Raw genomic sequence first — 230686 nt, forward strand, 5'->3', positions numbered from 1 at the left:
TGGGCACACAGAGACCTCCGCTGCAGGTCCAGAGGGCCCCAAAACGAGACGTAATCGATTAAAACTGGAGTCTTGCGGTTAGCTCAGCCCGTTCGGCAACGTATAAGCCGGGTTTTTCGAGGTGCCCATATGTACCGTAGGTTTTGTACGATATAATGGACCTACAGAGGTTATTTCATGTTAAATATTTTAGTCACTGGTGGTGCTGGTTTTATTGGCTCAGCAGTTGTTCGTCATATCATCAACGACACACCATATAGCGTTTTCAATTTAGACAAATTGACTTATGCAGGTAATTTAGACTCACTATCAACTGTAGATGACTCAGATCGTTATCTATTTAAGCAGATTGATATTTGTGATCGACACGCACTTGACGATGTTTTAGCTCAATTCCAGCCAGATATTATTATGCATTTGGCCGCTGAAAGTCATGTGGATCGGTCAATTGATGGACCTGCAGAATTCATAGAAACGAACATTATTGGTACTTATCATTTACTCGAGGCGTCGCGTACTTATTACAATGAATTGTCACCAGAGCGTCAATCTGTATTTAGATTTCATCATATATCAACCGATGAAGTATACGGTGATCTAGAAGGAACTGACGATCTTTTTACCGAGTCCACCTCTTACGCGCCAAGTTCACCATACTCTGCTTCTAAGGCAAGCTCAGATCACCTAGTGCGTGCATGGCATCGCACCTTTGGTTTGCCTGTTGTATTAACCAACTGTTCTAACAATTACGGCCCTTATCATTTTCCAGAAAAACTTATACCCCACATGATTTTGAATGCCTTAGCGGGTAAGCCGTTACCGGTTTATGGTAAAGGTAATCAAATACGTGATTGGTTATTTGTTGAAGATCATGCCCGTGCTCTAGTACTTGTCGCAACGACAGCTGAAATTGGATCTACCTACAACATTGGGGGGCACAATGAGAAGCAGAATATAGAAGTTGTGAATACTCTTTGTGATTTATTAGAAGAGATGCATCCAGCAAAACCTGAAGGTGTAGATTCTTATAAAGACTTGATTACATATGTCAAAGACCGTCCTGGTCACGATTTGCGTTATGCAATTGATGCTTCAAAGATTGCACAAGAACTTGGATGGAAGCCTGTTGAAACATTTGAATCGGGTCTTCGTAAGACTGTTCAGTGGTATTTGGATAACCAGGTCTGGTGGCAGCGTGTTTTAGACGGTGACTATCGTTTGGATCGTATCGGTGAGTAACGGAGATATTTGTAGATGAAAGGTATAATCTTAGCTGGTGGTTCAGGAACACGTCTCCACCCTATCACAAAGGGTGTCTCTAAGCAGATGCTTCCAATTTATGACAAGCCGATGATCTATTACCCGCTCTCAGTTTTGATGCTGGCAGGTATTAAAGATATTCTTGTGATATCAACACCGCATGATCTTCCAGCATTTCAAGAGCTGCTGGGTGATGGTAGTTGCTTTGGTATTGATTTGTCGTATGCAGCGCAGCCATCTCCTGATGGGTTAGCACAGGCTTTTATCATTGGTGAAGAGTTTATTGGTGATGACAGTGTGAGTCTGATACTGGGTGACAACATCTTTTATGGTTATGGCTTTAGTGGGATGTTAAAAGAGGCGGCTCAAAGAGCTTCTGGCGCTACAGTGTTTGGTTACCATGTTTCTGATCCAGAGCGTTTCGGTGTCGTTGAGTTTGATCAGTCTGGTAAAGCTATTTCAATTGAAGAAAAACCGTTAGAACCAAAATCTAACTACGCAGTAACGGGCCTATATTTTTACGATAACCGTGTTGTAGAGATAGCTAAAGCCGTTAAGCCGAGTCATCGAGGTGAACTTGAAATTACCGATGTAAATAACGCCTACCTTCAGTTGGGTGACCTAAACGTCAGCCTTATGGGGCGTGGTTTTGCTTGGCTGGATACCGGTACACATGACTCTTTGATGGAGGCTGGCCAATACGTTCAAACTATTGAGCATCGTCAAGGCTTGAAAGTTGCTTGTCTGGAAGAGATTGGCTACAGAAACGGCTGGTTGAGCAAAGGGCAGTTGCTTTCACAGGGCGAGGCCTTGGTTAAAACTGGATATGGCCAGTATCTTCTGCAGATTGCTAAAGAGGCTTAAATTGTATGAAAGTGACTGAGACAATTTTGCCCGGGGTTTTGATCATTGAACCTAAAGTCTTTGGTGATCACCGGGGTTTTTTTAAAGAAACCTTTCAGGCTGAAAGATATAAAGAAGCAGGGTTAACGCAACCATTCGTGCAGGATAATCACTCTCGTTCACAAAAAGGTGTTTTGCGTGGCTTACACCTTCAGAAAAGCCGCCCCCAAGGTAAGCTTGTGAGTTGTAGTTCTGGTGCTGTTTTTGATGTGGCTGTTGATGTTGACCCTGGATCAGCCACATTTGGTAAGTATGTTGGCATAGAGTTGAACGCAGATAACCACCTCCAATTATGGATACCACCCGGTTATGCACATGGTTTTTGTGTATTGTCTGACGTTGCTGATTTCCAATATAAATGCACTGATTACTACGATCCTCAAGATGAAGGTGGATTGATTTGGAATGATCCGGATGTGGCGATACATTGGCCTATAGAAGATCCTCAATTATCAGAAAAAGATCTTAAGCTACCAACCTTGGCTGAACTAAAGGAATTGCAAAATTAAAATTTTACTTGTTGGCTCGGATGGTCAGGTTGGTAGAGCAATTCAGCGTCAAGCGGCTGATTTTAATGCCTGTATTTTGCCCTACACGCGACTGGATTTAGATATTACACGCCAGGACCGCGTAGTTGAGGTTATCTCAAGTTTAACACCTGATTTGGTCATTAATGCTGCGGCATATACAGCTGTAGACAAGGCTGAGTGTGAAATTGAAGCTGCATACGCAGTGAATGAAAAGGGACCAGCCAATTTGGCAAAGACTTGTGATAGGCAGGGTATCCCGCTTTTTCACATATCGACAGACTATGTTTTTAATGGTGAGTCAAATCATCCGTATAGTGAAGATGATGTAACAGATCCTGTCAGTGTTTATGGTAAGAGTAAATTAGCGGGTGAAGTGGCGGTTAGAGTTCTAGCAAGTAAACACATTATACTGAGAACTGCTTGGGTCTTCTCATCTGACGGAAACAACTTCTTGAAGACAATGCTTCGACTGGCGGGTGAAAGAGATAAGTTAACTATAGTGGGTGATCAATTTGGAGGCCCCACAAGTGCTAATGGCATTGCAAATGCTCTTTTAACCATAGCTAAGCGGATACAAAATTCTAAGGACGAGTGTTGGGGAGTGTATCACTTCACAGGTAGCCCTTATGTGAATTGGTTCCAGTTTGCCTCAAACATCTTTGAACAAAGTGTCCAGCTTAAACTTTTAACTAAAGCTCCTAGACTCATCGCTGTAACAAGTGAAGAGTTTGCTACACCAGTTAAGAGACCAAAAAACTCCAGGTTGGATTGTTCAAAGATTGAAGCCGTCTTTGATGTTAAATCTGAGGATTGGCAAGTTGGTGTAGAACAAGTTCTTAAAGAGCTCTCTCAAATCAATAAAGCCCAGTGATTACAGCGCAAGCAAGAAGGAACCGGTCTTTAATATTCCGTCGAGTCTTCGCAATGTTTTTTAAGACAAACCAACGACTACTTAACTTTTTACTAATCATTGAGTTTCCAGCCGCATTAGCAATTAGAATTGCTTGCTCACGATAAGCGTGATTTCTTATCAGCTTAATTCTATTTAACACTCCAGCTAAACCTGTATTAGCGCCTAACTGATTAGTTTCATGTTGCCTGTAGTGAAGTAGAGGACTATCAATAATATGCCACTTCAGGTCATTCTCTCGACAAAATGCATAAAGTAACCAGTCGTGGTATTCGATATTTTCAAAGAGTTGTGGTTTCTCTATCAGGCGTTGTTGGAATGTATTAAAAGCGCATCGCCTCATTACGAAAGTACATCCAGGACCTGCGGATTCAAAAAAGTGATCTAAGCTATTTTGAGGTTGGCTTTTTACAATAGTTTTACGCCTACCCGAAACGTCCCAAAATGCCTCAACATTTGATGATACGGCGTCAACACCTCGAGTATACAGCTCATTAATTGAGACCCTTAATTTATCTAACTTCCAGATATCGTCTTGATCTGACAGAGCAACAAAATCGAATTCCTCCAAAAGGTCGCTTGTTGCTTTGAAAAGAAACTGGAAATTCTTTCCTGCACTACCAAATCGGCATCTATGTGAGACAAGGGTGATAGGTGCACCACTAACAATGAGCTGAGAGATTAAAGCCTCAGTATTATCGGTGCTTTGATCGATACTGATAAAAATATGAACATTGACATCTTTTTGATTCAATATTGAGTCGAGTTGTTCGTTAAGCCATTTTTCTCCGTCGAATGCTGCTAGTAATACCGCGACTTTCTTAAAATCACAATCATTTATAGTCTCTATCTGCTGACTACTAGCTTTCTTCATTGCACTAAATTACTTTAAAAGTGCGTTAACGGTCTCGAGATCATCATTCAATAATCCCCCACTAAGTGCTTCAAGTGCCAAGTAATTTCTAACTAGATCGTATTTCGCCTTATTGAGTTGAATTAAACTCCTATAGTGCTCGGCACTCTTATTGGCTACTTCAACAACATTGGTTAATCCAAATTCGAACGTCTTCTCAGAAGCATATAACGCTTGTTTAGCAGAATTTACTGCGGCCAAAGATGCAATAATTCTAGACTTTGCACTCTTGATACCAAGATAGCTTAGCTTAATATTCTTTTTCAGTTTTCTTTGTGCTGCTTCAAGGTCTTGTTCGGCAATAGTGATCGCTTCACGATTCGCGTCTGCACGTGCTTCAGTAGAGCCGCCAGAAAAGATAGGGATAGATAGGGTTAAACCAATAACCCCAGACTCCGTTGTATTTGTGGGTGCGTTAGCATATCCAATGTTAGAGACCTCAGCGGACGCCTGTAAACTCAATTTTGGTAGGTGTGAAGACCTCGCCTCATATAAGGACTCTCTTTGGCTCTCTAGAGCAGCTTTCTTTGCTGCAACTTCTGGGTTCTTAATGTACGCACGATTTAAAATTTGCTCTAAAGTTCCTCTGCTTCCAAGTTCAACAAGCGAAGCTGCACTATCGATCGGCTTAAGCGGTTCGTCAACTGTCCTACCAATTAATTCTGAAAGGGCTTCTCTGGAAAGTAAGGCTTGGTTTTTTTGTTCAATCAAATCAGCTCGCTGCGCATCCAGTTTCGCTTTAACAGATAGCATGTCTGTCTTAGTGGCAAGTTTCTTTTCTAGCAATGAGTTGATACGAACTAAAGATTTTTCTAAAACTTCTACTTGCGCGTTTATAAGGTCTGACTGCTCTTCATATTCAAGTATATCGAAGTATCCTTGAGTAATTTGAATTGCAAGGTCTAGTTTGGCAGCCTCAGCAGTGTTATTGGCCTTTACTATACTTAGATCGGCCTTTGAAAAAGCGAAATAGCTGGGTGCATCAAAGATTGATTGAGTCAACGTAAGAGAGCTTTTGCGCCCTGTGTAATCTGTGCTGGTCAGACTGTTTTTGTATCTGGTTTTCGAAAGGTTTGATTGCACAGAGATTTGCGGCAATAGTTTTCCCAATGCAGCACTTCTTAATGCTTCTTCTCTTCTGACCGCTGCTTCAGTTGAAAGGATATCTGGCGCGTTTTTAATCGCTTCTGAGTATAAAGAGGATAGATCGACTGCGAAGTGCTTTAGTGAAATGCTATCTTGTGCAAAAACTAAGGGTGTCGAGAAGATGATTACTTTAAGAAGAATCAACCTAATCATGAAAAAAAAATTCATCTTAATCCTCAATTAATGAGCGTGCTAGTGCGTCAGTGGCAGGTCTAAGCAAATATGTAACCAGTGTTCTTTCACCTGTTTTAATGAGTGCATCTGCAGGCATACCGGGTAGCAATGTTTTATTACCAAGCTTGGCTAATTCAGTTGAAGGTATATCGATCTTAGCTAAATAGTAGGGAATACCGGTCTCTTTGTTAATCAGACTGTCTGCAGACAAATGATTCACTTTGCCATAGATAACCGGGGTCGTTTGAGAGTTGAAAGCACTAAAGCGAACATCAACTTCTAAGCCCTCATTCACTCTGTCAATGTCTATGGGTGAAACTTGTGCTTCAACGATTAACTCAGCATTTCTTGGAACAATTTCAAGAATAGGAGCCCCGCTCTGAACAACGCCACCTATGGTATGCACCTGCATTCCTAGTACCATTCCACTTTCTGGAGCACGAATAATAGTCCGTTCAAGACGTGCAACTAGGGCGCGTTCTCGCTCGCTTAAATCAAATAGCTTTGCCTCTATTTGACTGAGTTGGTCTACAACCTCAGTGCGAAAATTTTTTTCTAATTGAAGTATTTGAAGTTCAGTTTCGCTGCGTTTTACTTTTGATAAAGCTGCGTTTGATTTTAGATCAGATATTTCACTTGCCACTTCTGCGGAGCGGCGCTCAATTTCACGAATACGCTGAATATCGACAAAACCATCGTTCAGAAGTGACTTTAGTTCTCTTATCTCATCATCATACGATTTTTTGAGATCCTTTCTCGAAGTGATACGAACATTTATACCAGTAATTTGCTCATCAATCTGCGCCAGTCTTTGCTCAAAAACCGACACTTCACCAAGTCTTGATGCTTTTCTAGCTTCAAAAACTGCTTGCTCATTTCTGATCGCTTCATTAACTCTAGTATCATTTTTCTGAGAAAGCAGTTTGTCAGGATATGAAATAGCTTGTGATTGATCACGCTCAGCTTGTAAGCGAGCTTTGGTCGCTTCAAGTGAGATTACTTGCCCGGTAACAATTCCTAGCTCTGCTTTATACTGAGTGTCATCTAAAATGATAAGTTCATCGCCAGCTTGGACAAGGTCTCCTTCCTTAACGAGAAGTGACTTAATTATGCCACCTTCCAAGTGTTGAACAGTTTTTCGGTAGCTTTTAACTACCACAGTACCTGGAGCATAGGCAGCGCCATCAATTGGTGCTAAATATGCCCAACTACCAAATAGGCCGAAACAAACGAATAGAATCACAAAGCCTATAGCTTTAGGTTTTATATCGGAGACATCTAGAACAAACTCACCCTTACGGATTGCCTGTAATGTGTTTTTAGTGCTCATTAAAACTTCCCTACGCCGGAGTCTGTTCGGTGTTTTGCTGATTAGCCTTGGCCGCGTTGCTTAACTCTTTAAGCACTGCGTCTCGAGGGCCAAACATCGTTTGTAAACCGTCGCGCATTACAAGCAGAGTATCTACAGCAGATAGAATTGAAGTTCTATGCGTAATGATAAATACCGTTGTAGACTGGGCTTTGAGTTGCTTAAGGGCATCAGCTAGTGCTGCTTCGCCGACATCGTCAAGGTTTGAATTAGGTTCATCAAGTACAATAACTTTTGGTGAGCCGTATACAGCGCGGGCGAGACCGATTCTTTGTCTTTGCCCGCCAGATAACCCGCCACCAGCAGTGCCAATGATCGTATCGTATCCTTCTGGTAGTCGAAGAATCATTTCATGAACGCCAGCAAGCTTGGCCGCTTTGACTACGCCTTCAGAATCGATCTCTCCAAAACGAGCAATATTCTCACTAATTGATCCTTCAAAAAGCTCAATATCCTGAGGTAGATAACCTAAATGCGGTCCAAGCTCTTCGCGATTCCAGGAGAATACATCTGCACCATCAAGTCTTACTTTACCGCCCATGCTTGGCCATATGCCTAAAATAGCTCGCGCTAACGTAGATTTTCCCGCGGCACTTGGACCGATGATCCCAATCATGGATCCGGCGGGTGCAGAAAAATTCACACCTTTGACGACTGCTGCCTTTGCGCCAGGAGGGGCAACCATAACTTGCTCAAGTGTTATGTTGCCATCAGGAACTGGTAGAGACATTCGTTCCGGTTCATCAGCAATTTTCGCAAGCATTTCATTTAAGCGCTGGTATTGGCCGCGCGCTGCTACAAATGGTTTCCAAGCACCGATCATCTGGTCTATGGGGCCAAGAGCGCGGCCTAGTAAAATTGAGCCGGCAATCATCAGGCCAGGTGATATTTCACGTTGAACGGCTAAATAAGCACCCAAGCCCAAGATTAAGGACTGAATTATCAAGCGAAAAGATTTTGATAAGGTGGTGATAATGCCTGCTCGATCACTTGCGATTCCTTGAAGTGCAAGTACCTTACGATTTCTCTCGAACCATCGCTTTCTAATGTTGTTTAGCATTCCCATTGACTCAACAACCTCGGCATTTCTAAGGTTTTTAGTCGTGAAATGCGTCGCACCAAGATTCTCTTGGTTTGCTTCCTTTAGCATGTTGCTGGTGGCCCTTTCGTTTATCAATGCAAGGGCTGAAAGGATGATGACACTGATCAAGCCCACAAGACCAAATAAAGGATGAAATATGTACATTATAAAGAGATATATAGGCACCCATGGGGCATCAAAAAAAGCAAAGAGCCCATTTCCGGTTAAGAACTGTCTCAAACTAGTCATGTCTGAAAGAGGTTGTGCAGAGGTGTTGGCACCGTTGCTGTAGAGTGCTTGCCTGAAACTAGCATTGAATAGTCGACCGCCTAGTAATGTATCTAAGCGAGTGCTTACTCTGACCATAATCCTTGAGCGAACCCATTCAAGCCCCCCCATCGTAACCATGAGAATAATCATGAGAATGGTTAGCACAACAAGTGTTGGGATGCTGCCGCTTGCCACCACTCGATCGTATACTTGCAGCATGTAAAAAGCAGGCACAAGCATCAACATGTTGATAAATAGACTGAATAACCCAACGCTGATAAAACTACTCCTACAAGCCTTCAGTGCAAGTTGTAGATCGGTTTTTTTCTTGGTCAAAATAAATCCTTAATACACGCGTTTGCTGTTGAACTGTATGTTGTGTCTATAGCTGTAGATTTCAAGCTTCAAGAAACTTAAGTTCAGTGCTAACAGAAGGTTAAGTGTTATATAATTGCAGTTAGTTTATCATCTACGCGCATATTGAAACAGCATTTCGGTCGTAATATAGGGCTGAAAATGCCGACTGTAGGACCGGTTTTGCTCCCCATATTATCCGCACAAAATAGATATCTGCTGCTTCAAATGGTTAAGCGGGAGATTGCCGCTAAATACAAAAATTCTGCGCTAGGATTGTTTTGGGCAGTGCTTCTGCCTTTGGTTATGTTGGCGGTTTATAGCTTCGTATTTCAGGGGGTGTTTAAAGCGCGCTGGCCTGGGCAAGAGATTGATGCTGATTTTGCTTTAAATGTATTTGCTGGCCTGATTTTGTTCACCTTTTTTTCAGACGCTGTAGGGCGTGCACCTGGATTAATTTCAGAGCAGCCTAACTTGGTTAAAAAGGTTGTCTTTCCTATCGAACTACTAGCGGCTGTTAGCGTTTTGAATACATTGTTTTATGCCAGCATAAGCCTCTCAGTGTTGATAATTGGCACCCTGGTCTTTAAGCAGCAACTTGGATGGCAGTTAGTTATGCTGTTTCCGTTGTTGGCAATCTTCGCTTTGATGTTGCTGGGCCTGACTCTACTTCTTTCTGCTATAGGTGTTTATTTTCAAGATTTAAAACATATTGTGGGAATGGTTATTACTCCACTTCTTTTTCTTTCACCGGTTTTTTACCCAGTCAAAGCAGTTCCCGATTCAGTTCAATTGGTTATGTATCTTAACCCACTGACCATCATGATTGAGCAGGTTCGCGAGGTTGTGATCGGAGCTGGTAGAGTCGATTTTGCTTTGCTGGGGGTTTACTCAATAGTGTCTGTGGTCGTTTTTCTAGTGGGTTTTACTCTATTTAAATCCCTAAAAAGAGGATTTTCAGATGTCCTCTAGCGATTTGATTATTGAAATTAAAGCTCTATCAAAAACATATAAATCATTTGCCACACCATTAGCACGATTTAAGCAACTTTTTTGGGGTGTGCGACGTTGTTATTACAAAACCTACACCGCGCTTAAAAGTGTCGATCTAGAGATCGGTAAGGGCGAGGTTGTTGGCATTGTCGGTAAGAACGGTGCGGGCAAATCTACACTGCTTCAACTCATTTGCGGAACACTATCTCCAACCTCTGGAAGTATAAGAATTACGGGGAAAATTTCTGCTCTTCTAGAGCTAGGGGCTGGATTCAATCCGGAATTTACGGGCCGAGAAAACATTCATCTTGCAGCTGCTTTGATGGGGCTTGCTAAGCAGGACGTGGTTGCATTAGAGCATGAGATAATTGATTTTGCTGGTATAGAGAGCTTTATTGATCAGCCGGTTAAAACCTACTCAAGCGGTATGTTTGTTCGCTTGGCATTCGCTGTTGCAACCTCTGTTAACCCAGATATTTTAGTTATTGATGAGGCGTTATCGGTTGGCGATGGCGAATTTGCAAAGAAATCGTTTGATCGAATAATGGCGTTGCGAGATCAGGGCAAGACAATTCTTTTTTGTTCACATTCACTGTATCAAATAGAGCAGATTTGTAATCGAGTAATATGGATAGATAAGGGTGAAGTTAAAGCACAAGGAAATCCTGCAAATGTGCTTAAAGAGTATCAGGGCTATCTAGATTCGCTAAACCAGTCTGAAGCCCATTCTGCTGGGGGCGCAGTTAACAGCGAACTTCAAACCAATGAAGCACGATTTGTTTCGGTCAACATCACAAATGCAAGCAGTGAAAATGCTGAGTTGATATTCGAATCACAAGTTGATGATCTAATTATAAATGTCACTTTTAAGGCATCAGAACAGGTTGTGCCTCCTGGTGTGGCGATAGTCATTAATGACGAAAATGGCCAATTAGTTACGAGTGTGGGTAGTTGGGTGGATGGTATCCAGCCAAATAAATTGGGAGCGGGGTCATATCAATTAACGCTTCGTTTCCCTAATCTGCCCCTACTTAAGGGGCTCTATAAGATTTCAGTCATGCTTTTTTGTGACAGAGGCCTATTTGTTTACGATGAGATTAATGAAGCGGCCTATATTCGTGTAGTTCAAAAAGGTAGTGAGCTTGGTTTAGTTAGTTTGCCCAGGGTGTGGAATGATGCATTGGACGCTCTTGAGTCATCTAAACCTTCTGTACTTCCAGAGCAAGATAATGAAATTTTAATTAGATACGCTAATGAAAATGACGAATTGCTACTCCTGTCATTATTCAAACGTTGTTTTGATGTCACTATTTCCAAATCCTTATGGAGGTGGAAATACAGTAGTAGTATCCATCGCTGCGTTGTCGCCCAACAAGGCGCGAACCTGGTTGGGTTCTTTGGCGTGATGCCTCGAGATTCTAAAATCTTTGGCGCCTCATCCAAAACCGCACAAATTTGTGACGTTATGTTAGATCCTAAGTTAGACAACGGATTGGCTAAGGCGAAACTTTTTAAGCGAATAAAAGAGCACTTTACTCAAAATTATGTAGGCGAAAGGTACGAATTTCCATTTGCATTTGGCTTTCCTACTGAACGGGCACAGGAGTTGGGTGAGAAACTTAAAACATATACTCGAATAGATTCGCTAGCCCGATTGGAGTGGAATACTTGCCTAATGAATAGGCGTGCATTGGGTTGTCGCACATTTGATCGATCGGACTTTGCCTATTTAGATCGGGTTTGGAATAAAACACATCCGGATTTAAAAGATTTAGCTGTGAACGTTAAAGATGCTGAATGGCTGGCGCATCGATATTTAGATAGACCGGATTCGGAGTATGATTGCTTGCTCTTCTACACTCGATTCTCGGGAGAGCCAATTGGTGTGGCGGTAACAAGGTTAAGCGATGATGGTTCTGTGGAGCTCATGGATCTTATAGCGCCAAAGGCATATTTAGATGAAGTCTTGTCGCATTTAATGCATGTAAAAATGCATCAAGGTGTAAGTCTTGTCTTCGCCATAGTATCGGGATCAGTGTCTAATACCTTGCAGGCATCAGGTTGCACTAGTCAAAGATTACCGCTTAGCATCCCCGGTGATGAACTTAAAGATAATTCAGACCCATTAGTCCTTAAAGGGAAATGGTGGCTTTGGGGTGGAGATACTGATTCTCGATGAAGAATTTTGCTAGTGACAAAGGGTTAGAGTCAGGGCAAACACCAAGCGTTGCAATTTTGATTCGAAGTATGGATCGAAATACCTTAGACGCAACCCTTGCTTCTGTAAGAAAACAAACCTATCAAGCAATTAACATATATCTAGTTAACGCAACTGGGCAGCCTCATAGTGCTATTGCGGATAATTATTCGGTTAATTTCTTGGAGTCAGATCAGCAACTTCATCGACCTGACGCTGCAAATGTGCTGCTAGCTGCTGCGACTCAGCGTGAGGAAGATTATGCGTTGTTTTTAGATGATGATGATCTTATCGCCCCTCGACATATTGAAAATTTAGTTTATGCGCTTCAGCTCAATCCTGGGTGTATTGCTGCCTATTCGGATACGGTAATGGTTGTTGAGCAGGGTGGTTTGCAACAACGATCAGTTAAACAGGAGCCCTGGAGCAGAGAGTCCTTGCTTTTAGGTAATATCATTCCAATTCACAGTTGTTTGTTCGATCTTGCAAAGGTTTCGAGTGAAGGGATTCGATTTGATACAGCATTTACTTCACTAGAAGATTGGGACTTTTGGCTATCTTTGTCAAAGCACGGTGAGTTTATCCACGTTCCAAGTCAAACGGCCTTGTATCGGGTGTTTATGGGTTTGTCTGGGATGTCAGCCGATCGCGATGTTGGTGCCTATAGCAAGGTGCGACAAAAAATTTATGAGAAGCATTTAGGGCCTTTACACTCCGATTGCCTGGTCGCGCTGACTAGTGCTTCAGATCTTCGTGATCGTCTTAAATATGAGCTGAATGAAGTCTCGAGGCACAACAGTGAGTTACATAGTTTGATCATGAACTTAAATTCAGAAGTCACCATGTTGACTTCACTTCTGCGTCCCAAAAATTATCTTAAAGCAGGGCTTAGAAGGCTACATCGCAAAGTTTCTGTAAAGAAAGCTGTCACGCGAGGTGATTTAGGGGAAGCTCCTTCGGCAGTTTCTGTGATTGTGCCTGTGTACAAAGGTTTGGAGGAGACGCAGGCCTGTATCAATAGCGTGATTGAAAGCGCACCATTTTGTAAAACAAAAACAGAATTGGTAGTGATTAACGATTGCAGTCCAGAGCCAGAGGTGACTGAGTGGCTTCGAATTGATGCTAAGCGACGTAATTACTTGTTGCTAGAAAATGATGTGAATTTAGGTTTTGTGGCGACTGTAAATCGAGGTATGCGTGAAACCAATAATGATGTTGTGCTACTCAATTCCGATGCTGAAGTGAGTAATGACTGGTTGGATAGAATGCTAAATGCAGCATACAGCTACCCGGAACCCGTCAGCTCTGTAACACCATTTTCTAATAATGCGACCATCTGCAGTTTTCCTGGTTTTTGTGAAGATAACGATTTGATGTTTGGTAAGTCTGTCTTTGAAATAGATGAGGCTTTCAAACGCTGCAATCATGCTCAAGTGGTTGAAGTGCCGACCGCAATCGGTTTTTGCATGTACATTACTCGCTCTAGCCTCAATGATGCGGGGCTTTTCGATGTCGAAAAGTTCGGTAAAGGCTATGGGGAGGAGAATGAGTTCTGTCTTAGAACTGCGGCGCGAGGTTGGAAGCATCTGCATGCACTGGACACGTTTGTTTGGCACAAGGGAAGTGTAAGCTTTGGAGATGAAGTCAGGGACGAACGTGCAAGTGCTGCATTGCAGATAATTGAGCAAGACTATCCATCCTATAGTAAAGATGTGCATCGTTTTATTGCTCTAGATCCAGCTAAGCGAGCGCGTGTAAATGCTGCATTGAGTTTGTTTCAGAGTGTATTTAAAACGCGTGGTTTAATCGTAACTCACGACAGAGGCGGCGGCGTAGCTCAAAATATTGACGACCTAGTATCAAATTTCGATTCTATAGGTTGGTGTCAGCTGAAGCCTGCTGAGGCTGGAACAGTGCGTCTAGAGCTGCTTAATAGTGGTTCTGCAATCGCATTAAAATTTGAGCTTGATGGCCAGTTTGAATTACTGATTGAGTTGTTAGATTCACTTGGTTTTAGTTTTATTCATTGGCATCACCATATCGGTTTGCCAGCTAAACTTAATGAATTGCCGGCACTTTTAAATGTGCCTAGTTATTTTACAATTCATGACTACTATACGGTTTGCCCGCAAATTAGCCTATCCACTGCTGAAGGGAAGTATTGTGGAGAGCCGAATATTCAGGCTTGTGAGCAGTGTGTAGCAAAACGTCCGGTAGTTGGCTGTTCATCGGTAGCAGAATGGCGCGATTCATTGGTTGATTGGATGGAGCAGCAGCAGCTTTTGATTGCTCCAAGCAAGGATTGCGCTAGTCGAATGAGTAAATATATCGCCAGTAATAAATTGGTAGTTGTTCCTCATTTGGATTTAGAAACACAGGTTCCTGTCTTAAATATCGCTGTTAGTGATCGACCCTTAAGAGTGGCTGTGTTGGGTGGAATGTCGAAAATCAAAGGTGCGGATGTATTAGATGATGTTGCTCGCCTTTGCATCAAAGAGCAGGCGCCTGTTGCGTTCAAGCTGTTTGGACACGCTTACCGATCGCTAGATAAATCCATCGACGTTACAGGTCGATATCAGCAAGATCAGTTGGTCCATATGCTCGAAGAGTGGAAGCCAGACCTGGTTTGGTTTCCGGCAATATGGCCTGAAACATACTCCTATACCTTAAGTACAGCTATGGCTTTAGGCTTGCCAATTGTGGCTACAGATATTGGGGCTTTTGTTGAAAGGCTTCAGTATCGTGGCAACACTTGGCTATTGAGTTACGACTCAACGCCACAGCAGTGGTTAGATTTTTTCGTTGAAATTCAATCTGGGGGATGCCCAGTAAATGCATCTCATTCCGAACTTAATGAAACGGTGATTAAATCCGAGCAGGCGCAAAGTTTTTACAAGGAAATTTATACAAAAAATCCGACTGTTTTTACAGAAATGGCTAAGTTCAACGATCTGATGCAAACGGTTCCAGCAGAATCTTTCAATCTTAAGAGTGCAGATAATTCAGTTCGTCTAAGGGTGGTGGGTTTGTTGTATATAGCTAGGACTTTGCCTTTTCTAAGCCCTTTGATGCGCCGTATACCGATGAGTCTACAGATTTGGGTGAAAAATAAAGTACTAGGTTACAAGCCTTAAGGTGTTGTTTGGCTATTGAGGTTAAGCCTTCAAGCGATTGAGTAAACGCGCTATCCTCTCTTTTGTGCCATGAGCTTTGTTCTGTTCAGCATAATATGCCTCGGCATATCGCTTTTGGCTATCGCCTTTCATAGGGATAAGCAAGCTTCTGTAGGCTGCAAGCCCCTCCATGGCTCTAAAATAATCACCGTACTTTAGGGCCGTTTCATGTTGCAATAATGCATTTACTTTGTGATCCCAAATATCAGATATATCGAGATATGAGTTAGCAGGGCAAGGGTTCCATACTTCGTAGTAGAGCATTGTCGTCTCTTTGGAGTTGCTGGCCGCTTTAACGTACTCACCAATCAATCGATGGTCCGGATGGTTGTCACCAAACCAGGGGCTGATCACAAGGTCTGCTTTATGTTCTAAGACGAGAGATTGGATATGGCTTTTTAGTAGTGGCTCGTGACAGAGCCTTCCATCCGGAAGCATTAAATATATAGCCTCACGTTGAATGCCCAGTTTTTTTAAAGAGCTTTTAAATTCCGAAATCCTAAGCTCCGAAGTGTTCTCGGGAAGTACCCCGCCCCCGTCTCCGTTTGTAACAAGTACAACAATGATGTCACAGCCCTGTTTGGCTAGCGTGTAAAGTAGCCCGCCGCAGCCAATTGCCTCATCATCTGGGTGTGGGATAAAGGCAAGCGCCTTTGATACATTCAATAATTGCGGGTAAAGGTTATTCATATAGACTGTTTAGCCAATCCTCTAAGGAGTGCAGCTTGATACTGTTTTGAAGTCTCTATCCAGGTTGGGTGCTGGGATGAAGCCTCTTTTGCTTTTGTTTGCCAATGTATTAGTTGATTCTGGTCGTCAAGTAGCTCTTTTATGGCACTAACAAGATTCGTTTTATTCATGGTTATTAGTATTGCCCCTAACGCCCCTATTTCTGCAGCGGCACCTTTGTTAGGTAGTATGCAAGCTGCGCCTGCAGACATGGCTTCTAAGTTTGCCAGGCCAAACGATTCATTTTCACAGCAGCTTACATAAATCGTGCACTCCGAATAAAGTGTTTGCACATCCTCACTATGCCCTAGGATGGGGGGTGGGTGAAGTCTGTCTGTGTTATTTGTAACCCGGAACTCAGCTAGGTCACCAGCTCCTGCGATTATTAGTTGTATTGGGTAGCCCTGAGATTGCAGCTCTGCGATCGCCCCAATAAGAATGGGGTAGTTTTTAACAGGTGCTAATCTTCCTACCGCTAGCACCATAGCTTGCTTAGCATTGTTACTTTTTGCTTCACGAATCGTTGGTATGCTTAGATCGCTAATATTATTGCGGCCATGGGGAATTGCCAGCCAGTTTTTGGGCGTGTGGCTGAGCGAAAAGTCTTGGCCTGCCGCTTCAAGTGCCGCCTTTGAAGGGAAAAATACATTGGCGACATCTTTGATCAAGAATTGCTCAATTTGAATAAGGGCTTTGTAAATGTAGCGCGGGACAGAAACGCCGTCTTGTTTAATTGCGGATGTATAGCTACCCAATCCGTGCTCCGATAAAAAAAGGGGGAGTGGGCTTTTAAATTTTCCTTGTTTGATTAGGCCAAGTTGGAATCCCGCTATCATGTATGGGTCTTGGAACCAGACTGCGTGAATTGAGCTATCAAGTCTGATAACCGAGGCAGCATACATGCCTTGTAATAAAGCCTCCTTTAAAATATCACCTGCGTTACCAAATGGCTTGCAAAAAAGAGTGAAAATGCCTCGCCATTTTCTATGGTACTGCTCTGTATCGCTAAGGCTTACATATTTGAAGATGATTGTGTCCTTTTCGATATTTGAGCAAATCTTTTGAATCGACTTGCCCAGTCCATACTGGCTATCTAAGCCTCGTTCCCTGGAAACGATTAGGACTCTGTAGGGTGCAGTAGTTGTTGATGAGTGCATTAGAGGGGAAGCTCTCCGTTAGCAATACGTTGTAGAGCTGATATATCCTTGATAATTAAAGTTTGCGCGCCATCTTTATCAATGAGTTGTTTTGTTGAGAGTCGCTGGAAAATACGTGTAACAGTTTCCCTGCTTGTATTAAGCATGATGGCAATTTCTTGGTGTGTAGGGGGGTGGCTTATGGAATTAACGCTACTGTCCTTTGCGAGTAGTACAAGTTGTGCGCAAACGCGCTGAGGGATATCGCCAATAGCCAAAAGTCTTCTCTGGTTATTAAGAAGCCTTACTTTTCCTGCAAGCCTTTCACCTAATTCGCTCATTAGTATCGGAGTATTAAATGCAAGTTCTCTCATCTTTTGGATGTTTACAGAGATGACAGTAGATTTAACAGTAGTAATCAGTGTTTCAGGGTAAGCTTGTTGGTCAAAAAGGGCTAATTCACCACAGTAGCCGCCCTTTTCAACAAAAAACAAACCAACTTCCCTGCCATCAATTGTAAAATCTATGCCCTGTAGGCGTCCCTCAAATAGAAAGAATAGCTTATCGCTAGGCTGATCAGTTTCATAAATGATAGCCCTTCTGTTCAGGTGCTTCAGTTCGGTAAACAGTGTTAGCTCTTCCAGTTGCTGAGGACTTAGGCTGTTCAGCAAAGGGAAGGTTCGCAATAGTTCAACTGTAACAGGGTTAGTTTGCATGCGAGGATTTTCGCACAAACTTTACTTTATAAATACATCTCGTGATGTTAAACGGAATTGTTCCTCTATTGTGATCGTCATCACAGAACTGTTTTAATCAATTATGTACTATTACACGCCTAGAAATTTGAATCCGCACCTTTTCTGTGGGTTAGATGGTTATATGAAGTCGATAAAATTTTTGATATTTCCTTTTTACTTGCTCGTTACGATTTTGCTGGGCATGCAGGTCGCTATTGCGTCAGAGATCGCGAAGGCAACATATTTGGTTGGCGATGTTAAAGTTGAGCGACAGGGAACGACTATAAGCCTTCAGGAGAATGGTTCGATCTTTGAAGGGGATGCCCTTGTTACGGGCGCAGATGGAATTGTCCATATTCATTTTGTTGATGGTGCGCTTATTAGCGCGCGTCCTGGAACTAAATTGCAGGTCGTACGATATTTCTACGACGAAGCAGCGCCCGAGAACTCTGAGATAAAATTGGAACTCATACGTGGAGTGGCGCGCTCAATTTCGGGTAAAGGTGCTCAGCATGCCAAAGATAAGTACCGTCTTAATACCCCAGTAGCGGCGATTGGTGTGCGCGGTACGGATTATGAAGTATTTGCCAGCGACACGGGTTTGCAGGCTTCGGTGAATTCTGGCGGTATAGTTGTTGCGCCATACTCAAGCGAATGTCTGCAGTCGTCTTTGGGTCCGTGTGGTGAGGGCTTCGTTGAACTATTTGCTGGAGATAGTCGTGTTGTTGTTGTTGGATTTGACTCCAATGAGGCGCGTCTGATGTCTGTTATTGATGCAATCAAGCTCCTTCAGCAGCAAGGCGAGTTGGATAAAGCGAGTGCATCGAACGATCTAGGTACAGCTGAGCCTATCAAAGACTTGGCAGAATCTGACTCTAAATCTGACGATACTACTGAAGCTACAAAAATTGATGATGTTGAGCCGCTTGCAGAATCAGCTCAAATTGCGTCAAACCTGAGCTCTGATCTTGTGAGTAGACAGCTTGTTTGGGGGCGTTGGAGTGGGGCTGTATCGGCGGATGAGCTTGCTCTGGATTACTCTTCAGCAAAGATAGGGCGTGCTTCAGTTTTAGGTAATACTGAATACGGTCTGTTTCGAGCGGGTAAGTTTCAAAGCATGCCTAATGAAGGTGTTATAGATTTTAGTTTGCAGGGTTTTCAGGCAGAAGCGTCCTCTAATGGAGCCTCTTCCAAGTTGGCTAATCTTGGTGGTGAGTTGAAATTGGATTTTGGGTTAGGGGCCTATTCAACTGATTTGTTGATGCATTCCGCATTAACAGACTATGTAAGCTTAAGCGAAAGTGGTGTTGTAAGCTCCAATGGAGTATTTGTTACTCGTACACCAAACCAATGGGTGGCAGGTGCGCTATCACCAGACCTTTCTGAGGCTGCCTATTTCTTCCAATTAAATAGTAATGGTTTCCTTGTTGAGGGGACTACGCTTTGGAATAAACAGTAAGCATGAATACTGCCAAGGCCAAATCAACTATCTCTATAGTCGAGCATATGTCCGGTATTGGGCGACTTAAGCTAAGGGCAATGTCAGCACTCATCGTGCTTGCCATTTTATTTAGCCTGATGTTGTTCTCGCCTGGTTTGCTTTCGAGTTTAAACCGTTCGATTGATGATGTTTCTTGGCGTTTTTTGGCTAGTCCAGATACTAAGCTGGAGCCTGTTGTTATCGCTATAGACGAGAAAAGTCTTGATAAAGTTGGTGCTTGGCCGTGGTCGAGAGATACGCTGGCTGATCTATCGCAAGCGCTTGCTCACTATGAAGTTAAGAAGCAGATGTTTGACATTGTCTTTCCTGAGTCTAAGAAAGGTGATGCGCGTCTAAAATCTGTGCTTCTTAGGAATGACGCAATTATAGGTCAAATTGGATTCGCCAATGGAGAGGGCGGTGCGCGTAAAGGTGCAATGACTCATGCGCTTTCAAATGTGACGTGTGGTGCGGGTACCTATCCAGCTTCAGGGTTTTTAGCTAATAATCAATCTTTGCAAGATGTTAACAAGGGGCATATTACGCCACTGATAGGCCCTGATGGGGTTGTTCGTCAGGTACCTAGTTTGCTCTGCCTTGATGGTTTGGTTTATCCCTCCCTTTCTTTAACTTTTAAAATGGCTGAGTCGAATAACACTACTGTCGCAATCGAGAAAAACACCTCATTTTGGGGGCCGGCGTATTGGTTGGGATTGTCAAATGACAGCGCTAAAGTGCCAGTGGGCGATATGGGAGAGCTTCAGGTTCCTTACCATGCAAAACCTGGAAATGTTCAGACTTACTCAGCAGTAGATGTCCTATCTAAAAAAATTCCACCTGAACTATTAAAAGGCCGGATAGCACTTGTGGGTGGGACTGCCTTTGGTTTGGGTGATGTGTTGCCCACGCCTTTCAGCGGTGCTGCTGCAGGAGTTGAGCTTCAGGCGAGACTGGTCGATGCATTAATGCAGGAGCGTTATGTTTACATTCCAAGCTTCGAGGCGTTAATGCTACTTGCTTTAGTCATAGCGTTGATGTTGCCTTCTTGGTTATTTAAATCGCAAACTGGTGGTGTGGCAGTTTGGGTCTATCCAAGCTTAGTTCTGATCACCCCTCTGTTTTTGTTTGTAGTTAAAGTTACTCTTCTTAAAACGCTTGGTGCCCAGCTGCAAATAGCTGGGGCTGTTCTATTTGTAATTGTCACAAATCTGTTTTTTACGCTAATAGAATATTTAATTACTCTTCGAGATCGTGGCCGATTGATGGTGAATCTTTCGGCGGGTGTGTATCGAAAAAACTGTTGTGGTTTCGTAATGGATTTCTTCTTGAAGTTTTGAAAAGCCTCGGGCACTCTTTGCCACCTTTTGGGTGGTTGTATGAGGCGACGGTACGAATCAAATTTTAAGTTGGCAGTAGTCGAAGAGTCATTTCGCGCAAGACAGTCTGTAAGAGCAGTTGCAGAGAAATATGATTTAAATGCAAATTTGCTTAGTGCTTGGCGTAGTAAGTTTCGTCGATTAGGGCGGTTGGCACTTACGGAATTTGGATCTTCTAATCAATCTTTGCGATTATCAAGAGCAGAGCGTAATGAGCTAGCTGTTACAAAATTTCGCAACGACAATCCTGATCTGCTTGAGGTCTCAAAGGTCGAGCGCTTCAAAGCTATACAGGCTTTGAGTTCACATTATTCGCTGGCGTTTCTATGCCGTGCACTCTCAGTAAGTTATTCTGGATATAAGTACTGGCGGGATAAACCATCTGTTCCAAATAATAGCTGGGAAATATTTTTAAAAGAATTAGTACATAACATACATGTTAGTAACTATTCAGCGTACGGCGCTAAACGGATTAAAAGACATCTTGAATCCTATTTTATTAACTTTTCTTTGTACAAAACTCGAAAATTAATGAAGTTAGCAGGGATAGTAGCTAACAGGTATAGGAAAGACCAAAAACGTAAATTATTTTTTGCGAGTAGGGATGTTTCGCTAGGTTTTAAAAATAACGACTTTAGAGCCTTGGAGCCGAATATGAAATGGGTGACAGATATATCTGAGATAAAACTTTCGAGCAATAAAGTTGCTTATCTTTGTATTGTCGTTGATCTATATGAACGCCAAATTGTTGGCTGGAATCTTTCCGAAAAAAAGGGCACCTGTCTTGTCTTAGGTACACTTAAAAGAGCCCTTATAAATCGTAAGCACCCTGTGAAGTTAATTTTGCATTCGGATCAGGGTAGTGAATTTACAAGTGGGGACTATCTTCTATATTTGAGTAAATTTGGTATTACACCGAGTTACTCACGTGTGGGTACGCCCGGTGATAATGCGGTATGCGAAGCTATGTTTTCCCTAATTAAACAAGATTGCCTTTATGGGATTGAGATGCCTGATCTTGATGTCGCCTATGAGGTATTACGTGATTATTTTATGCGTTCTAATTTTTCCCGAAATATACCTATTCAAAGTGAGGTACTAGCTTTTCATCAGAGTTTTTATGCTAAGGATTGCTTTTTGTCGACAATAAATAATTGTAATTATCTGGTGTAGATGTATTTGCTTAATATATCCAAAAGGTACGAACATGATTAAGTATAAAAAGATACCACAGTTTAAAACTGAAGCAGATGAGAGAGCATTCTGGGAGAGCCATGACTCAACTGAGTATTTTGATTGGAGAGATGCAAAGCAAGTTGTAATGCAGAACTTACAACAATCCCCTGAAACTAATGAACCATATAATTCTGATAAAAGCTCGGGTCAATCTAACTTGGAAGGTTAGTTAATGTTCGCTACAACACAGTAAGTGTGAATGCGCATTCAGAAGATCTCAGTGGTATAGCCTAGTCCTGTTAATTCAAGTTCTTCCAATTCTATGGTTTGCTCTAGAATTGGTAGCTCCAAAGCTAAGTTAAAGAGCTGGGAGCGTGAGTATTCTCCTGCCTCAAGCCCGGCGGAGTACTTGTCTTGAAGATCTTGCGTAATTTCCGCACCGAAACAGTTTCGGTAGATGTGTTTTACCCACTCATCGTTGGATGATCCAATTTTAATTTCAATCAATCCGCTCTCTAGGACTAGTGCTTGCAGTGCTTCTTGCGTGTACCCATTTCCGAGTAAATGTTTGCCCGTAGAAAAGTATTTTGAAATATCTGCTTTTTCAAATGCTAAACCAATCAACTTTGTTAGAAAGAGGTTGTCAGATCCAATCGTGAACTCATTTTCGAATCTCACCTGTTGCCCTGTTACAAGATCTAGAGGATCTAAACGTTGCATTTTTAGTACTTCTGTTTGATGCGACGCAGTTAATACTAAATCACCTGTTATCCAGAAGTTTTTTGTATCAGTTTCGTACTTATTGAACATCAATGTATTGATTAATGGCATATCTTGATTAGCAATTAAATTTCCATCTGTGTCTAAGTAGTCGATGTTTTGTGCGTTTTGTTGGTCAATTATATTCTGTAAAGCATTAATTCCAGTCGGTTGCTGGCCGTTGGTGTAGAAGATTTCAAATCCGATGATCTCTTCTTTACCGTCACGAGCATCTAGAATATTTGATGATCGAAGACGCATTGTGCCGACCAACTCATCGATGCCATCACCATTGATGTCTACAGGAAAAAGACCCTCGCATAAGTCTGCAAGTGTAGAAGAGTAATCAGAAAGTTGAGCCGGTTCATAACTCCCTGCTTCGTTTTGCAGCATTATGTCAGGAAAAAGTTCTGGGTATGCTAGGTAGTGACGCATTACCCCTTCTCCGTAAACCTTTAAGACCAAATCAAGTCTGCCATCATTGTTGATGTCACTTTGATTGGCTTGAAGGACTTCGAACTTATCTTGTAACAAGCCTGGCCAAATAGAGAGGTCAAAATAGCTTTCTGTCACATCTACTGGCGCGCCTGTTGTCCATGAAAAAACATATGGTTGAATAGTCGAACTGCCTGCTGTTGGCCAGAGCAAGAGCTCATTTCTCCCGTCTCCGTCGAGGTCTATAGAATCTCCCTGGGTTAATCTCAGCCCGTCTTGAGAGTGCAGACTTTGAATGGCACTGCTCTTATAGTTATTCATCGCAGGTAGTGGAATTTCAATTAACTGACCATCGAATCGGCCATTAATATTTTCTACCACTATTGCGGAGTGTTTATCTTCAACCACGTAATCTCTTGCGAATACTAAATCAGGTAGCGAAGAGCCAAGGAAGTCACCTAGAACAGTCATGGCGGATAGTGTTCCACCCTCACCGCCCAGAAGATTAATCGCCTGCGATGATAGGAGTGAAGTCAGCTTTGATTCGATAAACTGTCCTGTTCCGTCATTGATTTGAACAATTGACTGGTTTGGTTGATGCCCCATTGAACTAATGAAGTCAGGATACCCATCTCCGTTAATATCTCCTGCGCTCCCTTTACCTGTATCTGTTCTGGTGACTCCATTTGAACTCGGTAAGCGAAGTACGAATCCTTCAGACCCAAGGTTTTCAAGAATTGCATCTTCGATTAGATATAAATCTATAGGGTCGTGGGTAAATCCTTCATAGCTAATGACTGCGTCAAGATCCCCGTCTAAATCTACATCCACTATTTCCACCCCACCAACCATTTCTGGGCGTGGGTGTTCCACCGAAATGGGTGCGCGTTCAAATCCAAAACCGTTTGAGTAAAGCACTTGAAGCGTGTCTTGATAATAAAGACTGGAATCGAAATTCAGTTGGGTAGGATCGCTTAGCCCCATTGAGACAAGTAGATCTTCTCGCCCATCCCCGTTAAAGTCAGCAACAGCTTGTATTCCGTAGCCTCCACCTATATGGGTGCCCTCCCACCTAGGTGAGCTGACGAGGTAGCCAAATACACGATCGTGCGAAGCTATTACTTCAGTAGCCATACTGTTCCTACGTTAGGTGGTGGAAGTTCTTAATTAATCTGTTAACTCACTAGAGAATATCAAACGCTTGAACAAGCATAGGGTCCAATACGCCTACTATTGGTGTGACAGTTTCTGCAGGTGCAGGTGCAGGTGCAAGATTACCATCCGAATCAACGACCATTGTTTCTCCGTTTTCATTGGTAATACTTCCATCACTATTTACCGTCAAATTACCTTGACCATTGGATTGAGCATAAGCAATAGCATCATCTTGTGACTCATGACGGCTTTGGTAACTTCCATCCGCATTCTGTGTTGCAGACGGGGTCTGTGGTGCTGCTGGCGCTGGAGTTTCAGGGTTGGAAGTATCGCCTGCAGCTGGATTTGGTGCTGGAGCAAGGTTGCCATCTGAGTCGTACACCATAATTTCGCCAAAGCGGTTAGTAATGGTGCCATCTTCTGCGACGGTCAATTCACCCTGACCGTTTGCTTGTGCATAGGTGATGGCATCAGCTTCAGTATCAAATCGGCTCTGGTATGTTCCGTCTGGGTTTTGATCTACAGGGGCGAACGCCGGAGGAGGGACGTTGATTCCTCGTTCAGATAGGAATCCAGTAAATTTATCCTCATGGCTGAAGCGGCCGAGAATATCATCAATTTGAGTTTGAGTAAGTGAAGCTGCAACCGTATTGATGTCAAAATCTCCTAGATATCCAAGGAGTGAATCTACATCACCTGCATTCACCAATTGCGTTGGGTCAAATACAGGGCCAATCGCTGCTGGGTTTGGTGCTGGAGCAAGGTTGCCATCTGAGTCGTACACCATAATTTCGCCAAAGCGGTTAGTAATGGTGCCATCTTCTGCGACGGTCAATTCACCCTGACCGTTTGCTTGTGCATAGGTGATGGCATCAGCTTCAGTATCAAATCGGCTCTGGTATGTTCCGTCTGGGTTTTGATCTACAGGGGCGAACGCCGGAGGAGGGACGTTGATTCCTCGTTCAGATAGGAATCCAGTAAATTTATCCTCATGGCTGAAGCGGCCGAGAATATCGTCAATTTGGGTTTGAGTAAGGGAAGTCGCAACCGTGTTGATGTCAAAATCGCCCAGATATCCAAGGAGTGAATCAACATCACCTGCATTCATCAATTGCGTTGGATCAAAAATAGGCCCCGTCGTTGCAGGGTTGGGTGCTGGAGCAAGATTGCCATCCGAGTCGTACACCATAATTTCGCCAAAGCGGTTAGTAATGGTGCCATCTTCTGCGACAGTCAATTCACCCTGGCCGTTGGCTTGGGCGAATTCTATTGCTTGCTCTGTTGATTCAAAGCGCCCTGTTTCCGGCAGGGGCACTGAATCGCTTGTATCTTCTGTTTTAGTTGGTACTGTGACACCATGAGTTTCTAAGAAGTCGGTGAATACAGTCTCTTTACTAAACTTTCCTAAGATTTGATCAATATGTGACTGTTCAAGAAGTCCTGCTACTTCACCTAACTCAAAGTCATCAATCAAATTAACAAGGTCGTTCGCACTCTCTGAGCTAAGAATATCTTCACGTGTTACAGAAATAGCCATTATCAACCCCACTTTAATTTTTATCTAAGATGAATTTAACTCCAAAAACTAAATACGTCTACATTAGTGGTTTAGATCTCTCTCGTAAGATATATTTATTATTTTGCTTCTCAGTCTTTTAGAAGTGGTACTCACCCAAACGGTGTGTATTCAAGTCCAGTTTCGGTAAGACCCACAAAATTAATATTAGAGGCATTAAGGGGCGTCTCTGCTGCAAGCACGCCTAACGATCCCTTGTTGTATGAACCACCAACAAGCATATCAACGAAAGGCTTAGCTTCAGCTTCGGTTGGAGCAACACCCACTACGTTCGTGTAAAGGTGGTTAACAACATTTTCATGACTAGCATTTGCACCTAATGCTGCATCTATAGCCAAGGCCATAAGTTGTTCATAAGACCAACCAATATCTAAGTAATGTAAGCCTATACCCGCATACTCTTTGTTAGTTACTGCATCTGCACCGAATACAGCTCCTAGTATCTTAGCTGTTTGTCCCGCACTAGCATCTAAATCTAAAGCTATGTTGGCATCGGAGAATTGGATGCGCTCAATGTTTCTTAAAGAATCGCCCTCAACGGAGAAAAAATCTGAATCCTTTAAAATGGCGCTCCTACTATTGTTGTAAACAACCGTATCAATTCCTGACCCACCGTCTACTATATCTATCCCAGTAGTTAAATGAATTACATCATTTCCCCCTAAACCCCAAATTCTATCGTCTAGATGGGTATCAGTTAATTTTTCCGATAGTTCTCTTTCAGGAAAGGTTACTAATCTAGAACTTACAATACCTTTTCCGTTTGATTGATTTAATATGACTTGGTTTAATAGTCCATTATCACTCATAGCAAGTGTTGATACTCCACCAGATGCACTAATACTTGTGGAAAGTTCATTACGGATTGTATCAACGAAAACTTGATCCTTATTTTGTAGAAGTAAAGATGCAGATTGATGGGTTGATGTATTAAAAGTTGCCCCATCAACAAATAAATCTAGAAGTCCGTCTAGGTTGAAATCCTTAGGTGTTAATGGATGATAAGGAGATTCTGAAACGATGTTATACCCAGATAAATAATCGTCTGTTACATCTTCAAAAATTCCAGATCCCATATTCATTAAAAATTGGACTTCAGATAAGTCTGGCCACTTAGTGCCATCCCATGCTGCTCTACTGAATATTATGACGTCACTTAACCCGTCTAATGAGAAGTCAAAAGCTAGAGCCCTTACATCATGACTAAGCTCGTCACCAGTGAGACTATTTTCTAGTCTTGGTAAAGGAAGAACTGAAATAACTTCAGACCAAATGAAGGTTCCTTCGTTTTCTATGTGGAAGTTTCTTAGTACCGTGTCAGCATTACTTGTATCGCCTCCATCAGCTACGATCGCTAACATCTCACCCGTACCTAGAAAATCGCCTAGTACAATTGCTGATCCCGGAATTACGTCACTTTCTAGAACTAAATTAAGCCCTGAATCACTACCTAAATAAATTCTAGAAGAATCACCGTATCCGGTTGTAACAATATCCCAAAAGCCATCATTATTTATATCAGCAGAAGCTGCACCATGTTGCCATGCCTCAACTATCTGTAAGCTTTCTTGCCTAAAATAATTGTTATTGACGTTATATAGAACCACAGGCGAAAGGAAGTGCTCCATATCTGCGTAAGCACTTAGAAAAATGTCAGTTGTTCCATCACCATTGAAATCACCGGCTACAATTTGACCTATGCCTTGGATAGGGGACGAGACATCATCAGGAAGCCAGAGATCGGTTTTATCTACTAGCTCTCCATTTGCCCAGCCTAGAATATGTAAGTTTAATTTTGAAAATTCACTAGGTGTATTAGGTTGCGTTTCAAATCCTCCAAAAATAATTTCCTCAGCACCGTCCCCATCTAAATCAATTACAAAGGGATCTTGATGAGCAACGTATCTGTTACTTCCGTCGTTATAATAATTAAAGGTAACAGTTGAACTTATTCCAGAAAGACTTGGCATAACAAACTCCAATTAAGCTAGAGTGAATAATAGATTTCTAATTAACTTTAAAGGCTGGTTAGTTATATCACTTAAGTATCTGTATAGATACTTAAGATTTAGGAGAGCGAAAATAGTTCAGCTCAAGCTTCCTTTTAGCGACTCAGTCTTTTAGAACGTGATACTCACCCAAACGGTGTGTATTCAAGTCCGGTTTCGGTAAGACCCACAAAATCAATATTAGAGGTATTAAGGGGCGTCTCTGCTGCAAGCACGCCTAACGATCCCTTGTTGTATGAACCACCAACAAGCATATCTACAAACGGCTTAGCTTCAGCTTCAGTTGGAGCAACACCCACTACGTTCGTGTAAAGGTGGTTAACAACATTTTCATGACTAGCATTTTACTGAATGATGGTGATGGTGGATTCTCTTACGACTTAACGATGGTGCCCACCGAGATCAAAGGAAAAAATCTATATATCTCAGAACTGGTTGATGTTGATTTAGATGGATACTTGTATTTAGTTGTTGGCGGGCACGAGTTCCAAGGTGCGGAAACGCTAATATATTGGGGCAGTGAATCCCCTGGCTTCAGCAATGACCTGAAGACGGTTATCCCAGAGGCTGCGGGGTATCAAATTGTGATCGATATAGATGTTGCCGATATCGACTTAGATGGGGCGAATGAGGTAGTGCTAACAAGAGTTGGTAGTCCGCCAATAAACGATTTCTACGATGGGTTTTATCTGCAAGTTTTGAATCAGGAATCTCGGGCAATCGATGACATCACGTCATTTTCTTTTCCAAACAATATACTCGCCTCCGAGCTAGATCAGTGGTTGAGTTGGACCCGTTTGGCAGATGTCGATAGAGACGGCGACTTGGATATATTCTTTGATGATGACTGGAACTTCTTGCCCGAGTTTATTGCCTTCAATGATGGAAATGGGATATTTGCTTTTACCTAGCTCATAATCCCTTAGGAGATATATGACGGTTTTGAGTGGGAACAATGGTCCCACTCATTTACCATTTAAGCCGATTTAGAAAAGGTTTGCGTATTCTGATAGTTGGGCGAAAGAGGCGTGACTTGCTGTGTACTCGGCCATGACTGAGCCCGCAGTTACACCTGCGTTGTATTGCTGATCGTAACCGGCATTCCACTCAGAAGGGCCATCCGCAGAGTACATGTAATTAACATCGTTTCCGAATAGATACTTTGCCATACCATCCAGGTATCCATCGAGGTAACCTGATCCTTGGCCAGCAGTGTTTAGGCTTAGGTGCTCGGACGGTTTGTAATCTAGGAAGCCTGCGAACAAGTCCATGGCATCTCAGGCTTACAGTCAAATTCATTATCAAGGCGTGTTTTCGAAGGCCTAGCGGGCTAAGTCGAGAAAGCACAACGCTGAAGATGGATTTGACTGTAAGCCCCGCAGGGCGTGACCTGTAATGTGCATCTACTGTGTTGCTCTTCTTGCTAAGGACTACGGCCATTAGCGGCAAAAAGCGCCTTGTATCTACACATTTCAGATCTCGCTGAGATGCTATGGACTTATTCGCAGGCTTCCTAGATTCTCTCCAGCGTAGAACTCGGTATAGTCTTGACGGTTAAACCCGGCAGTGTAACCAGCTGAAGCCCCTGAGTTGTAACCGCTCAGGTAGGTTTGTGTAGAGGCGCCATCAGGATTCCAGAGATTGGTCTCATATTGGAACTTTTGATCTACACCCATCTCAAGCATTGCTGCGTCGTAATCGCTCACCAGTCTATCTATATAGCCTTCTAGGAAGCTGTCGTGATAGCCATCGTCATAACCCATTGCAAATGAACCGTAGTATTCACTCCAGTCAGAAAAGTTTTCCAAATCTGCAGCTTCAGTTATGTTCTCAGACTTAAGAAGATTTGATTCCAGTGAGTTTGCTGCGAAAAAACCCTCAACAAGAGAGGATGACGCGTTTTCAACTGCAGGAGCGATTATTTCCGCTATCATGTCGCTGTTGAGCTCGTATTTAATAGCGGTCGAATAAATTAGACTGGGGTTGGATACGTTGCCCAAGATCCAATTTTTCGCGTCGTCCATACTTACGCCAAGTTGTGCAATTTTTTCACTAGTATTCATTGATTGCCTTTTTGTTTTTGATATCAAACTGTTAAGTTTCTGATCTTAAGATTGAATCAGTTAAAAAGACATCCTACTTTTGTGTGAAAGCTAATTTCATTGCTCACATTCTGATAAGATATTGTGAAATGTGAGGAGTACTAATGAGTGATATTCGTGCAATAACTAGAACTGAACACGGCAACGTAAAATGGACTCGCTACGAGTCTTATGAACATGCTGCCAAAGATGCTGTGGCGCCTTTGACTGCACAGGAGCTGCCTAAGGCTAGTAAAGTAATGCCTGTTTGCTTTATCAAATCGGATGGAGGGTATATTCCAGCTGCACTGCAAAGCCTTATTGCGGGCTTAAATCTTTTTGTTGCTCCTAATGGTCGATGGATGCTTCCTTATACCCCAGCGTGCTACCGTGCATATCCGTTTGTGCTGGGTCGTACTGAGTCTGGCGAGAGTCTGCTTTGTGCCGATATGGATTCGGGGCTTCTAGGAGAAGAGGGTGAGCCGCTGTTTGAGGAGGATGGGCCTAGTGAGGCTGTCAAAGGAGTACTTGGCTTTCTTCAGGCGGTGCAGCAAAACAGCGAACAGACAAAAATAGTATGTAATATATTGGCTGAAAACGATTTGATACAACCTTGGCCACTTACCGTTAAAACAGACGAGGGTGAACAGCAGGTAGAGGGCATTTATCGAATCGACGAGGCGGCACTCAATACACTCACTGCTGAGTCCCTTGCCGAGGTGAGAGATGCTGGTGGTTTAGCGATCGCTTATTGTCAGTTGCTCTCTATGCAAAATTTGGGTGCTATGCAGGCTTTTGCAAAACTACACTCTGATGCACAAGCACAAATGAGTGCGATTCCGCAGTCTGATGATGGTGAACTCGATTTGGAATTTTTAAATGATAGTGGAACTATTAAGTTTTAATTAGTTCAACTATTCACTGATTCATTAAGGGATAAGTGGGTGGTTAATCCCCTTGTTCCCGGTTTTTAAAATTTTTTTACTTATTAAGGAATACGTTTTGTCAAAATTAACGCTAGATGGAAAAGAGTATGCAATCGCTTCGTTATCTGAAGCTGCAAAGGCGCAGGTTACTAATTTGCAAGTATCTGAGGCAAAGGTTCAAGAGCTTCAGCAAATGAGAGCAATTCTGATGACTGCTCGAAATGCTTATGCCCTGGCTTTGAAAAATCTTTTGCCATCTAAAGCACACCCAAATAAGAAGAAGGGTGTTATCTCTATTGATGGTGTCAGTTATGAGCTTGAGAAGTTTAGCGAACAGGCTCAAGCCGAGTTGGCATCGTTGCAGCTGGTGGATAATAAGCTTGCTGAGAACAACGCACTTGTTGCCATGATTCAAACTGCACGTAATGCGTATGTTTCAGCATTACAGGGTGAGCTTAATTAAACTGATATCTATCAGGTTTTAAAGTATGGTCACGACTGATCACTACAGCGCCTCTCAATATCAAACAAATGAGTTGATGTATGGAGGCGTAGTGCATGTGTCGTCAGGTGGTTTTTATGGTTCAGGTGCGCTTCTGTATGATGGCCGTGCCATTCTCACCGCTGCACATGTCGTCGAGCAAGGTGTCGATAGGCGTATTACTTTTCTTACTCCAGAGGGGATGTCGACTCGAAGAGTGAGTGAAGTTGTTACACATCCATCGGCAGATACGCTTCAAGGTAACTATGATCTGGCACTTTTATGGTTAGAGAGTTCTGCTCCTGTCGATGCTGAGCGTTACCAGCTTTATCGCGATACAGATGAGATTGGCCAAAGCTTCACTCAGGTCGGTTTTGGGTCTTACGGTGTTGGAGATACGGGTGCTATCTACAGCTCCTCTAGCTATCAGCGCTTACGTGCCGATAATCAATTTGAGATTACAGGTGAAGAATTAGACAGTCGCCTTTCCCTTAACTGGAATCCAGTAGAAGGAATACAGCTTTTGGCAGATTTTGATAGCGGTAATTCCAGCAATGATGCGTTCGGATTGCTGCTAGGTCTGCATGATCTTGGATTGGGTGTCGATGAAGGACTGGTTGCCAAAGGAGACAGTGGCGGCCCTGCGTTTATTGATGGTTATGTTGCGGGCGTTGCCTCTTATGTAAGTACAGTTTCAAGATATGCTGCTGATCCAGATATAGATGGTGAAGCAAATAATTCTAGCTTTGGCGAAATCGCAGCTTGGCAACGGATAAGTTCAGTTCAAGAATGGATAGACCAGGAGTTGAGAAATCATTATCTAGACACTCCAGCCCGGCCCGAGGATATAGCTAAAGAAGTGTTAGAGGGAGATTCGGCAACGACACTGACATACTTCATGGTCAGCTACTCTGGTATTAGATCAGAAGCACCAGATATCTTAAGTGTCGACTACGCCACTCGAGATGGATCAGCAACAGCAGGAAGTGATTACATTGCTGTTTCGGGGACCTTGCATCTATACAGTAATGAGGACTTTGCATTGATACCTGTTGAAATTATCGGAGATAGCCTGGCAGAGCCGGATGAAACCTTTTATCTTGATATTTTCAATCCGGTTGGAGCTGATTTGGTATATGGGGCTGTTACCCTAACCGCTTACAGAACTATTTTGAATGATGATTTGTTTGGTTAAATGGATTTTAGGGTAGCCATTCTGTTGTGTTGATGTTATCTTTGCCGCGCTCAAGTGAGATGTGCTAAATCTTGAGCACGTGCCGGTATAGCTCAGTTGGTAGAGCAACTGACTTGTAATCAGTAGGTCCCGAGTTCGACTCTTGGTGCCGGCACCATCTTTCCAAAGCTTATCTTAATCCAATCCACTTACCAGCCAATTATTCTGGCACTCTTGATTCATTTAAAAATTAACAGGCCTATATATGGCTATAACATTAGCAAAAGCTATCGCTGCAGCTAATCAAAAAGATTATTCTCACTTAATCGATCTGCTTTCTAGTATTGAAAAGTTCGAAAGTACTAAAGAGCTGATGGTTCTTGGGGCTGCTTACAAATCTTTTGGCTTTATTTCTGAGGCAATGACTGTTTATAAGCGTGTGCTTAAGCTCAAACCGGGTGAGTTTAATGCGCGTGCTATGCTTGCTTCTGTTTATCAGGATTTTGGTGACCATCGAAGCTGCTATCAAGCTTACCACGCCCTTAGGTGTGATTTGCCAAATAACACTATTATCTGGAGTAACTTCTTACTGGCCCAGCAATGGCACCCTCACATTACTCAGTATGAAATAAAACGTGCTGCAGAAGAGTGGGGTAGTTGGTTGATTAATAAAGTAGGCGAAAGGCCTAGACCTTTTGTGCCCAGTATCGAAAGTCGTAAATTAAGAGTTGGGTACTTGTCAGCTGATTTTTGCCAGCACACTGTTGGTTTGTTAGTAAAAGATGTCATCCTATCTCACTCGGAAGCTGTCGAAGTCTATTGCTACAGTGCGACTCGCGTTGATGACTGGGTTGGAAAAGAGCTGGCTGAATCTACAAACTTCAAAGACATTAGAGCTTTGAATGACTCGCAATTGGCTGATGTAATTATTAGTGATGGGATTGATGTTTTAGTTGATCTTTCCGGTCATACTGCTGGAACTAGGATTTCGGTTTTTGCTTATCGCCCTGCACCCATTTTAGTTAGTTGGTTAGGCTATTTTTCCACAACTGGTCTGAAATATTTCGATGCAATTATCTTAGACAAATGGCATGTCTCGTCTGATCTGGACCTTATGGAGCCGATTATATGTCTAGAGTCTGGTCGTATTACTTATACCCCTGTGCCGTGGATGCCTTTGAAAGTCCCACAGCCTCCATGCTTAAAAAATCAGTACATTACTTTTGGCTGTTTTAACAATACCAATAAACTAAATAGCTCAGTTTTTGATGCTTGGGCTAAAATTTTGCTTCAAGTTCCAAAATCAAAGCTAGTTCTAAAGTGGCGTACATTTAATGATCAGGCATTCAAGAAAAAAATCATTAAAGAGTTTGCTAGTAGGGGTGTGGCAGAGGATAGGGTTGAGTGCCGTCAACCAAGTTATCATAAGGGTTTACTCAGTGAGTATGGGGACATAGATATTGCATTGGATCCTTTCCCTTTTTCAGGGGGGCTAACAAGCTTGGAGGCTTTGTATTTGGGGAGGCCAGTTGTTACTCTTCCTCGTGAAAGTATCGTTAGCCGGCAAACTTATGCATTTTTGTGTGCAATTGATGAAACTAAACTTGTAGCATCAAGCGTTGATGATTATGTAAAGATTGCAGTAAGCCTTGCTTTTAATGGAGATCGATTGTTTAGTTTAAACCAATCATTAAGGTCAAAGATGCAGGCCTCTCCCATCATGTCATCTTCACTCAAGGCTTTAGAGCTAGAGAGGGTCTATCATTCCCTCCTAGATAACTTAAAATAGAGTTTTCTAGCTTTGAAATTGGTTAGTAAAAATAGAACATATAGAGCTTTATGTTACTAAATAACAATAATCTTCATATTAAAATTTTAAGTTCTCCTCGGCTTGTGAAGAAGTTTTTTCTACTTTTTCTCGACTCAGTCGCTCTTTTATTATCCGTTTATACTTCAATTGCTCTATCTTTAGGGGATCTATTTCCTAGCGATGTACTAAGTAAGTCATTTGCGCTTTTCCTCTTAATTCCATTAGCTGGCGCTATCATTTTCACTAAGTTGGGGATGTATAGAGCCGTTGTTCGCTATATGAATATTAAGTTGCTTCAGAGTGTGGCATTTGGGGTGATGTTATTGACGATCGTGTTTTCATTCACGGTTTTGCTTCTAAACATTGAAGGTGTTTTCTTAAGAAGCCTGCGAACAAGTCCATGGCATCTCAGGCTTACAGTCAAATTCATTATCAAGGCGTGTTTTCGAAGGCCTAGCGGGCTAAGTCGAGAAAGCACAACGCTGAAGATGGATTTGACTGTAAGCCCCGCAGGGCGTGACCTGTAATGTGCATCTACTGTGTTGCTCTTCTTGCTAAGGACTACGGCCATTAGCGGCAAAAAGCGCCTTGTATCTACACATTTCAGATCTCGCTGAGATGCTATGGACTTATTCGCAGGCTTCTTAAATACACCTATTATTTTTGGTCTTACTGCCTGGCTCTATTTAGGTGGTAGTCGTTTAATATTGCGTAGCTATTACCACTGGCTTTCATCGCACGTTGCTAAAGAGAATGTCACTGTAATTTATGGTGCCGGTAGCGCGGGTGCCCAGCTTGCTCTGTCACTTCAAGCGGGAGGCCAACTTTACCCAGTGGCTTTTGTAGATGATGACCCAAAACTTCATAAAAACTATGTATGCGGTCTGAAAGTCTATTCCCCAGCCTCGCTACAAAAATTGATTGAAAAGAAAAACGTCGGCACGGTTTTGCTGGCTATGATTAATATCTCCTCTGTACAGCGTCGCTCTATATTGGAGAGTTTGTCGAGCTTCCCGGTTGAAGTGAAAACTATGCCTACAATGCCAGAGCTGCTCTCTGGCAGGGCGCTTGATGAGTTTCGTGAAGTTGAGATTGAGGACTTGTTGGGACGTGAGGTGGTGGAACCGGATAGCTCGCTGATTACTAAATCAATATTTAATAAATCTGTTTGTGTGACGGGTGCTGGTGGGTCAATCGGTTCTGAGCTGGCAAGGCAAGCACTTATCAATGGAGCGAAAACGCTGGTGCTTATCGATCACTCAGAGTGGGCTCTTTATGAAATAGAGCGTGAGTTAGCCACAATAGCCTTACAGCAGCAGAGTTCTGTTAGGTTAATTCCAATCTTGGCTTCAGTGCTTGACGCTAACAGGGTCGAATCTGCGCTTCGTAAATTTGAGGTGGATACTGTTTTTCATGCTGCTGCATACAAGCATGTGCCGCTTGTTGAACACAACGTGCTTCAGGGCTTGGCAAATAATACCTTAGGTACCATGTCGATTGCTAAAGTGGCTTCATCAGTGGGAGTTGAACGGTTTATTCTAGTTTCAACTGACAAGGCTGTGCGTCCCACTAATATCATGGGGGCAACCAAGCGTTTTGCTGAGTTGTGCGTGCAAGCTTTGGCGTTAAATGCCGCAAATCAGACTTGTTTTTCAATGGTTCGTTTTGGGAACGTACTGGGCTCCTCGGGCTCTGTTGTCCCTCTTTTTAATGAACAGATTCATAAAGGCGGACCAATTACGGTTACCCACCCTGAAGTTAATCGTTACTTTATGACCATTCCAGAAGCTGCCAGTCTGGTGATTCAAGCCGGCTCTCTCGCGCAAGGCGGAGAGGTATTTGTTTTGGATATGGGTGAACCAATTAAGATTGCACAGCTTGCTAAAAATATGATTCGCTTGAGTGGATTAACGTTAAAAAGCGAGCAAGAGACTGATGGCGACATAGAGATTGTATACACAGGTCTTCGCCCTGGTGAAAAGCTCTATGAAGAGTTACTCATCGGCGATGACGTAATTCCGACTCCGCACCCTAAAATATTATGTGCCAGAGAGCGGTATTTGCCATTAGTTGAGATTGAAAGGCTTTTGGAGCTTGTTAAAAAGGCAATCGATCAAAATGATACACAGGCTGCAAGAGATATCCTTACAAAAGCCGTCACTGAATTTAAAGTATCCACTGAAGATGCAGATTGGCTTAGTAACTCAGTCACGGCACCTGTGTCATCCAGTTACCACTAAACCCTTCTGCCAAAAATGCGGGCCATGGTGCCGTCTTTTGCAAACAGCATGTGCTTGAAGCTGGCGGCGACGTGTAGGAAGAAGGCGAGCATTAGTAGTTTGCTGCCTAGGCCGTGTCCGATGTGGCCCAGCTTTTCTACCCATTCGATCTCTGTGTTGCTGCGTGCGATCACTTCCATTCCAAAGATAATTACGGCGTGACCTTCGCCAACTTGCATCAATACACCTGAAATCGGCATGAACAGTGTCGCTGCAATTAGGAAACTCATGACGATGATAGAGATCTTTTTCTGCATCGGTGGGACTTCACTCAGTGATTCGGGGAACCCATTTTTCACACGAACCATTAAGCGCCAAACGGCAAAGCCAAATACAACGGCGCCGGCCGTCATGTGCAGTTTCAGTAGGTCGAACTTCTCTGGGCTGCGCTCCATCTCTTCTAGCGTCAGGCCAATGATCATTGAGCCGATCATCAGTAGGGCGACTATCCAGTGCAGTGCGACGCTGGTGTGGCTCAATTTTGCTTTGGTATCCATGGGAAGTCCTTTTTAAGGCTGTTAAATTAGAATGATCTAATAATAGAGTGTTAACTGATCAAAAGCATTGATCTAGAGCGTAAAGTTTCGCAAAGAATTGCTAAAAAACTGTGACATGAGTCGTTATACTTGAGCCTATGAATACACCCTTGAAACTGATCGATAAGTTTGGTCGCCACATCGACTATGTGCGCATCTCGGTGACGGATCGTTGTGACTTCCGTTGCGTCTACTGCATGGCCGAGGAGATGACCTTTCTTCCGCGCGAGCAGGTGCTGACTCTGGAGGAGATCTATGAGGTGGGCGCGGCGTTTGTGCGTCTTGGTGTCAATAAGCTGCGTTTAACTGGCGGTGAGCCGTTGGTGCGGCGTGATATTTTGACGCTGATCCGCAAGTTGGGTGAGTTGGACATTGAGTTGGTGTTAACGACCAATGGTTCGCAACTGCCGACTATGGCAAGCGATCTGGTTGAAGCCGGTGTAAAGCGCATTAACGTCTCTCTGGATACGCTCAAGGCTGATCGTTTTAAAGAGCTGACGCGCAAGGATAAGTTTGATCAGGTCATTGCCGGTATCGATGCCGCCTGTGCTGCTGGCTTTAAACGCGTTAAGTTAAATGCGGTGATCTTGAAAGGTCGTAACGACGATGAAGTAGTCGATTTGGTCAACTTCGCGCGTGATCGTGACATGGACATCAGTTTCATTGAAGAGATGCCCTTAGGTGCTATTACTGAGCATGATCGCGAAGAGGCTTACTGTTCTAGCGATGATGTGCGTCAGTTAATTGAGCAAGTCTACCCACTGGAGAAGACACAAGAGCAGACTGCGGGTCCTTCTACCTACTACCGCATGGCGGATTCGAATACGCGCATCGGCTTTATCTCGCCGCACTCGCACAACTTCTGTTCCGAGTGTAACCGTGTGCGTGTCACCGTCGAAGGGCGCTTGTTGCTCTGTTTGGGTAACGAGCACTCTATGGATCTGCGTGATCTGTTGCGCTCTGAGGCAGACCCTGAAGTACGTGCTGCTAAGCTAGAGCAGGCGATCATCGACTCGATGGATCTTAAACCTGAAAAACACCATTTTGATCTAGCGAACGAGCCGCAAATACTTCGTTTTATGAATGCCACCGGTGGTTGATGCGCGTCAGTGCGCCTGCCGGTAAAGTTCGCAATAATACCCCTTGAACTAAACCTCTGTATGAGCTTGGAGAGATAATGAGCAGTAACGGTAAAGAGTTTGTCAGTCTGAATGTTGCAGTATTGACCGTATCGGACACTCGTAACGAGTCAAATGACACCTCGGGTGACTTTCTAGCGAATGCAGCTGTTGAAGCGGGGCATACCCTGATCGATCGTGCACTGTTGCCGGATGATGTCTATCTGTTGCGTGCACAGGTTTCACACTGGATTGCGGATCCTGAAGTGCAGGTTGTGTTGAGTACCGGTGGTACCGGATTTGCGATGCGCGATTCAACGCCGGAAGCGCTTAAGGTGCTGTTCGATAAAGAGGTCGAAGGCTTTGGTGAAATGTTCCGTAAGGTCTCTTGGGATGAGATCGGTACCTCGACGATTCAGTCGCGTGTGTTTGCCGGTTTGGCTAACGGTACGTTGATCGTCTGTATGCCAGGTTCAACCGGTGCTTGCCGTACTGGCTGGAGCATCATTGAGTCACAGCTTGATAACCGTCACCGTCCATGTAACTTCGTGGCGTTGCTTGAGCAGGTAAAAGAGCAGCGTCTTGCTATTGAGGCGGCAGAGTAATGTCGGCATTGAAGCCGTTGATTCCACTGGATGATGCGCGCCAAGCACTGTTTGATCAGCTCTCTGTTATTGCAGAGATAGAAACGGTCACGCTGAATGATGCAGCAGGCCGAATTTTAGCGGGATCGGTCGTCGCTTCGATCAATGTGCCGCCTAAAGCGAACTCTGCGATGGATGGCTATGCATTAGCCGCTAAAGATGCGGTGGCGGGTGCCGAACTGGCTATTTCACAACGCATTCCTGCTGGCGCAGTCACTACGCCATTAGTCAGCAGTACTGCGGCTAGAATCTTTACCGGTGCCGAACTTCCGGACGGTGCGGATTGTGTGGTGATGCAGGAGAATACCGAGCTTTGCGACAAGGGCGTGCGTATTTTGCAAACGGCCAAAGCGGCCGAAAATGTTCGAGCAGCCGGTTTGGATATTACAGCCGGTGAAGTGATTGTAGAGGCGGGTGCGCGACTTACAGCACCGGCTCTAGGTATCTGTGCCTCAACCGGTATTACTCATGTTAACGTCTTCAAGCCATTGAGAGTTGCACTACTGTCAACGGGTGATGAGTTAGTAGAGCCAGGTGTTGCGTTGCAACCCGGACAGATCTACAACTCTAATCGACCCATGTTGGTTGAGCTGCTTCGCCAAGCGGGTTTTGAAGTGGTCGATATGGGCCAGGTGGCTGATAATCATCAGGCGACTCGTGATGCATTGATAGCAGCATCAGAGCAAGCGGATGCGATTCTGACCATGGGCGGTGTCTCCGTGGGTGAAGAGGATCACGTTAAGAATGCGATCGATGAGTTGGGTTCCCTTAACCTTTGGCGTATTCGTATTCGCCCAGGTAAGCCCTTTGCCGCGGGTCGGGTAGGGCAGACCCCGATCTTTGGCCTGCCTGGTAACCCAATGTCAGCCTTGGTGACCTTCTCTTTGCTGGCGCGCCCCTGTTTGATGCATCTTCAGGGGGCTGCGTATAAGCCAGCGTTACGAATTCCGGTTGAAACGTCTGTTTTACGAGCTGCTCAGTCACGCGATGAGTATATGCGTGTCGAGCTGCATGCTGGCGTCGCGCAACGTGTGGTGAATCAGAGTTCAGGTGTTCTATCTTCAGCGTTGAATGCTGATGGTTTGCTGCACTTGCCAGCGGATGTTGAGATTAAAGCGGGTGAGCGTTACGACTTTATTCCGTTTTGCTCGCTGTTGACGAGTTAATCGATCGCTTCATCTACGATAATGCTCCAACACTCATTGCTTGTTGGAGTGGTCTTAAAAAGGCCGCGATTAATTGAATTAAGGCATTAAAAAACCCCGGCATCTTGCGATGGCGGGGTTTTTTGCGTTGGGCGAATTACTTGTTCGCTTTACGCTCTTTCGCTTCGGCGATAACAGTCTCTGCTACGTTAGCTGGACACTGTGAGTAGTGGCTGAACTCCATAGAGAACTGACCACGACCCGATGTCATAGTACGTAGGTGACCGATGTAGCCGAACATCTCAGATAGAGGTACGTCTGCTTTGATGCGAACGCCAGTTACGCCAGCTTCCTGGTCTTTGATCATGCCGCGACGACGGTTAAGGTCACCGATAACATCACCAACGTGATCTTCAGGAGTGAAGACGTCAACTTTCATCACAGGCTCAAGAAGCTGTGGTCCAGCTTTTGGCATAGATTGACGGAAGCCGCCTTTCGCTGCGATTTCGAATGCGATAGCAGAAGAGTCGACTGCGTGGAAGCCACCGTCGAACAGTTCGATTTCAACGTCCACAACTGGGAAGCCTGCAACCGTACCTTCTTGCATCATAGACGCGAAGCCTTTCTCAACAGCTGGCCAGAATTCCTTAGGAACGTTACCACCAACCACTGTAGAGCTGAATGTGAAACCAGAACCTGGCTCACCTGGCTTCATGCGGTAGTCGATCTTACCGAACTGACCTGAACCACCCGACTGTTTCTTGTGCGTGTAGCTATCTTCAACTGGGATAGTGATCGACTCACGGTAAGCAACCTGTGGTTTACCTACGTTTAGCTCAACGCCGTATGTACGCTTAAGGATGTCGACTTTAACGTCTAGGTGAAGCTCACCCATACCTTTAAGGATGGTTTCGCCTGAATCTTCGTCAGTTTCAACGCGGAATGATGGATCTTCTGCAACCATCTTACCGATTGCGATACCCATTTTCTCAGAACCGCCTTTATCTTTAGGCGCAACAGCGATCGAGATTACTGGCTCTGGGAAGACCATGGCTTCAAGAGTACATGGGTGTTTCTGATCACATAGTGTGTGACCAGTCTGTACGTTCTTCATACCAACGATCGCGATGATGTCTCCCGCCGTTGCAGAAGATAGTTCGTTACGCTCGTCTGCGTGCATCTCAACCATACGGCCGATACGCTCAGTCTTACCTGTTGCAGAGTTAAGGATTGTGTCACCTTTGTTCAGTACGCCTGAGTAGATACGTACGAAGGTTAGAGCACCGAAACGGTCATCCATGATCTTGAATGCTAGCGCACGTAGTGGCTCGTCTGGTGATACGATCGCTTTCTCGCCAGTTGCGTTACCTTCTTCATCCGTTAGATCCTGTGGATCAACTTCAGTTGGGCTTGGTAGGTAGTCAACCACTGCGTCTAGTACTAGCTGAACACCCTTGTTCTTGAATGCAGAACCACAGAATGTTGGGAAGAAGTCTAGAGCGATAGTACCTTTACGGATACAACGCTTGATGTCTTCGATAGATGGCATTTCGCCTTCCATGTAAGCCATCATTAGATCGTCGTCTTGTTCAACCGCTGTTTCGATTAGTTGCTCGTGGTACATCTCCACGTCGTCAACCATGTCAGCAGGAACGTCTTGGATTTCGTAGTTTTCTGGCTGGCCAGAATCATCCCATACGTAGGCTTTCTTAGTTAGTACGTCTACTACACCCACGAACTGATCTTCAGTACCGATAGGAAGAGTACATACAAGTGGGTTAGCACCTAGTACGTTTTTGATCTGGTCTACAACGCGGTAGAAGTCAGCACCCATACGGTCAAGTTTGTTGACGAAGATAACACGTGCAACTTCTGACTCGTTCGCGTAGCGCCAGTTAGTTTCAGACTGAGGTTCTACACCGCCTGAACCACAGAATACACCAACACCACCATCAAGTACTTTAAGAGAACGGTAAACTTCTACAGTGAAGTCAACGTGCCCAGGAGTATCGATGATGTTGAAACGGTGGTCCTTCCAGAAACAGGTCGTTGCTGCAGACTGGATAGTAATACCACGCTCCTGCTCCTGTTCCATGAAGTCGGTAGTAGCAGCACCTTCGTGTACTTCACCAGTTTTGTGGATCTTACCTGTTAGTTTCAGGATACGCTCAGTAGTTGTGGTTTTACCCGCATCAACGTGGGCGAAGATGCCTATATTTCGGTATTTGTTTAGATCAGTCATGTTCTCACTCGAATTCATGGACGTTTTAAAAAGTCGCGAGATTATACGCTTGTATAAGCCTCGATGGAATAGCTGATCGAAATGTAACCAAAAAGATGTGACATATATATGTATAAGTAAAAACGAACAGGCTTATTATTTGCCTTAAATCGGTTGGAGAGATCTTTTTTAAAGAAAATTGATCACATTGCTTGACTATATAGGCAATGACGTTAAAATTTCGCGCCCAGTAGGATTGCTAACTCGTATTGGCAGTCTTCTTATTTTTTTTAAACCTAACACAGGAATTAAGCTCGTGGCTAAGCAAGCATTTGAACGTTCCAAGCCCCACGTTAACGTTGGTACTATCGGCCACGTTGACCACGGTAAAACAACTCTAACTGCAGCACTTACTCGTGTATGTGCAGAAGTTTTCGGTGGTGAAGCTGTCGCATTCGACGGTATCGATAAAGCTCCTGAAGAGCGTGAGCGTGGTATCACGATCAACACTTCTCACGTTGAGTACGATTCAAACATCCGTCACTACGCGCACGTTGACTGCCCAGGGCACGCCGACTACGTTAAGAACATGATCACTGGTGCTGCGCAGATGGACGGCGCTATCCTAGTTTGTGGTGCGACTGATGGTCCAATGCCACAGACTCGTGAGCACATCCTTCTTTCTCGCCAGGTTGGCGTACCTTACATCGTAGTATTCCTAAACAAAGCTGACCTTCTTGCTGAAGACTGTGGCGGCGTTGGTACTGAAGAATACGAAGAGATGCTAGAGCTAGTTCAGATGGAAATCGTTGAGCTTCTAGATACTTACGACTTCCCAGGTGAAGATACTCCAATCATCGCTGGTTCTGCTCTAATGGCTCTTAACGGTCAGGACGACAACGAACTAGGTACTACTGCTGTTAAGAAACTAGTTGAAGCGCTAGACTCTTACATCCCAGAACCACAGCGTCTAGTAGACATGCCATTCCTAATGCCAATCGAGGACGTATTCTCGATTTCTGGTCGTGGTACTGTAGTAACTGGTCGTATCGAGCGTGGTGTCATTAAAGTTGGTGAAGAGATCGATATCGTTGGTATCCGTGAGTCTTCTAAGACTACTTGTACTGGTGTTGAGATGTTCCGTAAGCTTCTTGACGAAGGTCGTGCAGGCGAGAACTGTGGTATCCTTCTTCGTGGTACTAAGCGTGACGAAGTTGAACGTGGTCAGGTTCTATGTGCTCCTGGTACTACAACTCCTCACACTCAGTTCGAAGGTGAAGTATACGTACTAAACAAAGATGAAGGTGGTCGTCACACTCCATTCTTCAAAGGCTACCGTCCACAGTTCTACTTCCGTACAACTGACATCACTGGTGCTGTAGAGCTTCCAGAAGGTGTTGAAATGGTAATGCCTGGTGATAACGTTAAGATGAACGTTACACTAATCAACCCAATCGCTATGGACGAAGGTCTACGTTTCGCAGTTCGCGAAGGTGGCCGTACTGTAGGTGCAGGTGTTGTATCTAAGATCATCGCTTAATTGCTGATAATCTTCTAAAAGAAACCCGCTCTCGAGCGGGTTTTTTTGTGTCCACGGTTTGGGGTTGGGTGGTTGCTGGTAAAGCGGGTGACAGGCTGAAGCCAGTCACCGTAAATGGGAAAAAATGCGCGCTGGGAAGGCGGATGATTGGCTGAAGCCAGTCACCAAAACTGAGTTGGGTGGTTGCTGGTAAAGCGGGTGACAGGCTGAAGCCAGTCACCGACACTACGTAGGTGGTTAGACGCTCCGGTGACTGGCTTTCAGCCTGTCATCCGCTGTCTAATTACGCACCAATCATTTGGCAAATCTTTAGTTGACCTACAGCCCAAAACTCAAGTAGAATTTGCGTCCCTTCATTTAAGGGGAGGTCGGCTATTGCCGTTTATTTAATATTTTAGGAAATGCGTGATCAAAATGCAGAACCAAAAAATCAGAATCCGCTTGAAGGCTTTTGACCATCGTCTGATCGATACTTCGGCTCAGGAGATCGTTGAAACTGCAAAGCGTACTGGTGCTCAGGTCCGTGGTCCGATCCCACTTCCTACTCGCAAAGAGCGTTACACCGTATTGGTTTCACCGCACGTCAACAAAGACGCGCGTGATCAGTACGAAATTCGTACGCACAAGCGTGTTCTAGACATCGTTGAGCCAACTGAAAAAACAGTTGATGCTCTAATGAAGCTAGATCTCGCAGCGGGTGTAGAAGTGCAGATCAGCCTAGGCTAATAGCACGCGCAGATTTATTAATTTTTTATTAATGAAGCGCTATTTGTGGAATACCCCTGAAAAGGGTAGCCGTAGTGGGTAACAGCCCCGTACACAACTGGCAAGAGGTATATAAAATGTCATTAGGACTTATCGGACGTAAAGCGGGCATGACCCGTGTCTTCACTGAAGACGGCGTGTCCGTGCCAGTCACCGTCATCGAGGTGGAACCGAACCGAGTGACTTGCGTTAAAACTGTCGAAACTGACGGTTACGCTGCTGTACAAGTGACTACTGGTACTAAGAAGGCTAACCGCCTTTCTAAACCAGAAGCTGGTCATTTTGCTAAAGCAGGCGTTGAAGCAGGTGCAGGTTTGTGGGAGTTTCGCGCGAAGGGTGATGAGGAAATCAACGTAGGTGATGCACTTACTGTTGAGCGCTTCCAAGCAGGCGAAAAAGTAGATGTAACTGGTCAATCTAAGGGTAAGGGCTTCCAGGGTGGCGTTAAGCGTCACAACTTCCGTACTCAGGATATGACTCACGGTAACTCACTTTCTCACCGTGCTCCGGGTTCAATTGGTCAATGCCAAACTCCGGGTCGCGTTTTTAAAGGTAAAAAGATGGCTGGGCACATGGGTGCAGAGCGTTCTACCGTACAGAGCCTTGAGGTTGTGCGCGTAGATGCTGAGCGCGGCCTGCTGCTAATCAAGGGTGCCGTACCTGGTGCTCCTGGTGGTGACGTCATCGTTAAACCAGCTGTTAAAGCGCGCGGCTAAGGGAGATTGTCATGAATTTGAATCTAACTGGTGCCAAGGGTTCGGTTGAAGTAGCCGATACTGCGTTTGGCAAAGAGTTTAATGAAGCTCTAGTACACCAGGTTGTCACTGCTTACATGGCAGGTGCGCGTCAGGGTACTAAAGCTCAGAAAAACCGTTCAGCTGTAGCTGGTGGTGGTGCTAAGCCATTCCGTCAAAAAGGTACAGGTCGTGCTCGTCAGGGTACTACTCGTTCTCCTATCTGGCGTACTGGTGGCGTAACATTCGCTGCTACTCCACGTGACCACTCTCAGAAAGTTAACAAGAAGATGTACCGCGCTGCGATGCGTTCTATCTTGTCTGAGTTGGTTCGCCAAGAGCGTCTAGTTGTTGTTGAAGACTTCGCTGTCGAAGCTCCAAAAACTAAGCAGTTCTTAGCAAAAATGAAAGAGTTTGACCTAAGCAACGCTTTGGTTATCACTGAAGAGGTTGATCTAAACCTATTCCTTGCAGCTCGTAACGTACCACACGTTGACGTACGTGATGCGGCAGGTATCGATCCAGTGAGCCTAATCGGTTTCGATAAAGTCGTTGTGACTGTCCCAGCTCTTAAGAAGATCGAGGAGGTGTTTGCATGAACCCGGAACGCATCTACAAAGTGCTACTCGGACCACACATCTCTGAGAAAGCAACGATCGTAGCGGAAGATACTCAACAAGTAGTATTCCGTGTCGCTAACGATGCAACTAAGCCTGAAATCAAGGCTGCTGTTGAACAGCTGTTCAACGTGACTGTTGCAAACGTGAACGTGCTTAATGCGAAAGGTAAAACGAAGCGTACTATGCGTGGCATGGGTAAGCGCAACGATGTTCGCAAAGCATACGTTCGTCTAGCTGACGGTTCAGAAATCGATTTTCTGGCTGCTGGCGAATAAGGAGGGGTTAAGAAATGGCAACTGTTAAAGCTAAGCCAACCTCTGCAGGACGTCGTCACGTCGTTTCTGTTAAAGGCCAAAACCTTCACAAAGGTAAGCCTTTTGCAGCGTTGGTTGAAAAGAAATCTAAGTCTGGTGGTCGTAACCACAATGGTCGCATCACTACGCGTCACATTGGTGGTGGTCACAAGCAGGCTTACCGTGTAATCGACTTCCGTCGCAACAAAGATGGCATTCCTGCTGTCGTTGAGCGTCTGGAATATGATCCAAACCGTTCTGCGAACATCGCTCTGTTGAAGTACGCAGATGGTGAGCGTCGCTACATCATCGCTCCTAAGGGCGTTGAAGCAGGTGCTGCTCTGATGTCTGGCGAACAGGCTGACTTTAAACCAGGTAACTGTATGCCTTTGCGCAACGTACCTGTAGGTTCGACTGTTCACTGTGTTGAATTGAAGCCTGGTAAGGGTGCACAGATGGCTCGCTCTGCGGGTACATCAGCTCAGCTAGTTGCTCGTGAAGGTCAGTACGCGACTCTACGTCTACGTTCTGGCGAAATGCGCAAAGTGTTGTCTGAGTGTCGTGCGACTCTTGGTGAAGTAGGTAATGGTGAACATAGCCTACGTCGCTTGGGTAAAGCTGGTGCTACGCGCTGGCGTGGTGTTCGTCCTACCGTCCGCGGTGTGGCGATGAACCCAGTCGATCACCCACACGGTGGTGGTGAAGGTCGTACATCAGGTGGTCGTCACCCAGTGACTCCATGGGGTGTTCCGACTAAGGGCCACAAGACCCGTAAGAACAAGCGTACTGATAAGCTTATCGTACGTCGTCGTCAGGCTAAGTAAGAGGAATCAGCTGTGCCACGTTCACTTAAGAAAGGTCCATTTATCGACCTTCACTTGTTGAAAAAGGTAGAAGCTGCAATCGAGAACAGCGATCGTAAGCCAATTAAAACTTGGTCTCGCCGTTCTACAATCTTTCCGAACTTTGTCGGTTTGACGATTGCGGTACATAACGGCCGTCAGCATGTCCCAGTATTCATTACTGAAGATATGGTCGGTCATAAGCTGGGTGAGTTTGCAGTGACTCGTGCCTTTAAAGGCCACGTTGCAGACAAGAAGGCTAAGAAGTAATAGGAGTTGATGATGGAAGCTATTGCAAAGCATAACGGCGCCCGCATCTCCGCTCAGAAAGCTCGTCTGGTTGCTGACCAGATCCGCGGCAAATCTGTTGGCGAAGCTCTGAATATTTTGGCGTTCAGCACCAAGAAAGGTGCACACCTGGTTAAGAAAGTGCTTGAGTCTGCTATTGCTAACGCAGAGCACAATGAAGGTGCTGACATTGACGAACTTCGCGTTGCGACTATCTTCGTTGATGAAGGCATGACCATGAAACGTATCCGTCCGCGTGCTAAGGGACGAGCTGATCGTATTTTGAAACGCTCGTGTCATATCACTGTTAAGGTCGCAGACTAAGAGCTGAGTACTAGGAGATTTAATCATGGGTCAAAAAGTTAACCCAACCGGTATTCGACTTGGTGTCGTAAAAGACCATACTTCTGTGTGGTATGCGGACAAAGCCGATTACGCGAAGAAGCTGTTGAATGACCTTGAAGTGCGTAAGTACCTTGAGAAGCAGCTAGAAAAAGCATCTGTAAGCCGTATCGAAATCGAGCGTCCTGCACAGAATGCGAAAATCACCATCCACACGGCGCGTCCAGGCATCGTGATTGGTAAAAAAGGTGAAGACGTAGAAGTTCTACGTTCAACTGTTTCTAAGATGATGGGTGTGCCAGTTCACATCAACATCGAAGAGATTCGCAAGCCAGATATGGATGCGAAGCTAGTTGCGCAGAACATTGCAGGTCAGCTAGAGCGTCGTGTTATGTTCCGTCGTGCTATGAAGCGCGCCGTACAGAACACAATGCGTGCTGGTGCAAAAGGTATCAAGATCTCTCTTGCAGGCCGTCTAGGTGGTGCTGAGATCGCGCGTACTGAGTGGTACCGTGAAGGTCGTGTACCTCTACACACTCTACGTGCAGATATCGACTACGCTACATACGAAGCCCACACTACTTACGGTGTGATCGGCATCAAAACTTGGATCTTCAAAGGTGAAGTTCTTGGTGGTATCGAACAGGTACGCGCTGAGAAAAATGCACCTGCGAAGAAAGCGAAGTGAGGTAGCGGAACATGTTGCAACCTAAGCGTCTAAAATTCCGTAAGGTAATGAAAGGCCGCAACCGCGGTTTGGCTCAACGCGGCAGCAGCGTTAGCTTTGGTGAATTCGCACTGAAATCGACCGAACGTGGTCGCATCACAGCGCGTCAGATCGAAGCAGCTCGTCGTACCATGACTCGTCACGTAAAACGTGGTGGTAAAATCTGGATCCGTGTCTTCCCAGACAAGCCGATCACAGGTAAGCCACTAGAAGTACGTATGGGTAAAGGTAAGGGTAACGTTGAGTACTGGGTCGCTCAGATCCAACCAGGTAAAGTGCTGTTTGAAATGGCAGGCGTACCTGAACAACTCGCGAAAGAAGCCTTTGAACTAGCGGCAGCTAAGCTTCCGCTTTCAACAACTGTAGTTAAACGGACGGTGATGTAATGAAAGCTACTGAACTACGTGATCAATCCGTAGAAGAGCTTCAGCAAACATTGCTGACTCTCCTAAAGGATCAGTTTAACTTGCGTATGCAAAAGGCTACTGGCCAGTTGGCACAGACTCACATGTTGGGTCAGGTTCGTCGCGACATCGCTCGCGTTAAGACAGTACTTAACCAAAAAGCAGGTGACTAAATGAGCGCTGAAAAACGTACTCGTACCGTTACTGGTAAAGTTATCAGTGACAAGATGGATAAGACCATCACTGTGTTGGTTGAGCGCAAGGAAAAGCACCCGATCTACGGTAAATTCATGAAGCGTTCAACTAAGTTGCACGCACACGATGAGAAGAATGAATGCCAAGCGGGTGACCTAGTGACAATCGCGGAAAGTCGCCCTCTGTCTAAGACTAAGTCTTGGTCATTGGTACGCATTGAAGAACGTGGAGCAAAGGTGTAAACTATTGCACCTTTGCTTCACTAGCCGCCTTATTCGACGGTCGATTGAGGGTCGAATGAGGCACTAGAGATTGTGGAGTAAACCATGATTCAAACTGAAACGATGCTTGATGTCGCTGATAACAGCGGCGCTAAGCGAGTGCAGTGTATTAAAGTACTAGGCGGTTCACACCGTCGTTACGCTAACGTTGGCGATGTTATCAAGGTATCGGTTAAAGAAGCGATTCCTCGTGGCAAAGTTAAAAAAGGCCAAGTACTTAAAGCTGTCGTAGTACGTACCCGTAAAGGTGTTCGTCGTCCCGATGGTTCATTGATCCGTTTTGATGTTAACTCAGCGGTTCTTTTGAACGCGAACGACGCTCCAATCGGAACTCGTATCTTCGGCCCAGTAACGCGTGAGCTTCGCTCTGAGAAGTTCATGAAGATCATTTCCCTGGCGCCTGAAGTGCTATAAAACCTCGAAAAATTCGAAGTTTTTAAGGAAAACGTCAAGCTCTAACGAGTTTGGCGTTTTTCAGCATGAGGAAGGTAGTAGGAAACGAAGGTAAATTAAAATGCGCAAGATTAAACGTGACGACGAAGTCATCGTTATCGCAGGTAAAGACAAAGGTAAGCGTGGCAAAGTTTCTCGCGTACTTGAAAACGATCGTTTGATCGTGTCTGGCATCAACATGGTGAAAAAACACCAGAAGCCAAACCCTATGCTTCAGCAACCAGGTGGCATCATTGAGAAGGAAGCGGCTATCGCGACTTCTAACGTTGCTATCTTTAACGCTGCGACTGGTAAAGGCGATCGTGTAGGCTTCAAGACTCTTGAAGACGGCACTAAAGTTCGCTTCTACAAATCAACTGGCGAAATCGTTGAGTAAGAGGAGTAGAACAGATGTCTAGATTGAAAGCGCTTTACGAGACTCAGATCAAACAGAGTCTTAAAGAAGAATTGAATTCGCCAAACGTAATGGCTGTTCCACGTGTTACTAAAATCACACTTAACATGGGTGTTGGTGAAGCACTGGCAGACAAGAAGCTTCTAGAGAATGCAGTAAATGATATGACTGCAATCGCTGGTCAGAAGCCTGTTGTTACGTTGGCTCGTAAATCTGTAGCGGGCTTTAAAGTTCGTGAAGGTTGGCCAATCGGTTGTAAGGTTACTCTACGCGGCGAGCGTATGTGGGAATTCCTAGACCGTCTAGTTGACGTTGCGGTTCCTCGTATCCGTGACTTCCGTGGTCTTAACCCTAAGTCATTTGACGGCCGTGGTAACTACAGCATGGGTGTTAAAGAGCAGATCATCTTCCCAGAGATCGACTACGACAAAGTAGACGCGATCCGTGGTCTTGATATCACTATCACGACAACTGCGAAGACAAACGACGAAGGTCGTGCTCTTTTGACTGCACTGCAGTTCCCGTTCAAGAAATAAGGAAGGGATAAGATATGGCTAAGGTATCTATGTGGGAGCGTGAAGTTAAGCGCGAAAAACTAGCGGCTAAGTTCGCTGAGAAACGCGCTTCTCTGAAAGCTATCATCGCTTCACCAGCTTCTTCTGAAGATGAAGTGTGGGAAGCACAAGTTGCGTTGCAGAAACTGCCACGTGACGCTAGCCCAGTACGTAAACAGCGTCGCTGTCAGGTAACAGGTCGTCCACATGCGGTTTACCGCAAGTTCGGTCTTTGCCGTAACCAGCTACGCGAAGCTGCAATGCGCGGCGACGTACCAGGCCTTAAGAAAGCTAGCTGGTAATCCACCGGTTAGTTAACGGTAAGCGTAGTGGTCAGGGCCACGTCAGTGATGACGGGGCTACCGCACTACGCTGCACAAGAGAGGAAGTAAAAGCATGAGCATGCAAGACACGCTCGCGGATATGTTCACACGCATCCGCAACGGTCACATGGCTGAGAAAGTTGCTGTTGCTATGCCATCTTCAAAGCAGAAAGTTGCTATCGCAGCGGTTCTTCAAGAAGAAGGTTACATCAACGGTTACTCAGTTGAAGGTGACGTTAAGCCTGTGCTGTCTATCGAACTGAAATACTTCGAAGGCAAGCCAGTTATCGAAGAGATCAAGCGAGTATCTAAGCCATCTCTACGTATCTACAAATCTGCATCTGATCTTCCTAAAGTATCAGATGGCCTAGGTTGCGCAATCGTTTCTACTAGCAAAGGTGTAATGACCGATCGCGCTGCGCGCGCTGCTGGTATCGGCGGTGAAGTGATCTGCACAGTATTCTAAGGGGATTTACGATGTCACGTATCGCTAAAGCGCCTGTTGCTGTGCCTGCTGGTGTAGAGATCTCAATCTCTGGCCAGACGATCAGCGCTAAAGGCAAAAATGGTCAGCTATCACACGAAGTACACCCATCAGTTACTGTTGAACAGGCTGAAGGTGCATTGAACTTCGGTACTCGTGACGGTGCTAAACAATCTGTTGCACTGGCTGGCACAACTCGTTCTATCGTTAACAACATGGTTACTGGTGTTAGCGAAGGCTTCAAAAAAGAGCTAACACTGATCGGTGTTGGTTACCGTGCTGCGGTTTCTGGAAGCACTCTAAACCTGACTCTGGGTTTCTCACACCCAGTAGAGTACGCACTGCCTGAAGGTATCAAGGCAGAAGTACCTAACCAAACGACTGTTGTCATCTCTGGTGCCGACAAACAAGTTGTAGGCCAGGTTGCTGCTGAAGTTCGTGGTTTCCGCCCACCTGAGCCATACAAAGGTAAAGGTGTTCGTTACAGCGACGAATTTGTTCGCCGTAAAGAAGCTAAGAAGAAGTAAGGCAGGGTTATGAACGTTAAAAAAGAATCTCGTTTACGTCGTGCTCGTCGTTCACGCGCTAAAATGCGTGAGATCGGTACTGCACGTCTGTGTGTTAACCGCACACCGCGCCATATCTACGCGCAAATCGTAACTGCAGATGGCGCTACAGTTCTTGCTGCAGCTTCTACAGTTGAAAAAGATATGCGTGAAAGCGCAACTGGTAACATCGAAGCGGCTAAAAAGGTCGGTACTCTGATCGCTAGCCGTGCAAAAGAAGCAGGTGTTAGCCAGGTAGCGTTTGACCGCTCTGGTTTTAAATACCACGGTCGTGTAGCTGCTCTAGCAGACGCTGCACGTGAAGGCGGTTTGGAATTCTAAAGGTTTCTATTATGGCAAATCACGAACAGAAAGACGGTGAACTGCAAGAGAAGCTTGTTCAGGTAAACCGTGTAGCCAAAGTAGTTAAGGGTGGTCGTATCTTCGGCTTTACAGCTCTTACTGTAGTTGGTGACGGCAATGGCCGTGTTGGTTTTGGTCGCGGTAAAGCGCGCGAAGTACCAGTTGCAATTCAAAAGGCAATGGAACAAGCACGTCGTAACATGGTGAGCGTTTCTCTAAACGGTCACACGTTGCAGTACCCAATCAAAGCACGTCACGGTGCTTCAATGGTCTACATGCAGCCTGCATCTGAAGGTACTGGTGTTATCGCCGGTGGCGCGATGCGTGCAGTTCTTGAACTGGCTGGTGTAGAAAACGTATTGGCTAAGTGCTACGGCTCAACAAACCCAGTGAACGTTGTTCGCGCGACTGTTAAAGGTCTTGCGTCTATGGCGTCTCCTGAAGATGTTGCAGCTAAGCGCGGTAAGTCAGTCGAAGAGATCCTGGGGAACTAATCGATGGCTAATACAGTTAAAATCACTTTGGTACGCAGCCCAATCGGTATCATTCCGAAGCATAAAGCTACCCTAACAGGTCTTGGTCTACGTCGCATGAACCACACTGTTGAGTTGGAAGACACTCCTGCAGTTCGTGGCATGATTAACAAAGTCAACTACATGCTTCGTGTAGAAGACTAATAGAGGAGTCACCCAAATGCGTTTGAATACTCTTCGCCCGGGTGCCGGTTCTAAGCACGCTCCTAAGCGTGTTGGACGTGGTATCGGCTCCGGCCTAGGTAAGACTGGTGGTCGTGGTCACAAGGGTCTTAAATCTCGCTCAGGCGGTAGTGTTAAGCCAGGTTTTGAAGGCGGTCAAATGCCTTTGCAGCGTCGTCTGCCAAAATTTGGTTTCACATCTCGCCAAGCGCGTTACGTAGCTGAAATTCGTCTAAACGAATTGGCTGCTTGCGGTGTTGACGTAGTTGACCTCGCAGCGCTTAAACAGGCTGACATTATCCGTGAAGAGATCACCTCTGCACGTGTAATTCTGTCTGGTGAAATTACTAAAGCAGTTACCGTTAAAGGTCTTAAAGTGACTAAAGGCGCTCTAGCTGCAATCGAAGCTGCCGGTGGTAAGGTAGAAGCGTAATGGCAACTAAAGGACAAGTACCAGCAGGAAATGCAAGCGGTCTAGGTGAGCTTTGGGCTCGTCTACGTTACGTTGCGATTGCGATCATTGTGTATCGTATTGGCGCGCATATTCCGGTTCCGGGTATTAACCCAGATCGTCTTGCTGCTCTGTTTGATCAGAACCAGGGTACGATCCTAAGCCTATTCAATATGTTCTCGGGTGGTGCACTCGAGCGCATGTCGATCTTGGCTCTAGGTATCATGCCGTACATCTCTGCATCGATTATCATGCAGTTGATGACAGCGGTTAGCCCTCAGCTTGAACAGTTGAAGAAAGAGGGTGAAGCTGGTCGCCGTAAGATCAACCAATACACACGTTACGGTACGGTTGCACTAGCAACTGTTCAGGGCTTGGGTATGACCGTTGGTCTAGCTAATCAGGGTGTGGCATTCAGCACAGCGTTTAACTTCTACTTTGTAGCTGTTATTACACTGGTCGCTGGTGCAGTATTCCTAATGTGGCTTGGTGAGCAGATCACTGAACGTGGTATCGGTAACGGTATCTCGATTCTGATCTTTGCTGGTATCGTAGCGGGTCTTCCTGGTGCGATCGGTCAGTCCTTTGAATCGGCTCGTCAGGGTGATCTTAACATCCTGGCGCTGCTAGCAATTGCAGTGTTAGCGGTAGCGACGGTTGGTTTTGTCGTGTTCATGGAACGCGCACAACGTCGTATCACCATTAACTACGCAAAACGCCAGCAGGGTAACCGCGTTTATGCGGGCCAAACCAGTCACTTGCCTTTGAAGGTCAACATGGCGGGTGTTATCCCACCGATCTTCGCAAGCTCTATTCTGCTATTCCCTGCATCTCTAGGCCAATGGTTTGGTCAGAGTGAGGGTATGGATTGGCTTCAGGATGTTGCATTGGCTCTAGGCCCAGGCCAGCCGTTGTACATTCTGTTGTTCTCGGCAGCAATTATATTTTTCTGTTACTTCTACACGGCGATTATGTTCAATCCTCGTGAAGTGGCAGATAACCTGAAGAAATCGGGTGCTTTCATCCCAGGTATTCGTCCAGGTGAACAGTCTGCTCGTTACATCGACTCAGTATTGAGCCGCCTTACTCTGTTTGGTGCTCTTTACATCACTGCGGTATCTCTGATGCCACAGGCGATGGTAGTTGCATGGAACGTACCTTTCTACTTCGGTGGTACTTCGTTACTGATCGTTGTAGTGGTGGTAATGGACTTCATGGCACAAGTGCAATCGCACCTAATGTCACACCAGTATGAATCATTGATGAAGAAGTCGAATCTAAAGGGTGGCGCAGGTCTACTGCGTTAAACCATTGAGGTGAATTATGAAAGTACGCGCATCTGTTAAGAAAATTTGCCGTAACTGTAAGATCGTACGTCGTAACGGTTCCGTTCGCGTGATCTGTAAGGTTGAACCTCGTCACAAGCAGCGTCAGGGTTAATCCTAAGCTGTAAACGAGGCGGAAGGGCGCATGGGTTGATTTAATAATAATCAACCCGTATAATTGCGCGCCTTCCACGAACTGAATGTAATTTCGTACCCAGTTCTTGCTGGAAGCGAATAATTAACTAATGGAGTACATTGAATGGCCCGTATAGCTGGCGTCAATATTCCTGACAACAAGCACGCGGTAATTTCACTGACTTACATTTATGGAGTCGGCCGCACAACTGCACAGCAGATTTGTGACACAGTAGGTATCGATCCAACGACTAAAGTTGGCGATCTTTCTGAAGAGCTACTCGACAATGTTCGTGGTGAAGTTACTAAGTTGACTGTTGAAGGCGACCTTCGTCGTGAAGTCAACATGAATATTAAGCGTCTTATGGACCTTGGTTGTTTCCGTGGTATCCGTCACCGTCGTAATCTACCGGTGCGCGGACAGCGTTCTAAAACTAACGCACGTACCCGTAAGGGCCCACGTAAACCGATCCGTAAGTAAGCGATAGGAATTACTAACTATGGCTAAGCCGAGTAATCGCACACGTAAAAAAGTTAAAAAGCAAGTTGCGGATGGCCTTGCGCACATTCACGCTTCTTTTAACAACACCATTATTACTATTACCGATCGTCAAGGTAATGCTCTTTCTTGGGCAACTTCTGGAGGCTCTGGCTTCCGTGGTTCTCGTAAGAGCACGCCGTTCGCTGCACAGGTTGCTGCTGAACGTGCTGGTCAAGCTGCACTAGAGTACGGCTTGAAAAACCTAGACGTGTTTGTGAAGGGTCCTGGACCAGGTCGTGAGTCTGCAGTGCGCGCACTGAACGCTTGTGGCTACAAAATCGCAAACATCACGGATGTGACACCTATTCCACACAATGGTTGTCGCCCTCCGAAGAAACGTCGCGTTTAATCTGGAGACGGTAAGTAATTATGGCTCGTTATATTGGACCTAAGTGCAAGTTGTCTCGCCGCGAAGGCACTGATCTCTTTCTTAAGAGCGGTGTTCGCGCACTAGACAGCAAGTGCAAGGCTGAAACTGTACCTGGCGTACACGGCGCTCGTCGCGGTCGTTTGTCAGACTACGGTCTACAGCTTCGTGAAAAACAGAAAGTTCGTCGTATCTACGGCGTACTAGAAAAGCAATTCCGCGGCTACTACAAAGAAGCAGCACGTCGTAAAGGCGCTACAGGTGAAAACCTTCTGCAACTTCTTGAAAGCCGTTTGGATAACGTTGTATTCCGCATGGGTTACGGCTCTACACGTGCTGAAGCACGTCAGATCGTTTCTCACCGCTCAATCACTGTTAACGGTGAAGTAGTAAACGTTGCTTCTTACCAAGTAGCAGCGGGCGATGTGGTTGCAGTACGTGAAAAAGCTAAAAACCAACTACGTATTAAAGCGGCGTTGGAACTGGCTGCACAGCGTGCACCGGTAGAGTGGGTTGAAGTTGACTCTGCAAAAATGGAAGGCACTTTTAAAGCCATGCCAGAACGCGCAGAACTACCAGCTGAGATCAACGAACAGTTGATCGTCGAACTTTACTCTAAGTAATTTTTAATTAAACGGTGGAACTATGCAGAGTTCAGTAAATGAGTTTCTAAGCCCACGTCACATCGACGTACAGGAGATTAGCAAGACTCGCGCTAAGGTTACATTGGAACCTCTAGAGCGTGGCTTCGGTCACACCTTGGGTAATGCGCTGCGCCGTATCCTTCTATCTTCTATGCCAGGTTGTGCAATTACAGAAGTAGAAATCGACGGTGTTCTGCATGAGTACAGCAGCATCGAAGGTGTTCAGGAAGATGTCATTGAGATCCTCCTGAACCTTAAAGGTGTTGCGATTATCATGTACAACGGCGACGAAGCGGTGCTGACAATCAACAAGTCGGGTCCTGGTGCAGTTACAGCTGCAGATATCCAGCTAAACCAAGACGTTGAAATCGCTAATCCGGAACACGTGATTGCTACGCTAACTAGCGCTGGCAGTCTGAACATGCGCCTAACTGTTTCCCGCGGTCGCGGCTACGTACCTGCTGATGCTCGTACTAGCGAAGACGATGAGACACGTGCTATTGGCCGTCTGCAGCTAGACGCTAGCTACAGCCCAGTACTACGTGTTTCTTACGCAGTTGAAGCTGCGCGTGTTGAACAGCGTACAGACCTAGACAAACTGGTTATCGATATTGAGTCTAACGGCACAATCGATCCAGAAGAGTGCATCCGTCGTGCGGCAACGATTCTGCAGCAACAGCTAGCAGTATTTGTTGACCTTGAAGATGCAAGCGAACAAGCGAAGTCTGAGCCAGCAGAGCCAGAGATCGATCCAGTACTTCTACGTCCTGTTGATGATCTTGAGCTAACTGTGCGTTCCGCGAACTGTTTGAAGGCTGAGCAGATCTACTACATCGGTGACCTAATTCAGCGCACCGAAGTTGAACTGCTAAAAACTCCGAACTTGGGTAAAAAGTCACTTACAGAGATCAAAGACGTTCTTGCGTCTAAAGGTCTGTCACTAGGTATGCGTCTTGAGAACTGGCCACCAGCTTCTCTTAAAGGCGACGACAAAGTGGCTTCTTAAGTCGACTTAGCTAAGTTTTAAAGGATAGATAAGATGCGTCATCGTAAATCTGGTCGTCATTTGAATCGTACCAGCTCACACCGCAAAGCGATGTTCAAGAACATGGCAGTTTCTTTGATCGAGCACGAATTGATCAAAACAACTCTGCCTAAAGCTAAAGAACTTCGTTCTGTTGTTGAGCCACTAATCACATTGGCGAAAAACGACTCTGTTGCTAACCGTCGTCTGGCTTTTGCCCGTACACGTAGCGATGCAGCAGTAGGTAAACTATTCAACGAACTGGGTCAGCGTTACGCTACTCGCCCAGGCGGCTATGTTCGTATCCTTAAGTGCGGTTTCCGTGCTGGTGATTCGGCTCCAATGGCTTACGTAGAACTAGTTGATCGTCCAGTTGCTGTGTCTTCTGAAGACTAAGTACTGTGTTGATCCATAAAAAACCCGGCTTATGCCGGGTTTTTTGTTTTTAACGTGCTGCTTCTAGTATCTCTCGACTTGCTTGTAGATCGATCTTTTGATGTTCTCCCAGTGCTGTCATACCATACTCTTTCTGCGTATTGCAGTAGCTTCTCTCGTTTTGACTCTTTTTGGTGGGTCATTAGGCTTGGTAGAACGATGGCAAGTGTTTGGGCATGATCTAAACCATGTTCTGCTGTGATTTCATGGCTAATCATGTGTGTCACCCATTCCTGAGGTACACCGGCGCCAATCAAGGCGTTCAGAGCCATTGTCGCCGACCAAATAATATTTGCTCTTACCTCATAGTTTTCTGGCTCCTGTAGCGCGACGGCTAATGACCGCGTTACCATTTGACTCCGATCCTGTTGCCGGCAGAGTCAACACTGCTCCAATAGGGAGTGCTGTTTGTGCTGCTCTTCCACCGCTTCTTACAATTTCCCATGGATCAACAGTTGGATTCGCGATACCAGCAGCGATTAATTTAGAACCGTCCAGTACGCTGCCACCACCGACTTTATACCTATTTATAATACGTCGAGCACAAAAAAGGGAAGCATATGCTTCCCTTTGATTATTTAGAACAGATTACTTTTGGTAGTTACGGAACGCTTCAAGAGCGGCTTTTGCATCGACACCGCGATCGGCTACCGATTCCATCCACATTGCGTCAAGACCCTTCATAGTGTTACGCATGTCTGCAGCGAGTTTTTCGTAGCTATCAACCATATGGATGTTAGTACCTACCTCTTTTGCATGCGTCATGCCGATCGCATCCATATCCTGCCATGTCTTACCTTGCATTCGAGATAGATTTTCACCTAGAGCTGCACGGATTGCTTCAGCATCTTTTGGATCTAGATCTTCCATGAATTCCTGGTTAGCTACGAAGCTGAACACAGTGGTGTAAAGCGCTGTTGGGAAGACGGTTAGGTGGTCAGTGACTTCATCCAGTTTAAAGAACTTGTGTTCACCAGCTGGAAGGAAGGTACCATCAACAACACCTTGCTGCAGCTTCTCGTAAGAGCTAGGCGCTGAACCGCCGACAGGGGTCACTTCCAAGCGTGCAGCTAGTTCATTGACCATACCGCCGCCAAGACGGATCTTTTTACCCTTGAGGTCGTCTAAGCTGTTGATACGGAATTTAGAGTGGATAATGCCAGGTGCGTGTACCCACATGCCTAGTAGTTCTAGGCCTTCGTATTCGTTGGCATCAGCAAAATACTCTTGCTGCACCTTCCATAATGCTACAGATGCATCTTCTGCATCCGACATTTCACCTGGGATTTCAGCAACACCGGTTAAAGCAAAGCGTCCTGGCGTGTAAGCGTTTACACCCCAAGAGGCATCAATGATGCCATCTTCTACTGACGAGTAGATTGTCTTTGGGTGACCTTGGAAGTTTTCGATAACAACCTTAACGCGGCCTTCAGTTGCCTCTTCAACCATCTTTTTGAACTCTGGCATCGCAACAGAGTTTTGTGGGTGAGTAGGTGGTAGCCAAGTCGCAACACGCATGGTTGTTTCAGCCATTGCGTTCATTGAGATTGCAGCGCCTACCGCTAGGCCGATTGCTTTAAGTTTTAGGTTGGTCATGTTTATTGCTCTCATTTTAAATGGTTATTTTTATAGTAAAAAAACAGTAAAAGTTATTTTAGGGATGACTTCCACTGCACCTTAGTCGAAACTGTTAACGATATAGCAGATCCGGCAAGAATAGGGTGATCGGTACAAAAGCGACGATCAGTGCTAAGCGTACAATGTCGGCACACCAGAATGGTGTTACGCCTTTAAAGATCGTGCCGGTTTTAATGTCTTTGAGAACAGCGCTGAGGACAAATACGTTCATACCCACCGGCGGTGTAATCAGACTGATCTCTGTCACTACAACCACCACGATGCCATACCAGACAAGATCGAATCCTAGGCTATCAATCAACGGGTAGAACACAGGGACCGTTAGCAGCAGCATTGATAGGCTTTCAAATACCATTCCCAAAAGAATGTAGATGCAAAGAATAACGATAATGACGGCCATGGGAGAGACATCAAGCGACTGCACAAACTCAAGAAGCCAAACGGGTAGACCGGCACGGTTGATGAAGTCAGAGAAGATCAATGCGCCGATGATCACGGCAAATAGCATGGTCGATGTTCGAACGGTATCCGACAGTACTTCGTAGGTTTTCACCAGATTGAGTTGTCCACGAAGTAGGGCGATCAAGAATGCGCCTGCCGCACCAATACCGGCTGCTTCGGTAGGCGTAAAGACGCCTAAGTAGATACCGCCCATTACGATCGTGAACAGCAGAAGTACACCCCAGATGCCTTTCAGTGCCTGCATGCGTTCTGCCCAGGTGAATTTCTCACCGGCTGGGCCCGATTTAGGATTGCGCATAACGACCCAGCGCACAGCTAACATGTAAAGAATGACGCCTAAAAGACCTGGTATAAAACCTGCCGCAAACAGTTCGCGGATACTGGTCTCTGTCAGTAGGCCGTAAATAACAAGGATGACTGACGGTGGTATCAGAATGCCAAGTGTACCGCCCGCTGCAATGGATGCGGTTGCAAGTGAATCGGCATAACCAAACTTACGCATTGGTGGCAGTGCAACCTTGGCCATGGTCGCCGACGTTGCTAGGCTGGAGCCACAAATAGCAGAGAAGCCACCACACGCAACAACCGTAGACATGGCGAGACCGCCGCGACGATGACCCAAAAAAGTATAAGCGGCGTTGTATAGCTCTTGAGACAGGCCTGAGCGAGTGACAAAGTTACCCATTAATATGAACAGAGGGACTACTGAGAGAGAGTACTCCTGTGCCGTCTCAATGACACGGTTAGAAGCCAAAGTCAGTGATGCTTTCCAACGGAAGTCGAAAAGGTTATCAAGAGTTAGGCCCTGTAAAATAGCGAAACCAAAGAACCCGACGATCGCCATCGCAAAGGCGATGGGCATTCGGATGACTAGAATTAAAAAGATAAGGAGCGCGAAGCCTATAATTACTGCGGTCATCGTGATAAATCCTTAATGCTTCTCTTTGTATATACGATAGATGCCATAGGTGATCATACCCAGTGCAGTGAACCAACTCATGACGGCGATGTACTCAATTAGATAGCCTACTGGTAGTTCCAAGTATTCTGTTACCTCGCCTCGGCGCAGTTTTCGTGCACCCAGTTGCCAAATACGTACACCGACAACGTAGAAGGAGGTTGAGATCGCCAGTGCCGAAAACATAGCCAGAATACGCACGATTTTGTGGCCAAGTGTTGAGTCTAAAAGGTCCACTAAAATGTGTCCTCCACGCCATGTCACAACAGGCATTTCGGCGAAGATAATGATGGCAAGACCTAGTTGGGTGATCTCAAAAGCACCATCAACCCCATTGTTGAAGAGGTAACGGCCGAAGACATCGGCAACGGTCAACATCATTAAAAAGAAGAGGCCACAAGCCGCTATGACTTCTAAGCCAAAAGCGATCCATCTGAAGGGGCCGGGCTCTGGGTAGTGTTGATCTAGCCACTCCGCGCGGCTAAGGGTAGTCTCGTTACTCATATGACCTCAAAAAAATCGATCTCTACACAGTCAGGTTTACGAACACCCGTGCCGATAAACAGACGTTCCGTAATCCACTGAAAGCGTTCGGTACTGGTTTCAAAAATAGGGGTGCACTTGAAGTAGACTTCGCTTGGATCGACGGGGATTCCATCGATGATCTTTTGTGTTACTTCTGGATCAGCAGCGCGCAGTGCTCGATTCTGTACAAATATGGTCTCGCCATCATCCGACTCAAGCACATAACGTGCATCCAGTTCGGCTAATCTTGGTGAAACGATACGTTGAAAGTCAGCACCACCAGGTAAAACACGGCCATTCCAGCCCTTACCTTGAACGGTGCCACCTGTAATCGGAATCACTCTGCGCGTGCCAAATTGTGCTGCACCTATCTCCTGGGGTGTAGCAATTTCAACACGCAGTGATGCGAAGTGCTTTAACTGTGGAATATCCATTAACGCTATACTCTATTTATTATCTGTAGTTTTTGGATACGAAGCTTATTGTTTAGGTGTACAACATATCACGTGTCGTCTCTAAATCTATGCACTTTTCCAACTAATTCACAAAAAATTATGGCTTTTGCGATTTTTGAACAAGGGTCAGGATATCGTAGCTTGCGACAAGCTCACCGTTTTGATTAACGACTTCGACATCCCAAGAGACAACACCGATAGCATCGCCTTTGTTGTTGACTTTACCTTGGTCAATTTTCGTCTTGCATGTGATTCTAGCTTGTATGGTATCGCCGATACCAACAGGGTTTACGAATCTGAGTGTGTCTAAACCATAGTTGGCCAGGACAGGCCCTACACCCGGATCAACGAATAGGCCAGCGGCCGCTGAAAGCACAAAATAGCCATGAGCGATGCGTTTCTCGAACATGGAGTCACAGGCCGCTTGCTCATCGAAGTGCATGTAAAAATGATCGCCTGAGAGGCATCCAAAATTAACAATATCAGCTTCTGTAACCGTTCTTCTGTGAGTTAATAGAGTCTGACCGATCTCGAGCTCATCGAAATGGTAACGGAATGGATGAAGCGGTTTTTCGATTTTGTCTGCGCCACGGACATATTGGCCTGTCACCGCCATCAGCATCGTTGGTGATCCTTGAACAGAAGCACGTTGCATGTAGTGTTTAACCGCTCGAATTCCGCCTAATTCTTCACCGCCGCCAGCTCGACCTGGTCCGCCATGTTTAAGCATGGGTAACGGTGACCCGTGACCAGTAGATTCTTTTGATGAACGTTCGTCCAAAATGTGAACGCGTCCATGCCATACAGCCAGTTTAGGTGCTACCACGCCTGCGATGGCAGGGTCTTTAGTGGTTAATGTTGTCACCAAAGAGCCTTTGCCGCGTGCAGCGAGTGTGCAAGCGTGATCAACGTCTCTGTACGGCATCAGTGTGCTAACAGGTCCAAAAGGTTCAATATCGTGAGCCCCTCCCTCTGCGTCTGGAGAGGTGTTTAGTAGCAATGTAGGTTCAAAGAACGCGCCCTTTTCAGTGCCTTCACCAAAGGGTTTGCACTCTGCACCTCTACCAAGAAGCACGTCGCTGCTGGACATCAACATCTCTAGTTTTTCTTGTACATCACGCTGCTGATCTATTGAAGCAAGGGCTCCCATTCGAACACCTTCAATCGTTGGATCACCTAAAGTCGTTTTACCCAGTCTCTGTGTTAATGCACCTGAAACCGGTTCGATAAGATGCTCTGGGACTAGGATACGACGGATTGCAGTACATTTTTGTCCTGCTTTGACCGTCATCTCACGCGCCACCTCTTTAACAAAAAGATCGAATTCTGCATCCTCTGGTGTCACATCAGGTGCTAGGATCGCACAGTTTAATGAGTCCGCCTCTGCATTGAATGGAATAGAGTGATTTAGAATGTTCGCATTGCTTTTTAACATCCGAGCGGTGTCTGCAGAGCCGGTAAAGGTTACGATGTCTTGAGAATCAAGTCGATCCAACAGGTCACCTGTAGACCCTATGATCAGTTGTATAGCTCCTAATGGAAGCAGATTAGATTGATGCATCAGCTTCACGCACGCCTCGGTTAAGTAAGAGGTTTGCGAGGCAGGTTTAACGATAGCGGGCACGCCAGCAATAAAATTGGGGGCGAATTTTTCTAACATTCCCCATATAGGAAAGTTAAATGCATTGATATGAACTGCAGCACCTTGCTTCGGAACTAGGATGTGACTGCCAAAAAATTGTCCGACCTTACCCAGCTGGACAGGATCTCCCTCGTGAATTGTATTGCCAGAGGGGAGTTCATTACGCCCCATGCTTGCATAAGCAAACAGCGTTGCAATACCACCTTCTATATCGATCCAGCTGTCATTTCTTGTAGCACCAGTATGAGCAGAAATCTGATAGAGAGACTCTTTATGCTCCATCAGATATTTGCCTAGGTTTCTCAACAGCGTGGCTCGCTGTTGAAAATCGAGAGCCAACAGACTTTTGTGACCAATCGTCTTTGCGTAGTCCAGACTTGAACTAAAATCTATTGCTTCAGAGTGAGTAGAAAAGACGGCATCACCATTAATAGCACTATTGAGTGTTTGATGAGCATTCTGACCAATCCATTGGCCTGCGATGAAACTTTGAACGATTGGTGTTGATGTCATGATAAATCCGTTTATTGATTATAGTTTTTTATATTTGATCGAAATCTAGAACGACTTTGTCGCTTACTGGGTACGATTGACAGGAGAGTACGAACCCCTCTTTGACCTCATAGTCTTCAAGCCCGATGCTAACATCCATCTCAACCTGCCCCTCAACCACCTTGCATTTGCAGGTTGAACAGACGCCTGCTTTACAAGAATAGGGAAGTTCTGCCCCTTGTTCGTTAGCTGCATCTAGGATGTTTTGCGTGTTCTGCGCAAGATCAAACTGCTTAACATGCCCATCGCGCATGATTTCAATGCTAGATAGGTGTGTTGCACGCTCAGCAGCTTCTGTTCTCTGTGCTCTTTTTTCACTGCCCTGAGTCGTTCCGAAGAGCTCAAAATGAACGTTTTGCTTCGCGACTCCCGCTTTAATAAGTGATTCACTCACGGTTTCTGTCATTGATTGAGGACCACAAATAAAGACATCCGTTAATCGCTTAACATCGATCCATCTAGAGAAGAGGGCTTCACATTTCTCTGCGTCGATATGACCGTTATAAAGGTCTATGTCCTGTTGTTCGCGACTGAAGATGAAGATGAGATTTAAACGTCCCATGTAACTGTTTTTAAGATCTTCCAATTGATCTTTGAACATGGTGGAACCCGTCGCTCTGTTGCCATATATCAGTGTGACGTGGCTTTTTGGCTCCGATCTCAAAATGGTTTTTACCTGCGATAGAATAGGTGTGATACCGCTGCCTGCTGCCACTAAAAGATAGTTACCTGAGTGCTCTTCATTAAGATCGGTATAGAAGTGCCCCATGGGTTCCATGACATCAATTTCATCCCCAATTGCCAACTGATCATTGGCAAAGTTGGAGAACAAACCGTCAGGCACTCGCTTTATAGCAACTCTAAGCTCGTTGTCATGGACACCACTGCAGATTGAATAAGAGCGGCGTACCTCTTCGTTATTGATGTTAGCTTTTAATGTTAGGTATTGACCTTGATTAAATCGAAAACGTTCCTGAATCTCGCACGGTACTTCGAAAGCTAACGAGACTGAGTCGCGTGTCTCTTCTGTGCGATCAGCAATTTTTAAACGGTGGAAGTTGCTCATTTTATCTCCCTGGCCTAGATGCATTTGAAGTAATCAAATGGTTCTAGACAGTCGTTACATTGGTACAGCGCTTTACACGCTGTGGAACCAAATTCTGTAATCTCTTTGGTATTGGTACTATCACAAACTGGACAAGGAATCGCTTGATCGAGTTGTGGCTTGTCAGCACTGCCGATGGGCGGTGCTATGCCATACTCTTTTAAACGGAGTCGACCGCGTTTTGTAATCCAGTCTGTCGTCCAAGCGGGTGCAAGTCTTTGCTCAATGGTGACGGCGTTGAACCCCGAATCTTCAAGGGCTCGTTTAGCGCTCTGTTCAATGTGCTCAGTGGCTGGACAACCGGAATAGGTTGGCGTTAAAACGACTTGTAATACTCCACCAACGGGTGTAATTTCGCGAACAATACCCAAGTCAGTAAGACTCACAACCGGTACTTCCGGATCCATGACTTCATCCAGAACTGACCAAGCTAACTTAACTGACTCTTCTGTCAGCTCAGATCGGTCAGTTGCAATCAACTCACCAGCATGCATTCGGGTATGCTCGTTGTAAAAATTGCATCTCAGCTAAGATAAAACCAAGGCTTTCTGTATGCAGACCCTTAGCTCCACTGAGGTAGTTGTTATCGGCAGCCTCAGGTTGCATCAGCGTTGCTTCAGTTAATGTCTTTGATATGATCGCGTGCCAATCACTGCAAAGATCATTTACACCTGGTGCAATACCAGATGAATCCAATGTCTTGAACAGTTCGCACGGCTTGGCTAGCTCGAATGTGAAATGCCAGATTTTGTCTAACGCGGATTGCATGCGTTCGTGGCTTTCAGAAGTGCCGTCGCCCAGTCGTTTTATCCATTCACTCGAACGACGGATATGATAACTAGACTCTTTAAGGGACTTAGCCGCGATGCCCGCTATTTTCTCATCAGATGAACTACACAGTTTTTCAAGAAGAGGATAGTGCCAAGCATCAAATAGAAACTGCTTAGCCATCGTCATCGCGAAGTCACCGTTTGGCTGTTCAACAATTAGAAGATTTCTGTACTCGCCTTGGTCTCTTAGGAAGACCAGATCGTCGGCTGTACGACCATCACCAATACGTTCAGCGGCATACTCTAACCAGTTACGCGCTTGTCCGACTAGATCAAGGCCGACATTCATCAATGCGACTTCTTCTTCAAGAGCGGGTGCTCCTCCAACAAGTTCACACAGACGCTGGGCCTGTATCATGGCGCTATCGCCAAGTTGAAGCAGAAGTTCCGTTGTATCATCAAAACGTTTCATAGGGGCCTCTACATGTGTCCAACTTCATTAGGCAGTTTGTAAAAGCCAGCATGTCGGTAAATTTTGTCATCGGATGGATCGAATAACGCCTCTTTTTCATCCGTTGCTGTGGCCGTTATCGATGCAGATGGTACGACCCAAATACTCACTCCCTCGTTGCGTCGTGTATATAGATCGCGCGCGTTCTCGATAGCCATCTCAGAATCCGCGGCATGCACACTCCCGACATGCTTATGGTTTAGGCCGTGTTTACTGCGGATAAACACTTCAAATAGGGTCCAATCAGCCATAGTAGTTCTCCAAATTAAGCAGCATTACGCTGTTGTTTTTTGTTGGCGTAAGCAACAGCAGCTTCACGAACCCATGCGCCTTCATCAATCGCCTTTTTACGCTGGGCAACACGCTCTTTATTACAAGGGCCGTTACCTTTGAGTACTTCGAAGAACTCAGTCCAATCGATTTCGCCATATTCCCAATGTCCGGTCTCTTCATTAAATTTCAGATCAGGGTCAGGCGCAGTACAGCCTAGAATTTGCAGTTGTGGAATGGTTTGATCGATAAAACGCTGGCGCAGCTCATCATTTGAGTGACGTTTGATTTTCCAAGCCATTGATTGGGCGCTATTGGGTGAGTGAGCATCGGATGGCCCAAACATCATCAGTACAGGCCACCAGAAACGGTTAATGGAGTCTTGAACCATCTCCTTTTGAGCGTCGTTTCCTTCGCGCATAAGGTGCAGAAGAATTTCATAGCCCTGGCGTTGGTGGAAACTCTCCTCTTTGCAGACTCGGATCATTGCTCGAGAGTAGGGTCCATAAGAGGTTCTTTGCAAAGGTACTTGGTTCACTATGGCCGCACCATCGACAAGCCAACCAATGGTTCCCATATCAGCCCAGTTCAAAGTAGGGTAGTTGAAAATACTGGAGTATTTCGCCTTGCCCTCGTGCATTTTTTGGACCTCTTCATCACGATCAGCGCCCAGTGTTTCCATAGCACTGTACAGGTACAGACCATGCCCGGCTTCATCTTGAATTTTGGCCATCAATTGCAACTTTCGCTTCAGTGTGGGTGCGCGAGTAACCCAGTTACCCTCAGGCAGCATGCCCACGATTTCTGAATGCGCATGTTGTGAAATTTGACGTATCAGTGTTTTCCGGTATGCCTCTGGCATCCAGTTCTTAGGTTCAATCTTTATTTCCGCGTCAATACGAGCCTGAAATGCCTGTTCTTCTGATGACATCTCTGTAGTTGATTTGACACTTTTAACACCGGTTTCAACCATCTGTGCGTACATAACAGACCTCTCTTTAAATGATTCAAGTCATCATATCAAAAGCGACACTAAAAAATAACAAGTATTTAAATTTCTGTATCGCATTTGGGCTCAAGTTCACACGATATTGCGTGTGTTCATTTATCTCTCATCAAATACGCGCTGTGCTTTACCTTCTGAACGAGCTATGGACCCTATGTCTCGAAGTTGAACACCGATACTGATGCCGACTGACGATTTTACATGATGCTTCAATGCCGCGATTTGTTGAGCCGTTGTCTCCTCAGGTTGTTGAGCAAACTCTGAACGTAACTCTATATGAACCATCATGCTGTCCATGTTTCCTTCGCGGTGCAGGTGGATTTCGTAATTTTCCGAGAATTGCGGAACTTTACAAACCTCTTCCTCAATTTGAGTAGGAAATACGTTTACACCGCGAATGATCATCATGTCATCACTACGGCCGGTGATTTTATCGATTCGACGCATAGGGCGAGCGGTACCCGGAAGAAGCCTTGTCAGGTCTCGCGTTCGATAGCGCAGCATAGGCAAAGCTTCTTTGCTCAGGGTTGTGAAGACTAATTCGCCAAGCTCACCATCGGGCAGTACTTCACCGGTTTCAGGGTTAATAATCTCGGGGTAGAAGTGATCTTCCCATACTGTGGGTCCATCCTGTGTTTCGCCACACTCTTGTGCTACACCTGGTCCCATGATCTCTGAGAGACCGTAGATATCGGTAGCCGTGATGCCAAGACGTCGCTGCATGGAAAGACGAAGATCATTTGTCCAAGGCTCAGCACCAAATATCCCGAGTTTTAGACTCAATTGATGTGGGTCGATACCCTGTCTCTCCATCTCATCGGCAATATTGAGCATGTAAGAGGGTGTGACCATAATGATGTCAGGATTGAAATCCCTAATTAAGCGAACCTGCTTTTCTGTCTGTCCACCGGACATAGGGATGACAGTACAGCCAAGCCGCTCTGCACCATAGTGGGCGCCTAGACCACCCGTAAATAGACCGTATCCATACGATACATGAACCTTATCGCCCGGTTTTCCCCCCGCAGCGCGAATTGATCGTGCTACGAGATTGGCCCAGTGATCGATATCATTTTTAGTATAACCCACCACTGTTGGATTACCTGTTGTGCCACTTGAAGCATGAAGTCGCACGATCTGATCCATGGGCGTTGCAAACAACCCAAATGGGTAGTGGTCTCTCAAGTCACTCTTGGTGGTAAATGGGATAATAGATAAATCATCCAGTGTTTTGATGTCTGAAGGGTGTATACCTTTATCATCAAAGCGCTTTTTGTATAGAGCGACATTATTATAAGCGTGAGATACGCTTTTCTTTAAACGATCAAGTTGTGTGGCCCGAAGCTCATCAATACTGGCCCGTTCCATCGGGTCCAGTTGATCTGGTGTGAAAGAGGTATCAACCATCATTGCTTAATTCCTTTTAAAATCTTGTTATGAGTGCTCACTTTCCGGAAGAACAGTTCCTTTTAAGGCATAGGATTTGCCTCTAAAAATCGCAATTAATTTATTATCTTGATTACGTATCTCAACATCATAGTTACCCGTACGCCCTGATCGACTTCTCTCTTGTGCCGTTGCAGTTAAATGATCACCCATTAAACCAGGTGCAACGTAGTCGATGCTGCAGCCTATCGCAACGCAGGGCTGATTGTAGGTATTACATGCGAGTGCAAAGGCTGAGTCGGCCAGTGTGAACAGATAACCACCATGACATGTATTGTGGCCCTGTACCATAAAGTCTTTTACGAACATCGACATAGTGGCTTGACCAGGTGACACGCTGCTCATCTTCATTTCAAGATGATTGGTTGCAGTATCACGGGAATAGAGTTCCTTTGCGCAGGCTTCAGCAAGCTCTTGTGCTGTTTGAGATGTTGAATCCTTCACAATTAGCACCCTTTATAGTCAGGCTGGCGCTTTTCAATGAAGGCGTTAACACCCTCTTTATAATCATCTGAATTGCCAAGACGGGTCTGTATGTCTCGTTCAACGTCCAATTGATCCTCAAGAGAATTGTTAAAGCTTAGGTCCAGTGCCTGCTTTGTTTTAGTCAGCGCAAGTGTGGGTTGTGTCGCCAGTTGCTTTGCGAATGCGATCGACTCTTCATGAAGGAGGTCATCATCAACGGCTTTAAATATAAGGCCCCAATTAACGGCTTGTTCGGCACTCAAAGGGTTCCCAAGCATAGCGAGTTGCTTCGCACGTGCCAGGCCAACCAGGCGAGGTAATAGCCATGTGCCGGCTGAATCGGGTATCAGACCTATCTTACAAAAAGCTTGAACAAACTTAGCGGATTTAGCCGCGATAACGAAATCACACGCCAGTGGAATATTGGCACCTGCGCCTGCTGCGATGCCATTGACTGCACAAACGACGGGTTTTTCCATGTGGTAGAGACGTTTTACAGTGTTGTTGTAGTAGGACTCAATCACATTTCCGAGATTTGGCATTGGCTCAGCAGGCTTTACCATCGGATCAGAGAGATCCTGACCAGCACAGAAAGCACGTCCAGCACCGGTTAAATAAACAGCTCTTACTTGAGAGTCCTTGGCGGCTGAATCCAATGCTAAATGCAGCGAATGGTGCATTGCTTCATTAAAACTGTTTAAAGTGTCTGGTCTATTGAGTGTAATCATAGCTACACCCTCAGACACCTCATATATGATATCGGTTAAATTCATTACTTAGACTCGTGCTATTGTCGTTATTAATTAATGCACAGAAATTAAGTACCCGTGTACTGGATACTTTGTTAACGTATCTAAATATGCCGTAAAAAAAGATACAATTCAAATTATGTTTTCTGTATTTTCGTATCGCTTTATTTGGAAATAGATTAATGCAACAAACCTTATGCGCCGATTTGTGCATCCAGCGCTTTCAATCTCAAACACCTCTCAGGGTTCCTTCTCTTATTATTAGTGTTTGGGGAGATTCGATTGTTGCCCATGGCGGGGAAGTATGGCTCGGAAGTCTTATTCGACTTTTGGAACCCTTTGGTATCAATGAACGTTTGATGCGAACATCCGTTTTTCGCCTGACCCAAGAGGGCTGGCTCCTATCCCATAAAGTGGGCCGCAAAAGTTTTTATCGACTAAGCCCTGATGGTGAGTACCGTTTTAGAGCAGCGTTTAATCGCGTCTATCGGCTGAATGTCCCTCAGTGGCAAGGAGTTTGGACGTTATTGCTAATCTCCGCTCTAACTGCAGATGAGAAAAAGTCGCTTTCAGATGAGTTATCACTCTGTGGTTTTGGTTCGCTCAGCCACTCTGTACTCGCGTCATCTCACGCTGATCTCAATGAGGTTAAATCAATACTCAGAGAGAAGGGATTTGCTGACAGAGTGGTTCTTTGCGAATCTCAAGTAACTAATGAGAGTAAACAAGCACTCCGCAATTTAATTTGGCAGGGCTGGGGGCTTCAGTCTTTAAATGATACCTATATTAACTTTGTCGATTTTTATCAGTCCCTGACGGCCTCTGCAATCGCGGCTCAACTCAAAGACCCCAAAACGGCTTTTATCACTCGAACGCTAATGATTCATGAATATCGAAAACTAGCATTAAGAGACCCTAACCTGCCGGATTTGATACTCGGGAGTCGCTGGCTTGGTAATGAAGCGCGCGCTTTGTGTGCCTCGTTGTATAAACAGCTCACACCAGCAGCTCACCAATGGCTTATCAGTGAGTTAGAGGGTAGGCAGGGTAACTTACCGCTGGCATCCGAAGAGTTCTTAAGCAGATTCGGCGGTTTAGAAATCTAAAAATTGAAAAATCTACAATCAAGTCATTAGATTCTAATGACAGCATCTTCATCTAAAGAGTAGAGCTTTTTTACCTCTTCTGAACGCTCAGTTAGGCATACTCTCTGGTTTATGTAGCCTTTATCAGTTATTTCACCTGTTTTTAGGTTGGGCGGCGTATCTAAGATAAGCAGTGAACAGATGTGTTGGGAAGAGCCTGAGTGCTCATTTTTAAACTCTTTCATCCGTCCGATTATCATCTCTTTTACGGCAGGAATGTTAGCTCACTCATGAGGTGCGAGGTTTTCAGCTTCTGCACCAGCGAGTTCTCTGAGGGCTGGTGTAATAAAACCTAATGCACCGACAGAGTCCTCATTGTGACCACATATGACAAAATCCTGGAAATAAGGACTGAGTTTGCTTGCCAATGCTGGTCGAAGAGTTCCCACGGACACCCAAGTTCCTGTGGTTAGTTTAAAGTCTTCGGTGACGCGACCGTCGCTCAGGATCGATAAACTTGCCTGCGTCTTCAATTTTGTAAAAACCACCTTCATCAAAAGCATCTTTTGTCTTTTCAGAGTTGTTTCGATATCCAGGAAAAATAGATGGCCCTTTAACTCTCATTTCCAATTTGTCGCCGGAGGGAACGAATTTAAGAACTATCCCAGGTAATGGAAGTCCGAGATTACTTGTTTTGTCCATTTCAAAGTGGATGCTAGTGATGGCCGGAGCCGTTTCAGTGGCACCCCATGACGACGTGAAAAAGGATAAGTCGCCTCGAACACAAAATGCCATTTCTCACATTCTGTTCCACGCATCTATTAAAAGACAGCTCACAAAACGAGAATTAGATTTTCTCTATTGGGCAGCTAGAGGTTGTAAAGCAGAAGAGTCGTCTAAAAACCTTGGTCTTAAACCAGAAACGGTCAGCAGTCTCAGCAACATGGGGAACAGGTTATTTTTCAGCACAGTCCATGAAGTTGATGCCTTGATCCATTGAGTATTGGATCTGCTCGTGGGCATCTGCTTCACTGTTCTGCTCACCTCAAGTCATAGTGCCTAGGCAGAGCTTGGAGATCTTTTTTCAATCAATGCGGGTTAGTGACATGTTTAGTTACTTAACTACTTAACGGTGTCCTGTTTTGGTAAGACCTTCTCACCAATGCTGATCGTTTTTCTATTTGGCTCTGCTTCTGTGAGTGGCTTTACTTCCACGCATGATTTGAGAGACTCTTTCGCCAGTGCAATATAAGCCTCAGTGCCTTTGTGTTTCCAAGCCAACTCTTGCTCTGATAGTTCGCGCACTACTTTAGCGGGTGTTCCCAGAATCATCGAACTCTCAGGAAAAGAGTCTCCTGTTTTTACAAAGCTGTGAGCACCGACAAAGCTTCGAGCACCGATTTCGACTTTATCCATAACGGTAGCGCTCATACCTACCAGTACACCCTCGCGGATGGTGCATCCATGCAATATTGCACCGTGCCCTATGTGGCCATAATCCTCGACAATGACCGTGATATCTTGGAAGCTGTGGACCACTACGCAGTCTTGGATATTGACACCCTTACCTAGTTTGATGGCTCCAAAATCACCTCGCAGGCTTGCCAGAGGTCCTACATAGCAATCTTCACCAATGTGTACATCACCCAAAACGACAGCTGTTGGATGAACATAGGCGCTAGGGTGAATGACGGGTGTGACACCTGCTAATTGATAGATGGGCATGTTACTTTACCAATATTATTTTGATTGAATTTGTAATATATTGCATGTCTGGTTTTATTGATAGTCAGCTTAAAGCTTTGGTATGGATACTCTAGAAAATTTTAATAGCGATCGTTTTCCGTCGCTTAATCTTTCACTTCATGGATCCGTGTTATTGATTCAATTCAATAGACCTCGTGAGCTCAATGCGTTATCGACTGATATGTTGGGTCAAATAGCGACGTGTTTGGTCGAGGCGGATGCTGATACTAACATTTCAGTGATGGTTCTAACCGGTAATGAACGAGCTTTTGCTGCGGGTGCTGATATTGATGAGCTGCAACGTAAAACAGGCGCTGACGTAGCTACCGATCCGCGAAATCAACACTGGGCAGCCATACGACAGTTGCAAAAGCCTTTACTCGGGGCCGTGAACGGCTTTTGTTTGGGTGGCGGTAATGAGTTGGCTATGCTGTGTGATTTCTTGGTAGCAGGCAATAATGCTAAGTTCGGTCAGCCTGAGGTTAATCTTGCTATCTTGCCGGGTGCAGGGGGGACCCAAAGGCTTGCTACCCTTGTTGGAAAGGGGAAAGCGATGCGTTGGTGTTTAACGGGCGAGTTTATTGAGGCCAATGAGGCTCTCTCTTGTGGTTTGGTAACTGAAGTTTGTTTACCCGAGCTAACGGTCGAAAAGACTTTGGATATTGCTACCTTGATCTCAACCAAAGCGCCACTTGCAGTTATCGAAAATAAGAGAGCTATTAAAGCAGCCGTTGATCTGCCACTTGATGCAGGTTTGGATGCTGAGCGCTCATCATTTTCTCGTCTTTTAGATACTGAAGATAAGCTAGAGGGTATTTCTGCTTTTAAGGAAAAACGACGCCCTAACTATCAGGGGAAATAATAATATGAAATATATTGCATCGACTTTTCTCAAGGATAATGCAATATATAGCCTATAACAATATACAAAATAGGCTTCCTGCTCTAACCGACCCCCTCAACTCAGAGTTTTCCTGTGACAGTGAATGGTTTTCTGAACTCAAAATAGACCCTAACTTTGTCCCAACGTTTAAAGAGTTTCTTGGTAAAGTACCGACGTTATAAACTCTGATTGTAACAGGATCAGAGTCCTTGGATGGATGTGCTTCGGTGGCTGATATAGAAGCAAAAAGCTCCGACTCATTTGTAGGGCCTATGTCGACCTGTGATGATCCCTGTTTTTCGTTGTACTCATCAGGTTCGACTGGTGCAACCAAGGGTACGGTTCATATTCACTCCTCCATCATTTAAACGGCGGAATTGTTTGGCAAGGGCGTTCTTGATCTTCAGCAGGACGAACCTGTTTATGTAGCAAGTATCGAGAAGGCCCGTGACGCTTATGAGTCAGGCGGTCTTCGTAAAAGGTTGGCTCGTTACCAAGATGACAATGTTGACTGCGCCTTTTGGGGATGGAATAAGGCTTGGCTTGAGCCAGACTTTCTCGATTTTAATATCGAGTCCTACTTGGCGTCGATCCGAGTGCCTTTGCTCGTTGTTCAAGGTGATCTAGATGAGTATGGGACTCTTGAGCAAGTTGATGCTATTGTCTCACAGGCCGTTTCTAGATCTGGGTCATTAGTCATCCCAAATTGTTGTCACTCTACCCATAGAGATGCACCGGAGCAATTAATTGCTGCGATAAAAGAATTTAAGCACAGTTTATAAGACGTTAAGGAGTAAATAACCATGCGAATGATGAGTTACCTATTAGGTGAGTGGCAAGATAACGGTAGCACCGCAGCAGAAGTTCATTGTGCGTTGGATGGCTCAGTAATGGGTAGCATCGCAGGTTACGAGGTCAGTGGGGGTGACATTCTCGACTTTGCTCGAACAGAGGGTGGTACAGCACTGCGTGGCATGACCTATTTAGAGCGTGCCGGCCTATTGAAACAGATAGGCGCTGTTCTGGGTGAGAACAAAGAGGAGTACGCTGAACTCAGCGCAAAAAATAATGGTGCCACCGCAATGGATACATTTCTAGATGTGGAAGGCGGTATCGGTACACTAAAATACTACGCTTCATTGGGTAAGAAGCTTGGTGATCGTAAATGGATTGCAGATGGTGAATTTGAACAGCTCACAAAAGATGAGAACTTCAGAGCGATTCATGTAAAGACGCCACTGCGAGGTGCTGCTGTTCACATAAATGCATTCAATTTCCCAGCATGGGGCATGCTAGAAAAGCTCGGTGTTGCGCTTCTGTCTGGTGTGCCCGCGGTGGTTAAACCAGCGGCTGTCTCTTTGCCGGTTGCATGGGTCATGGCGCGCGATATTATTAATGCAGACATTCTTCCTAAAGGTGCATTTAGCTTTTTGGCGGGAGGTGGTCGAGATTTAATGGATCACATTACATCTGCAGACGCGGTAGCGTTTACAGGTTCAGCGGATACCGCGGCCATGCTTGCATCGCACCCAAGGGTTATCAGTGAATCAGTTCGATTCAATGCCGAAGCCGATAGTATTAATTCATCCATCCTTGGACCCGATCTTACTGCAGGTTCAGACGGATTTAATTCATTTATTCACGAGGTCTCTAAAGAGATGACGATTAAGTCGGGGCAGAAATGTACCGCTGTTCGTCGCATCTTTGTGCCTGATTCGGAGTTAGAGGCTGCGAAGGAAGCGTTGGTTGCAAAGCTTTCTAAAGGAAAACCAGGTAACCCCGCTAATGAAGGTGTTACTTATGGTCCATTAGTCAGTGCAGCGCAACAGTTAGCAGCAGAAGAGGGTGTCAAAGCACTGCTAAGTGAGACAGAGATAGCTTTTGAAGGTGATATTGGAACATTAGATGGCGAATCATCTGGTTTTTACGTCACGCAAAAACTATTGGTGTGTCAGGACCCTAAATCAGCTACTCAAGTACATGAAACAGAAGTGTTTGGTCCTGTTGCAACACTGATGCCTTACAGCAGCGAAACAGAACTTTTCGAGTTGGTGCGCCGAGGTGGAGGTTCATTGGTGAGTTCAATTTTCACTAACGATGATCAATTTGCTATGAACGCAGTGGTCGAGCTCGGCTCGACTCATGGGCGTCTTTTGATTGTTGATGACAGTGTTAGTCGCGGTCATTCAGGTCATGGCAATGTGATGCCGATGTGTATTCACGGTGGCCCGGGTCGTGCAGGCGGTGGTCAAGAATTAGGTGGTTTACGAGGATTAGACTTCTACCATGTGACAACTGCTGTGCAGACTAATCTAGCGCGGGCAACTGCGTTAAGAGGTGAGTGATGTCTTTATCAAATAACTACGAATGTCTTCAAGTTACAGAGACAGATGGTGTTGTTGAATTAAAATTGAGCCGTCCTGACAGACTCAATGCGTTCAGTAAAACTATGCACGCAGAGTTAAAAGTAGCTCTTAGAGAGATTGAGCGTTTGGAGTCTTTACGCTGTCTCATTTTGACAGGCGAGGGTCGTGGTTTCTGTGCAGGGCAGGACCTTGAGGAGCGTCGTATTCCTCATGGAGAACCCAAGCCTGATTTGGGGGACTCTCTAAAAAACACCTACAGTCCTCTGGTTATTAGATTGAGAAATCTGCCTGTTCCTGTCATTGCTGCAGTTAATGGTGTCGCTGCTGGAGCTGGTGCATCGCTCGCGCTAGCTTGTGACATTGTTATTGCAAAGAAACAGGCAAAGTTCACTTTTCCTTTTAGTCATTTAGGTTTGGTGCCTGATGCTGGTGCAACAGCGACGCTGGTGAGGAATGCCGGTCAGGCTAAAGCTATGGCTATTACCATGCTCGGTGAGGTTGTTACGGGTGAAGAGGCAGCTGAATATGGACTCATCTGGAAAGCGGTAGAAGAGGATCAGTTCTCATCAGAGGTAGATAATATTGTTTCCAACTTAAAGGGTAAGCCTAAGTTGGGCTTGGAGCTCATTAAACGTAGCCTCTATCGCGCTTTTGATAATGACTTTGCCGCTCAACTGGAACTGGAAAGTCAATGCCAGAAGCTAGCCGGTCGCAATCCGGAATTTTGGCAGAAAGTTCAGCAATTTTTAGATAAGAAGTAATGATATGACCACACAATACAAAACGGTTGACCAAATTAAACAGGTGGGCGTAGTTGGTGCAGGCACTATGGGTGCAGGAATCGCTCAGGTCGCTTCTCAAGCTGGTTTAGATGTAGTGCTCTTTGACTTGAGTGAATCGGTACTCGAGGCTGCAAAAGCGAATCTAAAAAAATCGATGGATAAGCTGGTTTCACGCGGTAAATTCAGTGAGGAAGATGCACAGGGCATTTGCGATCGAATCTCCTACGTCAATGATATCAACTCTATGGAACGGGCCGATCTGGTTGTAGAAGCTATTGTTGAGCGTTTGGACATTAAGCAACAGCTGTTTCAACAACTGGAGTCGATCTGTTCAGACCAAACTATTTTAGCAACTAATACCTCCTCAATCTCCGTGACTGCTATTGGATCGGCGTTGAAAGATCCTGCTCGCTTAGCAGGTCTGCACTTTTTTAATCCTGCACCTATTATGAAGTTGGTTGAGGTGATTCATGGCTTGGCGACCGACGCTAAGGTTGTTGAAACATTACTTGCACTGTCTAAGCAGTGGGGCAAAGTGGGTGTGGCTGCTAAATCCTCGCCAGGTTTTATTGTTAACCGAGTAGCACGTCCTTTTTACGCTGAAGGGCTTCGAATGGCTGAAGAGGGTGTCACTGAACCTGAGCGAATCGATCTTTTATTAAAAGAAGCCGGCGGTTTTCGTATGGGGCCTTTCGAGTTGACTGATCTTATCGGGCAGGACGTTAACTACGCAGTGACGAGCTCAGTATTTGAATCTTACTATTTTGATCCTCGATTTAAACCATCGCTCATGCAAAAAGAGTTAGTTGATGCCGGTTGGCTTGGACGTAAGAGTGGTCGTGGCTTTTATCAGTACCCTGAGGGTAAACAGTTAGTCCCAAACCTTGAGTGGGATGATATCCGTTTTGGTGGGTTCTTTAATATCAGCAGTGCTGTGGTATCACCCGCGATTAAGTCGCTTATTGATAGAATTAAGGCGCGTGGAATAGAGATTCCTACCGAGACTGAAGGTGATGAGGGCGAAATCGTGTTTGCTAACGGCGCAACACTGGTTTTGACGGATGGTCGCACAACCCTAGAGCGTTCTCTGGCTGAAGATAATCGCAACATTATTCAAATGGATCTCGCTATCGACTATTCGACATGTGAATCTCTAGCGCTATCAACACATCCTGAAATGCCTGAAGAGGTTTGGGCCGAAGTCTATGCAATGTTTGATTTCTTGGGTGTCAAAACTCGGGTTATAAAGGACTTGCCGGGTCTGATAGTGATGCGAACAGTCGCTATGCTTATTAATGAAGCGTCTGATGCGCTTCATTTAGGAATTGCTGATGCCACTGGAATAGATGCTGCTATGCAGGCAGGTGTTAACTATCCGACCGGTCTATTAGCATGGGCCGATAAGCTTGGCACCAGTTTCGTAGCCGATGTGTTGAATAACATCAGCCTATTTTATGGCGATGATCGTTACCGAGTATCGCCTGCGCTGCTCCAGCGTGCATTCGTAAATGCCCCTTTTCATCAGATTGATTAAATAAGGATATAAAAATGACTGAAGCTTTTATTTGTGCAGCAAAACGCTCTGCTATTGGTCGTTACGCTGGTTCACTGGCCACCGTTCGTCCTGATGACTTGTTAGCTCAGGTTATTAAAGCAACTCTGGCTGAGGTTCCTTCTTTAGATACTGCGTCGATTGATGATGTGCTGATGGGCTGTGCCAATCAGGCGGGTGAAGATAATCGAAATGTTGCTCGCATGTCAGTATTGCTCTCTGGTTTGCCCACATCGGTTCCTGCGTCAACCATCAACCGCCTATGTGGTTCTGGTTTGGATGCCATTGGTACGATGGCTCGAGGCATTAAAGCCGGTGAGCTCAATATTGCTCTTGCCGGTGGCGTCGAATCGATGACGCGAGCTCCCTTTGTTATGGGTAAGTCTGAAACTTCTTATGGGCGCTCTCAAATTTTAGAAGACACCACGATGGGGTGGCGATTTACTAACCTTTCGCTTAAAGCGATGTATGGCGTTGATACCATGCCACAAACGGCTGATAACGTAGCTGCTGAATATGGTATCAGCCGCGAAGAGCAAGATTTGTTTGCATTTAACAGTCAGGCTAAAACGGCGGCTGCTCAAAAAGCGGGCCTTTTTGCTGATGAGATTGTACCAATCGAAATCAAAGACCGTCGCGGCAACATTAGTTATTTTGATGTCGATGAGCACCCACGTGAATCAACACTCGAGAAGTTAGCTCAATTAAGAACAGTCAATGGTGGTGATGGTTCGGTAACTGCGGGCAACGCTTCTGGCATAAATGATGGCGCTTGTGCCGTGCTGCTGGCCAGTGAATCAGGTGCCGTTGCTAACGGGTTAACACCTCGAGCGCGTGTTGTTGCTATGGCAACCGCTGGTATAGATCCTCGAATCATGGGTGTTGGCCCAATCGAAGCAGTCAATAAAGTACTAAAACTATCGGGTCTATCATTGGATCAAATGGATCTTATTGAGTTAAACGAGGCCTTCGCTTCTCAGGCATTGGGCGTATTGAGAGGACTCAATATTGATCCCAATGATACTCGACTTAATCCTCAGGGTGGTGCTATCGCGTTGGGTCATCCACTTGGCATGAGCGGTGCACGTCTTGTCACAACTGCTATGACTCAGCTTGAGCGTAGCGGAGGTAGATATGCACTGTGTACCATGTGTATCGGTGTGGGGCAGGGTATTGCTGCCATTATCGAGCGAGTTTAGCGTATTAGATGACCTAGAGTTCCGGTTTCATTTCCATTATCAGAAATTCGTTCGTCACTTAAATCGGAAGGTAGGTATCATATAGATACCTATTTATTCGTTAAGAGTCTTACCAATGAATGCCCCTCTGATTTATGAGCGTCGCCCCCAATGGGGCGACACAGACGCTGCTCAAATAGTCTATACAGGCCGGATTGATGATTACATTTTAGAAGCGATCGATCACTTTATGAGTGAGGTGTTAGAGATGCCCTGGTTTGAACTCAATATAGATGAGCATATTGGTACGCCTTTTGTGTCCGTGAAATACGATTTCTTTGCAGCGTTGACTCCTCGATCTGAACTCCACTGTAAAGTTCTTGTAAGTTAGGTGGGACAAACCTCTGTTGGGTTTCATGTCACCATTTTGAGTGATCAAGGTTTGAAGTGTGTAGTTGCTGAAACGGTTAACCTGTTCGTCAACAATCAGTCGATGACCAAGATCGATTTTCTTGAAAAGTATCGTGATCGACTCGAGTCTTATGTACAGGCCTGTGGAGGTATTGATGAGTAACTCAGTTATTGATACCAAATTCGATGAACTTGCGTTGCAATAATACATAGAAGAGATTGGTAATAGAGTCAGATCTCTTAGAGCTAAGCGTGGTATGACTCGAAAGAGCCTATCCAAGTACTCAGATGTTTCATAGCGTTATCTTGGTATCAGCTAACTCTTTTTCAAGCATTTTTGTACGTTGCTCAGGAGTAAGTTCTTTCTTAGGTAAATTCATATCATGACCTTTGGCAAGCATTGGTGGGGTCCCAAGTGACCAATTGAATCGTCCATACCTGCGAAGCCAAACTAGAACAGTAGAGCGCCCCTGTATACCGTAGCGATCTTGAGCTTGTTTATAGGTACATTCGCCTTTTTCGACCTCATCAACGACTGATAATTTAAAGGCCAGGGAATAAGCACACTGAGTACGTTTAGTGTTTGAATTCATTACACTCTCTAAATTTAAGTTTGAAAAGTGTCAACGTTATTTAGGACGGGACAACAGGCAAAAAAAAGCGACCCGTAGGTCGCTTTCTTATTGAGCAGTATGGCGATTAGCCGTTGTACTTCTCGAACACCAGAGTCGAGTTGGTACCGCCAAAGCCGAAGCTGTTCGACATAACGCGCTGTAGGTCGACGCCATCTTTGCGTGTAGTCACGACAGGTAGGCCTTCAGCCTCTGGGTCGATCTCTTCAATGTTCGCTGAGGCGCAGATGAAGTTGTTCTCTTGCATCAGTAGACAGTAGATCGCTTCCTGTACGCCTGTAGCGCCCAGTGAGTGACCCGCCAGTGACTTAGTCGAGCTGACCGGTGGCATCTCTGTACCGAAGGTCTCTTTCATCGCTTTCAGCTCTTGAATATCGCCTGCGGGTGTCGAAGTGCCGTGTGAGTTGATGTAATCGATCTTGCCATCAACCGTGCTCATAGCCTGTTGCATACAACGAACAGCGCCTTCGCCGGATGGAGCAACCATGTCGTAACCATCGGAGGTCGCGCCATAGCCTACGAGTTCAGCATAGATTTTCGCACCGCGTGCTTTAGCGTGCTCCAGCTCTTCTAGAACCAGCATGCCGCCGCCACCTGCGATCACGAAACCGTCACGGTTTGCATCGTAAGCGCGAGACGCTTTTTCTGGCGTTTCGTTGTATTTGCTTGATAGGGCGCCCATGGCATCAAACATGACACTCAAAGACCAGTGTAGCTCTTCACCGCCACCGGCAAAGACGATGTCTTGTTTGCCAAGTTGGATCTGCTCCATCGCATTACCAATACAGTGTGCGCTGGTCGCACAAGCAGAGGTGATTGAGTAGTTCACACCTTTGATCTTGAATGGGGTAGCAAGACAGGCTGATACGGTAGAGCCCATGGTGCGAGTCACGCGGTATGGACCGACACGACGAACGCCTTTATCACGAAGGATGTCGGCGGTTTCAACAATGTCAGCCGACGAAGCACCACCAGAACCTGCGATCAGGCCAGTACGTACATTCGAAACCTGATCTTCTGATAGACCCGCATCTTTAATGGCTTGTTCCATTGAGATGTATGAGTAAGCTGCTGCATTACCCATGAAGCGGCGCAGTTTACGATCGATCAGTTCATCCAGATCCAGATCATCAATACTGCCTGCAACCTGGCTACGGAAGCCAAGATCAGCGTATTCCTGCTGGAATTTAATGCCTGACTTGCCCTCTTTTAGTGATTCCAGAACGCTCTCTTTGTCAGAACCTAGACAAGAAACGATACCCATTCCGGTAACAACTACTCGACGCATGTTTACTCTCTCTCTAATTGTGTTTCTAAGCGTTAACGCTCTTAGAAGTTTTCGGTGCTGGTGAATAGACCGACTTTAAGATCCGTTGCTGTGTAGATCTCGCGACCATCCACTGATACCGAACCGTCTGCAATACCCATAACCAATTTACGCTCAATCACGCGCTTCATCTGGATGTTGTAAGTGACCTTCTTAGCAGTCGGTAGTATCTGACCTGTGAATTTAACCTCACCTGAACCCAGTGCGCGACCGCGACCTGGGTTGCCTTTCCAGCCTAGGTAGAAGCCAACGATCTGCCACATTGCGTCTAGACCAAGACAGCCAGGCATAACAGGATCGCTAGGGAAGTGACAGTCGAAGAACCAAAGATCTGGACGAATATCTAGTTCAGCGATGATTTCGCCTTTACCGTGCTCGCCACCTTCAGCAGAGATCTTGGTAATACGGTCCATCATAAGCATGTTGCCAACAGGTAGGCGGGCATTGCCTTCGCCAAACATTTCGCCGTGGCCACAGCTTAGAAGTTCGTCACGGTTAAAAGATGATTGTCTAGTCATGGTGTTCTAATTCACAGTCTTAATTACAAAAATTTGCCGGATTATACCTTTTTAGGGCTCGCTAAGCACGACATCGATCAGTTAAATTACCTGAATCACCCCATTTTAAGGAAAAACCCCTATGAAACACGCCTTCTGGCATGAGCGCTGGTCTGAAAATCGCATCGGTTTTCACCAGTCAGATTTTAACCCTTGGTTGACGAAATATTGGTCCACACTTGAGCTCTCTGGAGAGGAGTCTATCTTTGTGCCGCTCTGTGGTAAAAGCCGCGACATGCTTTGGTTGCGTGAGCAGGGTCATAAGGTCATCGGTGTTGAGTTGAGTGATCTGGCGTGCCGTGACTTTTTTGCAGAGCAGGGTGTCGATATCGATGCCATTGATGAGGGTGCTTTTCACCGTCGTGAGCGTGATGGAATCTCTCTGTTGGCTGGTGATGTGTTTAAAACCACCCGTGCAGCGCTCAATAACCCGCGAGCCATCTACGATCGAGCGGCATTGATAGCACTACCGCCTGAGATGCGAATCGACTACGCCGCCCATATTGCTAAGGTGACGGTTGCAGGCGATCAGATTTTGTTGATTGCGCTTGAGTATGACAATCCTAGAGACGAACCGCCGTTCTCAGTAAAAGGTGATGAAGTGCAACGTCTATTCTCTGCTGAGTTTGAGATTGAAGAGCTTGATAGCGCTGATCTAAGTGAAGGGCGTTTTGAAAATCAGCGTGAAGTGGTTTATCGGTTGGTGCGTCGGTAGGTCGAAACCAGCCAAGAACCGTGACTGACTTCAGTCTGTCATCGGCTATTTCGGCGTATTCCAGATATTTCATGTTATTGGAAAGCGGATGACAGGCTGAAGGCCTGTCACCTAAGTGTTCACTGTGTTCTTGCGATAGCCAAATCAGCAATCTGATTCAGCGTCTCTTTAAACGAAGTGTCTGGTAAAGAGGCGATCGCGTTTTTCGCTTTATCGATCTCTTCGGCTGCTTTTTGGCGCGAGTAGTCTATCGATCCATTGCGTTGCACGATCTCGAGTACCGGTGATAAATCATCCAGTCCGCCTTTGCGGATCGCTTGGCGAATCAACTCTCTATCCTCATCACTGCCGACGCGCATTGCATGAATTAGTGGCAGTGTGGCTTTGCCTTCAGCGAGGTCATCACCAACGTTCTTACCCATGGTTTCGCTATCAGATAGATAGTCGAGTAGGTCATCGACGATTTGGAAGGCGATGCCAAGGTGGCGACCATAAAGTCTTAGGGCTTCACGATTCTCTGCAGAGCTGTCCGCTAGAATTGCTCCGACCTCTGTTGCTGCTTCAAACAGCATGGCCGTTTTGCCAAGAATGACCTGAAGGTAAGACTCTTCACTGGTATCTGGGTTGCGCTGGTTTAACAGCTGCAGAACTTCGCCTTCGGCAATGATCGTAGTGGCGTGTGAAATGACCTGCATGATCTCCATGCGGCCAATCTCAACCATGATCTGGAATGAGCGAGAGTAGAGGAAGTCACCGACTAATACGCTCGGCGCATTACCCCACTGAGCGTTTGCGGTGGCGTTACCGCGACGTAGCTCAGAGTTGTCGACCACATCGTCATGCAGCAGTGTTGCCGTATGAATGAATTCGATGACCGCTGCCAGTGGAATGTGTTGTTCCCCTTTATAGCCAGCGGCATTGGCAGCCAGTAGAACCAACAACGGACGCAAGCGCTTACCGCCACCTTCAACAATGTGATGTGCAATCTTCTCTACTAGAGGGACATTGGAGCCAAGATTGTTAAGGATGTAATCCGTAACGGCATCGAATTGAGGCTCGATCAGTGGGTTGAGTTGGTGTGGTTGCATTTTGGTTACTACTTATAAATGACAGTCGGATGCTAGGGGGTGAGAGCGGGGGTGTCAATATGACTCTGGTGTATAGGCCTTCCAATGCCTCAATTTAGTGTAAATAAGGGTTGAGTTTGAGTGGAGGGTTCTGTATCATTTTGCGCCCTAGCTTGTCCAAATAACGCTCCCTGTGCGAGGGTGTCGTAAGACATCAGCCCTTCAGAGCAGGTTTCGTATTAGTAGCCGGGTAAGCAAAATATTGGAGAACACAGATGTTTGCAGTAATCGTAAGCGGTGGTAAACAGTACCGCGTACAAGAGGGTCAGACCCTTAAAGTAGAAAAGCTAGCGGTTGAAGCTGGTTCAAACGTTGATTTCGATCGCGTACTACTTGTTAGCAACGGCGACGACGTTAAAGTTGGCGCGCCAGTTGTTGAAGGTGCTAAAGTTTCTGCTGAAGTGGTATCACACGGTCGCGGTGACAAGGTGAAAATCATCAAGTTCCGTCGTCGTAAGCACCACATGAAGCGTCAGGGCCACCGTCAGTGGTACACTGAAGTTAAAATCACTGGCATTAACGGCTGATCAACGAATCTAGGAGATTAGAGAATGGCTCATAAGAAGGCAGCCGGCTCAACGCGTAACGGACGCGATTCGGAGTCGAAACGCTTAGGCGTTAAACGTTTTGGTGGTCAGGAAGTACTTGCGGGTAACATCCTGGTTCGTCAGCGCGGTACTAAATTCCACGCTGGTACAAACGTAGGCATCGGCAAAGACCACACTCTATTTGCGAAAGCAAACGGTGTTGTTAAGTTTGAAGTTAAAGGCCCTTACAACCGTAAATTCGTTAGCATCGAAACTGCCTAAGTTTCGTTGTTACGTAAAAAACCCGCTTAGGCGGGTTTTTTTGTTTTTTAGGCCGTGTCAGCGTGTCAGGCTGAAGCCAGACAGGGCTTGAAAAGCTATTAAGTTCAAAAAAGCATGTAAGGTTGATTCTTACCAGAGTAAAATCAGCCCACTGAGGGAAAATAGGATCATGTCGTTAGGTTTGACAGACGATCTGGCCCTATTTTTCCTCCATTTAGGAGAAAGAGATGAAGTTTGTTGATGAAGCACTGATTACCGTACAAGCCGGTAAAGGCGGAAACGGCTGTATGAGTTTCCGTCGCGAGAAGTACATTCCAAAAGGTGGCCCAGATGGTGGCGACGGTGGTGATGGTGGTTCTATTTTTGTCGAAGCCGATTCAGGTCTTAATACGCTAATCGATTACCGCTTTACGCGTCACTACAAAGCACAAAACGGTGAGGGCGGTCAGGGTCGTCAGTGTACCGGTTCCAAAGGTGAAGATCTGGTGCTTAAAGTGCCAGTCGGTACCACCATTGTGGATGTGGATACCGATGAGGTGTTGGCGGATCTGACGGCTGTCGGTCAGGTCGAAAAGATCGCTCAGGGCGGTTGGCACGGCTTGGGTAATACGCGTTTTAAAAGCAGTGTAAACCGTGCGCCTCGTCAAACGACTAAAGGTTCCGAGGGTGAGTTGCGTAACGTTCGTCTGGAGTTGCGTGTCCTGGCTGATGTCGGCCTTCTTGGTCTGCCAAATGCCGGCAAATCGACGCTGATTCGTTCTATCTCAGCCGCTAAGCCTAAAGTGGCTAACTACCCATTCACTACCTTGGTACCTAACCTAGGTGTTGTGCGCACCGAAGCGCACCGCAGTTTCGTCGTTGCCGATATCCCTGGAATCATTGAAGGTGCCGCAGAGGGTGCCGGTCTTGGTATTCGCTTCCTAAAACACTTGGCGCGTAACCGTGTACTGTTGCACCTGGTTGATATGGCGCCTTGGGACGAGGTGACACCTGCTGAAGCAGCGGTCACTGCAGTTAATGAGCTGAATAAGTTCTCGCCTACCTTGGCTGATCAGCCTCGCTGGTTGTTGCTGAATAAGATCGACATGGTGCCAGAAGAGGAGCTTGAAGAGCGTTGTCAGTCAGTGATCGATGCGTTGGAATGGGATGGTCCGGTATTCCGTATCTCTGCTATCAACAAGCAAGGCACTGATCTTTTGGTCCATCAGTTGCAAGACTATCTTGATGAGAAGAAAGAGGCGCTTGCAGAGAATCCAGAATTGGTGGATGCAGAGCGTGAGCTGCGTATGCAGATTGACCGTGAAGCGCGTGAAAATCTTGAGCGTATGCGTGCCGAAATGCGTGCGCGTCGTGAAGCGGGCGAAGCTGATGATTGGGATGACTTCGATGATGACGATTACGATGTTGAAGTGGAGTACGTAAAGTAACATGTCTGCATCACGTCAACGGTTAACAGAAAAGGGTCGTTGGGTCGTCAAAATCGGCAGTGCGCTGCTGACGGATGATGGTAAAGGTCTAGATCAGCAAGCGATTGTTGGCTGGGTTGAGCAGATCGCTAAACTGGTGCAGCAGGGTGTTGAGGTGGTTCTTGTCTCTTCAGGTGCTGTAGCCGAGGGGATGAATCGTTTAGGCTGGTCAGAACGCCCAAGCGAGATGTATAAGCTGCAAGCCGCCGCCGCTGTCGGTCAGATGGGTTTGGTTCAAGCGTATGAATCTATTTTTCAGCAACACAACCTTCATACCGCTCAGGTTCTTCTGACGCATGATGACCTCTCTAACCGTAAGCGTTATCTAAACGCACGTTCAACGTTGCGCTCTCTAATCGATCTGGGCGTCGTAGCCATCGTTAATGAGAATGACACGGTTGTGACCAGTGAGATTCAGTTTGGTGATAACGATACGCTCGGTGCGTTGGTGGCTAATGCCATTGAAGCCGATGCGCTGATTCTGCTGACGGATCAGAAAGGTCTGTTCACCGCAGATCCTCGCTCTAACCCTAATGCTGAATTAATCGCCGAAGGTCGAGCTGAAGATGATCACTTCCTTCAGATTGCAGGCGGAGGCGGTAAGTTGGGTCGCGGTGGTATGGCAACTAAAGTACGTGCAGCTCGACTTGCGGCTCGTTCAGGTGCTGTAACGGTTATTGCTAGCGGTCGTGAAGAGAGTGCGTTGTTAAGAATCTTCTCGGGTGAAGAGATTGGTACGCTGCTAGTACCTGATCACGGTCGCCAAGCTGCGCGTAAGCACTGGATTGCAGGGCATCTTCAGGCGCGTGGTCGTCTAGTCTTGGATGCTGGCGCGGTGAAAGCGCTTAAAACGGGTGGCAAATCACTGCTGCCTGCGGGTGTTGTCAAAGTAGAGGGTGATTTCTCACGGGGTGAGATGGTCGAGCTGGTCGATACTGACGGTGAGGTTATCGCACGCGGCTTGGTTAACTACGCCTTCGATGAGGCGGACCGTATCAAAGGTCACGCCAGCCAAGAGATCGAATCCCTTATCGGTCACATCACCGATCCAGAGCTAGTCCATCGCGATAATATGGCGTTGGCTTAAACCGTTGGAGCGGTCTTGAAAAGGCCGCGATTGGTATTTATTAGAGTTTATCTAAAAGCACCAGTGACTGGCTTCAGCCTGTCATCTGCTTTATCGGTGTTTTCCAGATTGGCAGTAAAATCTACCAGCGGATGACAGGCTAAAGCCAGTCACCGGTATGGACTCTGTCAGCATCTTCCAGATTTTAGGCAACAAAAAACCCGCTAAGTAGCGGGTTTTTAGAAAAGCTTTTAAGCAGTCGCTTATGCAGCCATCGCTTTGATGCGTGCGTTTAGGCGACTCTTAGTGCGTGCAACAGCGCTCTTCTTGAAGATTCCTTTGTTTACTGAGCTATCTAGGATAGGCTGAGCAACTTTGAATGCTTCGTTAGCAGCAGCTTGGTCACCACCAGCAACTTCTTTTAGTACTTTCTTGATGTAAGTACGTACCATGGAGCGCAGGCTAGCGTTATGTTGACGACGCTTTTCCGCCTGGCGAGCACGTTTACGAGATCCTGCGGAATTTGCCACAGCTGAGCTCCTTAAATTTGAGTTAAAAAAACGAGACAAGTGTCTCTCAAAATTGGATGCGAAATTATTCCGATATCGTTGCCGTCTGTCAAGCATTAAACACAGAAGAAATGCACTTTTAGTTGACCTTCTTCTTAGGTAGGCGATAATCGACGGATTAATTCGGCACTTTGAGGTTAAAAGTTGAGTCAAAAAGCGACATCTGGCGGCGGTCTGCTGCGCTCAAGTGCTGTGGTTGGCATCATGACCATGATCTCGCGAGTGCTGGGTTTGATTCGTGATGTGGTGGTTGCAGGTTACTTTGGCGCCAGTGGTGCATCCGACGCTTTTTTTGTCGCATTCAAAATCCCCAACTTTTTACGACGTCTTTTTGCTGAAGGGGCTTTTGCTCAAGCCTTTGTGCCGGTGCTCTCTGAGTATCGATCGCAACGTGATCTAACTGCGGTTCAATTTCTCGTAAATCGCACCGCCGGCAGCTTGGGTTCGGTGTTGTTGCTGGTCACGCTGGTGGGCAGTCTGGGTTCGCCACTATTGGCGATGCTGTTTGCGCCTGGGTTTTATATGTCAGGCTCCGAGAGCTTTGGTCTTGCGGCTGACATGCTGCGCATTACCTTTCCCTATCTGATGCTGATATCCCTAACCGCATTTTGTGGTGCCATTCTGAACTCCTATGAGCGATTTGCGGTGCCTGCCTTCACCCCGGTATTGCTGAATCTCTGTCTGATCGGTTCAGCGGTCTACTTAAGCCCCATGTTTGATCCGCCCATTATGGCGCTGGCTTGGGGTGTGTTGATGGCCGGTACCGTCCAACTGCTGTTCCAGTTGCCGTTTTTAGCGCGCCTGCGTCTATTGCCCGTGCCGCAAGCCGGTTGGAAGGATGAAGGGGTGCGGCGCATCCTGAAACTGATGCTGCCGGCTCTATTTGGTGTATCGGTTGCACAGATTAACCTGCTATTGGATACCGTGCTTGCCTCGTTCTTGCAGACGGGCAGTGTCTCTTGGCTCTACTACTCAGATCGTCTGGCAGAGCTGCCCTTGGGGGTATTTGGTATCGCGATTGCGACGGTGATTCTGCCAAGCCTTTCTCGTAAACACGCTGAAAAGTCAGGGGAAGAGTTCGCCAAAATGTTGGATTGGGCAGTGCGAATGGTGCTATTGATCGGCATTCCTTCGGCTGTGGCGCTGATTCTGTTGGCGGAGCCTCTGCTAACGACGCTGTTCCACTATGGTGAGATGACCGATCGCGATGTCAGCATGGCGGCTATGAGTCTTCGTGCTTATGGCTTAGGTTTGCTCGCATTTATGCTCATCAAGGTGCTGGCGCCGGGCTACTTCTCTCGCCAAGATACCAAAACCCCCGTCAAAATCGCTGTTAAAGCGATGGTGGCGAATATGGTATTTAACCTGATTCTTATCTTCCCTCTGGCGCATGCGGGTCTTGCGCTAGCAACCGCGCTGTCCGCCTTTATGAATGCGGGTTGGCTTTTGCATGGCTTAATTAAACAGGGTGTCTTCAAGTGGCAAACTGGCTGGTTAAGGTGGTCTATGCAGTTGTTATTTGCCAACGCATTGATGGCGGTGGTTATTCTGCTGTTCGCACCAGTTGCTTCCGACTGGTTATCGGCCGGTTTGTGGCAGAGAGTCGAGTGGATGTTCCTGCTCGTGGCCGGCGCAGTTCTGGTTTACTGTGCCTCTTTGATCCTTTCCGGTGTGCGAATTCGTCATTTGCGTGGCTAAAGTCATAAACATAGTGTTTTAGGTCTTAATTAGAGGGGCCTGCATGCGCTATAATCGCGCGTTTATTATTTGTCTGATGCTTGGGTGAAACTGATAACGCAATGGAACTGATTCGAGGGCTTCACAATTTACGCGATCATCATCGCGGCTGCGTTGCGACGATCGGTAACTTTGACGGCGTTCACTTAGGCCATCAGATGATACTGTCAGGTGTGCGAGAAAAAGCGCAACAACTGGGGTTGCCCTCTGTTGTGATTGTGTTTGAACCGCAACCACGTGAGTTTTTTTCGCCAGAGTCTGCGCCACCTCGTCTAACGCGTTTCGGCGAGAAGCTTCGCCTGTTAGAAGCTGAAGGGGTTGATCGCGTGCTTTGTCTTAGCTTCAACGAGCGTTTACGTTCACTGTCAGCTGAGGCGTTTATTGATGAGCTGCTGCTGAAGGGCTTGGATGTAAAGCATTTTGTGGTGGGTGACGATTTTCGTTTTGGTTGTGATCGCCGTGGCGATTACGCACTGCTTAAGGCTGCAGGTGAATCACACGGTTTTACCGTCGCTGACACACCGACACTGATTTTAGAGGATGAGCGCGTCAGCAGTTCACGCGTTCGTGAAACGCTTGCCGCTAACAACTTATCCTTGGCTGCTCGATTGTTAGGGCGTCGCTATCGTGTCACCGGCCGTGTGCAACATGGGCAAAAAGTGGGTCGTGAGCTCGGCTTTCCGACAGCCAATGTACGCATGCACAAGTATGCCTGCCCTATGCGGGGTGTCTACACGGTAAGGGCGCACTTGGCGGGTAAGGCCTACAACGCGATTTGCAATGTTGGCAGTCGGCCGACACTTAATGGTGTTCGTCCTGTATTGGAAGTGCACCTGCTAGATTTTACGGGGCAGCTCTATGGTGAGCTGCTCAGTGTTGAATTTTTACATCCAATGCGTGCGGAGCAACGCTTTGATGGATTGGATGCTTTGCGAGAACAGATCGCAAAAGATATCGCTGCAGCGCGCGCTTGGTTCGCTGCCGCAAATACCTAAACTGGGACTGGATTGATGACCGATTACAAACCGACTCTAAACCTGCCGGAAACTGCGTTCCCAATGCGCGGTAACCTGCCATCTGCTGAACCTAAGCGTCTTGCTAAATGGAAAGAGATGGATCTTTACGCACGAATTCGTGAAGTGAGCGCAGGTCGACCAAAATTTATTCTGCACGATGGCCCTCCTTACGCTAACGGCAGCATTCACATTGGTCACGCGGTGAATAAGATCATCAAAGATATGATCATCAAATCCAAAACCCTAAGTGGTTTTGACTCGCCTTACACGCCGGGTTGGGACTGTCACGGTCTACCAATCGAGCACAAGGTTGAGACACTGATCGGTAAAGCGGGCGAGAAAGTTTCTTACGCGGATTTCCGTGCTAAATGTCGCTCCTATGCGACTGAGCAGATCGCCGGTCAGAAAGAGGACTTTATTCGTCTAGGTATTCAGGGTGATTGGGATGACCCTTACCTAACGATGAACTTCAAAACCGAAGCGAATACCGTTCGTGCACTGGGCAAAATTGCAGAACGAGGCCACCTAGTGAAAGGTTACAAACCGGTCTACTGGAGTGTTGTCGGTAAATCAGCTTTGGCTGAGACTGAGGTTGAGTACCAAGACAAAACATCTACTGCAATCGATGTGCGCTTCACCTTTGTCGATCAAGCCAAAGTGAATGCACTGTTCGGTACCGACAAACAGAATGTTTCACTCGTCATCTGGACAACCACACCTTGGACCATTCCTGCTAACCAAGCGGTATCGGTTAACGGTGAGTTGGAGTATGCCCTGGTTGAAGTGCACCTTGAGAGCGGTGTCGATTACCAGGTTCTAGCCGAGTCAATGGTTGAGTCGATCATGGAGCGCTGGGGCGTAGATAAGTTTGAAGTATTAGGCCGTGTAAACGGTGCGGCGCTGGAGCTGCTTCAACTTGAACACCCTGTGTTTGATCGTGAGGTGCCTGTGATTTTGGGTGATCACGTTACAACCGATGCAGGTACCGGTGCGGTTCACACGGCGCCTGATCACGGTATGGACGACTTCGTTGTCGGTAACCGCTACAACCTTAAAACCCTAAACCTTGTTCAAGCGGATGGTGTCTACACTGACGCGGCAGGTGAGTTTGCTGGCATCCATGTCTACAAAGCGGATGCACCAGTGACGGAAGCGCTAGAGCGTGAAGGTAAATTGGTGCACCTGAAACGTTTCCAACACAGCTACCCACACTGCTGGCGTACCAAAACGCCACTGATCTACCGTGCAACGCCGCAGTGGTTCATCTCAATGGAGAAAGAGAACCTGAAAGCGGACGCAATGAATGCGATCAAGGGCGTACAGTGGTTCCCAGATTGGGGTCAGACACGTATCGAAGCGATGGTTGGTCAGAGCCCAGATTGGTGTGTATCACGTCAACGTACTTGGGGTACGCCGATTACGCTATTCACTCACAAGCAGACAGGTGAACTTCACCCACGCACGACTGAGTTGATCGAGCAGGTTGCGCAGCGTATCGAAGAGACCGGTATCGACGCATGGTTTGATCTAGATCCAGCAGAGCTGTTGGGTGAAGAAGCAGCGGATTACGATAAAGTGACCGATACCATGGACGTTTGGTTCGATTCGGGTGTCACGCACCACTCAGTTCTGCGTACCAAAGAGAGCCTGCACTTCCCGGCTGATATGTACCTAGAGGGGTCGGATCAGCATCGTGGTTGGTTCCAGTCGTCACTGAAAACATCGATTGCGATTAACGGTTGTGCACCGTACAAGCAGGTTCTGACTCACGGCTTTACTGTCGATGAGAAGGGCTACAAGATGTCTAAGTCACTGGGTAACGTCATTGCACCACAGCAGGTGAATGACAAACTAGGTGCGGATATTCTTCGACTTTGGGTTGCCTCTACAGACTACTCAGGTGATATGGCTGTATCGGATCAGATTCTTCAGCGTACGGCAGACAGCTACCGTCGTATCCGAAATACATCGCGCTTCCTATTGGCGAACCTAAACGGCTTTGACCCAGAAGCGCACAGCGTAAAACCAGAAGAGATGCTGGCGCTGGATCGTTGGGCAGTTGATTCTGCTTACCGTTTGCAGCAGCGAGTGATCGATGCGTACAACAGCTACCGTTTCTTGGATGTTTACCAGCAAGTTCACAACTTCTGTGCACAAGAGCTGGGTGGTTTCTACCTAGACATCATTAAAGATCGTCAGTACACCACTAAGCCAGATAGCTTGGCGCGTCGTTCATGTCAGACCGCTCTGTACCACATTGCACAGGCGCTGGTTCGCTGGATTGCACCGATCTTGAGCTTCACCGCTGATGAGATCATCGAAGTGCTACCAGGTGACAACCCTGAAAGTGCCATGCTAACGACTTGGTATGAAGGTCTGTTTGAAATGACGGCAGACGATGCCTTTGGTCGTGAGTACTGGGAGCGTGTGCTTCAGGTTAAACAGGCGGTGAACAAGTGTCTGGAAGAGGCGCGTAACGAGAAGCTCGTTAAAGCCTCTCTTGCCGCTGAAGTAACACTCTATGCCGATGAGCAGATCACAGCCGATTTGAATCGCCTAGGTGATGAACTTCGCTTCGTATTGATCACATCGACTGCCAGCATTGAGCCGCTAGTGAATGGCGGAGACGCTCGTGAAACTGCCGTTGAAGGTCTTAAAGTCGCAGTTAAAGCATCGGAAGAGGCGAAGTGTGCTCGTTGTTGGCACCACCGTGAAGATGTCGGTCAAAACGCCGATCACCCAGAGCTGTGTACACGTTGTGTCGATAACGTAGAGGGCGAAGGTGAGCAGCGTCACTACGCGTAACCCTTCTGCACTGCAATGGCTATGGCTCAGTCTAGCCATTGTAGTGCTTGATCTTGGTAGTAAGTCGTTGGCATCCAGTATGCTGAGCTACAACCTGCCGATCGCTATTCTTCCCATCTTCGATCTGAGGCTGCTGCACAATACTGGCGCAGCCTTTAGCTTTTTAGCCAGTGAAGCGGGGTGGCAGCGTTGGCTGTTTGTGGCCATTGCGGTTGTCGTAAGTGGGTTGATCGTTCATTGGCTGCGTCAAACTGAGCCACAGCAAAAGATTCAAGCCTTTGGTTATGCCTCTATTTTAGGCGGTGCTCTGGGCAATCTTTTTGACCGTATTGTTCACGGTTATGTAGTGGATTTTTTGTCCTTTCACTACGCCGGTTGGTACTTCCCAGCCTTTAATATCGCCGATGTGGGTATCACCCTAGGCGCCATCGCATTGATTGTTGATGCACTATTTTTATCAAAAGACCGGAGCAAATAGATGAGCGAACTCACCATTGAACAGGGCCGTAAAGTGACCATGCACTTCGCGATCAAACTCACCGATGGACAGATTGTAGACTCTAACTTCGAAGGCGCTCCGGTCGAATTTGAAGTGGGCGATGGTAATATCCCAGAAGGCTTTGAAGCCGCTTTGACGGGGCTAAAAGTGGGCGATCATCTCGATCTGACCATCGACCCGGAGCGTGGCTTTGGTCAGCACAACCCAAGCAACATCCAAACCATGAAACGCTCAGACTTCAAAGATATGGAGTTAGAACCCGGCTTGGTGATCTCATTCCAAGAGCCCGGTGGTGAACTGCCCGGTGTCATCGTTGAGTTCGATGACGAGCGCGTAGAAGTTGATTTCAATCACCCTCTTGCAGGAAAAACGATTCTTTTCGAAGTTCAGGTTCTGAATATTCAGTAAAACCCCCTCTCTTTTTCTGTTCCTCTGCTATATTTAATGAATGTTGTGGAGGGACTCAATGCGTCACCAAAAAGGCTTTACTCTGATTGAGTTGATGATCGTCGTCACGATCATCGGCATTCTTGCGGCCATCGCTTATCCTGCTTATCAAGATTATGTTTTGCGGGCTAAACGGTTGGATGCTATGTCAGCGTTAAGCGATCTCCGACTCATTCAAGAGAAGTATCGCGCAACAAATGTGGAGTACGGTTCCATTGCTTCCTTGGCGGCGGCAGGTTTAGTGACGAACCCGTTATATTCCCCAGATGACTACTGGACGATTACAGTCGAATCACCGGATGCATCTAACTACTTCGTGGTAGCGACTGCAAAAGGTCCTCATGCTGACTCAGAATGTAGCCCCATGGCTGCAGATAAGAGTGGACCCTCGACGGGATCAGGATCATATAAACCACTCTCATGCTGGGAAAGGTAGTTGAAATGAACACTCAACTTCGCAATAACAATGGTGTGTTTGGTTTTTCCCTTATCGAGTTGCTAGTCGTTATTGCCATTGTATCCATCATTGCGGCCATAGCTGCCCCCTCCTACTTAAATTATTTGGATCGACAAAAATTAACTGCAGCGACAGAACATATGGTTTCTGATTTGCGGTGGGCTAAGGGCGAGGCCATTAAACGAAACGCCGACATCGAATTCTCCATTACTTCAGGTGCAAACGGTAGCTGGTCTTACGTTGTGGGGGGGGCTGGTTTAGATGGTTCTATTTATCCAGATATCTCCGTCGATTCTGACTTTAGTACCTTTACGTTTGATCACGTTCGAGGCTTAACAACACCAGCTTCACTCAAAACTGTTACATTAACTTCGCCACAAGCTAATGAATCTAGAGTTACTGTATCGGTTATGGGAACTATCGGTGTGTGTGGGATAGTTGGAGTAGCAGCATGTTAATGCCGGGGTTCAACTCAAAATCTAAGCAATCAGGAATGACTCTTATTGAGCTAATGATAGGGCTAGTTGTGGGCCTTGTCGTTATCGGAGGTGCGTTGACTCTGCTTTTATCCTCGTTGAATAACCAAAAGAGTCATAATCAGGTTGTCCGGCTCAATCAAGATATGCGCGCCATCATGGACTTGATGGTTAGGGATATTAGACGAGCAGGTTTCGCAACTGATAATCCTGCCTCTAATGCCTCTTCACTTTTGGAAAACCCATCCTTCGTCCACACCGGCACGAGCACGACTGATTTGTCGATTGTTAACACTGGTGCAAACTCCCTGACCGTATTAAACGGAACGGGTAACTGCATTTTATATGCTTACAATCGGGACTATGCTGGAGAAGTTCCACCAGTGATCTCCAACAATGAACGCTTTGGGTTTTTGAAAGAGGGTAATGACGTATACATCAGAGTCAGCGGTGCTTCTAACAGTATCAGTGAATGTGATACAGACGTTTCATCGTCTGAGTGGTATTTGATGAACAGTACCGTTATTGAATTTACAGATCTAGAGTTTGAGGTGAGTTCTGACCTTTACAATGCGACCGCTGCTTCAACCGCCAGTGGAAGTTGTGTTGATGATGACAGTTGTTTAATTGTCCGCACTGTTAAAGTGGACATGACCGCAAGAGTGGAAGATGAGCCGACACTTTCGCAAACTCTGACGGAAACGGTTCGTATCAGAAATGATAAATTTGTAGCCAGTTATGCCGCTAGTAGTATTAATTAGGTGCAAGTCATGAGATTGAAGAAGCGTTGCATCAAAAACACACTTAATAATCAGCAAGGTATTGCGACGCTGTTAACTTCAGTGGTGCTAAGTCTTCTGGCAGTCATTACTACATTAACCATTACCCAAACGTCTGTTGTAGAGCAGCAGATCACTTCTAACGATATCAGGGCTCAAGAGGCCATTCAGGGTGCTGAAGCAGTGCTCGATTATGGAATGGCTTGGGCGCAGAGCAATGAACTTCCTGCAAGTGCGGCTGATCCAAGTGGTGCTAGCTGTTTCCCACCCTCAAGTTCTGAAACTTCGTCAACAGACTGCCCAACACCGACCGTCGCCTCTATGGGCTTATCAAGCAATAACAGTAGTGGTGAAAGTTACACTTACCAACTCGATCTGTTTGATGAGAACGATGTTATTAAAGTGGTCTCTACAGTATCTGCAGCTAGTGGAAGTAATATTCAAGCGTCTTCAGAATCCTACGTCGTTCAAACTCGATTATTTGAGCCGGGGCAGCCTACACCAACGCCCTGGGTTATCGGAGGGTGTATTACTGAACCACCTAATGGAACACCTGATACTTTTCTACTTCAATCATCAGACGCAGCTGTAACCTATGCAGATGATTCATGCGTATCTCCGAATGAGGATGGGGAGGATCTATTAGGACATTTAGATGTGAATGCTTGGAGTGATACTAATTATGACCCACTTGTTGATGGTTTGGGAGGAGCCACAACTGATGTTACTTCGCCTGTTTCTGAATACTTAGATTGCACCAGCGGTTCAAGTACGTGTATCTGGGATAATTATTTTGCAATCTCACTATCAAGCGCGGAAGAGATTGCTTTATCTAATGGCCAGAATTTCACATCAACAACAAATATTCCATGCAGCGATGATTCATCTAAACCGAATATCTTTCACATAACCGGGAATGGTCAAATTAAAGGGTGTGCTGGCAATGCAGATCTAGGAACACCTGATTCTCCAGTTGTTTTGATCATGGATCAGTGTGCAGACATCAAAACAGATGTGTATGGGGTTGTTTATTTCAAAGAACCGGGTGTCTGCAATGCTAACGGATGGGGAAATGTTACGGTTTTTGGTTCGGTAATGTGGCACGGCAGTGTTTACAAACCAACCGCAAATACGAAATTTGTTCAAGTTGATTATGCTGACGGTCCTACATGGAACGATCCTTTTGACGGAGTTGTTGATGCAATTCGAATTCCTGGTACCTGGAAGGATTTTTGATGATGGCCTTAAAAAAGTTTCAATCCGGTTTTTTATTAGTAGAGTCCCTCATTTCGGCCGTTATCGTAGCGCTGACGGTTGTTGTAATAGCCTATGTTGGAGTGCGTTCATTTTCAGAGAGCACAGTCACTCGTGAATCAACCGTGGCAGCTAATCTAGCGCAGGAAAAGATTGAAGAACTTCGAGAGTTAGCGTTAGACAACACTTGCTCAGCATTAGCAGGTAGTGACGATTCGGTAACTAAGGGTAGTTCAGAATATGAAAGAATCTGGACGGTTTCAGATTGTGACACAGTAGATTGTAAAAAAGCGCTCGTAACAGTCGAATGGGACACAGCCCAAGAGGATGTTAATGGCGCGACTATCACTAAATCCGTCCAACTAAGCTCCAATGTTGTTTGTGCTGATCCTGTACAAGGTGGTGTTGCTATTTTATCTTTGAATGGTATTGGCGGTGGCGGTGGCGGTGGTGGCGGAGGCGGCGGAGGCGGCGGAGGCGGCGGTGGCGGCGGTGGTGATGAGCCCGCAAGCTGCGAAAACACCCCGTGGGGAACCCTAGCCAGCGGTGAATCAAACGTTGCTTATGAGTTTGGTACAGTTGAGTCCATTGAGGATTGTAACAGTGAAACTCGAACTTGCAGTGATGGGACACTCAGTGGAACCTTTACTTACACATCCTGTTCTGTGATTGAAAGCCAAGATTGTACGACCCCCTGGGGTGAAGCATTGACAGATGGTAGTTCAGTCGATTCTTGGAGTATCGACACTGGCACGACAGCTCAATGTAATGAAGCGTACAGTCTACTTTCGTGTAATCAAGGTACTCTTAGTAATAGTAATACTTATGAAGAATGCAGTACTGTCGTCGCAAGTAAGACGTACACTTTGGAGCTGGTGCATGAAAATCCTAGTAACTCTAATAAAATAAATATCCAGGCTAGCTCGGTGACGCCTGTCGGATTCTCTTGTAGCAGCGGCGGTTTTTCTATTCCAAACGCTAGTAATCCTTGGGGCGGGTTTGGTCAAAACGCTTCAAAAGCAACTGGCACGGCAAGTGGGGCCTGTACGTCATCTGATGTATCAGAGGGCGATACGTTGACCCTCAATCCCGGCTATACATTCACCATATCGGACATAACAGGTACTGTAATTACGGCTAACTACTGAAAACTTTGATCTTGGTGTACTTGGAGTGAATGATGTGGCTAGGCATATAGGATTCTGCTGAGAATAGGTGGCTTTATAGGGCCCTCAAGGATGAGGAACGAACAATGGAAAGGATTCCATCGAAACACCTCGAAAGAGGTTTTACATTAATAGAACTTATGATCGCGGTCGTGATAATCGCGCTTCTATCATCTATCGCGCTGCCTGCGTATACCCAATTTACAGTTCGTGCCAAGTTGATTGATGCTTTGGCAGCGACTGAGCCCATCAAGTTGGCTCTAGTTAATTATGCGATCGCTAACGGAGGTACTTCAGGTCTCTCTGAATTTCATTGGACTGAGGTTTTTGATGAATTAGGAGTCAGTAATGATCATTTCGGAGATAACTCTGCTTATGTGAAAAATGCCTGGTGGAGTCATTCTGCCGGTGAGATTCGGGTATCGATTACCAACATTGCTGAGCTAGAGGGGCGGCGGTTTGTGCTGCGGGCAGAGAATCCGGATTTTCCGACGACTTGGCGATGTATCAGTGATGATTCGGATGAGTCGTTGATTCCTAGTGAGTATTTGCCGGGGTTTTGTAGGGAATGAAAGTATGGATTGTGCGGATGACTGGTTAAAACCAGTCACCATATCTAAAAGCGGTCGGCGTCCCTTTGGGAGGCCTCCTACAGGGTGTGTTTTCCTATGGTGCGGATGACAGGCTGAAGCCAGTCACCTTGAATGAATTGTTGGGGTTTCAAGCTTTGCTTGAATTCCCTCCTACGGGGGATGTGCGTATACTTTGCAAATCTATTTAATTTGCAGATTTCAACTCCCATTATGTCTCAACAACTTGTCGTCGCGCTTGCTCAAATCAATTTTCTGGTCGGTGATATTCCGGGTAATACGCAAAAGATAATTGATGCTGCTAGGGAAGCAGCTTCTCAGGGTGATACGGATATCATCGTCTTTTCAGAGCTGTCGATCACCGGTTACCCGCCAGAGGATCTGCTGCTTCGCCCCAGTCTCAAGCGTCGGGTTGATGAGGCATTAGCTCGCTTGAAAGCGGAAGTCAGTGGCATAGGGTTGTTGGTTGGCTATCCGGCAGAAAAGGATGGTGACTTACGCAACATGGCAGCCGTTATTGAGGACGGTGAGGTGTTGATCGAATATGCCAAACAGCATCTGCCCAACTACCGTGTTTTTGATGAAGATCGCTACTTTGAACCGCATACCAACGACGGTGTCTTTGAGTACAAAGGCCACACCTTAGGGCTGCAAATCTGTGCCGATATTTGGGAGAAGGGGCCGACTCAACGTCAAGCTGAGGCCGGTGTTAAAGCGATCCTTGTGCCTAATGCGTCCCCTTATCACATGGGCAAAACCAATGAGCGCACCGAGGCGTTGCAAGATCGTGCTACCACTGCCAATGCACCGATTGTCTATGTAAACCAAGTGGGTGCGCAGGATGAGCTGGTCTTCGATGGTGGTTCGCAGGTCGTGGATGCCAAAGGGCAGTTGGCTTACATGGCCCCTCATCATGAAGAGGGTATTTATAAAGTTTCTATCGATCTTGAATCTGGTTTAGTTCAGCCGCTTCAGCCTTCAACGCCTGAAGGTGATCACTACAGCATGGTCTACCAAACGCTTGTGATGGGCGTGCGAGATTATGTGAACAAGAACGGCTTTAAGGGTGTGGTGTTTGGCCTCTCTGGCGGTATCGATTCGGCGTTAACGGCGGCGGTTGCAGTGGATGCGTTGGGCCCTGATCGTGTTGAGTGTGTCATGATGCCGTTTAAGTACACCTCTTCGATCAGTGTTGAGGATGCTGCACTGGAAGCAGAGGCGTTAGGAGTTCGCCACTCGGTGATCTCAATTGAGCCAATGTATGAAGCGTTTATGCAGGAGTTGGCGGGGGAATTTGCCGGTACAGAGATCGATGCGACCGAAGAGAACCTGCAAGCACGCTGTCGAGGTGTCTTGTTAATGGCGATCTCTAACAAGAAAGGCTATCTCGTTCTTACAACCAGCAATAAATCGGAAACGGCTGTCGGTTACTCAACCTTATACGGTGATATGGCCGGTGGTTTCTGTGTCCTTAAAGATATCCCGAAAACTCTGGTTTATGAGCTATCACGCTACCGCAATACAATCAGTCCCGTTATTCCAGAACGCGTCATCACTCGTCCACCCTCGGCTGAACTGCGTCCTGATCAGACCGATCAAGACAGCTTGCCGGATTACGATCAGTTGGATGCGATCATCGAGATGTACGTCGAGCATGATTACAGTGCTGAGATGATCATTGCTGAAGGGTACAACGAAGCCGATGTGCTGCGAGTGATTCGTCTAATTGATATCAACGAGTACAAGCGTCGCCAAGCACCGATTGGAACGCGTATTACCAATCGCGGCTTTGGTCGTGACCGACGTTACCCGATTACGTCTGGGTGGAAGGCAGGGGTCTGACCTACGTCAGTGACTGGCTTTAGGCTATTCGAGCTTCCTGCTCTCACCCTTCGGGCCAGCTAAAGCTGTTCAAAACTGATCCTTTCAGTTTTGTGTCATCTGCTCTATCAGCGTATTCCAGAAAGTTGGTAGCGTAATTAGAATGTGGTGTCAGGCTGAAGGCCAGACACCGCCATCAAAAAATCGCGGCCTTTTTAAGACCGCTCCAACAGCTATTTCGTGACGTTTTTGCTGATCAGTTGGCGCAGGGCGGCTGGTTTAACCGGTTTGTTCAGCAGTATCGCACCATGTTCTGTTATCTCAGCTTTGACCTCGTCGGTTCGGTCGGCGGTGATGATGATCGCTGGCACGTCGCCGAGTCCCAGTTCAGCTAACTCATTCAGTGCCATGATGCCGGTATCGGTCTCACCTAGGTGATAATCGACCAGCATGATGTCCGGTCTGAATGAACCATCGCTACAGGTTTCAACAGCCGCTTGAATGGAGAGGGCGGTTCGTACTTCACAGCTCCAGCCGGTCAGTAGTGCGGTCATCCCCTCTAGGATCTTCGGTTCGTTATCGATCACCAATACGTTGACGCCGTTTAGGCCTTTCGAGCGGATCCAGCCACGCTGTTGTGGTTTCTGCTTCACAGCAAGTGCAGGGTCGCCCAGCGGAACATCAACACTGAAGACCGTGCCTTTGGTCGGCCAGGATCGAACATTCAGCTTATGCTTCAGCATCTTGGCGATACGTTCTGTAATCGCCAAGCCTAATCCGAGACCCTGTACCTCTGAGTGGCGTGGGTTGTCGATGCGACGAAACTCTTCAAAGACTTCAGAGATCTTATCCTCTGCAATGCCGACACCGGTATCCCATACTTCAATGCGGATAAACTTGCTGTGGTGGCGAACACCCAGCAGTACTCGGCCCGAGTTGGTGTAGCGGATCGCATTTGAGATGAAGTTCTGCAGAATACGACGCAGTAGTGTTTGATCTGAATGCACCACCGCTTTGCAGTCGATACTCTTGAATTTCAGCCCTTTCTTCTCCGCCATAGCGGTGAATTCAGTATCCAGGTTCGAGAAGACGTTTTGGACAGAGAAGTGAGTCATGTTGGGCTCTAGCGCACCGGCATCCAGCTTGGAGATGTCCAGTATGGCAGTAATGAGCTCTTCCGCTGATCGCAGAGCACCATCCAAGTTATCAACCAACTGTGCGGTCTCGTTCTGGTGACTCTGTTGAGCCAGCGCCGATGTGAAGAGACGAGCCGCATTCAGTGGTTGCAGCAGGTCGTGGCTGGCCGCAGCCAAGAATCGTGTTTTACCTAAGTTGGCCGCTTCAGCATCCGATTTGGCCTGGCGTAGTTCATCTTCCATTAGCGCACGGACGGTGTTCTCTTTGCGCAGCTCTTTGTTAATTAGGGATACCGCTTGGGTGCGCTCTTCAACACGTTTCTCAAGGTTTTCATTAGTCTCTTGCAGAGCGATCTCGGCATTACGGCGCTCTGTGATATCTTGGTAAAGTGTGAAGTAACCCAAGATGTCCCCGTACTCGCCAATGTGCGGAATCATCGTTAACTCAGCAAAGCGCAGTGAATCGTCTTGGGTCGGTAAGCGAGCTTCAAATTTGACACGTTCACCCTGCAATACACGTCTCACGAACGGCTGGCGCAACTCATACTGATCTTTAGGCATGATGGTATGACTAGGTGTGCCGGCAATGGTATGTCGGTTAATGCCAACGCCATCAGCAAACGCTTTGTTGACGAATAGGTAGTTCTGCTCCGGATCGAGATAGCTGATCATGACCGGCACGTTGTCGGTATAGACGCGGATGTTCTGCTCACTCTCACGCAGTGCGTCTTCGACACGCTTGTGCTCGGTAATATCCATGTAGGTGTTGACGTAACCGCCATCGGGCATCGGGTTACCGCGTACCTCTAACACTTGGCCGTTCGGGCGATAACGTTCAAACCCGTGCGGTTTGCCAGAACGCAGCAGCTGCATGCGCTGTTCAACCTGTTCATCGATGGAGTTTCCAGAGAATCCATACTCACCATGAACCGCGTTGAAACGGATAATCTCCTCGATGGGGCGGCCGACGCTAATTAGCTCTTCTGGGTAGTCGAACATGTCGATGAACTTTTGGTTCCATGCAACCAGACGATACTTCTGATCGACTACGCTGATGCCCAGAGAGACGTTCTCAATGGTCGACTGTAGCAGCGATTTGTTGAAACGCAGTGCCTGTGATGCCTCATCAACAATCGCAACGACATCGCCAATCTGCATATCTTTACCGCGCAGTGTCGAGTCCATGACGATTCGAGCTGAAGACGCACCGATCACACCGGCCAGTAAGCGTTCGATGTATTGAATCAGTTCGTTATCCGCTTTGACACCCGCTGGCAATGGCTCTTCATCGCGACTGCTCCAATACTCGTTCATCGCCTCTTGTGTGCGGCGAATGCCCAAGAAACGCTCTGCAAGCATCTGCAGGTCGCTGATGGTGACGGGTGTCGTCTGACGGCCTGGCTCTGTTGTTTCGTCACGTCGGCTATCGACATACGCACTGGCTTGAATTCGATCTACTAAACGGGCGCGCGTTAGGTTGGATACTAGGTAGTAGGCCAGAATGTTAATTCCCAGAGACCAGATGACACCATGAGTCAGTGGGTTAATTCCTTGAATTCCAAATAGGGAGGTTGGTTGTAACCAAGTTGGAATGACACCGTCACGTATCAGTGTATCAGGAACTAAATTGGCGACTTCGAATACAGGGTAGACTAGCGTATAGCACCAGAGTGCAAAGCCGCTTACTAAGCCAGCAATGGCACCGCTTCGGTTGCCCTCTTTCCAGTACAACGCACCGATGATACTGGGTAAGAATTGAATCGCTGCGACAAAGGCGAGTAGACCAAAGGAGGCGAGGGAACCCTGGTCCCCCAAAATTCGGTAGTAGAAGTAGCCCATCAACAGAAGCATGAAGATGGTGATACGGCGCACACTTAACAGTAGTCGGCCAAGATCTTTGCTCTCTGCAATGCGAAGACTCGGAATGCGCAGCAGAATAGGAATGACTATGTCGTTACAGACCATGGTAGCCAGAGTAATAGAGGCCACGATAACCATACTGGTCGCCGCTGATAGGCCACCGATAAAGGCAAAGGTTGCCAGTCCAGGATAGCCCTGGCTTAACGGTAAGGTCAGTACCCAAGAGTCCGGGTTAAGCGCGAAGGTTGGCAGTGAGATAGCACCGGCCGACGCGATGGGCAGAACAAATAGCGCTAGCAGGAATAGGTAAGTGGGGAAGAGCCAGCGGGCGATTCTAAGGTTGTTGTGTTTGATGTTCTCGACAATGGTCACGTGGAACTGGCGTGGTAGACAGATGATCGCCCCACAGGCCAACAGAATTTCAGTTAAGAAACTCCCCGCAAACAGTGAACCTGAAAAGTTTATCGAGTGCAGTTGCGATTGAACGCTGGCAACGGTCTGCTCTACACCACCATAGAATTCAAAGGTGACAAAGAAACCGACCGCAAGGAAGGCGGTCAATTTGATGACCGACTCAAACGCAACGGCTAATACCAAACCCTGATGGTGCTCAGTGGCATCGATATGGCGAGTACCAAACAGAATCGCGAATAGGGCCATTGTTAGTGCTACTACAAGGGCGGTATCACTACCTTTGCTCAGTGCCTCGGTCGCAGCAGGCGCAATCGCGTTGTAACTCACTGCAACCGCTTTTAGCTGAAGTGCGATGTAGGGAATGGTTCCCAACACCGCTATGACTGTAACCAGAACGGCGATGGTTTGACTTTTGCCGTAACGTGACGAGATAAAGTCGGAGATAGTAGTAATGTTCTGCTGTTTACTGACACGACTGATCTTTTCGATGACCTGCCAGCCCAAAATGAAGACAATGACCGGCCCTATATAGGTCGCCAAAAACTCCCAACCAGTGGTATGAGCTCGTCCGACGGCACCATAGAAGGTCCAAGATGAACAGTAAACCGCTAAGGAGAGAGAATAGATGATCGGGTTGCCCGCCCAGCTCTTCCCGGCACGACTTCGATCGCCCAAGTAAGCGATCGCAAAGAGTAGGCCAAGGTAGCCTAAAGCGATGAGGGTGACGGATAGACCTGACAGCATGGTGTAATTCCTAACAACAGTTGCCTAGCATTCTAACGATTTGTGCCGTTTCGACCAAAAGTTTCAGTTTAATGCTTAAAAACAGTGTATTTGATGTATTTTTAGTTATAAAGGTATATCTAAAAGTTTGAAAAATCATTAAAATCAGCCACTTACTTAAGTCTGTGCGACTAAAGTTGCTCTCCTTTTAGGGAGATGGCTTAGGTATGATGTCTACAACTGTGGTAATCACAGCCTTTTTGTTTATAACAACAACTTGTAAAGGGATAGGTTATGTCAATGACCAAAGAAAATGCGCAGGCATACTGGGGTGAGAACCTTCGCATTATTATCACCTACATGGCGATCTGGTTCGTCGTATCGTTTGGATGCGGTGTGCTATTCGTCGATGCTCTTGATCAAATCCAATTCTTCGGTTTCCCGCTAGGATTCTGGTTTGCTCAACAGGGTTCAATCTTTGTATTCGTCGCGTTGATCTGGGCTTACGTGTCTAGCATGAACAAACTTGACGAAAAATATGACGTTCACGAGTAAGGAGTAAATCATGAGTCTTGACGCGTTAACGTTTCTATTTGTAGGTGGCTCTTTCGCCCTTTACATTGGTATTGCGATCTGGGCACGTGCCGGATCAACTAAAGAGTTCTACGTTGCAGGCGGTGGTGTACCACCAGTTGCAAACGGTATGGCGACTGCTGCGGACTGGATGTCAGCTGCATCGTTCATCTCACTAGCGGGTATCGTATCGTTCATCGGTCGTGATGCTTCTGCCTACCTAATGGGTTGGACAGGTGGTTACGTACTACTAGCGATGCTACTTGCACCTTACCTACGTAAGTTTGGTAAGTTCACAGTGCCTGACTTCATCGGTGATCGTTACTACAGCAACACTGCTCGTACGATTGCGGTTATCTGTACCATCATCATCTCGTTCACATACGTAGCTGGCCAGATGCGCGGCGTTGGTATCGTATTCTCACGTTACCTACACGTAGACATCAATACTGGTGTAATCATCGGTATGGCGATCGTATTCTTCTACGCTGTACTAGGCGGTATGAAGGGTATTACTTACACTCAGGTTGCTCAGTACTGTGTATTGATTCTTGCATTCATGGTTCCTGCGATCTTCCTATCAGTTCAGGTAACTGGTCACTTCCTTCCACAGACTGCACTAGGTGCAACTCTGGAGAGCGGTCAGTCAGTACTTGCGACTCTGGATGCATTGTCTGTTGAGCTAGGTTTTGCTCAGTACACTGCAGGTTCTAAAACTACGGTTGACCTATTCTTCATGACGGCTGCACTAATGTGTGGTACTGCAGGTCTTCCTCACGTAATCGTTCGCTTCTTCACTGTACCTCGCGTAAAAGATGCGCGTATCTCAGCGGGTTGGGCGCTTATCTTCATCGCTATCCTTTACACATCTGTACCAGGTGTTGCGGGCTTCGGTCGCGTAAACCTAATCCAGACTGTAAACGGTACTGCTGAAACTGCGGCTTCTGGCGTTGCTAACACGGGTGTTAAATACGAAGACATCCCTGAGTGGTTCGCTCGTTGGGAAAACACTGGTCTTATCAAGTGGGAAGACAAAAACAACGATGGCGTTGTTTTCTACAGCAAAACAGATGCAAACGAGCTAACAGTTAACCGTGACATCATGGTACTTGCTAACCCAGAGATCGCTCAGCTTCCAGCTTGGGTAATCGCTCTAGTGGCAGCAGGTGCGGTGGCAGCGGCACTATCAACAGCAGCGGGTCTACTGTTGGTAATCTCGACATCGATCTCGCACGACTTGATGAAGAAAACCATCAATCCGAACATCACCGACAAGCAGGAGCTTCTATACGCACGTGGTGCGGCAGTAGTTGCGATTCTTGTAGCCGGTTACTTCGGTGTTAACCCTCCAGGCTTCGTAGCACAGGTAGTTGCATTGGCATTCGGTCTAGCAGCATGTTCTGTATTCCCTGCGATCCTAATGGGTATCTTCAGCAAGCGCATGAACACTCAAGGTGCAGTCGCTGGTATGGTCGTTGGTATCGTATCGACTATGGCTTACATCGTGTACTTCAAGTTCATGGGCGGCACTAAAGACGAAATGTGGTTCGGTATCTCTCCAGAGGGCTTCGGTACTGTGGGTATGATCCTGAACTTCGTTGTGGCTAAAGTTGTCTCTTCTATGACAGCTGAGCCACCTGCTGAAATCCAGCAGATCGTTGAAGACATCCGTATCCCACGTGGTGCGGGCGCAGCTCAGTCTCACTAAGCGCTAGCTGATAATGAGAAAGGCGTCCTTCGGGGCGCCTTTTTTAATTGCCGATGGTGGCTTTGTTTAGATGTCGGGGTTTGTCGCAGCGCTCCAATTCACTCCTACAACGTAACTTTGTAGGAACGAATTTAGTGAAACTGAAACCGTGATGCTTTTCAGAAAAAGTTGATTTGAGTTCCTGCAATTTTTTCTAAAACGCGCAATACTCAATTGATTATTCGACGACCGAAGTGAGGGTCCAATGCCTGATTCTTTTAAGATGGGGAATCTCCCTTTTAGCCTGCTGACTGAGTCCGAACAGGAGTTCTTGCGCTCCAATCTTGATATCGGCTACTACCAATCTGGTGAGGTGATCATTAAAGCGGGTGATCAGTCAGAAGGTGTCTATGTGGTCTTTCGAGGTCGCGTAGCAGAGAGTGAGCCTCAGGATGAAGATGATGAGATGCTACACGTCTTCATGCACTATGAGAATGAGGACTACTTTGGTGGTTGGTCCGCGATGCATGGCTCTGCCATTCATAACTTTACCGCTGAAGAGGAGACGATCTGTCATATCTTCTCGACCGATATCCTGCTTGAGCTGATCGACTCGAATCCCGGTTTTGCCGACTATTTCCAACAAAATCTAGCCGCGAAATCAGAAATCGTTGCGCAGCAGGGCGAAGGCCAGGATATGGCTGAGTTTATGCTGGCGACGATAGAGGAAGCGGTGGTTCGTGACCCTCTGATCGTTAATGAAGGGACTAGCATTAAAGAGTCGACTCAACTGATGCGCGAGACTAAGTCGGATTCGGTCTTAGTTCGTCGTGGTAGTCGTATTGGTATGGTGACTGGTACCGATATTCTCAATGCTATTGTTCTCAATGATGGTTCAGTCGATGAGGATGTTGCGACCATCGCGACCTATCGATTGATCACCTGTAAGCCGGATGACTTCCTTTTTAACGCTTTGGTCATTATGACGCAGCAACAGATCGAGCGTGTGGTTGTCATGGAGGGCGATACCCTGGTTGGCGTGGTGCAACTGACGGACGTGCTCTCCTACTTCTCTAGTCACTCGCACGTGATTGGTCTGCGCCTTGAGCGAGCCAGTACGATAGAGGATCTCAGAGAGGCAGCAACAGGGTTGAACAACCTCATCAAAGCGCTGATCTCTACCGGTGTTCGTATTCGTTTTACTATGGATCTTCTTGCGGCGATGAATAAACGGATCATCGCTAAGCTGTTTGATCTGGTGGTGCCGGCCGATATGCAGCCTCACGTCTGCTTGATTGTGATGGGGTCTGAAGGTCGCGGTGAGCAGATCATGAAGACGGATCAAGACAACGCGTTGATCTTTCGTAATGGCCTTAACTGGGCTGAAAAGCGACAGACCATGCAGCGCTTTAGTGAGACGTTAATTTCGTTTGGCTTCCCGCCTTGTCCCGGCAATATCATGGTCTCTAACCCTGAGTGGATCAATTCAGTCGATGACTGGACCCAGAAACTGCAGGACTGGTCGATGAGCAGCGATCCCGAGGACCAGATGCGACTGGCGATAGCGGTGGATGCCAAGCCGGTCGCGGGTAACGTAGCACTGTTTAAAGTGGCTCGAAACTGGTTCCTGCGTACTATGCGTAACAATGATCTGTTCTTCTCACATTTTGCTAAAGCGGCGGTTGAGTTTGATACACCGTTAACCTTCTTTGGCAATTTAAAAGAGCGTGGTGAGTTAGATATCAAGAAGGGCGGAATTTTTCCTATTGTTCATGGCGTAAGAACCTTCGCGCTTGAGCAGAGAATCCTTGCTACCAATACCTTTGAGCGTTTAGAGGCCCTGGTCGATGCAGGGGTAATGCAAGAGAGTGTCTCTAAAGATATATCAGAGGCTTTGGGTCTGTTTGTGAACATTCGTCTGCGTCAGCAGATCCGTCGTGCAGAACAGGCAGAGGACGGTATAGACCCAACGCCTAATATCATTGAGTTGCAACAATTGAATAAAATGGATAGAGAGTTGTTAAGGGATGCTCTGTTAGTCGTGAAAAGCTTTAAGAAATCACTAACGTCCCGATTCCATCTGTCGAGCTAAGCTGAATAGTGCTTCTGAACCAAAAGGATATTGGTTAAACATGATATTGCCTCGTGCTATACGCAAATTTAAAGACAAACGTGCGGTTAAAGATCCGCGTTGGGTCTCTCTTTTTGATCAGTATGAGGGTGATGAGGTTGTCTCGTTAGATTGTGAGACAACCAGTCTTGATGTCAGCGAGGCATCAATACTGTCGATTGGCGCCGTCAAAATCAAAGGTAAGCGCGTAAAGACCAGTGATCGTCTTGATATTAAATTGAAACCACCGGCTGATTTGACGGCTGAATCGATCAAAATCCATAAAATCCGCGCAGCCGATCTGGCCGACGGTGTCTCCATTGAGGAGGCGCTGGAGCAGGTGTTGGAGTTTGTCGGTAATCGCCCCATCCTCGGCTACTACGTCAACTACGATATTCGCATGCTCGATAAGTTCTTGCGTCCAGCGTTTGGCTTTGGTCTTCCCAACAAGGCGATCGAGCTATCACATGTCTATCACGACATCATCAAGTGGCGCCACGTCGGGGGTGATGTCGACCTGCGGTTCGACACTATTGCTGACAAACTGAATATGCCTATGATTCAACGTCATACGGCGTTAGGTGACGCAATATCAGTGGCGTTGATGTATGTCCGTCTTAAGCACGGAGATACTCCGCTTTAACTGCTATCTCTACCTGACTACAGATGGTAATAAGGTTATAATTTCATGAATTGTAATTTGCTAACCTTTTGGAGTCTTTGTGGCGCAGGCGCTTTTAACAGCCCAATCCCTATTTTGTGAGCGCGATGATCGTATTCTGTTCGATCAGCTACAGCTGACTGTCTCCGAAGGTGAAATCTGGCAGGTCGAAGGACGCAATGGCTCCGGTAAAACGACGCTACTGAGTATTTTGTGTGGCCTCAGCTCACACTATGAAGGTGAGCTCTATTGGCGTGGTGAGCCAATGGATGAGGTGCGAGAGCAATTCCTATCAGAACTTCTATACATAGGTCACCAAGCCGGTGTCAGTGCCATGCTGACGGCAGAGGAGAATCTGCATTGGCAGTGTGCATTACACCCCTCTTTGGACGCTAGTCGAGCGCAACAAGCACTAGAGAGTGTGGGTTTGAAAGGGTTTGAAGATGTTCCTGCGCATCAGCTGTCCGCCGGTCAGAAGCGTCGTATCGCACTGGCAAAACTCTATATGAGCAGAGCGAAACTCTGGATACTCGATGAGCCGTTTACAGCAATCGATAAAATTGGTGTGGCAGCGAAAGAGGCGTTAATGGTTGAGCACATTCAAGCGGGTGGCAGTGTCATTATGACTACGCACCAGGATCTTAGTGCAGAGATTCCTCTGCATACCATCAATGTTGAACACTTCGCCTCGTCTCAACGGGAGTGGTCATAATGAGTTCCACTCTACAGCTGTTTAAGCAGACTTTTAAGCGTGATCTTACGCTCGCGTTTCGTCGCAAAAGCGAACTGGTGAATCCGCTGATCTTCTTTTTAATTGTCGCGTCACTCTTTCCAATCGGAGTTAGCCCAGAGCCGAATTTTCTCTCTCAGTTAGCCCCCGGTCTGGTCTGGGTAGCGGCTCTTTTGGCAACACTGTTGTCGATGGAGACCCTGTTTAAATCGGACTACGAAGATGGCTCGTTAGAGCAGTTGCTGCTATCACCTCAGCCAGTCTTTTTAGTGGTGCTATCCAAAGTGTTAGCTCACTGGTTGCTATCAGGTTTGGCGTTGACTTTAGTGGCACCCCTTTTGGGTGTGATGTTGTTCTTGCCTTCGGAGGGGATGCCCGGGTTGATGCTCAGTCTGTTGTTGGGCACTCCAACGCTGTCACTGATCGGTGCGATCGGTGCAGCACTGACGGTGGGTCTGCGTCGTGGTGGCGTGTTGATCTCTCTGTTGGTTTTGCCCTTGTATATTCCGGTGCTCATTTTTGGCTCTAGCGCCGTACAAGCAGCAGTAACAGGTTTGCCCCTAGATGGTTATCTGGCGCTGTTGGGGGCTATGTTGGCATTAGCATTGGCATTGGCGCCTATTGCAGCCGGTGCGGCATTACGAATTTCAGTGAGTGGATAAAAGTTATGGCTAGTAGTTGGTTACCTCGTTGGTTCTATCAGTTGGCATCACCTCGTTGGTGTTACTCGATCACCGGTAAATTGATTCCCTGGTTTGCGGCCATTGGTGGTCTGTTGTTTGTTATTGGTCTGGTGTGGGGGCTAGCGTTTGCGCCATCGGATTATCAGCAGGGCAACAGTTTCCGCATTATCTATCTGCATGTACCGACGGCGATTCTGGCGCAGAGCTTCTATATGTTGATGGCGATTGCCGGTGCAATTGGCCTGATCTGGAAGATGAAAGTGGCCGATATGGTGGCCAAATCTGTGGCGCCACTGGGAGCTGCGCTCGCTGTGTTAGCTCTGGCAACCGGTGCTATTTGGGGTAAGCCTACCTGGGGCTCTTGGTGGGTTTGGGATGCACGTTTAACCTCAATGTTAGTGCTTCTATTCCTCTACTTGGGGGTGATGGCGCTCAACTCGGCCATTGAGAGTGAAACCACAGCCGCTAAGTCGACAGCTGTATTGGCGTTGGTGGGTCTGGTTAACATTCCGATCATTAAATACTCGGTGGAGTGGTGGAACACACTGCATCAGCCAGCCACTTTTAAAATCACAGAGAAACCGGCCATGCCCGCTGAGATGTGGATGCCACTTCTGGTGATGGTGATCGCTCTCTACTTAGTGTTTGGGCTAGCGATGATGTTGCGTCTTCGTAATGAGATTTTAACTCGCGAACGCCGTGCAGGCTGGGTAAAAGAGCTTCTTGGTAGTTAAGGTTTGCGTCAGAAAATGACACTACCTTACAGCCAACTCAAATTTTAGGTGAACTATGGCGTTTGAAACCTTTGCAGATTTTTTAAATATGGGCGGTCATGGCCTGTATGTCTGGTTAAGTTATGGGCTGGGTCTGCTGACCATCGCACTCTGCCTTTATCTGCCCATTATTCAAGGCCGCGAGACTCGTCGTTCGCTTCGCCGCCGCATTCAACGTGAAAGTGTTAAGTCATGAATCCAAAACGTAAAAAGCGATTAATCATTGTTCTTATGATTGTATTTGGCGCCAGTGCAGCGATCGGTCTGACGATGTATGCACTGAGTCAAAACATTAACCTATTCTACTCTCCGACTCAGATTGCCAAGGGTGAAGCCCCTGCAGACACCCGTATTCGTGCCGGCGGCATGGTCGTTGAAGGCAGTGTGAAACGCGATCCAAACTCGTTGCGTGTTACCTTTGAGGTGACCGACTACGAGAACAAGGTTGCCATTGAGTACAGCGGTATTCTTCCTGATCTGTTCCGTGAAGGGCAGGGCATTGTTGCGCAGGGTAAACTTGACGCCTCTGGCACACTGCAAGCCGTTGAAGTTCTTGCGAAGCATGACGAAAACTACATGCCGCCTGAAGTGGCAGAAGCGTTAGAGAAGAGCGGTAAGATGCCGATGCCTTCAAAAGAGGAGTTCAACAAGTGATTGCCGAACTGGGAACCTACTCTCTAATCTTAGCTATGTTTTTAAGCATTCTGCTGTCGGTTGTTCCGATGGTAGGTGCTCAGCGTTCGAGCCTGTTGTTAGTCAGCTACGCTCGCCCGCTGACGATCGGTGTAACTTTTTTTGTTGGTCTGGCCTTTGCTTTTCTGGTCTACGCCTTCTTAACCAACGACTTCAGTGTTGAGTACGTTGCCAATAACTCTAATACGGCCCTACCTTGGTACTACCGTGTCAGTGCTGTCTGGGGTGGTCATGAGGGGTCTCTTCTACTTTGGGTGCTCACCCTTGCTGGCTGGACTTTGGCTGTTGCTCTGAAGAGTAAAGCGTTGCCCTTGGACATCATAGGTCGAGTTTTGGGTGTGTTAGGCATCATCACGACCGGATTCCTGTCTTTTGTCATCTTTACTTCAAGCCCGTTCGAGCGTCTTTTACCTCGTTCTCCGGCACAGGGTGCTGACCTTAACCCACTGCTGCAAGATTTTGGTTTGATTGTTCACCCTCCAATGCTCTACATGGGCTATGTTGGCTTCTCGGTTGCGTTTGCCTTTGCTGTTGCAGCCCTGTTGAGCGGACGTATGGATGCCGCTTGGGCTCGCTGGTCACGTCCATGGACTAACGTCGCTTGGGCGTTCCTGACGCTGGGAATTGCACTGGGCAGTTGGTGGGCCTACTACGAACTTGGCTGGGGCGGCTGGTGGTTTTGGGATCCGGTCGAAAATGCTTCGTTAATGCCTTGGCTGGTTGGCACCGCACTGATTCACAGTCTGGCAGTCACTGAAAAACGTGGTGTCTTCAAAAGCTGGACGCTACTGCTTGCGATCTTTGCCTTCTCGCTCAGCCTGTTAGGAACCTTCTTAGTTCGTTCCGGCGTTCTGACCTCGGTGCATGCCTTTGCATCGGATCCAGCACGAGGTTTCTACATTCTGGTCATGCTTGCAGTGGCCATTGGGGGCTCCCTTCTGCTCTACGGCATTCGTGCCGCTCAGGTGAAGAGTGACTCTAGCTTTACCTTGGTCTCGCGTGAAACTCTGCTGTTGGTCAACAACGTTCTACTGACAGTCATCGCATTCACTGTGCTACTAGGCACCCTCTATCCTCTGCTAATTGATGCTCTGGGCATGGGTAAAATGTCGGTTGGACCTCCCTACTTCAATGCTTTGACGGTGCCTCTAGGCGCTCTGCTGATGGTGGCTCTGGGTGTCGGCGCGCTGGTGCGCTGGCGTCAAACTGATGCATCTCAACTGCTCAAACGTCTGATCGGTCCTTTAGTGCTTGCCGTCGTCTTTGGCGTCGCAACCATGATGATTCGTGGTGGCGAGGGTTGGGATCACTGGACTTATGTGGGCATTATCTTGGCCTACTGGATCGTCTTCTGTGCACTGGTCGATCTATACGATCGTGCCGGTAAGCGTTCAGGTTCACTCTTTGCCTCTCTGAAGAAACTACCTCGTGCTTACTGGGGTATGCATTTGGCACACTTGGGTATGGCAGTGCTTGCGGTGGGTATCGCGATGGTCTCAGCGTTTACTGAACATCGTGATCTGCGTATGGCGCCCGGTGATCGCCAAGAGGTTGGACAATATGTCTTTGAATTTAAAGGTATCGAGCACGTTGAAGGACCTAACTACACCTCTGACAAGGGTGTCATCAACGTCTACCAGGATGGTCAACTCTACGAAGTCATGACACCCGAGAAGCGTCTCTATACTGCCCGTGGCAACGTGATGACCGAAGCGTCGATTGATGCGGGTCTATTCAGAGATCTCTATGTGGCACTGGGTGAGCCTCTAGAGGATGGTGCTTGGGCGATTCGTCTGCAGTTTAAGCCCTATGTTCGCTGGCTCTGGTTGGGCGGTCTGTTGATGACTTTTGGCGGTTTCCTTGCGGCGATGGACAAACGTTACCGTAAGATGTCGCAGCGCGATGCGAAATTGGCCTAAGGAGTCGTCATGAAGAAACTGTTTCTATTTGCACCGCTGGCGCTCTTTATCGGTTTAGGCTTCTTTCTTTGGAAGGGTCTATACCTAGACCCGCGTGAACTGCCATCGGCACTGTTGAACAAGCCGATGCCTGAGTTTGAGTTGACCTCTGTTACTGATCCAAGTCGCAAGCTGACGGTGGACGATTTTAAAGGCGATATCGCACTGGTTAATGTCTGGGCTACTTGGTGTCCCACCTGTAAAGAGGAGCACGCCTTCCTTAATCAGTTGGCCAGCCAGGGTGTCACCATTTATGGCATCAACTATAAAGACGATTTAACCAAAGCGAATGATTGGTTACGTCGCTACCTAGACCCTTACAAAGAGGTTGTTTTCGATCCTCAGGGCCGTCTAGGATTGGATCTAGGAGTCTACGGTGCTCCAGAGACCTACGTGATCGATCAGCAGGGCGTTATTCGTTACCGTCATGTTGGTGCGGTGGATGCAACAGTTTGGCAGGATCTCTCGTCCGTCATCGAGACGATCAAGGGTGAAGCCTCATGATTCGCGCACTGTTTCTGTTGGTTCTGCTCTCGACCTCTAGCTTTGCAGCCATTGATACCCACAACTTTAAATCGGTGGAAGATGAGAAACGTTTCCATGCATTAGCGGCTGAACTACGTTGTCCGAAGTGTCAAAACCAGAATATCGCCGATTCGGACTCCCCAATCGCAAAAGACCTACGCACCGAGGTGTTTCGTATGATCGATGAGGGTGCTGAAGATGAGACCATCATCGATTTTATGGTGACTCGCTACGGTGACTTTGTTCTCTATCGCCCCAAAATGAACAGCCAGACCTGGTTGCTATGGAATGGGCCGTTTTTAGTATTGGGCTTTGGTGTGTTAGTGATTTTAGCGGTTGTATGGCAGCGCCGTTCGCGTCGAAAAGTGAGCGAGGCAGCGCTAAGCTCTGATGATCAGGCACGTCTCGATGCGCTTTTAAAACAGGATAAAGAGTAATGTTGTATTTGTGGTTGGGTATTGCGCTGTTATCGGTCGTAGCCATTCTGTTTGTTATCTACCCGGTTTGGAAACAGTTCAAAGATAAAGTCGATACGGTCGTTACCTCTGACCCGCAACGCGATAACGTCGAAGTCTTTAAAGATCGTCTTCAGGAGTTGGAGCAAGAGGTCGCATCGGGATCATTGTCACAAGAAGACTTTGCCGTTCTTAAAACAGAGCTTGAAAAGAACTTGCTGATTGATGCCAGCACGGAGAGTCGTTCGCTCAGTTCCGAATCGATCTCAACTAAACAGTTTATGGCTGCCTCTTTTATCGCGTTAGTGGTGGTGGTTGCTTCATTAGGGCTTTACGCCAAAGTCGGTAGTGCACCAGCGCTAGAAGTGGCACTGAACATGTCTGAAGATCCATTTGATGGTCGTCAGCCCACGCTGCAAGAAGCGATTGATCAGCTGCGTAAAGAGCTGGAGCTACAACCCGCAAACCCAGAAGGATGGTATCTGTTAGCCAGCACTCTGATGGGCCAGCAAGATTATCAGGGTGCGCTGGAGGCTTATCAAAATACCTTAGCCTACCTCACGCCTCAGGATGTTCAGTATGCGACGGTGATGGGGCAGTTGGCACAGTCTATGTTCTTCGTTGCCGGTGGCATGACGCCTGAAGTTCGTGACCAAGTTGATAAAACGCTAGCGGCGGAACCGTTCGAAATCACAGCACTAGGCATTTTGGGAATCGATGCCTTTGAGCGTAAGGCCTATCGCGATGCGATTGGCTTCTGGTCAAAAGCGCTAATCAATGCCGACGGTGCTTCTGCTCAGTCGTTACAGAATGGCGTTGAGCGTGCTCGAAATGAGTTAATCGCCTTGGGTGAAGATGTCAGCGATATCGAAATGCCTGCGATGGCGGCTATACCCGTAAAAGTGTCAGTGGCTGCTGAACTGCTCGCTAATGTACCAGCAGAGACGCCAGTCTTCATTGTTGCGCGTCCTTTAGAGGGTGGTATGCCACTGGCAGGTGTGCGTTTAACGGCGGCCGATTTGCCGGTTGAGTTGGTGTTAAGTGATGCCAATGCGATGACACCTCAAGCCCGTCTATCGGGTTATGAGACCGTTTCAGTCAGCGCCCGAATCAGTCTTAGTGGAGATGTGACGCCACAGCCTGGCGATATGATTGCGGAAATCACTGATATACCTACAAAAGGTTTGTCTCAACCACTAGAAATAGTGGTCTCTGAAGTTGTAAAGTAGGGGTTTACAAAAAGCATAAATTTCAGTGGTTCAAGGATAGCGTTTAATGGAGTTAAGAGATTGGTTGATGGCGGCAGGTGCCGTGCTGATTCTGCTTATCCTTGTCGATGGATGGCGACGTATCAGCGGTGGCTCCAATCGAATCCGCATGAAGATCGATCCCTCCTCTGAATCGACTGACACTGATGAAATTGCCGATAAACATAATCCTGAACTGCCTAACGGGGGTGCTCGAGTAAAGCGCAAAGTTGAGCGCCCCGATATCGATGCCTTAATGGCAGCCGAAGCTCAGCAAGCCAGTCAAACTGAAGACCCACTTGATTGTCTAACGGCGCAGCCTGAACCATCCTCTGTTGAAGCTGAGCCAGTGATTGATGACCCTCTCGCTGATCTTCGAGTCGATGATCTTGAGCCCGATCCATTTGATAGCCTATCGGATGAAGGTATCGTATCGGCTCCTCGCAAAACCAATCTTAAGCCCAGTGAGCCGACGCTCTCTATTGACAGCCCTGAGTCTGAGAACAGCCCTGAGCTTGAGAGCAGTCCTGAGCCTGTAAGTAGCCTTGAGCTTGAGAACAGTCCTGAGCCTGAAGATAGCACTGAGCCTGAAGAAACGCTTGAGCAACCCATCGAAGAAGCCGAACTAGAAGAGTTCGTCCAAGAAGAGGTGATTCAAAAGGAAACCGTTCAAGAAGAGCCCGCAGCCCCTGAAGTTGAAATTGCTGACGAGTCACCTGAAGAGGCGCTTGAACAAGAGATTACAGTCGAACAGACTGCAGAGCCAGAGCCAGAGCCAGAGCCAGAGCCAGAGCCAGAGCCAGAGCCAGAGCCAGAGCCAGAGCCAGAGCCAGAGCCAGAGCCAGAGCCTGAACCCGTTGCAGAACAACCTGTCGGTCACGTCGATGACCTATTTGGTCTAGATCTAGATCGCCCAATTCATGAGTTGGTCGATGCGGGCGCCAAAAAAGAGAAGCCAGTTCGTAAACGCAAATCACCTGTCAAAAAGCCCGAACCAGAGACCAGTGAGTTCGATCAGCTTCTTGAGCCTAATGTAGATGCCGTTGATGAACCGCTTGAGGATATTGAATCACTGGTGAGCTCGCTGCCAGAGATCGAAGAGCCTGAGCTGAACGACCAGAGTGATGCTATGCAGGACTCCGAGACTCAAGAGGCTGCAGTCGCCGCTGCATCTCCATCGACCGGACGACAGTTCCGTGAACTTGATCTCAGTGATCCAGAAACCCGCTTAGTTGTCTTTGTCGTTGCACCTAAGGGTGGCTCGCTATCGGGTGCTCATATTCAAACCGTGGTTGAGCGCTGTGGTATGGAGTTTGGTCAGATGGATCTTTTCCATCGTTACGAAGACAACAGTGATCACTCACCGATTCAATTTACCATGAGTGATGTGGGTGAACCTGGCTCATTCAACATAGAGACCTTGGCTGAACATGAGACGCCTGCGGTCACCTTCTTTATGTCGATGACCGAACCACGTGATCCTTCCTACGCGGTTGATTGCATGTTGGCCACGGCGGAGACGTTGGCTAAGGCACTGGGCGGTGAGATGCTCGACAGTGATCGTTCAGTGATGCGCCCACAAACTCAAGAGCACTATCGTGAGTTGGTGAAGGCCTACAAGCTTCGTTCACGCGCTAAGAGCCGTCGTACTCGCAAATCCAAATAAGTCCAAACCTTATGTCGATTGAACAACAGATTCTGGAGCTCAGAGAGCAGCTCCAACAGCACGCCTATCGCTATTATGTACTCGATGATCCCTCGGTCACGGATGCTGAGTATGACCATCTCTATCGCCAGCTTGAATCACTCGAAGCAGACCACCCTGAGTTAGTCACCGCGGATTCGCCAACACAACGTGTCGGCGCTAAACCCGAGGGTGGCTTCGCCGAGGTGGTGCACGAGATCCCTATGCTGAGTCTGAGCAACCAGTTCAATCGTGATGAGGTTCATGCATTCTACCGTCGTGCTCAAGAGGGGTTGGAGAGTGATGCCTCTCTGGCGATTACGCTTGAACCAAAACTGGATGGTCTGGCCGTCAGCGTCCTCTATGAGAACGGCATGTTGGTTCGAGCAGCGACCCGTGGAGATGGCTCTACCGGTGAGGATATCACCAGCAACGTACGCACCATTCAAAGTGTCCCTCTGAAATTGATGGGAGCGGGTTGGCCAGAGCGTATTGAAGTGCGTGGCGAGGTCTATATGCCGCGGGCTGGGTTTGAAGCGCTCAATCAACAGGCTCGTGAGACGGGTCAAAAGAGCTTTGTGAATCCGCGTAATGCTGCAGCAGGCAGCCTGCGTCAGCTCGACCCATCGATTACCGCCAGTCGTCCTTTGACCTTCTGCTGTTATGGAACGGGCGTTGGTTCCGATGAGCTGCCTGATAGTTACTATGAGACCTTGCAGTTAATTAATAGCTGGGGCCTCAAGATCAGTGATCAAATCGCTCGTGTTGAGGGCGCGGATGCCTGTTTCGACTACATCGAGGCTCTGGGTGCTAAACGTGACGCTCTCCCTTATGACATAGATGGCGTGGTATTGAAGTGCGATTCGCGAGAGGTGCAAGAGACCCTAGGTTTCCGCTCACGTGATCCTCGCTGGGCTACGGCGTTTAAGTACCCTGCCCAAGAGGAGGTGACACAGCTTCTCGATGTTGATTTCCAAGTTGGCCGTACAGGTGCTGTGACCCCTGTTGCTCGTTTAGAACCCGTATTCGTCGGTGGAGTCACGGTCAGTAATGCCACCCTACACAACATGGACGAGATCGCGCGACTGGATGCGAAAGTAGGGGATTGGGTTGTTATTCGCCGCGCAGGTGATGTTATTCCGCAAATCGTCAAAGTGGCAACCGATCGTCGCACCGGTGATGAACAACCGATTGCTATCCCTTCTGCTTGTCCTGTGTGTGGCTCTGAGGTGGAGCGTGTGCAGCTCGTTAAGCGCAGCAAAGGACAGGAGCAGAAGGTCGAAGGTTCGGTCTACCGTTGTGTTGGGCGCCTCAGTTGCAGTGCCCAGTTGAAGCAGGCGTTGATCCACTTCGTCTCTCGTAAAGCGCTCGATATTGATGGTCTGGGCGACAAGGCGATTGAACAACTGGTGGATCGTGAGCTGGTTAAATCACCTGCGGATCTGTTTAGACTGACCAAAGATCAGGTGTTAACCCTAGAGGGATATGCTGAGCTGTCAGCGCAAAACCTGATCGATGCGGTCGGTCAGTCTAAAACCATCTCTCTAGCTCGCTTTATCTATGCCCTCGGTATTCCTGAAGTAGGGGAAGAGACGGCTCGAACTTTAGCGCTAAGTTTGGGGACGCTTGAACGAATTCGTCAGGCGCAGTCTCGTACGTTGACCCTTCTTCCAGATATTGGTCTGGAAGTAGCCCATGAGATTACCCACTTTATGGCGGAGGAACATAACCAGAAGGTTCTGGATGATCTCCTGTCGTTAGGCATTCAACTGGAAGAGCAGGAGCAGATTGCCGCCAAGCTGCAGGCCAGTGTCAGCTTTGCTGAGCTGATTGAGGGGTCTAACATTAAAGGTGTAGCAGCGACCGGTGCTAAGGCTTTGGCAGCCCATTTTGAAACAGTCGAAGCGCTTTTGGCTGCAGATGAAGATGCGCTTAAAGCTGTGCCTAAATTGAGTAGTCGTGCGGCAGCTGGCGTCCTAGAAGCGATCCAAGATGAGACTTGGTGCCAACAGCTGCAGCGTTTTGAAACGCAGCTGATTGAGTTCGGTATGCATTGGTACTCTGAGAGAAGGGTCAGCGACGCCAGTGCGCCATTAGAAGGGCAGACTTGGGTGCTTACTGGTACGCTTGAAACTATGGGACGCAGTGAAGCGAAAGCGCTTCTTCAAGAGATGGGTGCGAAGGTCTCTGGCAGTGTCTCGTCCAAAACGGATGCGGTGGTCGCAGGACCCGGTGCTGGGTCCAAATTGGCCAAAGCAGAGCAGTTGGGCATCCGCGTGCTAGATGAAAATGAATTTAACCAGTTGTTAGGAAGAGTGTAGTGATTGTTCCAGCGAATATGCTTTCGGATGATGCCCTACGTGGCATGATCGAAGAGTTTGTTACCCGTGATGGGACAGACTACGGTGAACAGGAAGTGAGTCTTGAAGAGCGTGTCGAAGAGGTGAGAGAGCAGATCCTTACCGGTAAAGCGCTGATCATGTTCGACAGTAAAACCGAGACCACAACCATTATCCCTGCTGAAGATCTTGCCAAGATTCAGCAGCAGAACGCAGAGCAAGCCTCAGAATAAGCGATTAGCTGATTAAACCTGGCTCAAGCTTACTAGCGGTTCGCATTAGCCTTTTGAATGAGCCGCTCTAATCAGATCGCGGATCGCAAATCGCTGTGGCGATAAGATATCCACCAACTCCTGCTCTAAGGGGTAGGGCTGGTGGGTGATTTGCGCGGCAATGATCTCCGCTGCGATAGGGCAGGTGATCAACCCTTTAGAGCCATGCCCCACACTGACATAGAGCCCCTCAAGCCAAGGCGCTGTGTCATTGAACTCTGTACTGGCATCGACACTTAAGCGCTGGTACTGCTCAACCAATTTCTCTGTATCACACAAAGCCCCGACCATCGGCAGGTAGTCGCGAGTCCCTGCTCGCTGCGATGCTCGTCCAGAGAGTTCTCTGTTTTGCACCGATTCAGACAGCTCAGGCAGCGCCCGTTCAAGAAGATCTAAGTTGTGTTGGTGCTCTGCCTGTTTCAGATCCTGACTAGTGTCATTCACCTTAAATGAGGCGCCAAAACAGTACTGTCCATTCAGAGCCGGTGAAATGTACCCCTCACCGCACACCACGGTTTTTAAGTTCGGTGTCTCTTCGGATGAGCACCAGCTGGTCTGGCCACGAATAGGCTTCAGATCAAGCTTCGCTAACCCTGTTAGTAGCTCTGTCTCATACGCACTGCAGATAACCACCTGTGAATAGGCTTCACCGTTGATTAGCCATTGGCTGCCGTCACGCTCAAGGGTTTCAATGGGGCAGTTAAAGTGGCTGCGAATATTGTCATGTTTGAGTAGATAGTCGACCAGTTTAGGAGGCGATGCCCAACCCGCGTCTGGAAAATAGAGTGCTGAATGTTCTGTGACGGTACCTGCCAGTTCAGACGCCTCTTCTGCAGATACCCGTTTAACCAGCGATTCAGGGTAGTTGTTTGCTTCGATCAACTTCTGCTGCAGTTTTTGATCTTTTTCACTGACAGCGAGCTGTAACACCCCACACAGATCGGCGTGCTGTTGGTCATCAAGGTTTAATGCCTTGAGTTGATTGACGGTGAACTGCAGGCCGTTGGCGTGGACGCGGGATGCCGCAGTCGGCACCGCCGGTAACTTGGCATAGAGTGCCCCTTGTGGGTTACCGGAGCCGCCCGTTGCGGGTTTCGGTGCTCGCTCATAGAGATCAACCTCTATGCCCCGCTCAGCTAATGCGTGAGCAACGCTAGCACCGGCAAGCCCAGCCCCGATGACAGCGCAGTTTTTGCCTCTCTCTTGAGCAGTCGGGCGAGCTAACCATGGCTTAGTCTGCGACTGTGAATCTCTGGCCTGAATAAACTGGCCGTGAATCATCTCTCGCTTTCGGCCGAATCCAGGAATCTTTTTGATCTCAAAACCCACCGATTGCAGGCCTCGTTTAACGATGCCGGCAGAAGTAAAAGTCGCAAAACTGGTGTTCTCACTGCTCAATCTGGCCAGCTGTTTAAACAGACCTTCGTGCCACATCTCAGGGTTTTTTGACGGAGCGAACCCATCTAAGAACCATGCATCCACTCTGGCGTCGATCTGCGACAGTTGTTGGGCTGCATCGCCGAATAGGAGCCATAACTGAATTCTCCCGTTGTCGAAGCTTAATTGGTGAAACCCAGGTAGAGCAGCAGGCCATAGCCTCACCAGTTGATCAACGCCCTCTGCGAACGGCTCTTTTGCACCAATGGGTGTCAATGCGCGCTTAAGATCAGCGAGGCGCATTGGGTACTTTTCACAACTGATGAAGTGCAGTGTTTGCTGCGGTTTAGCCGTCGTTAAAAAATGGTGACGAGCTACTAGGAAATTAAGTCCGGTACCAAATCCGGTTTCACCAATGGTGAACATTGGCTTGTCGAGTGATGCTAGTCTCTCTGGAAGCTGATTGGATTGAATGAACACATGCTCAGTCTCGGCGATACCATCTTCAACACTGAAGTAGATATCACCAAACTGAGTCGACTCGGGTTGTTCGTCACGCCAGTTCAGCTGGGCGTGTTCAATCTTTTTATCGGTCACAGCAACCTTTTGAAATTAGGCGTTGGTTAAACAGCTGCGTCCCATACAGTAGTAGGTTATGCCTGCTGATTGGACGCGGTTTGGATCATACAGATTGCGCCCATCAATGATAAGAGGATTCTCCAACTGGGAGGCGATGCGATTGAAGTCGGGTGATGCGTACTCTGGCCAAGCCGTCAGTACCAATAGCGCATCGGCGCCCTCACAAGCGTCGTAGTTATGCGTCATCAGTTGTATCTGCTGGTTGCCTGGATAGCGCGCAGCCAGTGTCTGTAGCGCTTCAGGATCATGGATCTGTAGTTTTGCTCCTTGCGCCAACAGTGCATCGATGACGCGCAGTGCTGGTGAGGTCTCAACGTCGGCCACACCTGGCTTGAACGCGACGCCCCAGATAGCAAAGGTCTTGTTACTCAGATCACACTGATAGTGTTGCCACAGCGTTCTAAATGGCCACTCTTTATTGACCTCATTCTGCTGCAGTAGGGTGTCTACAAAGACAGAGCCCTTCTGTTCACTGAGCAGTGTTGATAGTCCTTCAAGATATTGGGTGAACTGCTGACCACCAAATCCAGAGCCTGGCTGCAGGTAGTGACTACCGATACGCACATCGGTGGTCATGCCGCGGCGAATCGCATCAATATCGATACCCAGTTGATCGCACAGTCCCGCCATCTCGTTGATGTAGCCTAGACGCAGCGCCAAGATACCGGTGATCGCATACTTAACGAACTCGGCCTCACGGCGTGTCATGCGTTGAATGGCTCTCTGCCCTAGGTGGAAGGGGCGTAACAGGCTTAGCAATAGTTCTGTTGCTACCTCGTGCTCACTGCCGATTAGCAGAGCTTGAGGGTTGGCAAACTGCTGCATCGCTTGGCCTGCTTGCAATACATCGGGGAAGTAGACGACGTACTGCCCTTTGCTCTCATCCAGCATCGACTGCAGCTCATCGCTGGCGCCAACCCCAAAGTTACTCTGGTTAATCATAAGCAGAGGTTTGTCAGATTCGGCTAAACGCTCGACCAGCGTTTTCGCTTCATCGAAATCGCTCGACTCCATGGCTATCCAGTGAACATCGGACTCTAGGGCTTTATGAGGGTCGATAATCAGACGCTGATTAAACTCGGCTGCTTGGATGCTGGTAAGAAGTCCTGGCTCAGATCGCAGGTGGCTCTCAATGGGTTCGTTATCGGCGACCGCGTGGTAGATGTCATTACCATAGGCAGCCAATTGCGCACGGGCAATCCATGCGCTGAGTTCGTGTCCCCAAACGCTGATCTTCATTGTCCGTTACCTCGCAAATTTTGAATCTCATTCAGAAGTCCCTCGGTAGCCGGGTCGTACTGATGGTCGGCACTTTGGTTGAGTGCAGTAATTAGATCGTTCGCCACTTTTTTACCCAGCTCAACACCCCACTGGTCAAATGGGTTGATGCCCCAGATAACTGCTTGGACGTAGACCTTGTGTTCATAGAGGGCAATCAGGCTGCCTAAGTTGTAAGGCGTTAGCTCATCCAGCATCAGAACCGTGCTGGGCTGGTTGCCGAAGTAGCGTTGCCAGGCTGGACGCTCAACACCATCGGTCAGCGCTGCATCGCCTAGCGCAAGCACTCGAGCTTGAGCTAAACAGTTGGCCAGCGCCAGTTGGTGCTGCTCTTGCAGTGAGCTCTCACGATCGACGTAGCGGCGTGCAGGGACAATAAAGTCACACATCACACGCTCAGTACCCTGGTGAAGAAGCTGGTAAAACGCATGCTGTGCATTCGGGCCAATTTCACCCCAAAGAATCGGACAGGTACGCTGTGCAATCGAGTTTCCATCAATGCCAACACTCTTGCCGTTACTCTCCATCTCCAACTGCTCTAGATAAGCGGGAAGATGGGCTAATCGACCGTCATACGGCAAGATCGCATGGGCATGAATGTCCTGGAAGTTGATGTTCCAGATACCGATCAGCGCCAGAAGAACCGGAAGGTTATAGGCAAACTCCGCCTCTTCGAAATGTTTGTCCATGCTGTGTGCACCAGCCAGCAGATCACGGAAGCCCTGCATCCCTATGCTGATAGCAATCGGTAGGCCGATCGCGGACCAGAGAGAGTAGCGCCCGCCGGTCCACTCCCAAAACTCAAGCAGTGTCTCTTCAGAAAGGCCCCAAGCGACGGCTTTTTCAGGAGCAGCAGTGACCCCAATAAAGTGCTGCTTGATCAGCAGCTCACGATTTAGACCGCTACGCTCTTGTAGCCAATCCACCGCAGTTGCCGCGTTAGCTAGCGTATCAATGGTGCCAAAGGATTTAGACGACAGAACAAATAGAGTGGTTTCAGAATCCAGCTCGAGCAAAAGATTCGAGAGCTGACTGCCATCCATAGAGGAGACAAAGTGCAAACCGATGTTCAATGACGCTTCTGGTCGGAACTGGTGGGTCGCTTCACACACCATCAACGGCCCAAGATCAGAGCCCCCGACACCGATGTTGACAACGTCGGTGATCGGTTTCCCCGTGTAGCCACGCCACTGCCCCTGATGGATCTGGTCAACAAACTGCTCCATGCGATCCAAGGTTTTGTGAACATCACTGACAACATCTTGGTCATCGACTCGGAGCTGTGCACTTTTAGGAAGACGAAGGGCAGAGTGAAGCGCCGCTCTGTCTTCTGTGTTGTTGACGTGCTCACCTTGTAACAGCGCTTTGATGGCTGACGGAAGCTGCTTCTCGTTGGCCAGTGCAAGTAGCTCACTCATCACCTGAGCATCGATTCGCTGGCGGCTGAGGTCCATCAACATCCCTTCATGTCGGAACGACAGTGTTTCAAAGCGTTGATCGGTATCGATCAATTCACGAAGATGCTGTGCACTCAGACGTGCAGCTGATTGTTCCAGTTTCGACCAAGCTTGAGTCATATCGACCTCTTAGAGTTGCTTCTTAGCTAGGAAGTCGCGCATCGCATCAGCGGTTTCAGGGTGTTTCAAACCGAATGCAAGGTTAGCTTGTAGAAGACCCGCTTTGTTACCACAGTCATAGACGGTACCACGCATGCTGTAGGCCTCCATTGTTGACTCTGATAGTAGCTCTAGCATCGCATCGGTTAGTTGGATTTCGCCGCCGGCACCGGGTTGTGTCGTCTTCAACAGCTCCATCACACGGTTAGGCAGAATGTAACGACCGACAATCGCTTGGTTTGATGGCGCTTGATCGACGGGTGGTTTCTCAACCATGCCATGAATTGGGGCGCCTGTGCCGGCGGTCAACTGTTGGCCGCCGCAATCAACGATACCGTAACGATCAACATGTTCCTGTGGCACGCCCTCTACCATGATCTGGCCTGAACCGTTCTTCTGATAGCGTTTCACCATCTCAGAGAAGTCACTGGCAAGACCTTCATCGTCAATCACCATATCGGGCAGCATGACGGCAAAGTCCTCTGAACCAATCACGTGGGCAGCACACAACACGGCATGCCCCAAGCCTTTTGCACTAGGTTGGCGCACAGAGATGACCTCGATGCCCTTTGGTAGTGAGTTCTCTACCGCATTCAAAAGAGCAGTCTTATTCTTAAGCGCAAGCATCTGCTCTAGCTCGTAGTTGGCATCGAAATGGTTCTCGATCGACTCTTTGCCCGAGCGTGTCACCAAAACAATCTGGCGAAATCCTGCGCGTGCGGCCTCTTCCACGACGTGTTGGATAACTGGTTTATCGACGACGGGCAGCATCTCTTTCGGAATGGCTTTAGAGGCTGGAAGAACTCGAGTACCTAGGCCGGCAACGGGGATGATCACTTTAGAGAGCATTGAATTTCCTTAATCAATAAATCTACTTTATAGGTATAACTGTCATTATAAGCATAAAAGCACGACAATTTTCTTACATGTGCTATTACTTAATAGTCATCAGCTATTTACCCAAACTTACGGAGATCACATGCAACTATTGGGCCAAGATTCAGATGAGAGTCGTGCATCTAAAGTTTTAACGATTCTTTTGAGCCTGCTGTTTCTGGTTGCGCCCTTCTATTACCAGGACAATTTAGGGGGTGAAGGGTTGAATCTACCGTTTAATGCGGTGGTCTGGTTGCCGGTGCTCTTTATCATTGCGGGCGCCATTTTTAAGATTATAGAGTCTGGTGAATGGGTGCGTCCAAACTACCTTTGGTTAATTTTAGCAATGCCGATAGGGCTCTACCTGACGGGGTTTGTCTCAGGTATGGATCGCCCCGGCGAGTGGCTGATTCGACTCGGTGTGGTGTTTGGCGGTATCGCGCTCTGGTTCTCCGTGTTGCAGTATCGACTCAGTGAGCAACAGATGAATCAGTTGCTCTATCTGTTATTGGCGTCGATGTTGATTCATGCTCTGGTCGGCCTGGTACAGATGATTTCACACCCACTGTTTAGAGGTTGGGTGCCTATCTCATCGGGCAATCGGCTGCTGGGGATGTTCCAGCAACCCAATTTACAAGCCTCATTGATGGCAACAGCGGTGGCGTTGGCACTCTGGTTAGCGACTACGAAAACCTTCAATGAACAGCGCTGGCCGCAAAAATCAGCGCTCTTTCTAACGCTGTTTCTAGCATCACTAGAGGTCACTGCATCCGGTTCTAGGGTCGGTTTGATCGGTGCTGTGCTAGCGCTGTTGTTGATCTGCGCAGGGCGTATTAAAGCGTTGATCAGTCAGCCGCTATTGGCGATTGCGTTGGCATTCACACTGGGAACCGGAGCTATTGCCGGTTATCAAGCCAATGATGGTGCACTGCAGGCCTACAACAAGATCGAAAAACTGGCTGAAGAGGGTAAGGACGCTCGTCCTCATATCTATCGTATTGCTCTGGATGTGTTTGAACGCTCTCCGCTGTTTGGTCACGGCATCGGTAGCTTCCAGTCTGAATTCCAAAAAGAGCGTGTCACCTACTATCAGACAACGGACGCTTCAGCGGTCGATGGAAGTCCTCGATTCTCCCATCCTCACAATGAACTGCTGTTTTGGATGGACGAGGGCGGCTTGGTCGCACTGCTGGCCATTGGTATCGCGGTCTTAGGGGTTGTGTTGCAGTTGATCCGTTTAGGGTGGGGAGAGGGGTTGGCGCTTGCCGCACTGCTATTACCCATCGCTCTGCATACCCAGACAGAGTTACCTTTTTATATTTCAACATACCACTGGATTCTACTGACACTGCTGTTAGCCGTGCTCTTCTCGCACCGCACTCTTATCAAACCGGTCAAACTCTCGCTGGGTGCGACCGCTCTTTTGAAAGGTAGTCCACTATTCATTGTGCCGATTATGGTGCTCTTTTTGGTTCACTCGCTGTTGTCGCAGACCGGAATCATGCAGTACTACAAACATCGCGGCACTGAGCCCACCCATTTGAGGTTCGCGCTCAACAATGTCTACTTTAAAGAGTTGGGTGAGTACTTTGTAATGCGCTCTTCACTCTATGGTGCGATAGAGCATCAAGATCAGAATGCTGTATTGGGCTTTATTGAGTGGGGCGAAGCTTATCTTGAACAGATACCGGATATTCAACTCTATAGAGATGTGGCGATTGCTCGTCAAAATATCGGGGATGAGGAGGGTGCGCTAGCGCTGATTGCTCAAGCGAAAGCGATCTACCCTAAGGATCGATCCATCGAAGATACTCACCGTCGATTAGAGGCCGGTGAGCCGTTGGTGACGTCGAGCCTAGCCTTGCCTCAATCCGAAGAGTGATTGGGAGCTTCTCGATCCCGAGCTACTTCAATCAGTTCCGCGTTTTTGGTCTTGTCGATCTGTTTTAAGCGCTGATGCATGGCTGTTTTGGCTAACAGGTGCCCAGTTAAAGGGGCGCTGATGAACAGGAACAGCGTGATCAAAAGTTGCTGCACACTTAATGAACCCTGATCAAACAGAGTGAATAGCATTGATGCAATCAAGATCGCACCCATACCGAGGGTGGTCGCTTTTGTAGGTGCGTGCAAACGGGTGTAAACGTCAGGAAGACGAATCAGACCCAGTGAACCAATCAGAATTAATGATCCGCCTAGCAGCAGTAGCAGAGATAGGATCAATTCAATCGCAAAATTCATAGTTGTTCTGTCCTATCCCTTACTCAATGATATCGCCGCGCAGAAGGTATTTGCAGAGCGCGGCCGTGCTGACAAAGCCGAGCATGGCGATTAACAGTGCGGCTTCAAAGTTGATTGAGCTGGCTTGCACAATGCCATAGATCAGAATCAAACCAATACTGTTAATGTAGAGCGTATCCAAGCTCAGAATGCGCTCGGGCAACGAGGGGCCTCTGACTAAACTGTAGGTGTTCATGATAAGAGCGATGCTGATCATGACGAGAACGATTTTAAGGCTGATCTCTAACATTGGAATATCTCCTTCAGCGGGGTCTCGTAACGCTGTTTAATCTCATCAATCAACGCTTGCTCGTCGGGAAGATCAAGGGCGTGTATGTAAAGCCACTCTCGATCCTTGCTCACTTCGGCACTCAAGGTTCCAGGCGTCAGTGATATGGTTGAGGCAAGCAGGGTGATCGGGAGATCCCCCGTTAAGTTAAGCGGGTAGGCGATAAAACCAGGTTGCAGTGCTTTGGTTGGCCCTAGAATCAATTTGGCTACCGCAAGATTGGCGACCACGATATCCCACAGTAATACCAGAATGTATCTGATCAGTTTTAGCGGTCTCTTAACCGCCATCTGTTGAGTCTGTAGAGGTTCTGTCAGTAGTGGGATTCCCAAGGCTAGGATCAACCCCAGCACTATTTGCCCGAGCGAGAAACTGTTGTTCATCAGCAACCAGACAATTAACAGAACCAGTGACAAGAAGGGGCGTGGTAGCCAAGATCGTACGAAACTCATCGTTGCACTCCTTTAGCCATAATCTGTGTCGGGTCCTGCTCAAACGCTCGTAACTGCTCAACAGTTGCGTCTGTGTACTGGGTGATTGGGCCGGCAAATAGGCTCATCAACGGTGCAGCGCTCAGCAGTATGCCGACCGCAATAAATTTACGCGTTGCTGAGGCCTTGCTGCTATCCGGTTTGCCGTTGGAACGCCAAAACAGTGTCGATCCGGCGCGTGAAAAGGCGACCAGTGCTGCCAAACTGCCGATCAATAACAGCGGCCAAGCCCAGACCAGTGCCGAGCTGCTGTCGATCGACTTCATGATCAAAAACTTACCAATAAAGCCCGACAGTGGTGGCATGCCGATCAGAGTTAGAGCTGCAATGAAAAAGAGTATCCCAATGCCCATCGGCTGCGCCAAAGAGCGACCGGCCACGATTCGGTCAAACGAGCGTTCACGCTGCTCAGCGATAATGTCCCCGATTAGGAAGAAAGCAGCGCCCGCTAGCGTAGAGTGAACGGCGTAATAGAGCGCTGCTGATAGCGAGTTTGCACTGCCAAAACCGACGGCCACCAACAGCGTGCCGACAGACAAAATGACTAAGTGAGCGGCTAGACGTTTCACGCTCGGTGCTGAAATAACCCCCAGAGTTGCCATCACCAGTGTGCCGAGCGCCAATACCCAGATCCAATCCTGTCCTAGATCGGTTAGAGCACCAGCGCTGTCACCAAAGATCAGGTTTTGAACGCGAATGATTGAGTAGATGCCCACTTTGGTCATGATGGCAAAGAGCGCCACAACGGGGCCTGGGGCCGATGCGTAGGTTCTTGGTAGCCAAAATTGTAGAGGCAGTAGCGCCGCTTTCAGAGCGAACACCGAGAACAGCATCATGCCGCCAATCTTAGTCAGTTGAATCTCAGACTCATTAAGCTCACGTACTCGCAGCGCCATATCGGCCATGTTTAGGGTGCCGAGCGTGCCGTAGATGATGCCTAACGCAAACAGAAAGATCGCAGAGCCGACAAGGTTCAGGAAAACATAGTGCACAGCTGCACTGGTTTTGTGTTTTCCGCCACCGTGAATCAGTAGAGAGTAAGAGGCGATCAGCAGGATCTCAAAAAAGACGAATAGGTTGAATATATCCCCTGTCAGAAAAGCACCGTTGATCCCCATCGCTTGGAACATCATCAATGGGTAGAAGTAGCGCCCTTGGTTATCGTCACCTGCGCTGGCATAGAGATTGGCGGCCAATAACAGAACAGAGGTCAGCAGAACCATCAGACTCGATAGACGATCTCCAACTAGCTGGATGCCGAACGGCGCATCCCAGTTACCCAGTGCATAAAGCGTTACATTACCTGCTGATGCTGACATGAGCAGAGCGACTGAGACGATCACCATAGTGAGCGAACCTACCAGGCTGATGACACGTTGGCGCTCAATGCTTTTTTCAAACAGAGGCAGTAGCTGCAGCGTGGCTAACAGAAGCGGCAGAATGATAGGCAGAGTGATTAGGTGATTCATTTCTGCTCTCCGCTCTGTTCTGGTAGTCGGCCATCGACATGATCGTTACCTAGGTCGGCACGGGCTCGAATGGCCAGGATGACCGCGAAGGCGGTCATCGCAAAACCGATAACAATGGCGGTGAGAACCAGCGCCTGCGGAACAGGGTCCGGTATTGCTAGGCCAGATTTCAATACCGCGGCACCATCAATGACGAGTCTGCCGGCGGAAAAAATAAACAGGTTCACGGCGTAAGAGAGCACCGTTAAACCAAGTACCACTGGGAAAGTACGACCACGAAGTACCAGAAATACCCCCACAGCGGTGAGTAGGCCAATAATCAAACTGATCAGTAGCTCCATTATTTAGACTCCTCTGGACGTGCGTGGGTCGTCAGTGCACCAAGGTTCCCGAGTATAAGCAGCGTTGAACCAATGACGGTTAGGTAGACCCCTAGATCAAACAACATGGCACTGGCCAACTCGAACTTACCGATACCCGGCAGATAGAAGTAATCAAACCACGAACTTAAGAAGGGGTAGCCAAACAGCCAGCTGCCCATTCCCGTAGCGCCTGCGATGATCAAACCGACAGAGATCAGCCACTGGTAGTTCAGTTTCGAGCGTTCGCGCATGAAATCGACACCGTTGGCGATGTACTGCAGGATCAGTGCTACAGCGGTTACTAGACCGGCAATAAAGCCACCACCAGGCAGGTTGTGGCCACGTAAGAAGATGTAAGCCGACACCAAGAGAGCTAGTGGAAGCAGTGCTCTAGAGACGGTCGCAAGCATCATCGGGTGGTGATCGTTGCTCCAAGGTATGCCGTTAAGATCAGCTGATGGCATGAAGAGTTTCATACGTGCGATCAGTTTGTAGATACCTAAACCGGCAATGCCCAGTACAGTGATCTCGCCAAAGGTATCAAAGCCCCTGAAGTCGACCAGAATCACGTTGACCACATTGGTGCCGCCGCCACCTGTTTTTGAGTTGGCGATGAAGAAGTCGGCGATCGAGGTTTGCGGATGCGTCATCATGGCGTAACTAATGGTTGCCATCACACCACCAATCAGGGTTGCCAAACCAAGATCACGTACCACCGATGAGGGGCTAGCGGCTTTTGCAGTGACCTGTGGTAAGAAGAAGAGTGCGAGCATCAACAGTATCACCGTGACCACTTCAACTGAGAGTTGAGTCAGTGCTAGGTCAGGTGCTGAGAAGCGGGCAAAGATAAGCGAGACGATTAAGCCGACGACCGAGACAGCAATCAGTGCGATCATCCGTTTGCGGTGCCAGATCAGCGTCACCAGTGTGGAGACGACCAAAATGATGGTAGCGACGATGCTAATACCATCGACCGGCAGCAGTGGGCGTGCTCCCTCTAAATTGATCAGCTTCGTCATTGGAACCGTCGTAAAGAGCGCAACACTCAAGATGAACAGCATGGTGTAGCGTTGCAGCGATCCGTTCTCAAGTGTGCCGTAAATTCTTGTGGCAGCATCCACAATGCGCTTGATGTTTTGATCAAAGATCGCTTTAGCGTCTCGTTCAGGGAATTGCGCCTGAAACTCAAACAACTGCTTACGGGTCGCGTAGACGACAATGCCACCCAACAGTGCAATGAAACTCATCAGCAGTGGGAAGTTAAATCCGTGCCATATGGCCAAGCTGTAGTAGGGCGTCTCGCCTTGCAGCAGAGAGGTTGCAGCGCTGTGTAGAATCTCTGCAACTACCAGACCAGGGGCAATACCCACGACAAAACAGAGTGCGACCAGTATCTCGACCGGAATCTTCATGTAGCGTGGAGGCTCATGCGGTGTCTTAGGAAGATTGATCGGTTCACCGTTAAAGAAGACGTCATGAATGAAGCGCAACGAGTAGGCGACTGAGAAGATACCGGCAACAGTCGCTAGAACAGGCAGAATCCATGAGAGCGCACCCAGTGACCCCTGCTGTAGGGTCTCTGCAAAGAACATCTCTTTGGACAAGAAGCCGTTCAGTAGCGGTACCCCTGCCATGGCCAGTGCCGCGACCATCGCTAGCATTGCTGTGTGAGGCATGTATCTCCACAAGCCGTTCAGCTTGCGCATATCCCGTGAACCCGTCTCATGATCGATGATGCCCGCTGCCATGAACAGTGAAGCCTTAAAGGTCGCGTGGTTAATGATGTGGAAGGTAGCAGCGACCGCCGCAAGCTTTGAGTTTAAACCGAGTAGTAGCGTGATCAGACCTAAGTGGCTGATAGTGGAGTAGGCGAGAAGCCCCTTAAGATCGTGCTTAAACAGAGCCATGTAAGCGCCAACCAGCAAGGTGGCAAGACCGGTCAAGGTGACAATCAAGAACCACATATCGGTACCCGCAAGCGCCGGGTAGAGTCGAGCCATCAAAAAGATGCCCGCTTTCACCATGGTTGCTGAGTGTAGATAAGCGGAGACCGGTGTCGGCGCCGCCATTGCGTGGGGCAGCCAGAAGTGGAATGGAAACTGTGCCGACTTTGTAAAAGCACCCAAAAGCACTAGGACTAGAATATAGGGGTAGAGCTCAGAGCCACGGATTAGATCCCCTTGAGCCAATACATCCGTCAGGTTGTAGCTGCCGACTACCTGGCCGATCAGCAAAATGCCTGCAAACAACGCCAAACCACCCATTCCAGTAATGGTCAGTGCCATGCGAGCACCTTTGCGCGCTTCGCTCTTGTGATTCCAGAAGCTGATCAACAAGAAGGAGCTGATGCTGGTCAGTTCCCAAAATAGCCAGAGTTGAATCAGGTTCTCTGACAGCACAATACCCAGCATCGCAGTCATAAAGAGAATCAACATCGCATAGAAGCGCGGCATGTTGTCCTGCTCTGAGAGGTAGTAACGAGCATAGAGGATAACAAGAAGGCCGATGCCTAAGATCAACAGGGCAAACAGCAGTGCAAACCCATCGAGTCGGAAGGCGAGTTCTAATCCGACTGCTGGAATCCATTCGAATCGCTCAACAAAGCGCTCGCCATCGAATACCGAGGGTGTGTATGAGATCAGGATAGTCAAAGCGACCGCTGGCAGTGCGGCCGTCGCAAACGCACAGGCCGTTCTCGACACCTTGTTGGCAGAAAGTGAAACGAACACCCCTATGAGTGTCAGTAGGGGGATCCAGAACAGGTTTAGCACCGAAGTAGACCTCTGAAATGTAAGGTTTTATCTTATTTCTGATCTATAAAGAGTGCGGGTAAAGGGATTGATTTTCAAGCAACTGATCCCTTTTTTTATTCCATAATTCAATAAAGGTATAACCAAGCGTTGGGTGTTGCTGGTTTGGGCATAGATCGGCGGCTGGCAGTAACACGTGTGCGTAATTTTCCAGGTCCTTATGTGGCAGGTTGAACTGCTCGGTTTCGACGATCTCTTGGTCAAAGCAGAGCAGGTCAATGTCGAGGGCGCAGTAACGACCGCTCATGCGTCCCTGCTGAATCTCGATCGACTTCAGTGCATCAATCAACGACGCCTTGTCTAGTTCTGTTTCAGCTTTGGTGACCAGATTAAGGTAGTCGGGTTGGGATGGATCGATAGCGGAGCTGCGGTAGCAGGGTGAGTGTTCGATGCTGCTGCAAAAGTGAGTGAGCTGCTCTAGGCCGGCGCGAATGTTGGATTCAGCATGATGGTTGCTACCGACGCCGAGCAGAATGTGGTGCACTAGAAACTTACTCCGCGAGCAATTCGAACGCCGACCAGTTCCGCTTCAGCTACGGCGATCGGTTTGCCGATCTCAAGACGCAGTCCAGGAATATTGAATTGAGCCATTAAGAACTCGGATAGGTTTTCGGCGAGTGTCTCCAGTAGCTCCGCTTTGGCCTCTTGGCAGAACTGAATAACCGCTTCACTGACGGCGGCGTAATTGATAGAGGCCTCTAGATCATTGTTCTTGGCCGCGTCGCGAATATCGTTGGCCATCTCTAAATTGATCACCATAGGCTGAAGTTCTGTCCGTTCATGCGGATAGATGCCAATGATCGCTTCGAATCTAAGATTTTTTATAAAAATTGTGTCCATCATTGCACCTCTCCAACTGAACCAAGGGCAGTTAGTGTCTCCATTGGCCAGCGTGGCTGGGCTGTAATGGCGAGTGGTGATCGCTCCCCAGCCATTAAGCGCTGAGTGCCTGCATAGGCAATCATCGCGCCGTTGTCGGTACAGAACTTGGGGCGGGCGTAGAAGAGTTTAGCGCCCTCTTTTTTGGCCATATCGCCCAATTTTTTACGAAGTTTTTTGTTGGCGCTAACACCACCTGCGATCACCAGCTCTTTAAAACCGGTCTGTTGAATCGCACGGCGACACTTAATCGCCAATGTATCGACCACGGCATCTTCAAAACAGGCCGCAATGTCAGCTGAGGTTTGTTGATCCAGTTCGCCCATTTCGCGTTTTGCTGCTTCGACCGTGTTCAAGGTGAAGGTCTTCAAACCTGAGAAACTAAAATCGAGCCCGGGACGATCGGTCATGGGTCTTGGGAAGGTGTAGCGATCGCTGTTGCCACTTTCGGCAAGTTTGGCGATCAGCGGGCCACCAGGGTAGTCCAACCCCATCATTTTCGCCGCTTTATCAAAGGCTTCGCCGGCGGCATCGTCCAAAGATTCCCCCAGTAGAGAGTATTCGCCGATCCCTTTGACGCTGACGAGCTGGGTGTGGCCACCTGACACTAAAAGCGCGACGAAAGGAAAGCTTGGTGGTGTCTCCTCTAGCATCGGGGCTAGTAGGTGCCCCTCCATGTGGTGGACGCCCACCGCAGGGATGCCCAGAGCTAGAGCCAATGCTCGACCAGTAGAGGCGCCCACCATCAGGGCGCCAATCAGTCCAGGTCCAGCTGTGTAAGCAATGGCATCAATAGAGTGCAGCGTACACTCAGCCTCTTTGCAGACTTCTCTAATCAGTGGGATTAGCTTGCGCACGTGATCTCGCGAGGCGAGTTCTGGTACGACGCCACCATACTCAGCGTGCATCTCTACTTGCGAGTAGAGCGCGTCACCTAAAAGGCCGCGTTCGCTGTCATAGAGCGCTACGCCGGTTTCATCACAGGAGGTTTCAATACCGAGTACAAGCATTCAGAGCTGGCCTTAATCAGTGCTATTAATGGTGCCTCATATTATTCAGAAATCTGGCTAGTTAGTGAAGCGTTAAATTGCTTTACATCAGCTGTGGTGCTCTGTATTATTTGGCGCCCTCGGAAAATTACGTCCGAGGTTAATTTAAACCAAACTTGAAAGGTAATTGGAAAACATGCCAGCCGTTAAAGTTAAAGATAACGAGCCATTTGACGTTGCACTACGTCGTTTCAAACGTTCTTGCGAAAAAGCAGGTATCCTAGCTGAAGTTCGTAAACGTGAAGCGTACGAAAAGCCAACAACTGCTCGTAAGCGTGCAGCTGCAGCAGCAGTTAAGCGTCACGCTAAAAAGCTTCAGCGTGAAAACGCTCGTCGCGTTCGCCTTTACTAATTAAGTAAAGACGCAGACTAGATTCCTTGTGGTCGAGTCTTTGTAGTAAACGATAGATTAGGTTATTAAGATGTCTTCATTGAAGAGTCAGATTACTGATGAAATGAAGGTTGCAATGCGCGCTAAAGATAAAGTGCGTCTTGGAACGATCCGATTGATGCTGGCTGAGTTAAAGCGCATCGAAGTGGATGAGCGCATCGAACTTGATGATGATCGCGTGCTCGCGGTGCTAGACAAGATGGTCAAGCAGCGCAAAGACTCGATTGCCCAGTATCAGGCGGCTGAGCGTCCTGAACTGGCGGAAAAGGAGCAGCAAGAGACGGAGGTGATTAAAACTTTCTTGCCGCAGCCTCTCAGTGATGTAGAGATCGATGCAATTATCGATGCAGCAATTGCTGCAACCGATGCTTCCGGCATGCAGGCGATGGGCCAAGTAATGGCCATCATCAAGCCGCAACTTCAAGGTCGTGCCGACATGGGAGCCGTTTCAGGTAAGGTCAAAGCGAAACTCTGATAGAGTGTTCGCTGGAACAGACAGCGAGCAGTTGAATGTCAGGAAGAATTCCGCAGCACTTCATAGATGACCTTTTAGCGCGAGTAAACATCGTTGATGTGATCGATTCGCGTATCAAGCTTAAGCGTGCCGGTAAAAACTACTCCGCACTCTGCCCATTCCATAAAGAGAAATCCCCGTCGTTTTCAGTCAGTCCTGATAAGCAGTTCTACTACTGTTTTGGTTGTGGTGCTGGCGGCAATGCGCTCGGTTTTGTTATGGAGTATGAGAAGCTCAACTTTCCTGAAGCTATTGAAGAGTTAGCGCGTACCGTTGGTGTGGATGTGCCGCGTGAGCATGATCGTCAGCGCGATGTGGCTTATGAGAAACAGGTCAAGAAACAGTTTGATCTGCTCGAAAGTGCTAACGCCTTTTATCAACAGCAGTTGCGCAATCACAGCGACAAAGCCAAAGCAGTAGCCTATCTGAAAGAGCGTGGCCTAAGTGGTCAGATCGCTGCGCGTTTTCAATTGGGTTATGCCCCTCCGGGTTGGGATAATCTGCAGAAACATATTGCCAAAGAGACTGAAGATGCTGATTCGCTGCTGCTAAAGTCCGGCATGATGGTTGAAAACGAAGAGCGCGGCCGTCGTTACGACCGTTTTCGCGATCGCATTATGTTCCCTATTCGTGATATGCGTGGTCGCACGATCGGTTTTGGTGGACGTGTATTAACGGACGAAAAACCGAAATACCTCAACTCCCCAGAGACCGATACCTTCCATAAGGGCAAAGAGCTTTATGGTCTCTATGAGGCGCGTCAGCATACCGGCTCGTTAGAGCGTCTGCTGATCGTGGAAGGCTACATGGATGTGGTGAGTTTGGCGCAGCACGGTTTAACCTGGTCGGTGGCAACCTTGGGTACTGCAACCACTGAAGCTCACCTCGAGCGCATCTTTAAGATAGTGACCGAAGTGATCTTCTGCTTTGATGGTGACGCCGCAGGGCGCCAAGCGGCTAAGCGTGCGTTGGATACCTGTGTGCCGGTCATGAAAGATGGTTTAACGGCTCGTTTTCTGTTCCTACCGGATGGTGAAGACCCTGACACGCTGGTGCGCAGTGAAGGTCTGGATGCCTTTACGGCACGAGTGGATGAGTCTCTGCCGTTCAGTGAGTATTTCTTTAAGGCGTTGAGTGACAATATCGATCTCACCTCGATGGATGGTCGAGCTCGCTTTTCGACTCAGGCACTGCCCAAAATTCGTAGCATGCAGACCTCGGTGCTGCAGCAGATGATGTTGGATCGGGTTGCCGAGATGACCGGTTTGACGATAGAGCAGTTGGATACTATCGCTAACCTGCACTCCAAAGTGGAGACGATCGCGCCTGAGCCTGCCGCTCGACCCAAACCCTCGTATAAGCCAGAGTCGATGCCGGATTATGACTCGGGTGAGTATCAGCATCCGCGCTATTTCGAATCGGAGCCGAGCTACTCAGATTCTTACTCCTCTCAGGCTCCGCAAGCTTCAGGGCCGGTGAGATCGGGTATCAGCGCTAAGATCAACCTGGTTAACTCTGCGATTTCGATATTGTTGCATCGTCCCGATTTGGCGCATCAGGTGGTTAAGGCCGCTGAATTGGAAGGGCTCTACGTTGAGAATATTTCGCTGCTTAGGCAGTTGCTCAGCTACCTGCAGACCACTCCCGATGCTAGCCTAGGTACGCTGCTGTTGGATTGGCAGCGTGACCCAGAAATGGCGCCCAATCTGCTAATGCTCAATGAGATCTCACAGGTCGATCCAGTGCTCGACAATGTCGATGCCAAGGTGTTGCTGGATGATGCCATGGGGCGCTTATTATCACGTAAATACGAGCACGAATTGGCTGAATTGATACGTCTCTCGCGTGAGCGACCACTGACTAACGAAGAGAAACAACAGCTGGCGCAACTCTTGGCACGTAAGGCCTTGTAAACCCTTCTTTCTGTCCCCACTTATAAACTATTAATAACCCTGCCGTTAATCCGTCTTTAACTGGCAGAGGTTGAACTTTTTAGCTATACTTCGGCGCTTGCAATTTTTGCGCGCCCAACGTGGCTAGACACAGGATTTTAAATGTCTGACAACACTGAACAGCAGCAATCACGCCTTAAGGAACTTATCGCTAAAGGTAAGGAACAGGGCTATTTGACCTACGCTGAGGTGAACGATCACCTCCCTGAAGATATCGCCGATCCCGATCAGGTAGAAGATATCATCCGCATGATCAATGACATGGGTATCTCCGTGTCTGAAGTTGCGCCGGATGCTGAAACGCTTCTTATGACCGACGGTGATGCAGGTGACGATACTGACGAAGAGGCGGTTGCCGCTCTTGCTGCAGTGGAGTCGGATGCCGGTCGTACTACCGATCCCGTGCGCATGTACATGCGTGAGATGGGTACCGTTGAGCTGCTGACTCGTGAAGGCGAGATCGAAATTGCGAAACGTATTGAAGAGGGTATCCGTGGTGTCATGGGTGCGCTTGCTCAGTTCCCAGGCAGTGTTGCCTTGGTGCTTGATGCCTACAAAACGACCGTTGAAGAGGAGGGTCGTTTAAGCGATTTGTTCAGCGGTTACATCGATCCTGATGCTGAAATCGCCAATAACAATCCTATTCCTGAAGAGGAGGAGGTTGAAGACGCAGACGATGATTCGGATGACGACGACAGCAACGATGATGATTCAGAAAAGGATCGTGGTCCAGACCCAGAAGAGGCGGCTGAACGTTTCGGTGCCATCGAAGAGGCTCTGGCTAAACTGATTAAAGCAGAGAGCAAAGGTCGTGATTCATCAGCATTTGGTGCAGCCCTTGAAGAGCTAGCACTGGTGTTTGCTCCCGTTAAACTGTCTCCACGCTACTACGATATGTTGGTTAGCCGTGTTCGTGGCTACATCGATCGTATCCGTACACAAGAGCGCAACATCATGCGTATGTGTACTCAGAAGTGCCGTATGCCGCGTGATCAGTTCATTAAAACCTTCCCAGGTAATGAAACTAATCCTGATTACTTCGATGATCTCGTTAAAGCGGGTAAGCCATACTCTGATGCGATCTCAGCAAGCCTAGATGATCTTAAACGTGCACAGCGTCGTCTGGTTGCCGTTGAAGAGGAGCTAAACATTGATCTAACCGAGATCAAAGAGGTTAACCGTCAGTTATCGATCGGCGAAGCGCGTTCACGTCGCGCGAAGAAAGAGATGGTTGAAGCCAACTTACGTCTGGTTATCTCGATCGCTAAGAAGTACACCAACCGTGGCCTGCAGTTCTTGGATCTGATCCAAGAGGGTAACATCGGTCTGATGAAAGCGGTTGATAAGTTCGAATACCGTCGCGGTTACAAGTTCTCGACCTATGCGACCTGGTGGATTCGTCAGGCGATTACTCGTTCGATTGCCGACCAAGCACGTACTATCCGTATTCCAGTTCACATGATCGAAACGATCAACAAACTGAACCGTATCTCACGTCAAATGCTGCAAGAGTTTGGTCGAGAAGCGACACCGGAAGAGCTAGCAGAACGTATGGAGATGCCGGAAGATAAGATCCGTAAAGTTTTGAAGATCGCTAAAGAGCCGATTTCGATGGAGACACCAATCGGTGACGACGAAGATTCGAGTCTTGGTGATTTTATTGAAGATACAACGATGCACTCTCCTGTTGATTCGGCGACAGGTGAAGGTTTACGTGAGTCGACGCGTGCTGTCTTGGCGGGTCTAACTGCTCGTGAAGCAAAAGTACTTCGTATGCGCTTTGGTATCGATATGAATACTGACCACACTCTAGAAGAGGTTGGTAAGCAGTTCGACGTAACGCGTGAGCGTATTCGTCAGATCGAAGCGAAAGCACTGCGCAAGCTTCGTCACCCAAGTCGTTCTGATCACCTACGTGGTTTCATCGACGAATAAATCTTTGATTTATAAGTTATTGCGCCCATATTACCAGCTAGGTATTATGGGCGCGCTTCTTAGGGCCCATAGCTCAGTTGGTTAGAGCGCTCGACTCATAATCGATCGGTCGCAGGTTCAAGTCCTGCTGGGCCCACCACTCTCTTTAGCTCCCGTTGGAGCGGTCTTGAAAAGGCCGCGACTTTCTCTTGTTGGAGCGATCTCGAAGAGGTCGCGATCATTTTATCTCTAGATCAAGAGCTGTCTATCCGACTCGCGTCGGCTAGCCTTCTTCTTTGTGTGAGCAAAGAAGAAGCAAGAAAACACACCCCGCTCCTTCGGCCTTCGGCACACTGCGCGCGATACTCTTTTTCTAACATCGAAAGGCACATTTCAGAGCCTGCTCCGTGCAGGCGCTGAAACTCTCGCCCATCCGGGGCTCGATCCTTTCAACGTCTTAACGAAAAAGAGCACCGTGCTCGTTCTCAGTCGGACGGGGAACAGGGTGCCACATTCGAATCTCGTGCTGTTGGAGCAGTCTTGAAAAGGCCGCGATGGGTATTAATGTGAATTTAGCAAACGGCACCAGTGACTGGCTTTAGCCTGTCATCTGCTATATCGGTGTTTTCCAGATTGGTAGTAAAGTTTACCAGCGGATGACAGGCTGAAGGCCTGTCACCGATGATGCTTCATCTATCGGCTACAAATCGCCCCACCAATCTGTACCCACTCATCATCGTTTTGAATCTGCAGTACATCAAACACCTGCACTTCGGCGGGTTTGATGTCGTAGCGGGTCAGTAGTTGGCAGACGCGTTCTGCGTCGCTATTACGGTTTTGGCCGTTGGGTAGAACGCCGACACCTAAGATATGCCCCTTATCCCACCAGACAGGGCGAGCGGGGAAAGTGGGATCTTTGGTGAGCTCCGCCTCAACTTGTGCACGAGTCTGTAATGATACTTCAGGCTTGCCACTCTCAATGTAGTAGGTAACGGCAGCAGCTAGGATAATCAGAATGAGCAGAGTAAGACGCTTGTAGCTTTTCAAGGGGAGACCTCATTTATTAATTGAGGCGCAGTGTAGTATGAGGGGAGGGGAAGAACAACTCGTCCAAAGAAAAAGGCCGCATATGCGGCCTTAATTACTAAATAATAGTTTATGGAAGTGTGCATTTCCCTTCAGACGTACATGTAATCAAACCAGCTGTAGTACCAGATCCACCTGTAGCGTATGAATAAAAAGCAGGATCAGTAGTAGAAAGTGTAGAGTTAGAAACTGCAGAGTCTGCATATGTGCCTGCACAAACAGTTCCAGTTGGTAGGCTAGTTGAAAGCGTATCACTATTAGCTTTGTCAACCACACGTTGATTAGCAAGTGATTTAGCCTCTGATAGACAAGCAGCGTCTTTTGAATCAGCTACATAATCATTGTAAGCCGGCAATGCGATCGCAGCCAAAATACCGATGATCGCTACAACGATCATCAATTCGATTAGGGTGAAGCCCTTTTGTGTTTTCTTCATCATAAGAAACTCTCCAGTGAGTAAACTATTAATTAAATTAAGCGGTACATCCCTTGTGCCACTTGAACCCTCCCTGAGGGCTTCTCAATCCGTTGTATTAAACATAGACCAGATTTGAGAAGTTCCAAGTAAAAATTAAAAAAATTTAAATTAATTTGAAAAACCCTGATTTGACTCACTTTTTTTCGTTTAAAGGTGCAGGAATTCGAATTCTTTGCCATAGTTAAGAGAGTTAATAGAGAATCTTTGACCCATTATTTAGGAATCTTCTGTGCAGGCATCGAGTAACTTAAGCGGTTTAGCGAAGCGGTTGGTCAGTGACGGCGTGTTTACAGCCGAGACTGCGCAACAGGCTCTGCTTAAAGCGCGTGCAGAGCAGCGCTCGTTTATCTCCTATTTGATTACCAACCGTATTATCAGTGCCCGTCGTGCGGCCAGTGCCGCTTCTGAAGAGTTTGGTCTGCCGGTATTGGATCTGGATGCGATCCCATTAGATGTAATCCCTAAAGATGTGGTCGACTCTAAGGTGATTGTTCGCCACCACGCACTACCACTGATGAAGCGTAATTCTCGTCTCTATGTGGCGATCTCGGATCCGACCAATATCAAAGCCCTCGATGAGATGCGCTTTACAAGCGGTCTTCCGACCGAAGCGATTTTGGTGGAAGAGGATAAGCTGACGCGTAAGATCGAGATGGTGCTCGATTCCGAGGACAGTTCCGCCTCCCTTGGTGATCTTGGTGATAGTGACTTAGATAACCTTGAAGTGAGTGATACAGAGCTGCCAAAAGAGGAGAGCAGTGCTGAAGATGCTGCATCCGATGCGCCGATTGTTCGCTTTATCAATAAGATTCTGTTGGATGCTATTAATGGTGGTGCGTCCGATATCCACTTTGAGCCCTACGAAAAGAGCTACCGTGTCCGTTCGCGCATCGATGGTATCTTGCAAGAGGTTAGCTCACCGCCTAGAAACCTGGCAGCGCGCCTCTCTGCACGTCTTAAGGTCATGTCCAATATGGATATTGCCGAGCGTCGTGTGCCGCAGGATGGCCGCATTAAATTGAAGATATCGGCAAAACGCTCGATCGACTTCCGTGTAAACAGCTTGCCGACTCTATGGGGCGAGAAAATCGTACTGCGTATTTTGGACCCCTCCAGTGCCAAGATGGGCGTCGATGCGTTGGGCTTCGAGCCAGAGCAGCGTGAGCTCTATTTAGATACTCTTGCCCGTCCTCAAGGTATGGTGTTGGTGACCGGACCAACCGGCTCGGGTAAAACGGTGACGCTCTACACCGGTTTGAACATCCTCAACGAAGAGGAGCGTAACATCTCCACCGCGGAGGACCCGGTTGAGATCAATATGGATGGGATCAACCAGGTCCATGTGAATCCGAAAGTGGGTTTAACCTTTGCCGAAGCCCTGCGCGCTTTCCTACGTCAGGACCCGGATGTCGTCATGGTCGGTGAGATTCGTGATTTGGAGACGGCCGAGATCGCGATTAAAGCGGCTCAGACCGGCCACATGGTGTTATCAACCCTGCACACCAACTCGGCACCAGAGACACTGACGCGTCTACGTAACATGGGGGTCGCATCGTTCAATATCGCCACCTCAGCTACTTTGATTATTGCGCAGCGTCTGGCACGTCGACTCTGCACCGGCTGTAAAAAGCAGACCGATATCCCACATGAGACTCTATTAGAGCAGGGCTTTGAGGAGTCGCAACTGGCTGATTTGCATCTGTTTGAGCATAACCCAGAGGGTTGTTCGCGCTGTAACCGTGGTTACCGGGGGCGTGTCGGTATCTATGAGATGCTCGAAGTGACGCCGGCGGTGGCTGAGTGCATTATGGAGAATGGCTCGTCGCTCGACATCCTTGAGGTGGCGAAACGTGAAGGCTTTGCTACGCTTAGGACAGCAGGACTTAAAAAGGTTGCTGAGGGACTGACCAGTCTCGAAGAGATGAACCGCGTTATTAAGAACTGATCATTAATGCTTAATTATTTGATAGAAGTACTCTGAATGGCGAAGACCGCAACGCGAAAAAAATACAAAGAGCCAAAAATTCTGACCTTTGCTTGGACCGGTAAAGATAAAGCTGGTAACAAAAGTAAAGGGACCGTTGATGCGTTGACGCTCTCTGAAGCGAAGATCCAGTTGCGTAAGCAGGGGATCAACTACGACAAGGTCAAAAAACAGAGCGTTTCGATCTTCTCCAACAAAGATAAACCGATTAAACCGATCGATATTGCCTTTTTCACACGTCAAATGGCCACTATGATGCGCTCGGGCGTTCCGCTGTTACAGGGTTTGGATATCGTCGGTCAGGGTGCTGAGAAGGCGAAACTGAAGAAACTGATTTACGATATTCGTGCGGATGTGAATGGTGGCTCGGACCTGTCCACTGCCTTGTCTCGTTTCCCGCAATATTTTGATGATCTCTACGTCTCCTTGGTCGCTGCTGGTGAGCAGTCGGGTTCCCTAGAGGCGATGCTGGATCGCTTGGCACTCTACAAAGAGAAGAGTGAAGCGCTTAAAGCCAAGATCAAAAAAGCACTGACCTACCCAACCGCGGTTATTGTGGTCGGTCTTCTAGTAACCGCGATTCTGTTGGTTAAAGTGGTGCCGGTGTTTGAGGATGTCTTCGGCAGCTTCGGTGCCGACTTGCCCGCCTTTACTAAGTTCGTTGTTAATCTCTCTGAGATCGCGCAAAGTTATTGGCTCTATGTGCTGGGCCTGCTGTTTGTCGGTGGCTACTTCTTCCGGCGCGGCATGATCCATTCGAAGAAGTTCAGAGACTCCGTCGAACGAGCCAGTCTTAAAATCCCAGTGATTGGTGGCATACTCTATAACGCAGCGGTTGCTCGATTTGCCCGGACACTGGCGACGACGTTCTCGGCGGGTGTGCCGTTGGTGCAGGCTCTTGAGTCCTGTGCGGGTGCCGCCGGTAACGTGGTGTTCCACGATGCCATCATGCAGATCCGCAATGGTATTGCTGCCGGACAATCCTTGAAAAATGCGATCAATATGACCGGTGTATTCCCCGTGATGACCGTTCAGATGGTCGCCATCGGTGAAGAGGCCGGTTCACTTGACTCCATGCTCGATAAAGTCGCCGAGTTCTTCGAAGCGTCCGTCGACAACGCCGTCGATAACCTATCCAGCCTGTTAGAACCGCTGATCATGGTGGTGCTAGGTACCTTGGTTGGTGGTTTGGTTGTTGCTATGTACCTACCGATCTTCCAGCTTGGGCAGGTTGTAGGAGGATAGTTTTCTATCCTCCAGTGACAGGCTTCAGTCTGTCATCTGCTGGTAGATTTTAACCGGCGATCTGGAAAACGTTGAAAGAGTGGATGTCAGGCTAAAGCCAGTCACTGATGCTTTTAGATAATTCTAATGAATACCAATCGCGGCCTTTTCAAGACCGCTCCAACAAAGTGCCTGATTCGAATCTCGTGCCAGTCGTCCCCGTCCGACTGAGAACGAGCACGGTGCTCTTTTTCGTTAAGACGTTGAAAGGATCGAGCCCCGGATGGGCGAGAGTTTCAGCGCCTGCACGGAGCAGGCTTAGAAACACGACGTTTTGTATGCAGATGATGCAGGTGCAAATCATCTGTCTGAAATGTGCCTTTCGATGTTAGAAAAAGAGTATCGCGCGCAGTGTGCCGAAGGCCGAAGGAGCGGGGTGTGTTTGATCCACAGGATGTGGTGAATGCCGAAAGTGCAGGAGCACACTTTCGGCCCTGCTTCTTCTTTGCTCACACAAAGAAGAAGGCTAGCCGACGCTAGTCGGATAGATTGCCCTTGATCTTCCCAAAACAACAACACAAAAATAGTTAGCTGGCACAGATCAAACCCATTAAAATAATGGCCTATTATTTTTAACTCCGAGGAACTCTCCATGGCTGTTGGTCCTGACACTCTTCCTACGCTTCACCCTGTTGCAGGTTTCAAAATTGGTATTGCCAGTGCGGGCATTAAGAAGCCTGGACGTCGCGATTTTGTTGTGATGGAGTTTCCGGAGAGTGCGTCAGTAGCGGGTGTTTTTACTAAGAACGCTTTCTGTGCGGCCCCTGTTCATTTAGCGAAAGCCAATATGGCGACGGGTCAGGTGCGTTACTTGGTCACTAACACGGGTAATGCGAATGCCGGTACTGGTGAGCAGGGGATGATGGATGCTAAAGCGGTCTGTGCAGAGCTTGCACAGCGCGCGGGTGTTGCTGACTCTCAGGTAATGCCTTACTCAACCGGCGTCATTGGTGAGCCTCTGCCAGTCGATAAGATCGTTGGTGCGTTAGATGCTGCATTGGCTGATCTTAAAGAGGACAACTGGTTGGATGCCGCTTGGGGCATTATGACGACTGATACTCGTGCTAAAGCGGCGTCTGAGCAGATCGAAGTGGATGGTAAAACCATTACGATTACCGGCATCTCCAAAGGTGCAGGGATGATCATGCCAAACATGGCGACAATGCTAGGGTATGTGGCGACCGATGCCGAGATTGATCAGGTGTTGTTGCAGTCGTGGATGAGCGCGGCGACAGAACGATCCTTTAACCGCATCACTGTCGATGGCGACACCTCGACAAATGATAGCTGTACTCTGGTTGCGACGGGTGCTTCTGGGGTTCGAATAGAGGCGGACAGCGCTGCAGCAACGGCCTTTGTTGAAGCCTTTAACCGTATTATGTTGCAACTCGCTCAGTTGATTGTGCGTGATGGCGAGGGCGCAACGAAGTTTGTTGAGATCCGTGTCGACTCGGCTGAAACGTCAAAAGAGGCGTTGGATGTTGCTTACACCATTGCTCATTCGCCACTGGTGAAAACCGCTCTATTCGCCAGTGACCCTAACTGGGGCCGTATCTTGGCCTGTGTGGGTCGTGCCGGCATTGAAAACCTTGATCTGGACGCGCTGCAAATCTACTTAGGCGATGTCTGCATTGTCGAGAAAGGTGGTCGAGCGGCCAGCTACACCGAAGAGCAGGGGCAGGCTGTGATGAATGAGGAGGATATTCTGATTCACGTGGTGCTCAACCGAGGTAGTGCGAGCGAGACGGTTTGGACGACTGACCTATCGAAAGAGTATGTGTCGATCAATGCCGACTACCGTTCATAAGAGACTGTTCAAATAATCGCTATGAAACAGATACTGGTTGCCGCTGCCGCAATACTGAATCTACAAGGCCAACTGCTGATTGCCAAGCGCCCCGATGATAAACACCAGGGCGGGCTTTGGGAGTTTCCGGGCGGTAAGGTAGAGGCCGAAGAGTCGGTTGAGACAGCACTTAAGCGTGAACTGCTTGAGGAGATCGGTATTGAGGTTGTGCAGTGCGAGCCTCTGGTCCGTATTGAGCACGACTACAGTGATAAATCGGTTGTCTTGGATGTCTGGGTGGTCAGCTCATTCAGTGGCGAAGCGTCCGGTTTAGAAGGCCAACCTATTGAGTGGATCAACCCTGTTGAGATGGACTCCTACCAATTTCCAGAAGCGAATCTGCCGATTATCGCCGCACTGAAAACGAGATTGGGCCTCTAATGCCTCCGTTTATTTTAGGGTTAACAGGCGGTATCGCCAGCGGTAAAACGGCCGCCGCCGATCGTTTAGAATCACTCGGTGCGACACTGGTGGATACCGATCTTATTTCGCGCGAAGTAGTAGAGCCTGGTCAGCCGGCGCTGACTCAGATTAAACAGCACTTTGGTCCCGAAGTGATTCAAGATGATGGCCGGTTGAATCGTGCGGCACTGCGTGAGAGGGTCTTTCAAGATCCTAATGAGCGTCAGTGGTTAGAGGCTTTGTTGCACCCACTGATTCGTCAAACCACTATGGAACGTGCCTTAAACGCCGAGACCCCAATCGCGTTGGTGGTTGTACCCTTGCTGTTTGAGAGCGGGCACTACCAAGAGATTGATGCATCGCTAGTGATCGATGTGCCGGTCGAGGTACAACGACAGCGAACCTTGAGTCGTGACGGTGTCAGTGAAGCTCAAGTCGATTCGATTCTTGCCGCTCAGATGGATCGTCAATCTCGAATTGATCGGGCCGATTATGTGATCAGCAATACCGGCACCCTGGATGAGCTTTATTCTCAGGTGGATGCGCTCTATCATCAGCTGACCACTCAACAAACGACATAATCCGACAGGAGCCCTTGTGAAAGTTAAATGCCCCACCTGCGAAAAAAAGGTCGAGTACTCCACCGAAAACAAGTACCGCCCATTCTGTTCAGAGCGCTGTAAGTTGATTGACCTAGGCGAGTGGGCAAGCGAGGGATACAAGGTCGCGACTCAGCCGGATATTGAGGATTTCAGTTCGGGTATGAGTCCTGAAGAGTTTGAACATACACCGACTCGGCATTGAGTTTGTTGGCAAACTCATTTAAAGCCAGAACTTTCTAATCGCCTAAAGGCGATCAACCTTACTTTTTGGTCAGCAAAAAGTAAGCAAAAACTGACCACGCTCACTCGGCCTGCGGCACGCTCCGTTCAATGATTTTTCACTGAAGTCCAATAGGACACTGCAAACCGTTAATTGCTCCTGCATTAACGGAATACATGCCTTCCATGGCAATAAGTCGGCTCCTGCCTCCGTTGCAGACTTCGGCCATCCGAGCCTCAGCCGATTGAACTCTTAACCGTGAAAAACCATCGTACTCACTCTCGATCGGACGTGGACGAATCGGCACGAGATTTGTATCTGTCACTTTGTTGGAGCGGTCTTGAAAAGGCCGCGATTGGTATGCAATAAAATTTTTTAAAAAACACCAGTGACTGGCTTCAGCCTGTCATCTGCTTTATCGGTGTTTTCCAGATTGGCAGTAAAGTCTACCTGCCAGTCACCGGCACTATCGCGATCTCTGCAAGATCACTCCTACGATGTTACTTATCTGAACTAGACCAACCGCATCGATAGATCAATCGCGCGGCAGTGCTTGGTTAGCGCACCAATCGAGATGTAATCAACGCCGGTTTCGGCGTAACTCACTAGAGTGTCATCAGTGATGTTGCCGGACGCTTCCAGTTTGGCTCTGCCATCAACCAAGGCAACCGCTTCGCGCATCTGATCGGGAGTGAAGTTATCGAGCATGATGATGTCTGCACCCGCTTCTAGGGCTTGGTTTAACTCGTCAAAGCTTTCGACTTCGACCTCCACCGGTTTGCCTGGGTGGTTGGACTTGGCTTGTGAGATGGCGGATTCAATGCCGCCGGCCGCTAGAATGTGATTCTCTTTGATTAGAAACGCATCAAACAGACCGATGCGGTGGTTGTAGCAACCGCCGCAGGTGACGGCGTACTTCTGTGCCAAACGCAGCCCCGGAAGTGTCTTGCGCGTATCTAAGAGTTTAACTGGGGTGTTGGCGACCTTGTCAGAGTACTGTTTGGCGAGGGTGGCAGTGCCTGATAACGTTTGAAGGAAGTTCAGTGCTGCGCGCTCTCCGGTCAATAGGCTTCTGGCCGAACCTTTTAGAGTGAAGAGCAGTGTGTTCGGTGCGACGGAGTCCCCATCTGCCACTTTCCAATCTACCTCTACGGTCGGATCGACCTGCTTAAAGACCTCATTGACCCAAGCACTGCCGGCAATCACCGCTTGATCGCGTGAGATGATCTCGGCTTTGGCCTGCTGGCTCTCTGGGATCAGCTCCGCCGTGATGTCACCTGTACTGACGTCCTCTTCAATTGCAAGACGGACATTCGCTTCAATGGTGGGCTTTAGGGTTTCTAGCGTTAGCATCGACAGGGACTCTTCGGGTAATATGATTTGAGCAGGTATTGTACGTGATCTTACCTGCATCGCCACTGTTAGCGGGGTTCAATTTGTCAGTTAGTTTCAGTATCGATCAGCCTTCAGGCCGGCTCATAGGCGCCGACTGGATCGCCTCGCCCAATTGTAATGAGCGACCTAGTGATGAGATCTCACTGTTGGTGATTCACAACATCAGCTTGCCGCCAGGACAGTTTAATACTCAGGCGGTAGAGCGCTTCTTTTGTAATGAGTTGGACTGCAGCGAGCACCCCTACTACCAACAGATAGAGGGGTTAGAGGTCTCTGCCCATCTGCTTATAGAGCGGACGGGGCGTGTGGTTCAGTTTGTACCATTTAACAAGCGTGCATGGCATGCCGGGCAGTCCAGTTTTGATGGACGCGAACAGTGTAATGATTTCTCGATTGGCATTGAATTGGAAGGGAGCGATGATCAACCCTTTACCGATCAGCAGTACGACCAATTGGTTCAGATCACTGAGCAACTGCTGACCCACTACCCGCTGATTACCCCACACCGAATCACCGGTCATAGTGATATTGCACCGGGACGTAAAACCGATCCGGGACCCTGTTTCGATTGGGGTCGTTATTTAAACGCCCTTTGATCACTGTCAGCTAACTAATGGGAAACAGTCGCGACAGTAACACGGGTACAGCGGTCTCGACCCGTAAAATCCGCTCCCCAAGGTGAATGGCCTCTAGCCCCTGTTGCTGCATCAGATCGACTTCGTAAGGGATAAATCCGCCTTCAGGACCGACTGCTATCAATGTCTCTTCATCTGATGGTTCAGGGCAGAGTGAAGCGTTGTAGGGATGGGCGATCAGTGCGCGTTTCCCATTAACCAGCGCTGGCAGTTCATCCTCAACAAAGGGTTTAAATCGTTTACGGATATGCACTTTGGGCAGTTGTGTGTCGCCAGCTTGCTCTAGACCCAGAATCAGATGTTCGCGGATCGAGTCTTCTGACAGGACAGGCGTTGACCAGTAGCTCTTATCGACGCGATAGGCGTTGATCAGGTAGATCTCTTTTACCCCCATGGCGGCTAGGGTTTGAAAGGTCCGTTTCAACATTTTTGGACGGGGTAGGGCCAGTAGTAGAGTCGCTGGCAGTGGTTTGGGGGGCTCTTTTTGAAGGTCAACCTTAAGGGATACCGACTCAGAATCGATCTGATCCACTCTGGCTGAGCCAATCAGTCCATTCAGTTCGCCCGCTCTTAGGGTGTCGCCGACCTCTAGTTTTTGTACTTCAAGCATGTGGCGGTGACGACGGTCACTGATGCGCACCTCAGTTGAGGAGGTGAAATCCTCTTTTTCTAGAATCAGTAAATTCACATTAAGCCCTGACAAATTTTGTAATAGTGTACTGCAAAGCTGGGTGTGCGTGGGAACCTAGGTTATAGTGCCCGCATGTCTAAAGCTGCAGATCTGACTAATGACCCGATAAGACCGACACTGGTGCGCATGACTGTGCCGATGATGTTCGGCATGATCAGTCTGATGCTGTTTAACTTGGCAGACGCTTGGTTTGTCGGTCGCTTAGGCACTTGGCCGCTGGCGGCACTATCCTTTACCTTTCCGATTAGCTTCTCGCTGACCAGTCTGGCCATCGGTCTTGGTGTGGGGACTTCTGCAACTCTAGCTCGCCTGATCGGTCGCGGTGAGAAACAGCGAGTGGCACGTTTAGCGACTGATAACCTACTGATGGCAGTTTTGATTACTGCTGTGGTGGGCTTTATCGGGCAGTTTCTTTTGATTCCTATCGTAGAGTTGATGGGGGCTGCTGAGTATCTGATCCCTTATATAGACGCATACATGTCGGTCTGGTTCTTTGCGGCCATCTTTATGGTTCTGAACATGGTCTGTAACAGCACCTTCCGCTCGATGGGTGATACTCGCACCTCAGCCGCGCTGATGTTGGGCTCTTCAATTCTCAACTTTATCCTGGATCCCATCCTGATTTTTGGTTGGGCCGCTATTCCTGCGATGGGCATACAGGGTGCTGCCATTGCTAGCTTAATCGCTTGGGCGATCACCTCTGTGTTAGCGATTTGGGTGCTGTTCGTTCGTAAAAAGATGATCCTGCTAGGTGTGTTAGACCCAAGCGTGCTGTTTAAAAACTGGCGTGCAGTCTTAAAGATCAGTCTGCCCGCAGCTCTTTCAAATATGATGACACCCTTGGCTAACGGGATTCTGACAGCGATTGTTGCTCAGCACGGAGCAGCTGCGGTTGCAGCGTTTGGGGTAGGCAGTCGTATCGAATCTCTGGCCCTACTGGTCTGTTTGGCATTGTCGATGACATTGCCACCTTTCATAAGTCAGAACTTAGGTGCGAAACAGATCTCGCGTGTTAAGTCTGCCTACAGTGATGCGGTGTTCTTTGCACTGAGTTGGCAGCTGTTGATCTACTTGCTGTTAGCCTTGGGGGCAGGGCTTTGGGTGCCACTCTTTACCAACGACTCTGAGGTTGGTCGCTGGTTGGTTCTCTGGATGTTGATTGTACCGCTGGGCTTTGGATTTCAGGCGACCACCTTCCTCAGCTCGTCCAGCTTTAATGCTCTGCATCTCCCCTATCATGCGATGCGTGTCAGCATCGTTCGACTCTTTCTCTTCTACATTCCACTTGGCTGGCTTGGTAGCACCCTGTTCGACCTTAAAGGGCTCTTCATCGGTCTGGTGGTTGCCAATGCTCTGACGGCTCTGTTCGCTTGGTTCTGGATGATCCGTACCCTCAATAGGGTCTAATCAGACGTCATACCACTGTCATCTCTCTGGTTTAAATTGATCCACTACTTTGGTTCATTGTCTGACATTAAAACTTGTCAGGTTCTAAAAAGTAGAGTAATTACTTATCTAACGTAGGGTTTTTAAAGCCTCCATGGTCTATGTTTTTCCATTTCTTGTTTGCAGAGAGTGGAACGCAGAACGCAAAAAGAGAGGCCAATTCCCTGCATATCAATCGCCTCATTGAGAGTCGATCACAACACAAGGGTGAATAATATGAGTCAAAAAGTCGCACTCGTTACTGGTGGTACCGGTGGCTTGGGTGTCAGCATCTGTCGCAAATTGGCTGATGCTGGTTTTAAAGTCGTTGCTGGCTACAACTCAGGTGGTAATCACGAGAAAGCCAAAGCTTGGCAAGAGGAGCAACGCAAAGATGGCTACGAGATCGAAGTCGCTTACGGTGATGTCACTAATGCTGAGTCTTGTGCTGAGTGTATTGCGACGGTTGAAAGGCTAACTGGTGGTTCAGTTGATGTCCTAGTCAACAATGCGGGTATTACTCGCGATGGTCAGTTCAAGAAGATGAGCTGGGAACAGTGGGACGAAGTACTTAGCGCCAACCTCGACAGTATGTTCCACATGACACGCCTAGTGATTAACCCAATGCTTGAGAAAGGCTTTGGTCGTATCATCAATATCTCTTCTGTGAATGCGCAGAAGGGCCAGTTCGGTCAGGCAAACTACTCTGCAGCTAAAGCGGGTATCCACGGCTTTACTAAGGCGCTGGCGCAAGAGGTGGCTGCTAAAGGGATTACCGTCAATACAGTGTCACCAGGTTATATCCTAACCCCAATGGTGGCTAAGATTGATCAGGCAATTCAGGATAAGATTACTTCAACGATTCCTGTTAAACGTTTCGGTACACCGGATGAGATCGGCCGTACGGTAGCCTTTATTGCTGACGAAGAGTCGGGTTACATGACCGGTGCGGACTTCTCAGTGAACGGTGGTCTACACATGTTCTAATCCCTTTTTAATTCAGTTAGGGATTAATCGATGTCAGACGCAATTTTTTCAAAAGGCGTATTAAAAGGCCTAGTCAGTGCGTCTGACATCACTTTCACTCAATTGACTTCAACGTCGCCATCCACATAGATCCATTTGTCAGCGTCGCGGCGAAAATTGGATCGTTCGTGCAGCACCCCCGTTCTTCCATCGGCCGCTTTAAAGTGAGCATTGAACTCGACCTGTCCTTTTTGGTGCAGAGGTCCACCCTCATGCGTATCCAGTATCTCCAGTTTCACCCACTCGGTTGAGCGAAGCTCTTGTGCCAGCATGTTCGCTTCACCTGGTGAGCGTCGCTCTGGCGCTAAAGTATCGATCAGATAGTCCACAGCACCGACAGAGAAAGCGGTGTAGCGTGAGCGCATCAGCTTTTCAGCAGTGGGTGCGACTGAGATGCCGGCTAGATAGGGTTGGCAGCACTCTGAAAAGGGGGCGCCACTGCCGCAGGGGCAGTTTGATTCAGTAGGATTGTTTAGCATTTTTAGAACTCTCTTAGCCAGAATGGAAAGGGCCTGTTACTCTTAACGCTATTATCAGCAATTTTCATCAAGGATGCGAAGATGAGTGCGCAAAACGAGACGTTTTTTTGGCACGACTACGAGACCAGCGGAACCGATCCACAACGAGATCGTCCCATGCAATTTGCTGGTATTCGGACCGATGCCGACCTCAATATTATTGAGGATCCTGTGATGATCTACGCTCGTCCTGCCGATGATATGTTGCCGCACCCGATGGCCTGTTTGATTACCGGGATTACGCCACAAATTGCCTTAGAGAAAGGGGTCAGTGAAGCCGAGTTTATCGCTAGGATTCATGCAGAGTTGGCTCGACCAGGTACCTGCGGTGTCGGTTACAACTCAATCCGCTTTGATGATGAGGTGACGCGAAATACCCTCTATCGCAATTTCTACGATCCCTATGCGCGTGAGTGGCAAAATGGCTGCTCTCGTTGGGATATCATCGACATGTTACGTCTCACTCGCGCACTTCGTCCCGATGGAATCGTTTGGCCTAGCTACGAAGATGGCACGCCGAGTTTGCGTCTGGAAGATCTGACCAAGGCTAACGGCATTGAGCATGGTAGTGCCCACGATGCGCTATCTGATGTCTATGCCACCATTGCGATGGCCAAGCTGGTTAAAGAGAGACAACCCAAGCTGTTTGATTATGTGATTCGTCATCGCTCCAAATTGGCGATTCAAAAACTGATCGATCCGCAAAGCATGAAGCCGGTGTTACACGTCTCATCACGTTACCCGGTAGAGCAAGGCAATATGGCGGTTGTTGCCCCGATTGCGGTGCACCCAACCAACAAGAATGCCAGCATTGTTTGGGATCTACGACACGACCCAGCCCCGCTTTTTGAACTGACTGCCGAGCAGATTAAACAGAATCTCTATCTCCCGCGCGATCAGCGTGATGAGAATACCCCTAAATTAGCTCTGAAGTTACTGCATGCCAATCGTTGCCCGATTGTGGCACCGGCCAACATGTTGCGCGGTGATGAACCGGCAAAATTTTCCATTGATGGCGATCAGTGTCGGGCGCATTTGGCGCTATTGCGCAATGAACCTAATCTCCGAGAGAAACTGATGGCGGTTTACCAAGAGGATCGCGATGCGATTGCTGACCCTGATCTGCAGATCTACTCAGGTGGCTTCTTCTCCAATGATGACAAAAAATTGATCGATCGCGTGCGTGAGGCGGATGAAGAGAGCTTGTACGAATTACAGCTGCCGTTTCAGGATCCCCGTCTAGAGGAGATGTTACTGCGTTATAAAGCTCGAAATTTCCCAGAAACCCTAACCGATGAGGAACAGTTGAGTTGGGAGGAGTTTCGAGCGCAAAAGCTACTGAAAGGCACCGGTGGTTACCTCACCTTTGAAGCACTCTATGCAGAGCTGAATCGCATTGCTGAACTACCGGAGACTACGGCTGAGGAAAGGGCGATATTGGAAGATATCGCCCTCTATGCGGAGTCGATCTACCCCTTTGAACCTTAGAGAGTATGACTAAGATTGCTCAGGGTTAGCCTCTATCCAAAGTTTACGTTCAAGCAGCTGATCTGCGCGTTTGAGTATCTGCTCAGGCGTCAGATGGTCTAACGCGGTTAGAAGCTGCTCTCTGGTATCAAAGTTTAGGTTGTCACGATCAATCTCTCGCCAGAGTCTTTCAGTCTCATCCGCCAACCGCTTGGAGGGTGAGGCAATTCGCGAGCGCAGACTTGCTCGATACTGTTCGATGTTTTGCTCTAGCTCTGCTGCTAACCCTGCACGCCAACCCGATAAGAAATCACTATAAGCCTGTTTCAGCGCTTGCGAATCAGCCGTCGGAGATTGCACGGTCAAACCGACTCCGGGTGTTTCACCTATAGGTAGAAGGTTTGTAAAGACCACATAGCCCAGTTGCTGCTCTGTTCTCAGCTGAGTGTAAAACGGTGTCGACAGAAGCTCGTTGATCAGAGCGGTTTCCACGCGTGCTTGAGCCGTGTCACTGTTCGCCTGAAGGTAGAGCAGCAGTGCGGAGTCGGTATGAGCGACCGAGATCGATTTAGTTGTCTCTCCATCATCTAGGCTGTTCGCTTTGATCGGGTTCACATTAGCGGGTTTCATCGCAGACAGTGCTGAGTGAACGGTTGAGCTGATCAGCTCGGCTTGTTCACGACTGATATTACCGTGGATAAACAGTTTTAACTGACCTTCAGCAAGCAGTTTCTCTCTCTGCTTGGAAAGATCAGCCAGTGTCATCGAATCAATTACCGCCAGTTTCTCTTCACTGCTCCAGCTATTATCCAATAACTCTTGGTAGAGCAGGGCAAAGGTTCGGTTGTAGGGTTTCTCTTTAAGGCTGTTGGCAAGATCCTCTTTAAGGTTCTGCTTCAATCGAGCAAACAACGCCTCATCCTGCAAAGGCATACTCAGAGACCTGAGCAGTGTTTCTAACAGACGATCCAGACGCTGGTTGTAGCCACTCACTTTAATGGATAGGCCTCGCAGGTGAGGGTAGATCTCGGCGTTCAGTCCAGCCAGTGCGGCATCGTAGAGCGCTTCGTTGAGCTGTTCATTGATCATGTCGGTCAACAGTGAATTGGCGACGGATGCGGCTGCATCAGGCTGAGCATTATTCGACAGTATCGCCAGATTGATTGCTCCTCTGGGCTGCTTGTAGCTGACATCAACCTTGTGCAGCGCAGTGAGATTACCCTCTTTAAAAACAGTCTCAGGCAACTCTGCTTGCGTCTCTTCGAGAAGATCGAACTGATCAGCAATATAGGGATTCAAGGGTTTAATGCTGAGGGCCGGAATGAGTTTTGGACTCTTCCAGCGCTCTAGAAGGGCGGAGTCGATCGTTTTAATGCTGTAGTCGATCTCATATCGAGGTTCTTGCTGATCGGTCTCAACCTGCTGTGAATAGAGGCCTAGCACTAAGTTGTCCGGCGTCATGTACGAGAGGTAGTCATTAATCAACGCGGCATCAAACTGATCAAAGGCGTAGGAGGCCCTGATCAATTCAGCCTCAGGGTAGTCCACCATCATCTTAGAAAGACGCATCACGTTGTGGATCGGTTCTGAACTCTGCTGGAATCGGAACTCATTCATCGCAAGAAGAGCTTGTTCATCAAAGAGTGACTGTTGAACACCGGCCTGTTTAATAAGCTCAATTTTGCTAAACACTGCCTCAATCACACGCTCTTTCTGCTCCAGACCTTTTAGGGTGAGATCGATATGGATATCAAAGGTCGATTGTTCGGGTTGATCGATGCCAATCCAAGCCCCGACGCTGTCGGCTAGACCTTCATCCTTAAGGTAAGAGAGGAGTGACCCTTTGCCCTCATAGCCGATTTGGTTTGCAATAAAGTAGAGCGGTTTTTTCTTCCAGTAACCTTCTCTGGGGGGAACAGGAAAAGTGAGCGTTAGTTGGCGGCTCTCTTTGAGGGTTTTGATGCGAATCTCACGACCTATCTCGTTCTCTGTGAACAGCGGCACCGCATCGCTGTAGGGCGTGGCGTTGCTGTTTTTAACCTTAGAGAAACGCTGAGTTACTAGCGTCTCTAGTTCGTCTAAAGAGAGCGGTGCGCTGACCACTAGTGTCATCAAATTGGCCGAGTAGTAACGGTTGTAAAAGTCGATCAAATCGGGGCGAATGGGGTTCTCTGGCGTGTTTTCCAGAGTATCGAGGTTGCCGACCGAAAACTGGGTCCAGTTGTGCTCTGGGTTCATCGCCTCTTTTTTAGCCACGTAGATGCGACGTCCATCATCCAGCCGTTTTGACTCGTACTCAGAGTGGACGGCATTTCGTTCACGATCCACGTAAGCCTCAGTGAAGAGTGGTGCTATGAAAAATTGAGCGAAACGATCGAGCGCTTCTGGGAACGCCTCTGCTCGGACATCAAAAAAGTAGTTCGTATCATCGTAGGCGGTGAAGGCGTTGTGGCTGCCGCCATTAGAGTTAATGAACGCTTGATAGGCGTCCGCCTCTGGGTATTTTTCGGTGCCTAAAAAGAGCATGTGCTCTAGGAAATGGGCCAGTCCTGCACGCTCCGGTGGGTTGGCGCTACTACCTACTTGTACATTCAAGGAGGCGGCTCCTTTGTCGCTCTGCATATCCGAGATCAGCAATGCTCTTAACTGATTGTCCAGTTCAAGAATTCGATACTCACGAGTGTCGTTGAGGCTTTTGATTACGTCGGCACCAACGATCGACGACAGTGATAAAAAAACGAGAAATAGAAGAGAAACGATCGATTTCTTGATCACGATGTGAAATACCCCCTAGATAAACAGTCACGATAAGTGTTAGCTTCAGTCATTAATATTAAGCCTAACTTAAACGTCGTTAAGATGTTGAACAGAAATACGTTTTAAGCTGACTAACTGGATTATTGGGAGCGCTTGTTGATGAACCGTGAAAAGGTTGTATTTGGATTCTTTATCATCTTAGCCCTGACGCTGAATGTCGGCTTTGTTCTTGGGGATATCGATAATCCTGCACATCATGAAGTGTTTGAGCTCTTTTTGGCCCTGGTAGTTAGTTTAATTTGTACGGTGTTGAAGTTTGGTGACCGCAGCCACCTTGGAGCACTGTTGCTGGCGACCAGTTTGGTTGCCGATTTGCAATTGATTGCAGCTGCGGTGGTCTGGGCGTATGCCGAGCAGATCTCGTCACTGGGAATGACGGATGGGACGATGGCGAGTATTGTGTCGCTTGCTGCTGGTGCACTGGTGGCGAATGTTGTGTCGGTGGTTCTGCTAGTGGTTGAGAGTGCGTCGATTCGTCGATGAATACACTGCTCTATATTCTACTTAGGCGGCTAAGACTGCCCCTGAGCGTTCTAATCGGCGTTTACGCCGTCTCTGTGCTTGGGTTTGTTTTAATACCTGGGCTTGATGATCAGGGTCAGCCTTGGCGTATGGATTTCTTCCACGCCTTCTACTTTGTCTCGTTTATGGGTTCCACCATCGGTTTTGGTGAGATTCCTTACCCATTCACCAGTGCTCAGCGGATGTGGACCCTGGTCTGCATCTACGCAACCGTCATTGCTTGGCTCTATGCCATCGGTGCCATGTTGAGTGTGCTGCAAGATCAAGGATTCTCGCGTCTGTTGCGCACTCGCCGTTTTGCTCATCAAGTTCGATCGATTCGAGAGCCCTTCTATCTAATTTGTGGCTTTGGCACAACGGGCCGAGATGTGGTGGCTGGACTGGAGCAACAGGGTATTAAATCGGTGGTCATCGATATCGATCAGAGCCGAATCGATGCGTTAGAGCTTGAACAGTATTCACTGCCGGTGGTGGGTCTGTGTGCTGATGCCTCACTGCCGGAAAATCTCGATCTGGCTGGATTGCAGAACCCAAGTTGTCTGGGTGTGTTGGCCCTGACCAATGATGATAACGTTAATCTGTCGGTCTCGATTGCCAGCAAGCTGCTCTATCCGAAACGCATTGTGGTAAGTCGCAGCGAAAATGATACGACCACTGCCAATCTTTACTCCTTTGGCACCGATCTGGTAGTAGATCCCTTTAAACAGTTTGCCGAGTATCTTGGCCTAGCGGCCCACAGTCCGCAAAAGCATCTGATCGTTGATTGGCTGATTTACTCTGAGCACCGCTCAATCGCATCAACCTATAAGCATCAATCGGGTCGCTGGATTTTATGTGGCTATGGTCGCTTTGGTCGCGCGTTAGCCGGCTCCATGCGTGCTGAGGGGACAGAGATCACTTTAGTGGATCCTCATATGGATAGCTTCAGAGGTGATGAGCCCACATCGATTGTCGGTATAGGTACCGAGGCATCTACCCTGATTCAAGCGGGTGTTGAAGAAGCGGTGGGTATTATTGCTGGTACAGGTAATGATGCGGATAATCTGTCGATTATCATGACCGCTCGCGAATTAAATCCTAGGTTGCAGACGGTTGTTCGCCAAAACTTGGACTCTAATGAGTTAATTTTTGAGCGACTTAAAGCCGATTTTGTCATGAACCCAGGACGTACCATTGCCAGTCGCATTCTGGCTCATCTCCGTACACCCTTGCTAGCTGAGTTTTTAGACCAATCGATGGCGCTTGATGAAGTGGATGCCAGAGAGCTCATTCAGCGCCTCAATCGCTTGGTAGGTGATGGCCAGGTTCGCATTCAGGCTTTTACACTGGGAGAAGAGACGCCTGCAGTAAAAGAGTGGATAGAATCTGGTCAGATCCTGACGTTACGATCACTACTCAAATCCCCAGCAGATCGAGCAAAGGAGCTGAAATGTTTGGCTCTGCTGGTGAAGCGTGGTGGTCAATTTATGATCGAGCCGGGTGAGCTGACTGAGCTGCAGTTGGGAGATCAGATCCTGTTTGCCGGGAGAGGGGCGGACCTGTCTCAACAGCGCTGGTTGTTTGAGAACGCTCGTACTCTCAATTACGTTGTGACAGGTGAAGAGCCGCATTACGGTCTGTTGAGTTATTTTGCTAAAGGAAATGCACGTTGATCGCCTATCTATTGTTGATCTTAACGCCACTATTTTGGGCGGGTAATCATGTCGCGGCTAAAGGAGTGGCTGATATTGCCGACCCACTATTGATGGCATTTTTACGCTGGGGACTCGCCTTTTTGATCCTATTGCCTTTCTGGCTGCCCAAAGCGATTCGACAGTGGCCGATTATAAAAGCGCATTTTCCACTGCTCTTTTGGTTATCACTCACCAGTGTCGGGTGTTTCAACACGTTCATCTATTTGGGGGTTGAGACGACCACCGCGACAAACACTACTTTGATGCATGCGATTATTCCCGTTCTAATTTTGTTGTTGAACCGGCTATTCTTCAAAGAGTCTGTGGGTGGGCTGCAGTGGTTAGGGATTGCGGCATCACTGATGGGAGTTCTGGTATTAATTACCCAAGGTGAGTTGCAGCGAATTGCCTCACTGCATCTTAACCCAGGGGATGTCTGGATATTGGCTGCGATTGTGACTTGGGCTCTCTACTCGATCACCTTAAAGTTCAAACCTAAAGAGCTCGAGCCGTTCACCTTTTTCGGGCTGTCGGTTCTGATTGGTTTGCTGGTGATCTTCCCATTTGCACTGTTTGAGCAGGGTGGCTTTGTCATGCCGACCCTCGAAACGCCAGTCTGGGCGGTTGTGGTCTATATTGCGATCTTTCCGTCGATACTCTCTTACTCTTTCTGGAATCGTGGTGTGGCGCAGTTGGGCGCGTCGACGGCGGGGCTGTTTATCTATCTGATTCCGGTATTCGGCACACTCTTGTCTATCTTGGTGTTGAATGAGACTATGCACAGCTTCCATCTAGTCGGAATTGCCCTCATTGTGCTCGGCATCTGGTTGGCCGTCGTAAGACGAGTGATAGCTGGTATTCGACAAAACCGTACTAAAACCGTTAATTGATCTGAGGTTTATAAAATAATGAAACAACTCTTTACGCTCCTGTTTGCATTTTGTTTGGTGGCAGCTATTCCCCATCAAGCGGAGGCTAAACGTTTTGGTGGCGGTTTTAGCTTGGGCAAAAGCTACTCCATGCCTAAGAAGGCGGCTCCGGCTCCGACCAAACAGGTTGCCCCTTCTCAAACCGGATCAAAAACGGCACCGACCTCAACGGCAGGCGGTAAAGCGGGTATGGGTGGTTTAATGGGTGGACTATTGGCCGGCGGTATTCTGGGAGCTCTCTTTTTCGGTGGTGCCTTTGAGGGTATCCAGCTGATGGATATGCTGTTGATTGGTCTGGTCATCTTTATGCTGTTTAAACTGTTCGGGTCGCAAAGAAGGGCTGCTTATGCTGGCGCCTCTCAGGGAGGTTACGCCCCGAATGAAGTACCCATGGCTAGAAATGCTGAACAGGGATTGGGTGGTGCTTCAAACGCTTCAGGTATGAGCGCGACGTTCGCTAAGATTGATACGCCTGAGTGGTTTGATGAAGACGCTTTCCTGGCCGGCGCTAAGGATCACTTCAAAAATTTGCAGAGTGCATGGGATCGTCAAGATTGGCAGGAGATCTCTTCTTACACCTCACCAGAGCTATTGCAGTCGCTTAAAACCAATCGAATGGTGTTACCAGAAAACCAAGTAACTGAGGTTTTGTCAGTTGATGTTGAGTTGGCTAACTTCCAAACGCTGTTGGGTGAACACATTGTAAGCCTCTATTTTGAAGGTGAAATTCGTGAAAACGGTTCGGCCACCACTACACCGTTTGCAGAAGCATGGCACCTCAGTCGAGATGCGGATTTAGACTCTGGAAACTGGACTCTGGTCGGTATTGAGCAGGTTTCTTAAGTTTTTTTAGATAGTCGCTTGAAATCCTTTAGCTCAGCCTATAGTTTAAGCATTATCCAATAGGACCAATAAAAATTTTATTTTAGGAGATTGACGATGCGCGCAATCGCAATGACTCGTGTAGCAGCACTTGCAGCAGCCGTAGCGCTGGTTGCAGGTTGTAGTTCAACTAGCACAACAACGGATGGCGGTGCAGATGGTGCAGCTACCAACAACGCAGCAACGACTCAAGGCGCTGACGGCAGCAATGTGACTGCTGGCTCTTTTGCTGAAGTTGCTAAACTGCGCACCGTTTTCTATTTCGACTTCGATCAGGCTGTTGTTAAACAGGAAGGTTTCTCTGATCTTGAAGCGCATGCTAAGTACCTATCGAACAACCCAGGCGCGACTGTACGTTTAGAAGGTCACGCTGATGAGCGTGGTACTCGTGAGTACAACATCGCGCTGGGTGAACAGCGCGCTAACGCTGTTGCTCGCCTTTTGATGGTTAACGGTGCTGGTAGCAACCAGATCGAAACTATCTCTTACGGTGAAGAGAAGCCAGCTATGCTTGGTCACACTGAAGCTGAGTGGGCGCTAAACCGTCGTGTAGAACTGAGCTACACTAGCCGCTAATGAAATTGCGTCTATTTATTGCTCTACTGACTGCTGGCACTATTGCCAGCAGTTCTGTTTCTGCAGCACAACATTCTCAATCAGCTAACAGCGAATTGGTTCTTCTTCTGCAGCAGCTGCAGGCTGAGGTTCGCCAGTTGCGTGGTGAGATTGAGACACAGCAGTATCGTTTACAAAAGCTCGAAAAAGAGCAGTTGGATCGTTACCGTGATATGGATCGCCGCCTAAGCTCTTTAGTGCTTCAACAAGCTGACCCGCTTGCTGCGCCGGCTCCTGTTGCTGCTGACCCAGTTACTACTAACCCTGTTGTTGAGACAGCGTCTCCAAGTGTGGCTCTTGGTGAGAATCGGGCTGCTTCCGAAACAAATGCACCCGTTTCAAGTAGTGCTGCTGCGACACAGCCAGTCGAGACGACCCTTGCTGGTTCTCCTGTTGAGGCGGAAGCACCTGTAGCCCCTGCTGAACCTACAGTCAGTGATCGAGTGGCTTACCAGCAAGCGTTCACACTGGTTCGTGAACGTAAGTTTGATGAGTCAGTTCAAGCCTTTGAACAGTTTATTCAGACCTATCCTAGCAGTGATAACCTAGCGAATGCCTACTACTGGATTGGCGAAGTGAAGCTTGCTCAGCAGCAACTAGACTCAGCCAAAGTCGCATTTGACACGGTGGTTTCTCAGTTTGTTGGCCATCGTAAGCGCCCAGATGCACTCTATAAACTGGGTGTTGTGCAGGATCGTTTAGGTGATTCTGCTGCGCAACAGAGCAGTTTTAAACAACTGCTTGATGAGTATCCGAAAAGCTCAGCTGCAGGTCTAGCTCGTAACTACAAGCCTCGCTCATAACTATGAATCAAAAGACGAAACGTGCGGTCGTTCTGCTATCAGGCGGCCTTGACTCTGCTACGGTATTGGCGATTGCTGCTGATCAAGGGTATGAGTGTTACGCGCTAAGCTTTGACTATGGGCAGCGCGCTTTGACTGAGTTGAATGCCGCCAAAGCGGTTTGTGCCTCTGTTGGTGCAAAAGAGCATCGCGTATTTTCACTTGATCTTGCTCAGTTCGGTGGCTCTGCCCTGACCGATAGTTCGATTGAGGTGCCTGAGGGTGAAACCGAGGGCGTTCCTATCACCTATGTGCCTGCTCGTAATACGATCTTCCTCTCTATGGCGCTGGCCTGGGCGGAAGTTTTGCATGCGGATGCGATCTTTATAGGTGTTAATGCTGTGGACTATTCGGGCTACCCTGATTGCCGTCCAGAGTTTATTAAGGCCTACGAAGAGATGGCAAACCTAGCGACTCGAAACGGCGTCACGGGTGAGCCATTCAAAATTGAGACACCTTTGATTGATCTTACTAAAGCAGAGATCATTCAAGCCGGTCATCGTTTGGGTCTGGACTACGCTTTGACTGTCTCCTGCTATCAATCAGACGATGATGGCCGGGCTTGTGGTCGCTGTGACAGTTGCCGCCTACGAGCTAAAGGCTTTGATGATGCGGGTGTTTCGGATCCGACACGTTATATCCCAGTCTAACTCTTAACTAATTGACTCGTTACGACGTTGCTTTATACGTCACTTTTTGAGGTTGGTATGCAAACAAAAGCAGATCTTGATCAACGTATTATGGTGCAAGAGCATTTTGCTCAAGAGCATCTGCCCAGTGATCTTACGCCTGCTCAAGTCGCTGATCTTGAAGAGCAGATAGCGGTTGAACTGAAAGAGCGCGATGCATGCTTGGTCGCTCACTATTACACTGATCCTCTGGTTCAAGCACTGGCAGAGAAGACCGGTGGTTGTGTTGCTGATTCGCTTGAGATGGCGCGTTTTGGTGCTAATCACTCGGCATCTACTCTTGTGGTCGCTGGTGTAAAATTTATGGGTGAGACGTCTAAGATTCTTAGCCCAGATAAGCGCATCTTGATGCCTACTTTGGAAGCAACCTGTTCACTTGATATCGGTTGTCCTATCGAAGACTTTAGTGCGTTTTGTGATGCACATCCTGATCATGAAGTGGTTGTTTATGCCAATACCTCTGCCGAGGTGAAGGCCAGAGCGGACTGGGTGGTGACATCGAGTATCGCACTGCAAGTCGTTGAACATCTGGTTGATCAGGATAAAAAGATCATCTGGGGTCCTGATAAGCACCTAGGCAGTTACATCGAGAATCAAACGGGCGCTGAGATGCTGTTGTGGGATGGCTCGTGTATTGTTCACGAAGAGTTTAAAGCGAAAGGGTTGTTGGATCTTAAAGCGGTCTACCCGGACGCTGCGGTGCTTGTTCACCCAGAATCGCCCGCCTCTGTTGTTGAGCTTGCCGATGCAGTAGGCTCCACCAGTCAGCTAATTAAAGCGGCTCATGATCTACCAAACGATACGTTCATCGTAGCAACCGATCGAGGCATCTTCTTTAAGATGCAGCAGGCTGCTCCAGGCAAAACCTTTATCGAAGCGCCCACTGGTGGTTCTGGTGCAACCTGTCGAAGCTGTGCTCACTGCCCCTGGATGGCAATGAACGGCCTTCAAAATATTTTGAATGGACTGCGTCATGGCCGTGAAGAGGTCTTTGTCGATCCAGAACTTCGTCAACGTGCGCTTCGCCCACTTGAGAGAATGTTGAGCTTTCAAGCCCGCTAATCTCTAATTGAGTGAGTGACTTTCTCAGTTGCTCACTTCAATCTTTATTTAAACAGTTCATCAAACCTCAGTTGGTCTGATCGAATCTCTCTCTCCCTCTGTTCGAGCCAACCCAGTTGAATCCTATTGTTCCTAGCATCCCTGCGGGCAAACTCTACCTGCCTGAGCGCTAGATCAAACTCAGCTCGCTGAAAAAAGAACTCAATTCGGGTACGGTGAAGCTGCTCTATATCATTGATCAAGCCATAGAGCTCGGCGAGATGGTATAAAAACAGTGTATTGTTGGGGTGATCTCTAAGCAGTTTTCTGTAGAGGCTGATCGCTTGTGAGACGTTTCCCTGCTCTCTATAGGTCTTGGCCAGTGCCGCTTGCACGGCAAGGTCATTAGGGTAGAGGTCCGTTAGCTCATCCATTAACTGTCCAGTCGCTTGCCCGCTGAGAGAGAGTTGAGTTAAACGACTGAGTTGCACCCAAGGGTGTTGTTGCCAGCTTTTGGAGAGTGCCTCCCAGTGGTTTTGCGCTTCCTCGTTGTTATTCACAGAGAGCGCTTTTAAGTAGTGAGTAAAATGCTTGGCTGACTCATCTAATTCTGAGTTGTTAAGTAGCTGATTTTCAGCGCCATACTTAACAGCCACTCTCGATTTGGCAATCATAAAGTTTTGGTGGACACGATTCTCTGTGCTTGCGCTCGGTAAATTCATGGCACGGTTAGTGGAATCAGCGATTCTCGATTCAGTCACTGGGTGGGTTCGTAAAAACTCGGGTACAGCGCTGCCCGAAAAACGATTGGCTTGCGCTAGCTGTGCAAACATCTGTGGCATCGCTTGAGGGTCATACCCTGCGGCAACCAGCGTGCGCATACCTGCTTGGTCTGCATCGAGCTCATTTTGTCTACTGAAACTAAGTCGCGCATTTTCTGAAGCACCAATAGTGCCTTGAAGTGCGGCCGCTCCTGCGTTGGGATTGATGCTGGAGAGTAAAATACTGCCGACGATGCCTGCTAATACCAGTGGTTGTCGCTGCTCGCTGGCCGCCTGTTGTTGTGCAAAGTGACGCTGACTTAAGTGGGCAAACTCGTGAGCGATCACCGACATTAATTGATCTTCTGTCTCTGTTGCTAATAGCAGTCCCGCATTGATACCAATGATGCCACCCGGTGCGGCAAAGGCATTAACCTCCTGTTGGTCGATGACCAGGAGATCTAACCGCTTATCTTGTAGCTCAGAAAAGGGTGATAGGTACCACAGTCGATCCTTGAGATAGCTCTCGACAATCGGATCGTCCAGAAGCTGGGCTTGGGCTTTCATCATGCGCATCCAGGCTTGGCCAAGTGCTCGTTCTTGCTCAAGCTGATAGCTCGAGTTGGTGCTGCCTGCTAGGGAGGGCAGGTTCTCTGAGCCTTGCACGTTAAAGCAGATAAGGCTGGATAGTAGAATGATTAAAGGGGTTCGCATCAGAGGTAGCATAGCCTTTGTTCTGTATATCAGTTACATTGCGCCGATAGATTCGCTTTTAACACTGACTTTAGTATGACAGAGATTCACATTGATAAAAGAGTCGACGCGACCGGTTTAGCTTGTCCGCTGCCGTTATTGAAAGCCAAGCAGGCGCTGAACACCCTTGAAGTGGGGCAGGTCCTTGAGTTGATTGCGACGGATGCGGGTTCTGTACGTGACTTTAAAGCTTATGCTGATCTGTCGAATCATGAGTTGATCTCTACGACAGAGAACAACCAAACCTATATTCACCTTCTTCGCAGAGGTTAATTGAGCGATGCAAAAGATTTTTAGTAAATGGGTACAACGTTACTTCTCAAATGAGGAGGCACTGTTGCTGTTTTTACTGCTGTTTGTCTCTGGTTTGGTGATTTGGCACTTAGGTGGTGCGCTGATTCCGGTCTTTGCCGGGCTCATTCTTGCTTTCATGATGCAGGGCGGTGTCAATCGATTGAAAAGCATTGGCTTGGGTCACAAAAGTGCCGTTGCAACGATGTTTATCGCCTTTACCGGTTTTGTTGTAGCAATGTTCCTGTTCATTCTCCCTGCTGTTTGGACGCAGTTGGTGAACCTGTTCAATGAGCTGCCCGGCATGGTGACCAAGCTGCAGCAGGTATTGATGCTGCTCCCTCAGAACTACCCTGAATTGGTCTCTGCTGAACAGATTCGCAACCTTATCGGCACCGCTGCCGCTGAGCTGAGTCAGTTAGGGCAGTGGCTACTTAGCTTCTCGTTAAGCTCTCTAACGGGTGTGTTAACCGCGCTGATCTACTTCGTTTTGGTGCCTATTCTGGTGCTCTTCTTCCTGTTGGACGGTGATCGTTTGATCGCTGGTTGGACTGCATTTCTGCCTAAGAAGCGGGAGATGATGGATCAGGTCTGGAACGAGATGGACTCTCAGTTGGCTAACTATATCCGCGGTAAGGCGATTGAAATTTTAATCGTTGGTGTCGCTACCTTTATCTCTTTTGCACTGCTGGGTATCAACTATGCTGCGCTACTTGGTTTGTTGGTTGGTCTGTCGGTGTTGATTCCTTATATCGGTGCTGCGGTGGTGACTGTCCCAGTGGCGCTGATTGCCTTCTTTCAATGGGGCTGGAGCGATCAGTTTCTCTACCTAATGCTTGCCTATACGATCATTCAGGCGATCGATGGTAACGTGATTGTACCCTTGCTCTTTTCCGAAGCGGTTAATTTGCACCCGGTCTCTATCATTGTCGCTGTATTGGTGTTTGGAACGCTATGGGGGTTCTGGGGTGTGTTCTTTGCTATCCCGTTGGCGACTCTGGTTAAGTCGATCGTTTCAGCTTGGCCTACAGCGGATGAACTGCCCCCATCTGATGCAGGGTAAGTTGGATCGTCAATTTTAAAAAGAAGGGGTGCTGAGGCACCCCTTATCGTATCGATCAGTCGCCCAATATCTGAGCGGTGTGCTCTTTGGTTTTGACTTTGGCAATTACATCAGAAACCTTGCCCTGCTCATCGATGATGAAGGTGGTTCTGACCGTACCCATGTACTCTTTGCCGTAATTCTTTTTCAGCTGCCAGGTTCCGTAGAGTTCATGAACGGCATTGTCAGTATCGGCAATAAGTGGAAAGGGAAGATCATACTTTTCGATGAAGTTACGATGCTTGGCCTCTGAATCTGTGCTCACACCGATCACTTGATAGCCATTGTCCGCCAATCGCTCAATATTATCTCGCAGGTCGCAAGCTTGAGCGGTACAGCCAGGCGTGTTGTCACGAGGGTAGAAGTAGAGAACAACCTTTTTACCCTTGTACTGGCTTAGCGTGATTGTCTCTCCATTCTGGTCTTTTGCTTCAAAGTCCGGAGCTGTTTGACCGACTTCAACCATCTTTATCTCCTAGTAATGCAATAAAAAGTTACTGTGCCTCTACGAATGTTACCCGGAAATCGTTTAAAATGGTTGGCTAAATAGTATTCTTGCCGATCATTAAAAGGATAACGCCTTAGAGATCAGCAACCGAGCCATAATAAGGTGAAATATATGATTCTTGGCAGCCTCGTTGCGCTGGTAACACCGATGCACAATAACGGTGATATTGATTGGCAGGCTTTAGATCGCATTGTCGATATGCACATCGAACAGGGCACAGCCTCAATTGTTGCTGTAGGCACCTCTGGAGAGTCTGCGACACTGGATTATGATGAGCACCTAGAGGTGGTGGCTCGCGTTGTTGAACGTTGTAAAGGCAAAATGCCGGTCATTGCCGGTACAGGCGCTAACTCTACTCGTGAAGCGATTGAGATGACTCGCGGTGCCAAAGAGGCGGGTGCTGATGCCTGTCTTTTGGTGACCCCTTACTACAACAAACCGACTCAAGAAGGTCTCTACCAACACTACAAAGCGGTCGCTGAAGCCGTTGATATTCCTCAGATTCTCTACAATGTTCCCGGTCGTACGGCCTGTGATATGTTGCCAGAGACAACGCTTCGTCTGGCTGAGGTGAAAAATATCGTCGGAATCAAAGAGGCGACCGGTGATATCGAGCGTGCTCAATACCTGATCGATAACGCACCAGCCGACTTCGCAATCTACTCAGGCGATGATGCCACCGCGATCGAGCTCATTCTTGCTGGCGGTCACGGGAATATCTCTGTTACCGCTAACGCAGCGCCTAAGGCGATGGCCGAGTTATGCCAGCTCGGCTTGGATAAAAAGTTCGACGAAGCTCGAGCACTTCAGCAGAAGCTGATGCCGCTGCATAAAGATCTATTTGTTGAATCCAACCCTATTCCAGTGAAATGGGCCATGTATGAGATGGGTTTGATTGGTCAGGGGATTCGTCTGCCTTTGACGCCGCTATCTGAAGAGAATCGCCCAACGGTTGTTGCTGCGCTGAAACAGACAGGTTTGATTTAAGGTCCCTACTATGAACGCTCGCTTTTGGATGCTGTGTGGAACGTTGGTTGTATCGGGTTGTACGATGCAGGATGCAATCAAGTCGAACCCGATATACGGCGAGAAGGGTGTTATCCGTGATCGCGGTCAAGAGTACGCTCTTGCACAGCCGGGTAAACGTCTTGTCATCCCTGAGGGTATCAATGCCAAGAGCACTGAAGATCTACTTCAGGTTCCTGAGATAAATGAATCAGAAGTCGTATCAAACGAACTGGTTCCAGAAGCGCCTCGCCCAGGGTTCTTTTTTGCCGTTGATGGCAATGATCGTGCATCGATTCGACCACTTGAAGGTGAGCGTGTCATTCTGGTCGATGAGCCGATTGACCAGGTGTGGGTTGAACTAAAGCCATTCTGGCAGGATGCCAACATCAACCTGGCCATTGCAGACCCAAAAACAGGCGTGATGGAATCTGAGTGGATAGAGGTTGCAGGCGAGGATCTTAACTACTTTCAGCGTCTATTGAATACCGTTAAGTTTAACTCTGAAGCAAATGAGCCCTCACTCAACAAACTGCGAGTGCGTTTGCGTCCTGACCCTGATAACACCGAGAGAACAGCCATCAGCATGGAGCATGCTCAGATTGCATTGAGTGCTGATAAGAGTGAACTTGATTGGAGCAGTGATGCGACTGAGTTGGCGTACTCTAATGAGATCATGTTTGCTATGTTGAACTACCTGGGTAAGGGGGATGTTGCTTCTACCGCGCCTACTCTATCTCAGTTCCAAACTGCCGACCGTTTAACGGCGACTATGGGGCGTGACTCACGTAACCGTCCCTTGTTGAATGTTAAAACCAGTGGTGATCAGGCTTGGGAACTTGTGAATAAAGCTCTTGATAGTGCCGGCGTCGACGTAGGTACTCGCGATCGAGACGAGGGTATCATCTATCTAACCTTTAAACAGACTGTAGCAGAAGAGAAACCTAAAGGTTTCTTGGAGTGGCTCCGTTCCAACGAGATGGGCCCTATCACTCTGGACACCGAACTGCTGTCAGGCAAAGCAACTGATGAGCAGCCCTCTGATGTGGTTTATAGTTCAGACCCCAATGCGATTGTCGCTGGTGCGCAAGCAACTCAGGAAGAGCTTCAGGCAATGGAAGGCTTTAAAGTTTGGATGGGCGGTCGAGTCGTTTATGTCTTTGGGCAAGATAACCAGAAGCGCCTAAACGATGCGACTGGTGAACTTGAGTTGATTAAACGTTTTCAGTTGAGCTTCAATCGTGCTCGTACTGGTGTTTTGTTGACGGTCAATGATGATAAAGGTAAGCCTGCTGACGCGGGTGGTGCTGAACAGCTTCTATGGTTGATTAAGGATAATCTGCCTCTTTGATTATAAGTTGCAATAGATGCAGCTGCTTTGGAGTTTTGAATGGAAAAGCGTGAAGAGCTATATGCCGGTAAAGCGAAATCGGTATTTACGACTGATAACCCAGATCTAATGATCATGGAGTTCAGAGACGATACCTCGGCGTTTGATGGCAAAAAGATGGAACAGCTTGATCGTAAAGGTATGGTCAATAATAAGTTCAACGCTTTTATTATGACGGCTCTTGCGAATGCGGGTATACCTACTCATTTCGTTGAGCTGCAGTCTGATAACGAATCTGTGGTAAAACGACTCGACATGATGCCTGTTGAGTGTGTTGTTCGTAATATCTCAGCGGGTTCGCTTTGTCGCCGTATCGGCGTCGAAGAGGGGCTGGAGCTGAATCCGCCGACCTTTGAACTATTTCTTAAGAACGACGCGTTGGGTGACCCGATGGTCAATGAGTCTCTTGTTGAGACCTTTGGTTGGGCTGAGCCTGCTCATCTAGCCACAGCAAAAGAACTGACCTTCAAAGTTAACGATGTGTTGAAGAAGATGTTTGATGATGCTGGTATGTTACTGGTGGATTACAAACTTGAGTTTGGCGTCTTCAATGGTGAAGTGTTATTAGGTGATGAGTTCTCTCCAGATGGCTGTCGTCTGTGGGATAAAGAGACCCGTGAAAAGATGGATAAAGACCGCTTCCGTCAGGGGCTGGGTGGTGTCATCGAAGCCTATGAAGAGGTGGGTCGCCGTCTTGGAATTACTTTTTAATTCCAATCAAAACGCATCAAGAAGCCGGCTTAATATGCCGGCTTTTTTGTCTTTAGAAGGGAGCGGGGGATGAAAAGCTCAGGCGTTCTCCAGAAATAGGGTGGTGAAGCTCAAGTAGGTCAGCGTGGAGCATCAGTCTATCTGAACAGGTCAACGCTTCCCCTTCAGCATATAGGTTGTCGCCTAATATTGGCTGACCCAGGTATTGGCAGTGGACTCTAAGCTGATGGGAACGCCCAGTAATCGGGTAGAGTGATAATCGAGTGGCTGTGTGCCCATTGATTAGCTCCAGGCCTCGGTTACGGTAGAAGGTGAGCGCATGCTTTCCCTGTTCGTGATCAATGATCTGAAGGGGACGGCGATCCCAGTCACAACGAAGGGGTTGTTCAACCCAGCCATCAGCTTGACTCATTTCGCCGCTGACTAGGGCGGCGTATCGTTTGAATGGAATACGATTTTGAAACTGTATGCTGAGCTCGCGATGAGTCATTTTTGAGCGAGCAAGCACCATCAGCCCTGACGTTGAACAGTCGAGACGATGCACGATCAACGCATCAGGCCACTGTTCAACGGCACGACTCCATAAGCAGTCTTGCTTATCCTCTCCTCGTCCGGGGACAGAGAGCATTTCAGCCGGTTTTTCTAAGATCAGCATATCCTGATCTTCATAGTGACACTGGATCATGGTGTCGGCTCAAACAGTGCAATTGATTCGACGTGATGAGTCTGCGGGAACATATCAGCGACTGTGAATCGCGTCATTGAAAAGCCAATATCAGACAGTGTTTTACTGTCGCGCACCAGCGACATTGGGTCACATGCGATGTAGAGGATGGCTCTTGCTCCAAGATTTTGCAGGTGAGGAATCAGGTCAGCCGCACCACTTCTTGGCGGATCAAGAAGAATAAGATCGTACGGGCTATTCAACCAAGCTGTCTCTGTATTGACGTTGCTAAGATCTGATTTGATGGATGTTAAGTTGTCGATCACATTGAGTGCTGCATTGGCTTGTGAGCGTTCGACCATAGCTGAAACGCCCTCAACTGCCACCACCTCTTTGGTCAGTTTTGCTAAAGGTAGGCTAAAGTTACCGAGCCCTGAGAAAAGATCGAGAAGACGATCCTCTTGCTTAGGCTTTAGCCACTCAATTGCGCACTCAATGAGAGCTTCGTTGACAGAAGCATTCACCTGTATAAAGTCATTGGTATCAAACTGATAACGGATATCACGCTGTCTATTGATGAACTCCGGCTCTTCAATGCTATTCAGAGTCAGGGTTTGATCATTAAAACTCACTCGTAAGTTGATGCCCTCAGTGACGGCTAGTGAGGTTAGGGCACCCATAATCTCGTCTGATGGGCGCTTTTTAGCACGTATCTCAACCGCCAGTAAGTTGTCGCCATCGCTCAAAGAGAGATGCGTTAATGTCTTAAGTTTATCCAGTCCATCCAGGCGTTCGCGCAGTGCGCCTAAAAAACGGTTACACCGATCGGTCAGGACGGGACAGCTAGGTATATCAATAAGCTTATTAGATTCAGAACGTCTAAAACCGATGATTAAATCACCACTTTCACGTTGATTAATACCGACACGAGCGGAGCGGCGGTAGTTGAGTTTTTGTTCCGAGACGATAGGGGGCTCAGTGATCTGTGGCTCAAGATTGGATTGACGCTTAAGTGTGCTGAGTATCTGGTCACGCTTCAATTCTACTGCACGCTCAGGGTCTAAATGCTGAAGATCACAGCCACCGCACTCACCAGCATAATCACAGCTAGGTTGGATACGGGCATCTGAACCCGTTTGAATCTCATTAACAACCGCCTCATCAAAGCGCTTACCTGCTTTAGTCAAAGTAGCACTGACCGTTTCACCTGGTAGTGCTCCCTGGATAAACAGTGCCTTGCCGTCGACTCTTGCGACTCCGCGACCTTCCAAAGAGAGAGATTCAATCTGAATACTCTCTGGCAGGGAGTGAGTGGCTTTTGCAGGGGCCTTTTTAGGGCCGCCATATCTAACGGTGCGTCTGCGCATGGGAACTTAATACTCTTAAATGTCGGCTTTTAGGCCAGTTAATCTTTTCTAAGCGAATCTTTAACCGCGATTGGTGAAGGGTAGTTAAAGATGACGATGTAGGTCGATAACAGAAAGCTTAAAATAGCGGTGGCCTGAATAACGTGGGATGCTTCAGTGCCAATTAAACCACCTGCAAAAGCGAGATAGGCAATCAGTAACGAAAACTCAGAGATTTGTCCCAAACGAAAGCCTATCTCCCAGCCTATTGAAGGTGATTCACTGATTCGACCTAAAAGCAGTCGGAAAATAACCGGTTTTAATAGCAGAACGGCGATGGTTAAGATCAGCGCAGGTACTATGATTAATCCAATTAAATTTAAATTGAAGCTGGCGCCGACTGAGAAGAAAAATAGAATTAGGAAAAAATCGCGCAACGGTTTTAGATTGGTTGCGATGTATTGCGAAATTGGGCTGGTTGCCAGAGCAATGCCCGCGATAAAGGCACCCATTTCGGCCGAAAGGCCACCCAGTTTTGCCGCCTCAGCCATGCCAAGACACCAGCCAATCGCCACTAAGAAAATGTATTCATGAAAACGGTCAAACTTCATCAGTAAGGGCAAAATGACATAGCGAACGCCTGCCCATGCAAAAATACCCAATGCCGGTAGTGCGATGGCCGATTTGACGAAACTGCTCATCGGATCGCTGTCACCTCCCGAGTTGAGTATCAACAGGACAATAATGGCGATCACGTCCTGCAACAGTAGAAGACCGACGACCAGTTCTCCGGTGTGTTTGTGGTGTAGGACGGTCGTGGGTAGCAGCTTAATCCCTATGATCGTGCTGGAGAACATCACTGCAGCACCGATGATAACTGACTCAGCCTGACTGAATCCAAACAGGCTACCCACGCTAAAACCTAAGCCTAAGAACAGTGCCGAACTGGCAATCGCCACCAGTGTTGCCTTCTTGAGCATATGGATCAGATGGGCAGGCTGCATATCCAAACCCAGTAAGAACAGCAGAAAGATAATGCCGATATGAGCGATATCGCTGAGTAGATTAGTATCGGAGACCAGTTCAAGACCGTAAGGTCCGAGCAGTGCCCCAAGCACAATATAAGCAACAAGCAAGGGCTGGCGTGTAAACAGTGCTACAGATGCTAGCACCGCTGCGCCGGTAAAAATAAGAAAGAAAGATGTAAACAGACTGTGCTCTAGCATGAGTGCTCTCCGGTGGATGAGCAAATTGTAACAAGTGAGAGAGAAAATCGTTACGTTTAAATAATTGAGTGTTTTACTCGGAATTAATAACTCGCTATCCTATAGCGCATTATCGGTACGACTACTGGAGAGTTTTGATGTTAAATATTGAAGTGACAGAAGGTGCACAAGGTTACCTTGCCGAGCTTCTAGAGAAGCAGAACGTTGAAGGCATTGCGGTCCGTCTGTTTGTGACACAACCGGGCACAACCTATGCGGAAACTTGTCTAGCTTACTGCCGTCCTGATGAGGTCAATGATGAGGACGAGGTGATGCAGCTTGAACAGGTTCGCTTCTACATTGAGAAGAACAGCATTCCCTACCTTGATGAAGCGTTTATTGACTATGCTACTGATCGTATGGGCGGTCAGTTAACGATTAAAGCGCCGAATGCCAAAGTGCCTAAGGTGTCTGCCGACAGCCCAATCGAAGAGCAGATTAACTACATTCTCTACTCAGAGGTTAATCCCGGTCTAGCTTCACACGGTGGCGAAGTTAAGCTCGAAGAGGTCTCTGAAGAGGAGGCTGGACTTGTCGCTATCCTTCGTTTCGGTGGTGGTTGTCAGGGTTGTAGTGCCGTTGATATGACCCTAAAAGACGGTGTTGAGGCGACTCTAATTGAAAAAGTACCTGGTCTGGTCGGGGTTCGAGATGTCACAGACCACAGTCAGCGTGAACAGGCTTACTATAAATAACGTGAGATTGGTTAACTAGACACTTAAAGCGCCTCATTAGAGGCGTTTTTCAATTTGTGGGCTGTTCTAGGGAGCCTACGCATAAGTCCATGACATCTCAGGCTTACAATCAAATTCAGCATCAAGGCGTGTTTTCGAAGGCCTAGCGGGCTAAGTCGAGAAAGCACAACGAAGAGGATGGGTTTGATTGTAAGCCCCGTAGGGCGCGACGTGAAACATCCATCTACAGCGTTGGATCGCTTATTAAGGACGACGGCCATTAATTGCTCAATCCGCCTTGTATCTGAATGTTTCAGATCGCGCTGAGAAATTATGGACTTGTTCGTAGGCTCCCTTGCTTGCATTTTCGTAACGGATCCCCATAAATGACTTATAGTCAGTTTATTGATCGGTAAAAGATTCACTATAGAGGTATGCATCATGGAAAATAATCAGAGCAGTGTTCAAATTGAACTACCGGTTCTCCCGCTTCGAGACGTGGTTGTATACCCTCACATGGTCATCCCTCTGTTTGTTGGACGCGAAAAGTCGATCCAAGCTTTGGAAGAGGCGATGCAGCGTGACAAACAGATTCTGTTAGTTGCACAACGCAGTGCCTCTGAAGATGAGCCTAAGATGGATCATCTTTTTCATACAGGTACGGTCGCGACCATATTGCAAATGCTTAAGCTTCCCGACGGCACTGTAAAAGTGTTAGTTGAAGGTGAGTATCGAGCCTCTATTAGCGATTTCTTTGAAGAGGCGGAGCACTATGCGGCTCACCTTCAAGTGCTTGAAGAGGAGGAGGTTGCCCAGTCTGAGGCTGAGCTCTACAAGCGTTCGACGCTGGAACAGTTCGAGAAGTACATCCAAGTTAACAAAAAGATCCCCAATGAGGTCATGACCTCGTTGAATAACATCGATGAGCCAAGTCGTTTGGCCGATACGATCGCGGCTCATATGTCGCTTAAGCTTGATCAAAAACAGTCCATTCTCGAAATGCTGGATGCGAAAGCTCGCTTAGAGCATTTGATGTCACTGATGGAGTCTGAAATTGATCTAGTCGAGGTTGAAAAGCGCATTCGCGGTCGTGTGAAGAAACAGATGGAGAAGAGTCAGCGCGAGTACTATCTGAATGAGCAGATGAAAGCGATTCAGAAGGAGCTGGGTGATCTGGATGAGAATGGCGGTGGAGAGCTCGACGAGCTAGAAAAACGCATTGATGAAGCGGGTATGCCGCAAGAAGCGTTGGATAAAACTAAAGCTGAGTTCAATAAGCTAAAAATGATGTCACCAATGAGCGCTGAGGCGACCGTTGTTCGTGGCTACATCGATTGGATGCTACAGATTCCTTGGAGCAAACGCTCTAAAGTTCGTCTGGATATGAAGCGTGCTTCAGCAGTATTGGATAAAGATCACTTTGGCTTGGATGAGGTCAAAGAGCGTATTCTTGAGTACCTAGCGGTACAGAAGCGTGTACGTCAGCTGCGTGGTCCAATTCTCTGTTTAGTCGGACCTCCTGGCGTCGGTAAAACCTCTTTAGGGCGTTCTATCGCCCGAGCGACCAATCGTGAATACATCCGTATGGCGCTGGGTGGTGTGCGAGATGAAGCCGAGATTCGTGGTCACCGTCGAACCTACATTGGCTCTATGCCAGGTAAGCTAGTTCAGAAGATGGCCAAAGTCGGTGTTAAAAACCCGCTATTCCTTCTTGATGAGATCGATAAGATGGGTATGGATCAGCGTGGCGACCCTGCATCTGCTCTACTAGAAGTGCTGGACCCTGAGCAGAACAGCACCTTCAATGATCACTACCTAGAGGTGGATTATGATCTCTCTGAAGTGTTGTTTGTCTGTACCTCTAACTCGATGAACATTCCGGGTCCATTGTTGGATCGTATGGAGATTATTCGCATCCCGGGTTACACAGAGGATGAAAAGCTGAACATCGCACGTCGCTATTTGATCCCTAAACAGATCAAACAGAATGGCCTTAAGGTGAAAGAGTTGGAGATTGATGATTCAGCGATCATCGATATGATTCGATACTACACCCGTGAAGCGGGTGTGCGTGGCCTTGAACGAGAAGTGGCTAAAGTCGCTCGTAAAGTCGTTAAAGAGATTGCGCTCGGTGAATCAACCGCTAAATCCGTTCTTGTGAACAGTGATAACCTTGAGCACTACCTTGGGGTTCAGAAGTTTAACTTTGGCCGTGCAGAAGATGAGCATCAGGTGGGTCAAGTAACAGGGTTGGCTTGGACGCAAGTCGGTGGTGATATTCTGACCATTGAGAGTGCAGTAGTTCCAGGTAAAGGCCGTCAGGTTTTGACAGGCTCATTAGGCGATGTCATGAAAGAGTCGATCCAAGCCGCTTTGACGGTCGTTCGGAATCGCGCTCAGTCTCTAGGCATCGCACCCAACTTCCATGAAAAACAGGATATTCATATCCACGTTCCTGAAGGCGCAACACCAAAAGATGGTCCCAGTGCTGGTATCGGTATGTGTACGACTCTTGTTTCAGCGTTGACAGGGATTCCTGTTCGCTCAGATGTGGCCATGACGGGTGAGATTACTCTGCGAGGTCAGGTTCTTCCTATCGGTGGTCTCAAAGAGAAGCTACTTGCTGCGCACCGCGGTGGTATTAAAACGGTGCTTATTCCAGAAGAGAACCGCCGAGATCTGAAAGAGATTCCAGATAACATTAAGGCAGATTTAGAGATTAAGCCGGTTAAATGGATTGATCAGGTGTTGGAAGTTGCATTAGTAGAGCAGCCTGTTCCATTGGATGATGCCGAAGTTGAAGAGCTAACCAGTGAGACTAAAGGTGAAAAATTAACTACTGGGTCAAGAACGGCACACTAGACTTAAGTGTCAATTTTATGAAACTCGCTGAAAACACCGTATTTTCTGGGTTTTTAATGTTGACACTGGTTTTAAACAGTTGGTATAAAGTGTTTACGGTTATTTCATAACACAAAACAAACAAAACATACTCTCTTTTAAGGGGCACAACGTGAACAAATCAGAACTTATCGATTCTATTGCTGCATCTGCAGATCTTCCAAAAGCAGCTGCTGGCCGCGCTCTAGACGCCGCTCTAGAAGCAATCACTGGCGCACTAGCTGAAGGCGACTCTGTTGCACTAGTTGGTTTTGGTACTTTTGGTGTTAAAGAGCGTGCAGCACGCACTGGTCGTAACCCACAGACTGGTCAGCCAATCCAGATCTCTGCAGCGACTCTACCATCTTTCAAGCCAGGTAAGGCTCTGAAAGATGCCGTGAATAAATAAGAAACTGTTTCAATAGCTGTTGATAGATTTCCAAAGGCTCCTGTTCATAGGAGCCTTTTTTGTTTCTTGCCTTTCTTGTTCTAAATTGAAGTGTTTCATTCTTCAATCGAAGTAAAAATATTCGTTCATAAACCGATCGTTTCAAATAATTTCTTAATTTTATACTAAGCTGTCTTAATCGAATCGTTTAATAAACAGGGTGTTTCATTAGATGGCAGAGATCAAAATTGAGGATGTTAGATTTGAAAAACTAGGTGGTATCACCTTACCAGTTGTGATGGTAGGCGGTCTTGTTGATCCGCTAGCGGCTTCTTATACTTTGCAGAGGTTCCAATCAGGAAAGCGGGTTAATACTGTTAGAACGGATCAGCGAGCGATTCAACACCTCTATCGCTTCTATGATGAGCGTTCATTGAATTTTAAAGAGGAACTTAGGAAGCTTAAGCCGTTAACGGCAGGAGAAATTGAAGAATATTCTTCATCATGCAGTGTAAATTCGGTTATGATACGGAAGATCCTCTTCATCGAAAACAGATTGAGGCAGAACGAGATAAAGCCGTAGTAGAGCTGGAACGGCTCTTCGAACGCCTCAATGATCCAAACATCCCTGTGGAAGCCGTTGAACAGCATATAGAACATCATATGTCGATATACCGCAATGCAACTTCAATACTAGAGCAGGCTGAAATCATATTGACAGAAGAACAGGCCAAAAAGATTAAAGAGATCATGCCTTTTCGTTTAGATGGGTCCAACCCTAAAGATTGTTTATTCCAGTGCGGCGGAAATAGTGAAGAGGAGTAGCCAATATGACGGTTATCTGATTTACCAATGCAACGCGTTCTTCAACGAGCAATTTGCGAGCGCGGTGCATCGTTAATACAGCCTGCTGCTCCTCGCTCTTAATCGGCACAAATCGCATATTGGGTCTGCTAGCCGCTTCACAGATCGCCTCAGCATCATTGCGATCGTTCTTATCACTTTTACGATACGGCGCTACAAACTGGGGTGCCATCATGCGAACTTCATGTCCGAGCTTCTGAAGCTCTCTGGCCCAGTAGTGTGCCCCTCCGCAACTTTCCATGCCCACAATACAGGGCTCCTGTTGAGCGAAAAACTCTAATACCTTGGCGCGCTTGATCGTTTTCCGTACAACAGGCTTTTCTTGGTGATCGACAGCAAAAACTTCAAAGACGTTTTTGGCCAAATCGAAACCGATACGTATACTTTTCATGGTGGACTCCTGCTATTCGATTGATTATCTCACCTTCAATGTGGCACAAGATGCCGGGATTGGGGGAGTCCATCCCATTTCCCTAAGCTAGTGGAGCTTTTTCATTTTGCTTCCAGCTTTGTTGGTGTGGTTTCTATGCTGTTATCGGTTGTTTTTGGTTCCCTGATCGAGCAGTTATATAACCAGACGCTTCTGCCGTTGGTTGTTTTTTTTTTGCTCTTATCGATTTGCTCCTATGCCGTCACTTGTTGGGCAGTTTGTCATAGGACTGGCGAATAGCTCCTCCCGGGTAAAAACATCTTCTGATTGAAATTGTCATTTTCTTTGGCTGTTTATGTAAGTAAACAGCCCCTCAATCCCTCGTAATTCTTGGCTTTAATGGTTTCTGAAATCTTTTGTCAGTAAAACTGGTGGGTTTTGTCATTGGCGGATCATGCCCTTTGAACCAAGCTTAATAAAACCAATAAAGCTTAGTTGGACCAGCAAAAAGGTTCAGCGGAACTATCAGTATTACCCTCCAAAAACTGGTAGTCATAACAAGAATGATGAGGATGATGTAATGCCAGAATATAAAGCGCCACTTCGTGACATGGATTTTGTACTGAACGAAGTATTGAATGCAGAGCAGCACTATCAGAGCCTGCCTGGGTGCGAAAATGCGACTCCGGATATGGTGTCTGCGATCATGGAAGAGGGTGCTAAATTTGCGGAGCGAGTTCTTTCACCATTGAATCAGATTGGCGACCAGCAGGGCTGCCAGTGGAGTGATGGTGCCGTAACAACTCCGGAAGGATTTAAAGAAGCCTATCAGCAGTTTGTTGAAGGTGGTTGGCCATCGCTGGCTCATGAAGAGGAGTGGGGTGGTCAGGGCTTACCTGAATCCATCGGTATCATCATCAATGAAATGGTGGGTACAGCCAACTGGTCCTGGAGTATGTATCCGGGTCTGAGTCATGGTGCGATGAATACGCTGGATGCTCACGGCACCGATGAGCAGAAAGAAACTTATCTGACCAAACTGGTGTCTGGTGAGTGGACCGGCACGATGTGCCTGACTGAGCCTCACTGTGGTACCGATCTGGGTATGCTACGAACTAAAGCAGAGCCTCAGGAAGATGGCAGCTACAAACTAAGCGGCACCAAAATCTTCATCTCGGCCGGTGATCACGATATGGCAGACAACATTGTGCATATCGTACTGGCACGTCTTCCGGATGCACCTGAAGGCACTAAAGGTATATCCCTGTTTATTGTGCCTAAACATCTTCCACAGTCTCTGGGTGAGAACAACGGTGTGTCCTGCGGTTCGCTTGAACACAAGATGGGCATTCACGGTAACGCAACCTGTGTCATGAACTTTGATGATGCAACAGGTTATCTGATTGGTCCGCCAAACAAAGGTCTGAACTGTATGTTCACCTTTATGAATACTGCACGTCTGGGTACCGCATTGCAGGGCCTGGCTCATGCCGAATGGGGTTTCCAGAACTCTCTGGTCTACGCAAAAGACCGTTTGCAGATGCGTTCATTGAATGGTCCTGCAAGCCCGGATAAACCTGCCGATCCAATCATTGTTCACCCTGAAGTGCGTAAGATGTTGCTGACCCAGAAAGCCTTTGCAGAGGGTGGTCGGGCATTAATCTATTACTGTGCACAGCTCGTAGACCAGGTGAAGCTGACAGAAGGTGAGGAAAAAGAGAAAGCAGATGCGCTGCTCGCATTCCTGACACCAATTGCCAAAGCCTTCCTGACTGAAGTGGGTTTCGAATCCGCTAACCACGGTTTGCAGGTCTTTGGTGGTCACGGCTTTATCTCCGAATGGGGTATGGAGCAAAACGTACGTGATAGCCGCATATCAATGTTGTATGAGGGCACCACACAGATTCAGGCGCTGGACCTGTTGGGTCGCAAAGTGCTGATGTCTCAGGGTGAGTCTCTGAAAGGCTTTACCAAAATCGTACACAAGTTCTGTCAGGCTGAATCAGATAACACTGAACTGCAGGCGTTCATCAAACCTCTGGTTGAACTGAACAAAGAGTGGGGTGAACTCACTATGCAGATCGGTATGAAAGCAATGCAGAACCGAGATGAAGTGGGAGCTGCTTCGGTGGATTACCTTATGTACTCCGGCTATGTGGTACTGGGTTATTTCTGGGCTCGAATGGTAAAAGTGGCTCAGGAAAAACTGGCTGCAGGCGAGGGTGATCAGGCGTTCTACGAAGCCAAACTGGCAACCGCTAAATTCTACTTCGAACGCATCCTGCCGCGCACACGTTCTCTGGTGGTAACTATGCAGTCAGGCTCAGATAACCTGATGGCACTGGATCAAGAGAAGTTTGCGTTTTAGGGCGGCAGTATGAAAAGAGTTCTGAACAACCCAGTAGGCCGCACAATGTTGCGCGGCCTGCTCAAACTGAACGCCAAACGTTATCAACTTAAAAATAAAAACAGTTCCGGGAGTACACAAATGGCTGATATGAATTCAATCTTTACCGAAATGAAAAGTCGCTTTAATGCAGATGCTGCAGCGGGCACAGATGCAGTGTTCCAGTATGAAATCAGTGACGGTGGTGAATGGTTTGTAACTGTACAGGACGGCAGTTGCGAAGTGACAGAAGGTAGTAATGATGATGCGACCGTTACCCTGCGAATGGACACTGAAACACTTGAAGAGGTGATGTCAGGAGAAACTGACGGCATGCAGGCGTTTATGAGTGGCCGTATCCAGGCAGATGGCGATATTATGCTGGCAACTAAACTGGCTGCGATTTTCCCTGTAGCCTAAAATTTATTACAACAAATAAATTTGAACCTTCAGGTTCTCTATAAGAATAACTATTGAGGAGCCCACGATGGTGCAGCAGCTACCTGCGGCGGATACTATTCCGGCTGATATAAATTCATATGGCTTTCAGACCGTACCCGATGTCCTGCGGTACAGTGTCGAAAAATATGCAGCGCGCCCTGCATTCACCAGCTTTGGACGTACCATCGATTACCAGGAGCTGGATGAGTTATCGGATGCGTTTGCAGTCTATCTACAAAAAGAAACCAGTCTTCAGCCCGGTGACCGCGTCGCTATCCAGCTACCCAACCTGATTCAATACCCTATTGTGCTGTTTGGCATTCTCAAAGCGGGGCTGGTGGTTGTGAATACCAACCCGCTTTATACCTCCAATGAGATGGAACATCAGTTTTGTGATTCCGGTGCCAAGGCGCTGATCATTCACAAAAGCATGGCGCACAAAGCAGAAAAAATATTGCAGAACACCGCCATTGAACATCTGATCGTGACGCAGGTGGGAGACCTGCATGATTTCATTAAGCGTAATCTGCTTAATGCAGCCGTTAAATATCTCAAGAAAATGGAGCCGGATTACAACCTTCCTCAGGCCGTGCCACTGCGTAAGGCTTTAATGCAGTATGTGGGTGAATCACCCGAAGCAGTTGAGGTAAAAACGGCGGATGTTGCCGTGTTGCAGTACACCGGGGGTACAACTGGCGTGTCCAAGGGTGCGGTACTCACTCATGCAAACCTGATTTCCAATATGCTGCAAGCTGAAGAGCGTTTGGTCCTGCCGGGTGTGAACTGGGCTGAAACCGTTATTTCACCGCTGCCTCTTTATCATATCTATGCCTTTACGGTTGCCCAGGTGGTCTCCCTGTTGGGTGGTCACAGCGTACTTATTCCAAATCCGCGTGATATTCCGGGTTTTGTTAAGGAGATGGGCAAGTGGAATATGAGTACCTTTGTGGGCTTGAACACTTTGTTTGTTGCACTCTGCAATAACGAGGATTTTCCAAATCTGGATTTCAGCAGCCTTAAATTCACCGCATCCGGTGGCATGGCCCTGAATCCATCAACCGCAGCTTTGTGGAAAGAAAAAACCGGCTGCGAAATCATTGAAGGATACGGTCTGACCGAAACTTCTCCAGCCGTATGCTTCAACGATCCAAACCAGACTCATTTGGGCACTATTGGTAAACCAATGGTACATACCGATCTGCGTCTGATTGGCACAGATGGCGAGGATGTGCCAAATGGTGAAGCGGGTGAACTTTGCGTCAAAGGGCCGCAGGTAATGCGTGGTTACTGGCAACGTGAACGCGAAACCAGCTCCGCATTCACAGATGATGGTTACTTCATTACTGGTGATATCGCGACCCGGGATGATGAAGGCTATATCCGCATTGTGGATCGTGCCAAAGATATGATTCTGGTATCCGGCTTCAATGTTTATCCAAACGAAGTTGAAGATACTCTGACCCTGCACCCGGATATCGTTGAGTGTGCCGCCATTGGTGTACCTGATGATATATCGGGAGAAGTAGTGAAAGTCTTTGTTGTATCCAGTAATCCATCTCTTACCGCAGAAGAAGTGCGCGGATGGTGTAAGGATAAGCTGACCCGCTACAAGGTCCCTAAACAGGTTAAGTTTGCACAGGAACTGCCCAAATCCAATGTAGGCAAAGTTCTGCGTCGAATGCTGAGAACACCTGAAACTAAATCTGATGCTGCCTGAATAGCGAGAACATTGCTTATGCCGCTCTCAAAACCCGTTCGTCGTAAAAAGCATCATAATCGTAATGTGATGTGTAATGGCTTCGAACGTGATGATCAGCTATGGGATATTGAAGCAAGAATGACCGATATCAAAGCCTATGATATCGATAACCTTGAGCGGGACGGTTATGTCTCTGCAGGTGAAAACTACCATGATATGAGCATCCGGGTAACTATGGATCGCCGGTTCTTAATTTATGAAGTGGAAGCCTGTATCGACAGCAGCCCCTTTCGCATGTGCCCCAGAATTGCGGATGCCTTTCGTAAGTTAGAAGGTACCCGTATTGGTCCTGGGTGGCTAAGGCAGGTAAAAGAGAAGTTGGGTGGCGTTTTAGGCTGTACCCATATGAATGAGCTGTTGCCAGTGGTAGCGACCACCGCCGTACAGACTCTATGGCCTGTGAGCAAAGAGGATGTTCTGGAAACCGGAGCTAAGCTCATGCTCAATAGTTGCCATACCTGGGGGCAGAGCAGTGAGATGGTAAAGACCTACGCGCCGCAATTTTACCAACCGGAAAGTGAAGTGAACGGATGACGGACCTGGTTCTATACACGGTGGACGATGGTGTCGCTGAGATTGCGCTGAATCGACCGGATAAAAAAAACGCGATTACCCTGAATATGTACGAACAGGCCGTATCCTATCTGGAGCAGGCCGCTACGGATGAAAATGTCAGAGTGGTACTGTTCCGCGGTGAGGGGCAAAGCTTCTGCGCCGGAAACGATATTCAGGATTTCGTTTCAGGTATGGGCTCCCGCGAAAATCTGAAAAGCGTGGTCAGTTTTCTGCATCAGATAGCCACCTATAAAAAACCTCTCATGGCGGCCGTACAGGGCAATGCGGTTGGCATTGGAACCACCATGATGATGCACTGTGATCTGGTGATCGCCTCTGAGGATCTCAAATGCCAGATGCCTTTTGTACATCTGGGTTTGGTTCCTGAAGCCGGAGCGACTTTGATCATCCCTTCGATGTTAGGCCAGAGGCAGGCTTTTGAACTCCTGGTTGAAGGCCGCCCGTTTGGTGCACAAAAAGCACAACAGAGCGGTTTAGTAAATGTGATAGCCGAAGTTGAAACCTATCTCGAGGTTGCCAGAGAAAGAGCACAAGCGCTGGCTCGTTTACCCAAAGAGGCGGTTCTGGAATCCAAGCGTCTGATGAAAAAGCAGTATCAGGAAAACCTGCTTGCTGTGATTGATGAAGAGCTTGAGGTATTTTACGAGAGACTGTTTTCGGACGAAGCGCGTCAGGCGTTTATGGCTTTTTTACAGAAATCATAAAGGGGCAACAGCCCCTTTTCTGTTCCCCTAACTTATTTATTTTTCAGTGAATATTTCCGTTTATAAGGCGCTTTATGTCGCTAAGGATAACGGCCGAAACCGCTACGCTATTGCCAGCTATAGCGATAAAGATAGCAACCAACAGCCCTCGTTTTTCTGACTTTTCATACTTTATCTGCCAGCAGCAGATGTTGCTGTGCAGACCTTTCTGCCTTTTTTGGTGTTTTTTGATTGTTTTTGTTTGTTTGTAAACGCCTCTGTAAGCCACTATTTACGAGGCTTTGTTGCTTAATGCCATTTTTTGTCAGTTATGTAGCTGCTTTTTGTCATTGTTGAATTTTGGTCCGCAACTAGTATTTAAACATAACTAAAAACAACAGCCGGATAAGAAATAGAAGAGGCAGTTATGAAAGTACTGGTCGCTGTAAAGCGTGTCATAGATTACAACGTCAAAGTGCGCGTTAAAGCAGATAGCAGTGATGTTGATCTGGCCAATGTAAAAATGGCCCTGAACCCTTTCTGTGAAATCGCAGTGGAAGAAGCAGTACGTCTTAAAGAGGCGGGCACTGCGGATGAAGTTGTTGTGGTTTCTATTGGTAGCAAAAGCTGTGAAGAGCAGATTCGAACTGCACTGGCACTGGGTGCTGACCGCGGTATTCGTATCGAGACTGAAGATGCACCGGATTCACTTTCCGTTGCCAAGCTCTTGGAAAAAGTCGTTGAGAAAGAAGCACCAGGTCTGGTGATTCTGGGCAAACAGGCGATCGATTCAGACAATAACCAGACCGGTCAGATGTTGGCTGCGCTTCTGGATCGTCCACAAGGTACGTTCGCCTCTGAAGTTAACGTATCGGGTGACAGTGTTCAGGTAACCCGTGAAGTCGATGGCGGCCTGCAAACAGTTGAATTGGCCATGCCAGCCATTGTGACTACAGACCTGCGTCTTAACGAGCCACGTTATGCAGCCTTGCCAAATATCATGAAAGCAAAACGTAAACCTCTGGAAGTACTGAGCCCGGATGATCTGGGTGTCAGTGTCGGCAGTAATCTCACTCTACTTCGCGTAGAGCCACCTGCAGAACGTCAGGCAGGTATTAAGGTCGGCTCGGTGGATGAGCTGGTAGAGAAACTGCGCAACGAAGCCAAAGTGATTTAAGGAGGTTGAGTGATGACTACGTTGGTAATAGCTGAACACGATAACAAAGAACTTAAACCGGTTACCTTAAACACACTGGCGGCTGCTCAGGCGATTGGTGGGGATGTTCACCTGCTGGTGGCGGGTAGCGGTTGCGGTAGTGTGGCTGAGGCTGCGGCGCAGATCCCAGCAGTAAGTAAAGTACTCACTGCGGATAGCCCGGCATATGAACATCAGCTGGCAGAAAATGTCAGCAAACTGGTTCTGAGCATTGCTGCGGATTACAGCCACATTCTCGCGTCTGCGACCACAACCGGTAAGAACTTCCTGCCACGGGTTGCTGCGCTGCTGGATGTAAACCAGATCTCAGACATCATCTCTGTAGAGGCGGATGATACGTTCAAACGTCCAATCTATGCAGGTAACGCAATTGCCACTGTGCAGTCGGCTGATGCTGTCAAAGTCATTACCGTGCGCGGTACCGCTTTTGATGCGATTGAAAACAGCGGCGGCTCAGCTGAAATCTCCACTGTAGGCGAATCCTGTGATGCGGGTATTTCCAGCTTTGTCGGTGAAGAACTGGCGGAAAGTGACCGTCCGGAACTGACTGCAGCATCCGTAGTGGTATCCGGTGGTCGCGGTATGGGCAACGGCGAGAACTTTGACCTGCTTTACAAAGTGGCAGACAAACTCGGCGCTGCAGTGGGTGCATCCCGAGCCGCAGTTGATGCAGGTTTTGTCCCTAACGATATGCAGGTAGGCCAGACCGGCAAGATGGTTGCACCGGATCTGTACATCGCGGTGGGTATATCCGGTGCCATTCAGCATCTGGCAGGCATGAAGGACTCCAAAATCATTGTTGCGATCAACAATGATGAAGAAGCCCCAATCTTCCAGGTGGCAGATTATGGTCTGGTGGCAGACCTCTTTGAGGCAGTACCCGAGTTAGAGGGCAAGTTGTAAGCCCTCAATGAATTCCAAAGTGCCTCGTGAAAACGGGGGCAAAAATAAAAATTAGACGGAGCAACTTAGATGCTTTTCGAAGGAAAATCGATTCAGGTTCAGCCGGTCGAAAACGGAATCTACGAAGTGGTTTTTGACCGCAAAGATGATGCCGTTAACAAACTTGACCGTACCACCACTGCAGAACTGCATGAAGCCGTGGCTGTATTGCAGGCGATTGATGACCTGCAGGGCGTTATTTTTACCAGCGCCAAAGAGAGTTTTATTGTCGGTGCCGATATCACCGAGTTCATGGGCTTCTTCACACAGGAAGACGATGTACTGATTGCCGGTTTAATGGAGACCCACGGTCTGTTAAATCAGATCGAAGACCTAAAAGCCCCCACCGTTACAGCAATTAACGGACTTTGCCTCGGTGGTGGGTTTGAGGTCGCCCTGGCGACAGATTACAGAGTACTGGGTGATCAGGCCAAAGTGGGCCTGCCTGAAGTAAAACTGGGTATCTTCCCCGGTTGGGGCGGCACCATTCGTCTGCCTCGTCTGATCGGTGTTGATAACGCGAATGAGTGGATCTGCGCAGGTGTCGAAAAACGTGCCGATGCAGCGCTTAAAGATGGCGCGGTTGATGCGGTAGTGACCACAGCACAGGTACGTGAAGCCGCGCTGGATCTGTTGAAAGGCTGTATTTCCGGCAAGTTTGATTATCAGGCCCGTCGTGATGAGAAGAAGAGCCCGATCAAACTGAATCAGGTTGAGCAGATGATGGCGTTTGAATCCGCTAAAGGTGTCATCGGTGGTAAGGCGGGTCCTCACTATCCAGCACCTATGGCAGCTCTGAAAACGGTTCAGAAGCATGCCAACCTGCCACGTGAAAAAGCCAACGAAGTGGAAGCGAAAAATTTCGTCAAAGTGGCTAAAACAGATGTCTGCGCATCACTGGTGGGCCTGTTCCTTAAAGATCAGTATGTGAAAAAAGTCAGCAAAAGCTTTGAGAAACAAGCAGAACCTGTTGCCAAGGCTGCCGTACTGGGTGCCGGTATTATGGGCGGCGGTGTTGCGTATCAATCCGCGGTTAAAGGCACGCCAATCCTGATGAAGGATATTAACGAGGGTGCCCTGCAACTGGGTCTGGATGAAGCCACTAAACTGCTGAACAAACGTGTATCCCGCGGTCGTATGGATGCCATGAAAATGGCAGGCGTACTGAACAAGATCACCCCAACACTGAACTACGGTGATTTCGGTAACGTTGATCTGGTGGTTGAAGCGGTAGTTGAACATCCTAAGGTTAAAAAAGCGGTTCTCGCAGAAGTTGAAGAACAGCTACAGGAAGGCGCGATCCTGACCTCCAACACATCAACGATCTCGATTACAGAGCTGGCTACGGCTCTGAAAAAACCTGAAAACTTCTGCGGTATGCACTTCTTTAACCCCGTGCATCAGATGCCGCTGGTTGAGGTTATCCGCGGTGAGAAATCTTCGGAAGCAGCCGTTGCGCGTACCGTCGCTTATGCAAAAGCGATGGGTAAAACCCCAATTGTTGTGAATGACTGCCCAGGCTTCCTGGTTAACCGAATTCTGTTCCCGTATTTCGGTGGCTTTACGGCCCTGATGGAAGATGGCGCAGACTTCAGGCAGATCGACAAAGTGATGGAAGGGTACGGCTGGCCAATGGGCCCAGCGTATTTGCTCGACGTTGTTGGCATCGATACCGCACACCACGCCGATGCGGTGATGGCGGTAGGTTATCCAGATCGCATGAGCCATGAAGGCGAAAACGTGATCGACCGTATGTTCAAACTGGAGCGTTTCGGCCAGAAGAACAACAAAGGTTTCTACCAGTACGAGCTGGATCGTAAAGGTAAGCCTAAGAAGATCGTTGATGAAGAAGTGCCTGCACTGCTGGAAGGTATTGCTGCAGATACACGCGAATTCAGCGATGAAGAGATTATCGAACGCATGATGATTCCACTGTGTATCGAAACGGTTCGTTGTCTTGAAGATGGTATCGTTGCCAGCCCCGCTGAAGCCGATATGGGTCTGATCTACGGTATCGGCTTCCCTCCATTCCGTGGTGGTGCTCTGCACTATCTGGATCAGATCGGTCTGGATAACTTCGTTGCAATGGCTGCTAAATATGAATCTCTGGGTCCGCTGTACCAGCCAACAGAGAAAATGAAGCAGATGGCAGCTGCTGGCGAAAAATACTTTTCTGAAAGTGCACAGGATTAAGGGGTAAAGACAGATGAACTTGAAACCAAATGACGTAGTAATCGTTGACGGTGTTCGTACCCCAATGGGTAAATCGAAAAACGGTTCGTTCCGAAATGTTCGTGCCGAAGCACTGTCAGCCGCAGTAATGAAAGGTCTGCTGGATCGTAATCCAGCAGTTAAAGGCGGTGATATCGAAGATATCATGTGGGGTTGTGTAAACCAGACTAAAGAACAGGGCTTCAACATTGGCCGTAACGCTGCTGTTCTGGCAGGCATTCCTCACACGGTAGCAGCGCAGACCATCAACCGATTGTGTGGTTCTTCCATGGCAGCGTTGCATGCAGCAGCACAGGCGATCATGACTGGCAACGGTGATATCTTCATCGCTGGTGGTGTGGAGCATATGGGTCACGTATCCATCATGCACGGTGTGGATATCAATCCGGAAATGTCTAAGCAGGTAGCGAAAGCTGCAATGATGATGGGGGTAACTGCGGAAATGCTGGGCAAGATGAACGGCATCAGCCGTCAGATGCAGGATGAGTTTGGTGCTCGTTCTCACCGCCTGGCTCACGAAGCGCACCTAAAAGGTCTGTGGGATAGCGAGATCATCCCTGTAGAAGGTCATGATGAAAACGGTTTTAAATCTCTTCTGGAAGCAGATGAAGTCATCCGTCCTGAGACTACCGTTGAAACCCTGGGTGCTCTGAAGCCAGTGTTCGTACCTAAAGTAGGTACAGTAACTGCGGGTACGTCTTCTGCATTCTCTGATGGCGCATCGGCGCTGCTGGTGATGTCGGCGGCTAAAGCTGAAGAGTTGGGCCTGACACCACGTGCGCGCATTGTGAGTATGGCAGTTGCTGGTTGTGACCCATCCATTATGGGTTACGGCCCGGTACCGGCCACTCAGAAAGCACTGAAACGTGCGGGTCTCTCCATCGAAGATATCGACTATGTCGAGCTCAACGAAGCGTTTGCAGCACAAGGCCTCTCTGTCCTAAAAGGTCTGAAATTGCTCGATAAGATGGAAGACAAAGTAAACCTCAAAGGTGGTGCAATTGCACTGGGTCACCCTCTGGGCTGCTCCGGTTCCCGTATCACCAACACGCTGATGAACGTACTGGAACAGAACGATGGCACATTAGGTCTGGCGACCATGTGTATTGGTATGGGCCAGGGTATTTCCACCATCATAGAGCGTGTTTAACCCAGCCCTAACTCTTTCTTGCAACACTCGCTTTTCGCTATTTGCCCCGCATTTGCGGGGCTTTTCATTTAATATTGACTAAAATCAGGCGATAGAATCAGAAAGCAATTTTAACCAACTCACACTCATGTAAGGATTACCCACAGTATCCAAGAGGAAGGCTAATGGCGCTCTACATTATCCCAGTTCATCGCCACTAGTTTGCTAGACACCTCTCAGCCATAGAAAATGGCTTTTAAAGAGGTGCTTATGAGCAACAAACGTTATCCCGAAGAGTTCAAAATCGAAGCGGTTAAACAGGTCACTGACCGAGGCTACAGCATTGCAGATGTGGCTAATCGGCTCGATGTTACAACCCACAGCCTTTATGCCTGGGTCAAGAAGTACGGCCCCGATTCAGCCGAGTATAAAGCGAAGTCAGATGAGCAGTTAGAGATACGCCGCCTCAAGAAAGAACTGAAGCGAGTCACTGAAGAGCGAGATATATTAAAAAAAGCGGTGTACTTCGCCAACCAGTCCGATTGAGGTAAACCTTTATCCGTGATCATCATAAGGATTGGCCCGTACGCCAGCTCTATTCATTACTGGATGTGCATCCTAGTGGGTATTACGCATGGCGTAAGCAGCCTTCTTCCAGGCGCTATGCAGCAGATCAACGGCTCACTGGATTGATCAAGCAGTACTGGCTGGAGTCAGGTGGTTTGTATGGCTATCGGAAGATCCATAGTGATCTGCGCGAGTATGGTGAAACCTGTGGCCCCAATAGAGTTTATCGGCTCATGCGGTTAGCTGGGTTGAAGGTTCATATTGTTACTCCGAACCGACTACAGCAGCAATTCAGTGTCGCTGCCCCTAATAAAGCTTGGGTAACAGATATCACCTATATCAAAACCCATGAGAGGTGGCTGTATTTGGGTGTTGTCGTTGACCTGCTCTCAAGAAGGGTGATTGGATGGTCAATGCAATCCTGTATCACAAAGCAACTGGTGCTAGATGCGTTGCTCATGGCTGTATGGCGACGTAATCCTCAGTCAGAGGTAGTCGTTCATTCTGGTCAGGGAAGTCAGTACACAAGCTATGATTGGCAATCCTTTTTAGAGATACATGGCCTAAAAGGCAGTATGAGCCGACGAGATAACTGCCACGACAATGCCGTTGCTGAGAGCTTTTTCCAACTACTGAATCAGAAAGAATCCGCGGCAAGGTTTATGCAACCAGAGAAGATCCACGCAGTGATATCTTTGAATACATAGAGCTGTTTTACAACAGCAAACGATGTCATGGTTTTAATGATCAGCTATCACCGAAAGAGTATGAAAACCGATATGAAAAACGGCTGCTGAGTGTCTAAAGAACTAGTGGCGATTCAAATTTATATAAAGGGGAGAGCAAAATCATTTGGAGTTTGGTTTTCTATCCAAACTCTATCGTGTTTGATTTTGCTCTTTTCACCAGCCTGCACACCTTTAAACTCTAAATATTCTAGGGCTCTACTTTGTTGCTCGTCTTACCGTAAGGATTAAGCAGGCAGGCAATCGCCGGTAACAGAATCAGCGCACCCAGCATGTTCCAAATAAACATAAAGGTCAGCAGGATACCCATATCCGCTTGGAATTTGATGGGTGATAGTACCCATAGGACCACACCAATACCTAACGTTAGGCCGGTGAAGGCAACTGATTTACCGGTGCTCTGCAGGGTTTCCAGATAAGCTGCAGCGAGGCTATGGCCTTGTTCCAGATAGGTTTTCATCTTCGAATAGATATAGATACCGTAGTCGACCCCAATACCTACACCCAGAGCAATTACAGGCAGGGTAGCGACTTTAACGCCAATACCCAGTTGGGCCATCAATGCCTGACAAAGAACGGATGTCAGTGCCAGCGGCGCGATGATGCAGATCACTGTGCTGATGGATCGGAAGGTCAGCAGGCAGAGAATACTGACGACGGAATATACCCAGATCAGCATTTCGTACTGGGCGTCTTCAATCACTTCATTAGTTGCGGCTTCGAAACCCGCTTTACCCGCGGCCATCAGGAACTCGATACCTTCAACCTGATGGTTGTTGGTAAAGTCTTCTACGGCAGCGGTGATGGTTTTCAGGGTCTCGGCTTTGTGATCATCCAGGAAAACGATGACTGGCAGTAGAGAGCAGCTACTGTTCATCAGACCTGCCGGAACGTAAGCCAGAGAGGCGTTGATTACGAACTGGTTGCGGCTGACAGAGCGCCATTTCAGGTTCCATTCGTTAAGGCCCGCAGTTACCCGCTCAGAGACATCAGTTAAGGATATGCTGGATTGCACCCCTTCAATGCCTTGCAGGTAGAACTGGAAGCGGTCAACCAGTGACAGGGTCTGGAAACTGCTGCACTGTTCCTCTTCAGTTGCGACCATCACTACAAAGACATCGCTGGAAGTGGAGTAGTTGTCGGTGATAAAGGCGTTATCCAGATTGTAACGGGAGTCCAGCCGTAGTTCTGGTGCGCCTTTATCCAGATCACCGATCTTCAGATCTTGACTGAAGTATAAACCGCCAACCAGCATAAACAGGGCAACGGTAATCGCCATGGTGGCACCTTTAGGTGTGGCGAATACAGAGAACATGCGCCAGTGAGAGTTCTCTTTTGCAATATTGCATTTTGCCCGGGCGATCGCATTTTTACCCACACCTACATAGCTCATCAGCAGTGGCAGTAGCATCAGATTGGTCAGTACGATTACTGCAACACCAACCGATGCTGCGACTGCCAGATCCTGAATCACCTGAATCTGAATCACCATCAGTGTAATAAACCCAATACCGTCTGAGATCAGGGCTGTGAGTCCGGGAATATAGATGGTTTTAAATGCATGGCGCGATGCCTGAATCTTATCGGCGCCATTGGTTGCGGATTCCAGAGTGATTGTATTTACAATCTGCACACCGTGGCTGACTGCAATGGCAAAGACTAGAAACGGCACAAGCATGGAGTAGGGGTCGATGCCATAGCCGAGCATTTTGAGCAGCCCCAGCTGCCAGATAACCGCAGCAAGGGAACAGATTAGTGGCACAATCGTACCCATAACACTGCCGGAGTAGAGATAGAGCAGGGCCAGGGTAATCAGAATAGCCACGGCAAAGAACAGAGCCACTTCAGTCGCACCATCAATCAGATCACCGACGATTTTGGCAAACCCGGTGATGTGAATATCGACGGCGTCTGAGCTGTATTTATCACGAATCAGCTCTTCAACCTGTTCCGAAAAGCTCTGGTAGTTAAGGCGTTCACCGGTATCCGGGTGCTTATCAAACAGCGGCACCTGAACCATCGCAGAGCGGAAATCGTTAGCAACCAGAATACCTACCTGACCGGAACGCAGAATGTTAGTCCGTACCTGTTCCAGACTTTGCTCGGAACCGTCGTATTTGGCGGGAATAACCGGGCCGCCGACAAAACCTTCTTCGGTAACCTCGGTCCAGCGGACGTTAGGGGTCCAGATAGATTTCAGGGCGGAGCGGTCGACACCGGGAATGAAAAACAGATCATCGGTAACGTTTTTCAACGTTTCCTGAAATTCTGCTGTGAAGATATCCCCATCTTTTGCAGCCACCACCACACGGATACTGTTGCCTAATCCGGCAAGGTCATCGCGGTAGTTGATATAGTTCTCAACATAGGGATGCGAGGATGGGATCATCTTGATAAAGCTGGCATCCGGGCGGATCTGGCTTGCTTGCCAGCCCAGAATCACAGTAGCAATCAGGAACAGGCCCAGTACCAGTTTGCGATGTGTATAGAGAAAGTATTCGGCCAGGCGTTCACTGGTCTGGATAGGCCACAAAAGCAGAGCGGATAGCTTGTTCATTGTGCAGCCTCCTTACCAATAAGCGATAGGTGCACAATGCCGGTTTCACCGGTAATCACCAGTGAATCAGCCACCTGTGTCAGGGACGTAAATGTTCGCAGCTGACGTTTACCCAGAGGCTCAAATCCAGTGCCTTTCTGGCGCAACAGCGTGCCGCCCTGACCGACCATAATAATCTGGTCATCCACCACAATGGCATCGTTGATGGTGGCTGCGACCGGCAGCTCAACACTTTGCCAGTTCTGGTTTTGATCATCAAAACGGAAAGTGTTCCCACGTAAACCCATGATGTACAAAGAATCCGATTCTGCTGCTGAGAAGAAGGAACCATCGTAAGGAGAATCAAGGTTGAGCCAACTTTCACCATTATCATCACTGGCGAGCAGAAGTCCGGCTTCACCGAGAATGAGCAGACGGCCTGATTTAAGCTGATAGATGCGGTTAAGGTGGAAACCTTCCGGGTTTGGTAGCTCATGCCCTATAAACTGCCAGCTTTGTCCCGCATCTCTGGTTTCGAGCATCGTACCGTAGGCACCGATCAGGAAACCGTGGCTGGAATTCAGAAACAGCATATCCAGCAGGGGTGAAGTTGGTCCTTCTTCCTGTGCGATGACAGCATCATCCAAGGCATATTCGGTATCTTCAATCTGTTCGGGTGTGAAGTCATCGGTTGTCATGGAACCGAGCAGATTTTCAAGAGCCGTGATTCGTAACTGGTTAATGTCGTTACCGCTAAGAACGGATTTCCAACTGGAGCCACTATCGGTGGTTTTAAGCACTAGACCATCGTGACCAATCGCCCAGCCAGTCTGAGTATCCGTGAATTTAATACTGGTCAGCAGTGCGCTGGCAGGTACTGATGCCTGATGCCACTTCTTGCCCTGATCATCCGAGTAAACGATGACGCCTTGCTCTCCGGCAGCAACCAGTCTTTTACCTGTATTAGCGACGGATAACAGCAGTGACTTTTCAGCACCTTCGCGGGTGAGGGCTGAAGTAGACAGACGGTCTGACGTCAGTTGTTCTGAGGCCGAAGATGGAGATAGAGGTGTAAATAGTGAGCAGAGTATCAGTAACGAACTGCCAGTAATTCTTTTGAGCATCTGATAACCAGTAATTATTTTTATATTTGGTGGCCCTTCCTGATGATTCTGAAAGGTTACCTGCATCATGCTTTATTAGGTATAGAATCGCCAATAACAAAAGTCACCAGTTTTTATGACATTATTTTTCAAACCCTGCTTAGGTGCTTGAATTACTGTGAAAATTGATAGGGAAAAAGGTGGCGTTTACGGTCATAAAAAAGGGCAGGGTTGTTCAAAACCGCTGCCCTTTATAGGTGGAGTGGGTGTTTAAATTGTTGCAGCCAACTGCGTGCCCTGATGAATCGCACGTTTGGCATCCAGCTCCGCCGCCACATCAGCACCGCCGATCAGATGGACCGGCACATCTTTAATCTGGTCAGCCAGATCACGTTTCGGCTCCTGACCAGCACAGATAATGACATTATCAACTTCCAGTAACTGCGGTTCGCCATCGACCAGCAGGTGTAAGCCCTGATCATCGATCTTCTGGTACTCACATTTGTTAAGCATTGTCACACCTTTCTTGGCAAGATCGGTACGGTGTATCCAGCCAGTGGTTTTACCCAGACCGCTGCCTACCTTGCTTTTCTTACGTTGCAGCAGGAATACCTCACGCGCAGCCGGTTCAAAGGCGGGTTTCATGTTCTCAACACCACCACGGGCGTTCATGCTCATGTCCACACCCCATTCCTGCATAAAGGCGGAGATGTTCTGGCTGGTGGATTCACCCTGATGGATTAACACTTCTGAGATATCAAAACCAATACCGCCTGCGCCGATGATCGCGACTTTCTGACCAACTTCAGCACCCTTCATAACATCCAGATAGCTGAGCACTTTCGGGTGGTTAACACCCTCAATATCCGGGGTTCGAGGGCTGATGCCTGTGGCAAGTACAACCTGATCGAATCTGCCTTCCTGAAGTGTTTCTGCAGTTACTTTAGTGTTGAGATGAAGGTTTACTCCCGTGAGCTCAATTTGCTTGCCGAAATAACGCAGGGTTTCATAGAACTCTTCTTTACCCGGTATGCGCTTGGCAATATTGAACTGGCCACCGATCTCGGATGCTGCATCAAACAGAGTGACATTGTGGCCGCGTTGAGCGGCGGTGGTGGAAAATGCTAAACCGGCTGGTCCTGCACCGACTACAGCAATGTTCTTAATATCGGTGGCTGGGGTAATGACCAGTTCTGTTTCATGACAGGCACGGGGGTTAACCAGGCAGCTCGTCAGCTTGCCCACGAACACATGATCCAGACAAGCCTGATTGCAACCGATGCAGGTGTTGATCTCATCGGCTCTGTTTTCGGCCGCTTTTTTCACGAATTCCGGGTCTGCCAGAAAAGGACGGGCCATAGAGACCATATCCGCATCACCACGGGCCAGGACCTCTTCGGCTACATCGGGCATATTGATTCGGTTTGAGGTGATGACCGGAACATTAAGTGCCTTACGCACCTTGGCTGTCACCCAGGTGAACGCAGCGCGAGGAACCTTTGTGGCAATAGTAGGGATGCGGGCTTCATGCCAGCCGATGCCGGTATTGATGATGGTGGCACCGGCTTTCTCAATCGCCAGTCCAAGTTGAATTATTTCTTCGTAACTACTGCCGCCCTCAACGAGATCTAGCATGGACAGGCGGTAGATGATGATAAAGTCGGTTTCTACAGCTTCACGTACCCTTCGAACGGTTTCCAGAGCAAAGCGGATACGCTGGTCATATTCACCCCCCCAGTCATCATCACGCTGGTTGGTGCGTGCGGCAATAAACTGGTTAATCAGATAGCCCTCTGAACCCATGATTTCGACACCGTCATATCCCGCTTCTTTTGCAAGGGATGCACAGTTCACAAAATCTCTGATCTGTTGCTCAATATCGTCTACCGAAAGCTCTTTGGGTGGGAATGGGTTGATTGGTGCCTGAATTGCAGAGGGTGCAACTGGCTGTGGGTTGTAGGCATAGCGGCCCGTATGCAGTATCTGCATACAGATCTTGCCACCTTCCTGATGTATCCGATCCGTCACGATGCGGTGGTTTTTTACATCTTCTGATGAAGCCATTTGCGCAGCATGACCATGCACAGCACCTTCCTTGTTTGGACCTATGCCTCCGGTTACGATCAGAGCTACACCGCCACGGGCACGTTCTGCGTAGAACTCAGCCATACGTTCAAATCCATTAGGGGCTTCTTCAAGACCCAGATGCATAGAACCCATCAGGACACGGTTTTTCAGAGTGGTGAAACCCAGATCCAGGGGCTGTAAAAGATTAGGGTAGGCTGTTGTCGTCATTCTTAGTATCTCTTTATCGTTATTGTTTTAGTCGGCAGCTTGAAGTGGCTGGGTTATTTTGCGTAATGGTTCAAATACAGCGGCTTTTCCAGAAACCTTCGCGCTGAAGCTTTGCATCATGTCATTAGGTTGAAACATGCCGGACTGCCAGGTAGCCATGTAACTGAGGCTGTCATGCAGGCTGTGATCCCGAGCATAGTTGATCATCTGCTTGGTGCCAGTGATTGCCAGAGGGGAGTGGGCAGCAATCTGTTGGGCAATGCCCATTACTGCATCCAGCATCGATGCCTGATCCGGGAAGGTCTGATTTACCAGTCCGGATGTTTGAGCTTCCTGAGCATGCATTTTACGTGCGGTATACGCGAGTTCTCGGGCGAGCCCAGACGGTATAAGGCCTGGTAAACGTTGCAGGGTCCCCAGGTCTGCATTCATGCCCAGCGCCGTCTCTTTTACGGTGAAATAGGCATCCTCAGTGCAGTAACGCATATCAGTGGCACACACCAGATCCAGAGCGCCGCCTATGCAGCCACCCTGAATCGCGGAGATAACCGGAAAGCGTGCGGTTTCCAACACCATAAAACATTCTTGCAGTTGCATAACCAGACGGCGCACAGATTCTGCTCTGCGACCGGCTTCACCATTGAACAGGCTTTGGTCCGGCTGAGTAAAAACCTCCAGATCCATTCCGGAACAGAAATGTTTGCCCTGAGAACTGATGACCAGTACCCGGGTGTCTCCCTCAATATCCAGCGCTCTGATGGCTTCCGGAAACTCTATCCAGAAGTCCCTGTTCATGGAGTTGCAGGCTTCGGGGCGTTTAAATTCTAGCCGGGCAATGTGGTTCTCAACGGTGAGGTCAAAACAGCTATAGCTCATCTGAAAACAATCCTGTTTAGGTTTTTGTTATTAAACTAGACGGTGTCAAGATAGTGATCTATTTTGACACTGTCAAGATTGGTTGATAGATTGCGTTCATGAACAGTAGAAAAAAACCATATCACCACGGTGATCTCCGGATTACCTTGTTGCAGGCAGCCACGGATCTGATTGCTGAAGGGGGCGTTGAAAGCCTCTCTATCCGCAAACTTGCGGACAAGGCAGGCGTGTCTCGCACTGCGCCTTATCATCACTTCAAAGACAAAAATGAACTGCTTTGCGCAATAGCAGAACAGGGCTTCCATCTTCAGGATCAATTGATTGAAGCCTTGAACGAAAACGCTAAAGAGCTGAATCCTGTAGAGCAGTTTGAGCGCTATGTGATTACCTACATCCGCTTTGCTGATGAGCAACGCGAAACTTATGACCTGATGTATGGCCGCGATATCTGGAAAACCGGAGAACCTACGCAGACATTGCAGGAAGTGTCCCGAAACAGTTTTCGCGTTTTGCTGAACTGGGTTGAAGAGCTGCAAGCCGAGGGCGTTTTTGAACCTTCTTTACCTGCATTGAGGATCGCTCAGTCTGCCTGGGCTTCTATTCATGGTTTGTGTAGGTTGTTTAATGACGGTATCTATGTAAATCGTGAAGATCTGCAGGATATTGCCCGTACATCGGTGCAGTTACTGATTAATCAGAATTACCCGGCAGAGGCAGAAAAGTGATTCAGTTCAGCCATGCTAACGGATTCCCCGGCAGTTGCTATGGCCACTTGTTCAGCTTATTACCTGAGCATGAAGTCAGCTGCGTTGAAAAGATGGGGCACGGGGATTACCCACTGAATGGCAGTCTGCGTAATTACGCGGAGGAACTGATTGCTGAGATCGAACAGCAGCATAATAAGCCCGTAATTGGGGTTGGTCATTCAGCCGGAGCTGTTGTCACCCTGATAGCCGCTGCGTTAAAACCTGAACTTTTTAGACAGGTTATCCTGCTCGATCCGGTGGTATTCAGTAAACGCAAACGTTATGCCTTGAAACTGTGTAAGGCCCTGGGCCTTATGGATCGGATTACTCCTGCCGGAAGAGCCGCTAAAAGGCGGGCTCAGTTTGCCAGTCGTGAAGAAGCGGAAGCTTATTTTGCAGGTAAAAGCCTGTTCAAAGATTTTCATCCTGCATGTTTTGCTGACTATATCAAACACGGTTTAACCGAAAACGAGCAGGGTGTTGAGCTGAGCATCTCAGCAGATATCGAAGCGGATGTTTTTCGCAATGTCTTACTGGATGTACCCCGGTGCCTTAAGCGTGTACGCGGTACTGTCATCTACGGTCGTAAGAGTCATTTGTTTAACCGTCATGATAAACGCTGGTGGCAACGCAACTTTCCTGAAATGAATCTGGTTGCTGTTGATGGCGGCCACCTTTTCCCTCTTGAATCCCCGGAAATCACAGCTGAACTTATTAATTCAGCGCTTTCAAAATAAGCCTGCCCTCGATTCTCCAGTCACCTGTTTATCAGTCATCAGCTATCAGCCATTTGGACTTTGGTAGAGAGTGGTTCTAATTAGGAAAAACTCCTAAAGAAATTTCTGACACAGCGTCTACTATTATTAGATCACGTCAGTAGGAGTGGGTTGATGAAAGCGAGTGTGGATATCCCGGTTGAATGTAACCAGTGTTTAGAGGAAGTCATGCAAGATGCGATGGCAAAAAAAGAACTCGACTGGGAACGTTATGGTCGTGAAATGCCTCAATGCAAGGAATGTATACAAGCCCTGAAAGAGGATATGGTAAAAACCACTGGAACAGGATTGAGTTTTAACCCAAGTGAGCAAAGAAGTCAGCAAAGACTGCTGTTACAGCTAATACACTTCAGAATTCAAATGGAAAGCCCTCCATATGAGAGGGCTTTTTGTTGTTACCTTGCTGGAGATAACTTGTTATTTACCCAGTCGACGGATCGCCTGTGGAGTAAAATCTTTATGTTCAAAGCGCTGGGTGAAGTCGAAGCCTTCCCCCTCTTCGTTGGTTAAACTACCTACCAGATATCGACCAGACTGCAGATCATATAAAGCTTCCGCAGTTAACCAGGGTACGTTGGCATCACGATACTGGAACTGATGCGCTTCACCTACGCGCCATAGCTCGCCACGGCCATCGTAATGATCCACAACTGCGATCTGCCAGCTGTCTTCATCGATATAGAAGGTGCGTTTTGCGTAAATGTGGCGTTCGCCTTCTTTCAATGTCGCCTCGACTTTCCAGACACGGTGTAATTCATAACGTGTGAGTTCTGAATTCAGGTGTCCTGGTTTGAGAATGTCTTCGTACTTCAGACCCCGGTCTGCAAGCTTGAAGCTGTTGTATGGGATATACAGCTCCTGTTTGCCAACCAGATTCCAGTTGTAACGATCTGGTGCGCCGTTAAACAGGTCCAGATTGTCTGTTGTACGCTGACCATCGCTGGCAGTACCCGGTGCATCATAGGCGATCTGAGGAGCCCGACGCACTCTGCGCTGACCTGCATTGTAGGTCCATGCCTGTCGTGGTTGTGTAACCTGATTCATGGTTTCATGAACCAAGAGTACGTTACCGGTCAGACGGGCAGGGGCTTTTACCTGCTGTACAAAGTAGAACAGGATGTTCGCATCTTTGTCCGGGTTTGTGCCGCCTTTGAGGTGAGTTGGCCAGGACATCTTCTCGTTGATTTTAACCGGTGTGAAGCTGCCGTTGGCCTGAACCGGAACCTGCACAAAGGTACGTTCCAAAGCGCCACCACGATAGCGGGTCATATGATTCCAGATTACTTCCAAACCATCGTTCGGGACAGGGAATGGAATGGCAGTGTTAAACCCCTGAAGGCCATTACCACCATCAGTGAGCTGTGCCGTTGTCGCATTGGCTTTAGCCGCGTCATACACTTCCTGAGGCATCGCCGCAGTTCGGTGAGTTGGGTACACCGGGATGCTGAAGGTAGGGTATTTATTCAGCATCGCCAGCTGTCCCGGAGTCAGCTTATCTTTATATTGTTCTGCATTGGCAGCGGTAATCGTAAACAGCGGTTGTTCGTCTGCAAACGGATTGTTGTAGCGATCAGAGCTGCCAGCCAATCCACCGTTCCAGGCTGGAATCGTACCTGCCGTATTACCTGCTTTTTCTGCACCTATCGGCGTGAGTGAAGCACCCAGCTCAGCTGCTTGTTCAGCGGTGGTAGCCGCTAAAAGTGAGCTGGAACTTAGTAATAATGCAGTGCTCAGCAGTAATTTTTTAGTGTTATACATTGATGATATCTCCATCTGTCTGCTGATAATTAAAATGAAACGCTCGCGCTCAGTGAAATGAAGTCACGATCTTCAATGGAGTTAAAGTTTCCGCCAAAGTAATCCGTGTAAGACAGTGAAACGCTGTATTTATTCAGGTAATCAGCAGTCAGGCTCAGGCCCAGTGTTTTCTCATCTTCATTGAACGCGGGGCCAGGCTGTGGACCGTAACCTTTGAGACCGTGTTTAAAACTGATCTGTGGAGACAGGTTTACCCCAGCAAATGCATTTGGGTAGCTCAGGTTTGCACGCACAACGTAACCGTAAGAGTCCTGAGTTACGAAACCTTCAGTGTCGCCAGCGGTGTACCCGAAGGCACCGTTACGGCCATATTTCAGAGCATTCGCATCTTCATCAAGGCCATGTACATGGGTCCAGGCCAGTTCACCGATTAATGCTAAACGGCTGGCTCCAAGTACCTGATCATAGAATTTCACAAAGCTGGTTTGCAGCTGTGTCACATCCAGTTCACTGTAACCATAAATTGTGCCACCAGTACCTGCATCAGCAACCAACTGATCAGCAGCTGTATTGCCAGAACCACCGGCATACTGTTGCAGGATTGCTGCTACCAGCAGAGGTCCGTTGATCTGAATAGGTACATCACGTTTGTGGCTGATTTCACCCGACCAGGCAACTTCGCCAATGTTGGTGTTGAAGCTCAAACCAATCATCTCGATATCTTCTGGGTAGCTGGTGAAGTAGGTGGTATCTACCAGAGTGCTGATACCTGCCAGTTTGCCAGCTTGTGCTGCCGCGGCTGCAGCTTGTGCTGCCGTACCGTCACCGCTCAGTACAGCGGCGGCTGCTGCATTACCTGCAGCTTTTGCCTTAGCACCAAATGTCGCAATGTCAGTCTGGGTATTAACCGCACTAGTGACCGGTAGGCGGCTGTGATATTTGGCAAAGTAGACTCCGAACTCAGTGTTATTCAGGTTTTCTGCAAAGTAGCGAGCAGAGAAACCAAACTGGCCGTCATCATCAGCTTCACGTCTGCCGTCAGCATTGCGATAAATGACAGGATCAAAGCCAATCGCACCGGTCGCGATTGCAGGTGTGTAGTATTGCTGATCAGTCAGTGGCAGAGTTATGCGTATCCCATCACAGCCCTCGGCAGCAAAATCAATATTAGAGAAATAAGTGCCGCAACCATCAATTGCGGTTGGTTCCCACTCGATCTGGTAGAAGCCTTCAATGCTCAGGTTGTCTGTCACACCCAGAGAGGCAAAGGCCATATTAACAGGCAGCAGGCCTTCTTTAACTTCTGCGCCTGGACGACGGAATGCGTTTACGTCAAATGGGTTGATCGAGTTCAGACCGCCTTGAATAAAGGTGCTCTCACCCCAGTTTATGACCTGACGACCAATGCGGAGGTCAAGTGGCTTTTCGCTTTCACCAATATCAAAGCCAGCGAAGACGTAGGCATCTAAGATCTCAAAACCAGAGAACTTGGAGAAGTCGTTAAAGTCTGAATCGTTCAGAGTTGTATCGGGCGTATATCCATTTGGTGAATGACCATGGGAGCGGTTGCCATCTTCCAGTTCTGCATCGTACCAGTATTTTGCGCGTCCAAAGAAACCTACATTATCTTTGCGTAGCTCCAGGTCGTGTACGCCTTTGACAATTTGAGTGAAAGTTTCACCCTTGGAGAAGTTCTGGTTGCCATCATCATAACTACCTGAACCACGGCTCTGGCCGCCATTAAAGGTCGAAATCAGTTTGGAAGAAGGATCATCCATACGCCAGCTTGCACCGACAGAGATTTGAGAGTCAAAACGTCCTTCAATTTCTCCCAGATTAAATTCAATCGCCTGAGCTTGGCTCATGCAAACTACACTGCCTACGAGGGTAGGCAGAAGACGGCGTGAGAATGCCGGGGATTGGTTTTTGCTGCGCCGCAAAATCCGGTTTTTTATTGCCATTTCGTTCACCTGACTTCTTATTTTTCTAAAAGGTTCTGACTATATATTTATAGATTTTAGTCAAAACATCCAAAAATACTGAATAAATAGAGGGTTAAAGCTCTATATGCAGGTTTTTGGATGTTAGTAATCATTGTCGGTCTTAAAACAGTTCTCAATGACAATTGCCGCCAAGCTTAGTAACAAATTTGTTCTTTAGGGTTGAAAAAATGACCTTAAGTGCCAAAAATAAAAATGGGAAGTGCGTTTCTGGTTAACAAAAAACAGGTTAGAGAAGCAATGGAACGTAAGATAACGGTTCCTGCTGGCTACGTGCGGCAGTTACTGAAACTGGTTGAAGAGCAGGGTTATAGTGTTGATGAACTGCTGAACTATGTTGGTATCGATTCAAGCATGATTGATACCCAAACAGAGTTTCCGGCGGATAAGTTTGGACTGTTGTATCAGCGAATCTATTACATTGCGCAGGATGAATATTTTGGCATGTTGAGTGGAGGAAAGGTGCCTAATGGTACCTTCCGGATGATGTGCCATTGCCTGATTCACTGTAAAACTCTTGAACACGCCATCTATCGTGCCAGTGATTTCCATGAAATTTGTCGTGGCACTCAGGTCAAACCTTTTCTGGTGAGAAAAGGCCGATACGCCAAGGTTTCTTTCACCACTACTGATGCCTCTGGAATGGATCTGGAGGAACTGTTGAAGGATTCTACACCGGAAAAAATTCGGACCTCTTTGTCGATGTGGCATCACTTCTTATGTTGGTTGCTGGGCGCCCGACTGGACTTGAAAGCGGCCTATCTGTCATTTCCGGAACCTGAAGATATCTCCTTATACAAAACCGTTTTCCAGTCTGAAGTTAAATTCGATCAGCACGATAACGCAATTGTTTTCCCAGCAAGATTCCTCGATTACCCCATCGTCCAGACCCCGGATACGTTGCGAAGCTTTCTGAAAACGGCCCCTTATCAGTTGATTGTGATGGTAGATGACGATGCCAGTCTGAAGGCTCAGGTAGTTGCTCTGATTGGTAAGGATTTCAGCCAGGAGTTGCCGAGTGCAGAAGACATTGCCTACAGGCTGCACATGTCAGTTTCCACCTTGAGACGGAGATTACTTGAGGAAGATACTTCCTATCAAAAAATTAAGGATGAATGCCGCAAAATGGCAGCTTTGAATTATATGAATTCACCGCAGCTTTCGATTAATGATGTGGCCGGCTTGATGGGCTTTGAGGAGCCATCGGCATTTTTCCGATCCTTCAAAAAATGGACCGGGATGACACCGGGTGAATATCGCCGCAGTGACACCTATTGCCAGCAATTAGAGCAAACATAAACCGCGCTGAGGCCTATAATTGCTGAGTTTTTATAGCGTATGAATTTTTTTGTCAGTAGATAAGGCTTGAATTGTTATTGTTTGGGGCGTGCTCTGAGAAGATCATGAATTAAGCATTTCCCAAATGTAAAAACGCTTTCGAAGAATAATAAAAGCAGGCCGGAATGTATTCAGGCTTGCGAGGAACGGAGCAACATGAGCGATGAGTGAGTATCGTTTTCCTTATCAGGATGCATTGTTTGTATTAAATGACTTGGTGGGTCTTGAACAGATTTGTCATCAGGCAGGGCTTGATGAATTCGCTGAAGGCCTTGGTGAAGCTGTGCTTGATGAAGCGGCTAAGCTGGGCGAAGAGCAACTGGCCCCACTTAACCGGGTAGGCGATCTGAAGGGTGCAACCCTTGCTGATGGTAATGTTCAGCAAACCGAGGGTTTTTCTGAGGCTTACCAGCAGTTTTGTGAGGGTGGCTGGCCATCTCTGGCGGGCAACCCGGAATTTGAAGGGCAGGGGTTGCCTTTATCACTGTCTGTTGCTGTGAATGAAATCTGGCAGTCTGCAAACCTTGGTTGGGCGCTTTGCCCGTTGCTGACTCAGGGGGCAATTGAAGCGATTGAAACCCATGGTAGCGAAGAGTTGCAGAATACCTACCTGCCTAAACTGATCAGCGGTGAGTGGACAGGTACCATGAACCTGACTGAACCCGATGCCGGCACCGATCTGGCCGCTCTGAAAACCAGAGCCGTCCCTGAAGGTGATCATTACCGTATCACCGGACAAAAAATCTTTATCACCTGGGGTGATCATCAGATGACAGACAATATCGCTCATCTGGTATTAGCCCGGTTACCGGATGCGCCAGCAGGCGTGAAGGGTATCTCTCTGTTTGTTGTGCCTAAGTTCATGCTGGATGCAGAGGGTAATATCACTGACCAAAGAAACGATGTGGCCCCTGTTGCTCTGGAGCATAAGCTGGGTATTCATGGCAGCCCGACCTGTGTCATGAGTTTTGGTGATAACGGCGGTGCAGTGGGTTATCTGGTGGGTGCTGAGAACAATGGTCTCGCATGCATGTTTACCATGATGAACGATGCTCGTCAGGCAGTAGGATTACAGGGGTTGGCAATATCTGAGCGCGCATACCAGCATGCGCTGGCGTATGCCAAAGACCGTATCCAGGGAACCCTTCGGGATGGTTCTCGCATCAGCATCATTAAACACCCGGATGTACGTCGTATGTTACTGCAGATGAAATCGGGTACTCAGGCAATGCGGGCCCTTGCATATGTGGCGCGAGCAGAAGCTGATCGCGCTAAAAATGCGCAGGATGAAGAGACAAAAGCGATTCACCATGCACGTACCGAACTCTACACCCCAATTGTAAAGGGTTGGATGACTGAGTTGTCTCAGGAGCTCACCTATCTGGCTGTGCAGGTTCATGGCGGTATGGGTTTTATTGAGGAAACCGGGGTTGCGCAGCATTACCGTGATGCACGTATCCTGACCATTTACGAAGGCACAACAGGCATTCAGGCTCTTGATCTGATTGGCCGTAAGACCCTCATAGATAAAGGTGCGGCGCTATCTGCATTGCTGGAAGAGATTAAAGCTGATCTGGATGGCATCAACTCCGAAGCCATGAGCGCTATTGTAAAAGCGGTAGATTCAGCTCTCGATGATGCTGATGTTGCGCGTAAGTGGGTACTTGATAAAGGAGCTAAAGACCCCGCTGCAGCAGGCGCTGCCAGCGTGAACTTCATGATGTTACTGGGTTACCTATGCGGTGGCTGGTTGATGGCGAAGTCCGCGGCTATTGCAGAAGGCAAGCTAGGGGCACCTGATGCAGATAAAGATTTCCTCGAGAGTAAAATCGTCTGTGCGCGTTTTTATGCTGAACAGTTATTACCAAGAACCGGCGCTCTTCTTAAGGCGATGCAGAGCGGTGGTGAAGCGGTAATGGCGCTTTCTGAAGATCAGTTTTAAGCAATAACAGCATAAGTGAGGTTTACGATGAGTGAGATAACGCGCGAATCCATGGAGTTTGATGTTGTTATTGTAGGTGCAGGCCCGGCGGGTTTATCCGCCGCCTGCCGACTGATGCAACAGGCAAACGAAGCAGAGCAGGAACTGACTGTCTGTGTAGTAGAAAAAGGGTCTGAAGTGGGCGCCCATATTCTCTCTGGCGCGGTGATTGAAAGCCGTGCTCTGGATGAGCTGTTCCCGGACTGGAAAGAGCTGGGCGCACCGCTCAATACTCTCGTCACAGAAGATCAGATTTTCCTACTGAAAAACGAAGAAAAGTCCGTTCAGGTACCGAATGCGTTTGTACCCAAAACCATGCATAACCATGGTAACTATATTGTCAGCCTGGGTAATGTTTGCCGCTGGTTGGCGGAGCAAGCGGAACAACTTGGCGTAGAAATCTTCCCGGGTTTTGCCGCTGCTGAAGTGCTGTACAACGATGATGGCAGTGTTAAAGGCATTGCCACCGGTGATATGGGCATCAGTGAATCCGGCGAGCAAAAAGACAGCTATATGCCGGGTATGGAACTGCATGCGAAATACACTATCTTCTCAGAAGGCTGTCGTGGTCATCTGGGTAAAGAGCTGATCGAGAAGTTTGAACTGGACTCAGAAGCGGATGCGCAGCATTACGGCATCGGTATTAAAGAACTTTGGGATATTAACCCGGAGAATCACAAGCCAGGTCTGGTTCTGCACGGTTCAGGTTGGCCTTTAAGCGATGGCGCCAGTGGCGGTTTCTTCCTCTATCACACCGAAGGTAATCAGGTGGTAGTGGGTCTGATCATTGATCTGAACTACAGCAACCCCTACCTGAGTCCATTTGATGAGTTCCAGCGCATGAAGCACCATCCAGTACTGAAACAGTACCTGGAAGGTGGAAAGCGCGTTTCTTATGGCGCTCGAGCAATCACCAAAGGTGGTTTCAATGCTCTGCCGAAGATGACCTTCCCGGGTGGTATTGTTGCTGGCTGTAATGCCGGTACGCTCAATTTCTCCAAGATTAAAGGCACGCATACGGCAATGAAATCCGGCATGCTGGCCGCAGAAACGATCTTTGAAGCTCTGATTGAGGGATGTGAAGGCGGTAAAGAACTTAACAGCTTCACCGATAAATTTGAAAGTTCATGGCTCTATGATGAGCTGTTCCGCTCCCGAAACTTTGGCCCTGCATTGCATAAGTTTGGTCCGATTATGGGTGGTGCCTTTAACTTTATCGATCAGAACCTGTTTAGCGGCAAGATCCCGGTCACCCTACACGATGATAAAGAAGACTATGCACAGATACGGCCGGCCAGTGAATGCACACCGATTGACTATCCAAAACCGGATGGTGAGTTGAGCTTTGATAAGCTGGGTTCAGTGTTCCTGTCGAATACTAACCATGAAGAAGATCAGCCTTGTCATTTGCAGCTTAAAGACAGCTCAGTGCCGTTGCAACAAAACCTGCCGAAGTTTGCAGAACCTGCTCAGCGTTATTGCCCTGCGGGGGTGTACGAAGTGGTTGAAGATGATGCCGGACAGCACTTCCAGATTAACGCCCAGAACTGCCTGCATTGCAAAACCTGCGATATCAAAGATCCGGCTCAGAATATACGCTGGGTAACGCCAGAGGGTATGGGCGGACCGAACTATCCGAACATGTGAGGATGTGTAGTGGTCAAGTAAAACTGGCCACCACTTTGTAGTCATTCCAGTATATTTCTTCTGCCAAATTCGGTGGCAACATCCCGTTATGCTGATGCGGCCTTTGCTGGCTGTAATATCCAACGATGTAGTCAGTAATTGAGTTCCTAGCCTCTGTTATTGAGGCGTAACCTATCTCTGGAACCCATTCGGCTTTCAAGCTGCGGAAGAAACGCTCCATTGGAGCATTATCCCAGCAGTTGCCGCGTCGACTCATGCTCTGTTTTATCTTGTGCCGCCACAGTAGCCTACGATACTTCACACTGGTGTACTGGCAGCCCTGATCGGAGTGGAACAGTAGGCCTTCAGGTCTACCCCTTAATTCAAAAGCCATCGTTAGGGCTTTACTTGTCAGGTCACTATCTGGATTAAGAGAAAAAGCCCAACCAACAGGTTTGCGAGCATATAAGTCCAGTACGACTGCCAGATAGGCCCAACGCCGCCCCGTCCAGATATAAGTAATATCGCCACACCATACCTGGTTTGGAGCCGCAGACTTAAATTGTCTTGCCAACAGATTGGGGGCAACGGGATGCTCTTGTGTTGCTTTCCTAATAACGGTGCTTGGGTTGCTGGCAACTAAACAGTTGTAACTCTGACATCAGTTTGCCCGCAACATAACGACTGAGCGGTGTGCCTGAGAGCGTCACCATAGCTGCTACACTTCGTGCACCTGCTGAACCCTCGCTAATGCTGAAGGCCTCTCTGACTTTCTCTTTCAAAAGGATGCGAGCAGGGTTTTCCCCTTTGGCATAATTCCGCCAGTATTTGTAACTGCTACGGTGTACGCCGAATAGATGGCATAGTCGTGTTGCAGAGTAGCTCCCTTGAAGTCGACGTATTACCGCAAACCTTTCAGCTCGTCGGACATCAAGAGAGCTGAAGCCTTTTTTAATATCTCTTTTTCCATCTCAAGCTGCTTTACCTGCTTCTCCAGCTCTCGAATACGACGTTGCTCTTCTGTCATCGGCGTGGCTTTGGGGGATTCTCCTTTACGCTCTGCTCGCAGCTGTCGAACCCACTTATCCATGGTGGATTTACCCACGCCCATTGCTTCAGCAGCCTCTCGTACCTTGTATCCTTGATCGACAACAAGTTGCGCTGATTCTAGACGAAATTCGGGGCTAAAGTTAGGTCGTTTTGGTTTTGTCATAGTGTCACCTGTGTAGTCAGGAGGCGATCATATCACCTCTAATCAGGTGGCCAAATTCACTATGCCACTACAGTCCGGCCATGTAGGATTAAGTGATAAAGCACTTTTAAAACTAGATTTTGAGTTGCCTATAAAGCGTAAAGCATTACTCAGTGATAACAGTGGCTGGAAAAGTTATGACATAAGCATTCAGGCAGAAGTAAGTAGTTCTAGTTTCACTTTTGATCTATCGGTAGGAGTTGATTATTCATCAACATGCCCCTGTTCTGCTTCATTGGCAAGACAGCTTTTGCAGGAAAAATTCTCTGCAGATTTTACTACCAGGGAAACAGTGTCAGTTTCTGAAGTTGAGGGATGGTAATTGAGTGCCAACGGTTCACATGCGACACCGCATAGCCAGAGAAGTAGGGCAACTGTAACCGTGAGACTGGGTAAAAGCTTCGAGCATTTCCCAATTTTTGAGCTGATAAATAAGGTAGAAAAAACCTTGAAAACTCCGGTACAAACTGCGGTTAAACGAGAGGATGAACAAGAGTTTGCGAAAAGGAATGGGCAAAACTTGATGTTCTGCGAGGACGCCGCGCGGAGAATTAAACGCGAGTTAAGTCTGGATCCAGTCTACACGGACTTCAAAATCAAAGTGGAACACTTTGAGAGCTTACATGCGCACGATGCTGTTGCCATGGTGGTAAAAGGGGTTCCTGGCGGTTTGAGCTATTCGTAGATCCTTGAGCATATGCTTTTTGTCGGCAATTTACGGCTGTTCTATCGGAAGTTAATTAACAGTGCATTTGCCAAACATTGTTTGTAGGTTCCAGCAGGTTATTATACGTAAACAGCCACCATGATTTGGACAGGAATTTCTTCTTTTGGACTCTAAGAAGACCTCCTCATAAGTCGGTTTAAAATCTTCATAAGTATGCTCATTTTGAAGCCTTTTGGCTTTTTGTTTTGTTTCAAAAAATTCTTTCTTGCTTATGGCATAAGAGATGTTATCATCCGTGCAATCGTTTCATTCTTGCCCAGACAATCGAGCTAATATGCGCTTGTAAGTAAGATTATATAGTAGTTTGAAACAATGGCTGTTTACTTTACTGAAGATATGCTCTCAAAGCGTTTGTTTACGTGGCTGCTAAGCATTCACATGAAATGAAACATTTCTCTTTGAACTTATTAAAAGACGCTGTAAACAAGTAATATCGGTTATTCCAGGGGTGCGCTTTAGCGCGTAAGAGTTTCAGACTCTCCCCACTAAAAAAGCGCATACCTCAGGTTGCGCTTTTTTTAATTCATAGGACACTCAGTCATGTTGCAATCAATGCGTGATAATTCACAAGGGATTATTGCTAAAGTTCTGGTTGGTTTGATCATTGTCGTTTTCGCTCTGTGGGGCGTTGACTCACTGGTCGGCCTAGCTACAGCCGAACCACCTCCCGCTGAAGTCAATGGTAAAGCCATTACTAAGAATGAGCTCTATCGTGGTATCGATCTGCAACGTCGACAAGTTCTAACTCAAATGGGCGACAATGCTGATCCAGCCATGTTAGACGATGTTGTTCTACGCAAAGTGGTTTTGGACAATCTCATAGATCGCAACGTACAGATCAGTGCAGCAGAAGAGCTAGGGCTTTTTGTGTCTGATCAAATGCTGGACCAGATGATCGTTGCAACGCGGGAGTTTCAGGTTGACGGTCGATTCGATCGCAACCAGTTTGAATCCGCTCTACGAGGAGCTGGTTTTACTCCTTTGACGTACCGTGAGCTTCTTAAGAGTGAAGCGCTGATGAATCAGGTGCGCGGTGCTTACGAGCAGTCAGCTTTTTTAACCGCTTCGGAACTTGATCATCTTCTTGCTTTGAATACACAGACGCGTGATATCCGAGTGGCGCGTTTCTCTGTTGACGCTGATTCACAGACAGTGAATGATGCGGATGTGCAAGCTGCTTATGACAGTATGGGCGATCAGCTAATGACCCAAGAGCAGGTCGTTGTTGACTATGTTGTACTGGACCAAGCGGATTTTGTTGACCCAGACAGTGTGACCGAAGCCGAAATTAACTCTGCCTATGATCAGTTAAAAGCCGGTTTTGAAGGTGGTGAAGAGCGTTCTGCTAGTCACATACTCCTTGAGATAAGCGATGCCCAGCCTCTGGATGCAGCGCTGGCAAAGGCTGAAGAGATTCGTACGAAGTTGGCGGCCGGCGAAAGCTTCGCCTCACTAGCTGCTGAGTACTCACAAGATATTGGTTCAGCTAATTCAGGCGGTGATCTAGGTTACCTGACGCCAGGCCTTTTTGAAGGTCCCTTTGATGATGCTCTGTTCTCATTAAATGCCGGCGAGTACTCTGAACCTGTCGAGACCGAGTTTGGTGTGCACATCATCAAGTTAAACGATGTGCGTGCTAAAGAGGTGCCAGCACTGAGCGAAGTGCGCGAGGATCTCATCTATGATGTTGCTGAAGCGAATGCAGAAGAGGTTTATGTCAGCGCACTAGAACGTTTAACGGATTTGGCCTTCTCTTCAGGCGACCTTGCCGTGCTTGCTGAGGAGCTGTCACTCGAGATACAAACCTCAGAGCCTTTGACTCGTAATGGTGGGACTGGCGATTTTTCTGACCAGAAACTGGTTCGTGCAGCCTTCTCTGATGTTGTGACCAAAGAGCGTCTAAACTCTGACCCTATTGAGGTGAGCAGTGGTCGTACCTTTGTTCTTAACATGAATGAATTACGACCAGCACGTCAGCTTGAGCTTGCTGACGTGCGTGATGATTTAATCAGCAGACTTAAGTCTTCCCAAGCGGCTAAACTGGCCTTTGAACAGGCTCAAAGTGCACTCTCTGCTGCACAAGAGGGTAAAGTTGACTTGGAGTGGGCTTCAGTCAAATCGATTGCACGTGGTGCAGCCGTTGATCTTGAACCTCAGATTGTAGAAGCAGCTTTTGCTATGGCTCGTCCAGAAGGTAGTGCAGACTATAAGGTTGTCCAGCTCTCTGATGGTACAGCGGCATTGATCACTGTTGATGCTGTTGGAACCTCGCAAGAGCAGATTGCTGAAGAGCTTCAGACACAAATTTCAACAATGTTGGCTGCCGGTGAGGGTAGTCAGGCATTTAGAACGCAGTTTGAAACACTAAAATCAAACGCTGAAATCGTCATCAATTAAGTCGACTTCAGTGAGATAGCCGCTCTTTAGCGGCTATTTTTTTCAGTTGCACGTCGGTGCGCCTTTAACGCTAAGGTAAAAGAGAATGAAATTGGATCAGGTATTTGGCATTCATGCTGTCACAACGCTGTTAAACCGTGACCCTGAGAGGGTAAAACGCCTCTTTATTGTTCAGGGACGCGTTGATCCGAAAGTAGAGAAAATTCTAGCCCTAGCTGCCCAGGCCGGTGTTCATGTTGAGACTATCAGCAAACATCGTTTGGATGAGCGTGTCGATGGTGTTCATCAAGGGGTGTTGGCCGAAGCTAAACCTCTACCCATTCTGGGTGATAAAGAGTTGTTTAAGCTGATGGATGAGGTTGACCAAACACCTCTTCTGCTAGTGCTTGATGGGGTTACTGACCCTCACAACCTAGGTGCATGTCTGCGTACCGCTGATGCGGCCGGTGTCGCAGCTGTCATCGCCCCTCGTGATAAATCGGCGCCATTAAATGCGACAGCGATTAAAGTTGCTTGTGGTGCAGCGGATGCAGTGCCCTATTTTCAGGTAACCAATCTCTCGAGAACGCTTAATCAGCTTCAAGAGCGTGGAGTGTGGATTGTCGGAACGGCGGGTGAAGCGAAAGGTTCCATTTACCAAACAGATCTAACCGGCCCATTAGCGCTTGTGATGGGCGCTGAAGGCAAGGGGATGCGCCGCTTAACACGAGAGCAGTGTGATCTGTTGATTAAAATCCCAATGGCGGGCGAAGTCTCCAGTTTGAATGTCTCAGTAGCAACCGGTGTTACCCTGTTTGAGATCGTCAGACAGCGATCAAACTAACTGCGTCGCGTATTTGGCTAGCATCCACTCCTCATCCGTAGGGACGACCTGCACTCTGACTTTGGATGATTTAGTAGCAATCTCAACTTGGTTGCTCTGATTTAGCTTGTTATCGATCTCTAGGCCTAGCCAAGCCAGTTGACTGCACACTTTTTCTCGAATGAGTGGGGCATGTTGGCCAACGCCAGCAGTGAAAATGACTCTGTCTAATCCACCCAATATTGCGGTTAACCGACCAATCTCTTGGGTAATGTGATAGCAGTAGTAATCGACGGTGAACTTCGCTTCCTCTAAATCTGATTCGAGCAGTGTTCGCATATCACTGCATAGACCTGAAAGACCCAGCCAGCCACTCTGTTTGTAGAGAAGTGTTTCGAGCTGATTTGCATCCATCCCTTCACGCATCAAATGAATCATCACGCCAGGATCTAAATTGCCTGTTCGTGACCCCATCGGTAAACCATCAACTGCTGAGAAGCCCATGCTGGATGCTTTCGACTCGCCGCCCAACATACCGCAAGCCGATGAGCCTGCTCCCAGGTGGAGAACGACAGTTCGCTCTTCTGGGTTTTCACAGAGTTGTTGGGAGTCTGCTATATAGGCGTACGACAGCCCATGAAAACCGTAACGGCGGATACCCATGTCACGAATCGATTTAGGCAGTGCATAACAAGTTTCTAGCTCCGGTTGATGAGCATGAAACATCGTATCGAAAGCGACCACATTAGTTGAGCCTGGATGTGCGGCTCGCACTTGTTCGATTAGACGTAGATTGAATGGCTGATGCAGCGGGGCCAGTGAGTTGAAAGATGTTAACTGTGCCATCAGGACGTCATCGACAAGGGCTGGTGCCGAGAAAAGGCCGCCTCCATGAACCACACGGTGAGAGACTATCAGTTCATTCTCTACTAAGTTGAACTGCTCAAAGAGTCTATCGACAACGGCAGCATGGATGCTGGCTGGATCAGTTTTGTCGAGGTCGGTGATCTCGATAGCCTTGCCATCAATGTTTAGAGCTAAATGGTCTGAACCTACGCCGGATAAGGAAGCTTCTCCAATCTTGGATAAAAGCTCGTTGTGTCGAGTGTAGAGAGCAGCTTTAAGGCTCGAAGAGCCAGCATTTAGCGTCAGTATGTTCATGACTATATCTTGCGGCCGTGGTGCACCATGTAGGAGGCCAGAGCGCAGCTTGCGAGCCGTGCGAGAACACCATCCGCTCGGCTTGTCAGAATGATCGGTACTCTAGCGCCTACTGCGACACCGGCTGACTGAGCTCCAGCTAAATAGATCAACTGTTTAGCAATCATATTGCCGGCTTCAAGATCAGGTGCTAGAAGAATATCGGCTTCACCGGACACTGGTGAGTTTATATGTTTATCGATCGCAGCCTGTTTTGATATGGCGTTATCAAAGGCGAGAGGACCATCCAAAATCCCACCAGTGATCTGGTTGCGATCGGCCATTTTACAGAGGGCAGCAGCATCAATGGTGCTCTGCATGTTCGCTTTCACCTTCTCGACAGCCGCTAGAATGGCTACTTTGGGGTGTTCATTCCCTAACGCATGCGCAAAGTCTATCGCATTCTGGACGATATCCTTTTTGGTATAGAGATCAGGAACAACATTGATCGCCGCATCAGTGATGATCAATGGTTTGTGATAGTTCGGTACGTCAAACACAAACAGATGACTCAAACGTCGCTCTGTTCTGATGCCACTCTCTTTGTGTAGAACGGCTCCTAGCAGCTCTGAAGTACCTAGAGAGCCTTTCATTAACGCTTGAGCGTCGCCCTGTCTAACGATGTTACAGGCGACCTCAGCCGCTTCATGACTGTGTTCAGTGTTGATGATCTGAATGCCACCAAGATCGGCGTTAATCTCCTCACTAGCCTGACGAATCTTATGCTCGGGGCCAATTAAAATAGGATTGATTAACCCCTGTTTAGCCGCTTCAAGAGCGCCGGCTAAGCCATTACCCTCCACAGGGTGGACGACGGCTGTGGTAATGGCTGTCGTCTGTCGTGCCTGTTCAATGAAGTACTCGAGTTGATTATTGGAGGGTAGATCTTTTATGACAGTCATCACACAGCCTTAAAGTGGTTGCTTAAGTGTATCGGTATAAGGTGGCCATCCCATCGCCTTGCCACCTAACAGGTGAAGGTGAATGTGGTAGACCGTTTGCCCTCCATGTTCGCGACAGTTCATGACAGTACGATAACCATCTGATGAAAATCCTTGGTCACGAGCAATCTCAGCTGCGGCTAATTGGAGGTGACCGAGGGCCTCAATATCCTCTGCAGTGGCATCATCTAAAGTTGAGATATGTTTTTTAGGAATCACTAAAGCGTGAAACGGAGCCTGTGGGTTGATGTCACGGAAAGCGATCACATGATCATTCTCAAATAGCTTTTCAGCAGGAATATCGCCAGCGACAATTTTACAAAATAGACAGTCCATCATTACTCCAATTTTTAAAGTGTTGCGGTAGACAATACCAGACCCGCTAGTATCAGTGCACTCCCAGATGCGCGATTGAGCCAAGCTCTGCCCTTAGGGTCTTGAACAAATTTTCTTAGGCGCGCAGCGATGCCTGAATAACCTGTCATTACAATCCAGTCGACCAATACCAGTGTCAGGCCAATAATCCACAACTGAACTGCTTGTGGCTCGTTAGGGTTCAAGAATTGTGGTACTAGAGCGAGTAGGAAAACCATCCCCTTAGGGTTGGTGATGTTAACTAAATAGGCGCGAATGAAGCGCTCTCGTTTTCTAAGTGGCTCAGCATTGTGCAGCTCTAACTCAGCTTGTGAGCGAATAATCTGAATGCCCAACCAGATAAGGTAAGCGGCGCCTATGTATTTAATGACTGTAAATAGAATGGGTGAGGTTGCAATGAGTGCCCCCAACCCTAGTGAAACCACCAGCATCTGGGTTCCATAGCCACATATAAGGCCAAACACTGCAGGTGCTGCACCTCGCAAACCATTTGAGAGCCCAAAACTCACAGCGGTAGCAAAGCCAGCGCCAGGGGATAGCGAGATCATGATGGCTGCGCCTAAGAGGGCAAGCCAGAGTTCAAAGGACATAGAATTTGCTCAGTAGTTAGAGCTGATAATTTAGGCTGTCTCGCGACGGTAGTCGAGTACCCTGTCAGTAATGCCTGCGCTTAACCACATAAAGAACAGTGCGACCCAAGCGGTGAGGGCCATTACTGCACCACCAGTAACACCAGCGCCCACAGCACACCCGCCCGCAAGCATGCCACCAAAGCCCATGAGTGCTGCACCAACAAGGTAGCGTGTTAAACCTGTCTGTTCAGTAAAGGTTTGGATAACAAACTCTTTGGTCAACCAAGAGGCGAGGAATGATCCAGCAAAAACACCCAATACAATGCCAATATCAAAGGAGAATGGAAATTCAGGTTCGTTAATCAGAGCCATTAAAGTATCGGCAGACGGGCCCGTAAAGCTGACACTCTTCACGGCGATAATGTCGAAAGAGTTAGCGGCATGCCAAGAGGTGAGACCCCAACCAAGTGCTATGCTGCCACCAACAACCACCGCACCAAACTGGTAGTAGCCGTTGGTTTTGTTTTTGATAGCAAGATAGATAGCGCCAATAAACAGAATGGCACCCATCGCTAACGCACCATACTCAGGAAGGTACATTGAAAGGTCGCGCGAGCTTCCTTCAACTAGCCACCAAGAGGATGCTTCACTTCTCGCAGGCGAGAGAATACCGCGCAGAGCTGCCTGGGAGACAATGGTAACAACTAGGCCAGCCACTAATGCACGTAAGTTGCCTGTGGCAGAGAGAACAAGAAGACGGCTCGCACAACCACGCGCCATCACCATTCCGATGCCAAATAGCGTTCCACCAAGGATAGCCCCAGACATGGAGCCTGTGGTCACAAGCTGGCGAATACTGCTCTTCTCAAGGTTACCATTCAGCATCAGTAACTGCGTCAAAATAAGCGCCGTAGAGAAGGTGAACAACCAAATCGAAAATTTAGCTCCCGGCTTATTACGCCAGAACTCAATACAAGCCGCACGAAGACAGAAGCGACTCTGTTGCGCAAACGCCCCGAAAATTAGACCTGTCACAAGCCCTAAAAATAGCGCGACCTCTTCGCTGGTAAACTGTTCAAAAAACTCTGGCATCACTCAATCTCACAGGTGTTTGCGTCATTTTGCCTTGGCTGATCTAAGAACGCGAATTAATTCAATTAACAGTTGATGGTGATCAATTTTGGAGCCCTGAAATCTTGAATTAAGGAATTATGAGTAATTCCATTTTAACGGCTTTTCATGACCTTTTTCAGAAAATCGCAGCAAAAAATAAATTTAATGCTAGTCTGAATAAATACATTATGTGATTAATACGGGAGCTGCCAATGAATAATAAATACGTACTATTACCATTAGTGCTATTAATAGTTGGCTGTCAGCAAGCAGCTCAGCAAAAACCACAAAGCTCAGCGTCGATTGATAGAAAAGTAACATCTCCTTACGAATTGAACTCATCAACAAGTCGTGCAAAACGGACACAGTATGAATGTAAAATCGCTACAATTCCTGGTCTAAAGGCAAATCCCGTCGCCTTCGATAACTTCAGAATGGATATGGCGAATGTCGGCTTTGCAGATTTATATGGTGATGGCTCTTTAGAGACAATAGCTGGCTTTTCTGACGAACCGTATCCTACCCCCGAGAACGATATAAGACATCAGGGTAACAAAGAGCGCAGCAGAGAATACTCGGACTATATGTTCTTCAGCCCAGATCCAAGCTTTAAACTTCCATCAGATACTAGCTTCATCATGGCACGAAACATCATTCCTTCCGATTTAAATGGAGATAACATTGATGATTTAGTCATGATTCAGCACGGTCCCGATTATGCTCCATATGAACCTCAGCCCAACTATATATTGCTTTCGACGCCCGAAGGTTACGTGAAAAAACGTCTTCCAGGACCAAAGGCATTACATCACGGGGGGGCTGTTGGTGATATTGATGGCGATGGTGATTTAGACATAGTCGCCACGCCCAGCGAGCACAATAGAGTTGTGGCTTATCTGAACGACGGAAATGGAACTTTTAAGGTCAAAACCATCATTGGTGCTGGCCGGGAATGGAATCAGAATGATCGTAATTACAATACTCAGCTTTGGGACATAGATAAGGATGGTTATTTGGATTTGATTTTAGATGGCCATGATGAATACGCAGCTATCTACTGGGGCCAAGAGAGCTCTGGATTGTTTGGAAGCTTGTTTACCTCGAGACCTACACGCCTGAAAGATCTTAAAAAGCAAGTTTTCCAAGATATAGCATTTACAGACATCGATAGTGATGGCCAAGAAGAGCTTGTATTTCTTTCTTCACTGAATCTACCAGCCGCAGAACATTTCTATCAGGGTTGGGGAATATACTCTATCGGTTTCAATGGACGTAATCCCGAGCCAGTCAAAGTTATTCATGAAACTAAGACTCCCAATTTTTACACATGGTATGCCTATTTAAGCGCCTGCGATTTAAAGAATGATGGTGACTTCGATCTAGTACTACTCGTCAGCGGTCAGCGCTATCAGAACAATGAGAACAAAGTAGATAAGGTGGTTTTTGATAACAACGATGGTGTTCTCACCATGCACAAGCTGAAGGGCGAGATGTACCTAGGCCCCAAAAAGGCGAAATCAGAAGAGGCTCTTGCTAACTCTTTAGGTGTAACGATTAGGGGCTACAGCCCATCTCAAGTGTACTTCCCTTCTCCCAACGGAAACCAGCGGTATTTGAATTGGCAAAAATGGCCGAAGAAAGATGCTAGTTCGAAAAGTGAGAATTTGAAGCCATTGGATGAATCGAAACGTTCAGCACTCTGCTCACTGGATGGCTATCAAGAGGCGCCTATGTGCATAGGGAATTAATAACGACAAAGTACAGGTGGAGTGTGTTCTCGTTAAAGGCGAGTTCAATGACCGTTGAGTGCCGACAAGAGACAAAAAAGGAGAGCATTAGCTCTCCTTCTGTTTAGACAAGATTCGGCGATTACGCTTTTTCGCGGGCGATCGCTCGGTAAGCGATATCAGTGCGGTAGTAGGCGTCTTTCCAACTTACTTGCTTTAGAAGTTCGTAAGCGCGTGCTTGTGCGTCGGTTACTGTGTCGCCAAGTGCAGTGACACAAAGAACACGACCGCCGGCTGTCACGACATCATCACCATTTAGGGCTGTGCCTGCGTGGAAGATTTTGCTGTCAGCTGGAAGTGATGCAGGAAGTGAAATCACATCGCATTTGTTGTAATCACCAGGGTATCCACCGGCAGCCATAACAACGCCAATGGATGGACGAGGATCCCATTGAGCGGTTGTTTTGTCGAGTTCGCCCTTAAGCGCAGCTTCACAAAGTTCGACAATGCTCGACTGTAGACGCATCATGATTGGTTGTGTCTCTGGGTCACCAAAGCGGCAGTTGTACTCGATTACTTTAGGTGTGCCATCGGCTGCAATCATTAGGCCTGCATATAGGAATCCAGTGTATCGGTTACCCTCTGCAGCCATACCGCGAACGGTTGGGTAGATCACTTCGTCCATGATGCGCTGGTCGATCTCTGGTGTAACCACTGGAGCCGGAGAGTAAGCACCCATGCCGCCAGTGTTAAGGCCAGTATCACCATCACCAACACGTTTGTGGTCTTGGCTGGTTGCCATTGGCAGAACGTTTTCGCCATCGACCATGACGATGAAAGAGGCTTCCTCGCCATCTAGGAACTCTTCAATAACAACACGGCTACCGGCATCGCCAAAGGCATTTCCGGCAAGCATATCTTTGACAGCATCTTCAGCCTCTTCAAGTGTCATCGCGACGATAACGCCTTTACCCGCTGCTAGGCCATCCGCTTTCACAACGATTGGCGCGCCTTTCTCACGAAGGTAAGCAAGTGCTGGTTCGATCTCTGTGAAGTTTTGGTACTCTGCCGTTGGGATCTCTTGGCGTGCTAGGAAGTCTTTAGTAAACGCTTTAGAGCCCTCAAGCTGTGCAGCGCCTGCTGATGGACCGAAAATTGCTAGGCCTTCTGACTGGAAGTAATCCACGACACCATCGACTAGCGGTGCTTCAGGACCTACGATGGTCAAGGCAACGCCGTTCTCTTTAGCGAAGTTGGCAAGAGCAACTTTGTCCATGACATCGATCGCGACGTTTTCAATACCAGCTTCAATCGCTGTACCTGCATTACCTGGAGCAACAAAGACAGTATTTACACGTGCATCTTTAGCGGCGCTCCAAGCTAGCGCGTGTTCACGGCCACCTGAGCCAATTACTAGAATATTCATATCGTTCAATCCCTTTAACGCTTAGTGGCGGAAGTGGCGCATGCCGGTGAATACCATCGCCATGCCATGCTCATCAGCAGCATCGATAACCTCTTGGTCACGCATTGAGCCACCTGGCTGGATAACCGCTTTGATACCCGCTTCTGCTGCAGAGTCAATGCCATCACGGAATGGGAAGAAAGCATCAGATGCCATCACCGAACCAGCAACTTGTAGGCCTTCATCCGCCGCTTTGATACCCGCAATTTTAGCTGAGTAGACACGACTCATCTGGCCTGCACCGATACCGATAGTCTGGCCATCACGAGCGTAGACAATGGCATTCGATTTAACGAATTTAGCCACTTCCCAGCAGAACAGTAGATCGCGGATCTCCTGTTCAGATGGTTGACGCTTAGTGACAATTTGAAGCTCAGATGCGTTCACCATGCCTAGATCACAATCTTGCACCAGTAGGCCACCGTTGACACGTTTGTAATCGAAAGCTGCACCAGGCTGTGCCGCAAATTCACCACACTCAAGTAGACGAACATTGGGTTTAGCGGCAACGATTTCGGATGCCTGAGCGCTCACTTTTGGAGCAATGATCACCTCGACAAATTGACGATCAACGATCGCTTTTGCTGTTTCTGCATCAAGTTCGCGGTTGAATGCGATGATGCCACCAAATGCTGAGGTAGGATCTGTCTGGAAAGCGCGGTTGTATGCTTCCAGAATGTTGCCGCCAATGGCGACACCACAAGGGTTAGCATGTTTAACGATGACACAGGCAGGCTCTTTGAAAGGCTTAACGCACTCAAGTGCCGCATCAGTATCGGCTACGTTGTTAAACGAGAGCTCTTTACCCTGAAGTTGACGAGCGGTTGAAACGCTGGCTTCAGTTGCGTTCTCTTCAACGTAGAAGGCTGCACGTTGGTGTGGGTTTTCACCGTAACGCATGTCTTGAACTTTGACGAACTGAGTATTGAAAGTGCGTGGGAAGGTCTCTGGCTCTTCCACACCCACTCGAGCACCAAGATAGTTTGCAATCATGCCGTCGTAAGCAGCAGTGTGTTCAAACGCTTTAACAGCAAGGTCAAAACGGGTGTTGTAGTTAAGACCCTTGTTGGCTTTAAGGTCAGCGATGATTGAATCGTAGTCAGAAGCGTTAACGACAATTGCGACATCTTTATGGTTTTTGGCAGCAGATCGAACCATGGTTGGGCCACCGATATCGATGTTTTCAATGGCCATCGGAAGATCACAATCTGGACGTGCGACGGTCTCTGCAAAGGGGTATAGGTTGACAACCACCATGTCGATTGGGTTGATGCCATGCTCAGTCATCACCGCATCATCAGTACCGCGACGACCCAAGATCCCGCCGTGCACTTTAGGGTGAAGGGTTTTAACGCGGCCTGCCATCATCTCTGGAAAACCCGTGTAGTCTGAGACTTCAACGGCTGCGATGCCTTCATCACAAAGCAGTTTGTAAGTGCCGCCAGTTGATAGGATTTCAACGCCTTGAGCAGTCAGTTCACGGGCAAAATCTACGATGCCAGTTTTGTCTGACACGCTGATCAGAGCGCGACGAATAGGAGTGTATGAGTCGTTAGACATGAGGCTTTCCATTTTTCAGAGATTTAAAGAAGATCATACTGCTTCAACTTTTTGCGAAGCGTGCCGCGGTTCAGGCCAAGAAGCTCTGAAGCACGGGTTTGGTTATCTTTGGTGTAGCGCATAACAGCTTCAAACAGCGGTGCTTCTACTTCAGTCAACACCATTTGATAAACATCACTTGCGGGCTGTCCATCTAACGTCTTGAAGTAGGTCTCAAGTGAAGATTGAACACTCTCACGCAGTGTTGGTGTCTGGGTTTCTGTTGTTATTTCAGAGATATCGAGATGTTGCATTGTATCGTTACTACTCACTACTACGGTTACCTAAATATTAAGCAGCTTGGGCACGATCAAAATATTGATCGAGGGCGTTAAGCTGCTCTTCAGCTGTTTCCAACTGATTAAATTCTTTTCTAAAGCCAGTCACATCGCTAACTGATTGCAGATACCAATTAAGGTGTTTTCGGGCGATACGAACGCCCATTAACTCTCCATAAAACTCGTGCAGAGCTTTCAGGTGGCGATTAAAAATAGAGTGTATTTCTGAAAGAGTGGGTGGCGCTATTTTTTCACCATGACGCAGATAATGATCAATCTCTCGCAAAATCCACGGGGTGCCTTGCGCTGCACGACCGATCATGACTGCATCAGCACCGGTGTAATCCAAAACAAAACGCGCTTTTTCTGGGGTGGTGATATCGCCATTAGCAATGACAGGGATGCTGATGTTCTCTTTAACGGATTTAATGGTCTCGTACTCAGCGTCACCAAGGTACTTATCTGACCGGGTTCTTCCATGAACGGTCAGCGCGGCTATACCAGCTTGTTCAGCCATTTTGGCGATGGTGAGTGCGTTGCGATTGTCTGGAGACCAACCAGTCCGAATTTTTAGGGTCACTGGTATATCGACTGCATTGACCACGGCTTCCAATATAGATTCGACCAGAGGTTCATCTTTCAGCAGTGCTGAGCCAGCTGCTTTATTACAGACTTTTTTAGCCGGGCAGCCCATATTGATGTCGATGATTTGTGCGCCACGCTCTGCATTTAACTGAGCAGCTAATGCCATCATCTCTGGATCGCCACCCGCAATCTGTACGGAGCGAGGCTCCGCTTCGCCTTGATGGTTTAGGCGAAATGAGGACTTGCGTGTGTGCCAAAGATTTGGATCTGACGTCACCATCTCTGACACAACAAGGCCTGCACCCAGTTCGCGACAGAGTTGTCGAAACGGGCGATCAGTCACACCAGCCATTGGGGCTAGAGCAACTTGAGTGTCAAGGCTGTATGGACCAATCTGTAACATCAAAAACCTGCCACAACGAGGGTGTAACTCCAATGAATTGGAATGTCCGTCGTTGGTTATGAAGGGCGCATATAATACTCTTCACGGACCGAGGGTCCAAGACGTTTTTGAATAAAAAATGATCAATTTTGGGGTTGACAGGCTAACTAGGGAACCTGCGAACAAGTCCATAATTTCTCAGCGTGATCTGAAACATTCAGATACAAGGCGGATTGTGCAACTAATGGCCATCGCCTTTAGTCAGCGATCCAACGCTGTAGATGGATGTTTCAGGTCGCGCCCTACGGGGCTTACAGTCAAATCCATCCTCTGCGTTCTGTTTTCTCGACTTAGCCCGCTAGGCCTTCAAAAACACGCCTGGATGACAAATTTGACTGTAAGCCTGAGATGTCATGGACTTATTCGTAGGTTCCCTAGCGTTGGTTGAAACGGGCTTCAGAAAGGTTCGCTTCAAAAGAGGCGATCGCTTCATCCGGTTTGGTTATGGTCAGTTGAATTTGAATGGGGAGTTTTGGGCTTAAGCGCTCAGCGTTGATGCCAAGTTCTAAATACTCATTTGGATCAAATGTGCGGCGGCTGATCAATTTGCCTTGTAGATCTTTTAGAGAGAGTTCAACCGCCGGATAGGGCTGGTAGAGGGTAGATTGGTTGTTGATTCTCAGTGTCACTTCAAGTGCATTGGAGTAACGAGGGTGTTCCCTCACTAGGGTCTGTTCAATCGCCAGTAGAGCCAGCCCCTCTTTAGCACTTAAATCACAATTTATCTGACTGCACGCAATAATGTAGAAGGGTCGTAAGCTGGGGTGTGCATTTAGCCTAGCTCGTTCAAACCAGAGGTACTGTAAGGCGCCGAGTACTGTGCATAAAAGAAGAATTAGAATCATTGATGCCGTTTTGAAAGGCGACTCTGGTTGAGAATTAAATCGCTCAAGTACGATTGGCTCAGCATCTAGCTGAGCGAATTGTGCTCCGGTGGATGTCTGTTGAGGCTGTTCAGTTGCTGTAGCGGGTGTTCGATCAGCACGCCCATTTTCGGCATCAAAAATAGAGAGGCAGTTGCCGCAGCGAACGCGACCATTAGCCAGGCGCAGTTGACCATCAGTCACTCTGAACTTGGCTTGGCACTCTGGACACTCTGTTACAAACATCTATCCCTTCTCAACCTTAACGTTTGCGACCCGTTAAACGAACCCACTCCTCTTTGGTTGATGGGGGTTCCATATCAAACCACTCGGAGTAGGTGCCAATCAATTCATCCGCTTGTTCTATCAGAAGCCCCGATAGAATTAACTGACCACCTGATTTAACCAATTCGGCCAGGGTGGGAGCAAGCTCTTTCAGTGGTCCGGCGAGTATGTTGGCAATGACTAAATCGACCGCTTCTGATTCAAAGCTCTCTGGGAAGAATACCGGTAAACGTTCTTTATCTAGACCGTTTCTGACAAGATTGTCTTGAGTGGCGGTTAACGCTTGCGGATCAATATCGACGCCTGACACTGCGCTTGCACCCAAAAGAATGGCGGCAATGCCCAAAATACCACTACCGCAGCCATAATCGATAACCGATCTGTTCTGTAGTGGCTCACTGGCGAGCCACTCTAGACAGAGTGCAGTGGTTGGGTGGGTACCTGTGCCAAAGGCTAGTCCAGGATCGAGCATCAGATTGACTGCATTCGCATCAGGTACTTCAATCCAGCTTGGGCAGACCCAAAAATGGCTACCGAACTGCATCGGGTGATAGTGAGTCATCCACTCTCGTTCCCAATCTTTGTCCTCAAGAATTTCTGCCTTGAACTGTATTGTATCGCCACCCTTAACGGAGAGTTTTTGCTCGTTTAGAAAGGTAAGTGTCGACTCTAAATCATGCTCTGCTGCAAACAGACCGGTTATTACGGTTGTGCCCCAGAGCGGAGTAGTCCCTAATTCAGGTTCGAAAATAGGTTGATCTTTTGCGTCCTCAAAGGTCACGGCAGCACAGCCCGCTTCAAGAAGTAGATCTTCGTAAAACTCTGCAATATCAGGATTTGTAACAACTTTTATCTGTAGCCAAGGCATTCTTTTGAGCTCGTAATTTAAAGACAACAAAGCCCGCAACAGTGCGGGCTTTGATTAGGACGTAAGTTAACTTACAGGCCTAATTTCTTTTCTAAGTAGTGAATGTTAACACCACCCACTTCGAAATGGGTATCACGCATGATTTCGTGGTGAAGTGGAATGTTGGTACGAATACCATCAATGACCATCTCATCCAGAGCATTGCGCATGCGCTGCATTGCCACTTCGCGATCTTCACCATAAGTGATCAACTTAGCGATCAATGAGTCGTAGTGAGGTGGTACTGTGTAGCCCGCATAGAGGTGCGAATCAACACGGATGCCGTTGCCGCCTGGCGCATGGAAACCATTAACTTTACCCGGTGATGGCATAAAGGTTTTTGGATCCTCTGCGTTGATACGGCATTCGAAAGAGTGGCCACGTAACACGACATCTTCCTGTTTGATCGATAGTTTTTCACCAGAAGCGATACGCAGCTGCTCTTTTACAATGTCGACACCGGTAACCATCTCTGTCACAGGGTGTTCAACCTGAACACGAGTGTTCATTTCGATGAAGTAGAAGCCACCATCTTCGTACAGAAATTCAAAGGTGCCTGCACCGCGATAGCCGATCTCAATACAAGCATCGACACATGACTGCAGTACTTTTGCGCGTGATTCTGGGTCTAGGTGAGGTGCTGGTGCCTCCTCAACAACCTTCTGATGGCGGCGCTGTAATGAACAGTCGCGATCGTAAAGGTGAATCGCATTCCCTTGTCCGTCGGCTAATACTTGGATCTCTACGTGGCGTGGGTTCTCAAGGAACTTCTCCATGTAGACAGTATCATCACCAAAGGCAGCCT

The 230686-nt window shown here is 47.8% G+C and carries 221 protein-coding genes, 2 tRNA genes and 6 pseudogenes (1 of these 229 cut by a window edge); 146 read left to right on the plus strand and 83 right to left on the minus strand.

Going from position 1 to position 230686, the window contains the following annotated elements; translation table 11 throughout:
• The first annotated feature begins 177 nt into the window (after positions 1-177).
• From rfbB to rfbD, 4 genes are read left to right on the plus strand one after another with little or no spacing between them, the layout of a single operon-like run.
• On the plus strand, positions 178-1239 hold the full coding sequence (gene rfbB / locus XMM312_RS00005) for a dTDP-glucose 4,6-dehydratase (protein WP_173488459.1): 1062 nt from the start codon (positions 178-180) through the stop codon (positions 1237-1239).
• Between the two features lie 15 nt (positions 1240-1254).
• Positions 1255-2124 carry a glucose-1-phosphate thymidylyltransferase RfbA gene (gene rfbA / locus XMM312_RS00010; protein WP_173488460.1) on the plus strand — a complete coding sequence of 290 codons (870 nt, stop codon included), beginning with the start codon at positions 1255-1257 and terminating at the stop codon, positions 2122-2124.
• A gap of 5 nt (positions 2125-2129) precedes the next feature.
• Positions 2130-2672 carry a dTDP-4-dehydrorhamnose 3,5-epimerase gene (gene rfbC / locus XMM312_RS00015; RefSeq protein ID WP_173488461.1) on the plus strand — a complete coding sequence of 181 codons (543 nt, stop codon included), beginning with the start codon at positions 2130-2132 and terminating at the stop codon, positions 2670-2672.
• 1 nt (position 2673) lies between these two features.
• The gene (gene rfbD / locus XMM312_RS00020; RefSeq protein ID WP_371743460.1) at positions 2674-3564 is read left to right on the plus strand and encodes a dTDP-4-dehydrorhamnose reductase; all 891 of its coding nucleotides are present in this window, start codon (positions 2674-2676) and stop codon (positions 3562-3564) included.
• Here the strand turns inward: rfbD and XMM312_RS00025 are convergent.
• Genes XMM312_RS00025 through XMM312_RS00040 form a run of 4 tightly spaced genes read right to left on the minus strand, consistent with a single transcriptional unit; the run spans position 3548 to position 8892 of the window.
• Positions 3548-4477, minus strand: a complete 930-nt coding sequence (locus XMM312_RS00025; RefSeq protein WP_173488462.1) for a glycosyltransferase — start codon at positions 4475-4477, stop codon at positions 3548-3550. The genes rfbD and XMM312_RS00025 overlap by 17 nt on opposite strands.
• 9 nt (positions 4478-4486) lie before the next feature.
• The gene (locus XMM312_RS00030) at positions 4487-5830 is read right to left on the minus strand and encodes a TolC family protein (protein WP_173488463.1); all 1344 of its coding nucleotides are present in this window, start codon (positions 5828-5830) and stop codon (positions 4487-4489) included.
• A gap of 1 nt (position 5831) precedes the next feature.
• Positions 5832-7166, minus strand: coding sequence for an HlyD family type I secretion periplasmic adaptor subunit (locus XMM312_RS00035; protein WP_173488464.1), 1335 nt, complete (start codon positions 7164-7166; stop codon positions 5832-5834).
• A 10-nt stretch (positions 7167-7176) separates the two neighbouring features.
• Complete coding sequence (locus XMM312_RS00040) at positions 7177-8892, minus strand: type I secretion system permease/ATPase (RefSeq protein ID WP_217363859.1); 1716 nt, start codon at positions 8890-8892, stop codon at positions 7177-7179.
• A 180-nt stretch (positions 8893-9072) separates the two neighbouring features.
• Here XMM312_RS00040 and XMM312_RS00045 point away from each other — a divergent pair, with 180 nt between their 5' ends.
• From XMM312_RS00045 to XMM312_RS00055, 3 genes are read left to right on the plus strand one after another with little or no spacing between them, the layout of a single operon-like run.
• Positions 9073-9882 (plus strand): ABC transporter permease, encoded by an 810-nt coding sequence (locus XMM312_RS00045; RefSeq protein WP_173488465.1) that lies wholly within the window; start codon positions 9073-9075, stop codon positions 9880-9882.
• Positions 9872-12082 carry a GNAT family N-acetyltransferase gene (locus XMM312_RS00050; protein WP_173488466.1) on the plus strand — a complete coding sequence of 737 codons (2211 nt, stop codon included), beginning with the start codon at positions 9872-9874 and terminating at the stop codon, positions 12080-12082. Before XMM312_RS00045 ends, XMM312_RS00050 begins: the two co-directional genes overlap by 11 nt.
• Complete coding sequence (locus tag XMM312_RS00055) at positions 12079-15234, plus strand: glycosyltransferase (protein WP_173488467.1); 3156 nt, start codon at positions 12079-12081, stop codon at positions 15232-15234. The genes XMM312_RS00050 and XMM312_RS00055 overlap by 4 nt, the downstream gene beginning before the upstream one ends.
• Before the next feature lie 21 nt (positions 15235-15255).
• Here XMM312_RS00055 and XMM312_RS00060 read toward each other — a convergent pair whose 3' ends face one another.
• From XMM312_RS00060 to XMM312_RS00070, 3 genes are read right to left on the minus strand one after another with little or no spacing between them, the layout of a single operon-like run.
• On the minus strand, positions 15256-15963 hold the full coding sequence (locus tag XMM312_RS00060) for a PIG-L deacetylase family protein (RefSeq protein ID WP_173488468.1): 708 nt from the start codon (positions 15961-15963) through the stop codon (positions 15256-15258).
• Positions 15960-17159 (minus strand): glycosyltransferase family 4 protein, encoded by a 1200-nt coding sequence (locus XMM312_RS00065; RefSeq protein ID WP_173488469.1) that lies wholly within the window; start codon positions 17157-17159, stop codon positions 15960-15962. Before XMM312_RS00065 ends, XMM312_RS00060 begins: the two co-directional genes overlap by 4 nt.
• Positions 17159-17854 carry a Crp/Fnr family transcriptional regulator gene (locus tag XMM312_RS00070; RefSeq protein ID WP_173488470.1) on the minus strand — a complete coding sequence of 232 codons (696 nt, stop codon included), beginning with the start codon at positions 17852-17854 and terminating at the stop codon, positions 17159-17161. The genes XMM312_RS00065 and XMM312_RS00070 overlap by 1 nt, the downstream gene beginning before the upstream one ends.
• 103 nt (positions 17855-17957) lie before the next feature.
• Between XMM312_RS00070 and XMM312_RS00075 the strand changes: the two genes are divergently transcribed.
• From XMM312_RS00075 to XMM312_RS00090, 4 genes are read left to right on the plus strand one after another with little or no spacing between them, the layout of a single operon-like run.
• A complete protein-coding gene (locus tag XMM312_RS00075; protein ID WP_173488471.1) occupies positions 17958-19334 on the plus strand; it encodes a FecR domain-containing protein in 1377 nt (458 codons plus the stop codon).
• 2 nt (positions 19335-19336) lie between these two features.
• Positions 19337-20692 carry a CHASE2 domain-containing protein gene (locus XMM312_RS00080; protein ID WP_173488472.1) on the plus strand — a complete coding sequence of 452 codons (1356 nt, stop codon included), beginning with the start codon at positions 19337-19339 and terminating at the stop codon, positions 20690-20692.
• Between the two features lie 39 nt (positions 20693-20731).
• Complete coding sequence (locus XMM312_RS00085) at positions 20732-21904, plus strand: IS3 family transposase (protein WP_256368464.1); 1173 nt, start codon at positions 20732-20734, stop codon at positions 21902-21904.
• Positions 21905-21938: 34 nt separating this feature from the next.
• Entirely contained in the window at positions 21939-22136 is a 198-nt protein-coding gene (locus XMM312_RS00090; protein ID WP_173488474.1) for a CopG family antitoxin, read from the plus strand.
• Positions 22137-22174: 38 nt separating this feature from the next.
• Here the strand turns inward: XMM312_RS00090 and XMM312_RS00095 are convergent, their stop codons facing one another.
• From XMM312_RS00095 to XMM312_RS00110, 4 genes are all read right to left on the minus strand, one after another.
• The gene (locus XMM312_RS00095; RefSeq protein WP_173488475.1) at positions 22175-24235 is read right to left on the minus strand and encodes a VCBS repeat-containing protein; all 2061 of its coding nucleotides are present in this window, start codon (positions 24233-24235) and stop codon (positions 22175-22177) included.
• 49 nt (positions 24236-24284) lie between these two features.
• A complete protein-coding gene (locus XMM312_RS00100; protein ID WP_173488476.1) occupies positions 24285-25793 on the minus strand; it encodes a hypothetical protein in 1509 nt (502 codons plus the stop codon).
• A gap of 131 nt (positions 25794-25924) precedes the next feature.
• Positions 25925-27802, minus strand: a complete 1878-nt coding sequence (locus tag XMM312_RS00105; RefSeq protein WP_173488477.1) for a VCBS repeat-containing protein — start codon at positions 27800-27802, stop codon at positions 25925-25927.
• Positions 27803-27966: 164 nt separating this feature from the next.
• Positions 27967-28140 carry a hypothetical protein gene (locus XMM312_RS00110; RefSeq protein WP_173488478.1) on the minus strand — a complete coding sequence of 58 codons (174 nt, stop codon included), beginning with the start codon at positions 28138-28140 and terminating at the stop codon, positions 27967-27969.
• Between the two features lie 33 nt (positions 28141-28173).
• Between XMM312_RS00110 and XMM312_RS00115 the strand changes: the two genes are divergently transcribed.
• Positions 28174-28752, plus strand: coding sequence for a hypothetical protein (locus XMM312_RS00115; RefSeq protein ID WP_173488479.1), 579 nt, complete (start codon positions 28174-28176; stop codon positions 28750-28752).
• Between the two features lie 75 nt (positions 28753-28827).
• Here XMM312_RS00115 and XMM312_RS00120 read toward each other — a convergent pair whose 3' ends face one another.
• Together XMM312_RS00120 and XMM312_RS00125 are read right to left on the minus strand one after the other, a co-directional pair.
• On the minus strand, positions 28828-29112 hold the full coding sequence (locus XMM312_RS00120; RefSeq protein WP_173488480.1) for a hypothetical protein: 285 nt from the start codon (positions 29110-29112) through the stop codon (positions 28828-28830).
• 219 nt (positions 29113-29331) lie between these two features.
• On the minus strand, positions 29332-29904 hold the full coding sequence (locus XMM312_RS00125; RefSeq protein WP_173488481.1) for a hypothetical protein: 573 nt from the start codon (positions 29902-29904) through the stop codon (positions 29332-29334).
• Positions 29905-30047: 143 nt separating this feature from the next.
• Here XMM312_RS00125 and XMM312_RS00130 point away from each other — a divergent pair, with 143 nt between their 5' ends.
• The 6 genes from XMM312_RS00130 (at position 30048) to XMM312_RS00155 (ending at position 36553) form a co-directional block, all read left to right on the plus strand.
• Positions 30048-30827, plus strand: coding sequence for a SapC family protein (locus XMM312_RS00130; protein ID WP_173488482.1), 780 nt, complete (start codon positions 30048-30050; stop codon positions 30825-30827).
• Between the two features lie 97 nt (positions 30828-30924).
• Positions 30925-31311: a DUF6447 family protein gene (locus XMM312_RS00135; RefSeq protein ID WP_173488456.1), complete on the plus strand. Its 387-nt coding sequence runs from the start codon at positions 30925-30927 to the stop codon at positions 31309-31311.
• A gap of 25 nt (positions 31312-31336) precedes the next feature.
• Complete coding sequence (locus XMM312_RS00140) at positions 31337-32524, plus strand: Calx-beta domain-containing protein (RefSeq protein WP_173488483.1); 1188 nt, start codon at positions 31337-31339, stop codon at positions 32522-32524.
• An 81-nt stretch (positions 32525-32605) separates the two neighbouring features.
• Positions 32606-32681 (plus strand) — tRNA-Thr (locus XMM312_RS00145).
• 87 nt (positions 32682-32768) lie between these two features.
• Positions 32769-34292 carry a hypothetical protein gene (locus XMM312_RS00150; RefSeq protein ID WP_173488484.1) on the plus strand — a complete coding sequence of 508 codons (1524 nt, stop codon included), beginning with the start codon at positions 32769-32771 and terminating at the stop codon, positions 34290-34292.
• A 644-nt stretch (positions 34293-34936) separates the two neighbouring features.
• On the plus strand, positions 34937-36553 hold the full coding sequence (locus XMM312_RS00155) for a nucleoside-diphosphate sugar epimerase/dehydratase (protein WP_173488485.1): 1617 nt from the start codon (positions 34937-34939) through the stop codon (positions 36551-36553).
• Here XMM312_RS00155 and XMM312_RS00160 read toward each other — a convergent pair.
• Positions 36550-37089, minus strand: coding sequence for a cytochrome b (locus XMM312_RS00160; protein WP_173488486.1), 540 nt, complete (start codon positions 37087-37089; stop codon positions 36550-36552). The two genes, XMM312_RS00155 and XMM312_RS00160, sit on opposite strands and share 4 nt — an antisense overlap.
• 137 nt (positions 37090-37226) lie before the next feature.
• Here XMM312_RS00160 and moaA point away from each other — a divergent pair, with 137 nt between their 5' ends.
• From moaA to glp, 3 genes are all read left to right on the plus strand, one after another.
• On the plus strand, positions 37227-38228 hold the full coding sequence (moaA, locus tag XMM312_RS00165; RefSeq protein ID WP_173488487.1) for a GTP 3',8-cyclase MoaA: 1002 nt from the start codon (positions 37227-37229) through the stop codon (positions 38226-38228).
• Between the two features lie 77 nt (positions 38229-38305).
• Complete coding sequence (gene moaB, locus XMM312_RS00170; protein ID WP_173488488.1) at positions 38306-38851, plus strand: molybdenum cofactor biosynthesis protein B; 546 nt, start codon at positions 38306-38308, stop codon at positions 38849-38851.
• The gene (gene glp / locus XMM312_RS00175) at positions 38851-40056 is read left to right on the plus strand and encodes a gephyrin-like molybdotransferase Glp (RefSeq protein WP_173488489.1); all 1206 of its coding nucleotides are present in this window, start codon (positions 38851-38853) and stop codon (positions 40054-40056) included. Before moaB ends, glp begins: the two co-directional genes overlap by 1 nt.
• Before the next feature lie 136 nt (positions 40057-40192).
• Here glp and fusA read toward each other — a convergent pair whose 3' ends face one another.
• Positions 40193-42277, minus strand: a complete 2085-nt coding sequence (gene fusA / locus XMM312_RS00180) for an elongation factor G (RefSeq protein ID WP_173488490.1) — start codon at positions 42275-42277, stop codon at positions 40193-40195.
• Positions 42278-42572: 295 nt separating this feature from the next.
• On the opposite strand from fusA, the gene tuf reads away from it, so the two are divergent.
• The 29 genes from tuf (at position 42573) to rplQ (ending at position 57981) form a co-directional block, all read left to right on the plus strand.
• On the plus strand, positions 42573-43796 hold the full coding sequence (gene tuf, locus XMM312_RS00185; RefSeq protein WP_173480306.1) for an elongation factor Tu: 1224 nt from the start codon (positions 42573-42575) through the stop codon (positions 43794-43796).
• A gap of 414 nt (positions 43797-44210) precedes the next feature.
• Complete coding sequence (rpsJ, locus tag XMM312_RS00190) at positions 44211-44522, plus strand: 30S ribosomal protein S10 (protein WP_173480307.1); 312 nt, start codon at positions 44211-44213, stop codon at positions 44520-44522.
• 116 nt (positions 44523-44638) lie between these two features.
• Positions 44639-45277, plus strand: a complete 639-nt coding sequence (gene rplC, locus XMM312_RS00195; protein WP_173480308.1) for a 50S ribosomal protein L3 — start codon at positions 44639-44641, stop codon at positions 45275-45277.
• An 11-nt stretch (positions 45278-45288) separates the two neighbouring features.
• Complete coding sequence (rplD, locus tag XMM312_RS00200; protein ID WP_173480309.1) at positions 45289-45894, plus strand: 50S ribosomal protein L4; 606 nt, start codon at positions 45289-45291, stop codon at positions 45892-45894.
• Entirely contained in the window at positions 45891-46190 is a 300-nt protein-coding gene (gene rplW / locus XMM312_RS00205; protein WP_173480310.1) for a 50S ribosomal protein L23, read from the plus strand. Before rplD ends, rplW begins: the two co-directional genes overlap by 4 nt.
• Before the next feature lie 14 nt (positions 46191-46204).
• Positions 46205-47032: a 50S ribosomal protein L2 gene (gene rplB / locus XMM312_RS00210; protein ID WP_173480311.1), complete on the plus strand. Its 828-nt coding sequence runs from the start codon at positions 46205-46207 to the stop codon at positions 47030-47032.
• A gap of 12 nt (positions 47033-47044) precedes the next feature.
• Entirely contained in the window at positions 47045-47320 is a 276-nt protein-coding gene (rpsS, locus tag XMM312_RS00215) for a 30S ribosomal protein S19 (protein WP_173480312.1), read from the plus strand.
• A gap of 12 nt (positions 47321-47332) precedes the next feature.
• The gene (rplV, locus tag XMM312_RS00220; protein ID WP_173480313.1) at positions 47333-47662 is read left to right on the plus strand and encodes a 50S ribosomal protein L22; all 330 of its coding nucleotides are present in this window, start codon (positions 47333-47335) and stop codon (positions 47660-47662) included.
• 25 nt (positions 47663-47687) lie between these two features.
• Entirely contained in the window at positions 47688-48368 is a 681-nt protein-coding gene (rpsC, locus tag XMM312_RS00225) for a 30S ribosomal protein S3 (protein ID WP_173480314.1), read from the plus strand.
• Between the two features lie 11 nt (positions 48369-48379).
• Positions 48380-48793, plus strand: a complete 414-nt coding sequence (gene rplP / locus XMM312_RS00230; protein ID WP_173480315.1) for a 50S ribosomal protein L16 — start codon at positions 48380-48382, stop codon at positions 48791-48793.
• The gene (rpmC, locus tag XMM312_RS00235) at positions 48793-48984 is read left to right on the plus strand and encodes a 50S ribosomal protein L29 (RefSeq protein WP_173480316.1); all 192 of its coding nucleotides are present in this window, start codon (positions 48793-48795) and stop codon (positions 48982-48984) included. The genes rplP and rpmC overlap by 1 nt, the downstream gene beginning before the upstream one ends.
• Positions 48985-49248 carry a 30S ribosomal protein S17 gene (gene rpsQ / locus XMM312_RS00240; protein ID WP_173480317.1) on the plus strand — a complete coding sequence of 88 codons (264 nt, stop codon included), beginning with the start codon at positions 48985-48987 and terminating at the stop codon, positions 49246-49248.
• Between the two features lie 84 nt (positions 49249-49332).
• Positions 49333-49701 (plus strand): 50S ribosomal protein L14, encoded by a 369-nt coding sequence (gene rplN, locus XMM312_RS00245; protein ID WP_173480318.1) that lies wholly within the window; start codon positions 49333-49335, stop codon positions 49699-49701.
• Positions 49702-49801: 100 nt separating this feature from the next.
• Positions 49802-50116, plus strand: coding sequence for a 50S ribosomal protein L24 (gene rplX / locus XMM312_RS00250; RefSeq protein WP_173480319.1), 315 nt, complete (start codon positions 49802-49804; stop codon positions 50114-50116).
• A gap of 14 nt (positions 50117-50130) precedes the next feature.
• Complete coding sequence (gene rplE / locus XMM312_RS00255; RefSeq protein WP_173488491.1) at positions 50131-50670, plus strand: 50S ribosomal protein L5; 540 nt, start codon at positions 50131-50133, stop codon at positions 50668-50670.
• Between the two features lie 14 nt (positions 50671-50684).
• The gene (rpsN, locus tag XMM312_RS00260; RefSeq protein WP_173480321.1) at positions 50685-50990 is read left to right on the plus strand and encodes a 30S ribosomal protein S14; all 306 of its coding nucleotides are present in this window, start codon (positions 50685-50687) and stop codon (positions 50988-50990) included.
• Positions 50991-51084: 94 nt separating this feature from the next.
• Entirely contained in the window at positions 51085-51477 is a 393-nt protein-coding gene (rpsH, locus tag XMM312_RS00265; RefSeq protein ID WP_173480322.1) for a 30S ribosomal protein S8, read from the plus strand.
• 11 nt (positions 51478-51488) lie between these two features.
• On the plus strand, positions 51489-52022 hold the full coding sequence (gene rplF, locus XMM312_RS00270) for a 50S ribosomal protein L6 (protein ID WP_173480323.1): 534 nt from the start codon (positions 51489-51491) through the stop codon (positions 52020-52022).
• A gap of 9 nt (positions 52023-52031) precedes the next feature.
• Positions 52032-52382: a 50S ribosomal protein L18 gene (gene rplR, locus XMM312_RS00275; protein ID WP_173480324.1), complete on the plus strand. Its 351-nt coding sequence runs from the start codon at positions 52032-52034 to the stop codon at positions 52380-52382.
• 11 nt (positions 52383-52393) lie between these two features.
• Positions 52394-52897, plus strand: coding sequence for a 30S ribosomal protein S5 (gene rpsE / locus XMM312_RS00280; RefSeq protein WP_173480325.1), 504 nt, complete (start codon positions 52394-52396; stop codon positions 52895-52897).
• Positions 52898-52900: 3 nt separating this feature from the next.
• Positions 52901-53080: a 50S ribosomal protein L30 gene (rpmD, locus tag XMM312_RS00285; RefSeq protein ID WP_173480326.1), complete on the plus strand. Its 180-nt coding sequence runs from the start codon at positions 52901-52903 to the stop codon at positions 53078-53080.
• A 16-nt stretch (positions 53081-53096) separates the two neighbouring features.
• Positions 53097-53531 carry a 50S ribosomal protein L15 gene (gene rplO, locus XMM312_RS00290; RefSeq protein ID WP_173480327.1) on the plus strand — a complete coding sequence of 145 codons (435 nt, stop codon included), beginning with the start codon at positions 53097-53099 and terminating at the stop codon, positions 53529-53531.
• Entirely contained in the window at positions 53531-54856 is a 1326-nt protein-coding gene (gene secY / locus XMM312_RS00295; protein ID WP_173480328.1) for a preprotein translocase subunit SecY, read from the plus strand. Before rplO ends, secY begins: the two co-directional genes overlap by 1 nt.
• A gap of 16 nt (positions 54857-54872) precedes the next feature.
• On the plus strand, positions 54873-54989 hold the full coding sequence (gene rpmJ / locus XMM312_RS00300) for a 50S ribosomal protein L36 (RefSeq protein WP_007021200.1): 117 nt from the start codon (positions 54873-54875) through the stop codon (positions 54987-54989).
• A gap of 144 nt (positions 54990-55133) precedes the next feature.
• Positions 55134-55490, plus strand: a complete 357-nt coding sequence (gene rpsM, locus XMM312_RS00305; RefSeq protein ID WP_173480329.1) for a 30S ribosomal protein S13 — start codon at positions 55134-55136, stop codon at positions 55488-55490.
• A gap of 19 nt (positions 55491-55509) precedes the next feature.
• Positions 55510-55899 (plus strand): 30S ribosomal protein S11, encoded by a 390-nt coding sequence (gene rpsK, locus XMM312_RS00310; RefSeq protein WP_173480330.1) that lies wholly within the window; start codon positions 55510-55512, stop codon positions 55897-55899.
• A 20-nt stretch (positions 55900-55919) separates the two neighbouring features.
• Positions 55920-56540, plus strand: a complete 621-nt coding sequence (gene rpsD, locus XMM312_RS00315) for a 30S ribosomal protein S4 (RefSeq protein ID WP_173480331.1) — start codon at positions 55920-55922, stop codon at positions 56538-56540.
• Positions 56541-56562: 22 nt separating this feature from the next.
• On the plus strand, positions 56563-57567 hold the full coding sequence (gene rpoA, locus XMM312_RS00320; protein WP_173488492.1) for a DNA-directed RNA polymerase subunit alpha: 1005 nt from the start codon (positions 56563-56565) through the stop codon (positions 57565-57567).
• A gap of 33 nt (positions 57568-57600) precedes the next feature.
• On the plus strand, positions 57601-57981 hold the full coding sequence (gene rplQ, locus XMM312_RS00325; RefSeq protein WP_173488493.1) for a 50S ribosomal protein L17: 381 nt from the start codon (positions 57601-57603) through the stop codon (positions 57979-57981).
• A 29-nt stretch (positions 57982-58010) separates the two neighbouring features.
• On the opposite strand, the gene XMM312_RS11475 is transcribed toward rplQ, so the two are convergent.
• The 15 genes from XMM312_RS11475 to paaG all read right to left on the minus strand — a co-directional run bounded on the left by XMM312_RS11475 (position 58011) and on the right by paaG (position 70598).
• Positions 58011-58373, minus strand: a complete 363-nt coding sequence (locus XMM312_RS11475) for an iron-containing alcohol dehydrogenase (protein WP_254454391.1) — start codon at positions 58371-58373, stop codon at positions 58011-58013.
• Positions 58324-58554, minus strand: coding sequence for an iron-containing alcohol dehydrogenase (locus tag XMM312_RS11480; RefSeq protein WP_371739844.1), 231 nt, complete (start codon positions 58552-58554; stop codon positions 58324-58326). Before XMM312_RS11480 ends, XMM312_RS11475 begins: the two co-directional genes overlap by 50 nt.
• Positions 58555-58608: 54 nt before the next feature.
• Positions 58609-59616, minus strand: coding sequence for a TRAP transporter substrate-binding protein (locus tag XMM312_RS00335; RefSeq protein ID WP_173488494.1), 1008 nt, complete (start codon positions 59614-59616; stop codon positions 58609-58611).
• Positions 59617-59710: 94 nt separating this feature from the next.
• On the minus strand, positions 59711-61039 hold the full coding sequence (locus tag XMM312_RS00340; protein ID WP_173480335.1) for a TRAP transporter large permease: 1329 nt from the start codon (positions 61037-61039) through the stop codon (positions 59711-59713).
• Between the two features lie 12 nt (positions 61040-61051).
• Positions 61052-61582, minus strand: a complete 531-nt coding sequence (locus XMM312_RS00345; RefSeq protein WP_173480336.1) for a TRAP transporter small permease — start codon at positions 61580-61582, stop codon at positions 61052-61054.
• Positions 61579-62037: a DUF3237 domain-containing protein gene (locus tag XMM312_RS00350; protein WP_173483839.1), complete on the minus strand. Its 459-nt coding sequence runs from the start codon at positions 62035-62037 to the stop codon at positions 61579-61581. The genes XMM312_RS00345 and XMM312_RS00350 overlap by 4 nt, the downstream gene beginning before the upstream one ends.
• Before the next feature lie 118 nt (positions 62038-62155).
• Positions 62156-64213 carry a phenylacetic acid degradation bifunctional protein PaaZ gene (paaZ, locus tag XMM312_RS00355; RefSeq protein ID WP_173483840.1) on the minus strand — a complete coding sequence of 686 codons (2058 nt, stop codon included), beginning with the start codon at positions 64211-64213 and terminating at the stop codon, positions 62156-62158.
• A 28-nt stretch (positions 64214-64241) separates the two neighbouring features.
• Entirely contained in the window at positions 64242-65318 is a 1077-nt protein-coding gene (gene paaE / locus XMM312_RS00360) for a 1,2-phenylacetyl-CoA epoxidase subunit PaaE (protein ID WP_173488495.1), read from the minus strand.
• Between the two features lie 14 nt (positions 65319-65332).
• Complete coding sequence (paaD, locus tag XMM312_RS00365) at positions 65333-65851, minus strand: 1,2-phenylacetyl-CoA epoxidase subunit PaaD (protein WP_173483842.1); 519 nt, start codon at positions 65849-65851, stop codon at positions 65333-65335.
• Positions 65838-66599 carry a 1,2-phenylacetyl-CoA epoxidase subunit PaaC gene (paaC, locus tag XMM312_RS00370; protein ID WP_173483843.1) on the minus strand — a complete coding sequence of 254 codons (762 nt, stop codon included), beginning with the start codon at positions 66597-66599 and terminating at the stop codon, positions 65838-65840. The genes paaD and paaC overlap by 14 nt, the downstream gene beginning before the upstream one ends.
• 8 nt (positions 66600-66607) lie before the next feature.
• Positions 66608-66889 carry a 1,2-phenylacetyl-CoA epoxidase subunit PaaB gene (gene paaB, locus XMM312_RS00375; protein WP_173488496.1) on the minus strand — a complete coding sequence of 94 codons (282 nt, stop codon included), beginning with the start codon at positions 66887-66889 and terminating at the stop codon, positions 66608-66610.
• A 14-nt stretch (positions 66890-66903) separates the two neighbouring features.
• Complete coding sequence (gene paaA, locus XMM312_RS00380; protein WP_173480343.1) at positions 66904-67893, minus strand: 1,2-phenylacetyl-CoA epoxidase subunit PaaA; 990 nt, start codon at positions 67891-67893, stop codon at positions 66904-66906.
• Positions 67894-68013: 120 nt separating this feature from the next.
• Positions 68014-69321: a phenylacetate--CoA ligase PaaK gene (gene paaK / locus XMM312_RS00385; protein ID WP_217363864.1), complete on the minus strand. Its 1308-nt coding sequence runs from the start codon at positions 69319-69321 to the stop codon at positions 68014-68016.
• Between the two features lie 27 nt (positions 69322-69348).
• Complete coding sequence (gene paaI / locus XMM312_RS00390) at positions 69349-69804, minus strand: hydroxyphenylacetyl-CoA thioesterase PaaI (RefSeq protein WP_371731653.1); 456 nt, start codon at positions 69802-69804, stop codon at positions 69349-69351.
• A 2-nt stretch (positions 69805-69806) separates the two neighbouring features.
• The gene (paaG, locus tag XMM312_RS00395) at positions 69807-70598 is read right to left on the minus strand and encodes a 2-(1,2-epoxy-1,2-dihydrophenyl)acetyl-CoA isomerase PaaG (protein ID WP_173480346.1); all 792 of its coding nucleotides are present in this window, start codon (positions 70596-70598) and stop codon (positions 69807-69809) included.
• Between the two features lie 158 nt (positions 70599-70756).
• Between paaG and paaX the strand changes: the two genes are divergently transcribed.
• Complete coding sequence (paaX, locus tag XMM312_RS00400) at positions 70757-71680, plus strand: phenylacetic acid degradation operon negative regulatory protein PaaX (RefSeq protein WP_173488498.1); 924 nt, start codon at positions 70757-70759, stop codon at positions 71678-71680.
• A gap of 26 nt (positions 71681-71706) precedes the next feature.
• Here the strand turns inward: paaX and XMM312_RS00405 are convergent, their stop codons facing one another.
• Positions 71707-71904 carry a hypothetical protein gene (locus tag XMM312_RS00405; protein WP_173480348.1) on the minus strand — a complete coding sequence of 66 codons (198 nt, stop codon included), beginning with the start codon at positions 71902-71904 and terminating at the stop codon, positions 71707-71709.
• 39 nt (positions 71905-71943) lie between these two features.
• Positions 71944-72222 carry a hypothetical protein gene (locus tag XMM312_RS00410; RefSeq protein ID WP_173488457.1) on the minus strand — a complete coding sequence of 93 codons (279 nt, stop codon included), beginning with the start codon at positions 72220-72222 and terminating at the stop codon, positions 71944-71946.
• 158 nt (positions 72223-72380) lie between these two features.
• On the opposite strand from XMM312_RS00410, the gene XMM312_RS00420 reads away from it, so the two are divergent.
• Positions 72381-72659, plus strand: coding sequence for a LuxR C-terminal-related transcriptional regulator (locus tag XMM312_RS00420; protein ID WP_173480020.1), 279 nt, complete (start codon positions 72381-72383; stop codon positions 72657-72659).
• 122 nt (positions 72660-72781) lie between these two features.
• Here XMM312_RS00420 and XMM312_RS00425 read toward each other — a convergent pair whose 3' ends face one another.
• A complete protein-coding gene (locus tag XMM312_RS00425; RefSeq protein ID WP_173480350.1) occupies positions 72782-73384 on the minus strand; it encodes a transferase hexapeptide repeat family protein in 603 nt (200 codons plus the stop codon).
• A gap of 82 nt (positions 73385-73466) precedes the next feature.
• Between XMM312_RS00425 and XMM312_RS00430 the strand changes: the two genes are divergently transcribed.
• From XMM312_RS00430 to XMM312_RS00465, 8 genes are all read left to right on the plus strand, one after another.
• Positions 73467-74267: an enoyl-CoA hydratase-related protein gene (locus XMM312_RS00430; protein ID WP_173480351.1), complete on the plus strand. Its 801-nt coding sequence runs from the start codon at positions 73467-73469 to the stop codon at positions 74265-74267.
• Positions 74268-74665: 398 nt separating this feature from the next.
• Complete coding sequence (locus XMM312_RS00435; RefSeq protein ID WP_173480352.1) at positions 74666-75070, plus strand: alpha/beta fold hydrolase; 405 nt, start codon at positions 74666-74668, stop codon at positions 75068-75070.
• A gap of 21 nt (positions 75071-75091) precedes the next feature.
• A complete protein-coding gene (locus XMM312_RS00440) occupies positions 75092-76633 on the plus strand; it encodes a 3,4-dehydroadipyl-CoA semialdehyde dehydrogenase (RefSeq protein ID WP_173488500.1) in 1542 nt (513 codons plus the stop codon).
• Positions 76633-77415, plus strand: a complete 783-nt coding sequence (locus XMM312_RS00445; protein ID WP_173482899.1) for an enoyl-CoA hydratase-related protein — start codon at positions 76633-76635, stop codon at positions 77413-77415. The genes XMM312_RS00440 and XMM312_RS00445 overlap by 1 nt, the downstream gene beginning before the upstream one ends.
• A 4-nt stretch (positions 77416-77419) precedes the next feature.
• A complete protein-coding gene (locus XMM312_RS00450; protein WP_173488501.1) occupies positions 77420-78970 on the plus strand; it encodes a 3-hydroxyacyl-CoA dehydrogenase in 1551 nt (516 codons plus the stop codon).
• 14 nt (positions 78971-78984) lie between these two features.
• On the plus strand, positions 78985-80187 hold the full coding sequence (gene pcaF / locus XMM312_RS00455) for a 3-oxoadipyl-CoA thiolase (RefSeq protein WP_173480356.1): 1203 nt from the start codon (positions 78985-78987) through the stop codon (positions 80185-80187).
• Between the two features lie 115 nt (positions 80188-80302).
• A complete protein-coding gene (locus tag XMM312_RS00460; RefSeq protein ID WP_173488502.1) occupies positions 80303-80557 on the plus strand; it encodes a hypothetical protein in 255 nt (84 codons plus the stop codon).
• Positions 80558-80740 carry a hypothetical protein gene (locus XMM312_RS00465; protein WP_173488503.1) on the plus strand — a complete coding sequence of 61 codons (183 nt, stop codon included), beginning with the start codon at positions 80558-80560 and terminating at the stop codon, positions 80738-80740.
• 139 nt (positions 80741-80879) lie between these two features.
• On the opposite strand, the pseudogene XMM312_RS11485 reads toward XMM312_RS00465, so the two are convergent.
• From XMM312_RS11485 to fabA, 3 genes and pseudogenes are all read right to left on the minus strand, one after another.
• Positions 80880-81170: pseudogene (locus tag XMM312_RS11485) on the minus strand (helix-turn-helix domain-containing protein); the annotation flags it as partial.
• Positions 81171-81276: 106 nt separating this feature from the next.
• Positions 81277-82497: a beta-ketoacyl-ACP synthase I gene (gene fabB / locus XMM312_RS00475; RefSeq protein ID WP_173488504.1), complete on the minus strand. Its 1221-nt coding sequence runs from the start codon at positions 82495-82497 to the stop codon at positions 81277-81279.
• A 41-nt stretch (positions 82498-82538) separates the two neighbouring features.
• A complete protein-coding gene (fabA, locus tag XMM312_RS00480) occupies positions 82539-83054 on the minus strand; it encodes a 3-hydroxyacyl-[acyl-carrier-protein] dehydratase FabA (protein WP_173480360.1) in 516 nt (171 codons plus the stop codon).
• A 121-nt stretch (positions 83055-83175) separates the two neighbouring features.
• Between fabA and tmpT the strand changes: the two genes are divergently transcribed.
• Complete coding sequence (tmpT, locus tag XMM312_RS00485) at positions 83176-83808, plus strand: thiopurine S-methyltransferase (RefSeq protein WP_173488505.1); 633 nt, start codon at positions 83176-83178, stop codon at positions 83806-83808.
• Between the two features lie 119 nt (positions 83809-83927).
• On the opposite strand, the gene ispB is transcribed toward tmpT, so the two are convergent.
• Positions 83928-84896 (minus strand): octaprenyl diphosphate synthase, encoded by a 969-nt coding sequence (gene ispB / locus XMM312_RS00490; RefSeq protein WP_173480362.1) that lies wholly within the window; start codon positions 84894-84896, stop codon positions 83928-83930.
• Positions 84897-85150: 254 nt separating this feature from the next.
• Here ispB and rplU point away from each other — a divergent pair, with 254 nt between their 5' ends.
• The 4 genes from rplU (at position 85151) to proB (ending at position 88297) form a co-directional block, all read left to right on the plus strand.
• On the plus strand, positions 85151-85462 hold the full coding sequence (rplU, locus tag XMM312_RS00495; protein WP_173480363.1) for a 50S ribosomal protein L21: 312 nt from the start codon (positions 85151-85153) through the stop codon (positions 85460-85462).
• Positions 85463-85486: 24 nt separating this feature from the next.
• A complete protein-coding gene (rpmA, locus tag XMM312_RS00500; protein ID WP_173482883.1) occupies positions 85487-85744 on the plus strand; it encodes a 50S ribosomal protein L27 in 258 nt (85 codons plus the stop codon).
• 227 nt (positions 85745-85971) lie between these two features.
• Entirely contained in the window at positions 85972-87171 is a 1200-nt protein-coding gene (gene cgtA / locus XMM312_RS00505) for an Obg family GTPase CgtA (protein WP_173480365.1), read from the plus strand.
• A 1-nt stretch (position 87172) separates the two neighbouring features.
• Positions 87173-88297, plus strand: a complete 1125-nt coding sequence (proB, locus tag XMM312_RS00510) for a glutamate 5-kinase (protein WP_173483848.1) — start codon at positions 87173-87175, stop codon at positions 88295-88297.
• Between the two features lie 242 nt (positions 88298-88539).
• Here proB and rpsT read toward each other — a convergent pair whose 3' ends face one another.
• Positions 88540-88806: a 30S ribosomal protein S20 gene (rpsT, locus tag XMM312_RS00515; protein WP_173480367.1), complete on the minus strand. Its 267-nt coding sequence runs from the start codon at positions 88804-88806 to the stop codon at positions 88540-88542.
• A gap of 243 nt (positions 88807-89049) precedes the next feature.
• Here rpsT and murJ point away from each other — a divergent pair, with 243 nt between their 5' ends.
• From murJ to XMM312_RS00575, 12 genes are all read left to right on the plus strand, one after another.
• A complete protein-coding gene (gene murJ, locus XMM312_RS00520; RefSeq protein ID WP_217363865.1) occupies positions 89050-90543 on the plus strand; it encodes a murein biosynthesis integral membrane protein MurJ in 1494 nt (497 codons plus the stop codon).
• Positions 90544-90644: 101 nt separating this feature from the next.
• Positions 90645-91577, plus strand: coding sequence for a bifunctional riboflavin kinase/FAD synthetase (gene ribF / locus XMM312_RS00525; protein ID WP_173483849.1), 933 nt, complete (start codon positions 90645-90647; stop codon positions 91575-91577).
• Between the two features lie 15 nt (positions 91578-91592).
• Positions 91593-94403 carry an isoleucine--tRNA ligase gene (gene ileS, locus XMM312_RS00530; RefSeq protein WP_173488506.1) on the plus strand — a complete coding sequence of 937 codons (2811 nt, stop codon included), beginning with the start codon at positions 91593-91595 and terminating at the stop codon, positions 94401-94403.
• Complete coding sequence (lspA, locus tag XMM312_RS00535) at positions 94381-94881, plus strand: signal peptidase II (protein ID WP_173488507.1); 501 nt, start codon at positions 94381-94383, stop codon at positions 94879-94881. Before ileS ends, lspA begins: the two co-directional genes overlap by 23 nt.
• Positions 94882-95310, plus strand: a complete 429-nt coding sequence (locus XMM312_RS00540; RefSeq protein WP_173480371.1) for a peptidylprolyl isomerase — start codon at positions 94882-94884, stop codon at positions 95308-95310. It begins immediately after the preceding gene.
• A 58-nt stretch (positions 95311-95368) separates the two neighbouring features.
• Positions 95369-95785 (plus strand): type IV pilin protein, encoded by a 417-nt coding sequence (locus XMM312_RS00545; RefSeq protein WP_173488508.1) that lies wholly within the window; start codon positions 95369-95371, stop codon positions 95783-95785.
• 5 nt (positions 95786-95790) lie between these two features.
• Positions 95791-96264, plus strand: coding sequence for a GspH/FimT family pseudopilin (locus XMM312_RS00550; RefSeq protein WP_173488509.1), 474 nt, complete (start codon positions 95791-95793; stop codon positions 96262-96264).
• Positions 96258-97043 (plus strand): PilW family protein, encoded by a 786-nt coding sequence (locus XMM312_RS00555; protein ID WP_173488510.1) that lies wholly within the window; start codon positions 96258-96260, stop codon positions 97041-97043. Before XMM312_RS00550 ends, XMM312_RS00555 begins: the two co-directional genes overlap by 7 nt.
• Before the next feature lie 9 nt (positions 97044-97052).
• Positions 97053-98297, plus strand: a complete 1245-nt coding sequence (locus tag XMM312_RS00560; protein ID WP_173488511.1) for a pilus assembly PilX N-terminal domain-containing protein — start codon at positions 97053-97055, stop codon at positions 98295-98297.
• Positions 98297-99463 (plus strand): type II secretion system protein, encoded by a 1167-nt coding sequence (locus tag XMM312_RS00565; protein WP_173488458.1) that lies wholly within the window; start codon positions 98297-98299, stop codon positions 99461-99463. The genes XMM312_RS00560 and XMM312_RS00565 overlap by 1 nt, the downstream gene beginning before the upstream one ends.
• Before the next feature lie 104 nt (positions 99464-99567).
• A complete protein-coding gene (locus tag XMM312_RS00570; RefSeq protein WP_173488512.1) occupies positions 99568-100053 on the plus strand; it encodes a prepilin-type N-terminal cleavage/methylation domain-containing protein in 486 nt (161 codons plus the stop codon).
• A gap of 231 nt (positions 100054-100284) precedes the next feature.
• A complete protein-coding gene (locus XMM312_RS00575; protein ID WP_173488513.1) occupies positions 100285-101913 on the plus strand; it encodes an NAD+ synthase in 1629 nt (542 codons plus the stop codon).
• A gap of 212 nt (positions 101914-102125) precedes the next feature.
• On the opposite strand, the gene XMM312_RS00580 is transcribed toward XMM312_RS00575, so the two are convergent.
• The gene (locus XMM312_RS00580; RefSeq protein ID WP_173488514.1) at positions 102126-106046 is read right to left on the minus strand and encodes a NahK/ErcS family hybrid sensor histidine kinase/response regulator; all 3921 of its coding nucleotides are present in this window, start codon (positions 106044-106046) and stop codon (positions 102126-102128) included.
• A gap of 279 nt (positions 106047-106325) precedes the next feature.
• Here XMM312_RS00580 and XMM312_RS00585 point away from each other — a divergent pair, with 279 nt between their 5' ends.
• The 16 genes from XMM312_RS00585 (at position 106326) to XMM312_RS00660 (ending at position 122376) form a co-directional block, all read left to right on the plus strand.
• Entirely contained in the window at positions 106326-106580 is a 255-nt protein-coding gene (locus tag XMM312_RS00585; protein ID WP_173482871.1) for a DUF4212 domain-containing protein, read from the plus strand.
• A gap of 10 nt (positions 106581-106590) precedes the next feature.
• Positions 106591-108306 carry a sodium:solute symporter family protein gene (locus XMM312_RS00590; protein ID WP_173482870.1) on the plus strand — a complete coding sequence of 572 codons (1716 nt, stop codon included), beginning with the start codon at positions 106591-106593 and terminating at the stop codon, positions 108304-108306.
• Positions 108307-108550: 244 nt separating this feature from the next.
• Positions 108551-110377: a DUF294 nucleotidyltransferase-like domain-containing protein gene (locus XMM312_RS00595; protein ID WP_173482869.1), complete on the plus strand. Its 1827-nt coding sequence runs from the start codon at positions 108551-108553 to the stop codon at positions 110375-110377.
• A gap of 40 nt (positions 110378-110417) precedes the next feature.
• Complete coding sequence (locus XMM312_RS00600; protein WP_173480382.1) at positions 110418-111038, plus strand: 3'-5' exonuclease; 621 nt, start codon at positions 110418-110420, stop codon at positions 111036-111038.
• 79 nt (positions 111039-111117) lie between these two features.
• A complete protein-coding gene (ccmA, locus tag XMM312_RS00605) occupies positions 111118-111768 on the plus strand; it encodes a cytochrome c biogenesis heme-transporting ATPase CcmA (RefSeq protein ID WP_173483860.1) in 651 nt (216 codons plus the stop codon).
• Complete coding sequence (gene ccmB, locus XMM312_RS00610; protein WP_173480384.1) at positions 111768-112448, plus strand: heme exporter protein CcmB; 681 nt, start codon at positions 111768-111770, stop codon at positions 112446-112448. Before ccmA ends, ccmB begins: the two co-directional genes overlap by 1 nt.
• 5 nt (positions 112449-112453) lie before the next feature.
• On the plus strand, positions 112454-113203 hold the full coding sequence (gene ccmC, locus XMM312_RS00615; protein WP_173480385.1) for a heme ABC transporter permease CcmC: 750 nt from the start codon (positions 112454-112456) through the stop codon (positions 113201-113203).
• 55 nt (positions 113204-113258) lie between these two features.
• Positions 113259-113438: a heme exporter protein CcmD gene (gene ccmD / locus XMM312_RS00620; protein WP_173480386.1), complete on the plus strand. Its 180-nt coding sequence runs from the start codon at positions 113259-113261 to the stop codon at positions 113436-113438.
• Positions 113435-113896 (plus strand): cytochrome c maturation protein CcmE, encoded by a 462-nt coding sequence (gene ccmE, locus XMM312_RS00625; protein ID WP_173480387.1) that lies wholly within the window; start codon positions 113435-113437, stop codon positions 113894-113896. The genes ccmD and ccmE overlap by 4 nt, the downstream gene beginning before the upstream one ends.
• Positions 113893-115854 carry a heme lyase CcmF/NrfE family subunit gene (locus tag XMM312_RS00630; RefSeq protein WP_173488515.1) on the plus strand — a complete coding sequence of 654 codons (1962 nt, stop codon included), beginning with the start codon at positions 113893-113895 and terminating at the stop codon, positions 115852-115854. Before ccmE ends, XMM312_RS00630 begins: the two co-directional genes overlap by 4 nt.
• A 9-nt stretch (positions 115855-115863) precedes the next feature.
• Positions 115864-116397 carry a DsbE family thiol:disulfide interchange protein gene (locus XMM312_RS00635; RefSeq protein WP_173480389.1) on the plus strand — a complete coding sequence of 178 codons (534 nt, stop codon included), beginning with the start codon at positions 115864-115866 and terminating at the stop codon, positions 116395-116397.
• On the plus strand, positions 116394-116855 hold the full coding sequence (locus XMM312_RS00640) for a cytochrome c-type biogenesis protein (RefSeq protein WP_173488516.1): 462 nt from the start codon (positions 116394-116396) through the stop codon (positions 116853-116855). Before XMM312_RS00635 ends, XMM312_RS00640 begins: the two co-directional genes overlap by 4 nt.
• Entirely contained in the window at positions 116855-118102 is a 1248-nt protein-coding gene (gene ccmI / locus XMM312_RS00645; protein ID WP_173488517.1) for a c-type cytochrome biogenesis protein CcmI, read from the plus strand. Before XMM312_RS00640 ends, ccmI begins: the two co-directional genes overlap by 1 nt.
• A 46-nt stretch (positions 118103-118148) precedes the next feature.
• Complete coding sequence (locus XMM312_RS00650) at positions 118149-119786, plus strand: cell division protein ZipA C-terminal FtsZ-binding domain-containing protein (protein WP_173488518.1); 1638 nt, start codon at positions 118149-118151, stop codon at positions 119784-119786.
• Between the two features lie 11 nt (positions 119787-119797).
• The gene (gene ligA / locus XMM312_RS00655; protein ID WP_173480393.1) at positions 119798-122125 is read left to right on the plus strand and encodes an NAD-dependent DNA ligase LigA; all 2328 of its coding nucleotides are present in this window, start codon (positions 119798-119800) and stop codon (positions 122123-122125) included.
• A complete protein-coding gene (locus XMM312_RS00660; protein WP_371731417.1) occupies positions 122125-122376 on the plus strand; it encodes a YheU family protein in 252 nt (83 codons plus the stop codon). The genes ligA and XMM312_RS00660 overlap by 1 nt, the downstream gene beginning before the upstream one ends.
• 45 nt (positions 122377-122421) lie before the next feature.
• Here XMM312_RS00660 and mnmC read toward each other — a convergent pair whose 3' ends face one another.
• Genes mnmC through galU form a run of 4 tightly spaced genes read right to left on the minus strand, consistent with a single transcriptional unit; the run spans position 122422 to position 128174 of the window.
• The gene (gene mnmC / locus XMM312_RS00665; protein WP_173483864.1) at positions 122422-124389 is read right to left on the minus strand and encodes a bifunctional tRNA (5-methylaminomethyl-2-thiouridine)(34)-methyltransferase MnmD/FAD-dependent 5-carboxymethylaminomethyl-2-thiouridine(34) oxidoreductase MnmC; all 1968 of its coding nucleotides are present in this window, start codon (positions 124387-124389) and stop codon (positions 122422-122424) included.
• Positions 124390-124404: 15 nt separating this feature from the next.
• Positions 124405-125670 carry a UDP-glucose/GDP-mannose dehydrogenase family protein gene (locus tag XMM312_RS00670; protein ID WP_173488519.1) on the minus strand — a complete coding sequence of 422 codons (1266 nt, stop codon included), beginning with the start codon at positions 125668-125670 and terminating at the stop codon, positions 124405-124407.
• Entirely contained in the window at positions 125667-127286 is a 1620-nt protein-coding gene (pgi, locus tag XMM312_RS00675) for a glucose-6-phosphate isomerase (RefSeq protein ID WP_173488520.1), read from the minus strand. Before pgi ends, XMM312_RS00670 begins: the two co-directional genes overlap by 4 nt.
• A 9-nt stretch (positions 127287-127295) precedes the next feature.
• The gene (galU, locus tag XMM312_RS00680; protein WP_173482860.1) at positions 127296-128174 is read right to left on the minus strand and encodes a UTP--glucose-1-phosphate uridylyltransferase GalU; all 879 of its coding nucleotides are present in this window, start codon (positions 128172-128174) and stop codon (positions 127296-127298) included.
• A gap of 130 nt (positions 128175-128304) precedes the next feature.
• Between galU and XMM312_RS00685 the strand changes: the two genes are divergently transcribed.
• Positions 128305-130083, plus strand: a complete 1779-nt coding sequence (locus tag XMM312_RS00685) for an O-antigen ligase (protein WP_173488521.1) — start codon at positions 128305-128307, stop codon at positions 130081-130083.
• On the opposite strand, the gene XMM312_RS00690 is transcribed toward XMM312_RS00685, so the two are convergent.
• The 9 genes from XMM312_RS00690 to tsaD are packed head-to-tail and all read right to left on the minus strand — an operon-like array spanning position 130068 to position 137788.
• Positions 130068-130439, minus strand: a complete 372-nt coding sequence (locus XMM312_RS00690; RefSeq protein WP_173480399.1) for a Na+/H+ antiporter subunit G — start codon at positions 130437-130439, stop codon at positions 130068-130070. The two genes, XMM312_RS00685 and XMM312_RS00690, sit on opposite strands and share 16 nt — an antisense overlap.
• Before the next feature lie 19 nt (positions 130440-130458).
• A complete protein-coding gene (locus tag XMM312_RS00695; RefSeq protein WP_173480400.1) occupies positions 130459-130728 on the minus strand; it encodes a K+/H+ antiporter subunit F in 270 nt (89 codons plus the stop codon).
• Positions 130722-131219: a Na+/H+ antiporter subunit E gene (locus XMM312_RS00700; protein ID WP_173482858.1), complete on the minus strand. Its 498-nt coding sequence runs from the start codon at positions 131217-131219 to the stop codon at positions 130722-130724. Before XMM312_RS00700 ends, XMM312_RS00695 begins: the two co-directional genes overlap by 7 nt.
• Complete coding sequence (locus XMM312_RS00705) at positions 131216-132727, minus strand: monovalent cation/H+ antiporter subunit D (protein WP_173488522.1); 1512 nt, start codon at positions 132725-132727, stop codon at positions 131216-131218. The genes XMM312_RS00700 and XMM312_RS00705 overlap by 4 nt, the downstream gene beginning before the upstream one ends.
• Entirely contained in the window at positions 132724-133068 is a 345-nt protein-coding gene (locus XMM312_RS00710; protein ID WP_173480403.1) for a Na+/H+ antiporter subunit C, read from the minus strand. Before XMM312_RS00710 ends, XMM312_RS00705 begins: the two co-directional genes overlap by 4 nt.
• Entirely contained in the window at positions 133068-135860 is a 2793-nt protein-coding gene (locus tag XMM312_RS00715; RefSeq protein WP_173488523.1) for a monovalent cation/H+ antiporter subunit A, read from the minus strand. The genes XMM312_RS00710 and XMM312_RS00715 overlap by 1 nt, the downstream gene beginning before the upstream one ends.
• A gap of 43 nt (positions 135861-135903) precedes the next feature.
• Positions 135904-136383 carry a 2-amino-4-hydroxy-6-hydroxymethyldihydropteridine diphosphokinase gene (gene folK, locus XMM312_RS00720; protein ID WP_173480405.1) on the minus strand — a complete coding sequence of 160 codons (480 nt, stop codon included), beginning with the start codon at positions 136381-136383 and terminating at the stop codon, positions 135904-135906.
• On the minus strand, positions 136383-136742 hold the full coding sequence (gene folB, locus XMM312_RS00725; RefSeq protein ID WP_173480406.1) for a dihydroneopterin aldolase: 360 nt from the start codon (positions 136740-136742) through the stop codon (positions 136383-136385). The genes folK and folB overlap by 1 nt, the downstream gene beginning before the upstream one ends.
• Positions 136739-137788 carry a tRNA (adenosine(37)-N6)-threonylcarbamoyltransferase complex transferase subunit TsaD gene (tsaD, locus tag XMM312_RS00730; RefSeq protein WP_173488524.1) on the minus strand — a complete coding sequence of 350 codons (1050 nt, stop codon included), beginning with the start codon at positions 137786-137788 and terminating at the stop codon, positions 136739-136741. The genes folB and tsaD overlap by 4 nt, the downstream gene beginning before the upstream one ends.
• 175 nt (positions 137789-137963) lie before the next feature.
• Here tsaD and rpsU point away from each other — a divergent pair, with 175 nt between their 5' ends.
• From rpsU to XMM312_RS00755, 5 genes are all read left to right on the plus strand, one after another.
• Entirely contained in the window at positions 137964-138179 is a 216-nt protein-coding gene (gene rpsU / locus XMM312_RS00735; protein WP_169451420.1) for a 30S ribosomal protein S21, read from the plus strand.
• Positions 138180-138249: 70 nt separating this feature from the next.
• Entirely contained in the window at positions 138250-138693 is a 444-nt protein-coding gene (locus XMM312_RS00740; protein ID WP_173483871.1) for a GatB/YqeY domain-containing protein, read from the plus strand.
• Between the two features lie 35 nt (positions 138694-138728).
• Positions 138729-140645, plus strand: coding sequence for a DNA primase (gene dnaG / locus XMM312_RS00745; RefSeq protein WP_173488525.1), 1917 nt, complete (start codon positions 138729-138731; stop codon positions 140643-140645).
• A gap of 141 nt (positions 140646-140786) precedes the next feature.
• Complete coding sequence (rpoD, locus tag XMM312_RS00750) at positions 140787-142619, plus strand: RNA polymerase sigma factor RpoD (RefSeq protein ID WP_173482850.1); 1833 nt, start codon at positions 140787-140789, stop codon at positions 142617-142619.
• A gap of 62 nt (positions 142620-142681) precedes the next feature.
• Positions 142682-142758, plus strand: a tRNA-Ile gene (locus XMM312_RS00755).
• 533 nt (positions 142759-143291) lie between these two features.
• On the opposite strand, the gene XMM312_RS00760 is transcribed toward XMM312_RS00755, so the two are convergent.
• Positions 143292-143645: a hypothetical protein gene (locus XMM312_RS00760; protein ID WP_173488526.1), complete on the minus strand. Its 354-nt coding sequence runs from the start codon at positions 143643-143645 to the stop codon at positions 143292-143294.
• A 366-nt stretch (positions 143646-144011) separates the two neighbouring features.
• A pseudogene (locus tag XMM312_RS11440) lies at positions 144012-144120 on the minus strand (prepilin-type N-terminal cleavage/methylation domain-containing protein); the annotation flags it as partial.
• Between the two features lie 271 nt (positions 144121-144391).
• Here XMM312_RS11440 and pilB point away from each other — a divergent pair.
• From pilB to yacG, 6 genes are all read left to right on the plus strand, one after another.
• Positions 144392-146107: a type IV-A pilus assembly ATPase PilB gene (gene pilB, locus XMM312_RS00770; RefSeq protein WP_173488527.1), complete on the plus strand. Its 1716-nt coding sequence runs from the start codon at positions 144392-144394 to the stop codon at positions 146105-146107.
• A 36-nt stretch (positions 146108-146143) separates the two neighbouring features.
• Entirely contained in the window at positions 146144-147391 is a 1248-nt protein-coding gene (locus tag XMM312_RS00775) for a type II secretion system F family protein (protein WP_173488528.1), read from the plus strand.
• A gap of 631 nt (positions 147392-148022) precedes the next feature.
• Positions 148023-149237 carry a bifunctional glutamate N-acetyltransferase/amino-acid acetyltransferase ArgJ gene (gene argJ, locus XMM312_RS00780; RefSeq protein ID WP_173488529.1) on the plus strand — a complete coding sequence of 405 codons (1215 nt, stop codon included), beginning with the start codon at positions 148023-148025 and terminating at the stop codon, positions 149235-149237.
• Between the two features lie 21 nt (positions 149238-149258).
• Positions 149259-149657, plus strand: a complete 399-nt coding sequence (gene mutT / locus XMM312_RS00785) for an 8-oxo-dGTP diphosphatase MutT (protein WP_173483876.1) — start codon at positions 149259-149261, stop codon at positions 149655-149657.
• A complete protein-coding gene (coaE, locus tag XMM312_RS00790) occupies positions 149657-150259 on the plus strand; it encodes a dephospho-CoA kinase (RefSeq protein WP_173483877.1) in 603 nt (200 codons plus the stop codon). The genes mutT and coaE overlap by 1 nt, the downstream gene beginning before the upstream one ends.
• Positions 150260-150275: 16 nt before the next feature.
• Positions 150276-150482 carry a DNA gyrase inhibitor YacG gene (gene yacG, locus XMM312_RS00795; protein WP_173480423.1) on the plus strand — a complete coding sequence of 69 codons (207 nt, stop codon included), beginning with the start codon at positions 150276-150278 and terminating at the stop codon, positions 150480-150482.
• 531 nt (positions 150483-151013) lie between these two features.
• Here the strand turns inward: yacG and nadC are convergent.
• A complete protein-coding gene (gene nadC, locus XMM312_RS00800; protein ID WP_173480425.1) occupies positions 151014-151853 on the minus strand; it encodes a carboxylating nicotinate-nucleotide diphosphorylase in 840 nt (279 codons plus the stop codon).
• Between the two features lie 101 nt (positions 151854-151954).
• On the opposite strand from nadC, the gene ampD reads away from it, so the two are divergent.
• Positions 151955-152491, plus strand: coding sequence for a 1,6-anhydro-N-acetylmuramyl-L-alanine amidase AmpD (gene ampD, locus XMM312_RS00805; RefSeq protein WP_173483373.1), 537 nt, complete (start codon positions 151955-151957; stop codon positions 152489-152491).
• Between the two features lie 10 nt (positions 152492-152501).
• Here ampD and XMM312_RS00810 read toward each other — a convergent pair whose 3' ends face one another.
• Positions 152502-153218 (minus strand): 16S rRNA (uracil(1498)-N(3))-methyltransferase, encoded by a 717-nt coding sequence (locus XMM312_RS00810; RefSeq protein ID WP_173480426.1) that lies wholly within the window; start codon positions 153216-153218, stop codon positions 152502-152504.
• Positions 153219-153293: 75 nt separating this feature from the next.
• On the opposite strand from XMM312_RS00810, the gene XMM312_RS00815 reads away from it, so the two are divergent.
• A complete protein-coding gene (locus XMM312_RS00815; RefSeq protein ID WP_254442786.1) occupies positions 153294-154628 on the plus strand; it encodes an MATE family efflux transporter in 1335 nt (444 codons plus the stop codon).
• Between the two features lie 255 nt (positions 154629-154883).
• Positions 154884-155633, plus strand: a complete 750-nt coding sequence (gene phbB / locus XMM312_RS00820) for an acetoacetyl-CoA reductase (RefSeq protein WP_173480427.1) — start codon at positions 154884-154886, stop codon at positions 155631-155633.
• A gap of 98 nt (positions 155634-155731) precedes the next feature.
• Here the strand turns inward: phbB and XMM312_RS00825 are convergent, their stop codons facing one another.
• Positions 155732-156151, minus strand: a complete 420-nt coding sequence (locus tag XMM312_RS00825) for a YchJ family protein (protein WP_173488530.1) — start codon at positions 156149-156151, stop codon at positions 155732-155734.
• Positions 156152-156232: 81 nt separating this feature from the next.
• Here XMM312_RS00825 and sbcB point away from each other — a divergent pair, with 81 nt between their 5' ends.
• A complete protein-coding gene (gene sbcB, locus XMM312_RS00830) occupies positions 156233-157678 on the plus strand; it encodes an exodeoxyribonuclease I (RefSeq protein ID WP_173488531.1) in 1446 nt (481 codons plus the stop codon).
• A 9-nt stretch (positions 157679-157687) separates the two neighbouring features.
• Here the strand turns inward: sbcB and XMM312_RS00835 are convergent, their stop codons facing one another.
• Positions 157688-160432 carry an insulinase family protein gene (locus XMM312_RS00835; RefSeq protein WP_173488532.1) on the minus strand — a complete coding sequence of 915 codons (2745 nt, stop codon included), beginning with the start codon at positions 160430-160432 and terminating at the stop codon, positions 157688-157690.
• Between the two features lie 141 nt (positions 160433-160573).
• Between XMM312_RS00835 and XMM312_RS00840 the strand changes: the two genes are divergently transcribed.
• The 8 genes from XMM312_RS00840 to nadA all read left to right on the plus strand — a co-directional run bounded on the left by XMM312_RS00840 (position 160574) and on the right by nadA (position 167688).
• Positions 160574-160957, plus strand: a complete 384-nt coding sequence (locus XMM312_RS00840; protein ID WP_173480431.1) for a DUF6394 family protein — start codon at positions 160574-160576, stop codon at positions 160955-160957.
• Positions 160954-162648, plus strand: coding sequence for a TrkA family potassium uptake protein (locus XMM312_RS00845; protein ID WP_173488533.1), 1695 nt, complete (start codon positions 160954-160956; stop codon positions 162646-162648). The genes XMM312_RS00840 and XMM312_RS00845 overlap by 4 nt, the downstream gene beginning before the upstream one ends.
• A complete protein-coding gene (locus XMM312_RS00850) occupies positions 162645-163559 on the plus strand; it encodes a DMT family transporter (protein WP_217363861.1) in 915 nt (304 codons plus the stop codon). The genes XMM312_RS00845 and XMM312_RS00850 overlap by 4 nt, the downstream gene beginning before the upstream one ends.
• A gap of 18 nt (positions 163560-163577) precedes the next feature.
• Complete coding sequence (locus XMM312_RS00855) at positions 163578-164441, plus strand: Tim44 domain-containing protein (protein WP_173480433.1); 864 nt, start codon at positions 163578-163580, stop codon at positions 164439-164441.
• Between the two features lie 96 nt (positions 164442-164537).
• Positions 164538-165056, plus strand: a complete 519-nt coding sequence (gene pal / locus XMM312_RS00860; RefSeq protein WP_173480434.1) for a peptidoglycan-associated lipoprotein Pal — start codon at positions 164538-164540, stop codon at positions 165054-165056.
• Positions 165056-165898: a tol-pal system protein YbgF gene (gene ybgF / locus XMM312_RS00865; RefSeq protein ID WP_173488534.1), complete on the plus strand. Its 843-nt coding sequence runs from the start codon at positions 165056-165058 to the stop codon at positions 165896-165898. Before pal ends, ybgF begins: the two co-directional genes overlap by 1 nt.
• A gap of 2 nt (positions 165899-165900) precedes the next feature.
• Positions 165901-166587 (plus strand): 7-cyano-7-deazaguanine synthase QueC, encoded by a 687-nt coding sequence (gene queC / locus XMM312_RS00870; protein WP_173488535.1) that lies wholly within the window; start codon positions 165901-165903, stop codon positions 166585-166587.
• A 57-nt stretch (positions 166588-166644) separates the two neighbouring features.
• Complete coding sequence (gene nadA, locus XMM312_RS00875; RefSeq protein ID WP_173488536.1) at positions 166645-167688, plus strand: quinolinate synthase NadA; 1044 nt, start codon at positions 166645-166647, stop codon at positions 167686-167688.
• Between the two features lie 44 nt (positions 167689-167732).
• On the opposite strand, the gene XMM312_RS00880 is transcribed toward nadA, so the two are convergent.
• Entirely contained in the window at positions 167733-169154 is a 1422-nt protein-coding gene (locus XMM312_RS00880; protein WP_173488537.1) for a M48 family metalloprotease, read from the minus strand.
• Between the two features lie 63 nt (positions 169155-169217).
• Here XMM312_RS00880 and XMM312_RS00885 point away from each other — a divergent pair, with 63 nt between their 5' ends.
• On the plus strand, positions 169218-169454 hold the full coding sequence (locus tag XMM312_RS00885; RefSeq protein WP_173480439.1) for a sulfurtransferase TusA family protein: 237 nt from the start codon (positions 169218-169220) through the stop codon (positions 169452-169454).
• 7 nt (positions 169455-169461) lie between these two features.
• On the plus strand, positions 169462-170535 hold the full coding sequence (locus XMM312_RS00890; protein WP_173480440.1) for an AI-2E family transporter: 1074 nt from the start codon (positions 169462-169464) through the stop codon (positions 170533-170535).
• Between the two features lie 55 nt (positions 170536-170590).
• Here the strand turns inward: XMM312_RS00890 and bcp are convergent, their stop codons facing one another.
• Positions 170591-171040 carry a thioredoxin-dependent thiol peroxidase gene (gene bcp / locus XMM312_RS00895; RefSeq protein ID WP_173480441.1) on the minus strand — a complete coding sequence of 150 codons (450 nt, stop codon included), beginning with the start codon at positions 171038-171040 and terminating at the stop codon, positions 170591-170593.
• Between the two features lie 153 nt (positions 171041-171193).
• Between bcp and dapA the strand changes: the two genes are divergently transcribed.
• The 3 genes from dapA to purC are packed head-to-tail and all read left to right on the plus strand — an operon-like array spanning position 171194 to position 174188.
• Positions 171194-172069, plus strand: a complete 876-nt coding sequence (gene dapA, locus XMM312_RS00900; RefSeq protein WP_173483358.1) for a 4-hydroxy-tetrahydrodipicolinate synthase — start codon at positions 171194-171196, stop codon at positions 172067-172069.
• Between the two features lie 10 nt (positions 172070-172079).
• Positions 172080-173438 carry an outer membrane protein assembly factor BamC gene (gene bamC / locus XMM312_RS00905; protein ID WP_173488538.1) on the plus strand — a complete coding sequence of 453 codons (1359 nt, stop codon included), beginning with the start codon at positions 172080-172082 and terminating at the stop codon, positions 173436-173438.
• Between the two features lie 39 nt (positions 173439-173477).
• Complete coding sequence (gene purC, locus XMM312_RS00910; RefSeq protein ID WP_173480444.1) at positions 173478-174188, plus strand: phosphoribosylaminoimidazolesuccinocarboxamide synthase; 711 nt, start codon at positions 173478-173480, stop codon at positions 174186-174188.
• Between the two features lie 52 nt (positions 174189-174240).
• Here the strand turns inward: purC and XMM312_RS00915 are convergent, their stop codons facing one another.
• Genes XMM312_RS00915 through XMM312_RS00925 form a run of 3 tightly spaced genes read right to left on the minus strand, consistent with a single transcriptional unit; the run spans position 174241 to position 177424 of the window.
• Entirely contained in the window at positions 174241-174873 is a 633-nt protein-coding gene (locus tag XMM312_RS00915) for an RluA family pseudouridine synthase (RefSeq protein ID WP_173480445.1), read from the minus strand.
• A complete protein-coding gene (rlmD, locus tag XMM312_RS00920; protein ID WP_173488539.1) occupies positions 174870-176219 on the minus strand; it encodes a 23S rRNA (uracil(1939)-C(5))-methyltransferase RlmD in 1350 nt (449 codons plus the stop codon). The genes XMM312_RS00915 and rlmD overlap by 4 nt, the downstream gene beginning before the upstream one ends.
• 38 nt (positions 176220-176257) lie before the next feature.
• Positions 176258-177424 carry a cation:proton antiporter gene (locus XMM312_RS00925; RefSeq protein ID WP_173488540.1) on the minus strand — a complete coding sequence of 389 codons (1167 nt, stop codon included), beginning with the start codon at positions 177422-177424 and terminating at the stop codon, positions 176258-176260.
• Positions 177425-177561: 137 nt separating this feature from the next.
• On the opposite strand from XMM312_RS00925, the gene nfuA reads away from it, so the two are divergent.
• The 4 genes from nfuA to XMM312_RS00945 all read left to right on the plus strand — a co-directional run bounded on the left by nfuA (position 177562) and on the right by XMM312_RS00945 (position 181988).
• On the plus strand, positions 177562-178158 hold the full coding sequence (nfuA, locus tag XMM312_RS00930) for a Fe-S biogenesis protein NfuA (RefSeq protein WP_173480448.1): 597 nt from the start codon (positions 177562-177564) through the stop codon (positions 178156-178158).
• 420 nt (positions 178159-178578) lie between these two features.
• A complete protein-coding gene (lon, locus tag XMM312_RS00935) occupies positions 178579-180999 on the plus strand; it encodes an endopeptidase La (RefSeq protein ID WP_173483354.1) in 2421 nt (806 codons plus the stop codon).
• A gap of 151 nt (positions 181000-181150) precedes the next feature.
• The gene (locus XMM312_RS00940) at positions 181151-181426 is read left to right on the plus strand and encodes an HU family DNA-binding protein (RefSeq protein ID WP_173488541.1); all 276 of its coding nucleotides are present in this window, start codon (positions 181151-181153) and stop codon (positions 181424-181426) included.
• Positions 181427-181637: 211 nt separating this feature from the next.
• Positions 181638-181988, plus strand: coding sequence for a hypothetical protein (locus XMM312_RS00945; RefSeq protein WP_173488542.1), 351 nt, complete (start codon positions 181638-181640; stop codon positions 181986-181988).
• A 243-nt stretch (positions 181989-182231) separates the two neighbouring features.
• Here the strand turns inward: XMM312_RS00945 and XMM312_RS00950 are convergent.
• Positions 182232-182660, minus strand: a pseudogene (locus XMM312_RS00950) (IS110 family transposase); the annotation flags it as partial.
• Between the two features lie 559 nt (positions 182661-183219).
• Here XMM312_RS00950 and XMM312_RS00955 point away from each other — a divergent pair.
• From XMM312_RS00955 to XMM312_RS01000, 10 genes and pseudogenes are all read left to right on the plus strand, one after another.
• Positions 183220-185007 carry an acyl-CoA dehydrogenase C-terminal domain-containing protein gene (locus XMM312_RS00955; protein ID WP_173488544.1) on the plus strand — a complete coding sequence of 596 codons (1788 nt, stop codon included), beginning with the start codon at positions 183220-183222 and terminating at the stop codon, positions 185005-185007.
• Between the two features lie 9 nt (positions 185008-185016).
• Positions 185017-185445, plus strand: coding sequence for an SCP2 sterol-binding domain-containing protein (locus XMM312_RS00960; protein WP_371739741.1), 429 nt, complete (start codon positions 185017-185019; stop codon positions 185443-185445).
• A gap of 67 nt (positions 185446-185512) precedes the next feature.
• On the plus strand, positions 185513-187183 hold the full coding sequence (locus XMM312_RS00965; protein ID WP_173488545.1) for an AMP-binding protein: 1671 nt from the start codon (positions 185513-185515) through the stop codon (positions 187181-187183).
• An 18-nt stretch (positions 187184-187201) separates the two neighbouring features.
• Positions 187202-187759 (plus strand): DUF2889 domain-containing protein, encoded by a 558-nt coding sequence (locus tag XMM312_RS00970; RefSeq protein ID WP_173480455.1) that lies wholly within the window; start codon positions 187202-187204, stop codon positions 187757-187759.
• Entirely contained in the window at positions 187756-188505 is a 750-nt protein-coding gene (locus XMM312_RS00975) for an enoyl-CoA hydratase-related protein (RefSeq protein WP_173488546.1), read from the plus strand. The genes XMM312_RS00970 and XMM312_RS00975 overlap by 4 nt, the downstream gene beginning before the upstream one ends.
• A 406-nt stretch (positions 188506-188911) precedes the next feature.
• Complete coding sequence (locus XMM312_RS00980; RefSeq protein ID WP_173483352.1) at positions 188912-189661, plus strand: electron transfer flavoprotein subunit beta/FixA family protein; 750 nt, start codon at positions 188912-188914, stop codon at positions 189659-189661.
• A 12-nt stretch (positions 189662-189673) separates the two neighbouring features.
• Complete coding sequence (locus XMM312_RS00985) at positions 189674-190603, plus strand: electron transfer flavoprotein subunit alpha/FixB family protein (protein WP_173488547.1); 930 nt, start codon at positions 189674-189676, stop codon at positions 190601-190603.
• Between the two features lie 69 nt (positions 190604-190672).
• A complete protein-coding gene (gene fadB / locus XMM312_RS00990) occupies positions 190673-192835 on the plus strand; it encodes a fatty acid oxidation complex subunit alpha FadB (RefSeq protein WP_173488548.1) in 2163 nt (720 codons plus the stop codon).
• A gap of 13 nt (positions 192836-192848) precedes the next feature.
• Positions 192849-194024 carry an acetyl-CoA C-acyltransferase FadA gene (fadA, locus tag XMM312_RS00995; RefSeq protein WP_173488549.1) on the plus strand — a complete coding sequence of 392 codons (1176 nt, stop codon included), beginning with the start codon at positions 192849-192851 and terminating at the stop codon, positions 194022-194024.
• A 249-nt stretch (positions 194025-194273) separates the two neighbouring features.
• Positions 194274-195375: pseudogene (locus XMM312_RS01000) on the plus strand (IS3 family transposase).
• A 131-nt stretch (positions 195376-195506) separates the two neighbouring features.
• On the opposite strand, the gene XMM312_RS01005 reads toward XMM312_RS01000, so the two are convergent.
• The 4 genes from XMM312_RS01005 to XMM312_RS01020 all read right to left on the minus strand — a co-directional run bounded on the left by XMM312_RS01005 (position 195507) and on the right by XMM312_RS01020 (position 202126).
• A complete protein-coding gene (locus XMM312_RS01005) occupies positions 195507-197873 on the minus strand; it encodes an RND family transporter (RefSeq protein ID WP_173488550.1) in 2367 nt (788 codons plus the stop codon).
• Entirely contained in the window at positions 197870-198976 is a 1107-nt protein-coding gene (locus XMM312_RS01010; RefSeq protein ID WP_173488551.1) for a YCF48-related protein, read from the minus strand. Before XMM312_RS01010 ends, XMM312_RS01005 begins: the two co-directional genes overlap by 4 nt.
• A 249-nt stretch (positions 198977-199225) precedes the next feature.
• Positions 199226-201250 carry an NADPH-dependent 2,4-dienoyl-CoA reductase gene (locus tag XMM312_RS01015; protein ID WP_173488552.1) on the minus strand — a complete coding sequence of 675 codons (2025 nt, stop codon included), beginning with the start codon at positions 201248-201250 and terminating at the stop codon, positions 199226-199228.
• Between the two features lie 27 nt (positions 201251-201277).
• Positions 201278-202126 (minus strand): crotonase/enoyl-CoA hydratase family protein, encoded by an 849-nt coding sequence (locus XMM312_RS01020; RefSeq protein ID WP_173488553.1) that lies wholly within the window; start codon positions 202124-202126, stop codon positions 201278-201280.
• 98 nt (positions 202127-202224) lie between these two features.
• Here XMM312_RS01020 and XMM312_RS01025 point away from each other — a divergent pair, with 98 nt between their 5' ends.
• The 3 genes from XMM312_RS01025 (at position 202225) to XMM312_RS01035 (ending at position 204158) form a co-directional block, all read left to right on the plus strand.
• Positions 202225-202851: a TetR/AcrR family transcriptional regulator gene (locus XMM312_RS01025; protein ID WP_173483346.1), complete on the plus strand. Its 627-nt coding sequence runs from the start codon at positions 202225-202227 to the stop codon at positions 202849-202851.
• Positions 202848-203609 (plus strand): alpha/beta fold hydrolase, encoded by a 762-nt coding sequence (locus XMM312_RS01030; protein ID WP_173480466.1) that lies wholly within the window; start codon positions 202848-202850, stop codon positions 203607-203609. The genes XMM312_RS01025 and XMM312_RS01030 overlap by 4 nt, the downstream gene beginning before the upstream one ends.
• Positions 203610-203762: 153 nt before the next feature.
• Positions 203763-204158: a hypothetical protein gene (locus XMM312_RS01035; RefSeq protein ID WP_173488554.1), complete on the plus strand. Its 396-nt coding sequence runs from the start codon at positions 203763-203765 to the stop codon at positions 204156-204158.
• Here XMM312_RS01035 and XMM312_RS01040 read toward each other — a convergent pair.
• Positions 204066-205406, minus strand: coding sequence for a DUF1329 domain-containing protein (locus XMM312_RS01040; RefSeq protein ID WP_173488555.1), 1341 nt, complete (start codon positions 205404-205406; stop codon positions 204066-204068). The two genes, XMM312_RS01035 and XMM312_RS01040, sit on opposite strands and share 93 nt — an antisense overlap.
• Before the next feature lie 29 nt (positions 205407-205435).
• Entirely contained in the window at positions 205436-207367 is a 1932-nt protein-coding gene (locus XMM312_RS01045) for a DUF1302 domain-containing protein (protein WP_173488556.1), read from the minus strand.
• 279 nt (positions 207368-207646) lie between these two features.
• On the opposite strand from XMM312_RS01045, the gene XMM312_RS01050 reads away from it, so the two are divergent.
• From XMM312_RS01050 to XMM312_RS01060, 3 genes are all read left to right on the plus strand, one after another.
• Entirely contained in the window at positions 207647-208705 is a 1059-nt protein-coding gene (locus tag XMM312_RS01050) for an AraC family transcriptional regulator (RefSeq protein WP_173488557.1), read from the plus strand.
• 202 nt (positions 208706-208907) lie between these two features.
• Positions 208908-210686: an acyl-CoA dehydrogenase gene (locus XMM312_RS01055; protein ID WP_173480470.1), complete on the plus strand. Its 1779-nt coding sequence runs from the start codon at positions 208908-208910 to the stop codon at positions 210684-210686.
• Positions 210687-210713: 27 nt separating this feature from the next.
• The gene (locus tag XMM312_RS01060) at positions 210714-212372 is read left to right on the plus strand and encodes an electron transfer flavoprotein-ubiquinone oxidoreductase (RefSeq protein ID WP_217361981.1); all 1659 of its coding nucleotides are present in this window, start codon (positions 210714-210716) and stop codon (positions 212370-212372) included.
• A 13-nt stretch (positions 212373-212385) separates the two neighbouring features.
• On the opposite strand, the pseudogene XMM312_RS01065 reads toward XMM312_RS01060, so the two are convergent.
• A pseudogene (locus tag XMM312_RS01065) lies at positions 212386-213564 on the minus strand (IS3 family transposase).
• A 31-nt stretch (positions 213565-213595) separates the two neighbouring features.
• On the opposite strand from XMM312_RS01065, the pseudogene folE2 reads away from it, so the two are divergent.
• The 3 genes and pseudogenes from folE2 to rlmB all read left to right on the plus strand — a co-directional run bounded on the left by folE2 (position 213596) and on the right by rlmB (position 217550).
• Positions 213596-214288, plus strand: a pseudogene (gene folE2, locus XMM312_RS11490) (GTP cyclohydrolase FolE2).
• Positions 214289-214870: 582 nt separating this feature from the next.
• Complete coding sequence (locus XMM312_RS01080; RefSeq protein ID WP_173488558.1) at positions 214871-216727, plus strand: SurA N-terminal domain-containing protein; 1857 nt, start codon at positions 214871-214873, stop codon at positions 216725-216727.
• Positions 216728-216812: 85 nt separating this feature from the next.
• Entirely contained in the window at positions 216813-217550 is a 738-nt protein-coding gene (gene rlmB, locus XMM312_RS01085; protein ID WP_173480474.1) for a 23S rRNA (guanosine(2251)-2'-O)-methyltransferase RlmB, read from the plus strand.
• Here the strand turns inward: rlmB and XMM312_RS01090 are convergent.
• From XMM312_RS01090 to XMM312_RS01110, 5 genes are read right to left on the minus strand one after another with little or no spacing between them, the layout of a single operon-like run.
• Positions 217542-218690: an acetate/propionate family kinase gene (locus tag XMM312_RS01090; RefSeq protein ID WP_173483902.1), complete on the minus strand. Its 1149-nt coding sequence runs from the start codon at positions 218688-218690 to the stop codon at positions 217542-217544. The genes rlmB and XMM312_RS01090 overlap by 9 nt on opposite strands.
• 2 nt (positions 218691-218692) lie before the next feature.
• Positions 218693-219631, minus strand: a complete 939-nt coding sequence (locus XMM312_RS01095; RefSeq protein WP_173483903.1) for a bifunctional enoyl-CoA hydratase/phosphate acetyltransferase — start codon at positions 219629-219631, stop codon at positions 218693-218695.
• A gap of 9 nt (positions 219632-219640) precedes the next feature.
• A complete protein-coding gene (locus XMM312_RS01100; RefSeq protein WP_217363598.1) occupies positions 219641-220006 on the minus strand; it encodes a histidine triad nucleotide-binding protein in 366 nt (121 codons plus the stop codon).
• 14 nt (positions 220007-220020) lie between these two features.
• Positions 220021-220635 (minus strand): LysE family transporter, encoded by a 615-nt coding sequence (locus XMM312_RS01105; protein WP_173483905.1) that lies wholly within the window; start codon positions 220633-220635, stop codon positions 220021-220023.
• 30 nt (positions 220636-220665) lie between these two features.
• Positions 220666-221709 (minus strand): YeeE/YedE family protein, encoded by a 1044-nt coding sequence (locus XMM312_RS01110; protein ID WP_173488559.1) that lies wholly within the window; start codon positions 221707-221709, stop codon positions 220666-220668.
• 233 nt (positions 221710-221942) lie between these two features.
• Between XMM312_RS01110 and XMM312_RS01115 the strand changes: the two genes are divergently transcribed.
• Positions 221943-223478, plus strand: a complete 1536-nt coding sequence (locus tag XMM312_RS01115; RefSeq protein WP_173488560.1) for an FG-GAP-like repeat-containing protein — start codon at positions 221943-221945, stop codon at positions 223476-223478.
• 121 nt (positions 223479-223599) lie between these two features.
• Here XMM312_RS01115 and purD read toward each other — a convergent pair whose 3' ends face one another.
• From purD to accC, 7 genes are all read right to left on the minus strand, one after another.
• On the minus strand, positions 223600-224883 hold the full coding sequence (purD, locus tag XMM312_RS01120; protein ID WP_173488561.1) for a phosphoribosylamine--glycine ligase: 1284 nt from the start codon (positions 224881-224883) through the stop codon (positions 223600-223602).
• A gap of 21 nt (positions 224884-224904) precedes the next feature.
• Entirely contained in the window at positions 224905-226482 is a 1578-nt protein-coding gene (purH, locus tag XMM312_RS01125; RefSeq protein WP_173480481.1) for a bifunctional phosphoribosylaminoimidazolecarboxamide formyltransferase/IMP cyclohydrolase, read from the minus strand.
• A 23-nt stretch (positions 226483-226505) separates the two neighbouring features.
• Complete coding sequence (fis, locus tag XMM312_RS01130) at positions 226506-226775, minus strand: DNA-binding transcriptional regulator Fis (RefSeq protein WP_173480755.1); 270 nt, start codon at positions 226773-226775, stop codon at positions 226506-226508.
• A 37-nt stretch (positions 226776-226812) separates the two neighbouring features.
• Positions 226813-227787: a tRNA dihydrouridine synthase DusB gene (dusB, locus tag XMM312_RS01135; RefSeq protein WP_173480482.1), complete on the minus strand. Its 975-nt coding sequence runs from the start codon at positions 227785-227787 to the stop codon at positions 226813-226815.
• A 413-nt stretch (positions 227788-228200) separates the two neighbouring features.
• Positions 228201-228935 (minus strand): DUF3426 domain-containing protein, encoded by a 735-nt coding sequence (locus tag XMM312_RS01140; RefSeq protein ID WP_173480756.1) that lies wholly within the window; start codon positions 228933-228935, stop codon positions 228201-228203.
• Positions 228936-228951: 16 nt separating this feature from the next.
• Entirely contained in the window at positions 228952-229842 is an 891-nt protein-coding gene (gene prmA / locus XMM312_RS01145; RefSeq protein WP_173480483.1) for a 50S ribosomal protein L11 methyltransferase, read from the minus strand.
• A gap of 71 nt (positions 229843-229913) precedes the next feature.
• Positions 229914-230686 carry the 3' portion of an acetyl-CoA carboxylase biotin carboxylase subunit gene (gene accC, locus XMM312_RS01150; RefSeq protein WP_173480484.1) on the minus strand. 571 nt of this gene lie beyond the right edge of the window, so the window shows 773 of its 1344 coding nt (coding positions 572-1344); its start codon lies beyond the right edge, outside the window; it ends in the stop codon at positions 229914-229916.

Source organism: Marinobacterium sp. xm-m-312 (genome assembly GCF_013283295.1).
Taxonomy (GTDB): domain Bacteria; phylum Pseudomonadota; class Gammaproteobacteria; order Pseudomonadales; family Balneatricaceae; genus Marinobacterium_E.

Coding starts and splice junctions, on each gene's coding strand:
- rfbB (WP_173488459.1), top strand. CDS start 178: ATGTTAAATATTTTAGTCACTGGTGGTGCTGGTTTTATTGGCTCAGCA.
- rfbA (WP_173488460.1), top strand. CDS start 1,255: ATGAAAGGTATAATCTTAGCTGGTGGTTCAGGAACACGTCTCCACCCT.
- rfbC (WP_173488461.1), top strand. CDS start 2,130: ATGAAAGTGACTGAGACAATTTTGCCCGGGGTTTTGATCATTGAACCT.
- XMM312_RS00025 (WP_173488462.1), bottom strand. CDS start 4,477: ATGAAGAAAGCTAGTAGTCAGCAGATAGAGACTATAAATGATTGTGAT.
- XMM312_RS00030 (WP_173488463.1), bottom strand. CDS start 5,830: ATGAATTTTTTTTTCATGATTAGGTTGATTCTTCTTAAAGTAATCATC.
- XMM312_RS00035 (WP_173488464.1), bottom strand. CDS start 7,166: ATGAGCACTAAAAACACATTACAGGCAATCCGTAAGGGTGAGTTTGTT.
- XMM312_RS00045 (WP_173488465.1), top strand. CDS start 9,073: ATGCCGACTGTAGGACCGGTTTTGCTCCCCATATTATCCGCACAAAAT.
- XMM312_RS00050 (WP_173488466.1), top strand. CDS start 9,872: ATGTCCTCTAGCGATTTGATTATTGAAATTAAAGCTCTATCAAAAACA.
- XMM312_RS00055 (WP_173488467.1), top strand. CDS start 12,079: ATGAAGAATTTTGCTAGTGACAAAGGGTTAGAGTCAGGGCAAACACCA.
- XMM312_RS00060 (WP_173488468.1), bottom strand. CDS start 15,963: ATGAATAACCTTTACCCGCAATTATTGAATGTATCAAAGGCGCTTGCC.
- XMM312_RS00065 (WP_173488469.1), bottom strand. CDS start 17,159: ATGCACTCATCAACAACTACTGCACCCTACAGAGTCCTAATCGTTTCC.
- XMM312_RS00070 (WP_173488470.1), bottom strand. CDS start 17,854: ATGCAAACTAACCCTGTTACAGTTGAACTATTGCGAACCTTCCCTTTG.
- XMM312_RS00075 (WP_173488471.1), top strand. CDS start 17,958: ATGTACTATTACACGCCTAGAAATTTGAATCCGCACCTTTTCTGTGGG.
- XMM312_RS00080 (WP_173488472.1), top strand. CDS start 19,337: ATGAATACTGCCAAGGCCAAATCAACTATCTCTATAGTCGAGCATATG.
- XMM312_RS00085 (WP_256368464.1), top strand. CDS start 20,732: ATGAGGCGACGGTACGAATCAAATTTTAAGTTGGCAGTAGTCGAAGAG.
- XMM312_RS00090 (WP_173488474.1), top strand. CDS start 21,939: ATGATTAAGTATAAAAAGATACCACAGTTTAAAACTGAAGCAGATGAG.
- XMM312_RS00095 (WP_173488475.1), bottom strand. CDS start 24,235: ATGGCTACTGAAGTAATAGCTTCGCACGATCGTGTATTTGGCTACCTC.
- XMM312_RS00100 (WP_173488476.1), bottom strand. CDS start 25,793: ATGGCTATTTCTGTAACACGTGAAGATATTCTTAGCTCAGAGAGTGCG.
- XMM312_RS00105 (WP_173488477.1), bottom strand. CDS start 27,802: ATGCCAAGTCTTTCTGGAATAAGTTCAACTGTTACCTTTAATTATTAT.
- XMM312_RS00115 (WP_173488479.1), top strand. CDS start 28,174: ATGACTAGCATTTTACTGAATGATGGTGATGGTGGATTCTCTTACGAC.
- XMM312_RS00120 (WP_173488480.1), bottom strand. CDS start 29,112: ATGGACTTGTTCGCAGGCTTCCTAGATTACAAACCGTCCGAGCACCTA.
- XMM312_RS00125 (WP_173488481.1), bottom strand. CDS start 29,904: ATGAATACTAGTGAAAAAATTGCACAACTTGGCGTAAGTATGGACGAC.
- XMM312_RS00130 (WP_173488482.1), top strand. CDS start 30,048: ATGAGTGATATTCGTGCAATAACTAGAACTGAACACGGCAACGTAAAA.
- XMM312_RS00140 (WP_173488483.1), top strand. CDS start 31,337: ATGGTCACGACTGATCACTACAGCGCCTCTCAATATCAAACAAATGAG.
- XMM312_RS00150 (WP_173488484.1), top strand. CDS start 32,769: ATGGCTATAACATTAGCAAAAGCTATCGCTGCAGCTAATCAAAAAGAT.
- XMM312_RS00155 (WP_173488485.1), top strand. CDS start 34,937: ATGGACTTATTCGCAGGCTTCTTAAATACACCTATTATTTTTGGTCTT.
- XMM312_RS00160 (WP_173488486.1), bottom strand. CDS start 37,089: ATGGATACCAAAGCAAAATTGAGCCACACCAGCGTCGCACTGCACTGG.
- moaA (WP_173488487.1), top strand. CDS start 37,227: ATGAATACACCCTTGAAACTGATCGATAAGTTTGGTCGCCACATCGAC.
- moaB (WP_173488488.1), top strand. CDS start 38,306: ATGAGCAGTAACGGTAAAGAGTTTGTCAGTCTGAATGTTGCAGTATTG.
- glp (WP_173488489.1), top strand. CDS start 38,851: ATGTCGGCATTGAAGCCGTTGATTCCACTGGATGATGCGCGCCAAGCA.
- fusA (WP_173488490.1), bottom strand. CDS start 42,277: ATGACTGATCTAAACAAATACCGAAATATAGGCATCTTCGCCCACGTT.
- rpsJ (WP_173480307.1), top strand. CDS start 44,211: ATGCAGAACCAAAAAATCAGAATCCGCTTGAAGGCTTTTGACCATCGT.
- rplC (WP_173480308.1), top strand. CDS start 44,639: ATGTCATTAGGACTTATCGGACGTAAAGCGGGCATGACCCGTGTCTTC.
- rplD (WP_173480309.1), top strand. CDS start 45,289: ATGAATTTGAATCTAACTGGTGCCAAGGGTTCGGTTGAAGTAGCCGAT.
- rplW (WP_173480310.1), top strand. CDS start 45,891: ATGAACCCGGAACGCATCTACAAAGTGCTACTCGGACCACACATCTCT.
- rplB (WP_173480311.1), top strand. CDS start 46,205: ATGGCAACTGTTAAAGCTAAGCCAACCTCTGCAGGACGTCGTCACGTC.
- rplV (WP_173480313.1), top strand. CDS start 47,333: ATGGAAGCTATTGCAAAGCATAACGGCGCCCGCATCTCCGCTCAGAAA.
- rpsC (WP_173480314.1), top strand. CDS start 47,688: ATGGGTCAAAAAGTTAACCCAACCGGTATTCGACTTGGTGTCGTAAAA.
- rplP (WP_173480315.1), top strand. CDS start 48,380: ATGTTGCAACCTAAGCGTCTAAAATTCCGTAAGGTAATGAAAGGCCGC.
- rpmC (WP_173480316.1), top strand. CDS start 48,793: ATGAAAGCTACTGAACTACGTGATCAATCCGTAGAAGAGCTTCAGCAA.
- rpsQ (WP_173480317.1), top strand. CDS start 48,985: ATGAGCGCTGAAAAACGTACTCGTACCGTTACTGGTAAAGTTATCAGT.
- rplN (WP_173480318.1), top strand. CDS start 49,333: ATGATTCAAACTGAAACGATGCTTGATGTCGCTGATAACAGCGGCGCT.
- rplX (WP_173480319.1), top strand. CDS start 49,802: ATGCGCAAGATTAAACGTGACGACGAAGTCATCGTTATCGCAGGTAAA.
- rplE (WP_173488491.1), top strand. CDS start 50,131: ATGTCTAGATTGAAAGCGCTTTACGAGACTCAGATCAAACAGAGTCTT.
- rpsN (WP_173480321.1), top strand. CDS start 50,685: ATGGCTAAGGTATCTATGTGGGAGCGTGAAGTTAAGCGCGAAAAACTA.
- rpsH (WP_173480322.1), top strand. CDS start 51,085: ATGAGCATGCAAGACACGCTCGCGGATATGTTCACACGCATCCGCAAC.
- rplF (WP_173480323.1), top strand. CDS start 51,489: ATGTCACGTATCGCTAAAGCGCCTGTTGCTGTGCCTGCTGGTGTAGAG.
- rplR (WP_173480324.1), top strand. CDS start 52,032: ATGAACGTTAAAAAAGAATCTCGTTTACGTCGTGCTCGTCGTTCACGC.
- rpsE (WP_173480325.1), top strand. CDS start 52,394: ATGGCAAATCACGAACAGAAAGACGGTGAACTGCAAGAGAAGCTTGTT.
- rpmD (WP_173480326.1), top strand. CDS start 52,901: ATGGCTAATACAGTTAAAATCACTTTGGTACGCAGCCCAATCGGTATC.
- rplO (WP_173480327.1), top strand. CDS start 53,097: ATGCGTTTGAATACTCTTCGCCCGGGTGCCGGTTCTAAGCACGCTCCT.
- secY (WP_173480328.1), top strand. CDS start 53,531: ATGGCAACTAAAGGACAAGTACCAGCAGGAAATGCAAGCGGTCTAGGT.
- rpmJ (WP_007021200.1), top strand. CDS start 54,873: ATGAAAGTACGCGCATCTGTTAAGAAAATTTGCCGTAACTGTAAGATC.
- rpsM (WP_173480329.1), top strand. CDS start 55,134: ATGGCCCGTATAGCTGGCGTCAATATTCCTGACAACAAGCACGCGGTA.
- rpsK (WP_173480330.1), top strand. CDS start 55,510: ATGGCTAAGCCGAGTAATCGCACACGTAAAAAAGTTAAAAAGCAAGTT.
- rpsD (WP_173480331.1), top strand. CDS start 55,920: ATGGCTCGTTATATTGGACCTAAGTGCAAGTTGTCTCGCCGCGAAGGC.
- rpoA (WP_173488492.1), top strand. CDS start 56,563: ATGCAGAGTTCAGTAAATGAGTTTCTAAGCCCACGTCACATCGACGTA.
- rplQ (WP_173488493.1), top strand. CDS start 57,601: ATGCGTCATCGTAAATCTGGTCGTCATTTGAATCGTACCAGCTCACAC.
- XMM312_RS11475 (WP_254454391.1), bottom strand. CDS start 58,373: ATGGTAACGCGGTCATTAGCCGTCGCGCTACAGGAGCCAGAAAACTAT.
- XMM312_RS00335 (WP_173488494.1), bottom strand. CDS start 59,616: ATGACCAACCTAAAACTTAAAGCAATCGGCCTAGCGGTAGGCGCTGCA.
- XMM312_RS00340 (WP_173480335.1), bottom strand. CDS start 61,039: ATGACCGCAGTAATTATAGGCTTCGCGCTCCTTATCTTTTTAATTCTA.
- XMM312_RS00345 (WP_173480336.1), bottom strand. CDS start 61,582: ATGAGTAACGAGACTACCCTTAGCCGCGCGGAGTGGCTAGATCAACAC.
- XMM312_RS00350 (WP_173483839.1), bottom strand. CDS start 62,037: ATGGATATTCCACAGTTAAAGCACTTCGCATCACTGCGTGTTGAAATT.
- paaZ (WP_173483840.1), bottom strand. CDS start 64,213: ATGACATCAACACCAATCGTTCAAAGTTTCATCGCAGGCCAATGGATT.
- paaE (WP_173488495.1), bottom strand. CDS start 65,318: ATGAGCAACTTCCACCGTTTAAAAATTGCTGATCGCACAGAAGAGACA.
- paaD (WP_173483842.1), bottom strand. CDS start 65,851: ATGCATGCTGGTGAGTTGATTGCAACTGACCGATCTGAGCTGACAGAA.
- paaC (WP_173483843.1), bottom strand. CDS start 66,599: ATGAAACGTTTTGATGATACAACGGAACTTCTGCTTCAACTTGGCGAT.
- paaB (WP_173488496.1), bottom strand. CDS start 66,889: ATGGCTGATTGGACCCTATTTGAAGTGTTTATCCGCAGTAAACACGGC.
- paaA (WP_173480343.1), bottom strand. CDS start 67,893: ATGTACGCACAGATGGTTGAAACCGGTGTTAAAAGTGTCAAATCAACT.
- paaK (WP_217363864.1), bottom strand. CDS start 69,321: ATGGTTGATACCTCTTTCACACCAGATCAACTGGACCCGATGGAACGG.
- paaG (WP_173480346.1), bottom strand. CDS start 70,598: ATGAATTTAACCGATATCATATATGAGGTGTCTGAGGGTGTAGCTATG.
- paaX (WP_173488498.1), top strand. CDS start 70,757: ATGCAACAAACCTTATGCGCCGATTTGTGCATCCAGCGCTTTCAATCT.
- XMM312_RS00405 (WP_173480348.1), bottom strand. CDS start 71,904: ATGAAAGAGTTTAAAAATGAGCACTCAGGCTCTTCCCAACACATCTGT.
- XMM312_RS00410 (WP_173488457.1), bottom strand. CDS start 72,222: ATGCTTTTGATGAAGGTGGTTTTTACAAAATTGAAGACGCAGGCAAGT.
- XMM312_RS00420 (WP_173480020.1), top strand. CDS start 72,381: ATGGCCGGAGCCGTTTCAGTGGCACCCCATGACGACGTGAAAAAGGAT.
- XMM312_RS00425 (WP_173480350.1), bottom strand. CDS start 73,384: ATGCCCATCTATCAATTAGCAGGTGTCACACCCGTCATTCACCCTAGC.
- XMM312_RS00430 (WP_173480351.1), top strand. CDS start 73,467: ATGGATACTCTAGAAAATTTTAATAGCGATCGTTTTCCGTCGCTTAAT.
- XMM312_RS00440 (WP_173488500.1), top strand. CDS start 75,092: ATGCGAATGATGAGTTACCTATTAGGTGAGTGGCAAGATAACGGTAGC.
- XMM312_RS00445 (WP_173482899.1), top strand. CDS start 76,633: ATGTCTTTATCAAATAACTACGAATGTCTTCAAGTTACAGAGACAGAT.
- XMM312_RS00450 (WP_173488501.1), top strand. CDS start 77,420: ATGACCACACAATACAAAACGGTTGACCAAATTAAACAGGTGGGCGTA.
- pcaF (WP_173480356.1), top strand. CDS start 78,985: ATGACTGAAGCTTTTATTTGTGCAGCAAAACGCTCTGCTATTGGTCGT.
- XMM312_RS00460 (WP_173488502.1), top strand. CDS start 80,303: ATGAATGCCCCTCTGATTTATGAGCGTCGCCCCCAATGGGGCGACACA.
- fabB (WP_173488504.1), bottom strand. CDS start 82,497: ATGCGTCGAGTAGTTGTTACCGGAATGGGTATCGTTTCTTGTCTAGGT.
- fabA (WP_173480360.1), bottom strand. CDS start 83,054: ATGACTAGACAATCATCTTTTAACCGTGACGAACTTCTAAGCTGTGGC.
- tmpT (WP_173488505.1), top strand. CDS start 83,176: ATGAAACACGCCTTCTGGCATGAGCGCTGGTCTGAAAATCGCATCGGT.
- ispB (WP_173480362.1), bottom strand. CDS start 84,896: ATGCAACCACACCAACTCAACCCACTGATCGAGCCTCAATTCGATGCC.
- rplU (WP_173480363.1), top strand. CDS start 85,151: ATGTTTGCAGTAATCGTAAGCGGTGGTAAACAGTACCGCGTACAAGAG.
- rpmA (WP_173482883.1), top strand. CDS start 85,487: ATGGCTCATAAGAAGGCAGCCGGCTCAACGCGTAACGGACGCGATTCG.
- cgtA (WP_173480365.1), top strand. CDS start 85,972: ATGAAGTTTGTTGATGAAGCACTGATTACCGTACAAGCCGGTAAAGGC.
- proB (WP_173483848.1), top strand. CDS start 87,173: ATGTCTGCATCACGTCAACGGTTAACAGAAAAGGGTCGTTGGGTCGTC.
- murJ (WP_217363865.1), top strand. CDS start 89,050: ATGACCATGATCTCGCGAGTGCTGGGTTTGATTCGTGATGTGGTGGTT.
- ribF (WP_173483849.1), top strand. CDS start 90,645: ATGGAACTGATTCGAGGGCTTCACAATTTACGCGATCATCATCGCGGC.
- ileS (WP_173488506.1), top strand. CDS start 91,593: ATGACCGATTACAAACCGACTCTAAACCTGCCGGAAACTGCGTTCCCA.
- XMM312_RS00540 (WP_173480371.1), top strand. CDS start 94,882: ATGAGCGAACTCACCATTGAACAGGGCCGTAAAGTGACCATGCACTTC.
- XMM312_RS00545 (WP_173488508.1), top strand. CDS start 95,369: ATGCGTCACCAAAAAGGCTTTACTCTGATTGAGTTGATGATCGTCGTC.
- XMM312_RS00550 (WP_173488509.1), top strand. CDS start 95,791: ATGAACACTCAACTTCGCAATAACAATGGTGTGTTTGGTTTTTCCCTT.
- XMM312_RS00555 (WP_173488510.1), top strand. CDS start 96,258: ATGTTAATGCCGGGGTTCAACTCAAAATCTAAGCAATCAGGAATGACT.
- XMM312_RS00560 (WP_173488511.1), top strand. CDS start 97,053: ATGAGATTGAAGAAGCGTTGCATCAAAAACACACTTAATAATCAGCAA.
- XMM312_RS00565 (WP_173488458.1), top strand. CDS start 98,297: ATGATGGCCTTAAAAAAGTTTCAATCCGGTTTTTTATTAGTAGAGTCC.
- XMM312_RS00570 (WP_173488512.1), top strand. CDS start 99,568: ATGGAAAGGATTCCATCGAAACACCTCGAAAGAGGTTTTACATTAATA.
- XMM312_RS00575 (WP_173488513.1), top strand. CDS start 100,285: ATGTCTCAACAACTTGTCGTCGCGCTTGCTCAAATCAATTTTCTGGTC.
- XMM312_RS00580 (WP_173488514.1), bottom strand. CDS start 106,046: ATGCTGTCAGGTCTATCCGTCACCCTCATCGCTTTAGGCTACCTTGGC.
- XMM312_RS00585 (WP_173482871.1), top strand. CDS start 106,326: ATGACCAAAGAAAATGCGCAGGCATACTGGGGTGAGAACCTTCGCATT.
- XMM312_RS00590 (WP_173482870.1), top strand. CDS start 106,591: ATGAGTCTTGACGCGTTAACGTTTCTATTTGTAGGTGGCTCTTTCGCC.
- XMM312_RS00595 (WP_173482869.1), top strand. CDS start 108,551: ATGCCTGATTCTTTTAAGATGGGGAATCTCCCTTTTAGCCTGCTGACT.
- XMM312_RS00600 (WP_173480382.1), top strand. CDS start 110,418: ATGATATTGCCTCGTGCTATACGCAAATTTAAAGACAAACGTGCGGTT.
- ccmB (WP_173480384.1), top strand. CDS start 111,768: ATGAGTTCCACTCTACAGCTGTTTAAGCAGACTTTTAAGCGTGATCTT.
- ccmC (WP_173480385.1), top strand. CDS start 112,454: ATGGCTAGTAGTTGGTTACCTCGTTGGTTCTATCAGTTGGCATCACCT.
- ccmD (WP_173480386.1), top strand. CDS start 113,259: ATGGCGTTTGAAACCTTTGCAGATTTTTTAAATATGGGCGGTCATGGC.
- ccmE (WP_173480387.1), top strand. CDS start 113,435: ATGAATCCAAAACGTAAAAAGCGATTAATCATTGTTCTTATGATTGTA.
- XMM312_RS00635 (WP_173480389.1), top strand. CDS start 115,864: ATGAAGAAACTGTTTCTATTTGCACCGCTGGCGCTCTTTATCGGTTTA.
- XMM312_RS00640 (WP_173488516.1), top strand. CDS start 116,394: ATGATTCGCGCACTGTTTCTGTTGGTTCTGCTCTCGACCTCTAGCTTT.
- ccmI (WP_173488517.1), top strand. CDS start 116,855: ATGTTGTATTTGTGGTTGGGTATTGCGCTGTTATCGGTCGTAGCCATT.
- XMM312_RS00650 (WP_173488518.1), top strand. CDS start 118,149: ATGGAGTTAAGAGATTGGTTGATGGCGGCAGGTGCCGTGCTGATTCTG.
- ligA (WP_173480393.1), top strand. CDS start 119,798: ATGTCGATTGAACAACAGATTCTGGAGCTCAGAGAGCAGCTCCAACAG.
- XMM312_RS00670 (WP_173488519.1), bottom strand. CDS start 125,670: ATGAAGATCAGCGTTTGGGGACACGAACTCAGCGCATGGATTGCCCGT.
- pgi (WP_173488520.1), bottom strand. CDS start 127,286: ATGACTCAAGCTTGGTCGAAACTGGAACAATCAGCTGCACGTCTGAGT.
- galU (WP_173482860.1), bottom strand. CDS start 128,174: ATGCTCTCTAAAGTGATCATCCCCGTTGCCGGCCTAGGTACTCGAGTT.
- XMM312_RS00685 (WP_173488521.1), top strand. CDS start 128,305: ATGCAACTATTGGGCCAAGATTCAGATGAGAGTCGTGCATCTAAAGTT.
- XMM312_RS00690 (WP_173480399.1), bottom strand. CDS start 130,439: ATGAATTTTGCGATTGAATTGATCCTATCTCTGCTACTGCTGCTAGGC.
- XMM312_RS00695 (WP_173480400.1), bottom strand. CDS start 130,728: ATGTTAGAGATCAGCCTTAAAATCGTTCTCGTCATGATCAGCATCGCT.
- XMM312_RS00700 (WP_173482858.1), bottom strand. CDS start 131,219: ATGAGTTTCGTACGATCTTGGCTACCACGCCCCTTCTTGTCACTGGTT.
- XMM312_RS00705 (WP_173488522.1), bottom strand. CDS start 132,727: ATGAATCACCTAATCACTCTGCCTATCATTCTGCCGCTTCTGTTAGCC.
- XMM312_RS00710 (WP_173480403.1), bottom strand. CDS start 133,068: ATGGAGCTACTGATCAGTTTGATTATTGGCCTACTCACCGCTGTGGGG.
- folB (WP_173480406.1), bottom strand. CDS start 136,742: ATGATGGACACAATTTTTATAAAAAATCTTAGATTCGAAGCGATCATT.
- tsaD (WP_173488524.1), bottom strand. CDS start 137,788: ATGCTTGTACTCGGTATTGAAACCTCCTGTGATGAAACCGGCGTAGCG.
- rpsU (WP_169451420.1), top strand. CDS start 137,964: ATGCCAGCCGTTAAAGTTAAAGATAACGAGCCATTTGACGTTGCACTA.
- XMM312_RS00740 (WP_173483871.1), top strand. CDS start 138,250: ATGTCTTCATTGAAGAGTCAGATTACTGATGAAATGAAGGTTGCAATG.
- dnaG (WP_173488525.1), top strand. CDS start 138,729: ATGTCAGGAAGAATTCCGCAGCACTTCATAGATGACCTTTTAGCGCGA.
- rpoD (WP_173482850.1), top strand. CDS start 140,787: ATGTCTGACAACACTGAACAGCAGCAATCACGCCTTAAGGAACTTATC.
- XMM312_RS00775 (WP_173488528.1), top strand. CDS start 146,144: ATGGCGAAGACCGCAACGCGAAAAAAATACAAAGAGCCAAAAATTCTG.
- argJ (WP_173488529.1), top strand. CDS start 148,023: ATGGCTGTTGGTCCTGACACTCTTCCTACGCTTCACCCTGTTGCAGGT.
- mutT (WP_173483876.1), top strand. CDS start 149,259: ATGAAACAGATACTGGTTGCCGCTGCCGCAATACTGAATCTACAAGGC.
- coaE (WP_173483877.1), top strand. CDS start 149,657: ATGCCTCCGTTTATTTTAGGGTTAACAGGCGGTATCGCCAGCGGTAAA.
- nadC (WP_173480425.1), bottom strand. CDS start 151,853: ATGCTAACGCTAGAAACCCTAAAGCCCACCATTGAAGCGAATGTCCGT.
- XMM312_RS00815 (WP_254442786.1), top strand. CDS start 153,294: ATGTCTAAAGCTGCAGATCTGACTAATGACCCGATAAGACCGACACTG.
- phbB (WP_173480427.1), top strand. CDS start 154,884: ATGAGTCAAAAAGTCGCACTCGTTACTGGTGGTACCGGTGGCTTGGGT.
- XMM312_RS00825 (WP_173488530.1), bottom strand. CDS start 156,151: ATGCTAAACAATCCTACTGAATCAAACTGCCCCTGCGGCAGTGGCGCC.
- sbcB (WP_173488531.1), top strand. CDS start 156,233: ATGAGTGCGCAAAACGAGACGTTTTTTTGGCACGACTACGAGACCAGC.
- XMM312_RS00840 (WP_173480431.1), top strand. CDS start 160,574: ATGAACCGTGAAAAGGTTGTATTTGGATTCTTTATCATCTTAGCCCTG.
- XMM312_RS00845 (WP_173488533.1), top strand. CDS start 160,954: ATGAATACACTGCTCTATATTCTACTTAGGCGGCTAAGACTGCCCCTG.
- XMM312_RS00855 (WP_173480433.1), top strand. CDS start 163,578: ATGAAACAACTCTTTACGCTCCTGTTTGCATTTTGTTTGGTGGCAGCT.
- pal (WP_173480434.1), top strand. CDS start 164,538: ATGCGCGCAATCGCAATGACTCGTGTAGCAGCACTTGCAGCAGCCGTA.
- ybgF (WP_173488534.1), top strand. CDS start 165,056: ATGAAATTGCGTCTATTTATTGCTCTACTGACTGCTGGCACTATTGCC.
- queC (WP_173488535.1), top strand. CDS start 165,901: ATGAATCAAAAGACGAAACGTGCGGTCGTTCTGCTATCAGGCGGCCTT.
- nadA (WP_173488536.1), top strand. CDS start 166,645: ATGCAAACAAAAGCAGATCTTGATCAACGTATTATGGTGCAAGAGCAT.
- XMM312_RS00880 (WP_173488537.1), bottom strand. CDS start 169,154: ATGCTACCTCTGATGCGAACCCCTTTAATCATTCTACTATCCAGCCTT.
- XMM312_RS00885 (WP_173480439.1), top strand. CDS start 169,218: ATGACAGAGATTCACATTGATAAAAGAGTCGACGCGACCGGTTTAGCT.
- XMM312_RS00890 (WP_173480440.1), top strand. CDS start 169,462: ATGCAAAAGATTTTTAGTAAATGGGTACAACGTTACTTCTCAAATGAG.
- bcp (WP_173480441.1), bottom strand. CDS start 171,040: ATGGTTGAAGTCGGTCAAACAGCTCCGGACTTTGAAGCAAAAGACCAG.
- dapA (WP_173483358.1), top strand. CDS start 171,194: ATGATTCTTGGCAGCCTCGTTGCGCTGGTAACACCGATGCACAATAAC.
- bamC (WP_173488538.1), top strand. CDS start 172,080: ATGAACGCTCGCTTTTGGATGCTGTGTGGAACGTTGGTTGTATCGGGT.
- purC (WP_173480444.1), top strand. CDS start 173,478: ATGGAAAAGCGTGAAGAGCTATATGCCGGTAAAGCGAAATCGGTATTT.
- XMM312_RS00915 (WP_173480445.1), bottom strand. CDS start 174,873: ATGATCCAGTGTCACTATGAAGATCAGGATATGCTGATCTTAGAAAAA.
- rlmD (WP_173488539.1), bottom strand. CDS start 176,219: ATGCGCAGACGCACCGTTAGATATGGCGGCCCTAAAAAGGCCCCTGCA.
- XMM312_RS00925 (WP_173488540.1), bottom strand. CDS start 177,424: ATGCTAGAGCACAGTCTGTTTACATCTTTCTTTCTTATTTTTACCGGC.
- nfuA (WP_173480448.1), top strand. CDS start 177,562: ATGTTAAATATTGAAGTGACAGAAGGTGCACAAGGTTACCTTGCCGAG.
- lon (WP_173483354.1), top strand. CDS start 178,579: ATGGAAAATAATCAGAGCAGTGTTCAAATTGAACTACCGGTTCTCCCG.
- XMM312_RS00945 (WP_173488542.1), top strand. CDS start 181,638: ATGGCAGAGATCAAAATTGAGGATGTTAGATTTGAAAAACTAGGTGGT.
- XMM312_RS00955 (WP_173488544.1), top strand. CDS start 183,220: ATGCCAGAATATAAAGCGCCACTTCGTGACATGGATTTTGTACTGAAC.
- XMM312_RS00960 (WP_371739741.1), top strand. CDS start 185,017: ATGAAAAGAGTTCTGAACAACCCAGTAGGCCGCACAATGTTGCGCGGC.
- XMM312_RS00965 (WP_173488545.1), top strand. CDS start 185,513: ATGGTGCAGCAGCTACCTGCGGCGGATACTATTCCGGCTGATATAAAT.
- XMM312_RS00970 (WP_173480455.1), top strand. CDS start 187,202: ATGCCGCTCTCAAAACCCGTTCGTCGTAAAAAGCATCATAATCGTAAT.
- XMM312_RS00975 (WP_173488546.1), top strand. CDS start 187,756: ATGACGGACCTGGTTCTATACACGGTGGACGATGGTGTCGCTGAGATT.
- XMM312_RS00980 (WP_173483352.1), top strand. CDS start 188,912: ATGAAAGTACTGGTCGCTGTAAAGCGTGTCATAGATTACAACGTCAAA.
- XMM312_RS00985 (WP_173488547.1), top strand. CDS start 189,674: ATGACTACGTTGGTAATAGCTGAACACGATAACAAAGAACTTAAACCG.
- fadB (WP_173488548.1), top strand. CDS start 190,673: ATGCTTTTCGAAGGAAAATCGATTCAGGTTCAGCCGGTCGAAAACGGA.
- fadA (WP_173488549.1), top strand. CDS start 192,849: ATGAACTTGAAACCAAATGACGTAGTAATCGTTGACGGTGTTCGTACC.
- XMM312_RS01005 (WP_173488550.1), bottom strand. CDS start 197,873: ATGAACAAGCTATCCGCTCTGCTTTTGTGGCCTATCCAGACCAGTGAA.
- XMM312_RS01010 (WP_173488551.1), bottom strand. CDS start 198,976: ATGCTCAAAAGAATTACTGGCAGTTCGTTACTGATACTCTGCTCACTA.
- XMM312_RS01015 (WP_173488552.1), bottom strand. CDS start 201,250: ATGACGACAACAGCCTACCCTAATCTTTTACAGCCCCTGGATCTGGGT.
- XMM312_RS01020 (WP_173488553.1), bottom strand. CDS start 202,126: ATGAGCTATAGCTGTTTTGACCTCACCGTTGAGAACCACATTGCCCGG.
- XMM312_RS01025 (WP_173483346.1), top strand. CDS start 202,225: ATGAACAGTAGAAAAAAACCATATCACCACGGTGATCTCCGGATTACC.
- XMM312_RS01035 (WP_173488554.1), top strand. CDS start 203,763: ATGAAAGCGAGTGTGGATATCCCGGTTGAATGTAACCAGTGTTTAGAG.
- XMM312_RS01040 (WP_173488555.1), bottom strand. CDS start 205,406: ATGTATAACACTAAAAAATTACTGCTGAGCACTGCATTATTACTAAGT.
- XMM312_RS01045 (WP_173488556.1), bottom strand. CDS start 207,367: ATGGCAATAAAAAACCGGATTTTGCGGCGCAGCAAAAACCAATCCCCG.
- XMM312_RS01050 (WP_173488557.1), top strand. CDS start 207,647: ATGGAACGTAAGATAACGGTTCCTGCTGGCTACGTGCGGCAGTTACTG.
- XMM312_RS01055 (WP_173480470.1), top strand. CDS start 208,908: ATGAGTGAGTATCGTTTTCCTTATCAGGATGCATTGTTTGTATTAAAT.
- XMM312_RS01060 (WP_217361981.1), top strand. CDS start 210,714: ATGAGTGAGATAACGCGCGAATCCATGGAGTTTGATGTTGTTATTGTA.
- XMM312_RS01080 (WP_173488558.1), top strand. CDS start 214,871: ATGTTGCAATCAATGCGTGATAATTCACAAGGGATTATTGCTAAAGTT.
- rlmB (WP_173480474.1), top strand. CDS start 216,813: ATGAAATTGGATCAGGTATTTGGCATTCATGCTGTCACAACGCTGTTA.
- XMM312_RS01090 (WP_173483902.1), bottom strand. CDS start 218,690: ATGAACATACTGACGCTAAATGCTGGCTCTTCGAGCCTTAAAGCTGCT.
- XMM312_RS01095 (WP_173483903.1), bottom strand. CDS start 219,631: ATGACTGTCATAAAAGATCTACCCTCCAATAATCAACTCGAGTACTTC.
- XMM312_RS01100 (WP_217363598.1), bottom strand. CDS start 220,006: ATGGACTGTCTATTTTGTAAAATTGTCGCTGGCGATATTCCTGCTGAA.
- XMM312_RS01105 (WP_173483905.1), bottom strand. CDS start 220,635: ATGTCCTTTGAACTCTGGCTTGCCCTCTTAGGCGCAGCCATCATGATC.
- XMM312_RS01110 (WP_173488559.1), bottom strand. CDS start 221,709: ATGCCAGAGTTTTTTGAACAGTTTACCAGCGAAGAGGTCGCGCTATTT.
- XMM312_RS01115 (WP_173488560.1), top strand. CDS start 221,943: ATGAATAATAAATACGTACTATTACCATTAGTGCTATTAATAGTTGGC.
- purD (WP_173488561.1), bottom strand. CDS start 224,883: ATGAATATTCTAGTAATTGGCTCAGGTGGCCGTGAACACGCGCTAGCT.
- purH (WP_173480481.1), bottom strand. CDS start 226,482: ATGTCTAACGACTCATACACTCCTATTCGTCGCGCTCTGATCAGCGTG.
- fis (WP_173480755.1), bottom strand. CDS start 226,775: ATGCAACATCTCGATATCTCTGAAATAACAACAGAAACCCAGACACCA.
- dusB (WP_173480482.1), bottom strand. CDS start 227,787: ATGTTACAGATTGGTCCATACAGCCTTGACACTCAAGTTGCTCTAGCC.
- XMM312_RS01140 (WP_173480756.1), bottom strand. CDS start 228,935: ATGTTTGTAACAGAGTGTCCAGAGTGCCAAGCCAAGTTCAGAGTGACT.
- prmA (WP_173480483.1), bottom strand. CDS start 229,842: ATGCCTTGGCTACAGATAAAAGTTGTTACAAATCCTGATATTGCAGAG.